220 protein-coding genes and 2 pseudogenes (1 of these 222 cut by a window edge) are annotated in these 230,089 nt (G+C 74.7%); 71 read left to right on the forward strand and 151 right to left on the reverse strand.

The window, feature by feature from the left end; translation table 11 throughout:
• A partial coding sequence (locus tag AB1207_RS07790; protein ID WP_367637426.1) for a substrate-binding domain-containing protein occupies positions 1-1,051 on the reverse strand: 1,051 nt, incomplete at its 3' end.
• A gap of 190 nt (positions 1,052-1,241) precedes the next feature.
• Here AB1207_RS07790 and AB1207_RS07795 point away from each other — a divergent pair.
• On the forward strand, positions 1,242-2,453 hold the full coding sequence (locus AB1207_RS07795) for an ROK family transcriptional regulator (protein WP_367637427.1): 1,212 nt from the start codon (positions 1,242-1,244) through the stop codon (positions 2,451-2,453).
• A 24-nt stretch (positions 2,454-2,477) separates the two neighbouring features.
• On the opposite strand, the gene AB1207_RS07800 is transcribed toward AB1207_RS07795, so the two are convergent.
• A complete protein-coding gene (locus tag AB1207_RS07800; protein ID WP_367637830.1) occupies positions 2,478-3,038 on the reverse strand; it encodes a dihydrofolate reductase family protein in 561 nt (186 codons plus the stop codon).
• A 64-nt stretch (positions 3,039-3,102) separates the two neighbouring features.
• The gene (locus tag AB1207_RS07805; RefSeq protein ID WP_367637429.1) at positions 3,103-3,630 is read right to left on the reverse strand and encodes a P-loop nucleotide/nucleoside kinase family protein; all 528 of its coding nucleotides are present in this window, start codon (positions 3,628-3,630) and stop codon (positions 3,103-3,105) included.
• Positions 3,631-3,779: 149 nt separating this feature from the next.
• Here AB1207_RS07805 and AB1207_RS07810 point away from each other — a divergent pair, with 149 nt between their 5' ends.
• Entirely contained in the window at positions 3,780-4,193 is a 414-nt protein-coding gene (locus AB1207_RS07810; RefSeq protein ID WP_367637431.1) for a hypothetical protein, read from the forward strand.
• Positions 4,194-4,222: 29 nt separating this feature from the next.
• Positions 4,223-4,696, forward strand: coding sequence for a hypothetical protein (locus AB1207_RS07815; protein WP_367637432.1), 474 nt, complete (start codon positions 4,223-4,225; stop codon positions 4,694-4,696).
• A gap of 2 nt (positions 4,697-4,698) precedes the next feature.
• Here AB1207_RS07815 and AB1207_RS07820 read toward each other — a convergent pair whose 3' ends face one another.
• On the reverse strand, positions 4,699-6,285 hold the full coding sequence (locus tag AB1207_RS07820; RefSeq protein ID WP_367637433.1) for a methyl-accepting chemotaxis protein: 1,587 nt from the start codon (positions 6,283-6,285) through the stop codon (positions 4,699-4,701).
• A 118-nt stretch (positions 6,286-6,403) separates the two neighbouring features.
• Complete coding sequence (locus AB1207_RS07825) at positions 6,404-6,955, reverse strand: NAD(P)H-dependent oxidoreductase (RefSeq protein WP_367637434.1); 552 nt, start codon at positions 6,953-6,955, stop codon at positions 6,404-6,406.
• A 143-nt stretch (positions 6,956-7,098) separates the two neighbouring features.
• Between AB1207_RS07825 and AB1207_RS07830 the strand changes: the two genes are divergently transcribed.
• Together AB1207_RS07830 and AB1207_RS07835 are read left to right on the forward strand one after the other, a co-directional pair.
• The gene (locus tag AB1207_RS07830) at positions 7,099-7,725 is read left to right on the forward strand and encodes a TetR/AcrR family transcriptional regulator (RefSeq protein ID WP_367637832.1); all 627 of its coding nucleotides are present in this window, start codon (positions 7,099-7,101) and stop codon (positions 7,723-7,725) included.
• Between the two features lie 66 nt (positions 7,726-7,791).
• Complete coding sequence (locus AB1207_RS07835; RefSeq protein ID WP_367637436.1) at positions 7,792-8,412, forward strand: dihydrofolate reductase family protein; 621 nt, start codon at positions 7,792-7,794, stop codon at positions 8,410-8,412.
• A gap of 12 nt (positions 8,413-8,424) precedes the next feature.
• On the opposite strand, the gene AB1207_RS07840 is transcribed toward AB1207_RS07835, so the two are convergent.
• From AB1207_RS07840 to AB1207_RS07855, 4 genes are all read right to left on the reverse strand, one after another.
• Positions 8,425-8,961, reverse strand: coding sequence for a GNAT family N-acetyltransferase (locus tag AB1207_RS07840; RefSeq protein WP_367637437.1), 537 nt, complete (start codon positions 8,959-8,961; stop codon positions 8,425-8,427).
• Positions 8,958-9,350 (reverse strand): ATP-binding protein, encoded by a 393-nt coding sequence (locus AB1207_RS07845; protein WP_367637438.1) that lies wholly within the window; start codon positions 9,348-9,350, stop codon positions 8,958-8,960. The genes AB1207_RS07840 and AB1207_RS07845 overlap by 4 nt, the downstream gene beginning before the upstream one ends.
• Before the next feature lie 61 nt (positions 9,351-9,411).
• Entirely contained in the window at positions 9,412-10,266 is an 855-nt protein-coding gene (locus tag AB1207_RS07850) for an HDOD domain-containing protein (RefSeq protein ID WP_367637440.1), read from the reverse strand.
• Positions 10,263-12,467, reverse strand: a complete 2,205-nt coding sequence (locus AB1207_RS07855) for a putative bifunctional diguanylate cyclase/phosphodiesterase (protein ID WP_367637441.1) — start codon at positions 12,465-12,467, stop codon at positions 10,263-10,265. The genes AB1207_RS07850 and AB1207_RS07855 overlap by 4 nt, the downstream gene beginning before the upstream one ends.
• A 233-nt stretch (positions 12,468-12,700) precedes the next feature.
• On the opposite strand from AB1207_RS07855, the gene AB1207_RS07860 reads away from it, so the two are divergent.
• Entirely contained in the window at positions 12,701-13,840 is a 1,140-nt protein-coding gene (locus tag AB1207_RS07860; RefSeq protein ID WP_367637442.1) for an MFS transporter, read from the forward strand.
• Positions 13,810-15,171 (forward strand): hypothetical protein, encoded by a 1,362-nt coding sequence (locus tag AB1207_RS07865; RefSeq protein ID WP_367637443.1) that lies wholly within the window; start codon positions 13,810-13,812, stop codon positions 15,169-15,171. Before AB1207_RS07860 ends, AB1207_RS07865 begins: the two co-directional genes overlap by 31 nt.
• 7 nt (positions 15,172-15,178) lie before the next feature.
• Here AB1207_RS07865 and AB1207_RS07870 read toward each other — a convergent pair whose 3' ends face one another.
• From AB1207_RS07870 to AB1207_RS07885, 4 genes are all read right to left on the reverse strand, one after another.
• Entirely contained in the window at positions 15,179-16,675 is a 1,497-nt protein-coding gene (locus tag AB1207_RS07870; RefSeq protein WP_367637444.1) for a hypothetical protein, read from the reverse strand.
• A gap of 80 nt (positions 16,676-16,755) precedes the next feature.
• The gene (gene acnA / locus AB1207_RS07875) at positions 16,756-19,545 is read right to left on the reverse strand and encodes an aconitate hydratase AcnA (RefSeq protein WP_367637445.1); all 2,790 of its coding nucleotides are present in this window, start codon (positions 19,543-19,545) and stop codon (positions 16,756-16,758) included.
• Positions 19,546-19,665: 120 nt separating this feature from the next.
• Positions 19,666-20,022: a DUF202 domain-containing protein gene (locus AB1207_RS07880; protein WP_367637446.1), complete on the reverse strand. Its 357-nt coding sequence runs from the start codon at positions 20,020-20,022 to the stop codon at positions 19,666-19,668.
• Entirely contained in the window at positions 20,019-20,384 is a 366-nt protein-coding gene (locus AB1207_RS07885; protein WP_367637447.1) for a YidH family protein, read from the reverse strand. The genes AB1207_RS07880 and AB1207_RS07885 overlap by 4 nt, the downstream gene beginning before the upstream one ends.
• Before the next feature lie 131 nt (positions 20,385-20,515).
• On the opposite strand from AB1207_RS07885, the gene AB1207_RS07890 reads away from it, so the two are divergent.
• Positions 20,516-20,698 (forward strand): hypothetical protein, encoded by a 183-nt coding sequence (locus AB1207_RS07890; protein WP_367637448.1) that lies wholly within the window; start codon positions 20,516-20,518, stop codon positions 20,696-20,698.
• A 19-nt stretch (positions 20,699-20,717) separates the two neighbouring features.
• Here the strand turns inward: AB1207_RS07890 and AB1207_RS07895 are convergent, their stop codons facing one another.
• Positions 20,718-22,085, reverse strand: a complete 1,368-nt coding sequence (locus AB1207_RS07895) for a class I SAM-dependent RNA methyltransferase (protein WP_367637449.1) — start codon at positions 22,083-22,085, stop codon at positions 20,718-20,720.
• On the reverse strand, positions 22,082-24,160 hold the full coding sequence (locus AB1207_RS07900) for an APC family permease (protein ID WP_367637451.1): 2,079 nt from the start codon (positions 24,158-24,160) through the stop codon (positions 22,082-22,084). The genes AB1207_RS07895 and AB1207_RS07900 overlap by 4 nt, the downstream gene beginning before the upstream one ends.
• 39 nt (positions 24,161-24,199) lie before the next feature.
• Here AB1207_RS07900 and AB1207_RS07905 point away from each other — a divergent pair, with 39 nt between their 5' ends.
• The 3 genes from AB1207_RS07905 to AB1207_RS07915 are packed head-to-tail and all read left to right on the forward strand — an operon-like array spanning position 24,200 to position 27,985.
• The gene (locus tag AB1207_RS07905) at positions 24,200-24,865 is read left to right on the forward strand and encodes a potassium channel family protein (RefSeq protein WP_367637453.1); all 666 of its coding nucleotides are present in this window, start codon (positions 24,200-24,202) and stop codon (positions 24,863-24,865) included.
• Complete coding sequence (locus AB1207_RS07910) at positions 24,865-25,524, forward strand: potassium channel family protein (protein WP_366173055.1); 660 nt, start codon at positions 24,865-24,867, stop codon at positions 25,522-25,524. The genes AB1207_RS07905 and AB1207_RS07910 overlap by 1 nt, the downstream gene beginning before the upstream one ends.
• A 40-nt stretch (positions 25,525-25,564) precedes the next feature.
• Positions 25,565-27,985, forward strand: a complete 2,421-nt coding sequence (locus AB1207_RS07915) for an ATP-binding cassette domain-containing protein (RefSeq protein ID WP_367637454.1) — start codon at positions 25,565-25,567, stop codon at positions 27,983-27,985.
• On the opposite strand, the gene AB1207_RS07920 is transcribed toward AB1207_RS07915, so the two are convergent.
• Both AB1207_RS07920 and AB1207_RS07925 read right to left on the reverse strand, forming a co-directional pair.
• Positions 27,936-28,760: an alpha/beta fold hydrolase gene (locus tag AB1207_RS07920; RefSeq protein WP_367637455.1), complete on the reverse strand. Its 825-nt coding sequence runs from the start codon at positions 28,758-28,760 to the stop codon at positions 27,936-27,938. The genes AB1207_RS07915 and AB1207_RS07920 overlap by 50 nt on opposite strands.
• Before the next feature lie 87 nt (positions 28,761-28,847).
• Positions 28,848-29,390, reverse strand: a complete 543-nt coding sequence (locus AB1207_RS07925; RefSeq protein ID WP_367637456.1) for a phenolic acid decarboxylase — start codon at positions 29,388-29,390, stop codon at positions 28,848-28,850.
• A 57-nt stretch (positions 29,391-29,447) separates the two neighbouring features.
• Here AB1207_RS07925 and AB1207_RS07930 point away from each other — a divergent pair, with 57 nt between their 5' ends.
• Both AB1207_RS07930 and trmB read left to right on the forward strand, forming a co-directional pair.
• The gene (locus tag AB1207_RS07930; RefSeq protein WP_367637458.1) at positions 29,448-29,909 is read left to right on the forward strand and encodes a MarR family winged helix-turn-helix transcriptional regulator; all 462 of its coding nucleotides are present in this window, start codon (positions 29,448-29,450) and stop codon (positions 29,907-29,909) included.
• A 31-nt stretch (positions 29,910-29,940) separates the two neighbouring features.
• Positions 29,941-30,630 (forward strand): tRNA (guanosine(46)-N7)-methyltransferase TrmB, encoded by a 690-nt coding sequence (trmB, locus tag AB1207_RS07935; protein ID WP_367637459.1) that lies wholly within the window; start codon positions 29,941-29,943, stop codon positions 30,628-30,630.
• Here trmB and AB1207_RS07940 read toward each other — a convergent pair.
• From AB1207_RS07940 to dut, 5 genes are all read right to left on the reverse strand, one after another.
• Positions 30,617-30,766, reverse strand: a complete 150-nt coding sequence (locus AB1207_RS07940) for a hypothetical protein (protein ID WP_367637460.1) — start codon at positions 30,764-30,766, stop codon at positions 30,617-30,619. The two genes, trmB and AB1207_RS07940, sit on opposite strands and share 14 nt — an antisense overlap.
• Positions 30,767-30,799: 33 nt before the next feature.
• Positions 30,800-31,468: a DUF3159 domain-containing protein gene (locus AB1207_RS07945; protein WP_367637462.1), complete on the reverse strand. Its 669-nt coding sequence runs from the start codon at positions 31,466-31,468 to the stop codon at positions 30,800-30,802.
• The gene (locus AB1207_RS07950; RefSeq protein ID WP_367637464.1) at positions 31,468-31,875 is read right to left on the reverse strand and encodes an OB-fold nucleic acid binding domain-containing protein; all 408 of its coding nucleotides are present in this window, start codon (positions 31,873-31,875) and stop codon (positions 31,468-31,470) included. The genes AB1207_RS07945 and AB1207_RS07950 overlap by 1 nt, the downstream gene beginning before the upstream one ends.
• Before the next feature lie 91 nt (positions 31,876-31,966).
• Positions 31,967-32,806: a DUF3710 domain-containing protein gene (locus tag AB1207_RS07955; protein ID WP_367637465.1), complete on the reverse strand. Its 840-nt coding sequence runs from the start codon at positions 32,804-32,806 to the stop codon at positions 31,967-31,969.
• Complete coding sequence (gene dut, locus AB1207_RS07960; protein ID WP_367637834.1) at positions 32,803-33,291, reverse strand: dUTP diphosphatase; 489 nt, start codon at positions 33,289-33,291, stop codon at positions 32,803-32,805. Before dut ends, AB1207_RS07955 begins: the two co-directional genes overlap by 4 nt.
• A gap of 181 nt (positions 33,292-33,472) precedes the next feature.
• Between dut and AB1207_RS07965 the strand changes: the two genes are divergently transcribed.
• The gene (locus AB1207_RS07965; RefSeq protein WP_367637467.1) at positions 33,473-33,988 is read left to right on the forward strand and encodes a DUF3093 domain-containing protein; all 516 of its coding nucleotides are present in this window, start codon (positions 33,473-33,475) and stop codon (positions 33,986-33,988) included.
• On the opposite strand, the gene AB1207_RS07970 is transcribed toward AB1207_RS07965, so the two are convergent.
• Complete coding sequence (locus AB1207_RS07970) at positions 33,963-34,262, reverse strand: DUF4193 domain-containing protein (RefSeq protein WP_367637468.1); 300 nt, start codon at positions 34,260-34,262, stop codon at positions 33,963-33,965. The genes AB1207_RS07965 and AB1207_RS07970 overlap by 26 nt on opposite strands.
• A 552-nt stretch (positions 34,263-34,814) precedes the next feature.
• Between AB1207_RS07970 and AB1207_RS07975 the strand changes: the two genes are divergently transcribed.
• The gene (locus AB1207_RS07975; protein ID WP_367637469.1) at positions 34,815-35,111 is read left to right on the forward strand and encodes a hypothetical protein; all 297 of its coding nucleotides are present in this window, start codon (positions 34,815-34,817) and stop codon (positions 35,109-35,111) included.
• Between the two features lie 78 nt (positions 35,112-35,189).
• On the opposite strand, the gene AB1207_RS07980 is transcribed toward AB1207_RS07975, so the two are convergent.
• The gene (locus AB1207_RS07980) at positions 35,190-36,017 is read right to left on the reverse strand and encodes an inositol monophosphatase family protein (RefSeq protein ID WP_367637470.1); all 828 of its coding nucleotides are present in this window, start codon (positions 36,015-36,017) and stop codon (positions 35,190-35,192) included.
• Positions 36,018-36,020: 3 nt separating this feature from the next.
• Positions 36,021-37,151, reverse strand: a complete 1,131-nt coding sequence (locus AB1207_RS07985) for a ferrochelatase (RefSeq protein WP_367637471.1) — start codon at positions 37,149-37,151, stop codon at positions 36,021-36,023.
• A 151-nt stretch (positions 37,152-37,302) separates the two neighbouring features.
• Between AB1207_RS07985 and sepH the strand changes: the two genes are divergently transcribed.
• On the forward strand, positions 37,303-38,523 hold the full coding sequence (sepH, locus tag AB1207_RS07990; RefSeq protein WP_367637472.1) for a septation protein SepH: 1,221 nt from the start codon (positions 37,303-37,305) through the stop codon (positions 38,521-38,523).
• Here the strand turns inward: sepH and AB1207_RS07995 are convergent.
• Genes AB1207_RS07995 through AB1207_RS08015 form a run of 5 tightly spaced genes read right to left on the reverse strand, consistent with a single transcriptional unit; the run spans position 38,498 to position 45,100 of the window.
• Entirely contained in the window at positions 38,498-39,688 is a 1,191-nt protein-coding gene (locus AB1207_RS07995; protein ID WP_367637473.1) for an MFS transporter, read from the reverse strand. The two genes, sepH and AB1207_RS07995, sit on opposite strands and share 26 nt — an antisense overlap.
• Positions 39,685-40,599, reverse strand: a complete 915-nt coding sequence (locus AB1207_RS08000; protein ID WP_367637474.1) for an alpha/beta hydrolase fold domain-containing protein — start codon at positions 40,597-40,599, stop codon at positions 39,685-39,687. Before AB1207_RS08000 ends, AB1207_RS07995 begins: the two co-directional genes overlap by 4 nt.
• Before the next feature lie 8 nt (positions 40,600-40,607).
• Positions 40,608-41,756 carry an alkaline phosphatase family protein gene (locus tag AB1207_RS08005; RefSeq protein WP_367637476.1) on the reverse strand — a complete coding sequence of 383 codons (1,149 nt, stop codon included), beginning with the start codon at positions 41,754-41,756 and terminating at the stop codon, positions 40,608-40,610.
• Between the two features lie 7 nt (positions 41,757-41,763).
• Positions 41,764-42,360, reverse strand: coding sequence for a DUF5998 family protein (locus AB1207_RS08010; RefSeq protein WP_367637477.1), 597 nt, complete (start codon positions 42,358-42,360; stop codon positions 41,764-41,766).
• Positions 42,361-42,406: 46 nt separating this feature from the next.
• Entirely contained in the window at positions 42,407-45,100 is a 2,694-nt protein-coding gene (locus tag AB1207_RS08015) for a bifunctional acetate--CoA ligase family protein/GNAT family N-acetyltransferase (RefSeq protein ID WP_367637478.1), read from the reverse strand.
• Between the two features lie 26 nt (positions 45,101-45,126).
• On the opposite strand from AB1207_RS08015, the gene AB1207_RS08020 reads away from it, so the two are divergent.
• Positions 45,127-45,750, forward strand: coding sequence for a nitroreductase family protein (locus tag AB1207_RS08020; protein ID WP_367637479.1), 624 nt, complete (start codon positions 45,127-45,129; stop codon positions 45,748-45,750).
• Between the two features lie 99 nt (positions 45,751-45,849).
• On the forward strand, positions 45,850-48,261 hold the full coding sequence (locus AB1207_RS08025) for a DNA gyrase/topoisomerase IV subunit A (protein WP_437178898.1): 2,412 nt from the start codon (positions 45,850-45,852) through the stop codon (positions 48,259-48,261).
• A gap of 2 nt (positions 48,262-48,263) precedes the next feature.
• Here AB1207_RS08025 and AB1207_RS08030 read toward each other — a convergent pair whose 3' ends face one another.
• The 3 genes from AB1207_RS08030 to AB1207_RS08040 form a co-directional block, all read right to left on the reverse strand.
• Complete coding sequence (locus tag AB1207_RS08030; protein ID WP_367637481.1) at positions 48,264-49,055, reverse strand: alpha/beta hydrolase family protein; 792 nt, start codon at positions 49,053-49,055, stop codon at positions 48,264-48,266.
• A complete protein-coding gene (locus AB1207_RS08035; RefSeq protein ID WP_367637482.1) occupies positions 49,052-50,365 on the reverse strand; it encodes an MFS transporter in 1,314 nt (437 codons plus the stop codon). The genes AB1207_RS08030 and AB1207_RS08035 overlap by 4 nt, the downstream gene beginning before the upstream one ends.
• 110 nt (positions 50,366-50,475) lie before the next feature.
• Complete coding sequence (locus AB1207_RS08040) at positions 50,476-51,558, reverse strand: LacI family DNA-binding transcriptional regulator (protein ID WP_367637484.1); 1,083 nt, start codon at positions 51,556-51,558, stop codon at positions 50,476-50,478.
• A gap of 203 nt (positions 51,559-51,761) precedes the next feature.
• Between AB1207_RS08040 and AB1207_RS08045 the strand changes: the two genes are divergently transcribed.
• The 3 genes from AB1207_RS08045 to AB1207_RS08055 are packed head-to-tail and all read left to right on the forward strand — an operon-like array spanning position 51,762 to position 55,190.
• Positions 51,762-53,117 (forward strand): M20 family metallopeptidase, encoded by a 1,356-nt coding sequence (locus AB1207_RS08045; protein ID WP_367637486.1) that lies wholly within the window; start codon positions 51,762-51,764, stop codon positions 53,115-53,117.
• The gene (locus tag AB1207_RS08050) at positions 53,114-54,679 is read left to right on the forward strand and encodes an AbgT family transporter (protein WP_367637487.1); all 1,566 of its coding nucleotides are present in this window, start codon (positions 53,114-53,116) and stop codon (positions 54,677-54,679) included. The genes AB1207_RS08045 and AB1207_RS08050 overlap by 4 nt, the downstream gene beginning before the upstream one ends.
• A 1-nt stretch (position 54,680) precedes the next feature.
• Positions 54,681-55,190, forward strand: coding sequence for a DinB family protein (locus tag AB1207_RS08055; RefSeq protein ID WP_367637488.1), 510 nt, complete (start codon positions 54,681-54,683; stop codon positions 55,188-55,190).
• 4 nt (positions 55,191-55,194) lie between these two features.
• On the opposite strand, the gene AB1207_RS08060 is transcribed toward AB1207_RS08055, so the two are convergent.
• Together AB1207_RS08060 and lepB (AB1207_RS08065) are read right to left on the reverse strand one after the other, a co-directional pair.
• Complete coding sequence (locus AB1207_RS08060) at positions 55,195-56,529, reverse strand: ATP-binding protein (RefSeq protein ID WP_367637490.1); 1,335 nt, start codon at positions 56,527-56,529, stop codon at positions 55,195-55,197.
• 9 nt (positions 56,530-56,538) lie between these two features.
• The gene (gene lepB, locus AB1207_RS08065) at positions 56,539-57,243 is read right to left on the reverse strand and encodes a signal peptidase I (RefSeq protein WP_367637491.1); all 705 of its coding nucleotides are present in this window, start codon (positions 57,241-57,243) and stop codon (positions 56,539-56,541) included.
• A gap of 84 nt (positions 57,244-57,327) precedes the next feature.
• On the opposite strand from lepB (AB1207_RS08065), the gene AB1207_RS08070 reads away from it, so the two are divergent.
• Complete coding sequence (locus tag AB1207_RS08070; RefSeq protein ID WP_367637835.1) at positions 57,328-57,906, forward strand: DUF6226 family protein; 579 nt, start codon at positions 57,328-57,330, stop codon at positions 57,904-57,906.
• Between the two features lie 94 nt (positions 57,907-58,000).
• On the opposite strand, the gene AB1207_RS08075 is transcribed toward AB1207_RS08070, so the two are convergent.
• From AB1207_RS08075 to AB1207_RS08110, 8 genes are all read right to left on the reverse strand, one after another.
• Positions 58,001-59,557, reverse strand: coding sequence for a carboxylesterase/lipase family protein (locus AB1207_RS08075; protein WP_367637492.1), 1,557 nt, complete (start codon positions 59,555-59,557; stop codon positions 58,001-58,003).
• A 109-nt stretch (positions 59,558-59,666) separates the two neighbouring features.
• The gene (gene ptsP, locus AB1207_RS08080) at positions 59,667-61,346 is read right to left on the reverse strand and encodes a phosphoenolpyruvate--protein phosphotransferase (RefSeq protein ID WP_367637493.1); all 1,680 of its coding nucleotides are present in this window, start codon (positions 61,344-61,346) and stop codon (positions 59,667-59,669) included.
• A complete protein-coding gene (locus AB1207_RS08085; protein WP_366173090.1) occupies positions 61,339-61,605 on the reverse strand; it encodes an HPr family phosphocarrier protein in 267 nt (88 codons plus the stop codon). Before AB1207_RS08085 ends, ptsP begins: the two co-directional genes overlap by 8 nt.
• Positions 61,606-61,634: 29 nt before the next feature.
• Entirely contained in the window at positions 61,635-63,122 is a 1,488-nt protein-coding gene (locus AB1207_RS08090; protein WP_367637494.1) for a PTS fructose transporter subunit IIC, read from the reverse strand.
• Complete coding sequence (locus AB1207_RS08095) at positions 63,119-63,577, reverse strand: PTS sugar transporter subunit IIA (RefSeq protein WP_366173092.1); 459 nt, start codon at positions 63,575-63,577, stop codon at positions 63,119-63,121. The genes AB1207_RS08090 and AB1207_RS08095 overlap by 4 nt, the downstream gene beginning before the upstream one ends.
• On the reverse strand, positions 63,574-64,533 hold the full coding sequence (locus tag AB1207_RS08100; protein ID WP_367637495.1) for a 1-phosphofructokinase family hexose kinase: 960 nt from the start codon (positions 64,531-64,533) through the stop codon (positions 63,574-63,576). The genes AB1207_RS08095 and AB1207_RS08100 overlap by 4 nt, the downstream gene beginning before the upstream one ends.
• Positions 64,530-65,303 (reverse strand): DeoR/GlpR family DNA-binding transcription regulator, encoded by a 774-nt coding sequence (locus tag AB1207_RS08105; protein WP_367637496.1) that lies wholly within the window; start codon positions 65,301-65,303, stop codon positions 64,530-64,532. The genes AB1207_RS08100 and AB1207_RS08105 overlap by 4 nt, the downstream gene beginning before the upstream one ends.
• A gap of 205 nt (positions 65,304-65,508) precedes the next feature.
• Positions 65,509-67,608 carry a DNA gyrase/topoisomerase IV subunit B gene (locus AB1207_RS08110; protein WP_367637498.1) on the reverse strand — a complete coding sequence of 700 codons (2,100 nt, stop codon included), beginning with the start codon at positions 67,606-67,608 and terminating at the stop codon, positions 65,509-65,511.
• A gap of 199 nt (positions 67,609-67,807) precedes the next feature.
• On the opposite strand from AB1207_RS08110, the gene AB1207_RS08115 reads away from it, so the two are divergent.
• Together AB1207_RS08115 and AB1207_RS08120 are read left to right on the forward strand one after the other, a co-directional pair.
• Positions 67,808-68,044: a DUF7455 domain-containing protein gene (locus AB1207_RS08115; protein ID WP_367637499.1), complete on the forward strand. Its 237-nt coding sequence runs from the start codon at positions 67,808-67,810 to the stop codon at positions 68,042-68,044.
• A gap of 36 nt (positions 68,045-68,080) precedes the next feature.
• Positions 68,081-68,575, forward strand: a complete 495-nt coding sequence (locus AB1207_RS08120; protein WP_367637501.1) for a DUF456 domain-containing protein — start codon at positions 68,081-68,083, stop codon at positions 68,573-68,575.
• Here the strand turns inward: AB1207_RS08120 and AB1207_RS08125 are convergent.
• Complete coding sequence (locus AB1207_RS08125) at positions 68,562-68,984, reverse strand: VOC family protein (RefSeq protein ID WP_367637502.1); 423 nt, start codon at positions 68,982-68,984, stop codon at positions 68,562-68,564. The two genes, AB1207_RS08120 and AB1207_RS08125, sit on opposite strands and share 14 nt — an antisense overlap.
• Positions 68,985-69,083: 99 nt before the next feature.
• On the opposite strand from AB1207_RS08125, the gene AB1207_RS08130 reads away from it, so the two are divergent.
• Positions 69,084-70,106, forward strand: coding sequence for a helix-turn-helix transcriptional regulator (locus AB1207_RS08130; protein ID WP_367637503.1), 1,023 nt, complete (start codon positions 69,084-69,086; stop codon positions 70,104-70,106).
• On the opposite strand, the gene AB1207_RS08135 is transcribed toward AB1207_RS08130, so the two are convergent.
• The 6 genes from AB1207_RS08135 to AB1207_RS08160 all read right to left on the reverse strand — a co-directional run bounded on the left by AB1207_RS08135 (position 70,094) and on the right by AB1207_RS08160 (position 75,012).
• Positions 70,094-71,650: an RNA polymerase sigma factor gene (locus AB1207_RS08135; protein WP_437178885.1), complete on the reverse strand. Its 1,557-nt coding sequence runs from the start codon at positions 71,648-71,650 to the stop codon at positions 70,094-70,096. The genes AB1207_RS08130 and AB1207_RS08135 overlap by 13 nt on opposite strands.
• Positions 71,651-71,845: 195 nt before the next feature.
• Entirely contained in the window at positions 71,846-72,247 is a 402-nt protein-coding gene (locus AB1207_RS08140) for a universal stress protein (RefSeq protein WP_367637504.1), read from the reverse strand.
• A gap of 38 nt (positions 72,248-72,285) precedes the next feature.
• Positions 72,286-73,557, reverse strand: coding sequence for a DUF4192 family protein (locus tag AB1207_RS08145; RefSeq protein WP_367637505.1), 1,272 nt, complete (start codon positions 73,555-73,557; stop codon positions 72,286-72,288).
• 61 nt (positions 73,558-73,618) lie between these two features.
• Positions 73,619-74,026 (reverse strand): YkvA family protein, encoded by a 408-nt coding sequence (locus AB1207_RS08150; RefSeq protein WP_367637507.1) that lies wholly within the window; start codon positions 74,024-74,026, stop codon positions 73,619-73,621.
• On the reverse strand, positions 74,023-74,724 hold the full coding sequence (locus AB1207_RS08155; protein ID WP_367637509.1) for an EcsC family protein: 702 nt from the start codon (positions 74,722-74,724) through the stop codon (positions 74,023-74,025). Before AB1207_RS08155 ends, AB1207_RS08150 begins: the two co-directional genes overlap by 4 nt.
• A gap of 60 nt (positions 74,725-74,784) precedes the next feature.
• Complete coding sequence (locus AB1207_RS08160) at positions 74,785-75,012, reverse strand: hypothetical protein (RefSeq protein ID WP_367637510.1); 228 nt, start codon at positions 75,010-75,012, stop codon at positions 74,785-74,787.
• Positions 75,013-75,104: 92 nt separating this feature from the next.
• Between AB1207_RS08160 and AB1207_RS08165 the strand changes: the two genes are divergently transcribed.
• Positions 75,105-76,010, forward strand: a complete 906-nt coding sequence (locus tag AB1207_RS08165) for a spermidine synthase (RefSeq protein WP_367637511.1) — start codon at positions 75,105-75,107, stop codon at positions 76,008-76,010.
• A complete protein-coding gene (locus AB1207_RS08170) occupies positions 76,007-76,663 on the forward strand; it encodes a DedA family protein (protein WP_367637512.1) in 657 nt (218 codons plus the stop codon). The genes AB1207_RS08165 and AB1207_RS08170 overlap by 4 nt, the downstream gene beginning before the upstream one ends.
• Before the next feature lie 68 nt (positions 76,664-76,731).
• Here AB1207_RS08170 and gnd read toward each other — a convergent pair whose 3' ends face one another.
• The 6 genes from gnd to AB1207_RS08200 form a co-directional block, all read right to left on the reverse strand.
• Complete coding sequence (gnd, locus tag AB1207_RS08175) at positions 76,732-78,222, reverse strand: NADP-dependent phosphogluconate dehydrogenase (RefSeq protein ID WP_437178899.1); 1,491 nt, start codon at positions 78,220-78,222, stop codon at positions 76,732-76,734.
• On the reverse strand, positions 78,222-79,553 hold the full coding sequence (locus AB1207_RS08180; RefSeq protein ID WP_367637515.1) for an MFS transporter: 1,332 nt from the start codon (positions 79,551-79,553) through the stop codon (positions 78,222-78,224). Before AB1207_RS08180 ends, gnd begins: the two co-directional genes overlap by 1 nt.
• A complete protein-coding gene (locus AB1207_RS08185) occupies positions 79,550-80,224 on the reverse strand; it encodes a GntR family transcriptional regulator (RefSeq protein WP_367637516.1) in 675 nt (224 codons plus the stop codon). Before AB1207_RS08185 ends, AB1207_RS08180 begins: the two co-directional genes overlap by 4 nt.
• Before the next feature lie 89 nt (positions 80,225-80,313).
• Entirely contained in the window at positions 80,314-80,967 is a 654-nt protein-coding gene (locus tag AB1207_RS08190; RefSeq protein ID WP_367637517.1) for a UdgX family uracil-DNA binding protein, read from the reverse strand.
• A gap of 19 nt (positions 80,968-80,986) precedes the next feature.
• Positions 80,987-83,197: a cell wall-binding repeat-containing protein gene (locus AB1207_RS08195; protein ID WP_367637518.1), complete on the reverse strand. Its 2,211-nt coding sequence runs from the start codon at positions 83,195-83,197 to the stop codon at positions 80,987-80,989.
• A 36-nt stretch (positions 83,198-83,233) separates the two neighbouring features.
• On the reverse strand, positions 83,234-84,244 hold the full coding sequence (locus tag AB1207_RS08200) for a PfkB family carbohydrate kinase (protein ID WP_367637837.1): 1,011 nt from the start codon (positions 84,242-84,244) through the stop codon (positions 83,234-83,236).
• Positions 84,245-84,370: 126 nt separating this feature from the next.
• On the opposite strand from AB1207_RS08200, the gene AB1207_RS08205 reads away from it, so the two are divergent.
• Positions 84,371-85,405, forward strand: coding sequence for an aldo/keto reductase (locus tag AB1207_RS08205; RefSeq protein WP_367637519.1), 1,035 nt, complete (start codon positions 84,371-84,373; stop codon positions 85,403-85,405).
• 17 nt (positions 85,406-85,422) lie between these two features.
• Here the strand turns inward: AB1207_RS08205 and AB1207_RS08210 are convergent, their stop codons facing one another.
• The 3 genes from AB1207_RS08210 to AB1207_RS08220 form a co-directional block, all read right to left on the reverse strand.
• Positions 85,423-85,614: a hypothetical protein gene (locus AB1207_RS08210; protein ID WP_367637520.1), complete on the reverse strand. Its 192-nt coding sequence runs from the start codon at positions 85,612-85,614 to the stop codon at positions 85,423-85,425.
• A gap of 13 nt (positions 85,615-85,627) precedes the next feature.
• Complete coding sequence (locus tag AB1207_RS08215; RefSeq protein WP_367637521.1) at positions 85,628-86,638, reverse strand: YihY/virulence factor BrkB family protein; 1,011 nt, start codon at positions 86,636-86,638, stop codon at positions 85,628-85,630.
• An 88-nt stretch (positions 86,639-86,726) separates the two neighbouring features.
• Complete coding sequence (locus tag AB1207_RS08220; protein ID WP_437178886.1) at positions 86,727-90,470, reverse strand: ABC transporter ATP-binding protein; 3,744 nt, start codon at positions 90,468-90,470, stop codon at positions 86,727-86,729.
• 6 nt (positions 90,471-90,476) lie between these two features.
• Between AB1207_RS08220 and AB1207_RS08225 the strand changes: the two genes are divergently transcribed.
• Positions 90,477-91,544: an LLM class flavin-dependent oxidoreductase gene (locus AB1207_RS08225; protein ID WP_367637524.1), complete on the forward strand. Its 1,068-nt coding sequence runs from the start codon at positions 90,477-90,479 to the stop codon at positions 91,542-91,544.
• Between the two features lie 81 nt (positions 91,545-91,625).
• Positions 91,626-91,835, forward strand: a complete 210-nt coding sequence (locus AB1207_RS08230; RefSeq protein WP_367637525.1) for a hypothetical protein — start codon at positions 91,626-91,628, stop codon at positions 91,833-91,835.
• On the opposite strand, the gene AB1207_RS08235 is transcribed toward AB1207_RS08230, so the two are convergent.
• Positions 91,826-92,359 (reverse strand): metallophosphoesterase family protein, encoded by a 534-nt coding sequence (locus AB1207_RS08235; protein ID WP_367637527.1) that lies wholly within the window; start codon positions 92,357-92,359, stop codon positions 91,826-91,828. The two genes, AB1207_RS08230 and AB1207_RS08235, sit on opposite strands and share 10 nt — an antisense overlap.
• Positions 92,360-92,361: 2 nt before the next feature.
• Positions 92,362-93,591 carry a phosphoglycerate dehydrogenase gene (gene serA, locus AB1207_RS08240; RefSeq protein ID WP_367637529.1) on the reverse strand — a complete coding sequence of 410 codons (1,230 nt, stop codon included), beginning with the start codon at positions 93,589-93,591 and terminating at the stop codon, positions 92,362-92,364.
• Between the two features lie 386 nt (positions 93,592-93,977).
• Between serA and AB1207_RS08245 the strand changes: the two genes are divergently transcribed.
• The gene (locus AB1207_RS08245) at positions 93,978-95,756 is read left to right on the forward strand and encodes a hypothetical protein (RefSeq protein WP_367637531.1); all 1,779 of its coding nucleotides are present in this window, start codon (positions 93,978-93,980) and stop codon (positions 95,754-95,756) included.
• An 86-nt stretch (positions 95,757-95,842) separates the two neighbouring features.
• Here the strand turns inward: AB1207_RS08245 and AB1207_RS08250 are convergent, their stop codons facing one another.
• Positions 95,843-96,544 (reverse strand): NAD(P)H-binding protein, encoded by a 702-nt coding sequence (locus AB1207_RS08250; protein WP_367637533.1) that lies wholly within the window; start codon positions 96,542-96,544, stop codon positions 95,843-95,845.
• Between the two features lie 78 nt (positions 96,545-96,622).
• Between AB1207_RS08250 and AB1207_RS08255 the strand changes: the two genes are divergently transcribed.
• Positions 96,623-97,429 carry a transglutaminase-like domain-containing protein gene (locus AB1207_RS08255; RefSeq protein ID WP_367637534.1) on the forward strand — a complete coding sequence of 269 codons (807 nt, stop codon included), beginning with the start codon at positions 96,623-96,625 and terminating at the stop codon, positions 97,427-97,429.
• 1 nt (position 97,430) lies between these two features.
• Here AB1207_RS08255 and AB1207_RS08260 read toward each other — a convergent pair whose 3' ends face one another.
• A complete protein-coding gene (locus tag AB1207_RS08260) occupies positions 97,431-97,781 on the reverse strand; it encodes a TraR/DksA family transcriptional regulator (RefSeq protein WP_367637535.1) in 351 nt (116 codons plus the stop codon).
• 71 nt (positions 97,782-97,852) lie between these two features.
• Between AB1207_RS08260 and AB1207_RS08265 the strand changes: the two genes are divergently transcribed.
• A complete protein-coding gene (locus AB1207_RS08265; protein WP_367637536.1) occupies positions 97,853-98,308 on the forward strand; it encodes a pilus assembly protein CpaE in 456 nt (151 codons plus the stop codon).
• Between the two features lie 17 nt (positions 98,309-98,325).
• Here the strand turns inward: AB1207_RS08265 and AB1207_RS08270 are convergent, their stop codons facing one another.
• The 4 genes from AB1207_RS08270 to AB1207_RS08285 all read right to left on the reverse strand — a co-directional run bounded on the left by AB1207_RS08270 (position 98,326) and on the right by AB1207_RS08285 (position 100,830).
• Entirely contained in the window at positions 98,326-99,231 is a 906-nt protein-coding gene (locus AB1207_RS08270) for a proteasome assembly chaperone family protein (RefSeq protein ID WP_367637537.1), read from the reverse strand.
• 61 nt (positions 99,232-99,292) lie between these two features.
• A complete protein-coding gene (gene nrdR / locus AB1207_RS08275; RefSeq protein WP_367637538.1) occupies positions 99,293-99,796 on the reverse strand; it encodes a transcriptional regulator NrdR in 504 nt (167 codons plus the stop codon).
• Positions 99,797-99,914: 118 nt separating this feature from the next.
• Complete coding sequence (locus AB1207_RS08280) at positions 99,915-100,370, reverse strand: LysM peptidoglycan-binding domain-containing protein (protein ID WP_367637539.1); 456 nt, start codon at positions 100,368-100,370, stop codon at positions 99,915-99,917.
• A 190-nt stretch (positions 100,371-100,560) separates the two neighbouring features.
• Complete coding sequence (locus AB1207_RS08285; protein ID WP_367637541.1) at positions 100,561-100,830, reverse strand: DUF2277 domain-containing protein; 270 nt, start codon at positions 100,828-100,830, stop codon at positions 100,561-100,563.
• A 192-nt stretch (positions 100,831-101,022) separates the two neighbouring features.
• Between AB1207_RS08285 and lexA the strand changes: the two genes are divergently transcribed.
• Entirely contained in the window at positions 101,023-101,766 is a 744-nt protein-coding gene (gene lexA / locus AB1207_RS08290; RefSeq protein ID WP_437178887.1) for a transcriptional repressor LexA, read from the forward strand.
• A 36-nt stretch (positions 101,767-101,802) separates the two neighbouring features.
• Here the strand turns inward: lexA and AB1207_RS08295 are convergent, their stop codons facing one another.
• The 3 genes from AB1207_RS08295 to hflX all read right to left on the reverse strand — a co-directional run bounded on the left by AB1207_RS08295 (position 101,803) and on the right by hflX (position 106,283).
• Positions 101,803-102,468: an aspartate/glutamate racemase family protein gene (locus tag AB1207_RS08295; protein ID WP_367637542.1), complete on the reverse strand. Its 666-nt coding sequence runs from the start codon at positions 102,466-102,468 to the stop codon at positions 101,803-101,805.
• Between the two features lie 53 nt (positions 102,469-102,521).
• Positions 102,522-104,588, reverse strand: a complete 2,067-nt coding sequence (locus AB1207_RS08300) for an ATP-dependent DNA helicase (protein ID WP_437178888.1) — start codon at positions 104,586-104,588, stop codon at positions 102,522-102,524.
• A gap of 102 nt (positions 104,589-104,690) precedes the next feature.
• On the reverse strand, positions 104,691-106,283 hold the full coding sequence (hflX, locus tag AB1207_RS08305; protein WP_367637543.1) for a GTPase HflX: 1,593 nt from the start codon (positions 106,281-106,283) through the stop codon (positions 104,691-104,693).
• Positions 106,284-106,424: 141 nt separating this feature from the next.
• Here hflX and AB1207_RS08310 point away from each other — a divergent pair, with 141 nt between their 5' ends.
• On the forward strand, positions 106,425-107,072 hold the full coding sequence (locus tag AB1207_RS08310) for a class I SAM-dependent methyltransferase (protein WP_367637545.1): 648 nt from the start codon (positions 106,425-106,427) through the stop codon (positions 107,070-107,072).
• On the opposite strand, the gene dapF is transcribed toward AB1207_RS08310, so the two are convergent.
• On the reverse strand, positions 107,056-107,988 hold the full coding sequence (gene dapF, locus AB1207_RS08315; RefSeq protein ID WP_367637547.1) for a diaminopimelate epimerase: 933 nt from the start codon (positions 107,986-107,988) through the stop codon (positions 107,056-107,058). The genes AB1207_RS08310 and dapF overlap by 17 nt on opposite strands.
• Positions 107,985-108,959 (reverse strand): tRNA (adenosine(37)-N6)-dimethylallyltransferase MiaA, encoded by a 975-nt coding sequence (gene miaA, locus AB1207_RS08320; RefSeq protein WP_367637549.1) that lies wholly within the window; start codon positions 108,957-108,959, stop codon positions 107,985-107,987. The genes dapF and miaA overlap by 4 nt, the downstream gene beginning before the upstream one ends.
• 44 nt (positions 108,960-109,003) lie before the next feature.
• Here miaA and AB1207_RS08325 point away from each other — a divergent pair, with 44 nt between their 5' ends.
• Complete coding sequence (locus AB1207_RS08325) at positions 109,004-109,333, forward strand: Rv0909 family putative TA system antitoxin (protein WP_367637550.1); 330 nt, start codon at positions 109,004-109,006, stop codon at positions 109,331-109,333.
• A gap of 161 nt (positions 109,334-109,494) precedes the next feature.
• Here the strand turns inward: AB1207_RS08325 and miaB are convergent, their stop codons facing one another.
• Positions 109,495-111,000, reverse strand: coding sequence for a tRNA (N6-isopentenyl adenosine(37)-C2)-methylthiotransferase MiaB (gene miaB / locus AB1207_RS08330; protein ID WP_367637551.1), 1,506 nt, complete (start codon positions 110,998-111,000; stop codon positions 109,495-109,497).
• Between the two features lie 118 nt (positions 111,001-111,118).
• On the opposite strand from miaB, the gene AB1207_RS08335 reads away from it, so the two are divergent.
• From AB1207_RS08335 to AB1207_RS08350, 4 genes are all read left to right on the forward strand, one after another.
• Positions 111,119-111,916, forward strand: a complete 798-nt coding sequence (locus tag AB1207_RS08335; RefSeq protein ID WP_367637552.1) for an amino acid ABC transporter ATP-binding protein — start codon at positions 111,119-111,121, stop codon at positions 111,914-111,916.
• A 59-nt stretch (positions 111,917-111,975) separates the two neighbouring features.
• Positions 111,976-112,884, forward strand: a complete 909-nt coding sequence (locus tag AB1207_RS08340) for a glutamate ABC transporter substrate-binding protein (RefSeq protein WP_367637553.1) — start codon at positions 111,976-111,978, stop codon at positions 112,882-112,884.
• Between the two features lie 81 nt (positions 112,885-112,965).
• The gene (locus AB1207_RS08345; protein WP_367637555.1) at positions 112,966-113,610 is read left to right on the forward strand and encodes an amino acid ABC transporter permease; all 645 of its coding nucleotides are present in this window, start codon (positions 112,966-112,968) and stop codon (positions 113,608-113,610) included.
• Positions 113,607-114,497 (forward strand): amino acid ABC transporter permease, encoded by an 891-nt coding sequence (locus AB1207_RS08350; protein ID WP_367637557.1) that lies wholly within the window; start codon positions 113,607-113,609, stop codon positions 114,495-114,497. The genes AB1207_RS08345 and AB1207_RS08350 overlap by 4 nt, the downstream gene beginning before the upstream one ends.
• A gap of 18 nt (positions 114,498-114,515) precedes the next feature.
• Here the strand turns inward: AB1207_RS08350 and AB1207_RS08355 are convergent, their stop codons facing one another.
• The 3 genes from AB1207_RS08355 to recA all read right to left on the reverse strand — a co-directional run bounded on the left by AB1207_RS08355 (position 114,516) and on the right by recA (position 116,372).
• On the reverse strand, positions 114,516-114,809 hold the full coding sequence (locus tag AB1207_RS08355) for a putative quinol monooxygenase (RefSeq protein ID WP_367637559.1): 294 nt from the start codon (positions 114,807-114,809) through the stop codon (positions 114,516-114,518).
• Between the two features lie 10 nt (positions 114,810-114,819).
• Positions 114,820-115,233, reverse strand: a complete 414-nt coding sequence (locus tag AB1207_RS08360) for a regulatory protein RecX (protein WP_367637561.1) — start codon at positions 115,231-115,233, stop codon at positions 114,820-114,822.
• Positions 115,234-115,331: 98 nt separating this feature from the next.
• Positions 115,332-116,372: a recombinase RecA gene (gene recA, locus AB1207_RS08365; RefSeq protein WP_367637563.1), complete on the reverse strand. Its 1,041-nt coding sequence runs from the start codon at positions 116,370-116,372 to the stop codon at positions 115,332-115,334.
• 196 nt (positions 116,373-116,568) lie between these two features.
• Here recA and AB1207_RS08370 point away from each other — a divergent pair, with 196 nt between their 5' ends.
• Positions 116,569-117,561: an SMP-30/gluconolactonase/LRE family protein gene (locus tag AB1207_RS08370; RefSeq protein ID WP_367637564.1), complete on the forward strand. Its 993-nt coding sequence runs from the start codon at positions 116,569-116,571 to the stop codon at positions 117,559-117,561.
• Positions 117,552-118,067, forward strand: a complete 516-nt coding sequence (locus AB1207_RS08375) for a DinB family protein (RefSeq protein ID WP_367637565.1) — start codon at positions 117,552-117,554, stop codon at positions 118,065-118,067. Before AB1207_RS08370 ends, AB1207_RS08375 begins: the two co-directional genes overlap by 10 nt.
• 10 nt (positions 118,068-118,077) lie before the next feature.
• Here AB1207_RS08375 and AB1207_RS08380 read toward each other — a convergent pair whose 3' ends face one another.
• Positions 118,078-118,302 carry a DUF3046 domain-containing protein gene (locus AB1207_RS08380; protein WP_367637567.1) on the reverse strand — a complete coding sequence of 75 codons (225 nt, stop codon included), beginning with the start codon at positions 118,300-118,302 and terminating at the stop codon, positions 118,078-118,080.
• Positions 118,303-118,379: 77 nt separating this feature from the next.
• On the opposite strand from AB1207_RS08380, the gene AB1207_RS08385 reads away from it, so the two are divergent.
• Together AB1207_RS08385 and AB1207_RS08390 are read left to right on the forward strand one after the other, a co-directional pair.
• Positions 118,380-123,101 carry an ATP-dependent helicase gene (locus AB1207_RS08385; protein WP_367637569.1) on the forward strand — a complete coding sequence of 1,574 codons (4,722 nt, stop codon included), beginning with the start codon at positions 118,380-118,382 and terminating at the stop codon, positions 123,099-123,101.
• Between the two features lie 3 nt (positions 123,102-123,104).
• A complete protein-coding gene (locus AB1207_RS08390; RefSeq protein WP_367637571.1) occupies positions 123,105-124,007 on the forward strand; it encodes a DNA-formamidopyrimidine glycosylase family protein in 903 nt (300 codons plus the stop codon).
• 295 nt (positions 124,008-124,302) lie between these two features.
• Here the strand turns inward: AB1207_RS08390 and AB1207_RS08395 are convergent.
• The 6 genes and pseudogenes from AB1207_RS08395 to AB1207_RS08420 all read right to left on the reverse strand — a co-directional run.
• Positions 124,303-124,542 (reverse strand): annotated as a pseudogene (locus AB1207_RS08395) (helix-turn-helix domain-containing protein); the annotation flags it as partial.
• 151 nt (positions 124,543-124,693) lie between these two features.
• Complete coding sequence (locus AB1207_RS08400; protein ID WP_367637573.1) at positions 124,694-125,236, reverse strand: CinA family protein; 543 nt, start codon at positions 125,234-125,236, stop codon at positions 124,694-124,696.
• Entirely contained in the window at positions 125,233-125,805 is a 573-nt protein-coding gene (gene pgsA / locus AB1207_RS08405; protein WP_367637575.1) for a CDP-diacylglycerol--glycerol-3-phosphate 3-phosphatidyltransferase, read from the reverse strand. Before pgsA ends, AB1207_RS08400 begins: the two co-directional genes overlap by 4 nt.
• Positions 125,802-127,274, reverse strand: coding sequence for a 30S ribosomal protein S12 methylthiotransferase RimO (rimO, locus tag AB1207_RS08410; protein WP_367637577.1), 1,473 nt, complete (start codon positions 127,272-127,274; stop codon positions 125,802-125,804). The genes pgsA and rimO overlap by 4 nt, the downstream gene beginning before the upstream one ends.
• Before the next feature lie 80 nt (positions 127,275-127,354).
• Positions 127,355-128,209: an NYN domain-containing protein gene (locus AB1207_RS08415; protein WP_367637578.1), complete on the reverse strand. Its 855-nt coding sequence runs from the start codon at positions 128,207-128,209 to the stop codon at positions 127,355-127,357.
• Between the two features lie 217 nt (positions 128,210-128,426).
• Positions 128,427-131,003 carry an FtsK/SpoIIIE family DNA translocase gene (locus AB1207_RS08420; RefSeq protein ID WP_367637841.1) on the reverse strand — a complete coding sequence of 859 codons (2,577 nt, stop codon included), beginning with the start codon at positions 131,001-131,003 and terminating at the stop codon, positions 128,427-128,429.
• A 40-nt stretch (positions 131,004-131,043) separates the two neighbouring features.
• Here AB1207_RS08420 and AB1207_RS08425 point away from each other — a divergent pair, with 40 nt between their 5' ends.
• From AB1207_RS08425 to AB1207_RS08435, 3 genes are all read left to right on the forward strand, one after another.
• A complete protein-coding gene (locus AB1207_RS08425) occupies positions 131,044-131,277 on the forward strand; it encodes a hypothetical protein (RefSeq protein ID WP_367637579.1) in 234 nt (77 codons plus the stop codon).
• A gap of 140 nt (positions 131,278-131,417) precedes the next feature.
• Positions 131,418-132,584, forward strand: a complete 1,167-nt coding sequence (locus AB1207_RS08430; RefSeq protein ID WP_367637580.1) for a heparan-alpha-glucosaminide N-acetyltransferase domain-containing protein — start codon at positions 131,418-131,420, stop codon at positions 132,582-132,584.
• Positions 132,581-133,855 carry an ATP-binding protein gene (locus tag AB1207_RS08435; protein WP_367637581.1) on the forward strand — a complete coding sequence of 425 codons (1,275 nt, stop codon included), beginning with the start codon at positions 132,581-132,583 and terminating at the stop codon, positions 133,853-133,855. Before AB1207_RS08430 ends, AB1207_RS08435 begins: the two co-directional genes overlap by 4 nt.
• A gap of 33 nt (positions 133,856-133,888) precedes the next feature.
• Here AB1207_RS08435 and AB1207_RS08440 read toward each other — a convergent pair whose 3' ends face one another.
• A complete protein-coding gene (locus AB1207_RS08440) occupies positions 133,889-134,740 on the reverse strand; it encodes a hypothetical protein (protein WP_367637582.1) in 852 nt (283 codons plus the stop codon).
• 76 nt (positions 134,741-134,816) lie between these two features.
• Between AB1207_RS08440 and AB1207_RS08445 the strand changes: the two genes are divergently transcribed.
• Positions 134,817-135,929, forward strand: a complete 1,113-nt coding sequence (locus AB1207_RS08445; RefSeq protein ID WP_367637583.1) for a tetratricopeptide repeat protein — start codon at positions 134,817-134,819, stop codon at positions 135,927-135,929.
• A gap of 27 nt (positions 135,930-135,956) precedes the next feature.
• Here AB1207_RS08445 and AB1207_RS08450 read toward each other — a convergent pair whose 3' ends face one another.
• The 3 genes from AB1207_RS08450 to AB1207_RS08460 form a co-directional block, all read right to left on the reverse strand.
• Positions 135,957-137,642: a ribonuclease J gene (locus tag AB1207_RS08450; RefSeq protein ID WP_367637584.1), complete on the reverse strand. Its 1,686-nt coding sequence runs from the start codon at positions 137,640-137,642 to the stop codon at positions 135,957-135,959.
• A 63-nt stretch (positions 137,643-137,705) separates the two neighbouring features.
• Positions 137,706-138,626 carry a 4-hydroxy-tetrahydrodipicolinate synthase gene (gene dapA / locus AB1207_RS08455; protein WP_367637585.1) on the reverse strand — a complete coding sequence of 307 codons (921 nt, stop codon included), beginning with the start codon at positions 138,624-138,626 and terminating at the stop codon, positions 137,706-137,708.
• A 234-nt stretch (positions 138,627-138,860) separates the two neighbouring features.
• Positions 138,861-139,589, reverse strand: coding sequence for an HAD-IA family hydrolase (locus tag AB1207_RS08460; RefSeq protein ID WP_367637586.1), 729 nt, complete (start codon positions 139,587-139,589; stop codon positions 138,861-138,863).
• Between the two features lie 68 nt (positions 139,590-139,657).
• Here AB1207_RS08460 and AB1207_RS08465 point away from each other — a divergent pair, with 68 nt between their 5' ends.
• Positions 139,658-141,454, forward strand: a complete 1,797-nt coding sequence (locus AB1207_RS08465; protein WP_367637587.1) for a sugar phosphate isomerase/epimerase and 4-hydroxyphenylpyruvate domain-containing protein — start codon at positions 139,658-139,660, stop codon at positions 141,452-141,454.
• Positions 141,455-141,489: 35 nt separating this feature from the next.
• Here AB1207_RS08465 and AB1207_RS08470 read toward each other — a convergent pair whose 3' ends face one another.
• Positions 141,490-142,398 (reverse strand): NADP-dependent oxidoreductase, encoded by a 909-nt coding sequence (locus tag AB1207_RS08470; RefSeq protein WP_367637588.1) that lies wholly within the window; start codon positions 142,396-142,398, stop codon positions 141,490-141,492.
• Between the two features lie 55 nt (positions 142,399-142,453).
• On the opposite strand from AB1207_RS08470, the gene AB1207_RS08475 reads away from it, so the two are divergent.
• Entirely contained in the window at positions 142,454-142,768 is a 315-nt protein-coding gene (locus AB1207_RS08475) for a Dabb family protein (RefSeq protein WP_367637589.1), read from the forward strand.
• A gap of 861 nt (positions 142,769-143,629) precedes the next feature.
• A pseudogene (locus AB1207_RS08480) lies at positions 143,630-145,036 on the forward strand (putative bifunctional diguanylate cyclase/phosphodiesterase); the annotation flags it as partial.
• A gap of 95 nt (positions 145,037-145,131) precedes the next feature.
• Here AB1207_RS08480 and AB1207_RS08485 read toward each other — a convergent pair.
• Positions 145,132-145,737: an ATP-binding protein gene (locus AB1207_RS08485; RefSeq protein WP_367637842.1), complete on the reverse strand. Its 606-nt coding sequence runs from the start codon at positions 145,735-145,737 to the stop codon at positions 145,132-145,134.
• Between AB1207_RS08485 and AB1207_RS08490 the strand changes: the two genes are divergently transcribed.
• The gene (locus tag AB1207_RS08490) at positions 145,725-145,940 is read left to right on the forward strand and encodes a hypothetical protein (RefSeq protein WP_367637590.1); all 216 of its coding nucleotides are present in this window, start codon (positions 145,725-145,727) and stop codon (positions 145,938-145,940) included. The genes AB1207_RS08485 and AB1207_RS08490 overlap by 13 nt on opposite strands.
• On the opposite strand, the gene AB1207_RS08495 is transcribed toward AB1207_RS08490, so the two are convergent.
• Entirely contained in the window at positions 145,931-147,490 is a 1,560-nt protein-coding gene (locus AB1207_RS08495; RefSeq protein ID WP_367637592.1) for a cation:proton antiporter, read from the reverse strand. The genes AB1207_RS08490 and AB1207_RS08495 overlap by 10 nt on opposite strands.
• A 91-nt stretch (positions 147,491-147,581) precedes the next feature.
• On the opposite strand from AB1207_RS08495, the gene AB1207_RS08500 reads away from it, so the two are divergent.
• Both AB1207_RS08500 and AB1207_RS08505 read left to right on the forward strand, forming a co-directional pair.
• Positions 147,582-148,340, forward strand: a complete 759-nt coding sequence (locus tag AB1207_RS08500) for a beta-phosphoglucomutase family hydrolase (RefSeq protein ID WP_367637594.1) — start codon at positions 147,582-147,584, stop codon at positions 148,338-148,340.
• Positions 148,337-150,691: a glycoside hydrolase family 65 protein gene (locus tag AB1207_RS08505; RefSeq protein WP_367637596.1), complete on the forward strand. Its 2,355-nt coding sequence runs from the start codon at positions 148,337-148,339 to the stop codon at positions 150,689-150,691. The genes AB1207_RS08500 and AB1207_RS08505 overlap by 4 nt, the downstream gene beginning before the upstream one ends.
• Positions 150,692-150,790: 99 nt before the next feature.
• Here the strand turns inward: AB1207_RS08505 and AB1207_RS08510 are convergent, their stop codons facing one another.
• From AB1207_RS08510 to AB1207_RS08540, 7 genes are all read right to left on the reverse strand, one after another.
• Complete coding sequence (locus AB1207_RS08510; protein WP_367637597.1) at positions 150,791-151,240, reverse strand: hypothetical protein; 450 nt, start codon at positions 151,238-151,240, stop codon at positions 150,791-150,793.
• Between the two features lie 31 nt (positions 151,241-151,271).
• Positions 151,272-151,715, reverse strand: coding sequence for a hypothetical protein (locus AB1207_RS08515; protein WP_367637599.1), 444 nt, complete (start codon positions 151,713-151,715; stop codon positions 151,272-151,274).
• 19 nt (positions 151,716-151,734) lie between these two features.
• Entirely contained in the window at positions 151,735-152,472 is a 738-nt protein-coding gene (gene dapB, locus AB1207_RS08520; RefSeq protein ID WP_367637600.1) for a 4-hydroxy-tetrahydrodipicolinate reductase, read from the reverse strand.
• On the reverse strand, positions 152,469-153,842 hold the full coding sequence (locus tag AB1207_RS08525) for a M16 family metallopeptidase (RefSeq protein WP_437178889.1): 1,374 nt from the start codon (positions 153,840-153,842) through the stop codon (positions 152,469-152,471). Before AB1207_RS08525 ends, dapB begins: the two co-directional genes overlap by 4 nt.
• Position 153,843: 1 nt before the next feature.
• The gene (locus tag AB1207_RS08530; protein ID WP_367637602.1) at positions 153,844-156,090 is read right to left on the reverse strand and encodes a polyribonucleotide nucleotidyltransferase; all 2,247 of its coding nucleotides are present in this window, start codon (positions 156,088-156,090) and stop codon (positions 153,844-153,846) included.
• 251 nt (positions 156,091-156,341) lie between these two features.
• On the reverse strand, positions 156,342-156,611 hold the full coding sequence (gene rpsO, locus AB1207_RS08535; RefSeq protein WP_367637604.1) for a 30S ribosomal protein S15: 270 nt from the start codon (positions 156,609-156,611) through the stop codon (positions 156,342-156,344).
• 133 nt (positions 156,612-156,744) lie between these two features.
• The gene (locus AB1207_RS08540) at positions 156,745-157,710 is read right to left on the reverse strand and encodes a bifunctional riboflavin kinase/FAD synthetase (protein ID WP_367637606.1); all 966 of its coding nucleotides are present in this window, start codon (positions 157,708-157,710) and stop codon (positions 156,745-156,747) included.
• 134 nt (positions 157,711-157,844) lie between these two features.
• Here AB1207_RS08540 and pgi point away from each other — a divergent pair, with 134 nt between their 5' ends.
• On the forward strand, positions 157,845-159,551 hold the full coding sequence (pgi, locus tag AB1207_RS08545) for a glucose-6-phosphate isomerase (protein ID WP_367637607.1): 1,707 nt from the start codon (positions 157,845-157,847) through the stop codon (positions 159,549-159,551).
• 59 nt (positions 159,552-159,610) lie between these two features.
• Here pgi and AB1207_RS08550 read toward each other — a convergent pair whose 3' ends face one another.
• From AB1207_RS08550 to AB1207_RS08560, 3 genes are all read right to left on the reverse strand, one after another.
• On the reverse strand, positions 159,611-160,693 hold the full coding sequence (locus tag AB1207_RS08550) for an arabinan endo-1,5-alpha-L-arabinosidase (protein ID WP_367637609.1): 1,083 nt from the start codon (positions 160,691-160,693) through the stop codon (positions 159,611-159,613).
• A 78-nt stretch (positions 160,694-160,771) separates the two neighbouring features.
• Positions 160,772-162,646, reverse strand: a complete 1,875-nt coding sequence (locus AB1207_RS08555) for a thioredoxin-like domain-containing protein (RefSeq protein WP_367637610.1) — start codon at positions 162,644-162,646, stop codon at positions 160,772-160,774.
• Between the two features lie 4 nt (positions 162,647-162,650).
• A complete protein-coding gene (locus AB1207_RS08560; RefSeq protein ID WP_367637611.1) occupies positions 162,651-162,836 on the reverse strand; it encodes a hypothetical protein in 186 nt (61 codons plus the stop codon).
• A gap of 150 nt (positions 162,837-162,986) precedes the next feature.
• On the opposite strand from AB1207_RS08560, the gene AB1207_RS08565 reads away from it, so the two are divergent.
• A complete protein-coding gene (locus AB1207_RS08565; RefSeq protein ID WP_367637612.1) occupies positions 162,987-163,805 on the forward strand; it encodes a nuclear transport factor 2 family protein in 819 nt (272 codons plus the stop codon).
• A gap of 9 nt (positions 163,806-163,814) precedes the next feature.
• Here the strand turns inward: AB1207_RS08565 and AB1207_RS08570 are convergent, their stop codons facing one another.
• Together AB1207_RS08570 and AB1207_RS08575 are read right to left on the reverse strand one after the other, a co-directional pair.
• On the reverse strand, positions 163,815-164,627 hold the full coding sequence (locus AB1207_RS08570) for a phosphotransferase (RefSeq protein ID WP_367637613.1): 813 nt from the start codon (positions 164,625-164,627) through the stop codon (positions 163,815-163,817).
• 3 nt (positions 164,628-164,630) lie between these two features.
• Positions 164,631-165,563, reverse strand: a complete 933-nt coding sequence (locus AB1207_RS08575; RefSeq protein ID WP_367637615.1) for a sugar-binding transcriptional regulator — start codon at positions 165,561-165,563, stop codon at positions 164,631-164,633.
• Between the two features lie 90 nt (positions 165,564-165,653).
• Here AB1207_RS08575 and AB1207_RS08580 point away from each other — a divergent pair, with 90 nt between their 5' ends.
• The 4 genes from AB1207_RS08580 (at position 165,654) to AB1207_RS08595 (ending at position 169,863) form a co-directional block, all read left to right on the forward strand.
• A complete protein-coding gene (locus tag AB1207_RS08580) occupies positions 165,654-166,397 on the forward strand; it encodes a GolD/DthD family dehydrogenase (protein ID WP_367637616.1) in 744 nt (247 codons plus the stop codon).
• A gap of 78 nt (positions 166,398-166,475) precedes the next feature.
• A complete protein-coding gene (locus tag AB1207_RS08585; protein WP_367637617.1) occupies positions 166,476-167,525 on the forward strand; it encodes an NAD(P)-dependent alcohol dehydrogenase in 1,050 nt (349 codons plus the stop codon).
• A 3-nt stretch (positions 167,526-167,528) separates the two neighbouring features.
• A complete protein-coding gene (locus AB1207_RS08590) occupies positions 167,529-168,299 on the forward strand; it encodes an SDR family NAD(P)-dependent oxidoreductase (RefSeq protein WP_367637618.1) in 771 nt (256 codons plus the stop codon).
• A 259-nt stretch (positions 168,300-168,558) separates the two neighbouring features.
• Positions 168,559-169,863, forward strand: a complete 1,305-nt coding sequence (locus AB1207_RS08595; protein ID WP_367637619.1) for a dicarboxylate/amino acid:cation symporter — start codon at positions 168,559-168,561, stop codon at positions 169,861-169,863.
• Positions 169,864-169,899: 36 nt separating this feature from the next.
• Here the strand turns inward: AB1207_RS08595 and AB1207_RS08600 are convergent, their stop codons facing one another.
• From AB1207_RS08600 to AB1207_RS08640, 9 genes are all read right to left on the reverse strand, one after another.
• Positions 169,900-170,853: a CE1 family esterase gene (locus AB1207_RS08600; protein ID WP_367637621.1), complete on the reverse strand. Its 954-nt coding sequence runs from the start codon at positions 170,851-170,853 to the stop codon at positions 169,900-169,902.
• A gap of 11 nt (positions 170,854-170,864) precedes the next feature.
• Positions 170,865-171,749, reverse strand: coding sequence for a tRNA pseudouridine(55) synthase TruB (gene truB / locus AB1207_RS08605; RefSeq protein ID WP_437178890.1), 885 nt, complete (start codon positions 171,747-171,749; stop codon positions 170,865-170,867).
• A gap of 169 nt (positions 171,750-171,918) precedes the next feature.
• Positions 171,919-172,428: a DUF3592 domain-containing protein gene (locus AB1207_RS08610; protein WP_367637622.1), complete on the reverse strand. Its 510-nt coding sequence runs from the start codon at positions 172,426-172,428 to the stop codon at positions 171,919-171,921.
• A 24-nt stretch (positions 172,429-172,452) separates the two neighbouring features.
• Entirely contained in the window at positions 172,453-172,977 is a 525-nt protein-coding gene (rbfA, locus tag AB1207_RS08615) for a 30S ribosome-binding factor RbfA (RefSeq protein ID WP_367637623.1), read from the reverse strand.
• 45 nt (positions 172,978-173,022) lie between these two features.
• A complete protein-coding gene (locus AB1207_RS08620; protein ID WP_367637624.1) occupies positions 173,023-173,316 on the reverse strand; it encodes a DUF503 domain-containing protein in 294 nt (97 codons plus the stop codon).
• A 70-nt stretch (positions 173,317-173,386) separates the two neighbouring features.
• Complete coding sequence (infB, locus tag AB1207_RS08625) at positions 173,387-176,455, reverse strand: translation initiation factor IF-2 (RefSeq protein ID WP_367637625.1); 3,069 nt, start codon at positions 176,453-176,455, stop codon at positions 173,387-173,389.
• Between the two features lie 91 nt (positions 176,456-176,546).
• The gene (locus AB1207_RS08630; RefSeq protein WP_367637626.1) at positions 176,547-176,846 is read right to left on the reverse strand and encodes a YlxR family protein; all 300 of its coding nucleotides are present in this window, start codon (positions 176,844-176,846) and stop codon (positions 176,547-176,549) included.
• A gap of 95 nt (positions 176,847-176,941) precedes the next feature.
• Entirely contained in the window at positions 176,942-177,991 is a 1,050-nt protein-coding gene (gene nusA / locus AB1207_RS08635) for a transcription termination factor NusA (protein ID WP_367637627.1), read from the reverse strand.
• Complete coding sequence (locus AB1207_RS08640) at positions 177,988-178,596, reverse strand: LSm family protein (protein WP_367637628.1); 609 nt, start codon at positions 178,594-178,596, stop codon at positions 177,988-177,990. Before AB1207_RS08640 ends, nusA begins: the two co-directional genes overlap by 4 nt.
• A gap of 187 nt (positions 178,597-178,783) precedes the next feature.
• On the opposite strand from AB1207_RS08640, the gene AB1207_RS08645 reads away from it, so the two are divergent.
• Entirely contained in the window at positions 178,784-179,947 is a 1,164-nt protein-coding gene (locus tag AB1207_RS08645; protein WP_367637629.1) for a DUF4439 domain-containing protein, read from the forward strand.
• A gap of 38 nt (positions 179,948-179,985) precedes the next feature.
• Positions 179,986-180,882: an endonuclease/exonuclease/phosphatase family protein gene (locus AB1207_RS08650; RefSeq protein ID WP_367637630.1), complete on the forward strand. Its 897-nt coding sequence runs from the start codon at positions 179,986-179,988 to the stop codon at positions 180,880-180,882.
• 3 nt (positions 180,883-180,885) lie between these two features.
• On the opposite strand, the gene AB1207_RS08655 is transcribed toward AB1207_RS08650, so the two are convergent.
• The 8 genes from AB1207_RS08655 to AB1207_RS08690 form a co-directional block, all read right to left on the reverse strand.
• A complete protein-coding gene (locus AB1207_RS08655; RefSeq protein ID WP_367637631.1) occupies positions 180,886-182,430 on the reverse strand; it encodes a PucR family transcriptional regulator in 1,545 nt (514 codons plus the stop codon).
• Positions 182,427-183,503: an S-methyl thiohydantoin desulfurase domain-containing protein gene (locus AB1207_RS08660; RefSeq protein WP_367637633.1), complete on the reverse strand. Its 1,077-nt coding sequence runs from the start codon at positions 183,501-183,503 to the stop codon at positions 182,427-182,429. Before AB1207_RS08660 ends, AB1207_RS08655 begins: the two co-directional genes overlap by 4 nt.
• Positions 183,504-183,528: 25 nt before the next feature.
• Positions 183,529-184,653 carry an S-methyl thiohydantoin desulfurase family protein gene (locus AB1207_RS08665; RefSeq protein WP_367637635.1) on the reverse strand — a complete coding sequence of 375 codons (1,125 nt, stop codon included), beginning with the start codon at positions 184,651-184,653 and terminating at the stop codon, positions 183,529-183,531.
• Positions 184,650-185,774, reverse strand: coding sequence for an S-methyl thiohydantoin desulfurase family protein (locus tag AB1207_RS08670; protein ID WP_367637636.1), 1,125 nt, complete (start codon positions 185,772-185,774; stop codon positions 184,650-184,652). Before AB1207_RS08670 ends, AB1207_RS08665 begins: the two co-directional genes overlap by 4 nt.
• Positions 185,767-187,344, reverse strand: a complete 1,578-nt coding sequence (locus AB1207_RS08675) for a hydantoinase/oxoprolinase N-terminal domain-containing protein (RefSeq protein WP_367637637.1) — start codon at positions 187,342-187,344, stop codon at positions 185,767-185,769. The genes AB1207_RS08670 and AB1207_RS08675 overlap by 8 nt, the downstream gene beginning before the upstream one ends.
• Positions 187,345-187,386: 42 nt before the next feature.
• Entirely contained in the window at positions 187,387-188,742 is a 1,356-nt protein-coding gene (locus AB1207_RS08680; RefSeq protein ID WP_367637639.1) for a purine-cytosine permease family protein, read from the reverse strand.
• A gap of 139 nt (positions 188,743-188,881) precedes the next feature.
• Complete coding sequence (locus tag AB1207_RS08685) at positions 188,882-190,276, reverse strand: APC family permease (RefSeq protein WP_367637641.1); 1,395 nt, start codon at positions 190,274-190,276, stop codon at positions 188,882-188,884.
• Positions 190,273-191,208 (reverse strand): proline iminopeptidase-family hydrolase, encoded by a 936-nt coding sequence (locus AB1207_RS08690; protein WP_367637643.1) that lies wholly within the window; start codon positions 191,206-191,208, stop codon positions 190,273-190,275. The genes AB1207_RS08685 and AB1207_RS08690 overlap by 4 nt, the downstream gene beginning before the upstream one ends.
• Before the next feature lie 84 nt (positions 191,209-191,292).
• Between AB1207_RS08690 and AB1207_RS08695 the strand changes: the two genes are divergently transcribed.
• Positions 191,293-192,090, forward strand: coding sequence for a FadR/GntR family transcriptional regulator (locus AB1207_RS08695; protein WP_367637645.1), 798 nt, complete (start codon positions 191,293-191,295; stop codon positions 192,088-192,090).
• Positions 192,087-192,926: a TspO-related membrane protein gene (locus AB1207_RS08700; protein WP_367637647.1), complete on the forward strand. Its 840-nt coding sequence runs from the start codon at positions 192,087-192,089 to the stop codon at positions 192,924-192,926. Before AB1207_RS08695 ends, AB1207_RS08700 begins: the two co-directional genes overlap by 4 nt.
• Here the strand turns inward: AB1207_RS08700 and AB1207_RS08705 are convergent.
• The 5 genes from AB1207_RS08705 to dxr form a co-directional block, all read right to left on the reverse strand.
• Entirely contained in the window at positions 192,895-194,655 is a 1,761-nt protein-coding gene (locus tag AB1207_RS08705; RefSeq protein ID WP_367637649.1) for a proline--tRNA ligase, read from the reverse strand. The two genes, AB1207_RS08700 and AB1207_RS08705, sit on opposite strands and share 32 nt — an antisense overlap.
• Positions 194,656-194,806: 151 nt before the next feature.
• The gene (locus AB1207_RS08710; protein WP_367637845.1) at positions 194,807-195,685 is read right to left on the reverse strand and encodes a GNAT family N-acetyltransferase; all 879 of its coding nucleotides are present in this window, start codon (positions 195,683-195,685) and stop codon (positions 194,807-194,809) included.
• Between the two features lie 67 nt (positions 195,686-195,752).
• The gene (gene ispG, locus AB1207_RS08715; protein WP_367637651.1) at positions 195,753-196,913 is read right to left on the reverse strand and encodes a flavodoxin-dependent (E)-4-hydroxy-3-methylbut-2-enyl-diphosphate synthase; all 1,161 of its coding nucleotides are present in this window, start codon (positions 196,911-196,913) and stop codon (positions 195,753-195,755) included.
• A gap of 75 nt (positions 196,914-196,988) precedes the next feature.
• Positions 196,989-198,311, reverse strand: coding sequence for a M50 family metallopeptidase (locus tag AB1207_RS08720; RefSeq protein ID WP_367637652.1), 1,323 nt, complete (start codon positions 198,309-198,311; stop codon positions 196,989-196,991).
• Complete coding sequence (dxr, locus tag AB1207_RS08725; RefSeq protein ID WP_367637653.1) at positions 198,308-199,552, reverse strand: 1-deoxy-D-xylulose-5-phosphate reductoisomerase; 1,245 nt, start codon at positions 199,550-199,552, stop codon at positions 198,308-198,310. Before dxr ends, AB1207_RS08720 begins: the two co-directional genes overlap by 4 nt.
• A gap of 121 nt (positions 199,553-199,673) precedes the next feature.
• Here dxr and AB1207_RS08730 point away from each other — a divergent pair, with 121 nt between their 5' ends.
• Positions 199,674-200,744 (forward strand): trypsin-like serine peptidase, encoded by a 1,071-nt coding sequence (locus AB1207_RS08730; protein ID WP_367637654.1) that lies wholly within the window; start codon positions 199,674-199,676, stop codon positions 200,742-200,744.
• Between the two features lie 61 nt (positions 200,745-200,805).
• Here the strand turns inward: AB1207_RS08730 and AB1207_RS08735 are convergent, their stop codons facing one another.
• Positions 200,806-202,290, reverse strand: a complete 1,485-nt coding sequence (locus AB1207_RS08735; RefSeq protein ID WP_367637655.1) for an NAD-dependent succinate-semialdehyde dehydrogenase — start codon at positions 202,288-202,290, stop codon at positions 200,806-200,808.
• A gap of 48 nt (positions 202,291-202,338) precedes the next feature.
• On the reverse strand, positions 202,339-203,715 hold the full coding sequence (gabT, locus tag AB1207_RS08740) for a 4-aminobutyrate--2-oxoglutarate transaminase (RefSeq protein ID WP_437178900.1): 1,377 nt from the start codon (positions 203,713-203,715) through the stop codon (positions 202,339-202,341).
• 111 nt (positions 203,716-203,826) lie between these two features.
• Here gabT and AB1207_RS08745 point away from each other — a divergent pair, with 111 nt between their 5' ends.
• Both AB1207_RS08745 and AB1207_RS08750 read left to right on the forward strand, forming a co-directional pair.
• Positions 203,827-205,200, forward strand: coding sequence for a PucR family transcriptional regulator ligand-binding domain-containing protein (locus tag AB1207_RS08745; protein ID WP_367637658.1), 1,374 nt, complete (start codon positions 203,827-203,829; stop codon positions 205,198-205,200).
• A 24-nt stretch (positions 205,201-205,224) separates the two neighbouring features.
• Positions 205,225-205,626 (forward strand): TIGR03618 family F420-dependent PPOX class oxidoreductase, encoded by a 402-nt coding sequence (locus AB1207_RS08750; RefSeq protein WP_367637659.1) that lies wholly within the window; start codon positions 205,225-205,227, stop codon positions 205,624-205,626.
• Positions 205,627-205,644: 18 nt separating this feature from the next.
• Here AB1207_RS08750 and AB1207_RS08755 read toward each other — a convergent pair whose 3' ends face one another.
• The 7 genes from AB1207_RS08755 to rpsB all read right to left on the reverse strand — a co-directional run bounded on the left by AB1207_RS08755 (position 205,645) and on the right by rpsB (position 211,749).
• Positions 205,645-206,235, reverse strand: a complete 591-nt coding sequence (locus AB1207_RS08755) for a DivIVA domain-containing protein (protein WP_367637660.1) — start codon at positions 206,233-206,235, stop codon at positions 205,645-205,647.
• Positions 206,232-207,440, reverse strand: coding sequence for a dual-specificity RNA methyltransferase RlmN (gene rlmN / locus AB1207_RS08760; protein ID WP_437178891.1), 1,209 nt, complete (start codon positions 207,438-207,440; stop codon positions 206,232-206,234). Before rlmN ends, AB1207_RS08755 begins: the two co-directional genes overlap by 4 nt.
• Before the next feature lie 35 nt (positions 207,441-207,475).
• Complete coding sequence (locus AB1207_RS08765; protein WP_367637662.1) at positions 207,476-208,342, reverse strand: phosphatidate cytidylyltransferase; 867 nt, start codon at positions 208,340-208,342, stop codon at positions 207,476-207,478.
• A gap of 8 nt (positions 208,343-208,350) precedes the next feature.
• Entirely contained in the window at positions 208,351-208,908 is a 558-nt protein-coding gene (gene frr / locus AB1207_RS08770; protein WP_367637663.1) for a ribosome recycling factor, read from the reverse strand.
• Between the two features lie 76 nt (positions 208,909-208,984).
• Complete coding sequence (gene pyrH, locus AB1207_RS08775) at positions 208,985-209,746, reverse strand: UMP kinase (protein ID WP_380169937.1); 762 nt, start codon at positions 209,744-209,746, stop codon at positions 208,985-208,987.
• 156 nt (positions 209,747-209,902) lie between these two features.
• Positions 209,903-210,730, reverse strand: a complete 828-nt coding sequence (tsf, locus tag AB1207_RS08780) for a translation elongation factor Ts (RefSeq protein WP_367637664.1) — start codon at positions 210,728-210,730, stop codon at positions 209,903-209,905.
• Between the two features lie 113 nt (positions 210,731-210,843).
• Complete coding sequence (gene rpsB / locus AB1207_RS08785) at positions 210,844-211,749, reverse strand: 30S ribosomal protein S2 (RefSeq protein ID WP_367637665.1); 906 nt, start codon at positions 211,747-211,749, stop codon at positions 210,844-210,846.
• A 235-nt stretch (positions 211,750-211,984) separates the two neighbouring features.
• Between rpsB and AB1207_RS08790 the strand changes: the two genes are divergently transcribed.
• The 3 genes from AB1207_RS08790 (at position 211,985) to AB1207_RS08800 (ending at position 214,466) form a co-directional block, all read left to right on the forward strand.
• Positions 211,985-213,223 (forward strand): pyridoxal phosphate-dependent aminotransferase, encoded by a 1,239-nt coding sequence (locus AB1207_RS08790; RefSeq protein ID WP_437178892.1) that lies wholly within the window; start codon positions 211,985-211,987, stop codon positions 213,221-213,223.
• Complete coding sequence (locus tag AB1207_RS08795) at positions 213,220-213,591, forward strand: TraR/DksA family transcriptional regulator (protein WP_367637666.1); 372 nt, start codon at positions 213,220-213,222, stop codon at positions 213,589-213,591. The genes AB1207_RS08790 and AB1207_RS08795 overlap by 4 nt, the downstream gene beginning before the upstream one ends.
• 332 nt (positions 213,592-213,923) lie before the next feature.
• Positions 213,924-214,466 (forward strand): murein hydrolase activator EnvC family protein, encoded by a 543-nt coding sequence (locus AB1207_RS08800; RefSeq protein WP_367637667.1) that lies wholly within the window; start codon positions 213,924-213,926, stop codon positions 214,464-214,466.
• Positions 214,467-214,468: 2 nt separating this feature from the next.
• Here the strand turns inward: AB1207_RS08800 and whiG are convergent, their stop codons facing one another.
• Both whiG and AB1207_RS08810 read right to left on the reverse strand, forming a co-directional pair.
• Positions 214,469-215,485, reverse strand: a complete 1,017-nt coding sequence (gene whiG / locus AB1207_RS08805) for an RNA polymerase sigma factor WhiG (RefSeq protein WP_367637669.1) — start codon at positions 215,483-215,485, stop codon at positions 214,469-214,471.
• A gap of 22 nt (positions 215,486-215,507) precedes the next feature.
• The gene (locus AB1207_RS08810; RefSeq protein ID WP_437178893.1) at positions 215,508-216,467 is read right to left on the reverse strand and encodes a tyrosine recombinase XerC; all 960 of its coding nucleotides are present in this window, start codon (positions 216,465-216,467) and stop codon (positions 215,508-215,510) included.
• 87 nt (positions 216,468-216,554) lie between these two features.
• Between AB1207_RS08810 and AB1207_RS08815 the strand changes: the two genes are divergently transcribed.
• The gene (locus AB1207_RS08815) at positions 216,555-216,884 is read left to right on the forward strand and encodes a histone-like nucleoid-structuring protein Lsr2 (RefSeq protein WP_367637673.1); all 330 of its coding nucleotides are present in this window, start codon (positions 216,555-216,557) and stop codon (positions 216,882-216,884) included.
• A 38-nt stretch (positions 216,885-216,922) separates the two neighbouring features.
• Here the strand turns inward: AB1207_RS08815 and AB1207_RS08820 are convergent, their stop codons facing one another.
• The 16 genes from AB1207_RS08820 to AB1207_RS08895 all read right to left on the reverse strand — a co-directional run.
• Positions 216,923-218,092, reverse strand: coding sequence for an RtcB family protein (locus AB1207_RS08820; RefSeq protein ID WP_367637849.1), 1,170 nt, complete (start codon positions 218,090-218,092; stop codon positions 216,923-216,925).
• A gap of 138 nt (positions 218,093-218,230) precedes the next feature.
• Positions 218,231-219,388, reverse strand: a complete 1,158-nt coding sequence (gene dprA / locus AB1207_RS08825) for a DNA-processing protein DprA (protein WP_367637674.1) — start codon at positions 219,386-219,388, stop codon at positions 218,231-218,233.
• Positions 219,385-220,938: a YifB family Mg chelatase-like AAA ATPase gene (locus tag AB1207_RS08830; RefSeq protein ID WP_367637676.1), complete on the reverse strand. Its 1,554-nt coding sequence runs from the start codon at positions 220,936-220,938 to the stop codon at positions 219,385-219,387. Before AB1207_RS08830 ends, dprA begins: the two co-directional genes overlap by 4 nt.
• Complete coding sequence (locus AB1207_RS08835; RefSeq protein WP_367637677.1) at positions 220,938-221,306, reverse strand: YraN family protein; 369 nt, start codon at positions 221,304-221,306, stop codon at positions 220,938-220,940. The genes AB1207_RS08830 and AB1207_RS08835 overlap by 1 nt, the downstream gene beginning before the upstream one ends.
• A gap of 262 nt (positions 221,307-221,568) precedes the next feature.
• The gene (locus AB1207_RS08840; protein ID WP_366169179.1) at positions 221,569-221,895 is read right to left on the reverse strand and encodes a DUF2469 domain-containing protein; all 327 of its coding nucleotides are present in this window, start codon (positions 221,893-221,895) and stop codon (positions 221,569-221,571) included.
• A gap of 7 nt (positions 221,896-221,902) precedes the next feature.
• Positions 221,903-222,748, reverse strand: coding sequence for a ribonuclease HII (gene rnhB / locus AB1207_RS08845; protein WP_437178894.1), 846 nt, complete (start codon positions 222,746-222,748; stop codon positions 221,903-221,905).
• Complete coding sequence (lepB, locus tag AB1207_RS08850) at positions 222,745-223,491, reverse strand: signal peptidase I (protein ID WP_367637679.1); 747 nt, start codon at positions 223,489-223,491, stop codon at positions 222,745-222,747. Before lepB (AB1207_RS08850) ends, rnhB begins: the two co-directional genes overlap by 4 nt.
• Positions 223,488-224,162, reverse strand: a complete 675-nt coding sequence (gene lepB / locus AB1207_RS08855) for a signal peptidase I (RefSeq protein WP_367637681.1) — start codon at positions 224,160-224,162, stop codon at positions 223,488-223,490. Before lepB (AB1207_RS08855) ends, lepB (AB1207_RS08850) begins: the two co-directional genes overlap by 4 nt.
• Before the next feature lie 135 nt (positions 224,163-224,297).
• Complete coding sequence (gene rplS / locus AB1207_RS08860; RefSeq protein ID WP_367637682.1) at positions 224,298-224,660, reverse strand: 50S ribosomal protein L19; 363 nt, start codon at positions 224,658-224,660, stop codon at positions 224,298-224,300.
• Between the two features lie 157 nt (positions 224,661-224,817).
• On the reverse strand, positions 224,818-225,636 hold the full coding sequence (gene trmD, locus AB1207_RS08865) for a tRNA (guanosine(37)-N1)-methyltransferase TrmD (RefSeq protein ID WP_367637683.1): 819 nt from the start codon (positions 225,634-225,636) through the stop codon (positions 224,818-224,820).
• Positions 225,636-226,157 carry a ribosome maturation factor RimM gene (rimM, locus tag AB1207_RS08870; protein ID WP_367637684.1) on the reverse strand — a complete coding sequence of 174 codons (522 nt, stop codon included), beginning with the start codon at positions 226,155-226,157 and terminating at the stop codon, positions 225,636-225,638. The genes trmD and rimM overlap by 1 nt, the downstream gene beginning before the upstream one ends.
• Before the next feature lie 97 nt (positions 226,158-226,254).
• On the reverse strand, positions 226,255-226,494 hold the full coding sequence (locus AB1207_RS08875; RefSeq protein ID WP_367637686.1) for an RNA-binding protein: 240 nt from the start codon (positions 226,492-226,494) through the stop codon (positions 226,255-226,257).
• Positions 226,495-226,498: 4 nt separating this feature from the next.
• The gene (gene rpsP, locus AB1207_RS08880) at positions 226,499-226,897 is read right to left on the reverse strand and encodes a 30S ribosomal protein S16 (protein WP_367637687.1); all 399 of its coding nucleotides are present in this window, start codon (positions 226,895-226,897) and stop codon (positions 226,499-226,501) included.
• A 127-nt stretch (positions 226,898-227,024) separates the two neighbouring features.
• The gene (locus AB1207_RS08885) at positions 227,025-228,122 is read right to left on the reverse strand and encodes an amidohydrolase family protein (protein ID WP_367637689.1); all 1,098 of its coding nucleotides are present in this window, start codon (positions 228,120-228,122) and stop codon (positions 227,025-227,027) included.
• A 7-nt stretch (positions 228,123-228,129) separates the two neighbouring features.
• Positions 228,130-229,701: a signal recognition particle protein gene (gene ffh / locus AB1207_RS08890; RefSeq protein WP_367637690.1), complete on the reverse strand. Its 1,572-nt coding sequence runs from the start codon at positions 229,699-229,701 to the stop codon at positions 228,130-228,132.
• A gap of 24 nt (positions 229,702-229,725) precedes the next feature.
• A protein-coding gene (locus tag AB1207_RS08895; RefSeq protein WP_367637691.1) for a [protein-PII] uridylyltransferase crosses the window boundary here: on the reverse strand, positions 229,726-230,089 show its final stretch. 1,922 nt of this gene lie beyond the right edge of the window; only the last 364 of its 2,286 coding nucleotides appear in the window; its start codon lies off the right edge, out of view — the gene reads right to left on this strand; the stop codon is at positions 229,726-229,728.

Here is a 230,089-nt window from a genome sequence, read left to right on the forward strand (position 1 = left end):
AGGTGATCGACTCCACGCCGTCGACGGGCTTGTCGGTCACCAGCGCCACGCCGGTGTCGTAGAAGTCCAGGCCCGGGCTCGTCGAGGGCTTGGTGCCGTCCTTGGCGTAGTCCGCGATCGCCTTGACACCGAGTTCGGCCATCTTCAGCGGGTACTGCTGCGCGGTCGCGCCGATGACGCCGTCGGTGACCTCCTTCACCCCGTCGCACCCACCGTCGACCGAGACGATGATCACACCGGACTTCCCGGCCGCCTTCAGCGCGTTGTCCGCACCGGACGCGGCGGGCTCGTTGATCGTGTAGACGACGTTGATGTCGGGGTTCTTCGTCAGGCAGTTCTCCATCGCGGTGCGGCCGCCGTCCTCGGCGCCACCGGTGGGTTCGTTGCAGACGATGGTGTAGTCCCCGCCGTCGTACGTTCCGGTCTTGTCCTCGTCGCCGTTCTTCTTGGGATCCTTGGTGTCGATCCCCATGCCGGTGAGGAAACCCTGGTCGCGGTTGTAGTCCACCGTGACGACCTTGTCGTTGAAGGCGTCCAGGAGCGCGATCGTCGCGGGCTTGCCGCCGAGCTGGCCCTTGGCCCACTTCCCGATCATCTCGCCGGCCTTGAAGTTGTCGGTGGCGAAGGTGATGTCGACGGTGTCGGCCGGGTCCGGCGGGGTGTCCAGGGCGATGACGTACAGGCCCGCGTCGCGCGCCTTCTCGATCGCGCTGTTCACGCCCGGGCCGTTGGGCGTGATGAGGATGCCCTTCTGGCCGGCCGCGATGGCGTTCTCGATGAGCTGGACCTGGCCCTGCTCGTCGCCGTCCTCCTTGCCGGCACCGACCGTCAGGTCGATGCCGTCCTTCTCGGCCTCGGCCTTGGCGCCCTTCTGCATGGCGACGAAGAACGGGTTCTGGGAGTCCTTCGTGATGAGCGAGACGGCGACCTTGTCGTCACCCCCGCCGCCGGAACCGGTGCTGCCGCTGCCGGAACCGCAGGCGACGAGGCTGGCCGCGGCGAGTGCGGCGACACCGACGGCAACGGTCGGGCGGGTGCGGACGATCTTCATCGATTCCTCCTGTGGGGCGCAGATCCCGCGGTCGTCGGTGACCGGGTGCCGCCACCGCGCTCTGTGGCCGACGGCAGGAGAGTGCCCGGCACTTACGTCGGCTGTCAACGACTAGATCTCGACTTCTGCTTGACAATCGACATAAGGCAGGCGGAGGCTCAGGCCGTCACCCACCGACCCAGGAGGTCTCATGGCACCGGCCGCACCGCGGAGGACCTCCGACGGCGGTTCCGGGCAGGCGCTCGACCTCATCACCTCCGGCCGCGCCCGGACGCGGACCGCCCTGGCGGACGCGCTCGGACTGTCGCGGTCGACGACGGGGCAGCGGCTTGAACCCCTGCTGGCCAGCGGGCTCGTCCAGGAGTCCGACGACCTCGTCGCCTCCGGAGGGCGGCCGTCGCGCAGCCTGCGACTCAACGCCCGCGCCGGGCTGGTGGTCAGCGTCGACATCGGCGAGGAGCGGACGCGGGTGGCGGTCACCGACCTCGAGACCGCGGTGCTGGGCGAACGCGTCCTGGCCCTGCGCCTGGACGACGGCCCGGAACCGTTGCTGGAGAGGATCTCCGAGGCAGCGCGTCAGGTCCTGCGGGAGGACGACCTCACCGGGGCACCCGTCGTCGGGATCGGCCTGGGTGTTCCGGCTCCGGTGGACTCCGCCGCGGGCCGGGTCACGGGATGGTCGATCATGTCCGGGTGGGACGGTTTCGACGTCCGCGACCACCTGCGCCGGGCCTGGGGCGTTCCCGTCGTCGTCGACAACGACGTGAACGTCCAGACCGTCGCCGAGCACCACCGGTTCTGGCCGGACGTCTCCCACCTGTTCTACGTGAAGATCGGCACCGGCGTGGGCAGCGGGATGGTCGTCGACGGGGCGGTGAACCGAGGTGCCCAGGGCGGGGCCGGGGACATCGGCCACGCCCACGTCGGCGGGTACGGCGACCCGCAGTGCCGGTGCGGGAACCTCGGGTGCCTGGAGTCCCTCGTCGGCGGGTGGGCACTGGCCCGCGACCTGCGCGACGCGCCACGCCCGGACATGCACGACGCCCGGGACGTGGCCCGGCAGGTGAAGCTCGGCGAGGTGCAGGCCGTGACCCGTCTGCGCGCCGCCGGCCGGATCCTCGGGGAGGCCGTCGCCTTCGCCACCAGCCTGCTGAACCCGGAGGTCATCGTCCTGGGCGGGTTGCTGAGCGTCAGCGGCGACCACCTCATGGCCGGGGTGCGCGAGACCGTGTACCAGCGTTCGCACCCCCTGGCGACGCGGCAGTTGCGCATCGTCCCCACCGGGTTCCGGTCGCGGTCGGGGATCGTCGGCGCGAGCTACCTCGTGCGGGACCACGTCCTGGCCCCCGCCCGGGTGGACGGGCTGCTCGCGGCCGGCGACTCCCCCTTCGAGCTCCCCTGACGCCGAACTCCTGACGACGCCGCGTCAGGACCGCACCGCGTACCGGAGGCCGACGACCCCCTGGGCGAACCGCCGCACGTCCTGCAGGTCGAGGTCGACCCGCAGGCCGAGGGGCAGCGCCGGGCGGCCCCCACCGACGGCGACGGGACACACCAGCAGGACGCACTCGTCGACGAGACCGTGCCGGAACGCCTCGGCCCCGAGCGCGGCTCCGCCCACGCTGAGGTCGGTGTCCGAGGCCTGCTTGAGGGCACGGACGACGTCGGGGTCGAACTCGCGGTGCAGCGTCGTCCGCGAGGTCGTCACCGCGTCGAGCGTCCGGGAGAACACGACCTTGTCGGCGTCGCGCCAGACGGCGGCATACTCCTGCACGACGTCCGGTTCACCCTCGAGCCAGTCGTCGTCCTCCCAGACCCGCATCGTCTCGTACATGCGCCGGCCGTAGAGGGACGTCCCGATGCGCCGTTCGTGCTCGTTCCAGAACGCGTGCACCTCCTCGTCGGGGACGGACCAGTCGAACGCCCCGGAGGCGTCCTCGAGGTACCCGTCGAGCGAGGTGTTCGCCGCGTAGACCAGTCGACCCATGAGTTCCTCCGCCTCCCCGAACTCCACCCTGCACCGGAGGGGACCGCCGGACAAGGGGTCGCCCTCACGCGGCGGACGTGGCGACCCGCAGGTCCGACACGACGACGTCGAGGTCGACGGCCCCGTCCGTCGGGACCCGCACCACCGGCCCCAGTGCGAGAGGTTCGGCGTTCGCCGCCCAGCGGTCGTAGTCCTCCCCCAGCCGCCGCTCGTCCTCGTGGACGGCCGACCTCCGGCGCGCCGCGTACCGCCGTCGCGCCAGCGCCGGAGCCACGTCGCACCACACCTCGACCACGGTGGACGCACCGCTCGTCGCCACGCCCGCGCGGGCGAAGGTCAGGTCTCGTGGACGGAACCACCAGGACTCCACCAGGACCGTGCCCGGCAGCCCCGCCGCCACCGCCCAGACCGTGTCCATCGCGACGGCGCCCAGCCGCGGGCGGGGGAACTCCGCCGGCAGCACGGGGGCGAGGGCCTCCTTCACCGCGTCCTTCGTCAGGCACGGCCACCCCGTCCGCTCGGCCAGGCCGCGCGCCAGCGTCGTCTTCCCCGCTCCCGGCAGCCCGTTGACGAGGATCACGACGGCGGCCACCGGCCCACCCTGGCACGGTGCTCCCGTGATCGGCACGCCGCCGAGTTCAGCGCGATCCGGCTGCGGAACGCCGGAGCGGGGCAGGCCGGAGGAGGACGTCGCCCGGGCGGCGGATCCAGCGAGGCCTGAAACGTCCCGAACCATCCTGCATGTTCACCTCCGCCGTCACCGGGGCCCGTGTCGTGGGTTTCACGCGCGAGGCCGGCTGGTGCCAGGCTCCCGGGTGCGCCCACCCCGTCCCCGAGGGCGTGGCCCTCGTCGTCCTGCCCGACGGCCGGTTCGCCCACTTCGCCCGCACGTGCGTCCGGCACGTCCTGGGGGTGACGCTCACGCTCGAGGACCTGCTGGCCATCGAGGCCCGGCGGCACGCCGCCTTCGTCATGGGCCTGGCCCAGGTCCACGCGGCGTTCGTCCGTGAAGACCCGGACCTGTGCGCCGGTCTCCTGCTGACCCTGGAGGAACTGCGGCCCGCGACGGTCGCCGAGCGCATCGTCCTGGAGTCGGCCCGGGCTCGGCTCGAACTCGTCGTCGCCACGGGGACCAGCGAGGCGGTCGACGCGTAGGCCGGGAGGCCGACGCGTACGATCGGCGCGTGGTCCTGCCGATCAGCCATCCCCTGCAGCGGTACAGCGTCAGCGGGTACCAGGAGGAGGAACTGCCCTCGGGCGCGGTCGCGTGGTCGGCGAACCTGTTGCGGTACGGGCAGGGGTTCGGCCTGGTGACCGACCACGGCGACGGCCGGCCGGCCGAGTGGACGTTCACCGACGCCGGGTACGGCGAGGAGTTCCTCACCGCGGCGGCCGCGCTGCACCCGGACTCCGAGGACCCGGGGGCGGTGCTCGTCGACCAGCTCGTGACCGTCCGGGCGATGAACTCCCTGGACCAGGTCGCCTACTGCCTGGACGACGACGCGTTCGAGACCCGCGGGGAGCACCGGCTCGCCGACCCCGGCCTGACGTTCCTGCAGGTCCGCCGCGACCTGGCCGAACGGTTCCCCGACCGCAACCCCCGCATCTGGGACAAGAACGCGTCGGCGATGGTGCCGGTCACGTCCCCCTCCACCTGAGGTCAGCGGCGGAACGTCGCCACGACGGAGTTCAGTTCCGCCGCCGAGCGCGCCACCTCGCCCGCCGTCGTCGCGGTGTGCCCCGCGCCGGTGGTGGTCTGGGCCGCCGCAGCGGCGATGCCGGTCGTGTTGAGCGCGATCTCCTGGGCACCGGCCGAGACCTCGGTGACGTTGCGGACCATCTCGGCGGTCGTGGCCGACTGTTCCTCGACGGCAGCGGCGATCGTCGACTGCAGGGCGTCGACGCGGACGATGACCTCGGCGATGTCCTCCACGGCCCGCGCCGCGGCGTCGGCGTCGGTCTGGGTGGCCCCGACCTTCGCGACGATCTCCTCCGTCGCCCGCGCGGTCTGCTGCGCCAGTTCCTTGACCTCCCCGGCCACGACGGCGAAACCCTTGCCCATCTCCCCGGCCCGGGCGGCCTCGATGGTGGCGTTCAGGGCCAACAGGTTCGTCTGCTCGGCGATGGAGGTGATGAGCTTGACCACGTCACCGATCTCACGGCTGGAGGCCGACAGGCGCGTCAGTGTCGCCGAGGCGTCGTGCGCGGAGGCCACCGCGCCGGCCGCCGTCTCCGACGCCTGCGCGGTGGCGGAGGCGATCTCGCGGATGGCCGAGGTCATCTGCTCCCCGGCCGCGGCGACCGTCGCGATGGACGTCGAGATCTCCTCGGTGGCGGCGGCGACGACCTGCGCCTGGACGGCGGACTCCTCGGCCCCGCCGGACAACTGCGTCGCGACGGCGGTCAGCTCCTCGCTCGAGGCGGCGAGCGTGACGGCGTTGTCGGCGATGCGGCCCACGGTGGCCGACAGCGCGTCCAGGGAGGTGTCGGTGGCGACGGCGAGGCGGCCCACCTCGTCGCGGGCCACGTACTCGACGCGCTGGTCGAGGCGGCCCTGGGCGAGGCCCTCCATGACCTCCACGGCGCGACCGAGGGGCCGGGCGATGGAACGTGCCGTGAGGACGGCGGTGACGGCCGCCAGCACGAGCGCGAGGAGCACGGTGCCCACGACGACCGCGACGGCGGTGCGGTAGGCGGTCTCCCCCTCCGCCGCGATGGCCTGCGCCGCAGCGGTCTCGGACTCGTCGAGCTCGGCGATGGCGGCGCGGACCCGCTCGGCGGCGGGCGCGGCGGACGTCGTGCGCTGCTGGACGAAGGCCGCCAGCTCGTCGTCCTGCGCCAGCGGCAGGAGGGCCGTCACGGCGGTGCGGTAGTCGGACAGGGCGGCGGTCACGGCCTCGCGCTGGTCAGCGGGGGCGGACGGTCCGCTCGCGAGGTAGCGGGCCCAGGCGGCGTCCACGGCGGCGTCGTCGGCCTGCAGGCGCTGGGCCGCGGCCGCCGTCGAGGCCGCGTCGGGGGCGAGCGCGGTGTCGGCGAGGTCGGAGCGGGCCAGGACGAAGGCGGTGTCCACCTTGTCGACGGCGTCCACCGAGGCCAGCCCGGACGTGGCCAGGTACTGCATGTGGTCCTGCGCCTGGGCCAGGCGGTGCAGCCCCACCCCCGCGACGAGGACGAGGAGCGCCCCGACGAGCCCGAACCCGACGGCGAGCTTCGCCGCCACCCTCAGGTCACGCCACCGACTCGCCACGACCGCCGTCCCCTCGCAAGGCGGGGGCGCGGTGCCCCCTCCCCCTGGTGATCGGCAGGCGGGCCGGACGGCTGGAGCCGCCCGACCCGCCCGGTTCCAGGGGACGTGCAGCCGGGTGTCAGGCCGCGCGGGTGGCGGCGACGAGCCCGTCGAGGACCGAGGTGAGCTTCTCCACGACCTCGGCGTCGTCCTTGGGGTGGGTCTGCGCGAACCGGACGACCGAACCCGGGATGGCGAAGGTGACGTCGGACAGGACGTTCGCGCCGGCGATGCCGAGCGCCTTGCGGGCGTCGTCCTGGGCCCAGACGCCGCCGAACTGGCCGAACGCGGAACCGACGACGACGAGCGGCTTGCCGTTCAGGGGGCTGGCGCCGTACGGGCGGGAGGCCCAGTCGATGGCGTTCTTCAGCACGGCCGGGACGGTGCCGTTGTGCTCGGGGGTGACGACGAGGACCGCGTCGGCGGCGGTGAGCGCGGCGCGGAAGTCCAGGGCGGTCTGCGGGACCGATCCCTCGACGTCGACGTCCTCGTTGTAGAAGGGGAGGTCGCCCAGCCCTTCCTGGATCGTCAGCTCGACGCCCTCGGGGGCCAGGGCGACGGCGGTCTCGGCGATCTGCCGGTTGGTGGACGCGGCGCGCAGGCTGCCGACCAGCACCAGGACGTGGGTCACGGGGAACTCCTCGGGAGACGGTGGGCACCCGGTCGGGCGCCCGAAACGGACTGTAGTCCGTATCTTGTCCCAGCTTCAAGCAGACACCGTCCGCCCGAGCGGCCGAGCTCCCAGCGCTCCCCTAGGCTGCGCGGGTGGCGAGGATGCTGGCCCTGCTGGGCGACGGCGCAGGGGTCCCCGGCCGCGCCGACGCCTCCCGCAACCGCGAACTCCTGCTGTGCGCGGCCCGGCGCCTGCTCGCCGAGGTCGGCCCCGACGGGCTGAGCATGGACGCGCTGGCCGACGCGGCGGGTCTGGGAAAGGGCACCGTCTTCCGCCGGTTCGGTTCCCGCGCAGGGCTCTTCGTCGCGCTGCTGGACGAGGACGAGCGCGCGTTCCAGTCCGCCTGCCTGACCGGTCCCCCGCCGTTGGGCCCCGGCGCCGACCCCGTCGAACGGCTCGTCGCCTTCGGCCGCGAGCGTCTGACCTTCGCCGACAGCCGGGCGGCACTGCTGCGCGAGGCCCGCGCGCGGCGGACGACCCCCGGGGCGCCCGGGGACTTCACCCGGCTGCACCTGCGCGTCCTCCTCGAGGCCGCCGGCACGCGGGGCGACACCCAGGTCCTGGCCTACCAGCTGCAGGCGGTGCTGGAAGCGCCGCTGCGGCACCACGTCGAGGCGGGCCTGGACACGGGCCTGGACGCCGGGCGGGGCCAGGCCCCGCCCCTTGACCGCCTCACGGCCGGGTGGGCCGACCTCGTCCGGCGCACCACCGCCGACCGGCTGCGCTGAGCACCGATGAGTCCGGCGGCAGCCGGGAGTCGACCGCACGACGGACCGGACGCACCAGGAGGACGCATGGGCCAGATCCACCTCGAACTCTTCGCCACCCTCGACCTGGTGGGGCAGGGCCCCGGGGGTCCGGACGAGGACCCCGTCGGGTTCGCGTTCAGCGGCTGGCAGGCCCCGCTCGTGGACGAGCACACGGGACGGCAGGTCGCGGCCTCCTACGAGGGCACCGACGCGCTGCTGCTGGGACGGCGCACCCACGAGATCTTCAGCGCCTACTGGCCGCACCAGGAGGGCGGGCGCGACGACGACATCGCGACGCTGTTCAACCGCGTCCCCAAGTACGTCGCCTCACGCGGCCGGCCGGACCTGTCGTGGTCGGGATCGGTGCAGCTCGGACCGGACCTGCCGGCGGCCGTCCGGGAGGTCCGGGAGCGGCACGAGCGCGTCAAGGTCGTCGGCAGCCTGAACCTCGTGCAGACCCTGCTGCGGGAGCGGTTGTTCGACGAACTGCACCTGTGGCTGCACCCGCTCGTCCTGGGCACCGGCAAGAAGGTGTTCGACGGCGGCGTCGTCCCCGCCAACCTCACGCTGCTCGCCCCGCCGGACGCGGGACCCCGCGGCACCGTGTTCCTGCGCTACGGCCTGGCCGGGGGAGTTCCCGCGACGGGTGACATGACGGCGGGGTGACCCGTCCCGGGATCAGCCCGCAGCGGTGCGCTGGTAGAGCACGTGGTCCTGCCAGCGCCCCGCGATCCGCAGGTACCGGCGGGCGACACCGATCCGCTCGAACCCGTTGCGCTGCAGCACTGCCTGCGAGGCGGAGTTCGAGAGCAGGGTTCCGGCCTGCAGCCGGTGCAGACCGAGCCCGGCCGGTTCCGGGGCGAACGCGAGGTCCACCAGCGCGGCCACCGCGTGGGTGGCGACGCCCCGGCCGTTGACGGCCTCGGCCACGAGGTACCCGACGTCGGCGGACTGGAAGGGACCCCGGACGATGCCCGACAGCGTCAGCCGGCCGACGAGTTCCCCGTCGTGCTCGATGACGTACGGGGCGACCCGGCCGGCGGCGTGCTCGGCCAGCGCGGCGGTCAGAAGTTCCTCCTGGCCCTCGGCGGTGAAGTAGGCCTCGTCCCGCTCGGGTTCGTAGGGCGCCAGGAACGGCCAGTTCTCCCGCAGCAGCGCCGCCACGGCGGCGGCGTCGTCGGGTCGCGCCAGCCGCAGCGTCGTCGCGTCCGTCACGAGATCACGAACCAGACGGTCTTGCCGTTCTCGTCGTGCTCGACGCCCCACCGGTCGGAGATGATGTCGACGAGGGCGACACCGCGGCCGCCTTCGGCCTCCGGTTCCGCGTCGCGGCGCACGGGCGGGTGCGGGTTGCCGTCGGAGACGGCCACGTGCAGCGCCGGGCCGTCACCATCGCAGGAGACCCGCACGCGCACGGGCGGGCCGCCGTGGCGGACGGCGTTGGTCACGAGCTCGGAGACCAGCAGTTGCGCCTCGTCGAGGACGCGGGCGTGGTGCGCGGCGCAGAAGGCCTCGGACAGGAACGCGCGCGCCCGGCGGGCCGAGTGCTCCTCGTCGGGCAGGGTGATCTCCGCCGCCGGGGTCGCCTCGCACACGCAGGCCATCCAACACCATCCCCTCGCACCGCGCCCCCGCCCGCGCACGCCGCTGCGCACCGGCGCGCGCTCAGGCCGTCAGGAGCTGCACGAGTTCGGCGGCGGTGCGGGTGACGCCGGCGCGGACGGCGTCCAGCTCGGCGTCGCGCACGTGCCCCGCGGAGAGCTGCTCGGCGACCTGCGGCGTGCGCGCCGGGTCGGTGATCCGCTCGGACAGCTCCAGCCCCAGGCGCACGCACGTGGCCAGCGGCGTCGCCCACCCGGGGCGGTCGACCTGCGACAGGGCGTGGGCGAGGTCCTCGGGGAAGGCCCAGGCCGCGAGCGCCTCGGCCGACACCCGCGTGTGGGTGGCGCCGTAGCGGCGGTTCTCGGCGGCCAGGAGTTCCTCGCGGTCGGCGCACTCGACCGTCATCCGCGGGTACTCCACGGGGTCGCAGCGCACGAGCAGCGCCTGCCCCAGCCGGGCCAGCAGGCCGACCGAGAACGCCTCCGGCGCACCGCACCCGAGCCGCGGGGCGAACTCGGCGGCGGCCACGGCGGTCAGGACGCTGCGGTCCCAGAACCCGGCGAGGGACTCGGGGACGTCGTCGAGACCGGCCATGGCCGAGACGGCCAGGCTGCGCACGGTGGAGAAGCCGACGACGGTCACCGCGAACGCGGGCTGGGAGACCCGGCCGGACAACCCGAAGTAGGCGGAGTTGGCCAGCCGCAGCACCTTGGCCAGCAGGGCCGGGTCGTAGCCGAGGGTGCGCCCGAGGGAGCGGGCGTCGGAGGCGGTGTCGTCGGCCTCGGCCACCACGCGCGCCGCGACCGGCCGGTGGGCGGGCAGGTCGTCGAGAGCGGCGGAGATGCGGCCGAGGACCTCGACGGCTCCCGGCGGGCTGCTGGACGTCTGCACGGCCGAGGTCGTGGGGGTCGTGCTCACGCGGGCACCCCCTTCAGCGACGGGGTGGCGGGCCCGGGGACCAGCTCCCCACCGCCGCGCAGCACCTCGACGAGGCCCTGGCGGGTCAGCGGACGGGAGTACAGGTACCCCTGCACGGCCTCGCAGCCGAGGTCGGTGATGACGGCGTCCTGCTCGAACGTCTCGACGCCCTCGGCGACGACCCCCAGGCCCAGGGTGCGGGCGAGGGACACGACGGCGGCCGCCACGGCCCGGGCGGGTCCGGTGGTGGAGCGCAGGTCCCGCACGAAGGACCGGTCGACCTTGAGGTGGTCGACGGGCAGGTCCTTGAGGTAGGCCAGCGAGGAGTACCCCGTGCCGAAGTCGTCGATGGCGACGCGCACCCCGTCGGCCCGCAGTTCCTCCAGGACCTGGCGGCAGGCGCGCAGGTCGCTGGCCAGGGCGGTCTCGGTGACCTCCAGGCACAGGTCGCTCAGCTGCAGGCCCGCGGTGGCGACGGCCCGGCGGACCCCGGCGGCGAACCCGTCGGCGGCCAGGCTCACGGCCGAGACGTTGACGGCCACGTGGTCCGGGCTGACGGGCAGGTCCCCGGCGGCCTGCGCCGCGCGCCACGCCGCGAGGTCGTGGCAGGCGACCTGCAGGACGTGGGCGTCCAGGGCCGGGACGAGGTTGGCGCGTTCGGCCAGCTCGATGAAGACGTCGGGGCGGACGGGGCCGAGTTCGGGGTGCGTCCAGCGGCACAGGGCCTCGACGCTGCGCAGCCGCGCGGGCCGGCCGGGCTGGACGACGGGCTGGTAGTGCACCTCGACGCCACCGCGGGCCAGGGCCTCGCGCAGGTCGGCGACGAGGCGCAGGGCGCGGCGGGCCCGCGTTCGGACCTCCTCGTCGAGCAGGGTCCAGCGGCCACCTCCGGCGGCCTTGGCCTCGTGCACGGCGATGCCGGCGTCGCGCACGACCTCCTCGGCGCTGCAGCCCAGGCCCTCCAGGAGGACCACGCCGATGCTGGCGACGAGCCGCAGCCGCAGCCCGTTGACCTCCACGGGGACGAGCACGGCCTCCAGGACGCGTTCGGCGGTGGCCCGCACGGCGTCGAGGTCGGACAGGTCGGCGCACACGAGGACGAACTCGTCGCCACCGGGCCGGGCCACCATGTCCCCGGCGCGCACGGTGCGGGCCAGCCGGCGGGCCACCTCGACGAGGACGGCGTCCCCGGCCTCCGGGCCCAGGCCGTCGTTGACGGTCTTGAAGTCGTCGAGGTCCACCATGAGGACCCCGACGTCCGGGCCCTGGCCGGGCGCACGGCCCGGCAGGGCGAGCAGGTCGGACAGCCGTTCCAGCAGCGCGAGCCGGTTGGGCAGGCCCGTCAGCAGGTCGTGCTGGGCCTGGTAGGCCAGCCGGTGCTCGCGGGCGAGGCGGTCGGTGACGTCCTCGACGGTGCCGATGAAACCGGCCCCGTACCCGGGGGTCCGGCTGGGGGCCAGCCGGACCGTCACCCACCGGATCTGGCCGGCGGCCGTCCGCAGGCGGGTGTCGAGCGTGACGCGTTCCCCGGCCAGGACGGTGGCGACGGCCTCCACGACACCGGTCCGCTCGTCGTCGACGACGTGGGTCAGCCAGCCCGTGCCGCACAGCTCCTCGGCGGGCAGGCCCAGCAGTTCGGCGAACGCGTCGTTCACGCGGGACAGGCGCGCGCCCACGTCGGAGACGATCGTGGGCACGGGGGAACTCTGGGCGAGGGTGGCGAACCGTTCCTCGGCGGCGCGCAGCGCGGCGTGGGCCCGCTCGTCCTCCGGCAGCGCCAGCGACAGCACCCAGAACTGCTCCCCCGCCCCGGCCCGCGCGACGGCGGCCAGGCCGGGTCCGGGACGGTCGGGGACCGGCCAGGCCACGACCTCGGAGCGCCGCAGTTCACCACCGGCCGTGACGACCTCGACGGCGTAGCGGGTGCGGCGCTCGCGGGAGAGGCGTTCGGCGTCCGGACCGGTGCGCAGGAGCCGGGTCACGGCGACGTCGACGAGGTGGTCGGCGTCGATCCCGAACAGGTCGGAGGCGGCGGTGTTCGCCCAGCGCACCCGGGCGATCTCGCGGGCGGCGTGCGGACGGGACACGACGAGGACGGGTTCGTCGGCGGCGGCCGCGTGGTGCAGCAACGCGGCGTCGACCCCGGCGGTGGAGTCGGGGCCTCCCCCGGGGTGGTGGCTGCGCCACGCCTCGTTCAGCACTGGTTCCGTCCACGGTGGTTCCCGGCGATCCCTTCCGTGGGACCGCATCGGAGTGTTCATCGGCACGTTGCGCCACGAACTGATCCCCCCGGGTGCACGGACGCCGGGACCGCGCCGGAACCCACGCGGGGCCGGCTGCGCTGCGTGACGTCGCCACCCGCCGGAGCGCGCAGTAGGGTTCGGCGCAAACGTCCGGCCCCCAGGCCGGTCCGCCCCTGCCGGAAGGTTCCGCCGTGCTCACGGCGTTCTTCGCCGCGGCCGCGTGGGGGCGGGTCGGACTCGCCGCGACCCCCCTGGCGCTGCTGTGGTTCGTCCACGACCGGACGGGTTCCTGGTCCGGTGCCGGGCTCGCCGCGGCCGGTCTGGCCGTGGCCGAGGCCGTCGCCGGTCCGCAGACGGCCCGGCTCGTCGACCGGTTCGGCCAGCCCCCCGTCCTGCCGGTCCTGGCCCTGGCGCACGCGGCCGGCCTCGTGGCCGTCGTCGTCCTCCTGCCCGCGTCGGCGCCGCCCCTCGTCCTGCTGACCGCGGGCCTGCTCGTCGGGTCGACCCTGCCCCAGCTGGGGGCGTTCTCGGGGGCTCGCTGGTCGCACCGGCTCACCTCCGCGACCGGGTTGTCACGCGCCTTCGCGTGGGAGGCGGTGGCGAACTCCACGGCGTTCCTGCTCGGTCCGGTCCTCGCGGCCTGGCTCGCCGGCAGGGGCCTGCCGGAGGTGGCCCTGGCCGGGGCCGCCGGTCTCGTCGCCTCGGGGACCCTGGTGCTGGCCCTGCTGCGGTCCTCCGCCCCTCCTCCCGCGCGGCGGGGCACCCCCGGGCTGGGGCTGCCGCGCGGGCTGGGGCTCCCGCTCGTCGTGACGGCCTGCCTCGGGGTCCACTTCGGGGCGCTGCCCCTGGCGGTCGCGGCGGCCCGGCCCGAGGCGGCCGCCGCGGTCCTGGGCGCCTCGAGCGCCGGTGGGCTGCTCGCCGGGCTGGCGCTCACCCGGGCCCGGGACCCGCGGCTGCGCCGGGCCGCGGTCGTCCTCGCGCTGGTCGCGACGCCGCTGGCCCTGCCGGGACTGCTCACCGCCCCCGTCGTCGTGCTCGCCGCGGTGCTCGCCCTGGTGGGGGCCGCGGTCCCGCCCGTCGTCGTCGCCACGACCGTCCTGGTGCGCGAACGTGCCGCGCCGCAGCAGCTCACGAGCGCCTTCGCCTGGTCCGCCAGCGTCTCGGCGGCCGGCGTCGCGGTCGGGTCGGCGGCCGCGGGGCAGGTCGTCGACCGCGTCGGGCCACCGGGAGCGAGCGGGCTGGCCGCGCTGTCCCTCGCGGCCGCCCTCCTGGCGGTCCTGGGCTGGGGCAGGATCGTGCGGTGCGCCCGTTGCGACCCACCCGCCTCCTGAGCCTGGACTCGGGGCTGTGGGCGCTGGACGAGACCCAGCCGGTCGCCGCCGTGCTGGACCGGCGCACCGGCCGGGTCGAGCGCGTGGTCGGGTGGTCGCAGGTCCCGCCCGAACCCGCGCCGACCCCGTGGCCGCCGCCGCGGCTGCTGCCGGACGGGCCGGCGTTCTGGACGCACCCGGACGGGGAGGCGCCCCTCGTGCGCATCGGCCCCGGTGGCGTGGAACTCGCGGTCTGGACGCACGGGCTGCGGTTGGCGGCCGTCGGGCCCGACGGCGCGTGGTGCGCTCCCCCACCACCCCCGCAGGACGTGGTGCGCTCGGCGCAGGGCCGTCCCGGCTGGGGCCTGCAGCCGAGCCAGCTGCTCCACGTCGCCCGTCGCGGCACCCCGCGGCGCACGAACGTGCCGGCGCCCGTGCGGGCCGCGCAGGCCGAGGACTCGGGGTTCTTCGTGGCCCTGGACGCCGAACCCTGGCACCTGGAACCCCTCGGCGCCGACCTGCACGAGGTGGTGTGGGACACCGCCTGGTACCGCGTGCCGTGGGGTGCCGACGTCGGCGAGGAACTGCTCGACGTCGCCGAACCCGTCGCCGAGGGACCGCCCGTGCGGACCGAGGACGGCCGCGGGACGCACTCGTGGCTGGACCCGTGGAGCGCGGGCGGGGACCGGCACGGCGTCCGGCTGGAGGGGGCGCGCTGGGGTTTCGGCTGGCGCGCCGACGGTGCCGCCGCCGCGACGGGCGACCTCGTGGCCGTCGTCCACAACGCCGACGGGAACCCGGTGCGCCGCATCGCGATGGGCCGCGGGACGACGACGTCGGCCGCCCTCGTCGGCACGGGGTCCGGCGAGCGTCTCGTGGTGGCCGTCCGCCGCGACGCGCCGGGGGTCCTGGCCCCGCCCGTCGACCTGCTCACGGTGCACCGCAGCGGGGACGTGACACCGCTCCTGGGCGGCGCCGAGGTCGACGTGAGCGGGCACGTCCGCCCGCTCGTGGACCGGCCGCTGGAGGCCGGCTCCTACCTGCGGCAGGTGCTGGCGACGTACGGCCGCCTCGAGGAGCACTGGCGCACCGACGCCGGGTTGCTGCCGCTGGTGGACGGGCTGAGCGCCGCCCGCGCCCGCCTCGTCGGCGACTGGCCGGACACGGTGCTGGAGTGGACCTTCGAGCACCCCGAGCGACCCGGCGTGCGGCTGCGCCGGCGGGTCCCGCTCTTCGACGAACTGGGCCGGATCACCCCGCCGGACAGCGCCGCCGAGGCGTTGCGCGAGGACCTGCTGACGGGCCACGTCCCGCCGCTGGACGCGGCCCGCCGGGGTTTCCTGGACCTGTGAGGGCGCCTCAGCCGTCGGCGCGGAACAGGACCAGCACGTCCTTCGTGCGCCAGGTCCCGGCCGTCGTGGTCCACTGCTCGACACCCTGCGGGGGTTTCACGGCGGCGCTGCGCCAGCGCAGCACCCACGGGTCGGGCTGGACGGGGCCGGGGGCGCGCCGGGCGTAGTTCCAGCGCAGCAGCTGGCGCAGGACCGGGTCGGCCTCCTCCGTGCGGGCCTCGACGAGGGGTTCCAGCACGGCGGGGTCGGAGAACTGGTCGACGATCTCGCAGTCGCACGAGTACGCCAGCAGCCCGATCTCCCCCGGCGCGGTGACGCGCTGGTCGCCGACGATCCGGCCGACGTCGGCGCCGATCGCCCGGTACTCCGCCGGGGTCGCGAAGTTCCCGAACACCGGCGGGTAGGCCCAGGGCAGCGGCAGCGCGGACGCCGGCACCGAGGCGGCGAGCCCGCCCACCGCGGCCAGCGCCGTGACGACGGGCACGACCCGCCGGGCCCGGTCCCGCAGCAGCAGCCCCAGCCCGACGACGGCGACGAACGACAGCGTCGCCGCGGGCGGCACGTAGTACCACTGGTAGGGCGGGACCCCCAGGACGCTGTAGACGCCGAAGTACGCGGCACCGCCCAGGCCCAGGCCCACGAGGCCGCGGCGCGCGGCGTCCCTGCGCCGCACCAGACCCACGAGCAGGAGCAGCAGGACGACGACGCCGAGCACCGCCCCGGCGACGCCGACCCCGACCGCGACGGGGGTGTTGGGCCAGTAGTGCGTCCACAGCCCCTGCAGGTACGTGCGGTCGGGCCCGAAGTTCTTCTGGTTCGTCTTGATGACGAACGTGTCCGGGATCGCGGACCCCAGGAACCACCAGCTCACCGCGAACCACGGCAGCGCGACGGCGCAGCACGTGGCGATCGCGACGTGCAGCCGGCGCAGCACCGGGCCGGAGACGAGGGCGAGCAGCACGACGAACACGACGGTGTCGAGGCGGGACAGCAGGGCCAGGCCGGCCACGACGCCGTACAGCGCCGGCCGGCCCGCCACCGAGGCGGCCAGCAGAGCCAGGACGGCCGTGAACACGAGGACGACCTCGAGGCCGACCGCGGAGACCAGCAGCGGGTTCGCCAGCACGACGACGACGGCCGCGGCGGCCCACCAGGACGACACCCCCGCCCGCCGGGTGACGTGCCCGGCGCACGCGGCGGCGACGGCGGCCAGGACGGTCGTCACGACGCCCAGGGCGAGTTCACCGTCCGGGCCGGCGAAGGGCCCCACGACGAGGAACCCCAGCGCCAGCAGCCCGACGTTGAGCGGCGAGGTCGCGGCGTTCGACGTGATGCCCGGGGTCATGCCCCAGTGGAAGTGCTCGGCCAGGTTCCGGGCGTAGGCCAGCGTGATGTACGTGTCGTCGATGAGGCCGCGGGACGTGGTCCAGGACAGCAGGGCGCCCACGAGGGCGCCGAACAGCGGTAGGACCACCCGGGAGGAGGGGCGTGGCGGTGCGGGCACGGGCTGCATCCCACCACAGTCCGGGGACGACGACGGCCGCCCCCCTTCCGGGGGACGGCCGTCGGGCGTGCAGGTGGGGATCAGGCGGTGGTCAGCGACCGCAGGACGTACTGCAGGATCCCGCCGTTGCGGTAGTAGTCCGCCTCACCGGGGGTGTCGATGCGGACGACCGCGTCGAACTCCACGGTGCCGCCGTCGGTCTTGGTGGCGGTGACCTTCACGGTGCGGGGCGTGCGGCCCTCGTTGAGCTCGGTGATGCCGGCGATGTCGAACGTCTCGGTGCCGTCGAGGCCGAGCGAGGCCGCCGACTCCCCCTGCGGGAACTGCAGCGGGACGACGCCCATGCCGATGAGGTTCGAGCGGTGGATGCGCTCGAAGCTCTCGGTGATGACGGCCTTGACGCCGAGGAGCGCGGTCCCCTTGGCCGCCCAGTCACGGGAGGAACCCGAGCCGTACTCCTTGCCACCCAGCACGACGAGCGGCGTCCCCTGCGCGGCGTAGTTCTGGGCCGCGTCGTAGATCGACGTCTGCTCCCCACCGGCGGTGAAGTCGCGGGTGAAACCGCCCGAGACCCCGTCCAGCAGCTGGTTCTTCAGACGGATGTTCGCGAAGGTCCCGCGGATCATCACCTCGTGGTTCCCGCGGCGGGACCCGTAGGAGTTGAAGTCCTGGCGCTCCACGCCGTGCTCGGACAGGTACACACCGGCCGGGCTGTCGGGCTTGATGGAACCGGCCGGGGAGATGTGGTCGGTCGTCACCGAGTCGCCGAGCAGCGCGAGGACGCGGGCGCCGGAGATGTCGCTGACGGGCGACGGCTCGGCCTGCATGCCCTCGAAGTACGGGGGCTTGCGGACGTAGGTCGAGTCGGCGTCCCAGTCGAAGGTGTCGCCCTCGGGCGTCGGCAGACCCTGCCAGCGCTCGTCACCGGCGAAGACGTCGGCGTAGTCCTTGACGAACATGTCCTTGCTGATGGCCTCGCCGATGACCCGCTCGACCTCGGCCGCGTCGGGCCAGATGTCGCGCAGGAACACGTCCTGGCCGGACTCGTCCTGCCCGATCGGGTCGTTCTCGACGTCCCAGTCCATGGTGCCGGCGAGCGCGTACGCGATGACGAGCGGCGGGGAGGCCAGGTAGTTCATCTTGATGTCCGGGTTGATCCGGCCCTCGAAGTTCCGGTTCCCCGACAGCACGGCGGTGACGGCGAGGTCGTTCTGCTGGACGGCCGCCGAGACCTCCTCGGGCAGCGGGCCGGAGTTCCCGATGCAGGTGACGCAGCCGTAGCCGACGAGGTGGAACCCGAGCTTCTCCAGGTACGGGGTGAGCCCGGCCTTGTCGTAGTAGTCGGTGACGACCTTGGACCCGGGGGCCAGCGACGTCTTGACCCACGGCTTGCGGGTCAGGCCCTTCTCGACGGCGTTCTTGGCCAGCAGCGCGGCCGCGACCATGACCGAGGGGTTCGAGGTGTTTGTGCAGCTGGTGATCGACGCGATCGCGACGGCGCCGTGGTCGATCTCGGTCTGCGTGCCGTCGGCCATCGTCAGGGCCACCGGGTTCGACGGGCGGCCGCTGGCCTTGCCCGGCGCGTGCGGTTCGCCGCCGGCGTTGCTGCCGCTGGCGGTCGGCGCGTCGGAGGCGGGGAACGTCTCGGCCAGCGCCTCGTCCTGCGCGGACTCCGGCGTCACGTAGTCGCCGAGGGCGGCGCGGAACGCCGCCTTGGCGTCGTCGAGGACGATGCGGTCCTGCGGGCGCTTGGGGCCGGCGATGCTCGGGACGACGGTGGACAGGTCCAGCTCGAGGTACTCGGAGTACTTCGCCTCGACCGAGGGGTCGTGCCAGAGGCCCTGCTCCTTGGTGTACGCCTCGACGAGCGCGACCTGCTCGTCGCTGCGGCCGGTCAGGCGCAGGTAGTCGAGGGTGACGTCGTCGATCGGGAAGATCGCTGCGGTGGAGCCGAACTCGGGGCTCATGTTCCCGATGGTGGCGCGGTTGGCCAGCGGCACCGAGGCGACGCCCTCGCCGTAGAACTCCACGAACTTGCCGACGACGCCGTGCTTGCGCAGCATCTCGGTGATCGTCAGGACGACGTCGGTCGCGGTCGCACCGGCCGGGATGGCACCCGACAGCTTGAAGCCGACGACGCGCGGGATGAGCATCGAGACGGGCTGGCCGAGCATGGCCGCCTCGGCCTCGATGCCGCCGACGCCCCAGCCGAGGACGCCGAGGCCGTTGACCATCGTGGTGTGCGAGTCGGTGCCCACCAGGGTGTCGGGGTAGGCCTGCAGCTCCGAGCCCACCTGGCGCGGGAACACCACGCGCGCGAGGTGCTCGATGTTCACCTGGTGCACGATCCCGGTGCCCGGCGGGACGACCTTGAAGTCGTCGAACGCCGTCTGGCCCCAGCGCAGGAACTGGTAGCGCTCGCGGTTGCGGCCGTACTCGATCTCGACGTTCTGCTCGAACGCGTCGGGGCGGCCGAAGACGTCGGCGATGACCGAGTGGTCGATGACGAGCTCGGCCGGCGCCAGCGGGTTGACCTTCGTCGGGTCCCCGCCGAGGGCACCGACGGCCTCGCGCATGGTGGCGAGGTCGACGATGCAGGGCACGCCGGTGAAGTCCTGCATGATGACGCGCGCCGGCGTGAACTGGATCTCGGTGTCCGGTTCGGCGTCGGGGTTCCAGCCGCCGAGGGCGCGGATGTGGTCGGCCGTGATGTTGGCGCCGTCCTCGGTGCGCAGCAGGTTCTCCAGGAGGACCTTCAGGCTGAACGGCAGCGTCGCCGCACCCTCGACCTTGTCGAGGCGGAAGATCGTGTAGTCCGTCCCGGACACTGTTAGGGTAGCCTTGGCTTCGAAGCTGTTGTGGCTGCTCACCGGGAGCTCCTCACTCGTCGTCCGACGTCGTCGCGTCGCACCGCGCCGCCGTCCTTGCCGTGCTCGATGGTCCCACCGTCAGTGGTGGGACCGACCCGCGGGGTGGACCCTCGCGACCATTTATCTCGACGTCAAGATACCACTGTGGGTGGCCGAGAGCACCAGCACCGTCGCGGACACGCCCAGGAGCACCGCGACACCGGCCGTCGCGGCCAGCAGACCCGCGCCGGGCCCGGCCCGCAGGTGCCCGTCCCGCAGCAGCGCGCGCACCGTCCGCCGCCCCCGGGCGCCCGCGGCGACGTGCAGCGCCGCCCCCGCCCCGCAGCCCGCGACCGCCAGGACGAGCGCCGCCGTTCCGAACCGGGGCGCCAGCAACCGGCCGAGCAGGGCCGAGCCGACGAGGACGGCCAGCGCCGTCCGCCGCCACGCCAGCGCCGTCCGCTCCGGCTGCAGCCCCGCGTCGAACCGGCCGGTCACCGCAGGACCAGACCCAGCAGGACGAGCACTCCCGCCAGGCCGACCCCGACCGTCAGCGGCGCCGCCAGCGACGGCGACGCGAGCGGTTCCCCGCGGCGCATGGCCCGCTCGTCGCGGGCCCAGCCGCGCCAGGCCTGCCCGGCGGTGACCGTCCCGAGGACGACGAGGAGGACCGAGGCGGCGAGCCGCAGCTGCGGCTGCAGGGCGAGGTCCAGCCCCTCCAGCGCGACGCCACCCGCCAGGAGCGCCAGCGCCGTGCGGACCCAGGCGAGGAACGTGCGCTCGTTGGCGAGGCTGAAGCGGGGGTCCGGTTCCTCCCCCTCGCCGTAGACGCTGCGCGGGAAGCGGGAGGGGGCGCTCACGCCCCGATCGTCTCGCACCGCGACGGACCACTCGGTCGGGTGCACACGGATGCAGCACAGTCGGCTTGAGCCGGGTCACTCTCGGTCAGCACAGTGGAGGCACGCCCCAGCCGCCCGCCCCGGAGGTCCCGATGCCCCTGCTCTCCCGCCGCCCCGAGCGCTACGTCCCCCGCCACTCGACCCGCGAGGTGTTCCGCGCGTGGGAGCCCGCCGCGGTCGTCGACGTCATCCGCGGCGAGTCCCCCGCCGACGTCCTCGAGAGCGTCCTGGAGGCCCTCGACGGTCTCGACGCCCGCGAGCGCCAGCACGCCTGACCCCCTCCCCACCCCGACGTCAGCGCACGAAGCGCGCCACGCACTCCACGTGGTGCGTCATCGGGAACAGGTCGAAGGCCCGCAGCCCGTCGAGGCGGTACCCGTGGCCGGAGAGGAACTTCGTGTCCCGGGCCAGGGCCGCGGGGTCGCAGGCCACGTAGGCCACGGCCCGCGGCGCGAGGGCCGCGATCCCGTCCACCACGGCCCGGCCGGCGCCCGAGCGCGGGGGGTCCAGGACGACGAGGTCGGTCCGGCGGCCGGCGAGCTCGTCGTCGGTCAGCGCCTCCTCGACGGCACCCGCCCACAGCTCCACCTGCGGGTGCTCGTGCAGCGACCGGCGCGCGTCGCGCACGGCCCGTTCCTCGCCCTCCACGGCCAGGACGGTCCCGTCGGCGCCCACCGCGTCGGCGAGCAGGGCCGTGAACAGCCCGACGCCGGAGTACAGGTCGAGCGCGTGCTCGCCCGGCTGCGGTGCCAGAGCCGCCAGGACGGCCTCCCCGAGCAGCCGCGGGGCGGCGGGGTGGACCTGCCAGAAGCCGGCTCCCCCCACGCGGAACGCGTGCTGGCGCTCCTGCTCCCCCACCCTCACGGTGACGCGCTCGCCGACCCAGGTGCGTCCCGAGACGCGGTGCAGCCCCTCGGGGGTGCGGACGGCGACGGAGGCGTCCGGCAGCTTCGGGACGTGCGCGTGGGTGCCGGGCAGCGGCTCGACGACGACCAGCGGTGCCGCGCCGTCCGAGCCCGCGGCGACCTCGACGGTGCCGACGTTGCCGAACCTCGCCCCGAGGACGCCGGACCCCACGACGGCCTCGGTGCTGATCGGGCAGTCCTGCAGCGGGACGACCTGGTGCGAACGGTGCGCCCGCAGACCCGTGCGGCCCTCGGCGTCGACGGCGAACTGGGTGCGGGTGCGCCAGCGCAGCCCGTCCCCGTCCGCTCCCGGCAGGGGCGCCTCCTCGACCGTCACGTCGACGTCCAGGCCGGCGAGGCGGCGGAACTGCTCGGAGACGACGGTGGCCTTGAGCGTGCGCTGGCGGGCCGGGGTGGCGTGCTGGAAGTCGCACCCGCCGCACAGGCCGGGGCCGGCGACGGGGCACGGCGGTTCGACGCGGTCGGCGTCGGCGGCCAGGACGCGCACGGCGTCGGCGCGCCAGAACGAGGCGCCCTCGGCCCCCTCGGTGACGCGCGCGACGACCCGCTCGCCGGGCAGGGCGTGCCGGACGAAGACGACGCGGCCCTCGTGCCGGGCCACGCAGTGACCGCCGTGGGCGACCGGCCCGACCTCCAGCTCGAGCTCGGTGCCACGGGAGTCGACGGCGTCCGGTCCTGCCGGAGCGGGCCGACGGGTCCCGCGGGCGCGGGTGGGGCGGCGGGCGGGGGTGCTCACGGGGTCTCCTCGGTGCTGCTGGTGGTGTCGCTGGTCGTGCCCGCGGGGCCGCGGTCGACGGGACCCGGGCCGAAGGTGCCGCGCCGGACGGTGCCGGGGGCCTGCCGTTCCAGCCGGTCCTCCTGGCCCGCCGAGCTCGACAGCTGCCACGGGACGCTGGCGACCATGACGCCGGGCTGGTAGCGCAGCCGGGCCCGCAGCCGCAGTGCGGACTGGTTGTGCAGGAACGTCTCCCACCAGTGCCCGACGACGTACTCGGGCACGTAGACGATGACGAGGTCGCGCGGGTAGCGCGCCCGCAGCGCCTTGACGTGCTCCACGACCGGCCGGGTGATCTCCCGGTACGGGGAGTCCAGGACGGTCAAGGGCACGGGGACGCCGAGGGCCTCCCAGCGCTGCTGCAGCGCCGCCGTCTCCTCGGGGTCGACCGCCACCGTGACGGCCTGCAGGTCGGTCGGCTTGGCGGCGCGGGCGAACGCGAGGGCCCGCAGCGTCGGCTTGTGGATCTTGGAGACCAGGACGACGCCCCGCACCCCCGTGGGCAGCGCCTTGGCCTTGGCGTCGGGCGCGACCTCGATCTCGCGGCTGACGTTGCCGTAGTGGCGCCGGATGAGCTTCATGTTCACGAAGACGACGACCATGGCGAGGATCGCGATCCACGCCCCCTGGGTGAACTTCGTCAGCAGGACGATGACCAGGACCGTCGCGGTCAGACCGAGGCCGATGCAGTTGATGACGCGGGAGCGGCGCATGCGGGCGCGCGCCGCGGGGTCGGTCTCGGTCCGCAGGTGCCGGTTCCAGTGCCGGATCATGCCCGTCTGGCTCATGGTGAACGAGACGAAGACGCCGACGATGTAGAGCTGGATGAGCCGGGTCACCTCGGCGTCGAAGGCGAGGATGAGGACGATCGCCGCCACGGCGAGGGCGATGATCCCGTTGGAGAACGCGAGCCGGTCCCCGCGGGTGTGCAGCTGCTTGGGCAGGAAGCCGTCGCGGGCCAGGATCGAGCCGAGCACGGGGAACCCGTTGAACGCGGTGTTGGCGGCCAGCACGAGGATGACCCCGGTGGCGGCCGTCACGACGTAGAACGCGACCGGGAAGTGGTCGAAGATCGTCGCGGCGAGCTGGCCGATGACCGGGTCCTGCACGTAGCTGCTGCCCACCGGCGTCCCGTTGCGCAGCAGCTGGTGCTCGGGGTCCTCGGCGAAGCGGACACCGGTGAGGTTGGCCAGCGCCACGATGCTGACGAGCATGGTGACGCTCGTCAGGCCGAGCAGCAGCAGGGTCGTCGCGGCGTTCTTGCTCTTGGGCTTGCGGAAGGCCGGGACGCCGTTGCTGATGGCCTCCACGCCCGTCAGGGCCGCGGCGCCGGAGGAGAACGCCCGCAGGACCAGGTAGGCCCCCGCCAGGCTCGTGAGCCCGCCGGAGATGTCGTGCTCGGCCGTCAGGCTGAAGGCGGCGCTCGGGGCCTTGGGCAGCTCCCCGAACAGCAGGCGCCCGAAGCCCCACACCGCCATCCCCAGGATGGAGGCCATGAAGATGTAGGTGGGGATGGCGAAGGCCGCCCCGCTCTCGCGGATGCCGCGCAGGTTGACCGTCATGAGCAGCAGGACCAGCGCGACGGCGAAGAGCGCCTCGTGCCCGCGCAGGGCCGGGATCGCCGCGGCCGCGTACTGCGCCCCCGAGGAGATCGAGACGGCCACCGTCAGGACGTAGTCGACGAGCAGCGCGCTGCCGACCGTCAGCCCGGCGTTGGGGCCGAGGTTGACCGTGGCGACCTCGTAGTCACCGCCCCCGGAGGGGTAGGCGTGCACGTTCTGCCGGTAGGAGGCGACGACGACGAACATGACGACCACGACGCCGACGGTGATCCACGGGGAGAAGGAGTACGCGGCGATGCCGGCGATCGAGAGCGTCAGGAAGATCTCGTCGGGGGCGTACGCGACGGAGCTCAGCGCGTCGGAGGCGAAGACGGGCAGGGCGATGCGCTTGGGGAGGAGCGTCTCGGACAGGCGTTCGCTGCGGAACGGTCGTCCGACGAGGACGCGCTTGACCGCATCGGTCACAGAGGGCACGTCTGCCGATGGTAGGCGCAAGACGGTAGCGTTCGGGACGTGCACTTCGTGATCATGGGCTGCGGCCGGGTCGGCTCGAGCCTGGCGCTCACCGTCGAGCAGCGGGGGCACAGCGTGGCCGTCGTCGACCAGAACGCCGACGCGTTCCGCCGGCTGGGCCCGACGTTCGCGGGTCGCCGGGTCACCGGCGTCGGCTTCGACCACGACACGCTCGTCGAGGCCGGCATCCACGAGGCCGACGCCTTCGCCGCCGTCTCCTCCGGCGACAACTCCAACATCCTCGCCGCGCGGGTGGCACGTGAGAAGTTCGACGTCGAGAACGTCGTGGCCCGCATCTACGACCCGGGCCGGGCCGAGGTCTACGAGCGCCTGGGCATCCCCACGATCGCCACCGTCCGCTGGACGTCGGACCAGGTGCTGCGCCGCCTCGTCCCCGAGGGGGCCCTCAGCGAGTTCCGCGACGCCTCCGGGCGTGTCGTGCTCGTCGAGCTGCCCGTGCACGAGGGGTGGGTCGGGCGGCCGCTGTCGGCGCTGGAGGCCGCCGCCGGTGTGCGCGTGGCCTACCTGACCCGGCTCGGGCAGGGCGTCGTGCCCGTCAAGGGCATGGCCTACCAGGAGGACGACGTCGTGCACGTCGTCGTCGCCGACGAGCGCACGACGTCCGCCGCGGCCGTCCTGGCCGCCGCACCGGAGGAGGGGGCCTGATGCGCGTCGTCATCGCCGGGGCCGGGATCGTGGGACGGTCCATCGCCCGCGAGCTGCTGGGCAACGGCCACCGCGTCCTGCTCATCGACCGCAGCCCCGCGGCCATGAAGATCACCAGCGTCCCGGACGCGCAGTGGCTGCTCGCCGACGCGTGCGAGATCTCCAGCCTCGACGAGGCCGAGCTGGCCGACTGCGACGTCGTCGTGGCCGCCACGGGCGACGACAAGGCCAACCTCGTCGTCTCGCTGCTGGCCAAGACCGAGTACGGCGTGCCGCGCACCGTGGCGCGCGTGAACAACCCCAAGAACGAGTGGCTGTTCGACGAGGCCTGGGGCGTGGACGTCGCCGTGTCGACGCCACGGCTCATGACGGCCCTCGTCGAGGAGGCCGTGAGCGTCGGCGAGCTGGTGCGGTTGTTCACGTTCCAGCAGGGCCAGGCCTCCATGGCCGAGTACACCCTCGAGGAGGGCAGCCCCGTCCTGGGCCGCACCGTCGGGGAGGTGCGGCTGCCCGAGGACACCGTCCTCGTCGCGATCGTCCGCGCCGAGCGGCCGCTGCCGCCCAGCCCCGACGACGTCCTCGAACCGGGCGACCACCTGCTGTTCCTGTCCGTCCCGGACGCCGAGGCGGAGCTGCGCACGATCCTCGCGGCCGGCTGAGGGGCTCCCCTGCAGCGGACGCCGCTGGCAGGATCGGTCCATGAGCGCGCACCCCGCCGACCGGCACGACACGATCCGGGTCCACGGGGCGCGGGAGAACAACCTGCGTGACGTGAGCGTCGACCTGCCCAAGCGGCGGCTCACGGTGTTCACCGGGGTCTCGGGCTCGGGCAAGAGCTCCCTGGTGTTCGGCACCATCGCCGCGGAGTCGCAGCGCATGATCAACGAGACGTTTTCCACCTTCGTCCAGGGGTTCATGCCCGCGCTCGGCCGTCCCGACGTCGACGTCCTCGACGGCCTGACGACGGCGATCATCGTCGACCAGCAGCGGATGGGTGGGGACGTCCGCTCGACCGTGGGGACGGCGACCGACGCGAACGCCCTGCTGCGCATCCTCTTCAGCCGCCTGGCCGAACCGCACGTGGGGGGCCCGCAGGCGTTCTCCTTCAACGTCGCCTCCGTGAGCGCCAAGGGCGCGATGACGGTCGCCAAGGGCGCGGGCCAGAAGAAGGTCGTGGCCGACTGGTCGCGCACGGGGGGGATGTGCCCGCGCTGCGAGGGCCGCGGCACCGTCGACGACCTCGACCTCAGCGAGCTGTACGACGCGTCGACGTCCATCAACGACGGCGCCATCAAGGTGCCGGGCTACTCGATGGACGGCTGGTACGGGCGGATCTACAACGGGTGCGGGTTCTTCTCCTGCGACAAGCCCGTCGGGGAGTTCACGCAGGAGGAGCTCGACGCGTTCCTGTACGCCGAGCCGGTCCGCATCAAGGTCGACGGCATCAACGTCACCTACGAGGGACTCGTGCCGAAGGTCCGCAAGTCGATGCTGTCCAAGGACGTCGACGCCCTGCAGCCGCACGTGCGCGCCTTCGTCGAACGGCTCGCGACGTTCACCACGTGCCCCGACTGCGACGGCACGCGCCTGGCCGAGGGCGCCCGGAACGCCCGCATCGGCGGGGTGAGCATCGCCGACGCCTGCCGGATGCAGGTCACCGACCTCCTGGACTGGGTGCGCGGGCTGGACGAACCCTCCGTCGCCCCGCTGCTGGAGAACCTGAGGGGCGTGCTCGAGGCGTTCGTCGAGATCGGCCTGGGGTACCTGTCGCTGGAACGGCCCGCGGGCACGTTGTCGGGCGGGGAGGCCCAGCGCGTGAAGATGGTGCGCCACCTGGGCTCCGCGCTCACCGACACCACGTACGTGTTCGACGAGCCGACCACGGGCCTGCACCCGCACGACGTCACCCGCATGAACGACCTGCTGCTGCGGTTGCGCGACAAGGGGAACACCGTCCTCGTGGTCGAGCACAAACCCGAGGTGTTCGCCGTCGCCGACCACGTCGTCGACCTCGGCCCCGGGGCGGGGTCGGCCGGCGGGACGGTCTGCTACGAGGGGAGCTTCGAGGGGTTGCGGGCCAGCGGGACGGTCACCGGCCGGCACGTCGACGACCGCGCGCAGCTCAAGGCCGCGGTGCGCACGCCGACGGGGTTCCTGCCGGTGCGCGGCGCGTCGACGAACAACCTGCGGGACGTCTCGGTCGACCTGCCGCTGGGGGTGCTGCTGGTCCTGACCGGCGTCGCCGGGTCGGGCAAGAGCTCCCTCGTCCGCGGATCGGTGTCCGGGCTCGACGGTGTCGTCACCGTGGACCAGAGCCCGATCCGCGGCTCGCGCCGCAGCAACCCGGCCACGTACACCGGGCTGCTCGAGCCGGTGCGCAAGGCGTTCGCGAAGGCGAACGGCGTGAAACCCGCACTGTTCAGCGCGAACTCGGAGGGGGCCTGCCCCACGTGCAACGGCGCGGGCGTCGTCTACACCGACCTCGCCGTCATGGCCGGCGTCGCCACGACCTGCGAGGACTGCGAGGGCCGCCGCTTCCAGGCGTCGGTGCTCGAACTCCGCCTGGCCGGCAGGAACATCGCCGAGGTGCTGGCGATGCCCGTCGAGGAGGCCGTGGAGTTCTTCGCGGCCGGCCCCTCGCGCGTCCCGGCCGCGCACACCGTCTTGGCACGGCTGGCCGACGTCGGGCTCGGCTACCTGACGCTGGGGCAGCCGCTCACCACGTTGTCCGGCGGGGAACGCCAACGGCTCAAGCTCGCCCTGCACACGGGCACGACGGGCGGGGTGCTCGTCCTGGACGAACCCACGACCGGCCTGCACCTGGCGGACGTGGCGCACCTGCTGGCGCTGCTGGACCGGCTCGTCGACGCCGGCACGTCGGTGCTCGTCGTGGAGCACCACCAGGCCGTCATGGCCCACGCCGACTGGATCGTCGACCTCGGGCCGGGAGCCGGCCACGACGGCGGCACGGTCGTCTTCGAGGGCACACCGGCCGACCTGGTGGCCGCGCGGGCGACGCTGACGGGCGAGCACCTGGCCCGCTACGTCGGCGCCGCCGACGCGGCACCGGTCAGGGCTGGAGGAAGGCGACGATCCCCTGCGCGAACCGGGGGTCGCTGAACACCGTCGCGTGGTCCCCGGAGGCCAGCTGGACGCGGGCGCCGGGAACGGCGTCGGCCAGCACCTGCGGCCGCACGGCCAGGGGGTCCTCGTCGCCGGCCACGACGAGGGTGGGCACCGCGATCGAGGCCAGGTCGATCGGGGAGGCGTGCGCGACGTCGGCCTGTGCGGCCAGGGCCAGGAGGTCGTTGCCCGTCGAGGCCGCGAACGCGCGGAACCCCTGGAGCAGGTCGTCACCGAGGTCACCCGGGTCCGCCGCGCGCAGCGCCCGGGCGAGTTCGGACGCGGGCAGGGCCCGGGTGTCCACGCCGCCGAGTTCGACCACGCCGGCCCCGACCCCACCCACGACGAGGCGGCGCAAGCGGTCGGAGTGCCCGGCCGCGACGAGGAGGGACACGACGGACCCCATCGAGTACCCCACGAGGTCGACCTGCGGCAGGCCGAGCGCGTCGAGGACCTCGAGGACGTCCTGCGCCATGCGGGCCTCGCCGTAGAAGGCGTTGTCGTGCGGGGCGTCGGAGGCTCCGTGCCCGCGCGCGTCGACCGCCAGGACGCGCCGGCCCTGCCCCAGCAGCGTCTGCGGCAGACCCGAGCGCGGCCACTCGACGAACGCGCTGGCGCTGAAGCCGTGGTGCAGCAGGACGGGCGTGGCGTCGGCCGCGCCCTCCCACTCGTACACGCTGAGCGTCAGTCCGTCGGACGTCGGAAGGCGGTGGGTGCGGTCGGGCGCCCGGAGTTCCGGGGCGGCGGGCTGTTCGGGTGCGGGGGTGCTCACGGTTCCTCCGGGGGTTCTGCGGTGGCGGGCCCACGGTAGGGCACTGACAGGAAACCTGCCATCGTCGGATGGTGTCGGTTCGTCGGGTCAGTTCGTCCGCTGCAGGAACTCCGGGTCGAGGTCGCCCGGCGCGACGGAGATGACCGACTCGTCGTCGACACCGACGTGCTCGAAGAGGGTGATGCGGGCGAACTCGGGCACGACGTGGATCGGGTAGGTGGGCCCGGCGTCGCGGAAGGCGCGCATGCGGTCGAGGTGGTCGTTCTGGAAGAGGACGGTCCTGGAGCCGTCCTCCTCGACCCAGCGCGGGAAGAAGATCGTGCCGTGCAGGCGGCGGCGCTGCGGCATGACGTCGACCACGACGGACGTGCCGGTCGGCTCGTTCCAGGACACCTTGAAGCCGTCCTCGTCGAGCTGCACCAGGTCGACGGCCTGGTCCTTGACCCAGCGTCCGCCGACCATGCCCGAGTGGATGCGGTAGTCGATGGTCGTGGCGTTCTTGACGTACATCTCGTACTGCCAGCCGTTGGCGTAGGTGTAGACGAAGCGGTGCCCCACGATGCCCGAGAGGTCCTGCGGGGGCGCGGGGTGTTCGACAGTGGTCGTGACGGGGACGTCGGTGGTCGTCATGCGGTCTATTTTGCTGACAAAACTCAGGGGGGCAACCCGAGCGGGCAGGATGGGCGCGTGACCTCCCCCACGTCCGGTGTCCCGTCCGCAGCGGGGACGGCCCGCCGGCTCGGCCCGCTGCTGGGACCGCTGCGGCGCACCGTGCTGCGCCGCAGCCGCGACCTCGCCGCGCTGCCGGACCTGCCCGAGGCGCAGGTGGAACTGCTGCGGGTGCTGGCCGGGCAGGGCGCGCAGAGCCCGAGCGGTCTCGCGGACCGGTTGCGGCTGGCCCGGCCCACCGTCAGCAACCTGCTGCGGACCCTGTCGAGCACCGGCCTCGTCGACCGCTCCCCCGGCGCCGGGCGCGCCGTCGAGGTCAGCGCCACCGACCACGCCCGCGACCTGCTGCGCCGCTACGACGCGGCGAGCGCGCGGACGCTGGAACTCGCTCTGGAACGCCTGGACACCGCCGACCGCACCACCCTCGCCGCCGCCCTGCCCGCCCTCGAACGCCTCCTGGCCGCTCTCGGCGACGACTGAGCCACCCCCGCCCGTGCCCGAGAATGGAGTGGTGAGCGCCTCCCCCGTCCCCGCCGGCACGCCCCTGCAGTCGTACAAGCTGCGCCGGGGACGGATGGGGGTCGAGCGCACGGAGGCGCTCGCCACGCACCTGCCGCGCTACGCGGTGCCGGCGGGTCCGGGTCGGCTGGACCTGCAGCACCTGTTCGGTGACGACCACCCCGTCGTGCTCGAGATCGGGTCGGGGATGGGCGACGCGACGCTCGCGATGGCCCAGGCCGATCCGGGCACGAACGTCGTCGCGGCCGAGGTGCACACCCCGGGCATCGGTGCGCTGCTGCAGGGCCTCGTGGAGCACGGCGTGGAGAACGTCCGGTTGCTCGAGGGCGACGGCCGCGAACTGCTGGACGCGCGCATCACCCCCGGGGCGCTGGCCGGGGTGCGCGTGTACTTCCCCGACCCGTGGCCCAAGGCGCGCCACCACAAGCGCCGGCTCGTGCAGCCGGACTTCGTGGCGCTCGTGGCCGACCGGCTCGCCCCGGGCGGCACCCTGCACTGCGCGACCGACTGGGAGCCCTACGCCGAGCAGATGGTCGAGGTGATCGGCGCCGACCCGCGGTTCGAGGTGTCCGCCGACCGGTCACGGCCCGCGTGGCGACCGCAGACGCGCTTCGAACGGCGTGGACTCGCGCTGGGGCACGTCGTCACCGACGTGCTCGCCACGCAGGTCAGTCGACCTTGACCAGCCGGCGGCGCTTCACGGTCCACCCCTCGGGCATGGTGCCCTCCTTGAGCATCCGCAGCGGGCACCGCCGGCACTTGTCCTTGGATTCGCAGCACTTGGACTTCGGCCAGAGGTCCTTCTTCTTCCCACCCACGCGCAGAAGGTAACAGGCCCAGGTAGGTGAGCCTCACCGCACCTGGAGCGGGGTGCGTCCCTTCAGGAGCATCGCGCCGGCGACGACGAGCCCCAGCAGGAGCAGCGGCCAGCCCAGCGCGAGCTTCGCGACGGCCAGACCGGTGGTGTTGTCGGTCAGGTACAGCGGCAGCTGGACCGCCACCCGCAGGACGTACCCGGCCAGCAGGAGCGCGGTCAGCTTCTGGCACAGCGCGACGATGCCGCGGTCCCGGCGCCACGCGGTCGGCTCCTCGGTGACGGCCCCGACGAGGAACCCCACGACGGGCCAGCGGGTGAGCATCGACACCGCGAAGGCCACCGCGAGGGCGAGGTTGAGCAGGATCCCCGGCAGGAACACGTCCTGCGCCCGGCCGGTGCGGGAGGCGACGAAGGCGGCGACCGCCGTCACGAGGATGCTGCCGAGCGCGAACTGCACCGTCTCGCGGCGGGCGACGCGCACGACGAGCGCGACGAGCATGACCGCCAGCGACGCGCCGACCGAGACCCGGAGGTCGCTCGTGGCGAGCCAGGCGATGAGGAAGGCGAGCGGCGCGACGGCGGAGTCCAGCAGCCCGCGCCACCCCCCCAGCGCCGTCGACAGGCGCAACCGGACGAGTTCCTCGACGGTCTGCGGGCCCTCGGGCGCGGTGGACGGCGTGGACCCGGCGGCGGCGTCCGCCACTACGCCTCGGCCTTCTCGGCGCACACGAGCTCGTAGACCGGGTTGAAGATCACCCGCTGGCCGTCGTCGCAGGCGACGAGCCCCTTGGCCTTGACCCGGCGCCCGGGCTCGACCCCCGCGATGCGCCGGCGCCCCAGCCAGACGAGCTGGACCGAGCCGGAGCCGTCGAACAGCTCGGCCTCGAGCGCGGGGACGCCCCCACGGGGACGCAGGGTCACCGAGCGCAGCGTCCCGCAGACGCACGCACGGGTGCGGTCGGGCACCTGGCCGCACGGGGTCCCGCCGTTGCGGACCGCGTCCTCCTGGGCCTCCTCGGCGGCGAGGTCGGAGTTCGACGCGGTGAACCGCGCCAGAGCACGGCGCCACAGGGGCGCGCCCAGCACTGAGGACTTCGACACGGCACTCACAGTAGGCCCTCCCGGTCGCCTGCGAGGTTCAACGTCAATCCCCGGGACGGTGTTCCGCGGGGTTGCGGGCAGCGGCGGCGGACGCCCGCGGTCAGCGGACCTCGGTGATCTCGGGGCCGCGCTCGAACGGGTTGAGGTCGTCGCGGCCCGAGGCCTCCTGCGCCGGGTCCTCCGAGGGGGCCGGCTGCTCGGGCAGGGCCAGCGCGATGAGCTCGCGGGGGGCCATGGCCTCGTCGCCGCGGACGACGACCGTCTTGCGCACGACGCCCTCCAGCTCCGCGGCCGCGGACGCGTCGTGCGCGGCGGGCCCGCTGAACACGGCGCGCAGGAACCAGCGCGGACCGTCGACGCCGGCGAAACGCGCCGGCTGGTGGGCCGTGCGACCGTCCTCGGTCCGCACCGGCAGGCGGCACAGCAGCTCCCGGCCGAGCGGGCCGTCCTGCTCGTCGGCCGCCCCGCCCTGCTGGACGACCGCCTCGGCGATCTCGGCGCGGATCTCGTCCCAGACCCCGCTCGAGCGCGGGGCGGCGAACGCCTGCAGCTGCACGGTGGACCCGTTCAGCCCGACGGTGACGGCGATGACGCGGCCGGAACCCTCCTCGACCTCGAAGCGCAGCTCCATGCCCTCGCGCCCCACCAGCCGCAGACCCCCGAGGGCGAGGCGGTCCTCCGCCTCGTCGACCTCGGAGACGTCGAACGGCCCCGCGGAGCGGTCGAACGCCTCCGGCGCGGGCTGCGCCTTCGCCGGCGCGTCGGCCTCGGCGGCCGCGCGGGCCTCGGGGTCGTCCACGACACCCGAGGACGCCGTGGCGGGCTCGGCACCGGCCTCGGCGGTGGTCACCGAGGTCGTGGCGTCGGCGTCGGTCGACGGTCCGGTCGCGGGGTCGCTCGGGGTGGTCTCGGCGACCTTGCGGCGGCGGAACAGGCTCACGGTCGCTCCTCGGGAGTGGTGGTGGTGGGGAAGGGGGCGGTGCTCACCAGGGCGTCGCTGCCACCCGTGGAGCCGTGGCCGCCCTCGCCGCGGGCGGAGACCGGCAGCTCCTGGACGGGCAGGAACTGGACGCGCTCGACGCGCTGGACGACGACCTGGGCCACGCGGTCGCCCGCCCGCAGCTCGACGGCCTCGCGCAGGTCGGTGTTGAGCAGCGTGACGCGCACCTCGCCGCGGTACCCGGCGTCCACCGTCCCGGGCGAGTTCAGGACGGTCAGACCGCGCTTGGCGGCCAGGCCCGAGCGCGGGACGACGAAGGCGACGTGCCCGTCGGGCAGCGCGAGCGAGACCCCGGTCGGCACCGTCACGCGCTCCCCCGGCCCGACGACCACGTCGACGCGCGTCGTGAGGTCGGCGCCGGCGTCGCCGGCGTGGGCGTACGTCGGCAGGGCCTGCGGGACGGCCAGGAGCACGGGCACCGGCAGGGGTGCCGGAACCGCCTCGGCCTGCGGGAACGCGTCGGTCACGGGGCTCGACCCTACCCGTCACGGGCCGTGCGGTCCCGCCCCGGTCCACGGGCCGGCCGACGTCCCGGTCGACGTCCCGGTCAACGTCCCGGTCAACGTCCCGGTCCACCGCGCCGCACGCGCGTGCGACCCTGGGCTCGTGTCGAGCGCGACCAGCCCCTCCCCGTCCCCGCAGCCGTCCGAGGGACCCGTGCGGGGCGACACGGCCTGGGACGGCCGTGAGACGTGGTGGCCGGCGGTCACGTCGTGGTTGTCCTGGCTGCCCGCCGTCGTCGGGGGCGCGCTCGTGGCGCTGCCGATCTGGGGGACGCAGGGAGCCCTCGTGGGCGCGGTCGTGGGGGCCGTGCTGGCCGTCGGGGTCCTGCTGAGCCTGTCGTGGACCACGCGGCTGACCGAGACGGAGTTCCGGGTGGGACGGGCGACGTTGCCGCTGTCCGTGGTCTCCGGGGTGGACGTCATCGCCCGCCGGGAGCGCCGGACCGCGCTGGGGCCCGGGCTCGACGCCCGGGCCCACCTCGCGATCCGGTCCTGGATCGGACCCGCCGTGCGGATCCACCTGGACGACCCGGCCGACCCCACCCCCTACTGGGTGGTGTCGACCCGCCGCCCGCAGCGCCTGGCCGCCGAGATCAGGCGGCGCAGTCGTTGCAGATGATCTTCCCGTCGCCGGAGTCGTGCAGCTGGCTGCGGTGCACCACGAGGAAGCAGCTGGTGCACGTGAACTCGTCCTGCTGACGCGGGAGGACCCGCACCGACAGCTCCTCGTTGGACAGGTCCGCGCCCGGCAGCTCGAAGCCCTCGGCCGCCTCCGTCTCGTCCTCGTCGACGGCGCCCGAGCTCTTGTCGGTGCGACGGGCCTTGAGCTCCTCGATGGAGTCCTCGTTCAGCTCGTCGTCGTTCTTGCGCGGTGCGTCGTAGTCGGTCGCCATGACCTCGCCTCACACTCCATGCCTTCTCGGCGTCCGTCGTCCTCGTCCTGCAGGACGTGCTGGTCTTCCTGCTTCTTCCGCCGGTTCCCGCGCGTCGTGCCGGCACCGGGTCCCCGGTGCGGCGGGGACAACGCCCCGACCGCCCGATCCATGCCCGGGACCAGTCCCTCCCCGCCCCCTGCGTCCCCCCGCGCTGAGCGCGAGCGAGCACGCATCATGACCTACCCGCGGCCCGGACTCGAACGGGGGCGGGTCGCGTGTCGCGCCGCAACCCCCCAGGGCCGGGACCACCCGAACGGGTCAACGTCCGGGAACCAGGTGTCACGTACGTCACTTCCGCGCTCCGGCAACGGCTTTCGCAGCACCGGCCCTCGGTACCGCCGTTCGGGGGGCTGTCCACAGCCGGGACACCCTGGGAGTTGGACGAGCGGCCGCCGAGCCGTAGTGTGCTCGCGTCCCCGCCGATCCGGTCGTCCGTCCCGCGCCCCGCGCCCGGGACGGAGCGCACGGCCGAGAGGAGCTCCCGACGCCCCGCAGGGAGGTGCCGTGCCCGTGCACGAACCCAGCACGTCCGTAGAGACCTCGCCCACGTTCGTGGCCGAGCTGTCCGACCGCGTCCAGCGCACGCGCGCGACCATCGACTCCGCCGCCGCCGCCGGTGACGACGACCTCGCCCAGGCTCTGCTGGACGACCTCGAGGCCCTCGTGGACCTCGCCACCGCGCACGACGTGGCGCTGCCCGACACCGTCGCCTACCTGGCCAGCCAGCCCGGGCGGACCGTCGTCGACGTCCGCTCCACCGACCAGCGCGCCGACGTGCACGCCGCTGCGGAGTGCGCGCCTGCCTGACCCCTTCCGCTTCCCGCGGGACCGACGAAGAGCCTGACCCTCCGGTGGAGGGTCAGGCTCTTGCGCGTCGTGCGGGCCTCAGCCCAGGCCGAGCGTCTCGCGCAGGACGGGGTGCAACCCGGCGCCGGCCGCGATGAGGCCGTGCGTCCCGGCCGCCCCGCCGGCGAAGTCCGTGACGAGGGCTCCGGCCTCCCGGGCCACGAGCCAGCCGCCGGCGAAGTCCCAGGGGTTGAGCCCGAGCTCGTAGTAGGCGTCGACGCGGCCCGCGGCCACGGCGCACAGGTCCAGCGAGGCCGTGCCGATCCGGCGCAGGTCGCGCACCTGCGGCAGCAGCCGCGCCACGACGGCGGCCTGCTCGGCCCGGCGGGCCGCGTGGTAGCCGAAGCCCGTCGCCACGAGCGCCTGCCCGAGGTCCGGGCCGGCGCCGGCGTGCAGCGGGTGCACCCCGCGGGCGTCGGTCAGCGTCGCACCGGCACCTGCGCCGGCCGACCACGTCTCCCCCGCCGAGGGGTCGACGACGGCCGCGGCCAGCACCGTCCAGGAGTCCGGGTCCGGGGGCCCGGCCGGGTCGTGGGAGACCACGGCGACGCTCACGGCGTAGGAGCGCAACCCGTAGAGGTAGTTGACCGTCCCGTCGATGGGGTCGACCACCCAGGTGAGCCCGCTGCTGCCCGCCTCGTAGCCCTCCTCCTCGCCCAGCAGCCCGTCGTGCGGGCGGGCGGCGCGCAGACGCTGGCGCAGCAACTGCTCGGAGGCGGTGTCCATGGCGGTGACGACGTCGGTCGGGCTCGACTTCGTCGCGGCCACCTCGACGCGGTCGGGGCGGCCGGCCGAGATCAGCTCACCGGCCGCGGTGGCGACCTCGACGGCCAGCCGCCGCAGCTCGGCGGTCGGGGGCTGCTCCACGGCTCAGGACCCGGCCGGGACGGGCGCGCGCCAGTCCTCGCCCGTCGCGGCCGGCACGGACGCGCGCAGGTTCCGGCAGCAGTCCACGGGGCACACGGTGTGCGAGGGCGGCAGCCCACCGGCCACCGGGCGCTCGGGCTCCTCACCGCGGGCCTGGGCGGCCCGCTCCTCGACGAGGTCGACGAGGCCGGCGACGAACTGGGACGTGGCGCCGACGGTCGCGGCCCGGGCGAACGGCAACCCGATCTCCCCGGCCGTCTCCGCGGCCTCGGTGTCGAGGTCGAACTTGACCTCCATGTGGTCGCTGACGAAGCCGATGGGGGCCACGACGACGCCCGGGACGCCGTCCGCGTGCAGCGCGCGCAGGTGGTCGTTGACGTCCGGCTCGAGCCAGGGCTGACTGGGCGGGCCGCTGCGCGAGCAGTAGGCGAGGTCCCACGCCAGCTCGCGGCCGAGGCGCTCGGAGGCGCGGCGGGCGACCTCGCCGGCCACGTCGAGGTGCTGGCGGACGTAGGCCCCACCGCCGGCCGCCGGCGGGCCCGAGACGTCGTTCATGGCGTCGGGGATGCTGTGGGTGACGAAGACCACACGGGCACTCGCCCGCGCGTCCTCGGGCAGCCGCTCCACCGCGTCGGCGACGGCGGCGGCGTTCACGTCGACGAAGGCCGGGTGGTTGAAGTAGTGCCGGATCTTGTCGACCTCGAGGCTGCGGCCCTCCTCGGCCAGCACCCCCAGGGCCTTGCCGAGGTCCTCGCGGTACTGCCGGCAGCTGGAGTACGAGGAGTAGGCGCTGGTGAAGACCGTCAGGACCTTCCGGGCGCCGTCCTCGTGCGCGGCGCGCAGCACGTCGGTGACGTACGGCTCCCAGTTCCGGTTGCCCCACAGCAGGGGGAGGTCGCCCAGACCGCGCGCGTCGAACTCGGCCCGCAGCGCGGCCAGCAGTTCCTTGTTCTGGTCGTTGATGGGGCTCTTGCCGCCGAAGTGGAGGTAGTGCTGGGCCACGTCCTCGAGGCGTTCGCGGGGGATGCCCCGGCCACGCGTCACGTTCTCGAGGAACGGCATCACGTCGTCGGGACCCTCCGGCCCGCCGAAGGACTGCAGCAGGACGGCGTCGTACGGCTTCACGTCGCTCACCGCGCCATCATCCACTCCCGCAGCCCTCCTCCGCCCCCGGGGCCACCCTGCGCGGCTCGTCCCGTCCCGCCGTCCGCACGGGGTGGGGCCGGAGGTGGCAGAGTGCATCCGCGATGATGGCCCGCACCACGCTTCCTGGAGGGCGCCCCACATGCAGGACCTGAGGCTCGTCGGGGTCCACGACGACGGAGAGCACGTCGTGCTCGTCGGCACCGACGGCAGCCGTTACCGGCTGCGGGTGGACGAGGCGCTGCGCGCCGCCGTGCGCCGCGACCGGGCCCGGCTGGGCCAGCTGCAGATCCAGATGGAGGCGCAGCTGCGCCCCCGTGACATCCAGGCGCGCATCCGCGCGGGCGAGACGGCCGAGGAGGTCGCCGCCGCCGGCGGGCTCAGCGTCGAGCACGTCCGCCGGTACGAGGGCCCAGTCCTCGCCGAGCGCGCCCACGTCACCGGCCTGGCCCGGCGGACGCCGTACGGCCGCTCCGGCGTCGCCGGGACGCTCGACGACGTCGTGGTCGCCCGGCTCTCCGCCCGCGCCGTCGACCCCGAGGGCGCGCGCTGGGACGCCTGGCGCACCGAGGACGGCGGCTGGGTCGTCCAGTGCGAGTTCGTCGCCGGTGGACGCGGCCGCGTGGCCCGATGGGGCTTCGACCCCGTCGCACGCGTGCTGTCCGCCCACGACGACGAGGCGCGCTGGCTCTCGGAGGAGGAACCGGCCGAACCCGGTCCCCTGCCGGCCCGGCGCCTGGTCTCGGTGGCCGGTGACGGTCCGCGGTCGGGGTCCGGGACGGGTTCCGAACGCGTCTACGACGTCGAGGCCGACGGCGGCGTGCGCGCGAACCTGGCCGGTCAGGACACGACGGACGACCTCCTCGAGGCGCTCGACTCCGCCCGCGGCGTCCGTCCCGAGCAGGGTCCGGCCACGCCGTCGCGCGACCAGCCGTCTCCCTCGTCCTCGCCATCGCCCTCGTCGGCGGCGCCGCGGGTGGACGCGCTGGTGGCCGACCCGCCGCCCGCGCACCCGGCCGACTCCGCCCCCGGGGACGTCGTCGACCGGACGGTGCTGCCGGCCCCCGAACCGTCGGACGAAGACGGGCAGGAGGCCGCGCAGCAGGTCGAGGCGGACGTTCCCGCCGACGAGCCGGCGGTGGAGCCCTCCGCGCACTCCACTGCTCGGCCCGCCGAGGAGCCCGCGGTCGAGCCGGAGACCGCAGCCGCCGCCGACGAACCGGCGCCGGACCCGCAGGCTCCTCAGGAGACGCCGGCCGAACCGCGGCGCCGCAACCGGTCCGCGCGCCGGGGGTCGGCCGCGGCCAAGCGCCCCAGCGTCCCGAGCTGGGACGACATCATGTTCGGGACGAAGAAGGACTGACCGGCGCCGGTCCGTCCACGGCCGGCACGCGGATCCAGCGCGCCAGCACCGCGACGAGGAGCGACGTCACGACGAGCAGGCCGAGGGCCGCGCGCAGGGACGTCAGCTCGGCCAGCGCGCCCACGAGGGGTGGCCCGACGAAGAACGCGGGCCACTCCCCGAGGTTCACGAACGTCACCGCGCGCCCAGCGGAGACGTCGGGCTGGTTGCCCGCCAGCCCCATGACGGTGGGGAACACGCACGCGCAGCCGACCCCGACGAGGGCGAAGCCGACGAGCGCGGCGGGCACGCTGCCGGACAGGACCGCCAGCAGGACGCCCGCGGCCGTCGTCGCGGCCGACACCTGGACGAAGCGGACGCGGCCGAGCCGGTCGACGACGCGGTCCCCGACCGTGCGCATGGCGGCGATGGCCAGGGAGTAGCAGACCAGGGTCAGCGACCCGACCGCGACGCTCGCCCCGAGAGAGACGGAGAACTGCGCGCTCCACTGCACGGCCGACCCCTCGGTGACGGCCCCGAGGAGGGCCAGCACCGCGAGCAGGACGACCTGTCGCGTCGGCCGCTCCCGCCGCCCCGTGCGCTCCCGAGCGGGACGGGCGGGGTCGGTGTCCCCGCGTGGGACGGCCCGCCGGGTGGCCAGCAGCGCGACGGCCAGGACGGCGTTGCAGGCCAGCACCTGCGCCCACGGGTCGACGCCCCACGCCCCCGCCGCGACCCCCGCGAGCCCGCCGCCGAGCTGGCCGGCGCTGAACCCGGCGTGGAAGGACGACATCGTGCTGCGCCCGTAGCGCCGCTCGACGACGACGGCGAGGGCGTTCATCGGCCCGAAGAGGAGCCCGACGGCGGCCCCCTGCAGCGCCAGTGCGACGACGAGGACGGCCGGGGTGGGCGAGGCCGCCGCGCACGGCGCCACGACCAGCAGGAGCACGGCACCGGCCAGCGCCAGCACCCGCGGTCCCGTGCGGCCGATGACCCGGGTCAGCACGAGCAGCGCCAGCAGCGTGCCCACCGGCTGCGCGAGGACGACCAGACCCCACTGCGCGTCCCCCAGCCCCAGGTCGGCCTTGACCGTCGGGATGCGCCCCGCCCAGCCGCCCGTCACGGCCCCCGCCACGACGAACAGGACGAGGACGGCGACGCGGGCCTGCCGGCGGGTCGCGCTCACGCCAGGTGCTCGCGCAGGAAGCCGTCGACGAGGTCGAGCAGGGCCGGCGACCAGAACGGCGGCCCACCGTGGTCGGCGCCCTCGAGGCGCACGAGGTCGACGCGCTGCCCCGCCGCCTGCAACGCCTCGGTGAGCAGGACGCTCTGCCCGAACGGCACGAGCCGGTCGCCCCTGCCGTGGACGACGAGGAACGGCGGCAGGTCCCGCCCGGGGCGCACGTGCGCGGCGGCGACGGTCGGCGCGACGAGGTCGGGGCGCTCGCTGACCCGGTGCCCGCCGATGAGCAGGCCCTCCGGGGAGTCCGGCGCGTCGTGGTCCATCGCCGACGGCTCGGCGCTCATGGCGGCGATGTCGGTCGGGCCGTAGAAGTCCACGACGGCCCGCACGCCCAGGGGCCCCTCCCCGCCCTCGTCGGGGTGGACGAACGCCGGGTCGCCGTCGGTGAGGGCCGCGAGCACGACCGTGTGGCCGCCGGAGGAGTCGCCCCACAGCGCCGTCCGCGCGGGGTCGACCCCGAACTCCCCGGCGCGCCGGTGCAGGAACCGGACGGCGGCGCGCAGGTCGAGCACCTGCGCGGGGAACGGCGCGACCGTCGACGGGCGGTAGGCGATCGTCGCGACGGCGTACCCCCGGGCGGCGAAGGCGGTGAGCGCCGGGAGGTTCAGGCCCAGCTCCTGCTCGAACCACGCCGACCCCTGGACGTGCACGACGAGCGGCAGCGACGTGCGCTCCCCCGGCGGGACGAGCAGGTGCAGGACGAGGGAGCGGCCGTCGCGGTGGGCGTACTCGACGCCGAGGCGCGCGGTGCCGTGGACGGGGTCGTGGTCGGCGGTCAGCGTCCGCATCCCCGGGGCGCTGCGCGCGGAGTCGGGGAACGGCGGCAGCGGGGGGCGGCGGAGGGGGGTGCGCACGAGGTTCCTCAGCAGGGGACGGTGAAGAGCGGGACCAGGCGTTCGGCGTCCGAGAGGGCCCCGTGCTGCCCGACGAGGCGCAGCGTCTCGGGGCGCATCGTCCGCGAGTTCACGACGGCGAGGTCGTCGCGCATGACGGCGAGGACGTCGCCGATGCGGCCGGAGACGCGGTCCTCGACCGGGCCGAACCAGCCGGCGGCGACGGCCTCGGCGCGCAGCAGGACCTCCGCCGACGCACCGAAGCGCTGCCGCCAGGTCTCCGCCACCGCCCGCGCCGCACCGGGTCCGGTGTAGAGCTGGACGGTCCGGGGTTCGCCCCCGACGTGCCGGACCCCGGCGAGGAGGTCGGGTTCGCGGGCCAGGTCGAGGCGCTGCGCGGCGGGCACGTCGACCATCCCGTGGTCGGCGGTGACGACGAGGAGGGTCCCGCGCGGGAGGCGGCGGGCGAGCGTCGCGAGGGCCTCGTCGACGCGTTCGAGCTCGGCGGTCCACTCCCCCGAGTCGACACCGGCGCCGTGGCCGGTGTGGTCCAGGCGGCCCCAGTACAGGTAGGTGAGCTGGTGCGGGGCCGAGCGGACCGCGTCGACCGCGGCGTCGACGCGCGCCTCGAGCCGTTCGGGCGTCCCCACGAACCGGCCGCCGCGCAGGGCCGCCTCGGTGAGGCCGGACCCGTCGAAGTGCGGCGGGGCCACCCGCACGACGTCCACGCCCGCAGCGGCGACGCGCTGGAACAGCGTCGTGTGCGGCTGCCAGCGGCGGGGGTCGACGGCGGTGTCCCACTGCAGTTCGTTGAGCAGGCGGTCACGGTCGGGGTCGAGCACCTCGTACCCGACGAGGCCGTGGCCTCCGGGCGGCAGCCCGGTGCCGAGCAGACCCATGCTCGTGGCGGTCGTCGTGGGGAACCCAGCGGTCAGGACGCGGTGCAGCCCGTCGGAGCGCCAGCGCCGCATCGTGCCCGTGTGACCGGACCGCGCCGCGAGGAGCAGCTCCCCCATCCCGTCGACGAGGACGAAGCAGACCCGTTGCGCCGCAGGCAGGACGACGTGCGGCGAGGCGTCGGCGAAGTCCGCGACACCGAGGGCGCGCCCGACGGCGGGCAGCAGGTCGGCGAGGGTGTCGCGGCCGTAGGCGGGTGCGGGGAGGGGCGCGGGGACCACGGGGAGGTCAGCGACCGGCCACGGCGGACAGGGCGCGGGCGAAGTCGAGGGCCGCGGTGACCGCGTCGGCCCCCTCGGCGGCGCTGGCGATCCGGACGGTGAGGTCGTCGCCGGTCACCGAGCCGGTGTAGCCGTGGTCGGCCTCGCAGCCGGGGTCGGGGCAGGACGCGGGTTCGAGGTCGACGCGGTGCAGCACACCCCACCCGAGGGTCAGGCTCACCTCCGCGGGTGTGGAGCCCGGGCGGTGGTCGGCGGGCCGGGAGACCACCTGGGAGACGACGACGGAGTGCACGCGGGACAGGGCGACCGACTCCGTCGAGCAGACCGCGTAGGGCTCACCGGAGGTGTCGTCGGGTCCGTGGTCGTCGGCGTGGGCCACGACGAGGCGGCCGGGGGTGGTGACGAGGACGGTGACGTGCCGGCGGACCTCGTTGGCGTCGAACGTCGTCTCGGGGTGCACGAGGTGCGCGTGGACGGGCTCGCCGGCCACGGCCGTGCGCAGGCAGTCGGCCACGAGCTCGGGGTAGTACCCGGCGCGGGCGAGGTCCTGGAGCAGGGCGACCGGGAGGTCGGAGCCGGCACGGGTGTCGGTGCGGTCGCGCATCCGGCCATCATCCCGCACCTGCTGCACCCCCCGTGCTCAGGTGGGCTCAGGTGGGCAGGGTCCGGCGGTCGGGGTCGGCGCGGCCCTGCGGGGGCGCGACGCGGACGACGGCGTCCAGGCACGTCAGCCCCTGCTCGGCGACGAGGACGGGGCTCAGCCGCAGCTCGGCGAGCTCGGGCAGCGCGTCGGCGAGCACGGCGACGCGGGCGACGACGTCCTCCAGGGCCAGCACGTCCAGGCGCGGGGACCCGCGGTGCCCGAACAGCTTGGGTGCGGCCTTGACGGAGCGGACGAGGTCGGCGACGTCGACGTCGGTCAGCGGCGGGATGCGGTAGGCGACGTCCCCCATGAGGTCGATCGGGTCGCCCTCGACGCCGAAGGCGAGCACGGGCCCGAACAGGGGGTCCTCGGTGCTGCGGACGAGGCAGGGGACGCCGAGCGGGGCCATGGGCTGCACGGCCAGGGCCTTCACCTCCGAGCCGAAGACGGCCCGCATCTCGCCCACCGCGGCGCGCAGCGCGTCGGCGCTGGACAGCCCGAGGCGGACGCCCCGCAGGTCCTGCCGGCCCGCCAGCGCCTCCCCGACGGTCTTGAGCGCGACGGGCCACCCGAAGCGCTCCGCGGCGCGCACGGCCTCCTCGGCGGCGTCCTCCCCGGCCGCGACCTCGGCGCGCGGCAGCAGGGGGACGCCGACGGCGGTGAGCAGCTCGGTCCGGGCCTCGCGGTCCAGCAGGGCGCCGTCGGGGTGGGCGGCCAGGACCCGGTCGACCACGGCGCGCGCCCGCGGCAGGTCGACGCCCTCGGGCGCGACGGGGTGGCCGCGCTCCTTGCGCCGCCACTGCGCGTACCGCACGACCGAGGCCAGGGCCCGGACCGCGTCCTCGGGGGTGGGGAAGCTCGGGACCGACGGGCAGTCGTCCCCCGGGTCCCCCGAACCGACACGGGCCGCCGACACCGACCGGGTCCCCAGGAAGCACGTCACGCACGTCTTGCCGCCCTCGGCCGCGGTGCGGGCGACGGCCGTGGCCACGGCGGCGTCCACCGTGGCGGTGGGGGGCACCCAGCTCGCCACCACGGCGTCGACCTCGGGGTCGGCGAAGGCGTCGCGCAGGGCGGCGGTGAACTCCTCGACGGGGGCCTCGGGGTGCACGGACGCGGGTCCGTGGACGACCTGCAGCCCCCAGCTGACGCAGGCGTCGGCGGCGAGGGTCCCCAGGGCGTCGGAGTTCCCGACGATGGCGATGCGGGCGCCCTCGGGCAGCGGCTGCTCGACGGTCACCTGGGCCACGTCGAAGAGCTGGTGGACGTTCTCGACGCGGATGACGCCGGCCTGCCGCAGCATGCTGTCGACGACCTCGAACGGCACCTGCGAGCGCCGGACGGTGTGCCCGGGCGGGACACCGAAACCCGAGGCGCCGGACTTGACGACGATGACGGGTTTGCGGCGGGCCAGCCGGCGGGCGACGCGGCTGAACTTGCGGGGGTTCCCGACGCTCTCGAGGTAGAGGCCGACGGCGGCGGTGGCCTCGTCGTCGTGCCAGAACTGCATGAGGTCGTTGCCCGAGACGTCCGCGCGGTTGCCGGCCGAGACGAACGTCGAGATCCCCAGGCCGCGGCGGTGCGCGGAACTGAGGACGGTGACGGCCAGGGCCCCGGACTGGCTGAACAACCCGAACCGGCCCGGCGGCGGCACCTCCTGGGCGAGCGAGGCGTTCAGGCGGACGTCGGCGGCGGTGTTCACGACGCCGAAGGAGTTCGGGCCGATGACGCGCATGCCGTTGGCGCGGGCGATGCGGACCAGTTCGCGCTGCAGCCCCACTCCCTCGGGACCGGTCTCGGCGAAACCACTGGAGACGACCACGAGACCGCGCACACCGGCTGCGGCGCAGTCGGTCACGGCCTCCAGGACGGTCGCGGGGGCGACGGCGACCACGGCGAGGTCGACGGGTTCGCCGATGTCGGCGACGGTGGCGTGCAGGCGGACCCCGAGGAGTTCCTCCCCGGCCCCGGCGGCGTTCACGGCGTGGACGGTGCCGGCGAAGTCCCCCGCCAGCAGGTCGGCCAGCAACCGGTGCCCGACGGTGCCGACGGTGCGCCGGGCGCCCACGACGACGACCGAGCGCGGGGTCAGCAGGGCCGTCAGGCTGCGGGCCTCGGCGCGCTGCTCGCGGGCCTGCATGACGTCGACGGAGCGCTCGGTCGGGTCGATGTCGAAGGACACGTCGAGGACGCCGTCGGAGAACCCCTGGCGGACCTCGAAACCGGCCTCGCGGAAGACGCCGATCATCTTGGCGTTCGTCGGCAGGACGTCGGCGGTGAAGCGGCGGATGCCGCGTTCGCGAGCAGCGGCGGCGAGGTGCTCGAGCAGCACGGACCCCAGGCCGCGTCCCTGGTGGGCGTCGGAGATGTTGAAGGCGACCTCCGCCGAGCGGGGCCGGCCGGGGCGGACGGGGGCGGCGTCGAAGCGCGCGATGCCGACGATGTCCTCCCCCACGGTCGCCACGAGCGCGACGCGGTCGACGTGGTCGACCTGGGTGAAGCGGGCCAGGTCGCGTCGCGAGAGCCGGGGCATGGGGGCGAAGAAGCGGAAGTAGCGGGACTCGTCGGACTGCCGGTCGTGGAAGGCCGCGACCGCGTCGGCGTCCTCGGGCCGGATGGGCCGCACGTGCGCCGTCCCGCCGTCGCGCAGGGCGACGTCGGCCTCCCACCGGGTCGGGTAGCCCACGGGCGGCAGCGGCATGGTCCCGATCCTACGAGGATGGGGCCGTGGAGTACTCCGAGGTCCTGCGGGCGCGGCGCATGGTCCGCCGCTACGACGGGCGGCCCGTGGCCGACGACGTCCTCGGCCGGGTCGTGGCCGCGGGGCTGCGCGCGCCCAGCGCCGGCAACAGCCAGGGCCGGGACCTGCTGGTGCTGCGCTCGCCGGCCGACCGGGAGCTCTTCTGGAGCACGACCGCGGGGACCCGGGACGCCGGCGCGGCGCCGGACCGTTGGCTGACGGGCATGCGCACGGCCCCCGTCGTCGTGCTGCTGCTGGCCGACCCCGCCGCCTACGCCCGGCGGTACGCCGCCCCCGACAAGCCGGGACCGGACCGCGACGCCGCCACCTGGGAGGTCGCCTGGCCCGACGTCGACACCGGCATGTCCGGTCTGCTGGTCCTGCTCGCGGCCGTCGACGAGGGCCTGGGGGCGTGCCTGTTCGGCGTCCCCTCGGCGGCGCACGCGGCGGTCCGCGCGGTCTTCGCGGTCCCGGCGGACCGGCGCGTCGTCGCGGCGCTCACGCTGGGGCACCCGGCGCCCGGGGAGGCCTCGCGACCGTCCCGGCTGCACCGGCGGACGGTGGCGGACGCGGTGCACGACGGGCGGTTCGGCGTGCCCTGGAGCCGGTGAGGGCCCCGGGCGCGGCAGAATGCCCCCGTGCCCAGCAGATCCGGACCTCCGCCGACCGACGTCCCCGAGCGGATCGTCGACATCGACGTCGAGCAGGAGATGCAGGGCGCGTTCCTCGAGTACGCCTACTCGGTCATCTACTCCCGGGCCCTGCCCGACGCCCGCGACGGCCTCAAGCCGGTCCAGCGCCGCATCCTCTACATGATGCAGGACATGGGGTTGATCCCCGCCCGGGCGCACGTGAAGTCCGCCCGCGTCGTCGGTGAGGTGATGGGCAAGCTCCACCCGCACGGCGACGTCGCGATCTACGACGCCCTCGTCCGCCAGGCGCAGGCCTTCACCATGCGGCTGCCCCTCATCGACGGGCACGGCAACTTCGGCTCCCTCGACGCCGGTCCGGCCGCACAGCGGTACACCGAGGCCCGGATGGCGCCCGCCGCGCTGCTCATGACGACGGGGCTGGACGAGGACGTCGTCGACTTCGTCCCGAACTACGACGACCGCCTCAAGGAGCCCGGCGTCCTGCCCGCGGCGTTCCCGAACCTGCTCGTCAACGGGGCCAGCGGCATCGCCGTCGGCATGGCGACGAACATGCCGCCGCACAACCTCGTCGAGGTCGTCAACGCGGCCCGGCACCTCATCAAGCACCCCGACGCGGACCTGCCGGCGCTCATGCGGTTCGTCCCCGGTCCGGACTTCCCCACCGGCGGGCGCATCGTCGGCCTGGAGGGCATCCGCGACGCCTACGCCGCGGGCCGCGGCACGTTCCGCACCCGGGCCAGCGTCAAGGTGGAGAAGATCGGGCGCCGGCAGGGCCTGGTCGTCACCGAACTGCCCTACGGCGTCGGCCCCGAACGCCTCGTCGAGAAGATCGCCGACAACGTCAAGAACAAGCGCCTGCAGGGCATCGCGGACGTCACGGACCTGTCCGACCGCCGCAACGGCATGCGCCTGGTCATCGAGGTCAAGAACGGGTTCAACCCCGAGGCGGTGCTGGAACAGCTCTACCGGCTGACGCCGATGGAGGAGACGTTCGGCATCAACAACGTGGCCCTCGTCGAGGGCCAGCCGCGGACGCTGGGGCTGAAGGAACTCCTCGAGGTGTTCGTCGGGCACCGCGTCGACGTCGTCCGCCGGCGCACGCAGTTCCGCCTCGGCAAGGCGCAGGACCGCCTGCACCTCGTCGACGGCCTGCTGCTGGCCATCATCGACATCGACGAGGTCATCGCGATCGTGCGGTCCTCCGACGACGCGAACGCCGCGCTGGCCCGCCTGGTCGAGCGGTTCTCCCTGTCCGAGACCCAGGGCCGCTACATCCTCGACATGCAGCTGCGCCGCCTGACGCGGTTCTCCCGCATCGAGCTCGAGCGCGAGCAGGCAGAACTGCAGGCGACGATCGCGGAGCTGCAGGCGATCCTCGACGACGAGCAGCGGTTGCGGACCCTCGTCAGCGACGAGCTCGGCCAGGTGGCGGCCGACCACGGCACCCCGCGCCGGACGGTGCTGCTGACGTCGTCGGGGCCGGCGACGGGTGCGGCGGCCGCGGCGCAGCTGGAGATCGAGGACGACCCGTGCTGGGTGCTGCTGAGCTCGACGGGGTTGCTGGCCCGGACGAGTTCGGCCGAGCCCCTGGGCACCGAGGGCCGGCGCGCCCGGCACGACCTCGTCACCGCCGCCGCCCCGGCCACCGCGCGCGGCGACGTCGGCGTCCTGACCTCGGCCGGCCGGCTGGTCAAGGTCTCGGTGCTGGAACTGCCGACGCTGCCGCCGGTCGCGGGACGGCCGAACCTGTCCGGCGGGACGAGCGTCAAGGAGTTCGTGACGCTCGGCAAGGGCGAACGGGCGCTGACGATCGTGCCGCTGCCCGTGGCGGGCGTGGAGGACCCCGACGACCCGGGGTTCGCGCTGGCCACGGCCTCGGGCGTCGTCAAGCGCGTCGTGCCCGAACCCCTCGGCAACCGTCCGGAGGTCGAGGTCATCGCGCTGAAGGACCTCACGGCCCGGCAGAAGGACGAGGTCGTGGCGGCCACCGCCCTGACCACCGGTCAGGAGGACCTCGTCTTCGTCACGACGGACGCGCAGCTGCTGCGCTTCTCCGCCGCGCTGGTGCGGCCGCAGGGCCGCGGGGCCGCGGGGATGGCGGGGATCAAGCTGTCCCCCGGTGCGCGGGTCGTCGCCATGACGGCTGTCGCGGCGGACGCCACCGACGCGGTGGTCGTCACGGTCGCCGGGGACGCGGCCGGCGGGGCCTCGCAGGTCGGCTCGGCCAAGGTCACCCCGCTGTCGGAGTACCCGTCGAAGGGCCGCGCCACGGGCGGGGTCCGCTGCCACCGGTTCGCGCGCGGCGAGGACTCGCTGCTGCTCGCATGGGCAGGGCGGGGACCGGCCGAGGCCGCGACGTCGACGGGCAGCGCCGTGGCGCTGCCCGGCCCGCAGGGCCGCCGCGACGGGTCGGGCACCGCGCTCGACAAGCCCGTGGCGGCCGTCGGCGGTCCGCCCGCCACGAGCTGAGGTCACGCCCGCCGTGCGTGCCGGGTGGTGAACGCCACCGTGGCCGCCACGACGGTGTCCCGTTGCGGCAGCTGGGCCCAGCCGTGGTCGGCCCCCTCGACGACGACGAGCTCGGCCCGGTCGCCGAGGACGTCGTCGTCGAGGTAGCGGCGGGCGCACCCGAGCGGGACGAAGTCGTCGGTCCCGTGCAGCAGCAGGGTCGGGCCGCGCCAGCCCGCGGCCCGGGCCCACGGGTCCCAGCCCCGGGCGTCCTCGCGCAGCGCCGGTCCGAGCCGCTGCCCGAGGAAGTCGAAGAACCCCTGTCCGTCGAGGACGTCGAGCGGCCTGCCCTGCAGGGTGCCGCCGCGCACCTCGTCGGCGAACACGGCCGCGGTCGACCACATGGTCAGCGAGCGGATCCCGGCGGGACGGTCCGCGGCGACGACGGAGGCGACGACCGACCCCAGGCTCATGCCCACGAGGTGCAGGTCCTGCGCGTCCACGCCGGGGAGCGCGGCCACCACGTCGAGGACCCGCCGGGAGTCCTCGACGTCCTGCGTGACCGTGGTGTCGAAGAACTCGCCGTCGCTCTCGCCGTGCCCGGCGCGGTCGAACGCGACGACACCGGTCCCCGCGGCCACGAGGCGGCGGGCGAGCGTGACGAAGACGCCCGTCGTCTCGACGCGGGAACCCCCGAACCCGTGGAACAGCACCGCCGTGGGGGCCGGACCGTCCCCGGCTGGCCGGTACCGCGTCCCCCGCAGCTCCAGCCCGCGCACGGTGGTGCGGAAGGGTTCGACGGTGCAGGACGTCACCGGGCGACCTGGGGCTGCCCCACGAGCGCCTCCGGGACCTCGGCCTGCGCCTCGAGCGCGAACTGGGTGCGGGGGGCGTTCCGGAAACCCAGCCAGCCGACGAGGAAACCCGCTGCGGCCAGGGCGGTCACGCCGAGGTAGACACCGCGGGGGTCCAGCGCCAGCAGGGTCGGGGTGACGACGTTGAGGCCGGCCGTCGCGAACCGCGCGACCCCGTACACGGTGCCCTGGGCGGTCGAGCGCAGCAGCGTCGGGAACGACTCCTGCGTCCAGACCTTCATGATGGTCTCGAAGCAGAACGCCCCGGCGAACGTGGACGCGACGACCGAGACGACGAGGGTCGCGAGCGAGAACCCGAACACCACCGGGACCAGGTTGGACACCACGACGGCGACGGCCCCGACGACGTAGTGCGGCATCCGGAACCTCGTGTCCGCGACGGCCATGAACCACAGGGCGCCCAGCACGGCGGCGGGCATCGCGAGGATCGTCCACGACTGGTAGCGGTCCACGGGGACGCCCGCGACGTTCACCGCCACGAACGTGCCGAAGCTGCCGGCGACGCTGATCGCCAGCGAGGCGAGCGTGTAGTAGACGAGGAGCGTCGCGAAGGGACGGCGGTACTGCGGGGCGCCGAGGTCGCGCACGCGGGCCCGCTGCGCCCGGACCGTCCCCGCACCCCGCTCCCGCTCGGCCCGCGCCGCCGTCCAGGCCGCGGACTCCGGGATCGTCAGGCGCAGCAGGAGGACGACGAGGCCGACCCCGCCGAAGAGGGCGAACAGCAGGTGCCCACCGGTCGGGCCGGTGGAGCCGTAGGAGATCCCGACGAGCACCGCGGCGAGGATGCCGAACCCGCCGAGCAGGTTGGAGAACACCAGGACCTTCCCGCGGTTGCGGTCGGTGGCGGCCTCGGAGATCGTCGCGAGCGCCGCGGGCAGGTCGGCCCCCACCCCGAGCCCGATGAGCGCGATCCCCGGCAGCAGGACGCCGACGCTGACGCCGAGGAACGGCGTGGCCGCCCCGAGGACGATGAGCGCCATCGTCACGAGGAACACGCGGCGGCGGCCGAACCGGTCGGCCAGGCGGCCGCCGGCCAGGGACCCCACGGCGACCCCGGCGGTGAGGACCCCGGTGAGGAGCCCGATCTGCGCGGGGGTCAGCCCGACGGCGCCCGGGCCGCGGGCCTGGAACAGCACCAGCGCGATGCCGATGCCCGTCGTCGCAGCCGCGTCGACGAACGTGGCCATGCCGCAGACGAACCCCACCCACCAGGCACCGGGTCCGGTGCGCGACGGCGTCCTCGCAGTCATCTGTCCTCCTCAGGCGGAGGCCGGGGGCCGCCACGACGCGACCACCGCACCCGGGGACAGAAGCTATATCGATTTAGCGGACGGGGGTAGAGCCCTTCCGCAGAGCGGAATCAGGGCGGTGGCGCGGTGGACTCGCCGAGCACCAGGGGCATCGGGACCCGGCGCACGTCGGCTGTCGTCGGCGGGCCGGGAGGGCCCGTCGGGTCGCCGAGCAGCAGCTGCGCCGCGAGCCGCCCGAGCTCGGCCTGGGGCAGGGCGACCGAGGTCAGCGGCGGGTCGAGCGCGCGGCTGATCGCGCTGCCGTCGAACCCCACGACGGACACGTCGGCGGGCACGTCCAGCCCCGCCCGGCGCAGGGCCTGGTAGGCCCCGGCGGCCACGGCGTCGTTGGCGCACACGAGCGCCCGCGGCCGGACCCCGGAGGCGAGCAGTCCCGCGACGGCCGCGCGGCCGTCGTGCGGGTCCCAGTCCGCATCGATGGGCACCCGGCCCGCGAGGGTCGCCCCCACGGAGTCCAGCGCGGCCTCCAGGCCCCGCAGGCGCTCGGTGAGCGCGAGGGGGCTCCACCCGTGCCACGCCGCTCCCCCGGTGAAACCCGGCCGGAAGGCGCCGACGAACCAGACCCCGTCGCGGTGGCCGAGGTCGAGCAGGTGCTCCCCGGCGGCGCGGCCGGCGGCCTCCTCGTCGGGGACGACCGCCCTGGCCGCCACCCCGGGACCGGGGACGCAGTTCAGCAAGACGTACGGAACTCGCTGCAGCGCAGCGGGGACGGTGATCGACCGGGTGAACATCGAGGCGTAGAGCACCCCGTCGACGGACCGGCTCAGCAGGTTCTCCACGACCTGCGCCTCCAGCCCCGGATCGCCCTGCGTGTCGACCGTGAACAACAGGGATCCCTCGTCGCGCAGGGCCTCCAAGGCCCCGCGGACCATCGAGTTCGCGTGCGAGGTGCTGGCGACGAAGTCCGAGACCAGGGCCACCGTCCCCGAACGCCCGGTGCGCAGCGTCCGGGCCGCCGCGTTCGGCCGGTACCCGAGTTCCTCGGCGGCCCGCCGCACCCGCGCCGACGTCTCCTCCGACAACCGCTGGTCGGTCCGGCCGCTGAGCACGAACGAGACCGCCGAGCGCGACACACCGGCGCGCTCGGCGACGTGGGCCAGGGTCACCCGGCGCCCGGGTCCGCCGCCGCTCACCGGCGACCACCCGCGGATGTGCTGCGCCGCAGCACGACGGGATCGGTCGCGGTCGCCACGGCCGCGCCCGCGCCGGTTCCGGGAACGGTCACCGGGTCAGTGTGCCCCACCGCGCCGGGACCCCTCCCGGCGGCGGACACCCCGTCCCCGCGGGCGCGGCCACCCTTGGCACGGGGGCGCCCGGCAGGGTAGGCCTGCTGCCCATGGCTGACGCGACCCCCCGGGACCGGCACGACCCCACGCGCCCGACGACTCCGGACGGCACCTACCTCGCCGGGGTCCGGGCCGCGATCGACCGGGCCGCCGGGACCGCCGACCCCCTGCGCAGCACGCACACCGGGGCGTCCGAGGAGGTCCTCGCCGCCACCGAGGCCGCCGTGGAGGGGTTCGGGGAGGACCTGCTGGCGCTGAGCCACTCCCTGCACGCCCATCCCGAGGAGGGTTTCGCCGAGCACGACTCCGTCCGGGCCGCGGCGGACCTGCTGGCCCGCCACGACGTCGACGCGCAGGTGGGGGTGCACGGGCTCCAGACGGCGCTGCGCGCGAGCGTGAGCGCGGGCGAGGGCCCCACCGTCGCCGTGCTGGCCGAGTACGACGCGCTGCCCGGCATCGGTCACGGCTGCGGGCACAACGTCATCTGCGCCACCGCGGTCGGCGCGTTCCTCGGGCTCGTCCAGGCCCTGCGCTCGGGTGCCGTCGGCGGGACCGTCGTCCTGCTCGGCACCCCGGCCGAGGAGGGCGGCGGGGGCAAGGAACTCATGGCCCGCGACGGCGCGTTCGACGGCGTCGACGCCGTCGTCATGCTGCACCCGTTCTCCTACGACGTCGCGATCCAGCCGTTCCTGGGCCGCCGGCAGGTGCGGGCCACCTACCGCGGGGTCGCCGCCCACGCCTCGGCCCAGCCGTTCATGGGGCGCAACGCCCTCGACGCCGTCGTCGCGGGGTACACCGGGATCGCGATGCTGCGCCAGCACATCACCCCCAGCGACCGCGTCCACGGGATCGTCGTCGACGGCGGGCAACGCCCCAACGTCGTGCCCGCGACGGCGAGTGCGGAGTACTACGTCCGCTCGGCCGAACCGGCCACGCTCGCCGACCTGTGCTCACGGGTGGAACTCGTCCTGCGGGCCGCGGCCGCGATGACCGGCACCGGCGTCGAGCTCGAGTGGGACCGCCAGCCCGCCTACCTGCCGATCCGGGCGAACCGGGAGCTCGCGGCCCGCTGGACGACGCACCAGCAGCGCCGGGGCCGGACGGCGCTGCCCCCGGGCGTCGTCCCCGAGACGCTGTCCGGCTCCACCGACCTCGGGAACGTCAGCGTCCGCGTCCCCTCGATCCACCCGATGCTCGCGATCTCCTCCCCCGACCTGTCGTTGCACACCGCCGAGTTCGCCGCCGCCGCGGGGTCGGCGACGGGCGACCGCGGAGTGCTCGACGGGGCCGTCGGGCTGGCGCTCACGGCGCTGGACGTCCTCGCCGACCCCGAACTCCTCGCCGCGGTGCAGGCCGAGTTCGAGGAGGCGGGCGGGGTGCTGGACGTCGAGGAGTTCCTGCGGTGAGCGCCCCGCGGTCGGCGGGGACCACACGGACGGACCGGTTGCTCGGCGGGGTCGAGCGCGTGGGGAACAGGATCCCCGAACCCTTCGTCCTGTTCGTCGGGTTGTTCGTGGTCCTGGCCGTGGCCTCGACCGTCATGGCGCTGACGTCGACGACCGTGCGGCTGCCCGGAGCCGAGGAGTCGCAGGCGGTCCGCGGGTTCTTCACGGGCGAGGGCGTCCGCTGGTTCACCACGACGCTCGTGGAGAACTTCACCTCGTTCCCACCGCTGGGGACGGTCGTCGTGATCCTGCTCGCCGTCGGTCTCGCCCAGCGCAGCGGCCTGATGTCCGCGCTCATCAAGACCGCGTTCTCCGGGGCGCCGCGCTGGGTCCTGCCCTACCTCGTGGCGGCCGTCTGCATGGTCGGGCACGTCATGGCGGACTCGGTGATGATCGTCGTCCCGCCGCTCGCGGCGATGGTGTTCAAGGCGGCGGGACGCCACCCCGTGGCCGGCCTGCTCGGGGCCTTCGCCGCCGCCGGCGCGGCGTACTCGACGTCGTTCGTCGTCACCAGCCTCGACGCGCTGTTCGCCGGGATCACCCAGTCGGTCACGGCGTCGCTGCCCGACCCGGGGACTCCGGTGACCCCGGTCTCGAACTGGTTCTACAACATCGCCTGCTCCGTGGTGCTCACCGTCGTCTGCGGGATGCTCACCACCCGGGTGCTCGAGCCGCGGCTGGAGCGGACGGGGGTTCCCACCACGCAGGCCGAGGGGTCCGAGGGGATCGGCACCGTCGAGGACGTGCAGGACCTGCACGTCGCCGCCGAGGACCGTGCGGGGTTGCGCCGGGCCGGTCTGTCCTTCGGCCTGACGCTCGCCGGCCTCGGCACCCTCGCGCTCGTCCCCTCCTCCCCGCTGCGGAACTCCGGCGGCGGTTTCCTGCCGGAGTCCCCGCTGCTGGACTCCGTGCCCTTCGTCGTGTTCTGCCTGCTGGCCGTGCCCGCCCTGGTCTTCGGCCGTGCCACGGGTTCCCTCGCCCGCGCCGCCGACGTGCCCCGGGTCATGGGCGAGGCGGTGCGGGACATGGCGCCGTTCATCGTGCTCGCCTTCGTGCTCGGTCAGTTCGTCGCGCTCTTCACGTGGTCGCGCGTCGGGTCGTGGATGGCGGTGTCGGGGGCGGGACTGCTGAACCGGCTCGACCTCGACGGGTTCGAGGCCGTCGTCGCCTTCATCGTCCTCGCCTCGCTGCTGAACCTCTTCATCACCTCCGGCTCCTCGATGTGGACGATCATGGGCGCGGTGTTCGTCCCGCTCTTCGCCCTGCTCGGCTACGAACCCGCCTTCACCCAGGCGGCGTTCCGGGTCGGGGACTCCGCGACGCAGATCATCACCCCGCTGAACCCGTACGTGGTGCTGGTGCTCGCGATGCTGCGCCGCTACGAACCGGAGGCCGGGCTCGGGACGCTCATCGCCCGGTTCCTGCCGTTCACGCTGTGCTTCTGGATCGCGTGGGTGCTGGTGCTGTCGCTCTGGTTCGTGCTCGACCTGCCGTTCGGTCCCGGGCAGTACGCGAGGATGTGACGTGCCGTTCGCCGGGGAACCCTCACCGCTGTCGTCCGACCCCACCGCGCTGTGCGCCGGGTACCTCGACTGGTACGCCACCGTGCTGCTGCGGCGGCTGGAGGGCCTGAGCGACGTCCAGGTCCGCACACCGGCCGTCCCCTCGGGCTGGTCGCTGCTCGGCCTCGTGCAGCACTCGGCGTGCGTGCGCCGGTTCTGGGTCCGGCACGTGTTCTCGGGTGAGGACGTCGACTTCTCCTGGCCGGGGACGGCCGAGCAGGAGTGGGTTCCGCGGCCCGAGGACACGGTCGCCGGCGTGTCCGCGTTCTACCGCGGCGAGCACGAGAACTCCCTGCGGGTGCTGCGGTCCCACGACGCGGCCACCACCGCGACGCGCGCCTACGGCGGCACCGGAACACGCCCCACCCTGGCGTGGATCGCGTTCCACCTTCTGCAGGAGTCGGCGCGGCACGCCGGCCACGCCGACGTCGCCCGGGAACTGCTCGACGGGGCGACCGAGCTCGACCCCTGACTCCTCAGAGGTAGTTCCCCGTGAGCGGCGCCGGCTGCCACCGCCCCTCCCGCACCACCTGGAGCACGGCGTCGGTGCCGAGGTCCTCGCCGTGGCCGAGGACGGTGCGGCGCACGATCTCGCGCAGGTCGGCCCCCGTCACGCCCGGCGGCAGGTGCGCGGCGACCGCGGCGCAGTCGACGGTCCCCTCCTCGCCGAACGCTCCGAACAACCGTCGCAGGATCGCCCCGCACGCCTCGCGGTCCGGCGCCGCGAGGTGGACGACGGCGTCGAACCGGGCCGAGCGGGTGGCGGCGGCGTCGAGGGCCGACGGGTCGTTCGTGCTGGCCAGCGTCAGCACGTCGCGGTACGCCTCGGTGCCGTCGAGGACGGCGAGGAAGTCGGCCAGCGCCGTCCCCCGGGCGCCCGCCTTGCGGTCGCCGAGGTAGAGGTCGACGTCCTCGAGGACGACGACGCACGGGCCGAGGTCGGTCGTCTCCCGGTACACCTGGCGCAGGACGCTGGAGGCCGCGGCGGCGTCGACGATGATGACGGTGAACTCCCCCGCGAGTTCGCGGGCCACGACGCGGCTCAGCGCGCTCTTGCCGACCCCGGGCGGACCGGCCAGCAGCACCCCGCGGTTGGTGCCCAGCCCCATGCTGCGCAGCAGGTCCGCGCGGGAGGTCAACGCGGCGACGTTGGCGTCGATCTCGGTCCACACGTGCGCGGGCAGCACGAGGTCCTCGCGGCCACCGGGACCCAGCGCCGTGGGTTTCAGCTTCAGCGGCAGGTGCGCGTCGGCGTGCAGGACCCGGCCGCGGTAGAACCCCTTGTCCCGCCGGGCCGTGGCCAGCAGGGCGTCGGCGACGGTCCGCGCGGCCGCGTGGTCGCCCGGGCGGGACAGCACCCGCAGCGACGCCGGTTGCGGTTCGTACTCGTGCTCGGCCAGCTGCACGACGACGTCGGCGTCGGTGGCCGTGCCCGCGGGGAAGAACGCCGCGGCCGACGTCGGCACCGAGACGTGCTCGTCGAGCAGGTCGATGCGCTGCCACGTCGGGGGTTCGTCGTCCTCGACCGGACCGAGGACCGCCGCGTGCAGGTCGACGAGGTCGGCCAGCGCCGCGCCCACCGAGACGGCGCGGGTGTTCGTCAGGTCGACGCGTTCGGACACGAGCGCGGTGTGCGGCATCCGCAGGTGGGTCTCGACGAACCCGTTCGCGGTCGTCGGGGACCGGTCGCCGCCGGAGAGGACCTCGCCGAGCACGGTCAGGGCCCGGCGGACGTCGGCGGGTTCGGTGGCCAGCCGACGGGCCAGGGCGGGGGCGAGACCGTCGGGCGTGTCCGGGGAGGGGGTCGTCACCGGTCGACGCTACGTCCGGTGGGACGTCCGGGGCCAGGAGGCGCCCGACGCGGCGGGCACGTCGTCGAAGGCGGACGGCGTGGCGAGCCGCGACCAGTGCGACAGCGGCCAGACGACGAGTTCGGCCCGGCCCACGACGTCGTCCTCCGGGAGGAACCCGTGCTTGCGCGAGTCCCAGGAGTCCTGGCGGTTGTCGCCCATGACCCACAGGTCCCCCGCGGGGACGGTGACGTCGAACGCCGTCTGGCTCGGACGGGCCCCCGCCGCGAGGTACCCCGACTCCTCGACCGCGACCCCGTTCACCGACAACCGCCCCTGGGCGTCGCAGCAGACGACGTGGTCCCCCGGGAGACCGACGAGCCGCTTCACGAGGTGGTCGTTCCCGTCCTGCGGCAGGACACCGACCGTCGACAGGGCCCGGGCGAGCCGCCCCCGCTCCGGCGCGGCCGGCTGGCCGGCGAGCCAGTCCCCGGGATCGGTGAAGACGACGACGTCGCCGCGGTGCAGCGCGAACGGCCCGGGGGTGAGCTTGGAGACGACGACCCGGTCCCCCACGTCGAGCGTCTGCTCCATCGACTCCGAGGGGATCCAGAACACCTGCAGCAGGAACGTCTTGACGACCAGCGAGACGACGACGGCGATCGCGACGACGAGGACGACCTCCCGGACGGCGGCGAGGATCCCCGTGCGCGGGCGGGTCCGGGACGTGGTCACCGTTCGACGGTAGCGGTCTACGCTCCGCGCGTGGACCTCTCAGGACTGCGTGCTCAGGTGGACGCCTTGCAACCCCGGGACCGGATGTGGCCTGCGCCGTACGCCGACCGCATGCCGTCGGAAGTGGAGTACAGCCGCTGCCTGGACCCCGGGAAGTACCAGGTGCTCCACGAGCGGCTGCAGCTCTGGGCCGCCGTGGTGGTGAAGGCAGGACTGGGGCGCGTCGAGGCGGCACAGGGAGCGGTGTGGCGTGACCTCCTCCCCGAGCGGGACCTCCGCGCTGCAACCCCCACTGCCACCTGGTGGCTTCGCCCGTCGTCGACGTCCGCTCTTCCCCTCCTCGTCGTCGCGCACCGGCAGGAGGGCGGTGTGTGGATGGGAGCCGGTGATCCGGCGGTGCCGGTGGTGCGGCTCCCGGTGTGCGGGTGCGACGCCTGCGACGACGGCGGGGCTCTGCTCGCCGGGGAACTCGACGACCGCGTGCTCGACGTCCTCGGAGGCTCGTTCACGCACGTGCGGCTCGGCGACGCGCGCGTCGTCGGTGTCGCGGACGGCTGGTCCACGAACTCGGACCTCGCCGGGCAGGACGTGGAACGTCTCCTGGCCGAGGCGCGGTCGGGCCGGTCGCCGCACCATGTCGTCCACGGAACGCCCTGGGGCTGAGCGACGAGCCACGGCGTACGGGATGTCTGCGACCTGACGCCGGGGACGCGTCGGAAGGGCGGTTTCGGGGTCACCGTGCAGACATCCCGTCCGCTCAGACGCTCGCCGGGACCTCGCCGTCGTAGGGGCGGAACGCGACGTCGGCGAAGAGGTCCGCCCGCGGGTCCCGCGCGTGGGCGAGGGCGTCCTTGGAACCCCACACGTGCACGGGCACGCCGTCGGCTCCCGCCGCCGGCCAGCCGGGGTCTCCGTCGGCGGCGAACCGCGTCCACGCCTCGACCACGCGCCGCGACAGGGCCGCGGCCGCGGGCGTGGGGAACAGCCCGCGCAGGCGCGGGCCGAGGCCGGGCACCTTGCGGGCCAGCGGCAGGACGGGCACGGCGTGCAGGAACAGTTCCATCGCCTGCGGGTTCCCGAACGCGAAGGGCACGTCGAGGCCGTGGGTCGCGCCGTACCGACCACCCAGGGCCGGGGACCGCCACGTGAAGCGGGCCAGGTGGGTCCGGCCGCCCGCGGCGGTGTGCGCCTGCGCGAACCGCCGCGACGGTTCGACGAAGAGGGCGTCCGAGAGCAGGGCGTCCCCCAGCGCACCGGGGTCGGCGTGCGGCAGCAGCGCTCGGTAGCTGCCGACCGCGGAGGCCGGCAACCCCACGGCGGCCGCGAACTCCGCGACCTGCTCGAAGGTGGAGGCGACCGGTGCGAAACCGCTGCGGGAGAAGAGCGTCCACTCGTCGGCGACGGTCTGCACGAGCAGGTCGACGGCCGGGTCGCCCCCCGCGCGCGGACCCTCCATGAACGGGCCGGTCACGACGTCCCCGTCGACGACGGGGTGGTAGAGCAGCGGGACCGCACCCCGGACACCGGCCCGGGGGTCGGCGGCGAGGTCCTGGGCGACGGCGTCGGAGGCCGCGAGCAGTCGGACGGGCGGGAGGCCCGCGAAACCCTCCCGCGTCGCGGGGACGCGGGCGGCGCGAGCCACGAGCTCCGCCGTCCGCTCGGCGTGCGCAACGGTGACGGTCTCGCCCGTGATGCTCGCCGCGATGGCCCGCCGGAACAGACCGCGCGCGTCCCGGGCGCACAGGAGGGCGGCGACGGAGGCGGCACCCGCCGACTGCCCGGCGATGGTGACGCGGTCCGGGTCGCCGCCGAAGGCGCGGACGTTCTCGGCCACCCACCGCAGCGCTGCGACCTGGTCGAGCAGGCCCCGGTTGTGGGGAGCGCCGGGGACGGCGCCGAAACCCTCGAAACCCAGCCGGTAGTTCATCGACACCACGACGAAACCCCGCCGCACCCAGGCGGCGGGGTGGTACCCGGGGGCCGAACCGGACCCCGAGACCCATCCGCCGCCGTGGATCCACACGAGCACCGGCAGGTCGCGGGGGAAGTCGGCGGGGACGTGGACGTCGACGGTGAGGTGGTCCTCGCCCGCGGTCGGCGACCAGCCGTACCCGGACCGCGGGTCCTGCGGGGCGACGGGCGAGGGGTCGCGCGCCTCGCGGACGCCCTCCCAGCGGTCGACCGGGGCGGGGGCGGCGAAGCGCCGCAACCCGACCGGGGGCGCCGCGTAGGGAACTCCCCGGAAGCTGACGACACCACGGTCGGCGGCCCGACCGCGCACCCCGCCCGCCGTCGTGACGACGACCCTGGGCACCTCCGACACCTCCACCACCGCACCGCTGACACGCACCGCTGCACTCGAGATCTGCGGATCCCTCGGCGAGGCCGGGGGGACGTCCCGCCGAGGGATCCTGTTCCCGAGGCTACAACGCGAGCACGTCCGCGTCGGCGAAACGCGCCGCCGCCCCGCGCGCGTCGTCCGGCGAGTCCGCCTCCAGCGCCGCGTCGGCCATCTTGGTGCAGGTGCCCAGGTCGGTGCGGGACAGCGCGAACCGCACCGCGGGCACCGCGGCCGGGGCCATCGACAGGCTCCGGACGCCCAGACCGACCAGGACGAGGGCCAGCAGCGGGTCGCGGGCGGCCTCGCCGCAGACGCCCACGGGAACCTCGACCGTTCCCGTCGCCTGGACCAGCTGCAGGACGGCCGGCTGCCACGGGTCGAGCAGGTCGGCGAGGTCGCCCTCGAGCCGGTCGGCGGCCATGGCGTACTGCGTGAGGTCGTTGGTCCCCAGGCTCACGAAGTCGAGCCCCGCGGCCACCAGCCGGCGGGCCCGCAACGCCGCCGCGGGCACCTCGACCATGGCCCCGACCGTGCTCAGCCCGGCAGCTCGCGCCTGAGCCGCGAACTGCCGCGCCTCGTCCGGGGTCGACACCATGGGAGCCATCACCCAGGGCTGGGCGCCGGTCCGCTCGGCCGCCGCGGCGAGGGCCGCGAGCTGCGTCGCCAGCAGTTCGGGGTGGCGGCGCGACGTGCGCAGCCCCCGGACCCCCAGCGCCGGGTTCTCCTCGGCCGCGACGTCGACGAAGGCGAGCGGCTTGTCGGCCCCGGCGTCCAGCGTCCGCACGACGACCTTCCGGTCGCCGAAGGCCGTGAACACCCGCGCGTAGGCGTCGGTCTGCTCCTGCAGGGTCGGCGCGCTCGCCCGGTCCAGGAACAGCACCTCGGTGCGGAACAGCCCGACGCCCTCGACGTCCAGCGCAGCGGCCCGGTCGGCGTCCTCGAGGGTTCCGACGTTGGCCAGGAGCTGGACGGCCGTCCCGTCGGCGGTGCGTCCGGGCCCTCCGGCCGAGGCGGCCAGCGCCGCGCGGGCCGCCCGGCGGGCCTCGACCTCCTCGCGCAGGGAGGCCGGCGGTTCCGGCGTCACGGCACCCGTGCGGGCGTCGACGGCCACGGCGGAACCGGCGGTCAGTCCCATCGCCCCGGCGACGCGCACGACGCAGGGGATGTCGAACTGCGCGGCGATGATCGCCGTGTGGCTCGTCGGGCCGCCGAGTTCGGTGACGATGCCGACGACGAGGGACAGGTCGAGCGCGGCGGTGTCGGCGGGGGCGAGGTCGCGGGCGACGACCACCGAGGGACCGTCCAGCTGCGGGACACCGGGTTCGGGCAGACCGAGGACGCGCGCCACGACGCGGTCGCGGACGTCGCGCAGGTCGGTGACGCGTTCGGCCAGGTACGGCCCGCTCGCCGCGAGGACCGCGCAGAACTGCTCGACGGCCTCGTCGACGGCGGTGGCCGGGCCGGACCCGGCGGCCAGTCGCTGGTCGACGACGGCCAGCAGCCCGGGGTCGGCGGCCATGAGCGCCGTGGCCTGCAGGACGTCGGCCGTCGTGCCGGCCCCCGTTCCAGCCGCCGACTCCGCGCGGCGGCGCAGTTCCGCGGCGACGGCGTCGAAGGCCTCGCGGATGCGGGGACCCGCGGTGGGGTCGGCGGGTTCACCGGCCGGGGGCCGGGCGGCCGGGGCGAGGACGACGGCCGTCCCCACCGCGGCGCCCGTCCCCACGCCGACGCCCGAGAGCGCGCCGGACGTCGTGTCAGGCATCGTGGTCGGTCTCGACGAGCGCGACGAGGGAGTCCAGCGCCGCGTCGGCGCCGTCGCCCTCGGCGGTGAGCGTGACCTGGTCGCCGTGCTTGGCGCCCAGACCCATGACCATGAGGATGCTGCGGGCGTCGACCGGGTCGCCGTCCCCCACGGCGACGGTCACCGGCAGACCGGTGGCCGCGGCGGCCTGGACGAACAGCGAGGCGGGGCGGGCGTGCAGGCCCACGCGGGAGGCGACGGTGGCGGTGCGGGTGCTCATCTCGGGAACTCTCCTTCGCTCGACCGGGGTCAGACGGTCGCGGGCTGGGCGGCGGCGGGGGTGGCCTCGGCCTCGGGAGCCTTGCGGTGCAGGCCCTTGAGGACGATGACGGCCACGGCGGTGACGGCGGTCCCGAGGAGGATCGCCACCAGGTACAGCAGCGGCTGACCGACGAGCCCGAAGACGACGATCCCGCCGTGCGGGGCGCGCAGCGTGTTGCCGAAGGCCATCGTCAGACCGCCGGTCAGACCGGAGCCGATCATCGCGGCGGGGATGATGCGCAGCGGGGCGGCCGCCGCGAACGGGATCGCGCCCTCGGTGATGAAGAACGCGCCGAGCAGGACCGCGGCCTTGCCGTTCTGCCGTTCGGCCTCGGTGAACAGGTTCTTGCGGACGAACGTCGCCAGGGCGATGCCCAGCGGCGGGGTCATGCCGGCGGCCATGACGGCGGCCATGATCTTCAGCTCCACCGGGCTGCCGGAGGACGTCGCGACGGTGGCCAGGCCGGTCGTCGCGAACGTGTACGCCACCTTGTTGATGGGCCCGCCGAGGTCGGCGGCCATCATGACGCCGAGGATGACGCCGAGCAGGACGATGCCGCTGCCGGACAGGGAGTTCAGGCCCGCGGTGAGTTCGTCCATGAGCCAGGCGATGGGCCGGCCGAGGACGACGAGCATGGCGCCGGCGGTGATGAACGTGGCCACGAGCGGGATGACGACGACGGGCATGATGCCGCGCACCGCGTTGGGGACCTTGAGCCGCGCCAGGGCGAGGGCGACGAAGCCCCCGAGGAACCCGGCGACGAGGCCGCCGAGGAACCCGCTGCCGACCGTCACGGCGATGGTGCCGCCGACGAAGCCGGGGGCCAGGCCCGGGCGGTCGGCGATGCCGAACGCGATGAACCCGGCGAGGACCGGGACGAGGAACCCGAAGGCCGCCCCGCCGAGGACGAACAGCAGGCCGGCCCAGTCGTGACCGGACAGCGGGTCGAACCCGGAGATCAGGTCGGCGGCCGTGACGTCGGAGATCTGGTACCCGCCGATGAGGAACGCCAGGGCGATCATGATGCCGCCGGCGGCGACGAACGGGATCATGTAGCTGACCCCGGTCATGAGCCACTGCCGGACGCGGGTGCCGACACCGGCGTTCGACGTCACCTTGGTGGCCAGCGCCGGGCCCGCGGCCGGCGCCGGGGTCGAGCCCTTGGGCGCGGCCTCGACGGCGGCGACCGCGGCGGCCACGACACCGGGGGCGTCGGCGACGGCCTTCTTCACACCGACGTCGACGGACGGCAGGCCGGCGAAGCGGTCCTTGTCGCGGACCTCGAGGTCGGCGGCGAAGATGACGCCGTCGGCCGCGGCGATGACGGCCGGGTCGAACGGGGCCGAGCCCGCCGACCCCTGCGTCTCGACCTGGACGTCGTGCCCCGCGGCCTTGCCGGCCTGCTCCAGGGCCTCGGCGGCCATGTACGTGTGGGCGATGCCCGTGGGGCAGCTGGTGATCGCGACGAACTTCACCGTCCGTACACCTCCGTCAGCACGATCGAGGACACGGCCGCCGCGTCGGGCGCCGCGAGGAGGGACTCGCGGAAGGAGACGTGCACGAGCTTGCGCGCCAGGGCCGCGAGGATCTGCAGGTGGTCGGCCTCGCCCTCCGTGGGCGCGGCGATGAGGAACACGAGGTTCGCGGGACCGTCGGGAGCGCCCCAGTCGATGCGCTCGCCGGAGACGACGCGACCGACGGCCAGGCTCGGCACGGTGACGGCGGTCGACCGGGCGTGCGGCAGGCCGATGCCGCCGGGGATGCCGGTGGCCATCTGCTCCTCGCGGGCCGCGACGTCGGTGAGGAACTGCTGGAGGTCGGTGACCCGCCCGGCGTCGGCCAGCGTCTGCGCCAGCTGACGCGTCGCGTCGATGCGGTCGGTCGCCACCAGGTCGGTGAGGACGAGTTCGGGGGCGGTCAGGTCGGTCATCGCTGCAGGTCCTTCACGAGGGTGTCGGGATCGGGATCGGTCAGAGTCCGGACGGCGGTGGCCGCGCGGGTGGTCTCGGGGTCGCCCGGCACGGAACTGCCCGGGAGGAGGACGGCGGCGCGGCCCCAGGCCACGGCCGTCGCGAGGCGGTCCGCCGGGGAACCGCAGGCGTGCAGGAAACCCGCCAGCGTGCAGTCGCCGGCGCCGACGGTGCTCAAGGGGACGAGGGGTTCCCCGCCCGCCCACACCACGCCGTCACCGCCGACGAGCAGGGCGCCGGCGCCACCGAGGCTGACGAGCACCTCGCCGACCCCGCGACCGCGCAGTTCCGCGGCCGCCGTCACGACGTCGCCCACGGTGTGCAGTTCACGGCCGAGCAGTTCGGCGAGTTCGTCCTCGTTGGGTTTCAGGACGTCGGGGGCGGCGTCGACGGCCGCGGCGAGCGCGGCCCCGCTGGTGTCGACCGCCGAGCGGACGCCGGCCCGCCGGGCGGCGGCGACGAACCGCGCGTGCAGGTCGACCGGGGCGCCCGGCGGCAGCGAACCGCTGCTGACGAACCAGTCCGGACCGTCCTGCAGACCGTCGACCACGCTGCGCTGCAACGCCTCGACGTCCTCGGCCGTGAGTTCCGGCCCGGGTTCGTTGAGCTTGGTCGTGGTGCCGTCGGCCTCGACGACCGTGGTGTTCGTGCGGATCGTCCCGGCGATGGGGACGGTCAGCGCCTGCACCCGCTGGGGGGCCAGCAGCGCCTCGAGCCGGTCGCCGTCGACCCCGCCGGACGGCAGGACGGCGGTGGCCGTGTGGCCGTGCCGGGCCAGGGCGCGGGCGACGTTGACGCCCTTGCCGCCGGCCTCGACGGACCCGGCCAGGGCGCGGTGGACCTCACCGCGCGTCAGGACGGCGAGTTCGACGGTGTGGTCGACGCTGGGGTTCGGCGTGACGGTCAGGACCTTCATGCGCGCACGACCCGGGGGCCGGCGGCCTCGACGTCCCCGAGGATCTCGGGGTCGGTCGCGGAATCGGTGATCACGGTGTCGACAGCCTCCAGGTCTGCGACGTGGGCGAAGTCGTCCCGGCCGAACTTGGTGTGGTCGGCCAGCACGACGGTGCGCCGGGCGGAGGAGATGAGGCAGCGCTTGACGGCGGCCTCGGCGAGGTCGGGGGTGGTGAGCCCGTGCTCGACGGTGAGGGCGTTCGTCCCGAGGAAGCAGACGTCGGCGAAGACCTCGGCCAGGGCCCGTTCGGCCCAGACCCCGACGGCGGCCAGGGTGCGGCCGCGGACGGTGCCGCCCACGACGTGCAGGGTGAGGTTCGGGCGGGTGGCCACCGCCTGCGCGACGACCTGGGCGATGGGCAGGGCGTGCGTGACGACCACGAGTTCGCGGTCGGTGGGCAGGAGTTCGGCCAGGCGGGCCGTCGTCGTGCCGGCGTCGAGCAGCAGCGTTCCGCCGTCGGGCAGTTCGGCCAGGGCGGCGCGGGCGATGCGGTCCTTCTCCGGACCGGCGACGTCCTGGCGTTCGGGGACGGCCAGCTCGGCGCCGAGCCGTTCGACGGGGATCGCCCCGCCGTGGACGCGGCGCAGGACGCCGCGGCGTTCGAGGACCGTGAGGTCGCGCCGGATGGTCTCCGGGGTCACGTCGAGCAGGTCGGCCAGGGCGGCGACCTCGACCCGGCCGGCGCCGCGCGCCGCGTCCAGGATCGTCTGGTGCCGCTCCGGTGCGTACATCTGTGGGTGCTCCTGCTTGACGTCCTCGTCGTTGCTGACGTCCTCGTCGGGGTGAGTAGCGGCCCGGCCTCCCGGGCTGCGACAGTTCTACGCCCGAAGCGGGCAGGAAGTCAACACTTCGGACCCAAACGGACATCCGGACGGTCCGGAACGCAGAACGCCCCTCGTCCGGGCAGGACGAGGGACGGTGCGGTGGTGCTCGCCGTCAGGCGTCGATGCGGTCCCGGTCGAGGTTCTCGGCCCCGGCGATGATGAAGTCCTTGCGCGGTGCGACGTCGTTGCCCATGAGCAGCTCGAACACGCGCTCGGCCACCGCCCCGTCCGAGACGGTGACGCGGCGCAGCGTCCGGTGCGCGCGTTCCATCGTCGTCTCGGCGAGCTGGTCCTCGTCCATCTCCCCCAGGCCCTTGTACCGCTGCGGGTCCTTGTACGTCCGGCCCCGCTTGGTGAGGTCGGCCGTCACGCGGCGCAGCTCGGCGTCGGAGTACGTGTAGATGACCTCGCGCTCGCGCCGGCCCGCCCCGTTGACCTCCACGCGGTGCAGCGGGGGCACGGCGGCGAAGACGCGGCCGGCGTCGATGAGGGGCCGCATGTACCGGAAGAACAGCGTCAGCAGCAGCGTCCGGATGTGGGCGCCGTCGACGTCGGCGTCCGTCATGAGCACGATCTTGCCGTAGCGGACCGAGGACAGGTCGAAGCTGCGCCCGGACCCCCCGCCGACCACCTGGATGATCGAGGCGCACTCGGCGTTCTTCAGCATGTCCGTGACGGACGCCTTCTGGACGTTGAGGATCTTGCCGCGCAGGGGCAGCAGCGCCTGGTACTCCGAGTCGCGGGCCCCCATGGCCGTCCCGAGCGCCGAGTCCCCCTCGACGAGGAACAGCTCGGTGTTGCCCACGTCGTCGGACCGGCAGTCCTTGAGCTTGGGCGGCAGCGAGGAGCTCTCCAGCGCGTTCTTGCGCCGCTGCGTCTCCTTGTGCAGCCGCGCGGAGATGCGCGACTTCATCTCGGTGACGACCTTGTCCAGCACGGCCGTGGCCTGCGCCTTGTCCTCGCGCTTGCCGCTCGTCAGCACGGTCGTCAGCTCGGTCTCGACGACCTTGCGCACGATGGCGCGCACGGCCGCGGTGCCCAGGACCTCCTTGGTCTGGCCCTCGAACTGCGGTTCGGCCAGCCGCACCGTGATGACCGCGGTCATGCCGGCGAGGACGTCGTCCTTCTCCAGCTTCTCGTCCTTGCCGACCTTCAGGCGGCGGGCCTGGGCGTCGACCTGGGCCTTCACCGCCGCGTACAGGCCCTGCTCGAACCCGGACAGGTGCGAGCCGCCCTTGGGGGTGGCGATGATGTTGACGAAGGTGCGCACCGTGGGGTCGTAGCCGGTGCCCCAGCGCAGCGCGACGTCGACGACGCAGTGGCGTTCGACGTCCTGCATGTCCATGTGCCCGGAGTCGTCGAGGACCGGGACCGTCTCGGTGAACGTGCCCTCGCCCTGCAGGCGCCACACGTCCGTGACGGGGGCGTCGGGGGTGAGGAACTCGACGTACTCGCCGATCCCGCCGTCGTGCTGGAAGACCTCCTCGGTGGGTTCGCCCGAGCGCTCGTCGCGCACGACGATGCGCAGGCCCGGGACGAGGAAGGACGTCTGCCGCGCCCGGGCGGCGAGGTCGGCGTGGGAGAACTCGGCGTCCTTGAGGAAGACCTGCGTGTCGGCCCAGTAGCGCACCCGCGTCCCGGTGGCGCCCCGCTTGGCGCGGCCGACGACCTCCAGACCCGTCGCCGGGGTGAAGGGGGCGTCGGGGCCCTCCCCGGCGTACCGGCCGGGCGCACCGCGCCGGAAGCTCGTCGCGTACGTCTTGCCGCCGCGGTCGACCTGGACGTCGAGGCGGGAGCTGAGGGCGTTGACGACGCTCGCCCCGACCCCGTGCAGACCACCGGAGGCCGAGTAGGACCCGCCGCCGAACTTGCCGCCGGCGTGCAGGTGGGTGAAGACGACCTCGACGCCGGACAGGCCCGTGCGCTTCTCGACGTCGACCGGGATGCCGCGGCCGTCGTCGTGGACCTCCACGGAGCCGTCGGCGTGCAGGACGACGTGGATGTTCTGGCAGTGCCCGCCGAGGGCCTCGTCGACGGCGTTGTCGATGATCTCCCACAGGCAGTGCATGAGGCCGCGCGAGTCGGTGGAGCCGATGTACATCCCCGGCCGCTTGCGGACGGCCTCCAGGCCCTCGAGGACCAGCAGGTTCGCCGCGGTGTACTTGTCCTCGCCGCCGGAGGGGCCGGAGGGGGTCGGGCTGGGGGGAGTCACCCCGGCAGCGTACGGGGCCCGGTGCACGCGCCCGGGGAGGCGTCCGGCGGGCCCTGTGTGACCGATGACACCTCCGCTAGGAGCGAACGGGTTGCTCCAACGGCGTGGGAACGCGCGCGAGCTGCCGAAGGTTGGGGAAGAGTGTCCGGCGGGAGCAGCAGCTGCCCGCCAGCGTGCACGACCCGGAAGGAGTCGCGGGATGACCACCGCCATGACCACCCTCAGCCAGAGCCCCATGACCGCCTCGGACCGGTGCGACCGGTGCGGCGCACAGGCCTACGTGCGGGTCCAGCTCAACGCCGGTGGTGAGCTCCTCTTCTGCGCTCACCACGGTCGTGAGCACCGTGAGGCCCTGCGCGCCGCCGGCGCCGACATCCACGACGAGTCCCAGAAGCTCGTGGCCACGTCGTCGACCGCCGCACCCGACGAGCGCTGACCACGACACCGCACGACCGGCGAGCCCGGCGTCACCATGGGTGACGCCGGGCTCGTCGTCGTCGCGCTGGTGATGGCCGTCGGCCTCGTCGGCATCGTCGTCCCGGTCCTGCCGGGCACCGTCCTCGTCGGGCTGTCGGCCCTCGTGTGGGCCGTCGCCGAGGGCGGCGCCGCGTGGGCCTGGTTCGCCGGGGTGGCCGTCCTCCTGGCCGCCGGCCAGGTCTCGATGTACCTCCTGCCCGGCCGGCGCATGACCCGCGCCGGCATCGGCAAGCGCACCCTCCTGCTCGGCGCCGTGCTCGGCGTCGTCGGCTTCTTCGTCGTCCCCGTCCTCGGTCTGCCCCTGGGCTTCGTCCTCGGGGTGTTCCTCGGGGAGCTGGCGGCCGCCTCCGAGGTCCCCGACCGCGCCCGCCGGGCGTGGCGCTCGACGGTCGTGGCGCTGAAGAACGTGGGACTGAGCGTGGCCCTGGAGGGGTCCGCCGCCCTCCTCGCGACCGGCGTGTGGGTCGCCGGGGCGCTCAGCCTGCGCTGAACTCCACCCGCTGGTCGACGACCCACGTCACGCCGAAGCGGTCGGTCAGCATCCCGTACAGCGGCGAGAACGCCGACGGCCCCAGCGGTGTGCGCACGTGCCGGGCGCCCACGGCCAGCCCCTCGTAGGCCCGCGTGACCTCCTCCGCCGTGTCGCAGCGCAGCGAGACGTAGACGGCGTTGACACCGGGGTCGAACTCCCGGTCGGTCTGGACGTCGTAGGCCATGACGTGCGCCCCGCCGGGCGCCTGCACCTCACCCCAGACGACGTGGTCGGGCTGCCCCTGCGGGTCGTGCGCCTGGCCGTAGGTGACGACGGTCGGCGTGCCGCCGAGGACGCCGGCGTAGAAGTCCAACGCCTCCCGGGCCTCGCCGCGGAAGTTCAGGTGGGTGGTGGTCGTGACGGTCACGTCGTCCTCCTCGTGCCGCCGGGGCGGTCCCGGCGTCGAGGTCGACTCTCCTCCCCCCAGCGGTCAGGTCCTGACCTCTTCTCGGGCCATCCTGGACCCGTGAGTGGAACCTCGAGCCGGATGCTGACCCTGCTGTCGCTGTTGCAGGCGCGGCGCGACTGGCCCGGTCCGCTCCTCGCCGAGCGGCTCGACGTCAGCCCGCGCACGGTGCGCCGCGACGTCGACCGGTTGCGCGCACTCGGCTACCCCGTCACGGCGCTCAAGGGGCCCGACGGCGGGTACCGTCTCGCGCCCGGGCAGGACCTGCCGCCGCTGCTCTTCGACGACCGGCAGGCCGTGGCGCTGGTCGTCGCGCTCCGCACGACCGCGGCAGCCGGCGGCGACCTCGGGGAGGCGGCCGAACGGGCCCTCGCCGTCGTCGCACAGGTGCTGCCGTCCCGGCTGCGGCACCGCGTCGACGCGCTCGCCGACACGGTCGTCGTGAGCGGCGAGCAGCCGGCCGTGGGCACCGAGGTGCTGCTGGCCGTCGGCGCCGCCGTGCGCTCCCGCGAAGTGCTGCGCCTGCGCCACCGGGACGAGACCCGGCGCGTCGAGCCGCACCACCTGCTGCACCGACGCGGCCGGTGGTACGTGCTGGCGTGGGACCTCGACCGGGACGACTGGCGGACCTTCCGCCTGGACCGCGTGGAACCGCTCGTCCCCACGGGACCGCGCTTCGCCCGGCGGCCGGTCCCGGGCGGGGACCCGGCGGCTCTCGTCGAGGCGCGGTTCAAGGGGTCGGCGGTGCGGGACGCGTGGCCCGTCGTGGGGCGTGTCGTGCTCGACCGCCCCGCCGGCGAACTCGCCCCCTTCGTCGGTGACGGGACCCTCGTCGACCTCGGCGACGGCCGCAGCGGCCTGACCCTCGGGTCGTGGTCCTGGCCGGCGCTCGCGGCGGCGGTCGCCCGCTTCGACGCGGACGTCGAGGACGTCTCCCCCGCCGCACTGCGCCGGGCGTTCGGCGTCCTGGCCGAACGCAGCCGGCGGGCCGCTGCACCACCACCCCGGCCACGCCCTGGACGCACGAACGGCCCGACCGGGAGCCGGTCGGGCCGTTCGGGAGTGGGACGTCAGTCCAGGTAGTCCCGCAGGACCTGCGAGCGGGACGGGTGCCGCAACTTCGACATCGTCTTGGACTCGATCTGACGGATGCGCTCGCGCGTCACGCCGTAGACCTTGCCGATCTCGTCCAGCGTCTTCGGCTGGCCGTCGGTGAGGCCGAAGCGCATGGAGACGACACCCGCCTCGCGCTCGGAGAGGGTGTCGAGCACCGAGTGCAGCTGCTCCTGCAGGAGCGTGAAGCTCACGGCGTCGGCCGGCACGACCGCCTCGGAGTCCTCGATGAGGTCGCCGAACTCGGAGTCGCCGTCCTCGCCCAGGGGCGTGTGCAGCGAGATCGGCTCGCGGCCGTACTTCTGGACCTCGACGACCTTCTCCGGGGTCATGTCGAGCTCCTTGGCGAGCTCCTCCGGAGTGGGTTCGCGGCCCAGGTCCTGCAGCATCTGCCGCTGGACGCGGGCGAGCTTGTTGATGACCTCGACCATGTGCACCGGGATGCGGATGGTGCGGGCCTGGTCGGCCATGGCGCGGGTGATGGCCTGGCGGATCCACCACGTCGCGTACGTCGAGAACTTGTAGCCCTTGGTGTAGTCGAACTTCTCGACCGCACGGATCAGCCCCAGGTTGCCCTCCTGGATGAGGTCCAGGAAGAGCATGCCGCGGCCGGTGTAGCGCTTGGCCAGCGAGACGACCAGACGGAGGTTGGCCTCGAGGAGGTGGTTCTTGGCGCGGCGGCCGTCCTCGCTGATCCACCACAGCTCGCGCTTGAAGATCGGGTCGATCTCGTCGCCGGAGTGCAGCTTCTCCTCGGCGAACAGACCGGCCTCGATGCGCTTGGCGAGCTCGACCTCCTGCTCGGCGTTGAGGAGGGCGACCTTGCCGATCTGCTTGAGGTAGTCCTTGACCGGGTCGGCCGTCGCACCGGCCGTGGAGACCTGCTGGGCGGGGGCGTCGTCCTCGTCGTCGTCGCGCAGGACGAAGGCGCCGCCCGTCTTCTTGGCGGTCTCACCCTCCGGCGCCTCGGTGGCCGACTCCTCGTCCGCCACCACCTCGTCGGCGGCGAGGTCCTCGATCGGCTCGTCGCCGGTGGGCTCGTCGCCCTCGTCGGAGGGGGAGGCCTTGGCGGCCGTCTTGGCCGGAGCCTTGGTGGCCGTCTTGGCGGCGGTCTTCTTCGCGGCCGCCTTGGCCGGGGCCTTCGTCGCCGTCTTGGCCGCGGGCTTGGCCGGGGCGGCGACCGCGCCGTCCTCGTCCTCGGCCGGGGCGACCGCGCGCTTGGCGGCGGGGCGGGCGGTCTTCGTCGCGGTCGCCGTGGACGTCGTCCGACGGGCCGAGGCCGCCGCGACGGCGCGCTTGGGCGCCTCGGCGGGCACCTTCACGGTGATCCCGTTGTCGTCGAGGGCGCGCAGGACGGCCTTCATGCGCTGCACGGGCAGCTGGGCGTCCTCGCACGCCACCCGGACCGACTGCGCGTCGACGTAGCCGTGGGTGGTTCCGTGCTGCAGAAGCTCCTGGAACGGAGCGGAAGCGAACTCTGGCGGGAGCGGCCGGGAGGTCGGTACCGACGACACGGACTGCCTTTCGTCGTGGGCGGAACGGGACTGCGCGGGCAGCAGTCGACAACGTCAACACCGGCGGGCGGGTGCTTATGCCCACGTGGGAGACAAACGCCGATTCTTGCACGGATCCGCGGATGAGGTGGCGCGACACCACCCGGGAGGCACCGCACGGGTGCCCAACCGACGCTCGGCCGACGCTCGGCCGGCTCAGTCCTCCGGCTTGACCGCCAGGACGGGGCAGGGTGCGTCGAGCAGGATGCGCTGCGCGCTGGCGCCGAGGATCAGCTTCCCGACGGGCGTGCGCCGTCGCAGCCCGATGACGATGAGGGAGGCGCCGGAGTCCTCGGCCGCGGTGATGAGGTCGTCGGCCGGGTCGTCGGAGTCGGGGACCTCGCGCACCTCGACGGACTGGCCCGCCTCGGCCAGCTCGGCCCGGACCTTGTCGTGGACCGCAGCGAGCAGCTCGGCCTCCTCGGCGTCGACCTCACGGCCCGGACGGCGGCTGTGCACCACCACGAGGGGTGCGGAGAGCCGGACCGCGGCGGCACCGGCCCGCTCCAGCGCGGCCCTCCCCTCGGGGTTGGCCACGTACCCGACGACGATCCCCATGCCGCACCCTCCAACGTCGTAGACGATCCGTGACCGTACTACGCGCGACGGACCCCGCCCGCACCGGTGCTGCCGGGTGGGGCGTCGGCACCGACCTCGGGGCCGGACTCGCCCGCCGGTCCCAGCCCGCGCCGCACGGTGTGGTCGACGAGCGCCGCGAGCCGGTGGTCCGGGTCCTCGCGCAGCGCCTGCTCGGCGCAGGCTCCCGCCGGCGCGGACCGGCCGGCGGTCCACTCCAGCCACGCCGCCACGGCCCAGGCCTGCGCGGCGCCGTCGGTGCCGCCGCAGCGAGCCACCCGCGCCGCCAGCCCGGCTGCGGCGGCCGCGCGCGCCGGGTCCGTCTCCCCGGACAGCGCCCGCCCCACGTGGACGACACCGACCGCGGAGTCGGCGGCGCCCGGGGAGCGCAGCAGGTGGCGGCGGGCCGGTGCCGTGCTCGGTCCCCGGCAGCCCGAGAGCAGGACGGCGTCGCGCACCTCGAGCCGGTCCAGGGCGCGCAGCAGCCGCCCGCACCACGCGGGGTCGTCGACCGGGGAGTCCTCGGGACCACCCCGCCGGCCGCGACCGGTGGCCCCCTGGACCACCTGCTCGACGGCCCGGTCGAACTCCCCCACCAGGGCACGCGCCCGCGCCGGGGTGACCGGTTCCCGGCGGGCGGCCGCGGCCGCGGCGCAGCGGTCGGGGTCGACGGGGGCCGCGGTCGGCAGGCTGGAGGCCCGGTCGGGCGCCGCCGCGAACCCGCGCCACACGGCCTCGGCCTGGAGCCGCACCGCGCTGCCGGTGACCTCCGGGCCGACCGCCCCGCCGGCGAACGGTTCCCCGGCCGGGGGGCAGCAGGGCCCGGCGCAGGACAGCGTGCGCCACCGCCCCGCCCCGACGAGGAGCTGGTCACCCAGGCGCGCCCTCCCGGCACGCCGACCGGACCTCACCGCGCTCAGCACGGCCTCCGCCGCCGGACCGGGCTCGAGGGCGGCCCCGCTCAGGCGGGCCGAGGAGTCGTAGAGCACGACCAGGACCTCCGACCCGGCCCGCGCAGACCGCCGCACCAGCCGCAGGCACGCCTCGGCCGCGGCGTGGGCGGCGGCGGGGTCGACCTCGCCCGCCACGACCGGGGGCAGGTCCCCCCGGACGAGGAGCCCGACGGTGCGCCGGCCGGTCACCGGATCGGCCCGCCGCAGCTCGACGAGCAGCACCGAGTCGGCCGGGTGGAAGCCGAGGCGGTAGGGCACGACGGCCAGCAGGTCACCGGGGCCGCCGGCCACGAGAGGAGCGGGGCGGGGAGCTGCGGGGGCTGCGGGGTGGGAGGTCACGGCGCCACCCTGCGCGGCCCGGGACGCTTGCGGCGCGAGCCGTCCACAGGACGGGCCCGGATCAGCCCCCGGCAGGCCTGTGGAGCCCGGGACGCCCGCGCCGGACCCCGTCCCCAGGCGTCCCGGGGGACGACGCCGGACGAGGGCCGCGCCGCCCGCCCCACCGCACGTAGTCGGCCGTCGCGGACCGCACCGACGCCGCGACGAACGCGGCGACGAGGCCGTCGTCGAGCAGGCCCAGGACCGGCGTCCACAGCTCGGGGACGGCATCGACGGGCGAGAGGAGGTAGACGGTGCCGAGCGCGGCGGCGGCGAGGCGGCGTCGTCCCTGCCCCCTCCAGCGACCGGCCGCCGCGTCGCGCACCATCCACGGCAGGAGCCGCAGGCGCAGCGTCGTGCGGGCGTCCAGAGCGGGGGCCGCGCGCAGGACCGCGGGCCCCCCGCGGCCCTGCGCGCGGCCCCGGCTCACGCGGAGCCCTCGACCGCCTGGGCGGCCCCGCCGGTCAGCGGCGGGAGGGCCTTCTCGGCGTTCTTGGTGATGCGGCGGAACATCACGGTGTCCAGACCGGCCCCGACGGCCCCGCCGACCACCGGCAGCGCGCGCTGCGGCAGCCGCAGCAGGCCCTGGGTGCCGAACTTGGCGATGAGGCGGAACCCGACGCCCTTGTTGACGAGCATGAGGACGGGCCGCGGCACGCGGGAGGTGACGAGGCCGACGAGCCGGCCCCCGGTCGGGAGCCCGGCGGACTTCAGGACGTCGGTGGCGTCGGCCCCCACGAGCGTGAGGAGGACGGCCGAGCGCACCTCGGGCTTCGTCGTGTCGTACCCGCGCAGCTCGGCGATGGCCGCGACGGCGCGGACGGCGAGGACGTGGAACCCGAAGACGTTGGCGGGCAGCGACACCGGCAGGGTGAACAGGCCGCCCAGTCCCGTCACGAAGCCGTTGCCCGCGACGAGCTTGGTGTGCTGGCGCACCACGGCGTGCACGGCCGACTCGGTGCTCGGGTGGTCCGCGCGAGCGGCCTTCGCGACCTTCGCGGCGCTGTCGAACGGGCCGAGGCCGTCGATGCCCACCTTGAGCAACCGCGTCACCAGGTCGGCGGAACGGCGCTCGAGCGCGGAGGGCTCCTCGGCGTCGGAGGCGGTGGACTTCTCGTGGCTGCTCACGGCGACGACGCTAGCCGGTGACGAGCCGTCCGCCAGCCGGAAACCGTTCCGGCACAGCGTTCAGCGAGCGGGGTCCTGTTCGCTGAGGTAAGCGGCGACGTCGGCGACGCCGTCCTCGACGTAGCGGCGGCGGGCCCACGGACGCGGCAGGCGCTGGGCGGAGGCCACGGGCGGCCGGTCGGCCTGGGGGAAGCGGGCCGGGTCGAGGTGGCGACGCAGGGCCCGCCGGTCGCGCACGAACGGCACCACGAACAGCGCCAGCAGGCACATCTCCAGGAAGGTGGACATGCTTCCTCCTCGGCAGGAGGACGCCGGAACTTCAGTGCCGTTCCCCGCGACCCGCGGTCGCCGCCCGCCTGCGGCGCTGGTTGGATCTCCCGGTGCCCGACCGCCCCCGCCCCGTCCGTCGTCCCCGGGGCACGCGCCCACCCGCCGGCGCCGCGGCGACCCCCGTCGAGGGCGAGGAGGCCATCGCGACGGGGACGGTCCGGCTGGAGCAGGACCCGGACGACCCGGACGGCTGGACGGTGCTCGTCAACGGCGTCCCGAGCTCGTACGTCGACACCGCCGACCCCACCCGCCTGGTCTTCGAGTACCACCAGTGGACCGCGGCGGTGCTCGACGCCGTGCACTCCCCCGGCCCGCTGCGCGCCGTCCACCTCGGGGGCGCCGGGTGCGCCTTCCCCCGCTACGTCGCGGCGACGCGGCCGGGCTCGCGCCAGCTCGTGCTGGAGGTGGACGCCGACCTCGTCGAGGTCTACCGCCGCAGCTTCGGGGCCAGCGGCCCCGCGGGCTTCAAGCTGCGGGCCGCGGACGCCCGCGCGGGGCTCGCTCCGCTGCCCGACGGCAGCCAGGACGTCGTCGTCCGCGACGCCTTCGCCGGGGACACCGTGCCGGCGCACCTGCAGACCGCCGAGTTCCTGGCCGAGGTCGACCGCGTCCTCGCCCCCGGCGGCCTGTGGGTGGCCAACCTGGCGGACAGACCCCCCATGCCGAACTCCCGCGCCGAGCTCGCGACGGCGTTCGAGGTGTTCGCGCACGCGGCGGTCCTCGCCGAACCGGGCATGTTCCGCGGCCGCCGGTACGGCAACGCCCTGCTCGTCGCCTCGCAGGAGGAGCTGCCCGAGCAGGCGCTCGTGCGGGCCTTGTCGGGGGGTGTCGCCCCGGCCCGTCTCGTCCTCGACCGCGATGCCCGGCACTTCTGCGCGGGCTCGCGCGTTCTGCGGGACGAGCTGCGTGATGAGCCAGGACCCCCACCCCGATCCCCGGAGGACACCGACGCATGAGCACCACGGCCGAGACCGCCGCGCAGGCAGGCGGCCTGACCGGGTTCGTCCTGGACACCGTCGACGCGCTGGGCGCCCCCGGCGTGGGGCTGCTGAGCTTCCTCGAGGTCGTCTTCCCGCCCATCCCGAGCGAGATCGTCCTGCCGCTGGCCGGGTTCCTCGTGCAGACGGGCGCCATCAACGCGGTGGCGGTGTTCGCGCTGTCGACGCTGGGGGCCTACCTCGGCTCCCTCGTCCTGTACTGGGTCGGGCACGCCGTCGGGCTGGACCGTGCGGCGCGCATCGCCGCGAGGGTCCCCCTCATGGACGCCTCGGACGTGACGAAGTCGGCCGACTGGTTCCACCGCCACGAGGGCATGGCCGTCTTCACCGGTCGCTTCGTCCCCGGTGTCCGCAGTCTCATCTCGCTGCCCGCGGGGGCGGCGGGCATGAACCTCGTCAAGTTCTCGCTGTTCACCATCGCCGGCAGCGGGCTGTGGAACGCCCTGCTCATCGGCCTCGGCATGGCGCTGGGCACCCAGTACGAGCTGGTCGAGCAGTACGGCCACTATCTCGACTACGCGTTCTACGCGGCGATCGCCGGGGTCCTCGTGTGGGCGGTCGCGCGCCGCGTCCGCAGCCGCCGGGCCGAGCGGGTCGACGCCTCGCGCTGACCCGTCCGGACGCCACGACGGCGGTGACCCCCCGAGGGGTCACCGCCGTCGTCGTGCAGGCGAGGTGCTCAGCCCTGCGACTGCGACCCGTCGCCGGACCACTCCACGTGGAAGGACCCGTCGCGGTCGACGCGCTTGTAGGTGTGCGCCCCGAACAGGTCGCGCAGGCCCTGCACGAGCGCCGCCGAGGAGCGCTCCCGGCGCAGGCCGTCGTAGTACGCCAGCGCCGAGGCGAACCCGGGCGCCGGGATGCCGGCGGTCACCGAGTGCACGACGACGCGACGCCAGGCCTCCTGGCCCTTGGCGACGGCGTCGGCGAAGTACGGGTCCAGCAGCAGCGACGGCAGCTCGGGGTTCTTGGCGTAGGCGTCCTTGATGCGGTCCAGGAACTTGGCGCGGATGATGCAGCCGCCCCGCCAGATGGTCGCCATGGCGCCCGGGTCCACGCCCCAGCCGTACTCCTGGGAACCGGCGCGGATCATGTCGAAGCCCTGCGCGTAGGCGACGACCTTCGAGGCGTACAGCGCCGCACGGACGTCGTCGACGAACTGGTCGGCGTCGGCTTCGGCGACGAATCCGCCGGAGCCCTCGGCGCCACCGGCCGGGCCGGGGAGCACGGGCTGGGCGGCCTTGCGCTGCTCGGCGTGGCCGGACAGCGCGCGGGCGAAGACGGCCTCGGCGATGCCGGAGACGGGCGTGCCCAGGTCGAGCGCGGTCTGCACCGTCCAGCGGCCGGTGCCCTTCTGCTCGGCCTCGTCGAGGATGACGTCGACGAGCGGGACGCCCTCCTGGGTGGGGTCGTCCTTGTCGAGCACGCGCGCGGTGATCTCGATGAGGAAGCTCTCCAGGTCACCGGAGTTCCACGTCGTGAAGACCTCGGCGAGCTGCTTCGGCGTGCGGCCCAGACCGTGGCGGAGCAGGTCGTAGGCCTCGGCGATGAGCTGCATGTCGGCGTACTCGATGCCGTTGTGCACCATCTTGACGAAGTGGCCGGCGCCGTCGGGGCCGACGTGCGTCGAGCAGGGCGTGCCGTCGACCGAGACGGCGATGTCGGCGAGGATCGGGCCGAGCTTCTCGTACGCGTGCTCCGAGCCGCCGGGCATGATCGAGGGCCCCAGCAGGGCGCCCTCCTCGCCGCCGGAGACGCCGACGCCGGCGAAGTGGATGCCCTTCTCGCGCAGCGCGGCCTCGCGGCGGCGGGTGTCGAGGAAGTGGGCGTTGCCGCCGTCGACGAGGATGTCGCCCTCGGACAGCAGCGGGGCGAGCTCGTCGATGACGGCGTCGGTGGGGGCACCGGCCTTGACCATGATGATGATCGTCCGGGGCGAGGACAGGGAGTCGACGAACTCCTGCGTCGTGTACCCGGGGACGAAGGTGCCCTCGTCGCCGAACTCCTCGACCAGGGCCTTCGTCTTGGCGTCCGTGCGGTTGTGCACGGCGGTCACGTAGCCGTGCCGGGCGATGTTGCGGGCCAGGTTGCGGCCCATCACCGCCAGCCCGGTCACACCGATCTGCGCCTGTCCGGCCTGTGCCTGCGTCTGCTCGCTCACCCGCCGCATCATGCCGTGCCCGCCCCGGTGCGGGAACCACGGGCCCGCAGCACGTCGCGGACGCGCGGCACGACGACGCCGTCGCGGGCCATGAGGGCCCGCGTCTGGCGGCGGCTGACGAGGATCCCGGCGACCCCGACCGCCCACAGCGGGAACTGCAGCGCGAAGGCCACCTTGAAGGCGCCGAGGGAGTACGTCCCGGGCGTCCCGGCGCCCTGGGCGTCGAGCAGGACCCCGACGAGCAGGATCAGCACGACCGAGGCCGTGAACCCCATGACGTTGGTCATGCCCGTCGCCCCGCCGAGGCGGTGGGCCGGGTTGGAGGTGCGGGCGTAGTCGAACCCGACCATCGAACCCGGCACGCCGGTCGCGGCGACCACGACGAGGAGCGCGAGCAGGGCCAGCGGCGCCCGCCCGGGCCACAGCAGCACCGCGGCCCAGACGACGGCCTGCGACCCGACGACCGTCAGGACGAGCCAGGACCGTCGCAGGGGGTGCCGCGCGACGAACGCGCCGAACAGCGGACCCGTGCCCGCGGCCGTCACCGTGTAGAGCGTCAGCAGGGCGCTGGCCCCGGCGGGGCTGACCCCCTGGCCGGAGACGAGGAACGGGAAACCCCACAGCGTCGCGAAGGCGTTGCCGGAGAACGGCGTCGCCCAGTGCGACCACAGCCCCAGCCGGGTTCCCGGGTGCCGCAGCGCCGCCCGCAGGTCACCGCCGACCTGCCGCAGGGACCGGGTGACGCGCGGGTCCACCCGGCCCGGCGGCACGTCGCGCAGGACGAGCACGGACAGGACGGTGGCCAGCAGGGTGAAGGAGGCCATCCCGGTGTAGGCGGACGTCCAACCGGGCCCGTGCAGCAGCGCCACGAGCGGGACGAAGCTGAACACCTGGCCCAGCTGCCCGAAGAGGCCGACGAGCTGGGTCATGACGGGCACGCGCTGGGGCGGGAACCAGTTCGTCACCACGCGCAGGACGCTGACGAACGTCGCCGCGTCCCCCGCCCCGACGAGCACGCGCGCCAGCACGGCCTGCCAGGTCTGCGTGCTGAGGGCGAGGACGAGCTGCCCGGCGCCCATCGTGGCGGCGCCCAGGACCACGAGCCGTCGCGGACCCCACCGGTCGATGAGCACGCCGATGGGCACCTGCAGGGCGGCGTAGACGAGGAACTGCAGGACGGCGAAGCTCGACAGCGTCCCGGCCGTGATGTCGTACCGGTGCTGCGCGTCCAGGCCCGCGGCGGCGAGCGAGGTGCGGTTGGCGACCGTGACGACGTAGGCCAGGGCGCCGACGGCGAAGACGAGCCACGCCCCGCGCACGGCAGGCGCGCGGCGGCTCACGCGCGCACCGCCCGCAGCCGGTCCCCGGCGTGGCGCACGTGCTCGCGCACCAGGGCGGTCCACGCGGCCTCGTCGTCGCCGAGCAGCGCCTCGCGCTGGGCCTCGTGGTCGGCGAGCGCCACGGCGGTCCGCTCCGGGGACCCGACGAGGTTCAGGACGCCCATCCGCATCTGCCGGTCGCGGAGCGAGTCGTAGACCCCGGCGAGGACCTCGTTGCCCGCCGCGCGGACGACCTCGGCGTGGAAGGCGCGGTCCGCGGCCATGAAGTCCCACGTCGCGGCGCCGGGCGCGGCCCGGCGCATGGCCAGCAGGTGCGGCGTCAGCCGGTGCACGAGTTCGGAGCGCACGGTCCACGCGCGGCGGGCGGCGTGCACTTCGACGAGCTCGCGGGCCTCCAGGACGTCCTCGACCTCCTGGGGGGAGACCGGCACGACGAGGGCGCCGCGCTTGGGGATGAGGCGGACCAGCCCCTCGGCCTGCAGCCGCAGCAGCCCTTCGCGGACCGGGGTGCGCGAGACGCCGAGCTCGTCGGCGACCTCCCCCTCGGTGAGCAGGTGCCCGCCGGGCAGCGTGCGGTCGAGCACGGCCTGCTTGACGTGCGCGTAGACGCGGTCGGCCGCGGGCGGGGTGCCGGGGACGCGGGCGGGGGCTGAGCTGCGTGCGGTGTCCATCGTGCATCCATGCTAGCTGCATGTCAGGACATGCAAGACGCGCTGAGCGCCGCCCGAGCGGCACGGGGTGAGCCCGTGCCCGGACCCGGTCAGCCCAGGACGGCGGCCGCGGTGCGCAGGTCGGCGACGAGCCCGGCGTAGGCCGCGTCGCGTTCGGTCTCGGGCGTCCGCAGGACGGCGGAGGGGTGGATCGTGCCCATGAACGTCTTCTCGCCCCGCGTGGTCGTCAGCGTGAAGACCTGCCCGCGGTGCTTGGTCACGCGGAAGTCCTTCGGCAGCAACGCCTTGGCCGCCGTCGCTCCGAGGCAGACGATGACGTCGGGGTCGACGACGGCGAGTTCGGCGGCCAGCCACGGCCGGCACGCGGTGACGTGGCCCTGGTCGGGGGTGGCGTGGATGCGCCGGTTCCCCGGCGCGGTCTGCGTGAAGCGGAAGTGCTTGACGGCGTTGGTGACGTAGGTCGTCGACAGGTCGATCCCCGCCTCGGCGACGGCCTTCTGCAGCAACCGCCCGGCGGGCCCGACGAACGGCACCCCGCGCCGGTCCTCCTGGTCGCCCGGCTGCTCCCCGACGAGCGCGAGGCGGCCGTCGGGGGCGCCGGCGGAGAAGACGACCTGGGTCGCGGGCTCCCAGAGCTCGCACCCGCGGCACGTCGGTGCCGCCTGCCGCAGCGCGTCCAGGTCCGCCCCCTCCGGGACGAAGGGGGCGGCCCCTGGACGCTCCTCGTTCACCCGTCCTGTCACACGGCGATCATGCCGCCGCTCACGGCGTCGTGCCCGTCACCGGGGCGGGCACCAGGGCGGCGAAGCTCGCCATCGTGCTCGCGGACAGGGACGGCTCACCACCGAAGACGAGCCCCACCGAGACCGGGCTCACGGCGTTCAGGCCGGCCATCGCCGTCTGCGCGGCCGGGTCGAGCTGCGCCCTGGGGGTCAGCAGCAGCGGGGAGTTCAGCGCTCCGAGGGCGGCTGCCCCGACGAGGGCGTCGGGCCAGTTCTCCCCCGTGGCCAGGCCGGCGGCGACGACCGGGACGCCCGTCCCGCCCTGGAACTGGGCCGCGACGAGCCGGGCCGTGTCGTAGCGGTCGGCCCCCGACAGCGCCTGGGCGACGGCCGCACGGGCGGCGACGGTCGGCAGGTCCGCGGCGGCCACCTCGGCCTGACCGCCCACCGGGACGGTCCGCGCACCCGTCGGGTCGACGGCCTGCAGGTAGGCCCGGGTGACGGCGGGCAGCGCGGTGCCGTCGGTCAGCATGACCACGCCACCGGTGCGGGCCGCGAGCGCGGAGACCGCGAGCCCGTCGGGGAAGTTCTGCCCGTTGACGAGGTACACCGGCCCCGGGGCACCCGCGGACAACTCGGCCACCTCGGTCGCGATGGCGGCGGCCGTCGCGAACCGGTCGGGACCGGCGAGCCGCTCGACCTGGTAACCGCCGGGCAGGGCGGAGACCGACGCGGAGACCTGGGGGGTCAGCGTGGTCTCCCCGCCCAGGACGAAGACGGTGCCGCCCGGGGCGAGCACGCGGCTCACCTCGGCGGCGACGTCGGCCGACAGCGCTCCCGACGGCGTGAGCAGGAGCGGGCCGCCGTTGGCGCTGGCCAGCCGGCCGCCGGCGAGCGCGTCCGCGTACTTCTCCGACGTCGTCAGCACGACCGCGCGCGCGGAGCCGGCCTGCGGGAACAGCTTGCGGGACACGTCGACGGCGGTCCCGACGCGGTCGGCGCCCGCGTAGCGCGCCGTGCCGGCGGGCGGGGTCGCCGCGAGCTGCACCGGGAAGAGGACGAAGGTGACCTCGACCGGGGTGACTCCCGCCGCGCTCGTCGCGGACAGGGTGACGACGCTCGTCCCGGCCACGGTCGGGGTGCCGCCGACCGTCCCGGTGGCCGCGTCGAGGGCGAGGCCGGGCGGCAGCATCCCCGCCGTGACGGCCCACCGCGGGGTGCCGCTGGCGGTGAGCGTCGTGGTGAGCGGCGCCCCGACCGTCCCGACGACCGTGCGGGTCGCGTCGGTGACGGGGGTGGACCCGGCCGCGGCGACGACGACCGTGAGCGGCTTCCGGTCGCTGCCGGCGGAGTTCGTGGCGACGAGCGTCACCGTGCTCGTCCCCGGGACCGTGGGGGTTCCGGTGACGACCCCGGTCGCGGCGTCGATGCGCACGCCGGCGGGCAGGGCGCCCTCGACCGACCACGTGGGCACCGGGACGCCGGTGGCCGTCGCCTCGTAGGCGAAGGGCGTGCCGACGGTCGCGACGAGGGTGGGGGGAGGCGTGATGGACGGGGCCGTGCGGCTCCCCACCACGACGAGGGTGGCGGTCTGGGCGGCGCTGCCGGCGGAGTTGCGCGCGGTCACCGTGAACACGGACGTCCCGATGGCCGACGGAGTGCCGGACAGGACGCCGGTGACGGGGTCCAGCGTCAGGCCCGACGGCAGGGTGCCGCCGACCGACCAGGTCGGCGCCGGGGTCCCGGTGGCGGTGAACTGGTGGCGGTAGGCCGTGCCGAGGACGACGGCGACGGGCGGGGCGGAGGTGATGACGGGGGCCGCACCGGGCGGCGGCGTCGCCGTCCCGGGCAGGACGGTGGCGATGGTGGCGGTCTGGCTGGCCGACCCGGCGCTGTTGGTGGCGGTGACGGTGAACAGGCTCAACGCCACGGTCGAGGTCGGGACGCCCGAGAGCACACCGGTGACGGGATCGAGCGTCAGGCCCGGGGGCAGCGATCCGCGCACGCTCCAGCGCACGGCGGGGTCGCCCGTCGCCGTGAACGTGTGGCTGAACGGGGCTCCGAGGAGAACGACGGACACGGGGGCCGGCGACGTGATCGTGGGCCGGGTCGCGAGAAGCACTGCCCGCGGAGGCGTCTCGGCGGCGGACGCCGGTGCGGCGGCGGCCAGCCCGAGGGGGACGGCGAGGGCGAACGGCAGGGCCGTGGCGAGGACACGGCTCGCCGCGCGGCGGCGGTGAGGTGTGGTCACGTCACCGACGGTATCTAGATATACACGCACTGTCAGCTAGATGCTTCGGGGTCCCCCGTTCGGCAGGTCGTTGCCGACCGCGAGGGTCGCGGTGGCCCGGCGGACTGCCCGGTCCGTCCCGCTCGGGTGGGCCGCGAGGACGCCGTCGAGGAACCCGTACTGCACGACCAGCTGCGCCGTCGCGGACGGCCGCGGCCCCCGTCGCAGGTGCGACCACCAGTCGGCGATGTCCCCCCACCCCGGCGCCGAGAGCGACCCGCCGAACTGCTGCACCGACAACCCCGCGCAGAGATTCGCGAAGGACAGCCGGTCCGCCAGGCCCCAGCCGGCGAGCGTCCCGGTGAGGAACCCGGCCCCGAACACGTCCCCGGCGCCCGTGGCGTCGAGGGCGTCCAGCCGCAGGCCCGGCACGTGGGCCTGCTCCCCCGTCCCCGCGTCGACGGCCAGCGCCCCGTCGGGTCCGCACGTCACGACCGCGACGGGGACCCGTTCGGCGAGGGCCGCGACCGCCGCCGCCGCGTCGTCCGTGCGCGTGTAGCGCATGGCCTCGACGTGGTTGGGCAGGAACGCGTGGCAGTGCTCCAGACCGGCGAGGACGTCGGGGTTCCACTGCGTCGAGGCGTCCCAGCCGACGTCGGCGAAGACGAGGGAACCCTGCTCGCGCGCCCGCAGGACCCACGGCTGCGGGACGGCCGCCAGGTGCACGAGGGCGGCACGCGCCGCGGGCACCTCGGTGGGTTCGTCGACGGGCGCGGGGTGCTCGTGGGTGACCATCGCGCGGTCCCCGCCGTAGGCCAGCGACACCGTGACGGGCGAGTGCCAGTCCTGCACCCGGTAGGACGTCGAGAGGTCGACGCCCTCCTGCTCCCCCAGCGTCCGCCAGCAGAACTCCCCGTACGCGTCGGTGCTGAACGCCGCCGACAACGACGTCGACAACCCCAGCCGCGAGGCCGCCACGGCCATGTTCGCGATGCCGCCCGGGCACGACCCCATGCCCGACGTCCAGACCTCGGTGCCCAGCCGCGGTTCGGAGTCCAGCCCCGTCATGACGATGTCGAGGAACACCGTCCCGCGGACGTGCACGTCGAACGCGGGGACGCCGGCGACGGGATTCGCTTCCACCCCCGCATGGTGTCAGGGGCGCTCGGGCCGGACCAGGGGCAGGATGCGCCCATGGAGTACAGAACCCTGGGCAACAGCGGAACCTCGGTGTCGAACCTCGCGCTCGGCACCATGACCTTCGGCAGCGAGAGCGACCGCGACGTCTCCTTCGAGCAGCTCGACACGTTCCTGGCCGCCGGCGGAACCCTCGTCGACACCGCCGACGTCTACAGCGGCGGTGTCTCCGAGGAGATCATCGGCGCCTGGCTCGCCGACCGTCCGGCCGACGTCACCGAGCGCGTGGTGCTGGCGACCAAGGGCCGGTTCCCCACCTCGCAGGAACCCAACGGCGTCGGCCTGTCCCGCCGGCACCTGACCCGCGCGCTCGACGCGTCGCTGCGCCGTCTCGGCGTCGAGGCCGTCGACCTCTACCAGGTCCACGCGTGGGACCCGTGGACCCCGCTGGAGGAGACCCTGGCGACGCTCGACTCCTTCGTCCGGGCGGGCAAGGTCCACCACGTCGGGTTGTCGAACTTCACCGGGTGGCAACTGCAGAAGGCCGTCGACGTCGCCGACGCCGGCGGGTACTCCCCGCCCGTCACGTTGCAGCCGCAGTACAACCTGCTGGTGCGCGAGATCGAGTGGGAGATCGTCCCCGCGGCGGAGGAGAACGGCCTCGGGCTGCTGCCGTGGTCGCCCTTGGGCGGCGGGTGGTTGTCGGGCAAGTACACCCGGGACACGACGCCGACGGGAGCGACCCGGCTCGGGGAGAACCCCGACCGCGGGGTCGAGGCGTACGCCAAGCGGAACGCGCAGGAACGCACGTGGGCCGTCGTCGACGCCGTCCAGAGCGTCGCGGAACAGCGGGGCGTGCCGATGGCGCAGATCGCCCTGGCGTGGTTGTCGGCGCAACCCGCCGTGAGTTCGGTCATCCTCGGGGCGCGCACGACGCAGCAGCTGACCGAGAACCTCGGAGCGGCGGACCTGGAACTCGAAGCGGCCGAACTCGCGGCCCTGGACGAGGCGAGCGACCCCGAACCCGCCGACTACCCGTACGGCGGGCCGGGGTCGACCCAGCGTTCTCGCAAGCTCACCGGCGGGCGCTGACCCGACGGCCCGGATACCTAGTCGGCCGGCGCCTGCTGCCCCTGCTCCCCGGGGTGGCGGGCGTCGTCCGCTTCGTGCGCCGCGGGGAGGTCCTGCCAGCCCTGGTGGGCCTCCTCGGCGAGTCGCTTCGAGTTCTCGAGGTGTTCCACGGCCGACGCGGGTCCGTCCTGCCCGCCCGCCTCGTCCGTCGATCCCGTCTGCTCGCTCACGTCGTCTCCTCCCTCACCGCTCGCGCGGTTTGTCGTCCGCGGCGACGGCGTCGCGCCGTCCCATCGGTTCGGTCGGGCCGACGGTCGTGTCCTCGTCCGTCTGCTTCTCGGACTCGGCGTTGACCTCGGCACCCAGCAGGATCGCGTAGCTCGTCAGCCACAGCCACATGAGCAGGATGACGACACCGGCCATCGCGCCGTAGTTCTTGGCGTAGGAGGAGTCCCCGGCCACGGTGACGTAGATCGAGAACCCGGCGGAGACGACGAGCCACAGGACGGTCGCGACCCCGGCGCCGACCGACACCCACTTCACCTTCGGGGCGTCGCGGTCCGGCGCCAGGCGGTACACGACGGCGAGGGCCACGACGATGAGGCCGAGCAGCAGGACCCACCGCAGGACGTTGACCACCACGCTGACCGCACCACCGGCGCCGAGCGCGCTGACGAGGACGGGCACCACCCCGATGAACGCGATGGCCAGCAGCATGAAGAGGATCGCGCCGACCGTCAGCAGCAGGGCCGTCCCCTTGCGCTTGACCAAACCCCGGGTCTCCTTCTCGTCGTAGGCGAGGTTCGTGGCCGCCATGAGGTTCTCGACGCCGCTGGAGGCGCTCCACAGGGCCAGCAGGATCGCGACCACCGCGGTGATGCCGGCGGCCGACTTGCCGCCGGCGACCTGACCGACCTGGTCGGTCACCAACGTCCGGGCCGCTTCCGGAATGGCCTCGATCCCGTTGATCTGGTCGACGATCGTCTGGGTGTTCCCGAAGATCCCCCAGACGAGGAACGCCGCGGTCAGCGCCGGGAAGATCGCCAGGAACGCCTTGAACGCCACCCCGGCCGCCAGCAGCGGCACCTGGTCTTCCTTGGCCTCGGCCCACGCCCGCTTGGTCACGGCGAGCCAACCCCTCCGCGGGATCTGCTGCGGCGACTCGGCCCGCTCCCCCCGGTCGCCGTGGTCCCCGTGGTGGACGGAGAGCCGTCCGGAGGTCTCGTCACGCTGCGTCGTCTTGCTCCTGCTCATGGATCACAGCGTGCTCCGGTCCGGCCCCTCCTGCACGCGGACCCGAAAGTGCGGGGCACGCCGTTTCGACGGCCCGCCACGGGGTAGGTCACGCCGTTGCGGCACGACCGGCGACGAACGACGCCCAGAGCGCGGCGTAGACGCCGCCGGCCGCCAGGAGTTCGTCGTGGGCACCCTGTTCCACGACCCGGCCCCGGTCGAGGACGACGATGCGGTCCGCTCGCGCCGCCGTCGACAGCCGGTGGGCGACGACGATCGTGGTGCGCCGGCTCGCCGCGGCGTCGCTGGCCGCGGCGATGGCCGCCTCCGCGGCGGGGTCCAGCGCGGCCGTGGCCTCGTCGAGCAGCAGCACGTCCGGGTCGACGAGTTCGGCGCGGGCCAGGGCGACGAGCTGGCGCTGCCCCGTCGACAGGTTCCGGCCCCGCTCCCCCACGACGAAGCCGTAGCCGCCCGGCAGCGCGGCGATCGCGGCGTCGGCCCCCACCGCGGCCGCGGCGGCCCGCACCTGCTCGGGCGTGGCGTCGGGCCGGGCGTAGGCGATGGCCTCCTCGACGGTCCCGTCGAACAGGTACGCCTCCTGCGGCACGACGCCGAGCCGCTGCCGGTACCCCGCGAGGTCGAGGTCGCGCACGTCGGTGCCGTCGACGAGCACCCGGCCGGCGGTGGGGTCGTAGAACCGCGCCACGAGCTTGACGACCGTCGACTTGCCGGCGCCCGTCTCCCCCACGAGGGCGACGGTCTCCCCGGCGCGCACGTGGAGGTCGACGCCGGCGATCGCGGGCCGCTCGGTGCCCTGGTAGCGGAACTCGACGCCCTCGAGGCGGACGTCGCCGCGCAGCCGCCCGACCGGGGCCGCGCCGGCCACCGCGGGCACGGTCGTCGGCGTGCGCAGGAGGTCGCGGATGCGGCGCAGGCCGACCGCTGCCTGCTGGTACCCGTCGAAGACCTGTGACAACTGCTGCACCGGGGCGAAGAACAGGTCGACGTACAGCAGGAACGCCACGAGCACCCCCACCGCGATCCGGCCGTCGCGGACCATCGCCCCGCCCGCCACGAGGACGAGCGCCGCGGTGGCCTCGTTGAGGAACTGCACGAACGGGAAGTACGTGGCGATGTACCGCTGGGCCCGCAGCCGCGACTGCCGGTAGGCCCACCCCCGCTCGCGGAAGCCCTCGGCGTCCTGGTCGGTGCGGACGAACGCCTGGCTGACGCGCACACCCGCGACGGACTCCTGGAACCGGCTGTTGACGGCGCTGACGCGTTCGCGGGCCTCGACGTAGGCCGGCCGCGACCGCGAGCGGAACAGGAGCGTGGCGACGACGAGCACCGGCAGCACCGCCAGGACGACCACGGCCAGCTCCGGTTCCAGCAGCAACATCGCCACGAAGACGCCGACCAGGGACAGCAGGCTGACGAGGGTCTGCGCGACGCCGCTCTGCAGGAGCTGCGAGAGCGCGTCGACGTCCGTCGTCATCCGCGTCATGATGCGGCCGGCCTGCTCGCGCTCGTAGTAGTCCAGGCCCAGCCGCTGCAGCTGGGCGAACGTCTTGAGCCGCAACGTGAAGAGCAGGCGCTCCCCGGTGCGCCCCGTGACCCGGCCCTGGCCGACGGTGACGAGCCAGTCCAGGGCGACCACGACCGCGGCGATCCCCGAGGCGACGAGCAGCGCCCGCAGGTCCTGCCGGGCCACCCCGTCGTCGAGCCCGGACCGGACGAGCTGGGGCAGCACGAGCTGGGCCAGGGCGTCACCGGCGACCAGGAGCATGCCCGCCACCAGCGCCCACCGGAACGGGCGCAGGAGACGGCCGAGGGAGAACCGCGGGTCCTGCCGCTCGACGTCGGCCACGTCCACGTCGGGTGAGACGTCGAGGGCCGGGAGGGCCGCGATCCGGCGGGCCAGCTCGGGCGCGACGGGCAGACCGCCGGCCGCGGGGGCGGACGTCCTGCCGGCGCCGGCGGACCCGCCCGTGCCCCCGAGGTCCCGACCCGCGGGCCGGTCGGGACGCCGGGGCGCGGGCACCGGTCCCCGCGCCTCGTCGGGACCGGTGTCGAACAGCCGCTGGAACACCGGGCAGCGCGCGGCGAGCTCGGCCTCGGTCCCGCTGTCGACGACCCGGCCGCCGTCGAGGACGACGATCCGGTCGGCCAGCCGCAGCGTGGAGCGGCGGTGGGCCACGAGCAGGACGGTCTGCCCCGCCGGTCGTTGCGTGGCCAGGGCCGACAGGATCCGCTGCTCGACCGTCGGGTCGACGGCCGACGTCGCGTCGTCGAGCACCAGCACGCGGGGGGCGGCGACGAGGGCGCGGGCCAGGCCGATGCGCTGGCGCTGCCCGCCGGACAGCGTCAGCCCCTGCTCGCCGACGAGGGAGTCCCAGCCGTGGTCGAGGTCGTCGACGAAGCCGTCGGCCGCGGCGGTGCGCAGCGCCGCCCGCAGGACCTCCTCGTCCGCGTCGGGCACGGGGTAGGCGACGTTGGCGCGGACGGTGTCGGAGAACAGGAACGTCTCCTCGAAGACCATGCCGACCGCCCGGCGCAGGTCCTGCGGGTCCAGGTCCCGCACGTCGACACCGCCGACCTCGACGCTGCCGGCGTCGACGTCGTGGAAGCGGTCGAGCAGGGCCGTGAGCGTCGACTTGCCCGATCCGGCCGTCCCCACGACCGCCAGCGTCCCGCCGGCGGGGACCTCGAGGTCGACGTCGCGCAGCACGGGGCGGTCGGGCGCGTGCGCGAACCCGACCCCGCGGAAGCGGACGCCCAGCGGGCCGTCGGGCAGCGGGGTGGCGGGCGTGCGCCGCGGCGCGAGCACGGTGGGCCGGGTGTCGACGACCTGCAGCACCCGCTCGACCCCCGCGCGGGCCTGCTGCCCGATCGTCAGCAGACCGGCCAGCTGGCGCACCGGCGAGACCATGCTGCCGAGGTAGGTGGAGAAGGCGAGGAACGTGCCGACCGTCAGGTGCCCGGTGAGGGCGAGCCAGCCACCGAACAGCAGCACCCCGACCTGGCCGAGGGCCGGGACCGCCTGCAGCGCAGGGCCGTAGCGGGAGTTGTAGCGCACGACGCGCATCCGGTCGGTGAACAGCTCACCGACCGTGCGCTCGAGGCGGGCCAGTTCGGCGGCCTCCTGGCCGAACCCCTTGACCACGCGCACCCCCGTGACGGCGGCCTCGACGCGGGCGGCCACCTCGGCCGTGCGGGCCTGCGCGGCGGCGTTGGCGGGGAACAGGTCCCGGCGGCTGCGCCAGGCGATCCAGAACAGGGCCGGACCGGTGGCCAGCGCCACGAGCGTCAGCGGTGGGGACAGCGTCGCCATGACGACGAGCGAGACGACGAACAGGACGGCGTTGCCGGTGACGTTGGGCAACCAGGCCAGCAGGCCCTGGACGAGCTGGACGTCGCTGATCGACCGGCTGACGACCTGACCGGTCGAGAGCGCGTCGAGCTGGCGGCCGTCCATCCGCTGGACGGCGGCGTGGACGTCGTTGCGCAGGTCGTACTGGACGTCGAGGGACAGCCGTCCCGCGGTGTACCGGCGGACGAACCCGAGGGCGTAGACGAGCAGGCCCGCGGCCACGAGGAGCGCCGCCCACGGCCACAGGGAGCCACCCGCTCCCACGGGACGGCCGATGACGTCGTCGACGACGTGGCGCACCACGAGCGGGACGAGGGCGGTGACGACGTAGGACACGACAGCCGCCCCGAAGGAGAGGGCCAGGTCGCGGGGGTGCCGGGCGCAGTACCCGGCCAGCCGCCGCAACCACCCCGTCGGCACTCGATTGCCCTGGGCACGTTCTGACGGCACGGTTGACGACAGTAGCCCCGGGCTGCGACACATGCCCCTGTGAGTTCCGCGCCCACGTCCCACCCCGAGTCGCACCCCGAGTCCCAGCCCGTGCCGCTGTCCGTCCTGGACCTGTCACCGGTGACGTCCGGGCGACCGCCGGCGACCGCGCTGCGCGACAGCGTCGACCTCGCGCGGGCCGTAGAGGGACTGGGGTACCACCGCTACTGGGTCGCCGAGCACCACGGCTCCCCCGCGGTGGTCTCGGCGCCCGCCGTGCTCATCGGCGCGGTCGCCGCCGCGACGAGCACCCTGCGCGTGGGAGCCGGCGGGATCATGCTGCCCAACCACTCCCCGCTGCAGGTCGCCGAGACGTTCCGCGCGCTCGAGGCGTTGCACCCCGGCCGGATCGACCTGGGGCTGGGCCGCGCTCCCGGCACGGACGGGCGCACCGCGCTGGCGCTGCGCCGGTCCCGGCAGGCCCTGGCGGCCGACGACTTCGACGAGCAGTACGCCGAGCTGCGCGGCCACGTCGAGGGCTTCGCTCCCGGGCACCCGTTCGCCGGCATCACCGCCATGCCGACCGGTGTGCCGTTGCCGCCGGTGTGGGTCCTGGGCTCCAGCGACCACGGGGCCCGCGTCGCCGCCGCACTCGGGACGGGCTACGCCTACGCCGGGCACTTCGGAGTCCTCGACCCGGCCGAGCCGCTGCGCGCCTACCGGGAGTCCTTCGTCCCGTCCGCCGCGCGTCCCGCACCGCACGCCCTCCTGTCCGTGGCCGCCGTCGTCGCGGCCGACGCCGGCCGCGCCGAGGAGCTGGCCCGCGCCGCGACGCTGGCGACGGTGCGGCTGCGCCTCGGGGCGCCCGCGCCGCTGCCCACCCCGGAGGAGGCCGCCGCGCACCGGTGGACCCTGGCCGAGCGGAACACCGCGGGCCGGCTCGGGGAGCACCTGCTCGCCGGGACGGCGCAGGACGTGGCGGGACGACTCGCCCGGCTGGCGCGGCGGACCGGCGCCGACGAGCTCCTCGTCGTGACGAACGTCCACGACCAGGCCGAGCGGGTGGCGTCCTACGAGCTGCTGGCGCAGGCGTGGCCGGGAGCGTGGGCGGCGGCGCGCGCAGCGTGAGGGGAACGGCCCCGGCTCGGCCGATCGGGTGAACGCCGACGACCGTCTCAGCTACGGATCGTGACGGTCGATGGGGCAGACATGATCAGCCTCGAGAGCGCCACCTGGGGCTCGCAGGCCGTCACCACGCCTGCGCCGACCCCCTCCGGCAGCACGACCGGCGACGCGTCCGGCCGGGAGCGCCGCCGTCGCCCCGCGATGGTCATCCGCCGACCCACGGCCGGGGACGCCGTGGAGGTCGGGCCCGCCGACCCGCAGCACCCCGCCGGCCGGGTGGACATCTACCTCTGAGGTGCCCGCGGGACCCGGTGCAGGACGACCTCGCCGAGCCGGCCGTCGGCGACGTCGAACTCCATCCAGGTCCCCGTGGGCTGCCGCCGGCGGTCCGTGGGCGAGCCGGGGTTGAGCAGCCGCACCCCGCGCGGGGTCGTGGTGTCCCACGGGATGTGGCTGTGCCCGAACAGGAGCACGTCGACCGTGCCCGCCCACGCGGCGTCGCACCGGCGTTCGCGGCCGGCCTTGTCCCCCGTCTCGTGCACGACCCCGAAGCGCACGCCCTCGAGGGTGAGGACCGCCGTCTCGGCCAGGTGCGCCCGCACGTCCGGACCGTCGTTGTTGCCCGCGACGCCGACGAGACGCCGGCTCCGCGCCTGCAGCGCCAGCACGGTCGCCTCGTCGCACCAGTCGCCGGCGTGCACGACGACGTCGGCCGCCTCGACCGCCGCCCACACCGGCGCGGGCAGGTCCTTCGCCCGCGTCGGCAGGTGGGTGTCGGAGACGACGACGACGTGGACGACGGGGACCCCGAGGACCACGCTCAGCCCAGCTGCCGCACCCGGACGGTCTCGGGCAGTTCGCGCAGCAGGCGCCCGACCTCGTCGGAGGCGTGGGCGGCGATGTCGGTGACGACGTAGCCCAGGTCGCCGCGGGTGGCCAACTGCTGGCTCTCGATGTTCACCCCGGCCTGGGCCAGGACGGAGTTGATGGCGGCCAGCACGCCCGGCACGTTGCGGTGCAGGTGCGCCAGCCGGACCGTCCCGGGTGTGGCCTCGGCCCCCAGGGTGGGCAGGTTCACCGACAGGGTGGTCGCGCCGTGCAGCGCGTAGTCGCGCAGCTTGGCGGCCACGAAGCGCCCGATGTCCTCCTGGGCCTCCTCGGTCGATCCGCCGACGTGCGGGGTGAGGATGACGTTGGGCAGCCCGCGCAGCTCGGACTCGAAGGCGTGCCCGGACCCCTTGGGCTCGGTGGGGAAGACGTCGATGGCCGCGCCCGCGATGTGCCCCGACTCGACGTGGTGGCGCAGCGCGACGTGGTCGACGACGAACCCGCGGGAGAGGTTGAGGAAGATCGAACCCGGTCGCATCCGGGCGAACTCCTCCTCCCCGAAGAAGCCGCTGTTGCTGCTGCGGCCGTCGACGTGCAGCGTCACGACGTCGGCGACCTCGAGGACCTCGTGCAGGCTCCCGCAGCGGCGCGCGTTGCCGAGGGCCAGCTTGTCGGTGCGGTCGTAGAAGAAGACGCTCATGCCGAGCGCCTCGGCCACGACGGACAGCTGCGAGCCGATGTTGCCGTAGCCGATGATCCCCAGCCGGCGGCCGCGCACCTCGTGCGAGCCGGCGGCGGACTTGTCCCAGACACCCTCGTGCATGGCGCGGTCCTTGACCGTGAGCCGGCGGGTGAGGGCGATGATCTCGGCGAGGGCCAGCTCGACGACGCTGCGCGTGTTGCTGTACGGCGCGTTGAAGACGGCGACCCCGTGGGTGGCCGCGGCGAACAGGTCGATCTGGTTGGTGCCGATGCAGAAGGCGCCGACGGCGCGCAGGTCCGGGGCGTTCTCCAGGACCTCGGCGCTCACCTGCGTCTGGGAGCGGATGCCGAGCAGCTGGACCCCGTCGAGGCGTTCGAGCAGCTCGTCCTCGTCCAACGCCCCGGACGCGGTCTCCACGTCCCAGCCGGCCTCGGTCAGCAGGGCCCGGGCGTCGGCGTGGATGTTCTCGAGCAGCAGCGCACGTCCGGTGCGGGCCGGTGCGTCGTCGGGGGCGGGCACGTGGTTCCTCCAGCGGCGGGAGCGGTCGGGACCCCAAGTCTCCCGCACGGGGCCCCCGCCGCGGGCCGGGGTCCGGTGCCTGGGCACCGGACGGCCGGGGCCTGCTCACGGTGCGTCATGCCCGGACGGCGGCTGGCATTCGGGTGGACTTCGCCGCCCGACCTCGCCTCGTCCCCCGATCCGGGGTCGACCCTCTGCGCCGCAACGCTTCCAGCCCGAGCGGGGACGAGTCCCGCAACGTCCCGCACTGCGCAGGGCGGGCGACCTTCATCACACTGCGTGACGATCGTTGACCGGTTCCGCGTTGCCGCAGGCACGGGACCGTTCCTACCGTCACGCGACGGACGAGGGACCCGCCCCGTCCCGGGTGGAGAGGAGCCCGCCGCGTGGACCGCTACCCCGTCCTGCGCAGCGACCCCACCCTGCCGGCCGCCGCGCGCGGGCGCGCCGCCCTCACCCTGTCCGCCGCGACCCCACCCGCGGGGACCGGCACCGGCACGGGGTGGGGGCCGGGTCTGGCGCCCCACCCCGACCGCCTCGAGGTCGTGCGCACCCGGTCGTCCCCGCGCGCCGCGGACCGGCGCCCGAGGGGTCGTCGACCCCGCCACCGCCGCCCGCTCGGCCCCCGTCCTCCCGTCCGGCCCGGCGCCGGCCCCCTGCTGCTGGGGGTCGCCGCCGTCGGCACGCTGCTGCTCGTCCTCGGCGTCCCGCTGCCGGCGCCGCTGGCCGCCCTCGCCCTGCTCACCGCCGTGACGGTGCTGGGCCTGCCCGTGCTGCACCTGCTGCGCGTCCCGGTCCCCGACCCGGTCGGACGGGTCGTCCTGGCCGCGGCCAGCGGCCTGGTCCTGGTCACCGGCCTGTTCCGGCTGGCCGACGGTGCCGGGTGGCGACCGGGCGGTCCCGCCGTCGCGGTCGCGGGGCTGGCGCTGCTGGTGCTCGCCGTCGTGGGCCGGGGCGCCCTGGCGCCTCCCGGCGCACCGCCGCCCCGCCCCACCCGCGCCCTGCGCGCGGCCCTGCCCCGGCTGCCGCTGCTCGCCCTGCCCGCGCTGGCCTGGGTGGACGCGCTGGGGGACGTGCCGTCCCCCGGTTGGTTGCGGGCGGCGGTGCTCGCGGCCGCGGTCGCGCTCCTGGCCCGGCTGACGCTGCGACGCCGGCCCCGGACCGACCGCGTGGGGGTCGCCGCCACGGTGCACGCCGTCGCCGTCGCGGTCCTCACCCCGCTCGGCGGGGCCGCGTCCGGTGCGGCGGCCACGCCCTGGGGCTCGGGCCTGGCCCGGGCGTGGTCGCTGACGCCCGGGACCGTCGAGGCGGTCGTCCTGCCGGCCGTCACGGCCCTCGTCGTCGTCGGGACGTGGCTGGTCGCCGAACGCGTCGTGGGCACCCGGCGGGCCGTCGTCGTGGCCGTCCTCGCGCTGGCCGCGCTCGCCGCCGCCCCGCCCGGTCCGGGTGACCTGGCGGTCACCGCCGCCGTCCTGCTCGTCGTGACCCGCTCCCCCGCAGGACGTCCGGGGCCGGCCGCGACGGGGCGCCGACTGCTCGTCCTCCTCCTCGGTGCCGGAGCCCTGCTCACGGCGCCGAGCGCCGCGGTCTTCGGTGCCCAGGTCTGCCTGGCGGCGCTCGCCGGCACCGTCCTGGGCCCGGCCGGCCGACGGCCGGGGCGGGTCCTGACCCTGCCCCTCGCCCTGGGGTTCGCCGTCGCCGTGTGGGGGGCGGCCGCCCTCGGGCAGCGGCTCCCCGTCACCGGTGGTGCCGTGCCGGCGGCCGGCGTGGTCCTCGTGGCCCTCGCGGCCGCCGGCCTGCTCGCCGTGCTCCTGCGCCGGGTCCCCCGGCCGCCCACGGACACCGAGTTCCTCGCGCTGGCCGCGGCGGGGCTGCTCGTGCAGGCCGTGGCCGCCGCCGGGGCCGGCAGCACGGGCGGAGCGGGCTCCCCCGTCCCGCACGTCCTGCTGCTCCTGACGGTCCCGGCCGTGCTCGGCGTCGGCGTCGTCTGGGGTGTGCTCTCAGCCGGCCTGGGTCTGGTGCTGGACCGGGTCCCCGCGCGGTGGCTGCGCTCGGACTCCCGGGCCACCCGGGCCCACCGGGGCACCCCCGGTCGCGCCCTGCGGACCGCGCTCGTGGCGCTGGCCCTGTTCGCGCTCGCGTACGCCCGGCGGGCGTTCGGCTGACGGGGTGTCCGGCTGACGGGGTGTCCGGCTGACGGGGTGACCGGCTGGCGGGGTGCCCTCTGGCGGGGCGTCCGGCTGGTGGGGCGTCAGGCGCCCGCCGTGGCTCCGGCGACGGCGTCCGCCACGGGGGTCTGCCCCGACTCCAGTCCCAGCACGCGCGCCGGGGACCGCCCCGCCACGAGCCCGTCGAGCAGCTCCAGGGCGACGGCCGCCACGTCGGCCCGCGGGACGGTGCCGCCGTCCACGGCCGGGTCCAACCGGACGCGGCCCGTGGCGGGGTCGTCCAGCAGCCCCGCCGGTCGCAGCACGACCACCCGCAGCCCCGGGCGGGCCAGGAGGTCCTCCTCGGCGGCCAGCTTGGCGCGCAGGTAGGCGACGAAGACCTCGTCGAGGTCCTCGGGGGTCGCCCCGTCGCGGACGCGGTCGACGCCGATCGAGGAGACCAGCAGGTACGAGGGGACCCCGGCCCGTTCGGCGGCGTCGGCCAGGAGCACCGCGGCGCCCCGGTCGACGGTGTCCTTGCGCGCCGCTCCGCTGCCCGGGCCGGCACCGGCCGCGAACACGACGGCGTCGGCGCCCCGCAGGTCCTCGGCGAGCACGTCCGGTCCGTCGGACCCGGCCGTCAGCCCCTCGAGGTCGCGCACCACCCCCGTCACCCCCAGCGCGCCGAGGTCCGCGACGTGGTCGGGGTTGCGGACGAGCCCGACGACCTCGTCCCCGCGGTCGGCGGCGAGGCGGCCGAGCAGCTGGGCGATCTTCCCGTGTCCTCCGGCGATGACGATGCGCACGGGTCGCACGGTAGGAGCCGGCTCCGCACCCCGCACCTCGCGGCGGGCGCGCCCGGCGGACTCGGGCAGGATCGTGTCGTGTCCCGCACCTCCGTCCGCGTCCACCTGCAGCTCCACGCCGACCGCCCGACCGAGGCGAGCCTGCTCGTCGCCGTCGCCCGCCGCCCCGGCGTCCCGGTGCGCTCGGAGGAGCTGGTCGTCACCGGACCCGACGGGCCCGTCGCCGTCGACGCGGACGTCCTGCCCGACGGGACGGTGCTGCACCACACCACGCTGCCCGCGGGCGACGTCGGCGTCCTCTACGAGGCCTCGGTGGCGCCGGAGGGCGGCGACCCCGCAGCCCTCACACCGGCCGAGCGCTGGGAGTACACCCGGCCCAGCCGGTACTGCCCCTCGGACCGGCTCGCGCGGGCGGCGGCGGCGGAGTTCGCCTCGGTGCCCCGCGAGGACCTGCCGCGCGCGGTCGCGGAGTGGGTGGGGGCCCGGACGGCGTACGTCAGCGGGTCGAGCACGCCCACCGACGGCGCCCTGGAGACCTTCGTGGACCGGCAGGGCGTCTGCCGCGACTTCGCCCACCTCACCACCGCGCTGCTGCGCGCGCTGGACGTGCCCGCCCGGGTGGTGGCCGTCTACGCGCCGGGCCTGTCCCCCATGGACTTCCACGCCGTCGTGGAAGCCGCCCCGCGGGGGTCGTGGGAGGTGGTCGACGCCACCCGGCTGGCCCCGCGCCCGTCCCTGGTCCGCATCAGCGCGGGACGGGACGCGGCGGACACGGCCTTCCTCACGACCGCCGGGGACGTGCGGCTGGACTCGATGTCGGTGCTGGCGGTCGTCGACGGGGACCGGCCCGCCGACGACCACCGGAGCCTGCAGCGGCTGCGCTGACCTAGAGCTTCTCCCCGGCCAGGGTCGCCGCGTCCGGGAGCGCCTCGAGGCGCTCGGGCGGGATCGGCTGCCCGGAGACCACGGAGACGCCGTAGGTGCCGTCCTCGATCCGCTTGAGGGCGTCGTGCACGCTGTCCAGGCGTCGGCGCGCTCCCTCCAGCAGGCCTTCGTTCTCGGCGGCCTGCTGCTCGTGGGCGCCCATGTCGCCGGCGTCCTGCCCGCCCTCGGCCGCGTCCGGCGTGCTGCCGGACTCCAGCCGGGCGACGAGGTCGTCGATCGTGGTCTGCAGGTCGCGCTGCATGGTGAGGAGCCGCTCGCGGGCGGCGTCGAGGTCGAGAGAGCTGGCGTCCATGGTGGACGTTCCTACCGTGCCCGGACCGTTCCGGCACGACGGGGCGTGCGGCGGGGGTCCATGCTGGGCGGGTGATCTCCCTCGACCTCGCCCTGCGCCTCAAGGACGCCGGCCTGGCGTGGCACCCCGCCTCCGGGGACCGCTTCGTCATCCCCCACCGGGACATGGACGCCGACGTCTTCACGCTGTCCGACATGACGGTCGAGGTGCACGACCACCCGACGGGCCGCGTCATCGGCTTCAACGGGACGACGGAGTGGGCCCTGGACTCCGTCGACCAGCCCGAGGCGTGCTGGTTGCCGGCCGAGCACCAGCTGCGCGACCTGCTCGGCGACCGCTTCACGCGCCTGGAACGCCGCGCCGACGCCGAGGGTCCGCTGTACCGGGTGCTGCTGCTCGACGAGGACGGCGCCGACGCGTTCGAGGCGCGCGACGCCTCAGACGCCTACGGACAGGCTCTGCTGCACCACGTCTCGGGCGCGGCCGGGGGCAGCGTCGGGACGGACGGCGCGAGCGCCCGGACCTGAACGCGAGCCCGGGCGGCTCACTCCGGCCCGGAGTCCTCGTCGCGCTTGGCCAGGAACCGCTCGAACTCCTCGGCGATCTCGTCGGCCGTGGGCAGGAACGCACTCGCGGCGCTCGTCCCGCGCCCCTCGTCCCCGGAGGCGTCGTACTGCTCCTCCAGCGCGGTCACGACCGACGCCGCCTCGGGCGACTCGGACACCTGCCGGTCGACCTCGACGCGGGTGACCGCCGCGGCCTCCTGCAGCGCCGTGACGTCGACGGCGACGCCCGTGGCCCCGGACAGCGTGCGGACCAGGACGGCCGCGGCGTCGGGGTAGTCGCTGCCGGCGAGGTAGTGGGGGACGTGGGCGAGGACGGAGATGACGTCGCGCCCGGCCTGCGCTCCGCGCAGGTGCAGCAGCGCGGACGCGTGGCCGGGCACCTGGGCCTCGACGTCCCAAGTCCGGTACCCCTCGAGGAGCTCGGGACGGCTCGCGCTGGCCGTGACCCCGGACGGGCGCGTGTGCGGGACCGCGGTGGGGGCGGCGGACAGGACCGTGACCAGGCCGACGCCCAGCTCGTCGACGATGCGCCAGACCGCGGCGCAGAACCGTTCCCACTGCACGTCCGGCTCGGGGCCGGACAGCATGAGCAGCGAGGACCCCTCCTCGTCGAAGACCCTCAGCAGGCGCAGCCGGGGCGGTTCGACGTCGAGCCAGTTCTGGCCGCCGAAGGTCATCGTGGGGCGGCGCGCCCGGTAGTCGTGGAGCTGGTCGACGTCGAAGGTCGCGACCACCTCGTGCCGGCACGTGGCCAGCAGGTGCTCGACGGTCTGCCGGACGGCGGCGCCGGCGTCGATGAAGCCCGACAGCGCCACGACCAGAGGGGGTTCGACGAGGGCGGGGCGCTCACCCTCGTAGGAGTAGAGGGACGCCGGATCGAGCATCCGCCCATCATCGCCGCAGGCAGGACGGCACTGCGCACAGGGGTGCGCCGCGGTGGCCCGATCAGCCGGCGGTGGGCACGGGGCTCGCGTCGTCCTGCGCGACGGCCCGCAGCCCCGCCTCGCGCTCGGACCGCAGCCGGTCGATGGCCTTCTCGAAGTCGGCCAGGGAGTCGAAGGCCTGGTAGACGGACGCGAAGCGCAGGTAGGCGACCTCGTCGAGCTCCTGCAGGAAGGGCAGCGTCGCCAGCCCCACCTGGTGGGCGTCGATCTCGGCGGCCCCCTGGGCCCGGACGGCCTCCTCGACGCGGTGGGCCAGGAGCGCGATGTCGTCCTCGCTCACCGGCCGGCCCTGACAGGCCTTGCGGACGCCGGAGGCGATCTTCGCCCGGCTGAAGGGTTCGGGGGCGCCGGAGCGCTTGACCACGGTCAGGCTCGCCGTCTCGACCGTCGTGAACCGCTTGGAGCAGTTCGGGCACTGGCGACGACGACGGATGGAGGTGCCGTCGTCGGTCGTGCGGGAGTCCACGACACGAGAGTCCTCGTGCCGGCAGAACGGACAGTGCACCCCGACTTCCTCCCCCGCGACCGTTCGAGTCCTGTGGCCCAGCCTCGACCGTACGTCGCGGCGGGCGCTCACAGCAACACAGCCGTCCTGGCGCGGGGTGGGCACCGGGGGCTCCACGTCAGTGCCGGTCGGGCCGGCTCGGCATCGTGAGGCGCTGCCCCGCCTCCAGCGTCATGGAGGGCAGGCCGTTGAGGTCGACGATGTCGCCGGCCACCTCGCGCCAGTCCTCCGTCGGCGCCCACTGCGTCGCGATCGAGGAGAGCGTCTGGCCGGGGGCGACCGTGACGACGACCGGAGCCGGGGCCCGGTCGACCCCGGCCGACGCCCCCGTGAACGCGCCGGTGACGGCGACGACGGCACTGGTCAGCGCCGTGGCGGCGGTGCACGTGACGAGCAGGCGACCGCGACGGGTCAGCCGGAGCGGGCGGCGGGCGGTCGCGCGCTCGGCGGGACGCTCGACGACGGGGCGGGCGCAGCGCGGACGGCGGACGGGCCGGGGACGGCGGGCCGGACGGGCGCCGCCGGCGAACGGCGCGGGGGCCGCGAAGGACGGGGCGAGGGCGGTGGTGCTCACGAGCGTGGACCTCCATCTCGGGGGCGCCTGCTCGAACGGGTGTTCGACCGGGCACGTCTGTTCTACCACCGTTCGAACGGTGGAGCGCAACCCCCGGAGCCCGGGACGGGCGAGGGGGTGACGCCGACAGACGTTGCCACCGACCTCCGACAGACGGCCTGACCTGCGAGGACGCTCGAAGGACCGCCTCTCAGGACGCGTAGCGCTTGGCCGCCCGTTCGCGCGCCCGGGCCGCCTCGACCTCGCGGTCCTTGGGCGGGGCGCTCGTCACGAGGTCGTCGAGCAGGTGGGCGGTCGCGTGCGCGACGGCCGCCACGGCCCGGTCGAAGGCCTCCTGGTTGCGCGCCGACGGGCGGGTGGTCCCGGCGACCTTGCGGACGTACTGCAGGGCGGCGGCCTGCACCTCCTCCGACGTGGCGGGCGGAGCGAAGTTGTGCAACTGGCGGATGTTCCGGCACATGCTCCGACCCTAGGCACCGGCAGGGGCCTGCGACAGGCCCGCAACAGGCCCGCGACAGGGACGCGACGGGGTTCGCGCGAGGACGGGCGACACGCCGGTTCGAACACCTGTTTGATCATCGCGGGCGCGCTGGCTACCGTGGCGGCCACCGGAGCACCTCCGGTCCGGGCGAACCGCAGACAGGAGCAGGACGTGGCCGACGCGCTGGACGGAACGACGGACGCAGCGGGCGAGGACGCCGACACCCTCGGGACGGTCCACGAGTTCCCGGACGCCCCCGTGGTCCGCGACGGCCTGACGAACCGCCAGCGGCGCGTGCTGCACGCCATCAAGGAGTGCGTGGAGTCGCGCGGGTACCCGCCGAGCATGCGCGAGATCGGTCAGGCCGTCGGGCTCACGAGCCCGAGCAGCGTGGCCCACCAGGTGAAGACGCTCGAGAAGATGGGGTACCTGCGCAAGGACCCGCGACGTCCGCGCACCCTCGAGGTCGTGACGCCCGCCCCGCAGTTCGGCTGGGGGCTCATCTCCGGGGTGGAGGGCACCGCCGACGACGGCCGTCCCACGCCGACGTACGTGCCGCTCGTGGGACGCATCGCCGCCGGTGGCCCCATCCTCGCCGAGGAGCTCGTCGAGGAGGTGTTCCCCCTGCCCGCGCAGCTCATCGGTGCGGGTGAGCACTTCATGCTCCGGGTCGTCGGGGAGTCGATGATCGACGCCGCCATCTGCGACGGCGACTGGGTCGTCGTGCGCCAGCAGCCCACGGCCGACAACGGTGACGTCGTCGCCGCCATGATCGACGGCGAGGCCACCGTGAAGGTGTTCCAGCGCAAGGACGGTCACGTCAAGCTGCTGCCCCGCAACCCGCTCTTCGAGCCCATCGACGGCGACGAGGCGACGGTCCTCGGCAAGGTCACCGCGGTCCTGCGCAGCCTCTGACGTCCCCGGTCCCGCCGGGCACCGTGCCCGGCGGGGTCAGCGGACGGGCTGGACCAGCTCGACCGCCGCCTCGATCGCCAGCCGCGGCGAGGTGAGCACGGGAACGTGCAGGTCGCGCAGCAGGGGCGCCGCGTCGAGCATGCTCGCCTGCGCCAGCACGACGACGTCCACGGGCGGGTCGAGCGGCAGGACCGCTCGGCGCACGGCGTCGGCGACCCCCGTGGTGTAGGTCAGGAGGTCGCCGGCCTCGAAGGCCGACCAGGTGTCCGTGCAGCGCACCTCGACGAACTCCACCGCGCGCCCCGTGGTCGCCGCGCACTCGTGCAGCAGCGGCATGAGGGTGGCGGCGGCCTCGTCCAGGGAGGCCACGACCGCGACGCGCCGCCCGGCGAGCACGGCGGCCTCGGCCATCGGACGGTCGACGCGCACGACGCGCAGCCCCATCTCGGCGCCGACCTGCTTGGCGGTCGGGCCGAGCGTGGAGCACGTGCACACGACGACGTCGGCGCCCTCGGCCACGAGCCGGCGCAGCCGGTCCGCGAGCGCCGGACGCACGCTGTCGACGCCGTGCGAGCGGGCTGCGGTCAGCAGCCCGGTGTCGACGAGGTGCTGGCCGGTGACGGTGTCGTCACGCTCGGCCAGGAGATCGCTGAAGGTGCGCACGTGCGCGTGCGCGGAGTGGAGGAAGCCGACGGTGGCCACCCCCCGAGGATGCCACGGAGCGCCCGTCCCGGCGCCAGGGGTCGGGGTTCTCGTCACCCGCTCAGCCTCCGCAACGAGGCCAGGACCGTGTCCGTGGACGTCGTGGGCCAGAAGTCCGGCAGGGACTCGCGCAGGAACCCCCCGTACCGGGCGGTGGCCAGGCGGGAGTCGAGCACCGCGACGACCCCCTTGTCCCCCGTGGCCCGGATGAGCCGGCCCGCCCCCTGGGCGAGGCGGACGGCGGCGTGGGAGACCGAAACGGTGAGGAACCCGTTGCCGCCCGCGGCGTCCACGGCCCGCGACCGGGCCGACATCAGCGGGTCGTCCGGGCGCGGGAAGGGGATGCGGTCGATGACGACGAGGGAGCAGCTGTCCCCCGGCACGTCGACGCCCTGCCACAGGGACAGCGTCCCGAACAGGGACGTCGCGGGGTCGTCGGTGAAGTCCCGGACGAGCTTGGGCAGCCGGTCGTCGCCCTGGCAGAGCACGGGGGTGGAGAGCCGGCCGCGCAGCGCCTCGGCGGCCTCCTCCGCCGCCCGGCGGGAGGAGAACAGCCCCAGCGTCCGGCCGCCGGCGGCCTCGACGAGCGCGGCGAGCTCGTCGAGGGCCGCCTCGCGCGCCCCCGCGCGTCCCGGCGGGGGCAGGTGGCGGGCGACGTAGAGGATCCCCTGGCGGGGGTAGTCGAAGGGGCTGCCCACGTCGACGCCCGTCCACGGCGTCCCCGACCCCTTCGGGCCCTTGAGGCCGAAGGCGCCGGCGACGGGGTCGAAGGAACCTCCGAGCGTCAGCGTGGCCGAGGTGGCCACGACGGTGCGCTCGGTGAAGAGCCGCTCGCGCAGCAGCCCGGCGACGGACAGCGGGGCGATGTGCAGGGAGGGGGCTCGGGAGGCGGGGCCGAAGCCGGCGGTCACCCAGGCGACGTCGAAGCTGTCCTGCGCGCCCCGGCCCACGTCGGCGGCCAGGCGCTCGGCCACGGAGAAGACCTCCTGCACCGCGGCGCGCGCCAGGTGCCGGGCGCCGCGGGACTCCGGGTCCTCCTCCTTGCCCGCGCCCTCGGAGGCGTCCTTGAGGTCGGTCAGCGCCTGGCGGGCCGCGTCGCGGACGGCGACGACGGCGTCGGCCAGCGCGTCCGGCCACCGGTCGAGACGTCCGGGCGGGGCGTCGTCCAGGGCGGCCTCCAACGCGACGGAGGCGTCGTCGAGGGCCTCGGAGACGATGCCCGCGCTGCGCCGCAGGCGGCGGGAGGCGGCGTGCAGCACCGAGGCGGACAGCTCGGCCGTGGCGACGGCCGTCACGCGGTCGGCGAGCTCGTGCGCCTCGTCGACGACGAGGACGTCGTGCTCGGGCAGCAGCAGCCCGCTGTTCTCCATGGCGTCGATGGCCGTCATGGCGTGGTTGGTGACGACGACGTCGACCTGGCGGGCGCGGGCGCGCACCTGCTCCGACCAACACTCCGCGGCCACGGGGCAGCGCTGGGCCCCGAGGCACTCGCGGGCCGACACCGACACCTGGCGCCAGGCGCGGTCGCTGACGCCCGGGTCGAGGTCGTCCCGGTCACCGGTCGACGTCGTGGCCGCCCACTCGCGCAGCCGGACGACCTCGCGCCCCAGCCGCCCCGTGTCCCCAGGGCCCTCGCCGGTCGGGGCGGCGACGTCGAACAACGCCCCCTCGTCGCTGGGGAAGCCGCCGTCGAGCTTGTTGCGGCAGAGGTAGTTCGCGCGGCCCTTGAGCAGCTCCCACGTCGGCTCGCGGTGCAGCGCCGGGGCGATGGCCTGCGCCAGGCGGGGCAGGTCGCGCTCGACGACCTGCGCCTGCAGGGCCAGCGTCGCCGTGGTGACGACGACCCGGCGGTCGGTGTGCACGGCGTGCGCGACCGAGGGCACGAGGTAGGCCATCGACTTGCCCGTGCCGGTGCCCGCCTGGACGAGGAGGTGGCGGCGGGTGCGGATCGCGTCCGTGACGGCCTCGGCCATCCGCACCTGGCCCTCGCGCCGCTGGCCGCCGAGGGCCGTGACCACCTGGTCGAGCAGGGCGGCGGCCTCCGGACCGTCGACGTCCTGCCGTTCCCCGGCCTCGGGGTCCTCGTCGACGGGGGTGGGGGGTCCGGCTGTCGTGCTCACCGGCCCATCCTCCCCCGCGGCTGCGACACGGCCGACCACCGTCCACAGCACGACGCCGCCCCCACGGCTGTGGAGACGGCGTCGTGCCGCGGGCGGGCCCGCTCAGGCGGTCCGGGACAACCGGTACCGGTCGAGCTCGGCCGCCAGGCGGGGCTTGACCCGCGCCAGCAGCCGGGTGCCGTCGGCGGTGTGCTCCTCGTCGAGGACCTGCCCGGTCGTGTGCACCCGGTGGACCAGGTCGCCCCGGTCGTAGGGCACGCACACCTCGAGCTCGACGTCGGGCACGGGGAGCTGCTCGGCGATGCGCGCCAGCAGCTCCTCGATCCCGGCCCCGGTCCGCGCCGACACGGCGACGGCGTTCTGCTCCTTGCGCAGGAGACGGTCCAGGACCTCCGGGTCCGCGGCGTCGGCCTTGTTGACCGCCACGAGCTCGGGGACCGCGGGCGTGCCGCGCTCGACGTAGAGGTCCGCCAGCACGCCGCGGACGGCGGCGAGCTGCCCCTCGGGGTCGGCGTGCGACCCGTCGACCACGTGCAGGACGAGGTCGGACTCGGCGACCTCCTCCAGGGTCGAGCGGAACGCCTCGACGAGCTGGTGCGGCAACGAGCGGACGAACCCGACGGTGTCGGCCAGCGTGTACGGCCGTCCCTCGGGCGTCTGCGCGCGCCGGACCGTCGGGTCCAGCGTCGCGAACAGCGCGTTCTCGACGAGGACCCCGGCACCGGTGAGCCGGTTGAGCAGCGAGCTCTTGCCGGCGTTGGTGTACCCGGCGATGGACACGGACGGAACGGCCCGGGCGTGCCGGAGCGAGCGCTTCTCGACCCGGGCGGTGCCCATGCCCTTGATCTCGCGGCGCAGCTTGGCCATCCGGCCGCGGATGCGCCGGCGGTCCAGCTCGATCTTCGTCTCACCGGGACCGCGGGACCCGATCCCCGCACCGCCGGCGACGCGACCACCGGCCTGGCGGGACATCGACTCACCCCACCCGCGCAGGCGCGGGAGCAGGTACTCGAGCTGGGCGAGCTCGACCTGCGCCTTGCCCTCCCGGCTCTTGGCGTGCTGGGCGAAGATGTCGAGGATGACGGCCGTCCGGTCGACGACCTTCACCTTGACGATGTCCTCCAAGCCGCGGCGCTGGGAGGCGGACAGCTCCCCGTCGCAGACGACGGTGTCGGCCCCCTCCGCGGCGACGAGCTCGGCGAGCGCCTCGGCCTTGCCGGAGCCGAGGTACGTCGCGACGTCGGGGGTGGACCGGCGCTGCAGGACGCCGGCGAGGACGTCGGAGCCGGCCGTGGCGGCGAGGGCCGACAGCTCCTGCAGCGAGACCTCGGCCTCGGCGCGGTTGGAGTCGGCGCTGGACCAGACCCCGGCCAGCACGACCCGTTCCAGTCGCAGCTGCCGGTACTCGACCTCGGTGACGTCGGCGAGCTCGGTGGACAGGCCGGCCGCGCGGCGCAGGGCGCGGCGGTCGGCGAGGTCGAGCTGGTCGCCGTCAAAGGCAGTGTGACCGTCCCAGGCGGTGTGACCGTCGGCGCTGTCCTCGGGCACCTCCTGCGCCACCCCGGTCTGCGAGTCCCCGTGTCCGCGCAGGATCCGGGCGATGGCCCGGTCGAACTCCTGGGCGCGCCCGTCGTGGGTGGGGATCGTCGTGGGTTCCGTCGACTGCTCCGTCGCGGAGTCGTGGCGCTGGTTCATGGACCTCCTCGGTCGTCCTGCTGGTGCTCCTTCGTGCTGCACCCAGCGTCTCAGTCAACGGTCGGGACGGCGACGCTATTTCGTCGACGTGTCCCGGCCACGGGTCGGCCGCACCGCCCGGCGGCCCTACGCTTGCCCGTCGTGCCCGAGCCCCAGCCCGACGCCCAGCCGGATCCCCAGCACTACTTCACCGCCCGGCCCGCGACGGCCGACGAGCGCCGCGAGCTGACCGTCCGCCTCGCCGGCCGCGACGTCACGGTGACGACGGCGCGCGGGGTGTTCAGCGGGGACCGGCTCGACAAGGGCACCGCCGTCCTGCTGCCGCTGCTCGAGGACGACCCGGGGGCGGCCGACCGGACCGGCGACGTCCTCGACCTCGGGTGCGGCTGGGGCCCCGTCGCGCTGAGCCTGGCACTGCTGCGTCCCCGGCAGGTCGTGCACGCCGTCGACGTCAACGAGCGGGCCCTGGACCTGGTGCGTCGCAACGCCGAACGGCTCGGCGTCCACGTGCGTGCGAGCCCGCCCGAGGCCGTGGACCCGCAGCTGCGCTTCGCGGAGGTGTGGTCGAACCCGCCCATCCGCATCGGCAAGGAGGCCCTGCACGCCCTGCTGCTGCAGTGGTTGCCGCGCCTGGCGCCTGGTGGCCGGGCCCACCTGGTGGTGCAGAAGAACCTGGGGGCGGACTCGCTGCAGACGTGGCTGGCCTCCGGCGTCCTGCCGGGGACCCGGACCGAGCGGGCGACGACGTCGAAGGGGTTCCGCGTGCTGACGGTCAGCCGGGAAGGCTGACGGTCCCGGTCGCGACGAGGCGCGCGGGTCCGGACAACCAGACGGTCCCCTCGGTGAGCGTCGACCCGGCGCCGACCGTCACGACGAGCCGGCCGCCGGGCACCCGGACCCGCCACACGGCGGGGGCGCCCTCACCGGCCCACGCGCGCGTCGCGAGCGCCGCGGCGCAGGCCCCGGTGCCGCACGAACGCGTCTCCCCCGACCCCCGCTCGTGGACGCGCATGGACACGTCGCCCATGTCCGCGTCCCCGTCACCGTCGAGGTCGATGGTGTCGACGGGCACGACGAGCTCGACGTTGGTGCCCTGCGGCGGCACCGGTTCGACGCGGGGGGCGCGGGTCAGGTCGGCGGCGGCCAGCTCCGTGCGGTCGGGCAGGGCCACGACGGTGTGCGGGTTGCCGAGGTCGAACGACAGCGCGGGCCGGGCCACGCCGTCCAGCCCCTCGACGTGGACGAGCGCGTCGGAGCCCGCCGCCAGCGCGCGCTGGCCCCCGGTCATCCGCCACGTCCCCATGTCGGCGGTCCAGGCGCCCTCGCCCTCGCGGCGCAGGCGCTTGACCCCGGCCCGGGTGGCGACGGGGAACCACTCCCCCGCCGCGGCGGCCTCCGGGAGCAGCCCCTGCTGCAGGAGGAACTCCGCGAAGACGCGGACGCCGTTGCCGCACATCTCGGCGACCGACCCGTCGGCGTTGCGGTAGTCCATGAACCACTCGGCCTCGCCGGCCCACTGCGCCGCAGCGGGTTCGGCGGCCGTGCGCACGGCGCGGACGAGCCCGTCGGCGCCGAGGCCCGCGCGGCGGTCGCACAGCCACGCCACGACGTCGGCGGCGGGGTTCCACGCGCCGTCCGCGTCCGCGACCAGCACGAAGTCGTTCTCGGTGCCGTGGCCCTTGGTGAAGGTGATCTCGCTGGTCACGCGGCCGATGCTACGGGCAGCAGCTCCAGCACCCGCCGCGCCAGGTCCTCGGGGTCGGTGCCGTCGGGCGCCGGCAGCCAGTGCACCCGGGGGTCGCGGCGGAACCAGGCGTCCTGCTTGCGGGCGAAGCGGCGGGTGAGGCGGGCGGTCAGCTCGCGGGCCTCCTCCAGCGTCGTGCGGCCGTCGAGGGCGTCGAGGACCTGCGCGTACCCGAGCGCCCGGCCGGCCGTGCGGCCCTCCCGCAGCCCCCGCGCCTCCAGGGCGCGCACCTCCTCGACGAGGCCGGCCGTCCACATGCGGTCGACGCGGGCGTCGATCCTGGCGACGAGCTGCTCGCGCGGCACCGCCAGGCCGACCTGCAGGGTGGGGCGGCGGTACGTCTGCTCGGGCAGGGACGCGGCGAACGGGGCGCCGGTGATCTCCCCGACTTCCAGGGCCCGCACGATGCGACGCCCGTTGGACGGCAGGATCGCGGCTGCGGCGGCGGGGTCCCGTCCCGCCAGGACGCCGTGCAGCGCCTGCGGCCCCACCCTGTCCAGCTCGGCCTCCCAGCGCGCCCGGACGTCGGGGTCCTTGCCGGGGAAGCGCAGGTCGTCGAGGGCCGCGCGCACGTACAGGCCCGAGCCGCCGACGAGCACCGGCACGCCGCCGCGGGCCCCGACGTCGTCGAACGCCGCGTGGGCCCAGGACTGGAAGGTCGCGACCTCGGCCGTCTGCGTGACGTCGAGGACGTCGAGGAGGTGGTGCGGCACGCCCCGGCGCTCGTCGGGGGTGATCTTCGCCGTGCCGACGTCCATGCCGCGGTAGAACTGCAGGGCGTCGGCGTTGACGACCTCCCCGGGCGTGCCCGCGCGCTCGGCCAGCAGCCCGCTGAGGGCCACCCCGACGTCGGACTTGCCCGACGCGGTGGGGCCGACGACGGCCACGACAGGAACGTTCGACTGGCCCACGGCGTCATGGTGGCAGAGCATCGGAGACGATCCGTGCACCCCAGCCGCACGCAGGAGGAGACCCCGTGGGCACCATCGACTTCCTCAAGGTCAAGATCGGCGAGGCCGCCGACCAGGCCCTGCACCTGGCCGACCAGGCCCGCGGCAAGGCAGGTTCCTTCGCCGCCGAGCACTCCGGCCGCGCCGACGGCGCCATCGGCAAGGCGGGCCAGTTCGTCAACACCCGCACCGACGGCCGGTTCGCGGACACGGTGGGCAAGGTCAGCGACCTGGCGCGCAAGGGGGTCGACCTCGCGGCCGACCAGGCGCCGGTGTCCCCGATGGAGGGCGGCGGCACCCGGATGCGCGGTGGCGTCAGCTCCGACGGCACCCCGATGAGAGGACCGCTCCGATGACCATCCCGACTCCGCCCCCGGTCCCGGCCCCGCCGAGCCCGGTGCCCACCCCGGGTCAACCCGGCTCGCCGCCGATGCCGGACCCGGGCCCGACGCCCGGCCCGGACCCCGTGCCGGACCCGTCGGTCCCGCCGTCGAAGTAGCTCAGGCGGGACGCCGGGTCAGGCGGGCCGCAGGGACGGCATGCCCAGGCCCACCGGGCGCGGTCCGGACTCGACCTCGGGTTCCGGACGCGCCTGGCGGGCCTCCCAGGCGTCGCCGGCGCGGGTGCGCCGCACGGCGAACGACGACAGGTCGTCGGCCTCGAGGTAGTGCGGGGCACCACGCGTGATCGTCACCGTCGCGACGTCACCGGGACGCAGGGACGTGCCCTCGGGGACGGCGAAGTGCACGAGCCGGTTGTCGGGCGCACGACCGGACAGGCGCTGCGTCGCGGCGTCCTTGCGTCCCTCGCCCTCGGCGACGAGGACCTCGAGGGTCCGGCCGGTCTGGGCGACGTTCTCCTCGTACGTGATCCGGTCCTGCAGGTCGGTGAGGCGCACGTAGCGCTCCTGCACGACGTGCTTGGGCACCTGGTCGCCCATCGTCGCGGCGGGAGTGCCGGGCCGCGGGGAGTACTGGAACGTGAAGGCGCTGGAGAACCGCGCCTGCTCGACGACGTGCAGCGTCTGCTCGAAGTCCTCGTCCGTCTCCCCCGGGAAGCCGACGATGATGTCCGTCGTGATCGCCGCGTCGGGGATGCGCGCGCGGACGCCGTCGATGATGCCGAGGAAGCGCGACTGCCGGTACGAGCGGCGCATGGCCTTCAGGACGCGGTCGGAGCCGGACTGCAGCGGCATGTGCAGGCTGGGCATGACGTTGGGCGTCTCGGCCATGGCGTCGACGACGTCGTCGGTGAAGCTGGAGGGGTGCGGGCTCGTGAAGCGCACGCGCTCCAGTCCCGCGATGCCGCCCGTCGCGCGCAGCAATTTGCCGAACGCGAGCTTGTCGCCGAACTCGACGCCGTAGGTGTTGACGTTCTGCCCGAGGAGCGTGACCTCGAGGACACCCTCGCCGACGAGGGCCTCCACCTCGGCCAGCACGTCGCCGGGGCGGCGGTCCTTCTCCTTGCCGCGCAGGGCGGGGACGATGCAGAACGTGCACGTGTTGTTGCAGCCCACCGAGATGCTGACCCAGGCCGCGTAGGGCGACTCGCGGCGCGTCGGCAGCGTGGACGGGAAGGTCTCGAGGGACTCCAGGATCTCGACCTGCGCCTCGGCGTTGTGCCGCGCGCGTTCCAGCAGCACCGGCAGCGACCCGACGTTGTGGGTGCCGAAGACGACGTCGACCCAGGGCGCCTTGCGGACGATCTCGCCGCGGTCCTTCTGCGCCAGGCAGCCACCGACGGCGATCTGCATCCCGGGCCGGCGCTCCTTGACGGGCGCCAGGTGGCCGAGGTTGCCGTACAGCTTGTTGTCCGCGTTCTCGCGCACCGCGCACGTGTTGAAGACGACGACGTCCGGCTCGACCGGACCCTCGCCACCCGCCTCGTCGAAGCGCACGTACCCGGCGTCCTCGAGCAGGCCCGACAGGCGCTCGGAGTCGTGCACGTTCATCTGGCAGCCGAACGTGCGCACCTGGTAGGTGCGCCGGGGGTCCGGCTGGGCGGGGGCGGTCGTCGTGCTCATCACCGGCCAGTCTAGGTGACCGCGCGAAACCCTCAGGGAGTCACCATCTCGTCACGATCGCACCACCCGCGTGGCGTTTCGATGGACAGGCTGAGCAGCTCCTGTACGGTCCAGCCGCATGAGTGACCAGGCACGGGCCCCTCAGCCGTCACCCGCCCCGGGGTCCCCGCGACCCGACCGCCGCCCCCTCGTGCGCCTGGAGGGCGTGCAGAAGCACTTCGGCGCCCTGCACGTGCTGCGCGACATCGACCTGACGATCGCCGAGGGCGAGGTCGTCGTGGTCATCGGGCCGTCGGGGTCGGGCAAGTCGACCCTGTGCCGCACGGTGAACCGCCTGGAGACGATCGACGCCGGGCGCATCACGATCGAGGGCCAGGACCTGCCCGCCGAGGGCAAGGCGCTGGCCAGGCTGCGCGCCGACGTCGGCATGGTCTTCCAGTCGTTCAACCTCTTCGCGCACAAGACGGTGAAGGAGAACGTGACCCTCGGGCCGACGAAGGTCCGCGGCGTCTCCGCCGCCGACGCCGGCCGACGCGCCGACGAGCTGCTCGCCCGGGTCGGCCTGGCCGACCAGGGCGCGAAGTACCCGGCGCAGCTCTCCGGCGGTCAGCAGCAGCGCGTCGCCATCGCCCGGGCGCTGGCCATGGACCCCAAGGTGATGCTCTTCGACGAGCCGACCTCGGCCCTGGACCCGGAGATGATCAACGAGGTCCTCGACGTCATGACCTCCCTCGCGAAGGAGGGCATGACGATGGTCGTCGTCACCCACGAGATGGGGTTCGCCCGCCGCGCCGCCGACCGCGTGGTGTTCATGGCCGACGGCCGGATCCTCGAGGACACCGACCCCGAGACGTTCTTCACCGCGCCGCGGCACGACCGGGCCAAGGACTTCCTCTCGAAGATCCTCACGCACTGACCCGCCCAGCGGACCACCCACCGAGCACGACCGCACCACACCCCGGAGGAACCCACCCCATGAGGACCCTGCGATCGCTGACCCTGGCCGGCACGGCCGCCGCCCTGCTCGCCCTCACCGCGTGCGGTGGCGGCGGCGGGCAGCTGTCCGGTGAGGACGCCGCCGACCAGCCCACCGCGGAGGCGAGCGCCTCGTTCGAGGCGGGCACGAAGATGGCCGACATCTCGTCGGCGAAGAAGATCACCATCGGCACGAAGTTCGACCAGCCCGGGTTCGGCGAGGCGAACCTCGAGAACAAGCCCGAGGGCTTCGACGTCGACGTCGCCGAGTACATCGCCGCCAAGCTCGGCGTCGGCCCGGACGCCATCTCCTGGGTCCCCGCACCCAGCGCCCAGCGCGAGGACCTCATCGCCAACGGGGACGTCGACCTCGTCGTGGCGACCTACACGATCAACGACAAGCGCAAGGAACGGATCACCTTCGCGGGTCCCTACTACGTCGCGGGTCAGCAGATCATGGTCGCCAAGGACAACACGACGATCACCGGCCCGGACAGCCTGAAGACGAACCCGGACCAGAAGATCTGCTCGGTCACCGGCTCCACGCCCGCGGAGAACATCCGCCAGTACCTGGCCGACCCGGGTCAGCTCGTGGAGTTCGCCGGGTACAGCGACTGCGCGGCGCAGCTGCAGAGCGGCCAGGTCGCCGCGGTGACGACGGACAACGTCATCCTCACCGGCCTCGTGGCCAAGTCGAACGACGCGTTCAAGCTCGTCGGCGAACAGTTCACCGAGGAGCCCTACGGCATCGGCATCGCCAAGGGCGACACCGCGTTCTGCGAGTTCATCAACTCCACCCTGAAGGAGATGTCGGACGACGGCTCGTACAAGGAGGCGTGGGAGGCGACGGCCGGCAATTACGAGGGCACCGAACTGCCCACGCTGCCGACGGCCGACGCCTGCGCCTGACCCGTTGACAGGGGTGGGCGGTCGCCGCGGTGACCGCCCACCCCTCCGCACGCACTCCTGGAGGCGATCCCCCTGGATCCCGTGATCGACAACCTCGACCTGTTCGCCGCCGGGTTCCTGCGGTCGCTGGGTCTGGCGGCGTGGGCCGCCGTCGGCTGCCTGGTCCTGGGCACGGTGCTCGCGGTCTTCCGCGTCAGCCCCGTCCCCGTGCTGCGTGGCGTCGGCGCCGTCTACGTGACGCTCGTGCGCAACACCCCGCTGGTCATCGTGCTGTTCTTCTTCGTGTTCGCGGTTCCGGCCGCGTTCGCGGTCAAGGCGTCGAACTACACCCTCGCGGTCTGCGGGCTCATCGTGTACACGGCGGCCTTCGTCTGCGAGGCCGTGCGGTCCGGCATCGCCACCGTGCCCTCGGGCCAGGCCGAGGCCGCCCGTGCGATCGGCCTCCCCTTCCGCCTCACGCTCACCGAGGTGGTCCTGCCGCAGGCGCTGCGGGCGGTCGTCCCGCCCGTGGGGAACGTCCTCATCGCGATGATCAAGAACTCGGCCGTGGCCGGCGCCGTGGGCGTCGGCGGCGACCTCTTCGCGGTCTACCAGCGACTGGTGAGCGCCCAGGGGCTGCCGCGGTTGCCCATCATCACCGGCATGGCGGTCGGCTACCTCGTCATCACCCTGACGGCGGCCCTGGCCCTGCACCTGACCGAGCGGAAGTTGGCGGTGGCCCGGTGAGCGCTCCCACGGCGGTCCTCTTCGACGCCCCCGGCCCCGTCGCCCGCCGGCGGACCCGCATCGGCAGCATCGTCGCCGCGGTCCTGCTCGTCGGGGTGGTGGCCCTCGTCCTGGCCCGCCTCGGCCAGCAGGGTCAGCTGAGCGCGCAGAAGTGGGGCCCGCTGGTCGACCCGTCGAACTCCGACTTCTCGCCGCTGTGGACCCTGCTGGGGCGGGGTCTGTCGGTCACCCTGCGCGCGGCGTTCTTCGCCATCATCGCGTCGATCGTGCTCGGGCTCCTCATCGGAGCCCTCCGCATCCTGCTCCCCGGCCCCGCCCGGGTGCCGCTCGTCGCGCTGGTCGAACTGCTGCGCGGTCTGCCCGTCGTCGTCACGATCCTGTTCGTCGACGTCGTGCTGCGCACCGTGGGTGCCCACCCCGGGTCACTGTGGGTGCTCGTCGTCGGCCTCACGCTCTACAACTGCGTGATCATCTCCGAGATCGTCCGGGCCGGCGTCCAGTCGCTGCCGAAGGGGCAGGTCGAGGCGGGGTTGGCGATCGGCCTGCGGCCCGGGCAGGTCATGAGCCAGATCCAGTTGCCGCAGGCCGTGCGCGCCATGCTGCCGGCGCTCATCAGCCAGCTCATCGTCGTCCTGAAGGACACCGCCCTCGGCAGCGTGGTCCTCGTGTCCCTCGGCGACGTCGTCGAGATCACGAACCGCGTCCGCAACCTGCTCGACAACTCGCTGCAGATGTACTTCGTGGTCGGTCTGGTCTTCGTCGTCATCAACCTGCTGCTCGAACTGCTGGCCCGCTGGGTCCAGCGCAGGCTGTCGGTCGGCCGCCGCACGTCGGCCACCGTGCCGGTCGACAAGGGGATGCAGGTGACCGGCGGTCAGAACGTCTGACCGCCGGCCCTGCCGGGCTCAGAGGTCGTCGCGGACCGTGTAGCGCGTGAGCTTGCGGTCCGCGGTGATCGAACCGAGGCGGTTCGCTCCCTCCGGGGTGGCGCGGAAGGCGCGGTAGGCGTCGTCGGCCTCGACCGAGGTCCAGCGCTCGACGATGGCCACGTGGGTCTCGTCGGTCACGTCGACGGTCACCTCGCAGCCCAGGCACCCGGCGAACCCGCGGGTGGCCTGCAGCGTCTCGGTGATGATGGCCGGGGCGTCGGCGACGCTCTCGGGCTTGAGGGTCAGTTCCAGGATGGCGATGACGGTCACCGACCGGACGTTACGCCTGCGCCTGGAGCGCCTCGCGCACGACCCGCACCACGACGTCGGTGGGGAACCCCCGCCGCGCCAGCATGCCGAAGAGGCGTCGTTCGGCGACCGCCCGTTCCAGCCCCCGCACGGAACGGAGCTTGCGGTCGACGAGCTGCCGGGCCGCCTCGAACTGGGTGTCCTGGTCGACGACCTCGAGCGCCTCGGCGGCGGTCTCGTCGTCGACTCCCTTGCGGCGCAGTTCCTGCGCCAGGGCGCGCCGACCGCGACCGGTGCTGCGCGAGCGCACCCAGCCGTCGGCGAAGGCGCGGTCGTCGACGAGACCGACCTCCTCGAACCGGTCGAGCACCTCGACCGCGACGTCGGCCGGCACGTCCTTGGCCGCCATCTTCTCGGCCAGTTGCGCCCGCGTGCGCGGCGCCATCGTCAACTGGCGCAGCGCGATCGCCCGCGCGACCTCCCGCGGGTCGGCCTCCCGGTCCGGGTTCTCCTCCGGACCGGGGGGCGTCTGGTCGCGACGACTCAGAACTCGACCTTCGTCTCGGCGTCCGCGGGAGCGTCCATGCGCGGGCCGATGCCGAGCTTCTCCTTGATGCGCTTCTCGATCTCGTCGCCGAGGTCGGGGTTGTCGCGCAGGAAGGCGCGGGCGTTCTCCTTGCCCTGGCCGAGCTGGTCGCCCTCGTACGTGTACCAGGCGCCCGACTTGCGGACGAAGCCGTGCTCGACGCCGAGGTCGATGAGACCGCCCTCTCGGGAGATCCCCTGGCCGTAGATGATGTCGAACTCCGCCTGCTTGAACGGCGGGGAGACCTTGTTCTTGACGACCTTGACGCGGGTGCGGTTGCCGACGGGGTTCGTCCCGTCCTTCAGCGTCTCGATCCGGCGGACGTCCAGGCGCACGGAGGCGTAGAACTTCAGCGCCTTGCCGCCCGTCGTCGTCTCGGGCGAGCCGAACATGACGCCGATCTTCTCGCGCAGCTGGTTGATGAAGATGGCCGTCGTGCCGGAGTGGTTCAGCGCACCCGTGATCTTGCGCAGGGCCTGCGACATGAGCCGCGCCTGCAGACCGACGTGGCTGTCGCCCATCTCGCCCTCGATCTCGGCCTTCGGCACGAGGGCCGCGACGGAGTCGATGACGATGATGTCGAGGGCGCCGGAGCGGATCAGCATGTCCGCGATCTCCAGCGCCTGCTCCCCCGTGTCCGGCTGGGAGACCAGGAGGGCGTCGGTGTCGACGCCGAGCTTGGCGGCGTAGTCCGGGTCGAGCGCGTGCTCGGCGTCGATGAAGGCCGCGATGCCGCCCTTGCGCTGGGCGTTGGCCACCGCGTGCAGGGCGACCGTCGTCTTCCCGGAGGACTCCGGGCCGTAGACCTCGACCACGCGACCGCGCGGGAGACCGCCGATGCCGAGCGCCACGTCGAGCGCGATCGCGCCGGTGGGGATGACCTCGATCGGGGGGCGGACGTCGTCGCCCAGCCGCATGACCGAGCCCTTGCCGAAGTTCTTGTCGATCGCGGCGAGCGCGGCGTCGAGGGCCTTCTCGCGGTCCGCAGGAGCGGGCATGTCCTCACCTCTGGTCGTGGTTCCAACTGATGCGGGTCACGCTAGGACGGACCTCCGACACGACCCCCGCGCGAGCGGGGAGCTGTGGACGAACGGCCCGGCGAGCCCCCTGTGGACACCGCGATGCTATCCGTACACGTGTTCGAGCCCAAGCCACTGCGGCCCGGCGTGTCGGCCCGTGACTAGGCTCACGCCCGTGACACAGGAGTCCTCCCCGAACGACCGGCCCACCTCCCAGCCCCAGGTCCTCGACCCGCGCGGCGCCGCCCTCGTCCCCGACGGCGCCGTCCTCGAACGCCTCGGCACCGGCAGCACGTGGGCCGAGGGCCCCGTCTGGCTGCCGGCGGAGCGCGCCTGCATCTTCAGCGACATCCCGGGGAACCGGATCCTGCGCTGGGACGAGGGCACGCAGGGCCTGACGGTGCACGCCGACGGGGTCGAGTTCACCAACGGGCGCACGCTCGACGGCGAGGGCCGCGTCGTGGCCTGCTCGCACGGGCGCCGCGCGGTCGAGCGGACGGAGGCCGACGGCACGACGCACGTCCTCGTCGACCGCTTCGGCGAGGCGCGGTTCAACTCCCCCAACGACGTCGTGGTCGCCCGCGACGGGGCGATCTGGTTCACCGACCCGCCGTACGGCATCACGGTGGAGGTGGAGGGGCACGAGGGGTTCCGCGAGTACGGGGACAACTTCGTCTTCCGCCTGGACCCGTCGACCGGTGCGCTGCGCGTCGTGGTCACCGACGTCGAGGAACCCAACGGTCTCGCCTTCTCCCCCGACGAGTCCCTGCTCTACGTCGCCGACACCTCGGCCGCCCCCACCCCCGGCAACGGCTCCCACCGCCTCATCCGCGTCTACGACGTCCTCACCGGAGTGCGCGGGGGACGCGGCGCCGACGCCGTCCCGTCGGGGCCGGTCGTGAAGAACGGGCGGGTCTTCGTCGAGGTCGACCGCGGCCTCGCCGACGGGTTCCGCGTCGACACCGCGGGCAACGTCTGGACGAGCAACGGCGACGCCGTCACGGTGTTCGCCCCGGACGGCACCCGGCTGCTCGAGGTCGTCGTCGGGGAGGTCGTCGCCAACGTCTGCTTCGGCGGCGCGGACGGCGCCGACCTGTTCGTGGCCGCCTCGACGAGCCTGTACCGGCTGCGGACGACGGCCGTGGGCGCGGACCTGACGTGGCTGTGACCACCGGACCGGAGCGACCCGATCCGCCGCAGCGGGCCGGCGAACGCGAGACCCTCGCGGGGTTCCTCGACTTCCACCGTGCGACCTTCGCGTGGAAGGTGGCCGGGCTGAGCGCCGACCAGCTGCGCGTGCGGTCCGCCGAGCCCTCGTCGATGACGCTGCTCGGCCTCGTGCGGCACCTCGCCGACGTCGAACGCAGCTGGTGGCGGGTCCGCGTCGACGGCCAGGACGCCCCGCCGGTCACGTACTCCTCCGACAACCCCGACGGCGACTTCGACGACGTCGACGACGCCGACCCCGAGGAAGCGCTGGCCTGGCTGGCCCGGGAGCAGGACGAGGCGCGCCGGGTGCTGGCCGCGCACGACCTCGACGAGGTCTTCGAGCACCCGCGTCAAGGCACCACGAGCGTGCGCTGGGTGCTGGTGCACCTCGTGGAGGAGTACGCCCGCCACAACGGGCACGCCGACCTGCTGCGCGAGCGGATCGACGGCGCGACCGGCGAGTGAGCTGCGCGCGTCAGCGGCGCCGCGGCCGGGGGTCCTTGCCCAGGCGCCGTCCCTCGGGCACGTCCATGGCGTCGCACAGCGCCAGCCAGATCGCCTTCGGGTCCACGCCGGCGTCGAGCGCCTCGCGCGCCGTCCGGTCGTCGAGGGCCAGCAGGTGCTGGTCGGCCGCCAGCGAGCGCCCGTAGGCGTCCCCGAACTCGTCGGTGACCAGGGTCCAGAACTCGCTGACGCGCATGGGCGCCAGGGTGCCACGGGGCCAACGCACCGGCGTCACGAGGCGCACGTGTCGGAGGCGGGTGGTCTCATGACGGGATGAGCACGCGCAGCGCCGACGAGCGTCCCCCCGCCCCGGCGGCCGAGGACGTCCTCGGGCGGTTCTCCGAGGCCACGCGCGCCTGGTTCACCGGGGCGTTCGCGGCCCCGACGCCGGCCCAGCTCGGTGCGTGGGACGCCGTGAGCCGCGGTCAGCACGCCCTCGTCGTCGCCCCCACGGGGTCGGGCAAGACCTTGTCGGCGTTCCTCTGGGCGCTCGACGGTCTGGCGGCCGAGCCGGTCCCGGAGGACAAGGACCACCGCTGCCGCGTCCTGTACGTCTCCCCGCTCAAGGCGCTCGCCGTGGACGTCGAGCGCAACCTGCGCTCCCCGCTGACCGGCATCCGGCAGGCGGCCCAGCGCCTCGGCCTGCCGGTCCCGGACGTGCGGGTGGGCGTGCGGTCGGGCGACACCCCGGCCGAGGAACGGCGCGGTTTCACCCGCACCCCGCCGGACGTGCTCATCACGACGCCGGAGTCCCTGTTCCTGCTCCTGACGTCGAAGGCGCGCGAGCAGTTGCGGGGCGTGCGGACGGTCGTGCTCGACGAGGTGCACGCGATGGCGGGGTCCAAGCGCGGCGCCCACCTCGCCGTCTCCCTGGAGCGTCTGGACGCCCTGGTCGCCGCGGCGGGCGGTGAGCCGACCCAGCGGGTCGGGTTGTCGGCGACGGTCCGGCCGGTGCAGACGGTCGCGGAGTGGGTCTCCGGCGGCCGGCCGGTCACGGTCGTCCAACCGCCGTCCACCAAGGAGTTCGACCTGAAGGTCGTCGTGCCCGTGGAGGACATGAGCCAGCTCGACGCCTCCGGCCGCGGCGCGGAGGACCCGGACGACCTCACGGGCCAGGCGGCGGGGAACCCGCGCCGGGCGAGCATCTGGCCGCACGTGGAGGAACGCATCGTCGACCTCGTGGCCGACCACCGCTCGACCCTGGTGTTCTCGAACTCCCGCCGGTTGTCCGAACGCCTCACGGCCCGCCTCAACGAGATCTGGGACGAGCGGCTGAACCCGGACGAGGAGGAGGACGGCGAGACTCCCGCAGCGCCGCCCGCGGAGGTCATGGGCGCCGCGGGGCACGCCCAGAATCGGCCGCCGGTCCTGGCCCGAGCCCACCACGGGTCGGTGTCGAAGGAGCAGCGCTCCCTCATCGAGGAGGACCTCAAGGCCGGCCGGCTGCCCGCCGTGGTCGCGACCTCGAGCCTGGAACTCGGCATCGACATGGGTGCGGTCGACCTCGTCGTCCAGGTCGAGTCCCCGCCCAGCGTGGCCAGCGGGCTGCAGCGCGTCGGTCGCGCGGGCCACCAGGTGGGCGCGGTCTCACGCGGGGTGCTGTTCCCCAAGTTCCGCGGTGACCTGTTGCAGACCGCCGTGGTCGTCGAGCGCATGCGCGACGGGCGGATCGAGGAGCTGAGGGTCCCGGCGAACCCCCTCGACGTCCTGGCCCAGCAGATCGTCGCGATGGTCGCGATGGACGAGTGGACGGTGCCGGACCTGCTGGCGCTGGCCAAGCGCGCCGCACCGTTCGCGACGCTGTCCCGGGCAGTGCTCGACGCGGTCCTCGACATGCTCTCGGGCCGCTACCCCAGCGACGAGTTCGCCGAGCTGCGTCCCCGGCTCGTGTGGGACCGGGTCACCGACACCCTCACCGGACGCCCCGGCGCGCAACGGCTCGCGGTGACCAGCGGCGGGACGATCCCCGACCGCGGGTTGTTCGGCGTCTTCCTCGCCTCCGGCGAGGGGCCGGGCCGGCGCGTCGGGGAGCTCGACGAGGAGATGGTCTACGAGTCCCGCGTCGGCGACGTCATCACCCTGGGGTCCTCGGCGTGGCGTGTGGAGGACATCACCCACGACCGGGTGCTCGTGACGCCCGCCCCGGGTCAGCCGGGGCGGTTGCCGTTCTGGCACGGGGAAGCGCTGGGCCGGCCCGCCGAACTCGGCCGCGCCCTCGGGGAGTTCGTGCGGGAACTCGGCTCGCTGGACGGGGGTTTCGGCGGGGTTCCCGCGCGCGAGCGCGTGCTCGCGGCCGGGCTCGACGACTGGGCGACGGGGAACCTGCTCACCTACCTGGGCGAGCAGCAGGAGGCCACGCGGCACGTCCCGGACGACCGCACGATCGTCGTGGAGCGCTTCCGCGACGAGCTCGGGGACTGGCGCATCTGCATCCACTCCCCCTTCGGCGGCCAGGTGCACTCGCCGTGGGCACTGGCTCTCGGGGCCCGCATGCGGGAGCGGTTCGGCGTCGACGTGCAGGCCATGCCCGCCGACGACGGGATCGTCCTGCGGCTGCCCGACCTCGACCTGCCGGAGGGGCAGGCCCCCGACGTCGCCGACCTCGTCGCGCTGGAGGCGAACGAGGTGGCCGAACTCGTCACCGCCGAGATCGGCGGGTCCGCGCTGTTCGCGTCGCGCTTCCGGGAGTGCGCGGCCCGCGCCCTGCTGCTCCCCCGCCGCCAGCCGGGGCGCCGGCAGCCGCTGTGGCAGCAGCGCCAGCGCGCGGCGTCGCTGCTGAAGGTCGCGAGCCGGTTCGCGAGCTTCCCGATCGTCCTGGAGACGGTGCGCGAGTGCCTGTCCGACGTCTTCGACGTGACCGGTCTGGAACAGCTCATGGGCGACCTGGCCGCGCGCAAGGTCCGCATCGTCGAGGTCGAGTCGCCCCAGCCGTCCCCCTTCGCCCGCGGCCTGATGTTCGGCTACGTCGCGCAGTTCCTGTACGAGGGCGACTCCCCGCTGGCCGAGCGGCGGGCCGCCGCGCTCGCCCTGGACCCGAGCCTGCTGGCCGAGCTCCTCGGTCGGGGCGAGGGGGCGGCGCTGCGGGACCTGCTGGACCCGGAGGCGGTGCAGCGCACCGAGGACGAGCTGCAGCGGCTGGTGCCGGAGCGCAAGTCCACCGACGCCGAGGACGTGGCGGACCTGCTGCGCGTGCTCGGCCCGCTGACGACGGCCGAGGTCGCCGCCCGCAGCGAGGGCGACGCGGCGCGCTGGCTGGTGGGCTTGGAGGAGGCGCGCCGGCTCATCCGGGTGCGCATCGCGGGCGAGGAGCACTGGGCGGTCATCGAGGACGCCGGGCGGTTGCGCGACGGGCTCGGGACCCCGTTGCCCGTCGGCATCCCGGAGGCGTTCACCGAACCCGTGGCGGACCCGCTGGCGGAACTGTTCGGCCGGTACGCCCGCACCCACGGGCCGTTCACGGTGACCGACGCGGCGGCCCGCTTCGGCGTGGGCCGGGCGGTGGCGCACGACGCCCTGCGCAGGTTGCAGGCCTCCGGCCGGCTCGTGGAGGGCGAGCTGCGCCCGGGCGGGACGGGGCTGGAGTTCTGCGACGCCGACGTCCTGCGCATCCTGCGCCGGCGGTCGCTCGCGGCGCTGCGCGCGGACGTCGAACCCGTGCCGCCGCGCGACCTGGCCCGGTTCCTGCCGGCGTGGCAGGGCGTGAGCACCGGTCTGCGGCAGCGCATGCGCGGGGTGGACGGGGTGCTGCGGGTCGTCGAGCAGCTCGCGGGCGCGGTCGTCCCGGCCAGCGCCTTGGAACCGCTCGTGCTGGCCTCGCGGGTGGAGGGGTACGTGCCGTCGATGCTCGACGAGCTCACCGCGGCCGGGGAGGTCGTGTGGTCCGGCCACGGCAGCCTGCCCGGTGACGACGGCTGGGTCTCGCTGCACCCGGCCGACCTGGCCCCGCTGACCCTGCCGGACCCGGCGGAGGCGGACGTCGAGGTGGACACCGAGCTGCACCGGGCCGTCCTCGACGCACTCGGCGGCGGCGGCGCCTACTTCTTCCGCGCGCTGTCCGACGCCGTGGGGTCCACCGACGACCCGGGGCTGACCACCGTCCTGTGGGACCTGGTGTGGGCGGGGCGGCTGACCAACGACACCCTCGCGCCGCTGCGGAACCGCCTCGGGGGTCGCGGGGCGCACAAGCCTCGCGCCGCCGCCCCGAGGACGCGGTACGCCCGCCCGGGCCGGGCGCCGCGGGGGACCCGCCGCCTGGAACTGCCCTCGCGGGGCGGTCCGCCGTCGGCTGCGGGCCGGTGGTCGCTGCTGCCGGAGGTCGAGACGGACGCCACGGTGCGCGCCCACGCCAGCGCGGAGGTGCTGCTCGACCGGCACGGGGTGCTGACCCGCGGTGCCGTCGGCAGCGAACGGGTGCCGGGCGGGTTCGCCGCGGTCTACAAGGTGCTCTCGGCGTTCGAGGACGCGGGCCGCGCCCGGCGCGGGTACTTCGTCGAGGGGCTGGGCGCGTCCCAGTTCGCCACCACGGGGGCGGTGGACCGGCTGCGCGACACGGCGAAGCCGGTGGGCGGGGCGAGCCCGTCGCAGCGGCGCGGCGCCAAGGACGCCGGGCCGGGCGCGCTCGTGCTGGCGGCCACCGACCCGGCCAACCCCTACGGTGCCGCGCTCCCGTGGCCCGAGCGGTCCGAGGTCAGCGCCGGGGCGACGGGACACCGGCCGGGGCGCAAGGCCGGTGCTCTCGTCGTGCTCGTCGACGGCGAGCTCGCGCTGTACGTCGAACGCGGGGGCCGGTCCGTCCTGTCCTGGACCGCCGAGGACGACGTCCTGCAGCCCGCGGCCGACGCCCTGGCCCTGTCCGTGCGCGAGGGGGTCCTGGGGAAGCTGACGGTCGAGAAGGCCGACGGCAGCGGGGTGCTGGCCGCGGACTCGCCGCTGGGCCGGGCTCTGGAGGGGGCCGGCTTCCACGCGACCCCGCGTGGGCTGCGGATCCGGAGCTGAGGCGTGCCCGAAGGAGACGTCGTCTGGCGCACCGCGCGGCGCCTGGACCGGGCGCTGGCCGGTCGTGAGCTGACCGAGAGCGACCTGCGGTGGCCCAGCCTGGCCACGGTGGACCTCACCGGTCGGGAGGTCGTCGGGGTCGTCAGCGCGGGCAAGCACGTCCTGACGCGCATCGCGGCCGGCCCGGCGGTCGACGGGACGCCGGAGCCGGCCGTCACGCTGCACAGCCACCTGCGGATGGAGGGGTCCTGGTACGTCGAGCACACCGGCGACCCCCGCGGCCGGCGGTCGGCCTCGGGTGTCCGGGCGGTGCTCGGCACGCGGGAGTGGACGGCCGTCGGTCACAAGCTGGGGATGCTCGACCTCGTCACCACCGACCGCGAGTCCGAGCTCGTGGGCCACCTCGGGCCGGACCTGCTGGGGCCCGGGTGGGACCCGGCCGAGGCCGGACGGCGGCTCGTGGAGGACCCGGACCGCGAGCTGGGCTCCGCCCTGCTCGACCAGCGCGTCTTGGCCGGCGTCGGCACGTTCTACATGGCCGAGGCGTGCTTCCTGGCCCGGCTCACGCCCTGGTCACCCGTGCGGGACGTGCAGGACGTGACGGCCTTCGTGGCGCTCGTGCACCGGCTGCTGGACGTCAACAAGGAACGCGCCGACCAGGTGACCACCGGCGACCTGCGCCGGGGACGGCAGAACTACGCGCACGCCCGGTCGGGGCTCCCCTGCCTGCGCTGCGGAGGGACCGTCCGCGTGGCGATGATCGGCCGGCCGCCCCAGGAACGCACGGCGTTCTACTGCCCCGGTTGCCAGCGCGGACCGGCCCCGACGGACGACGGCCGGCCGCAGCGCCCCTTGGGCAGCTCCGGCCGGCCGCAGACCGCGCGCACCTACCGCACGCGGAAGTGATCGGGGGGGTCCGTCAGGCCGCCGGGATCAGACGGCGGCGCACGATGAGCTCGAGCTCGGCCGGGAGGCCCTCGAGCTCGACGGAGAACTCGCGGCTCGGCACCTCGCCGAGGGCGGAGCCGATGGCGTGGTCGACGACCGAGTCCACGGCCTGCTCGACGATGGCGTCGAGGTCGGTGTCCAGGTCCTCGGGCAGGTCCCCCACCGCCTCGGCGGGGTCGACGACCTCGGGGGCGGCGGGCCGGGGCGCCGGCGCGGGGACGATGCCCTCGGCGGCGTAGCGGCGACGGGTCCCGACACCCTCCTCGTCGGCGATGCGGCGGGTCACCTCGCCGAGGACCTCCGAGAGCGGGACGTCGAGGGCGGTGCAGATGGAGGCCAGCAGTTCGCTGGACGCCTCCTTCTGCCCGCGTTCGACCTCGCTGAGGTACCCGAGGGACACACGGGCCGTCGAGGAGACCTCGCGCAACGTCCGCTGCTGTCCGCGCCGTTCATCGCGCAGCACGTCACCGATCGTCCGGCGGAGCACGACCATGCGGCGGCCTCCCTCAGGGAGTCGAGGTGGCAGTCCGCGCAACGCCGGTCGTCCGTCCGGACCTGCTCGGTGGCTGCCTGTAGTGGAACCACCACCGTACCCCGGACGGGGCGCGGAGGTAGCGGTGGGAGCAGAGTTGCGCACGTCTGGCTCAACTCCCCGCAACGGCATCCTGTTCCGCGGCCCCGTCGCGGTCCTCCCCCTGCGCCTCCAGCAGTGCCGCGAGGTGGGTGAGGGCCGCCTGGACCGTCGCGCGCCGGACCTCGGGCCGGTCCCCCGGCACGTCGAGCCGCACGTGCCGGGCACCCCCGGGCAGCACGTCGGCCGCGATCCCGATGAAGACGGTCCCCGCGGGGAAGCCGTCCGCGGGACCGGGACCGGCGACGCCGGTGGTGGCCAGACCCACGTCGGCGCCCAGGACCCGGCGGGCTCCCCGGGCCATCTGCTCGGCCACCGCCCCGTCGACGGGTCCGGTGCGGGCGAGGGCGTCGGCGTCCACCCCGAGGACGTCGGCCTTGAGCTCGGTGGCGTACGCGACGACTCCGCCGCGCACAACGGCCGAGGCGCCCGGGACGTCGACGAGGGTCGCGCACAGGAGTCCGCCGGTCAGCGACTCCGCGGTGGCGACGGTCAGGCCGGCCGCCACCAGGGCGGCGACGACGGGACGCGCGTCGAGGGCCCCCGGGTCGCTCACGGGCGCAGGAGCTTCGCCCCGGCGACGAAGTACGCCCACGCGCTCCAGATCGTCAGGACGACCGCGACCGCCATCACCGCCAGGCACAGCGGGTCCAGCACGACGGGCAGCGGCAGGACGAACAGCCCGACGGCGACGGTCTGGACGACCGTCTTGATCTTGCCGCCCTTGGCCGCGGGGATGACACCGCGACGGATGACGATGAAGCGCAGCAGGGTGACGAGCAGCTCGCGCGCGAGGATGACGACGGTCATCCACCACCACACGCGGCCCTGCAGGGACAGGACGACGAGACCGGCGCCGATGAGCGCCTTGTCGGCGATGGGGTCGGCGATCTTGCCGAAGTCGGAGACGACCTCCCAGCGGCGGGCGAGGTGGCCGTCGTAGCGGTCGGTGATGCTGGCCGCGATGAAGACGACCGCCGCGGCGAGCCGCCACCTCCAGTTCGTCCCGCCGTCGGCGGCGAGGAACCAGACGAACAGCGGGACGAAGACGATGCGCAGCACCGTCAGCGCGTTCGGCAGGTGCACCCGGTGCGTGTTCCAGTGCAGACCCGCCTTGGTGCTCATGCCTCGACCGTAGTCCCCACCAGCGGTTCCGCGAGCAGGTCGGCACCGGCCACCCCCGTGACGCGGGCGCGGACGAGGTCACCCACCGCGACGGTCACGCCCGGGGGCAGGTCGAGCTCGGTCTCGCCGTCGACGTCGGGGCCCTGGTGCGCGGCGCGGCCGACGACGTGCGGGTCGCCGTCCTCGTCGACGACGGACTCGACGAGGACCTCCACCACCTCACCGAGACGTTCCTCGGCGCGCTGGGCGACGAGCTCCTCCACCAGCCGGCTGACGCGGTCGGCCCGGGCGGCGACGACGTCCTCGGGCAGCTTGCCGTCCAGGGTCGCGGCCTCGGTGCCGTCCTCGTCGGAGTAGCCGAAGATCCCGACGACGTCGAGCCGGGCGCGCTCGAGGAAGGAGCACAGCTCGTCCACGTCGGCCTCGGTCTCCCCGGGGAACCCGACGATGACGTTGGAGCGGACGCCGGCGGTCGGGAACCGTTCGCGCACCTGGTCCAGCAGGGCGAGGAAGGCGTCGGTGCTGCCGAAGCGGCGCATGCGGCGCAGCACGTTGGGCGCGGAGTGCTGGAACGACAGGTCGAAGTAGGGCACGACACCGGGCGTGGAGGTGAGGGCGTCCAGCAGGCCGGGACGGACCTCGGCCGGCTGCAGGTACGAGACGCGGACGCGCTCGATGCCCTCGACGGCGGCGACCTGCGGCAGCAGCGCCTCCAGGGCCCGCAGGTCCCCGAGGTCCTTGCCGTAGGAGGTGGTGTTCTCGCTGACGAGGAACACCTCCTTGACGCCCTGCTCGGCCAGCCACCGCGTCTCGGCGAGGACCTCGTCGGCGGGCCGGGAGACGAAGGACCCGCGGAAGGCGGGGATGGCGCAGAACGAGCAGCGGCGGTCGCAGCCGGCTGCGATCTTCACCGGAGCCCACGGCCCGGAGCCCAGGCGGCGGCGCACGACCCGGGGGCCGCTCGCGGGGGCGAGGCCCTCCGGCAGGTCGGGTTCGGCGAGGGTGACGGCGCGAGCCGCCTGGCGCTGGGCCTGGCGGTCGGCCGGAGCCAGCGGCAGCAGCGTCCGGCGGTCCCGCGGGACGTGGGACTCCCGCTTCTCCCCGTGCAGGATCGCCTCGAGGTGGCTGGAAAGGTCCCCGTAGGAGTCGAACCCGAGCACGGCGTCGGCCTCGGGCAGCGACTCGGCGAGGTCCTTGCCGTAGCGCTCGGCCATGCAGCCGACCGCGACGACCGCCTTGGTCCGCCCCGCCTCCTTGAGGTCGGCGGCGGCCAGGACCGTGTCGATGGAGTCCTTCTTGGCCTGCTCCACGAACCCGCAGGTGTTGACGACCGCCACGTCGGCGCCGTCCGCGTCGTCGACCAGCGTCCAGCCGGCGTCGGCCAGACGGCCGGCGAGCTCCTCGGAGTCGACGTCGTTGCGGGCGCAGCCGAGGGTCACGAGGGCGACGGAACGAGTGGTGGCGGGCACGGTTCCAGGGTACGTGGCCCGAGGACCCCGTCCGGTCGTCGCCGAGCCCCGCAGGATCGGGGAGCGGGAGACGGGGAGGGTCAGGCCGTGCGGGCGCGCGGGGTCTGGGGGGCGGGGACGCGACCGACCTCGCCGACGTCCGGGGCGGCCGGGGCGGGCGCGTCCTCGGTGTGCGGCGCGGCCGCGGGAGCACTGCCGTGCAACGGGTCCACCTCCCGCGGCGCGGCGGGGGCGTGCTGGTGCGGGTGGTCCAGCGGGGCACCCTCGTCGAGGAGGGCGCGCATGGGCCGCGTGGGGCGGAACCACCCGCCGTCCGGCGGCAGGGCCGTGAGCCGGGTGCGGCCGAGGGAGACCTGGAACGCGCCCGGCACGTCCTCGAGGTCGACGAACTCGATGAGCGGGGACTCCTGCGCGTACCCCGCGACCTCGGCGAAGGACAGGACGACGACCCGGACCCCGGCGCGGTGCAGTTCCTCCAGGGGCGCGAGGAAGTTCCGGCCGTCCCCGCTGGCGACGACGACGCGGCGCAACCGGTGGCTGGCCTGGCGGGAGGCGATGTGCTGCAGCATCGCGTCGTCGACGTCGTCCTCGGGGTGGACCTTCGGCCGCGCGAACACGGCGTACCCGAAGTTGCGCAACGCCTCGATCCAACCCCGCAACGAGACCGCGCTCGTCGGGTGGACGTTGGTGAACACGCACCCCTCGACCTCGTGGTCGGCGGCCTCTGCGAGGAACCACCGGGCGATCGCGTCGAACCGCGGGCGGTCCGAGGACGCCGGTCGCGACCCCAGGATCGAGGACAGCGTCATGTCGATGTTCGGTGCGTCCCAGACCAGGAGGTCGAGGTCGCGGCGCTCGGTGTCGCGGCGTTCACTCCGGTCGCCGGGCCGGTCGGCGGACTGCCGGACGGGCTCGGGGGGTCGGGGCGCGTCCATGGCTCAAAGTTACACGGAGAGTCACCGTTCGGCGATGCATTGCTCGCTCTCCGTGACGTGTCGTGCGCGCGGGTTCGGATCGTCGGAGCGGAGGGCCGAACCTACCGGCCCTCCGCTCCGACGGTCCCGCCCCCGGGGGCGGGATCGTCGACGCAGCCGGCTCACCCTGTGAGCACGACGCGTCGACGAGCCCACCCCCGGAGGGCGCGAGCGGGGTTCAGCGACGGTCGAGCAGTTCCCAGGCGTCCTCGGACCCGTCGCTGCCGTCGAGGTCGATGACCTCCGGCTCGCCGGTGGGTTCCATGGCCGTCGGGGGTTCCTCACCGCGCATGAGCGCCAGGGTGCCGGGCAGGTCGTCCGGGCGGACCAGCACGTCGCGAGCCTTGGACCCCTCGCTGGGGCCGACGACGCCGCGGGACTCCAGGAGGTCCATGAGGCGACCGGCCTTGGCGAACCCGACGCGCAGCTTGCGCTGCAGCATCGACGTCGACCCGAACTGCGTCGTCACGACGAGCTCGGTCGCCTGCAGCAGGACGTCGAGGTCGTCGCCGATCTCCTCGTCGACCTGCTTCTTCTGCGTCGTCACCACGACGTCGTCGCGGTACACGGGCCGCAGCTGCGCCTTGACGTGCGAGACGACGGCCTCGACCTCGCTCTCGGTGACCCAGGCCCCCTGCACGCGCATGGGCTTGGAGGCCCCCATGGGCAGGAAGAGCGCGTCGCCCTGCCCGACGAGCTTCTCGGCGCCGGGCTGGTCGAGGACGACGCGGGAGTCGGCGAGCGAACTCGTCGCGAAGGCCAGCCGCGAGGGCACGTTGGCCTTGATGATCCCGGTGACGACGTCGACGGAGGGGCGCTGCGTCGCCAGCACGAGGTGGATCCCGGCGGCGCGGGCGAGCTGGGTGATGCGCTGGATCGAGGCCTCGACGTCGCGCGGCGCGACCATCATGAGGTCGGCCAGCTCGTCGACGATCACCAGCAGGTACGGGTAGGGGTGCAGCACCCGCTGCGAGCCCTCCGGCACCTGGACCTTGCCGGCCTTGACGGCCTTGTTGAAGTCGTCGACGTGCTTGAACCCGAACGCGGCGAGGTCGTCGTAGCGGACGTCCATCTCGCGCACGACCCACTCCAGGGCCTCGGCGGCCTTCTTGGGGTTCGTGATGATCGGGGTGATGAGGTGCGGGATGCCCTCGTAGATCGTCAGCTCGACGCGCTTGGGGTCGACGAGCACCATGCGCACCTCGTCCGGCGTGGACCGCATGAGGATCGAGGTGATCATCGAGTTCACGAAGCTCGACTTCCCGGCGCCGGTGGCACCGGCGACGAGCAGGTGCGGCATCTTCGCCAGGTTCGCCACGACGAACCCGCCCTCGACGTCCTTGCCGACGCCCATGACCATCGGGTGCTCGGTCGAGGTCGCGGCGTGCGAGCGCAGGACGTCCCCGAGGGAGACCGTCTCGCGGTCGCTGTTGGGGATCTCGATGCCGATCGCGGACTTGCCGGGGATCGGCGACAGGATGCGGACGTCGGCGCTGGCGACGGCGTAGGCGATGTTCTTCGACAGCTGCGTGACCCGCTCGACCTTCGTCCCCGGCCCGAGCTCCACCTCGTACCGCGTGACCGTCGGGCCGCGGGAGAACCCGGTGACGCGGGCGTCGATGTCGAACTGGTCGAGCACGCCCGACAGCGCCTCCACGACGCGGTCGTTGGCGGCGCTGCGCTCCTTCGGCGGGGTCCCGGGCGTCAGTGCGGCGGCCTCGGGCAGCGTGTAGGTGACGTCGGGGGCGAGGGTGAGCTGCTCGATCCGCGGCGGCAGCGGGGTGGCCTCCGGCGGAGCGAGGTCCTTGGGCTTGCTGGCCGGGACGGACGCCCCGTCCACGACGGGCGGGACGTCGCCCGCGGCCAGCGCCTCGCGCACCGACGGGACGTCGGAGGGCACCGCGCGCCTCTCGCCGGGACGGGGGCGACGCCCTGCGTCCCGGGCCGCTTCCTCGACGGCGGCGTCGGTGATGGCGGCCTGCTCGAACGCCTCGTCGCCGACGCGGGCCGCCTCCTCCGCCCGTGCCTCCGCGGCGGCCTTGCGACCCCGGCGGCGGGTCGGCGCGGCGTCCTCGTCGGCGTCCAGGGGACCGGCCTCGATCGCGCGTGCCGCCCGCTGGCGCGCCAGCGCGTTCGCCGGCAGGTCCCCGCGGGTGGAGCGCTCCTGCGGAGCGGGGCGGTGGGGGTGGTGCGTCAGGCGCTCGTAGGCCTCCCGGACGCGGGACGGGATGGCGTGCACCGGGGTGGCCGTGAGCACGAGGACGCCGAAGAACCCGAGCAGCAGGAGGATCGGGACGACGACCCACGCCGTCAGCGCCGTGGTGAGCGGTCCGGCGACGAGGAACCCGAGCATCCCGCCGGAGTCCGTCACCACCCCGGCGCCCTCGGGCCCCGTCGGGGAGGGCGCACCGGTGGCCAGGTGCACGAGCCCGGCCGTGGCCAGGGTCAGCGCGATCGAGCCGACGACGGCGCGCGTGGTGGTCTGGGTGTGGTCGGGGTGGCGCAGCAGGTGCACCGACAACCCCACGATGACGACGGGCAGGGCGAGGCCGACCTCGCCGAAGGTGCCGGCGACGACCGTGTGGATGACGGCCCCGGCGCGGCCCGGCAGCCCCCACCACTCGCGGGCGGCGACGACGATCGCCAGCGCGAGCAGCGCGAAACCGGCGCCGTCGCGGCGCAGTTCGGGGTCGAGGTCGCGGGCCCCGGTGCCGACGCGGCGGGCGGCACCCCCGACGAGGTGCGCGACGCCCATCCAGACGGCCGTGACGGCGCGCACGGGCCAGGACGGTCCGGTGCGGACCGGAGCCTTCTTGACGGGCGCCTTGCCGGACGTCTTGGCCGGGGCCCTGGACACGGACCGGTTGGCCGCGGGCCGGGCACCCCGGGTGCCGGACGACCGCGCGGGGGTCCTGCCCCCGGCCGACCCGGACTTCGTGCCACCTCGCGAACCGGTCGCCACTGTCGAGGCCCCTCCCCTGCTGCTGCGCTCCGTCGTGCGCTGGGTCGTCCCCCGGGTGGCCATGTGATCACGGTACCGGCGCACGACTGCTCCGACCGGGCGAGCGCCCAGCCGGGTCCCAGGGTCTCCCGCGGGGCTGCGGGAGGGTCGCCGACACGCCGCGGGGCGCCCGACGGACCCGCCGGACCGGCCCGGCAGACTGGGCAGGTGCCGCTGCTCACCGCCGCCGACCGCGGTCGCCTCGTCGGGATCGACCTGGCCCGCGCCGTCGCCGTCGTGGGGATGATGGCCGTCCACGTGCTGCCCGGGGACGGGCCGGGGAGCGGGGCCGCAGGCGTCCTGTACTCCGTCGCGCACGGCCGGGCCTCCGGCCTGTTCGCCGTGCTCGCCGGCGTCTCGCTCGGCCTGGCGACCCGTCGCGGGGGTGCGGAGCGCGCGGCGGCCCGCACCTCCGTCGTGGTCCGGGGACTGCTCGTGGCGCTCGTCGGGCTGCTGCTCATCGACGTCGACAGCCGGGTCGCGGTGATCCTTCCCTACTACGGCGTCGCCTTCGTCGTCGTGCTGCCGTTCCTGTGGTGGCCCGCCCGCCGGTTGGCGGTGCTCGGGGTGACCTGGCTGGCGCTGGCGCCGGTGTTGTCCTCCGCCGTCCGGCGGGCGGCCGGGCTGCCCGCCCAGTTCGAGGAGCCGACGCTCGCCTGGCTGGCCCGGCCCGGGGACCTGCTGCAGACCCTGGCCCTCACCGGCTACTACCCCGTCGTCGGCTGGGCGGGGTACCTCGTGCTGGGCCTGGCCGTGTCGCGGGTCGACCTGCGGGCGAGCGCCGGCGCGCTGCGGCTGCTGGGGGCCGGGGCGGTGCTGGCGTCGGCCGCGTGGCTGGCCAGCGGTCTGCTGCTCGGACCCGGCGGCGGCCTGGCGGCCCTGCGGCCGCTGACCGGCGGCGCCGGGCTGGACGGCGTGGACTTCTACGGGACGGTGCCCACCGACTCGCCCTGGTTCCTGGCCGTCGTGACGGCGCACTCCGGGACGCCGTTCGACCTGCTGCACACCGCCGGGACGGCGCTGGCCGTCATCGGGGGCGCCTGCCTGCTGCCGGGCGCGGTGACGCGGTTCCTCGTGCCGGTGGCGGCCCTGGGCAGCATGCCGCTGACCGTCTACACCGGTCACGTGCTGGCCCTGGCCGGGACGGACGAGGAGTCGACGGGTCTGCTCGGCCTGCACGTCGTGGTCGCGCTCGTCGCCGCGACGCTCTGGCGGCTCGTCGTCGGCCGCGGGCCGCTGGAGACCGCGGTGGGGGCCGTGGCGTCGGCCGCGTCCGCCCCGCTGCGACGTCGGGCCGACCCCGCGCCGGCCGACCCGCCTACGCTGGCGCCGTGAGCGCGTCGCCGTCGTCCCCGGGCTCGTCCGGTCCCCAGGACCCGCTGCTGCGCAGCCTGCTGGCCGCCCTCGACGCGAACCCGGCCGACGTGCCGCTGCGGCTGCACGTGGCCGGGCTCCTGCTCGCGGCCGGCGACGGGCAGGCGGCGCTCGCGCACGCCGCGCACGTCCTGGCCCTGGACCCGGCCTCGGACCAGGCGCGCGACCTCGTGCAGCGTGCGCTCGCCCCCGCTCCGCCCACCGCGGACCCGGGTGCGCCCGCGTCACCGGGCCCGGGCGGACCGCCCGCGTTCGACTGGGACCGCGCCGAGGCCGACCTCGGTCCCCTCGACACGAGCCGGCTCGGGGCGCACGACGCCGAGGACGGCCCGCCGGACGCGACGACCGCCGACCTGACGCGCCCGGCCACGACGCTGGCCGACGTCGCCGGGATGACCGACGTCAAGGAGCGCCTCGACCTGGCCTTCCTCGGCCCGCTGCGCAACCCCGAGCTGCGCCGGATGTACGGCAAGAGCCTGCGCGGTGGGCTGCTGCTGTACGGCCCGCCCGGCTGCGGCAAGACGTTCCTCGCGCGCGCCCTCGCCGGTGAGGTGGGTGCGCAGTTCCTCTCCGTCGGTCTGGCCGACGTCCTGGACATGTGGATCGGGGGCAGCGAGAAGAACCTGCACGCCCTCTTCGAGCAGGCGCGGCGCAACGCCCCGTGCGTGCTGTTCTTCGACGAGGTGGACGGTCTGGGCATGTCCCGCAGCCAGACCCGGTCCTCGGGGATGCGCACGACCGTGCAGCAGCTGCTCGCCGAGCTCGACGGCGTGGCGACGGGGGGCGCGGGCGGGAACGAGGGGGTGTTCGTGCTGGCCGCGACGAACGCGCCCTGGGACGTCGACCCGGCGCTGCGCCGTCCCGGCCGGCTGGACCGGACCGTCCTCGTGCTGCCGCCGGACGCCCCCGCGCGCCGCGCCGTGCTCGAGCACCACCTGGGCGACCGACCGACCGACCGGCTCGACCTCGCACCGCTCGTCGCCCGCACGGAGGACTACTCCGGCGCGGACCTCGCGCACATCGTCGAGACGGCGGCCGAACTGGCGATGCGGGACGCGCTGCGCACCGGCCGCGTCCGTCCCCTCACCGACCACGACCTGCACGCGGCGTGGCGCGAGGTGCGGCCCTCGACGGGAGCGTGGTTCGACACCGCCCGCAACGTGGCGACGTACGCGAACTCCGACGGGTCGTGGGACGACCTCGTGCAGCACCTGCGCCGCCGCAAGCGCTGACCGCTCCCGCGGGTCGGGCCCGGCGGCGGGGTGTCAGGACCCGGAGGGACCCGCGAGGTGCCGCGCGGCCCGGTCCACGACCGAGCCGAGGGACTGCTCCTGGGACGCGGGCGCGGCGGGCGTCTCCACCCGCACCTCGACCCGCACCTCCCCCGGGGCCGGTGCGCTCACCTCGCCCGTCACGGTGACCGGGTCGGGCAACGGCAGCTGCACCGAGACCGACCCCGTGAGCGGGAGGTGGCCGGGCAGCGACCCGGGCAGGTTCGAGGGGAGGTCCACCGGCAGCTCGACCGATGCCGACAGCAGTTCCCGGGTGCCCTGCGCGGCCGGGGCCGGATCGACGGGCGTGACCGGCTGCGCGGCAGCGGTCGGCGCGGCAGAGGGGGCCGGGGCCACCGGATCGGCGGGCGGCGCGGCCGGGGTCGACGCGGCGGGCGCGGACCCGCGCGCCGTGGACCCTGCCGCCGTGGACCCTTCAGACGCGGACCCTGCCGGCGCGGACCCTGCCGGCGTGGACCCCGTGGACCCACCGGCCGACCCGTTCCCGTCCTGCGAGGTCCCGGCGACCGGCGGCGCGGAGGCCGCAGGAGCAGCCTCGGCCGACGACGACGACGCGAGCGGCGCCGCCACCGGGGTGCGCGGCGTCGCCGGGACCGCCAGGGACGGCGAGGACGGCGAGGACACGGCGGCGGTCGCGGGGGCCTCGGCGACGGGTCGCCCCGCGGGGGCGTCGGCCCGGTCGACGAGCACGGCCCCGCCGATGACGCCGAGGGAGAGCGTCAGCCCGGCGGCGACGACCCGGGCGGGCCGGCTGCCGAGGAACCCACCCGTGGAGTGCCGCGGGAGGTAGGTAGCCTCCGACCGGGTGCGGCGAGGCGTCTGCACGGCGTGAACCTAGCATCCTTGGTCGCAGTCCGTAGTCCTTCGGACACGATCCCGCAGAGACGAGGCAGGAGGCCCGGTGCCGACCCCACCCGACGGCCCGGGCCACCCGGCGAGCGTGCCGCCCTCCCCCACCGAGCTGGCGTTGCGCCGTGCGGAGGCCCTCGGGGACGCGGGACGGTGGGAGCAGTCGCTGCGCACCCTGCACGAGGTCCTGGCCGCGGAACCGCGCCACCCCGTCGCACTGCGGCTGGCGGCGGTCGCGGAGATCCAGCTGCAGCGCTGGCCGCAGGCGCTGCAGGCCGCCCAGGCCGCGGTCGCCGTCGACCCGGCCGCCGAGCACGGCCACCGGCTGGCGAGCGTGGCCCTCGAGCACCTCGGCCGCCACGGCGAGGCCGTGCGGGCCGCGCGGGAGGCCGTGCGCTGCGAACCCTCCGAGCCGTACGCGCTGGCCCGCCTGGCCTCCGTCCTCTCCACCCGGCGCGGCGGCCGCCGGGAGGCCCTGCACGCGGCGCACGCCGCCGTGGAGGCTGGGCCCGGCCTGACCAGTCCCCTGTTCGTGCTGGCCCTGGTCCAGCACCGGCGCGGACGCCGGCGCGCTGCGGTCGCGGCCTACGAGGCCGTCCTGCGCCTGGAACCCGGGCACGCCGACGCCCTCAACAACCTGGGGGCGCTGGCGCTGAACTCCCACCGGCTCGGCCGGGGCGCGCGGTTGCTCGGCGACTCCCTCGCCGCGGACCCGCAGAGCGCGGTGGCCCGGCACAACGTGGACGTCCTCGCGGTCGGCCTGGCCCGCCGGGTGTGGGTGGCCGGGCTGCTCACCGCGCTCGGCGTGGGCATCGCCGAGGCCGTCGAGAGCGGGGCCGGCGAGGGCGGCGCGGACGGGTCGGTCGTGCCGTGGCGCTGGATCGTGCTCGTGCTCGGGTGGGGTGTCCTCGCCGCGTGGTTCGTCCCGACGTGGCGGGCGGTGCCCCGGTCGCTGCAGCACGCGGTGGCCGAACGCTCGCGGCGCCGGCCCCTGCTCGTCGTGGCCTGGGTGACGGCGGTGCTGCTGCTGCTCGGCTCGCTCGTCGTGGCGGCGTTGCCCCGCTCGGCGGTCTCGCTGGAGGCGACGCTGGGCGCCGCGCGGGTCGTGCTGCTCGTGAACCTCGTCGTGTGGATCGCGCTGCGGCGCGGCCGCCCCCGCGAGTGAGGGCGACCGCGAGCAGGTCCGCGCGGGTCAGGCGGTGACGACGACCGGCACGATCATCGGCCGGCGGCGGTGCGTCTGGGACACCCAGGTCCCCACGGTGCGCCGGACGATCTGCTGCAGCTGGTAGGTGTCCACCGGACCGGTGGACGCCTCGTTGAGCGCGTTCTCCACGCGCTTTCGGACGGCGTTGAAGCGGTCGTCGCCGTCGCCGATGAACCCGCGGGCGTTGAACTCCGGGCCGGAGACGACCTTGCCGGTGACGGAGTCGACCGCGACGAAGATGGAGATGAAACCCTCCTCGCCGAGGATCCGCCGGTCCTTCAGGTCGGCCTCGGTGATCTCCCCGACGCTCGACCCGTCGACGTAGACGTAGCCGACGGGGACGGCCCCGACGATGCTGGCCTTCCCGTCGACGAGGTCGACGACCACGCCGTCCTCGGCGATGACGACGCGCTCGCGCGGGACGCCCGTCTTGACGGCCAGTTCCGCGTTGGCCAGCAGGTGCCGGATCTCCCCGTGCACGGGCATGACGTTGCGCGGTTTGAGGACGTTGTAGCAGTAGAGGAGCTCCCCGGCGCTGGCGTGTCCGGAGACGTGGATCTTCGCGCTCTGCTGGTGCACGACCGTGGCCCCGAGGCGGGCCAGGCCGTTGACGACGCGGTACACCGAGTTCTCGTTCCCCGGGATGAGGGAACTGGCGAGGATCACGGTGTCGCCCGCGTCGATCGCGATGCGGTGGTCGCGGTTGGCCATGCGCGACAGCGCCGCCATGGGTTCGCCCTGCGACCCGGTGCACATGAGGACGACGCGGTCCTCGGGCAGGTCGTCGACCTGCTTGAGGTCGATGAGCAGGTTCTTCGGGACCGTCAGGTACCCCAGGTCCGCCGCGATGCCCATGTTGCGGACCATCGAGCGACCCACGAGGGCCACCTTGCGCCCGTGCGCGTCCGCGGCGTTCAGCACCTGCTGGACGCGGTGCACGTGGGAGGCGAAGGAGGCGACGATGATGCGCTTCTCCGCGCGGCCGAACAACTGCTCGAGCACCGGGCCGATGTCCCGCTCGGGCGCGGTGAACCCGGGCACCTCGGCGTTGGTGGAGTCGACGCAGAACAGGTCGACGCCCTCGTCGCCCAGGCGGGCGAACGCGTTGAGGTCGGTGATCCGGTTGTCCAGCGGCAGCTGGTCCATCTTGAAGTCGCCCGTGTGCAGGACGAGCCCGGCCGCGGTGCGGATGGCGACGGCCAGGGCGTCGGGGATCGAGTGGTTCACGGCGATGAACTCGCACTCGAACGGGCCGAGCTGTTCCTTCTGGCCCTCGCGCACGGCGTGCGTGTAGGGCTTGATGCGGTGTTCCTTGAGCTTGGCCTCGATGAGGGCCAGCGTCAGCTGGGACCCCAGCAGCGGGATGTCCGAGCGCAGCTTCAGCAGGTACGGCACGGCCCCGATGTGGTCCTCGTGCCCGTGCGTCAGGACCAGGGCGACGATGTCGTCGAGGCGGTCGGCGATGGGCCCGAAGTCGGGGAGGATGAGGTCGACACCGGGTTGGTGGTCCTCGGGGAACAGCACGCCGCAGTCGACGACGAGCAGCTTGCCCTCGTGCTCCAGCACGGTCATGTTGCGCCCGACCTCGCCCAGACCGCCGAGGCCGTAGACGCGCAGGGCGCCCTTCGGCAGCGGCGGCGGGGACGTCAGTTCGGGGTGGGGGTGGCTCATGCGGCTCCTCCTGCGGCCCGGGGGCCGCCACGGTCGGTACGGGTGTGACTGAGGTTCGGGGGGTCAGGCGGCGGGGGCCGCGAGGCCCGCGAGGGCCAGGTCGGCGCGGATCGCCTCGACCTCGGCGGGGGTCGCGGGCAGCAGGGGCTGGCGCACGGTGCGGCCGGGCAGGACGCCGGTCAGCTCGAGCGCGGCCTTCACGGCGACGGCACCCTGGGTGCGCGTCATGATGCCGCGGACGGCGGGCAGCAGCCGGGAGGCCACGGTGCGGGCGGTCACGAGGTCCCCCGCGTCGACCGCGGCGACCATGGCGGCGTGCTCGCGACCGGCGACGTGGCTGACGACGGAGACGACGCCGGACCCGCCGAGGGTCAGGAGCGGCAGGTTCAGCGCGTCCTCGCCGGAGTAGTACGCGAGGTCGGTGCGGGCCAGCACCTGGGCGGTGCCGTACAGGTCGCTCTTGGCGTCCTTGACCGCGACGATCCGGTCGTGCTCGGCCGCGCGGACGAGCGTCTCGGTCTCGATCGGCACACCCGCGCGGGCGGGGATGTCGTAGAGCATGACGGGCAGCCCGGTCGCGTCGGCGACCGTCTCGAAGTGCGCGAGGACGGCGACCTGCGGGGGCTTGTTGTAGTACGGGGTCACGACGAGCAGACCGTGCGCGCCGGCCTTCTCGGCGGCGCGGGCCAGCTCGACCGTGTGCCGGGTGTCGTTCGTGCCGACGCCGGCGACGACCGTGGCCCGGTCCCCGACCGCGTCCAGGACCGCGCGCAGCAGCGCGTCCTTCTCCTCGTCCGTCGTCGTGGGCGACTCCCCCGTCGTCCCGCTGACGACGAGGCCGTCGTGCCCGGTGGCGACGAGGTGCTCGGCGAGGGAGCCGGCGGCGGCCAGGTCGAGGGACCCGTCCGGGCGGAAGGGGGTGACCATCGCGCTCAGCACCGTCCCGAACGGACGGGGAGGCTGTGCGGCGGTGGCGGTCGGCATGGGCCGAGGTTACCGCGAGGGGCCGTCCCCACCGCCCACCGCACGCGTCGCCCAGCGGGTCGTGCCCACGAGCCCCGAGCAGGGGCGCAGCGCGAGTCGTGCGAGGGGAGACCCGGTCGCTGCCCGCTCGGGGGTCCGGGCAGCGACCGGGTTCCGGGTGGGTCATCGACCCGGCGCGCCCCGGCGTTACAGCTCGGGGCACCTCGGGGGGCCCCCCGGACGGGTCGGGACGGGTCAGCCGGCGGGGACGAGCCGCGGGCGCACCCCCTCCGGACCGGCGTCCAGGCGCACCGCGGTCAGCAGGGCGACGACGAGGTCGGCGTCCAGCGGCCCGTCCGGGTGGGTCGTGCGCACGGCGAGCGTCGCGCACCCGGCGGCCCGCGCCGCGGCCAGACCGGCCGGGGCGTCCTCCACGACGAGGCAGTCGGCCGGGTCGACGCCGAGCCGCTGCGCGCCGAGGAGGAAGCAGTCCGGGGCGGGCTTGCCCCTGGCCACGTCGTCGAAGACCACGAGCACGTCGGGGTCGGGCAGCCCCGCGGCGTGCCGGCGGGCGTCGGCCAGCGGCGCCGAGCAGGAGGTGACGACCGCCCAGCGGTGGGCGGGCAGGCCGGACAGGAGCTCGGGCACCCCCGGCAGCTGGACGACGTCGTCGACGTCGGTGGTCTCGAGCTCGAGGATGCGGGCGGTGCCGGCGACGGCGGCCTCGGGCCCGACGAGGTCGGCGACGATCTCGGGGGCCGGACGCCCGTGGCCGGCGGCGTTGCGCAGTGCCTCGCCCGTGACGCCGTGCTCGACCGCCCACGTCGTCCAGGACCGTTCGATGGCGGCCGTGGAGTCCACGAGGGTGCCGTCCATGTCGAACAGGACGGCGGCGAACGTGCGGCCCAGGACGCGGTCGGGGTCGACCCCCTCGGGCCCGCGGGACGGTTCGCTGGACGGGGTGCTGACGGGTCGGGGTTCCACCGCCGCACCCTACGAGGCCCTCCCGCAGCACCACCCCCGGGGACGTCCGGGGTGGCAGGGTGGTCACCGTGCGCACCTCCATCGCGACCGTGAGCCTGGCCGGGACCCTGCCGGAGAAGCTGCGCGCAGCGGCCGCCGCCGGCTTCGACGCGGTGGAGGTGTTCGAACCCGACCTCGTGACCTCCCCGCTGCGACCGGCGCAGGTCCGCTCCCTCGCCGCCGACCTCGGGGTGCGGATCGCGCTGTACCAGCCCTTCCGCGACCCCGACGACGTCGACCCGGCCCGCGCGGCGCGCGTCCGCGACCGCCTGCGGCGCAAGCTGGACGTCGTCCGCGAGCTCGGGTGCGACCTGGTCCTGGTGTGCTCCTCGGTGCACGCGGCCGCGGTGCGCGACGACGACGAGCTGGCGGCACAGCTGAGCGCGCTGGCCGACGACGCCTCCGCCGCGGGGGTGCGGCTGGCGTACGAGGCGCTCGCGTGGGGGGCCCACGTCTCCGACTACCGGCACGGGGCGCGCGTCGTGGCGCTCGCCGACCACCCCGCCCTGGGGACGTGCGTGGACTCCTTCCACGTCCTGTCCCGCGGCGACGACCCCGACGGGATCGCGGACCTGGAGAAGGTGTTCTTCTGCCAGGTCGCCGACGCGCCGCTGCTCGGCATGGACGTCCTGCCCTGGAGCCGGCACCACCGACTGTTCCCCGGCCAGGGGGGTTTCGACCTCGCCCGGTTCCAGCGGGCCGTCCTGGCCGCGGGGTACGACGGGCCGGTGTCCCTGGAGGTGTTCAACGACCTCTACCGCCAGGCCGACCCGGGCCGCACGGCCGTGGACGCGCTGCGCTCGCTGCGATACCTCGCCGACCGGACCGTCCCCGGGACGCTGCCGGCCGCCCCCGTCCCGCGCGACTGGGCCTTCGTCGAGGTCGCCGCCTCGGGCGCGGGGCTGCCGGCCGTGGAGTCGCTGCTGACGGCGTTCGGCCTGCGGCGCACCGGGGTGCACCGCCGCGGCGAGGTCGACCTGTGGACCCGCGGGCCGGTGCGGGTCGTGGTGAACCAGCGGTCGGCCCAGGACCGGGCGCGGCTGTCCTCCCTGGGGTTGGAGGTGGACCAGCCGCACGCCCTGGCCGAGCGCGCGCGGGACCTGCTCGCCCCGCTCGTGCACCGACCCGTGGGCCCGGGCGAGGCGGAGATCCCCTCCCTCGTCGCGCCGGACGGCACGTGGGTGCAGTTCTGCAGCACGGCACCGGAGTGGCGCGACGACTTCGTCCCCGTGCCCGCCCCGGCGGACGTCGCCCCGCAGGGCGGGTTCACGGGCATCGACCACGTGACGCTGCCCCAGCCGTTCGCGGGGTTCGACGCCGCGGGCCTGTTCCTCACCGCGGTGCTGGGCCTGCAGGCCGGGGAACTGTCGGAGATCCCGGCCCCGGACGGGTTGGTGCGCTCCCGGCCGCACACCTCACCGCGCTCCCCGGTCCGCATCGCGCTCAACGTGGGCCCCACGTCGGCGACGTTGCGGGGGCGGCCGCTGACGGGTGGGCACGTGGCGTTCGCGACAAACGACCTGGTGGCCGTCGTCGACGGGTTCCTCGCCGCGGGCGGGCGCGCACTGCCGGTGCCCGGGAACTACCACGACGACCTCGCGGCCCGGTTCGACCTCGACGAGGAGTTCTGCGAGTCGTTGCGGCGCCGCGGGATCCTCTACGACCGCGACGAACGGGGTGGGGAGTTCCTGCAGTTCTTCGCGCGCTCGGTGAGCCGGGAGTTCTTCGTCGAGGTCGTCGAACGCCGCGGCGGGTACGCCGGGTTCGGGGCCGGGAACACCGCCGTCCGGCTGGCCGCGCAGCGGGTCGCCCCCGAGGAGGACTGAACCCGCCGGCGGCCCCACCGGTTCCTGCCGGGCGGTCAGGGCAGGAGGACGATCCGGCCCCGTCGGTGCGGGCGCTCGGCCGTGGCGAACGCCTCGACGACGTCGTCCAGCGCGAACGCCCCCGCGATGGGCACGTGCAACCGGTCCTGGGCGACGAGGTCCACGAGTTCGGCCAGGACCTCCGCGCGTCGGGGCGCGGCGGGACCGAACTCCAGGTCGGCCTCGAGCGGCAGCGTCGCGACGCACCGGGAGGCCGGGACCCCCAGGGCCTCGGCCAGGTGGTCGACGTCCGCGCCCGTGGTGTCCACCACGACGTCGACGCGACCGGCGCGCCCGTGCACGACCCGGGCCAGCGCCCCGGCGTCGGCCGGTTCGACGGCGTCCGCGCCGTGCGCGTGCAACCAGTCGTGGTGGGTGGCCTCGGCCACGCCGACGACCCCGGCCCCGCAGAGGCGGGCCAGCTGGACCACGAGGGTGCCGACGTCCGAGGCCGCGCCGACGACGAGCACGACGTCCCCGTCCCCCACCCCGGTGGACTCCACGCACGTCCACGCCGTCACGCCCGCCACGTAGAGGGCGCCCGCGACCTCCCAGGACACGGCGGCGGGTTTGCGGACGAGGGCACCTTCCGGGACGACGACGACGTCGGCGTGACCGCCCTGCTCCGGGCTCCAGCCGAGCACCTCGTCGCCGACGGCGAACCGGCGCGCGCGGGACCCGACGTCGGTGACGACCCCGGCGAACTCCGAACCCGTGGCGGCCGGGAAGGCCCGCGGGTACAGCTCGGCCAGGGCCCCCTCGCGGGCGGCGGACTCCCCCGCCGTCACCCCCGAGGCGCGGACGGTGACCTGGACCTCGGCGGGTCCGGGGCGGCGGGCGGGGACCTCGACGACGCGCAGGACGTCCGGGCCGCCCCACCGCTCGAAGCGGACGACTCTGCTCACGGGCGCAGCCTGTCCCGAACGACCGGGCGGGGCAAGCCTGTGCTGTGCTGGCCGGGTGATCAGGAACGTCGTCGTCGGCCGTCTGCACCCCGGAGCCGACCGCAGCGTGCTGGACCGGGCACTGCGCGCGATCGTCGCGCTCGACCCGCCGGGCCTGCTGGCCGTGCACGTCGGGACCGACGCCGGGCTGCGCCCGGGGAACTGGGACTGGGCCCTGACCCTGGACTTCGCCGACGCCGACGCCTACCGGGCGTACGACGCCGACGTCGAGCACAACAGGGTCCGCGCCGAGCTGTTCGGTCCGCTGTGCCGCGACATCGCGCGCGTGCAGTTCGAGGTGCCGGACCCGCGGGCACCCGCCGACGACTGACCCGGACGGGGGATCCTCCCCGCCGGTGCCTGCGCGATCGGGGTCGCCGTGCCGATGGTCCCCCGTCACCTGCAGCCGGCCGGGTGCCTCTTCTCCGACCGGAAGTGGTGCCCCCATGGCCGACCGCGCCCGCCCCCACGAGCGCGAGCGACGACCGTCCGTCCCGGCCCGCGCCCCACGGCTCGTGGTCGTGGCCGGGCCCGTGGCGCTCCTCGCCCTCGCCCTCGCCGTCGCCTCGCCGTCGCCCTCGCCGCCGCCGCCGTCGCCGTGCTGTGGCCGGCGCAGGCCGAACCCGTGCTGCGGACCGGGGCCGGAGCCCTGTCGCTGGCGCTGCTGCACGACCGCGTCCGGCGGGTGGAGGCGGAGCGGGAGGTCTGGCGGTGGTTCCGCTCCGCCGCGCTCGTCGCGACGGCCGGGTCCGCGGTCGACCTCCTGGGCGGGGCCCCCGCCGTCCTGACGGCCGCCGGACTCGTCGGCTGCGCCCTGCTGTACCGCGGGCTCATCGTGTGGAACCGCACGAGCACGCGCACGACCGACCCCGGCGACTGGCTCAACGGCATCAGCGCGATCTTCGCCGTCGTGGCCGTCGCCGACCTGGCGCTGGCCGCTGCGGGGTGGACGCTGCCCGACGTGGTCGGTCTGCAGCAGCGGCTGGTCGGCGGGGCCGCGCTCTTCGTCGTCCTCGGCACGACGCTGACGGTCGCGAGCATGGCGGCCCTGCTGACCGACCTGCGGCCGTGGCTCATGAGCGCGGGTGCCGCCTCGGCGCTCGCGGGGCAGGTGCTCGCCGCGACCGGGCGGCCCGGGTTCGCCGTGCCCGGGGCGGCCGCGCTCGCCCTGGGCGTGGGGCTCGCCGCACGGATGCCCGCCCGGCCGGCCCGGCCCCAGCCCGCGACGACGCAGTCGCTGACGATCGGCGCGTTCGTCGTGCTGCTGGCCGGGGTGTCGGTGCTCGCCGGGGCCACCCGTCTGCCCCCCGACGTGACGACCCTCGCCGTCGTGTGGGCCTCGGCCGCCGTCGTCGGCGTGAGCTTCCGCGTCGTCCGCCTCATCCGCGACCTGGCCTCCCTCGCGGCCCGCCGGCAGGAGGCCCTGACGGACGAGCTCACCGGGCTCGCCAACCGCCGGGCCTTCGACCAGGCGCTCGCCGTGCCCGCCGAGGGGCGCGCGCTGCTCGTGCTCGACGTCGACCGGTTCAAGGAGGTCAACGACCGCTTCGGCCACCACGCGGGCGACCGGCTCCTCGCCGCGGTCGCCGGCCGGCTCGCCGACGTCGTCCCGCCCGAGGCCCTCCTGTGCCGGCTCGGCGGGGACGAGTTCGCCGTCCTCGCGCCCGGCGCCGACGAACCGGCGGCCGCCGCGCTCGGTCACCTCCTGCTGGGGGCCGCCGCCGAGGACGAGCGGCGGACCAGCGTGAGCATCGGCGTGGCCACCGGCGGGCAGCGGGGCGAGGAGCTGTTCCGGCAGGCCGACACGGCCATGTACCAGGCCAAGGCGAGCCGTTGCGGCGTGCGGCTGTACGACGCCGACCTCGACGCGGCCGCGCGCCGTCGGGCCGGGCTCGCGGACGACCTGCGAGCGCTGTGGCGGGACGGTGAGGTCGCGCAGCTCGAGGTCTTCTACCAACCGCAGGTGGGGCTCGCGGACGGCCGGGTCCGGGGCGTGGAGGCCCTGGTGCGCTGGCGGCACCCGCTGCTCGGGCTGCTGTCCCCGGGGGCCTTCCTCGACGTCGTCGAGGACGAGGGCCTGACGGGAGCGCTCACCGTCCACGTCCTGCGGACGGCGGCGCACGACGCGACCCGGTGGCGCGCGGACGGGTGGCCGGACCTGTCGGTCGCGGTCAACCTGTCGGCGACCGACCTGTCCGATCCCGCGCTGCTGCCGGTGCTGGAGGACCTGCTGGCCGCCGGCCTGGACGCGTCCGCGCTCGTCCTGGAGGTCACCGAGACGGCGCTCGTGCAGGACGGCGACGCCGGGCTCGACCTGTGCCACGCGGTGCGGCGCAGGGGGTTCGGGCTGAGCATCGACGACTACGGGACGGGCTTCTCCTCGCTGGCGCACCTGAGCGACCTGCCGGCCACCGAGCTGAAGGTGGACCGCTCCTTCACGCAGCGGGTCCTGGGGGACGCCGGCGTGCACGCCATCGTGGCCGCGACCGTGGGCCTGGCCCACCAGCTCGGCCTGCGGGTCGTCGCGGAGGGGGCCGAGGACGTCCCGACCGTCGACGCGCTGCGCGCGCTGGGCTGCGACGAGGTGCAGGGGTTCGTGCACGCGCGCCCGATGCCGGTGGGCGACCTGGGGTCGTGGCTGGGGTCGTGGGCCGCACAGCGGACGGCGAGGCGACTGCGGTGCGAGCGGAACCGTCAGGTGACCTGCGCGGCGGCGAACCCGCAGCGGAACCACGTGACCTTGCCGGTCCCCTCGGGCGCCGGCCGGGATCCCCACTCGTCGGCCATGACGTCGACGAGCGCCACCCCACGGCCGCCGGTGCTCTCCAGGTCCCGCGCCCGCAGGTGGGGCGGCTCGGCGCTGCCGTCGTGGACGGCCACGGTGACGTGGTCGGGGCCGCACTCGACCTCCAGCCGCACCGGCGGCGCGCCGTGGACGACGGCGTTGGCGACCACCTCCGACGTCAGCAGTTCGACCACGTCGAGGACCTCGTCGAGGACGTCGAGGGGGACCGCGTCCCAGCCGGGCCCGTCGTCCCCCAGCTCCTGACGGCAGCGGTCGACGGCCCAGCGCCGCGCCACGGCGACCGCTCCGGGGTCTGAGGGCAGGGTGAGGCGGGCCGACGGCAACGGGGGATCTCCTCGGTCGTCTGCGGCGCGCCGACTGGTTGCAGCGCGTGCCGACGACAGCCACGGAGCCCGGCGACGACCCCGCTCACTCTGCCTCACCCGGGGTGACCGGGCAATCACGATGGGCGGAACGCCCGGCGCCCGCCCAGAGTGGGTGCATGAGCGAACCACATGAGCAGGACCCGGCGCAGGACCCGACGCCCGACCCCGACGCCGATCCCGGGCAGCTGAACCCCCGCGACACGCGCGGCACGAGCACCGGCGACGGCGCCCGGAGCGGTGGTGACGCGGACCCCGACGCAGACCCCGACGCGGACCCTGACGCGCTCAACCCCCGGTCCGAGGACGGCGAGGACGGGCAGCCTCACTCGTAGCGGGCGGCGCGCGCCTCGACGTCGAGCAGGAGCCGGTCGGCGACGGCCGGGCTCACCTCGCCGTCGCGGCGCGCCTGCTGCACGCGGTCGCGTTCGGCGTCGGTGGCCACCACCATGAGCCGGCCGAGCTCCTCGACGGCCTCCGGTTCCTCCTCGCCCTCGTCGAACAGGCCCACGATGCGGTCCTGGTGCTCCCACCGGGCCCGGTACCGGGTCGTGACGGTGGACCGCGCGCGTTCGCCGACGTCCGAGGCTCCCGCGACGGCCCGCAGCGCCGCTCGCGTGGCGTCCCGCCGCAGCCGTCGGGCGTCCTCGTCGGCGGACTCCGCCGTCCCCACCCCGAGCCGCCGGACGAGCGGCGCGAGGGTCAGGCCCTGCGCGACGAGCGTCACCAGCACGGTGAGGAGGGCGACGAGCACGACCTCGGACCGGTGGGGGAACGGGCCGTCCTCCCCCGTCAGCGGCAGGGCCAGCGCGGTCGCGACCGTCACCACCCCGCGCATGCCCGCCCACGAGGCCACGGTCGCCTCCCGCCACCCCGCCGGCGTCGCCGATCCCCGCCGCCGCGCGCGCCGGCCCGCGAGCGCCGACGCGCCGTGGACGACGGCGAAGCGCACGACGACGAGGACCCCGATGACCGCGGCCGCCAGGCCCAGCGCGTGACCGTCCCCGAGGCGGGAGGTGTCCTCCAGCGCCGAGGTGAGCTCCAGGCCGAGGAACCCGAAGAGCAGTCCGGTGACGAGGAAGTCGACGTAGCGCCAGACCGACCGACCCAGCACCCACCCCGCCGACGTCGAGGCCCGGTGGCCGCGCGAGCGCAGGAAGTACCCGGCGGCCAGGACGGCCAGCACGCCCGAGGACTCCACGGCGTCCGCGAGCAGGTACACCGCGAAGGGCAGCGCCAGCGTGATCGTCGTCTCCACGGAGGCGTCGGCCAGGCGGGACAGCGCCGCCCGGGCGGCCACTCCGCCCGCGAGCCCGACGAGGACGCCGCTGACCACCTGCAGCGCGAGCCGCCACCCGACCTCCCCCAGTCCGATCCCACCGGCCACGACGGCGATGAGCCCGACCTGGTAGGTGGTCAGGGCGGTGGCGTCGTTGAACTGGCCCTCCCCCTCCAGGACCGTGACGAGCCGCGGCGGCAGCCGGAGCGTGCGGGCCACGGCCGTCGCGGCCACCGGGTCCGGCGGGGCGACGACCGCGCCGAGCACGACGGCGACCGCCCACGGCAGCCCGAGCAGGTGACCCACGACCGCCACGGCGGCCGCGCTGGCCGCCGTGAGACCGACGGCGAGGACCGTCACGGCGCGGGCGTCGGCGCGCAGTTCACGCACGGAGCCGCGCAGCGTCTGGGCGAACAGCAGCGGCGGCAGGACGAGCGGGAGGATGACGTCCGGCGGCACCCGCGGGGTCGGCACGACCGGGACGAGCGCGAGCAGGAGGCCGTACAGGGTCAGCGCGATCGGCTGCGGGACCCCCACCCGCCCGGCGAGCGGGGTGAGGACGACGATCCCCAGGAGGAGCAGGCCGAGCAGCGCGACGACGTCCACCCCGCGATCCTCACCCCGGTACCGGAGCGGCGCCGGGTGGAGGGTCCGCGCCGACCTGCGGGCCGGGGGCGGCCCTCCTAGGGTGCGGAGCGTGCTGGGACTGCCTGACCACGTGACCGCGCTCCTGTTCGACCTCGACGGGGTGCTCACCGACACGGCCGCCGTCCACGACCGCGCGTGGACGGCGACGTTCGACGCGTTCCTGCGCGCGCACGCCGAGCACACCGGGGAGGAGTTCCGCGCCTTCGACCCCGAGGGCGACTACGCGGCCTTCGTCGACGGCAAACCCCGCGCCGACGGGGTGCGCGACTTCCTCACCTCCCGGGGGATCACACTGCCGGAGGGTTCGGCGGACGACCCCGCCGACCAGGCCTACGAGGACACGACGGTCGCGGGGCTGGGGAACCGGAAGAACGCCGACCTGCTGCGGCGCATCGACTCCGACGGCGTGGCGGTGTACGAGGGGTCCCGGCGCTACCTGCAGGCCGCCCGGGAGGCGGGCCTGCGGCGGGCGGTGGTGTCCTCCAGCGCGAACACCCGGCAGGTGCTCGAGGTGACGGGGCTGGCCGAGTTCGTGGAGGAGCGCGTCGACGGGGTCACGTTGGCCGAGCGGCACATCGCCGGCAAACCCGCCCCCGACAGCTACCTCGCCGGCGCCCGTGCGCTGGGCGTCGAGCCCGAGCACGCCGCCGTGTTCGAGGACGCGCTGTCAGGGGTCGCCGCGGGACGGGCCGGGGGTTTCGGAGCCGTCGTCGGGGTGGACCGCAAGGGTCGTGCCGACGCGTTGCACGAGCACGGGGCGACGCTCGTCGTGGGCGACCTCGCCGACCTGCTGGGACCGGCGTCGTGATCGCGCAGGACACCTTCCCGGTCGACCCGTGGCTGGTGCGGGAGACGCAGCTCGTGCTGGACCTGCTCGGCTCGTCCGAGTCCGTCTTCGCGCTGTCCAACGGGCACATCGGGTTCCGCGGGAACCTCGACGAGGGCGAACCGCACGGCCTGCCCGGGACGTACCTGAACTCCTTCCACGAGGAGCGTCCGCTGCCGTACGCCGAGGCCGGCTACGGCTACCCCGAGGTCGGGCAGACGGTCGTCAACGTCACCGACGGCAAGCTCGTCCGGCTGTTCGTCGACGACGAACCCTTCGACGTGCGGTACGGGACGCTGACGTCGCACGAACGCGTGCTGGACCTGCGGGCCGGGACGCTGGTGCGGACGGCGGAGTGGACCTCCCCGGCGGGCAAGCGCATCCGGGTGCGGTCCACGCGCCTGGTCTCGTTCGTGCAGCGCGCCTGCGCCGCGGTCGAGTACGTCGTGGAGGCGGTCGACCAGCCGATCCGCGTCACGCTGCAGTCCGAGCTCGTCGCCAACGCCGCCATGCCCGAGCAGTCCGACGACCCGCGGGTGGCGGCCGTCCTGAGCTCACCGCTGCAGGCCGTCGAGGGCGACTCCGGGAGGGCCGGGGCCACGCTCGTGCACCGCACGCGGGTCAGCGGGCTGCAGATGGCCGCGGGCATGGAGAACCACGTGGCCGCGCCGGGCCGGGTGGACGTCGAGACCCACGACGCGCCGGACTGGGCCCGCACCACGGTCGTGTCGTCCCTGGACCCCGGTCAGGAGCTGCGGCTGACGAAGTTCGTCGCCTACGGCTGGTCGGCGCTGCGGTCGACGCCGGCGCTGCGCGACCAGGTGGCGGGGGCGTTGTCGGGGGCGCGGTTCACGGGTTTCGAGGGGATGCTCGCCGAGCAGCGGGAGTACCTCGAGGAGTTCTGGGACGCCGCGGACGTCGAGGTCGAGGGCGACGCCGAGGTGCAGCAGGCCGTGCGGTTCGCGCTGTTCCACGTCCTGCAGGCCGGGGCGCGCGCCGAGCAGCGCGGCATCGCCGCCAAGGGCCTGACGGGGCCCGGGTACGACGGGCACACGTTCTGGGACACCGAGGCGTACGTCCTGCCCGTCCTGACGTACACCGCCCCGCAGGCGGCGGCCGACGCGCTGCGCTGGCGGGCCCGCACGGTCGACCCCGCGCGGCAGCGCGCCACCGAGCTCGGTCTGCGCGGCGCGGCCTTCCCGTGGCGCACGATCCGCGGCCAGGAGTCCAGCGGGTACTGGCCGGCGGGGACCGCGGCGTTCCACGTCAACGCCGACATCGCCGCCGCGGTCGAGCGGTACCGGGTCGCGACGGGCAGCGAGGACCTGGAGACCGACGGGGGCCTCGTCGTCCTCGTCGAGACGGCGCGGCTGTGGATGTCGCTGGGCCACCACGACGCCCGCGGCGGCTGGCACGTCGCCGGGGTCACGGGTCCGGACGAGTACACGGCCGTCGTGGTCGACAACGTCTTCACGAACCTCGCGGCGGCGCAGAACCTCCGGGTGGCCGCGGACGCCTGCGCCCGCCAGCCCGACCTGGCCCGGTCCCTCGGTGTCGACCTGGAGGAGCAGGCGACGTGGCGGGACGCGGCCGCCGCCGTCGTCGTCCCCTACGACGAGGACCTGCGCGTCCACCAGCAGTGCGAGGGGTTCACGCGGCGGCCCGAGTGGGACTTCGAGGCGCACCGGGAGTACCCGCTGCTGCTGCACTCGCCGTACTTCGACCTGTACCGCCGGCAGGTGGTCAAGCAGGCCGACCTGCAGATGGCGCTGTTCTGGTTCCCCGACGCCTTCAGCGCGCAGGACAAGGCGCGCGCCGTCGACTACTACGAACGCCGCACGGTGCGGGACTCGTCGTTGTCGGCTGCGGTGCAGGCGATCACGGCCGCCGAGGTGGGGCACCTCGAACTGGCCCACGACTACGTCTACGAGGCGGCGACCGTCGACCTGCGCGACCTGCACCACAACACCGGCGACGGCCTGCACATGGCCTCCCTCGCCGGGACGTGGCTGGCCCTGGTCCACGGGTTCGGCGGGATGCGCGACACCGGCGGCGCGCTGAGGTTCGACCCGCACCTGCCCTCGGGGATGTCCCGGCTGCGGTTCACGATCCGGTGGCGGCAGGCGAAGCTGTGCGTCGACGTCCGCCCCGACGCCGTGACCTACACCGTCCGCGACCACGGCTCGAGCATCGACCTGCGCCACGGGGACGAGGAGCTCACCGTGCACTCCGGCGAGCCGGTGACGCGGCCCCTCACGACCCTCGTGCCGCTGCTCCCCCGCCCCGTCCAGCCGCCCGGCCGCGCGCCGCACCACCGGGACCTCCCCAGCTGACCGCCCGTTCCCGCGTGGAAAACACTCTTTCCGCCCTTCGAGAGCGCTCTCGAGGGGCGGAAAGAGTGTTTTCCGCGCAGGAACGGGCGGTGCGAGCGGTCAGGCGCGCGTGAAGGTGGCCGTCATGGCGGTGTGGCGCTCGCCGTCGGCGAGGGGGACGTTGTCCATGCGCAGGGCGAGGGCATCGGCGTCGGAGGCCAGGGCCACCTCCCAGCGCCACCGACCCTCGGCGTAGTCGTAGGCCACGACGACGGTGCCGTCCTCGTGGACCCGGCCGGTGAGGACGCGGGCCTCGGGAGCCTGGTGCCAGGAGTCGCCCCAGAGCGCGACGACCGGGCCGGCGTCCGGGGTGCCGTCGGCGGGCCCGAGGGCGAGCAGTCCCGCCTGGGGGCCGTCGTCCGGGTGCTCCCAAGTGTAGGCGACCGTCGTCATGGCCCCGCTCACCTGCACGACGGCCGTGGCCGGCGCGGGGTGCGGGGCGTCGTCGGCCAGCAGTCGGAAGGCGTTCTCGCCGGTCCAGGTCCCGGCGCGGTCCGCGGAGGAGGACATGCACCGAGCGTAGCCATCGACGCTCAGGACGTCAGGACGGCGAGCGGTGCAACTTGACGGCGTGGCGGGCGGCGGCCCGGCCGCGACGGCGGTCACCGGCGGCGTCGTAGGCGATGGCCAGGCGGTACCAGGCGCCGGCGTCCTGCGGGGTCGCCTCCACCTCGGCCTTGGCCTGCTCCCACTCGCGGGCCCCGGCGGCCCGGTCGATGCGCCCGGCCGCGGTGCGTTCGAGGTCGTCCGCGGGCAGCTCACCGCGCTCGGCGAGCTCGCGGCCCAGCCGCTCGGTGGCCAGGCCGAAGAGGAGCTCGCGGACCACGGCCCACAGCCCCACGACGGGCAGCAGGAACAAGGCGATGCCCAGGAGGACCCCCGCCCACTCGCCGGTGCGGACGAGCTGCACCCCGAGGTTCCCGAGGAAGACGAAGTAGAACAGCAGCGCGGCCACGCTGACCGCGATGACGACCTTGGTGCGCACGCCCGCCACTGCTCCGTCCTCAGTCCAGGTCGAGGTAGTGCTCGAGGCCGACCGTCACGCCCGGGCGGGACGCGACCTGTCGCACGCCGACGAGCAGACCGGGCATGTACGCGGACCGGTCGTAGGTGTCGTCGCGCAGGGTCATGGTCTCCCCCGGCCCACCTAGCACGACCTCCTGGTGGGCGGTCATCCCGCGCATCCGGACGGCGTGGACGTGGATGCCGTCGACGACCGCCCCGCGCGCGCCGGGCAGCTCGGTGGTCGTGGCGTCCGGCACGTCGCCGAGCCCGGCGTCCGCGCGGGCGGTCGCGATGAGCTTGGCGGTGCGGATGGCCGACCCGCTGGGGGCGTCGACCTTGTCCGGGTGGTGCAGTTCGACGACCTCCACGGACTCGAAGAACGGGGCGGCCTTCGCCGCGAGCTGCATGACCAGCACCGCCCCGATGCCGAAGTTCGTCGCGATGAGCACGTGGCGGTCGGCGGCCTGCGCCCACGCCGTCACCTGCTCGACGCGGTCGGCGGTGAAGCCCGTGGTGCCGGTGACGACGTGCATCCCCTGACCCAGGGCCCACTCGACGTTGGCCATGACCTGGTCGGGCACGGTGAGGTCGACGAAGACGTCGCTGCCCACCGCCGCGGCGAGGTCGTCACCGCGGCCGAGGGCGGCCACCAGTTCGAGGTCCGGCGCGGCCTGCACGGCGGCGACGGCGAGCGACCCCATCCGCCCGCGCGCCCCCGCCACGGAGACCCTCGTCACTGCACGACCCCGGTGAAGCCCGTGTCGTCGCCGAACGGGCCGACGACGGTCACGGACCGCGGACGTGCGAGCAGGTCGGCCGCCATGGCCTGGACCTCCTCGGCCGTCACGGACCGGATCCGCGACAGCACCGCGTCGACGTCGAGGAACTGCCCGTGGGTCAGCTCGGACTTGCCGAGGCGGTTCATGCGCGAGCCGGAGTCCTCCAGGCCCAGCACGAGACCACCGGTGAGCTGGCCGATGCCACGGGCCAGCTCCTCGCTCTCCAGCGGCGCGTCGCCGAGCTTCGCGAGCTCGGCGAGCATGAGGTCGCTGACCTGCGCGGCCTTCGCCGGGGAGCACCCGGCGTACAGGCCGACGTAGCCGGAGTCGGCGTAGTTCGCGTTGAACGAGTACACCGAGTACGCCAGGCCCCGCTTCTCGCGGACCTCCTGGAACAGCCGCGAGCTCATCCCGCCGCCGAGGACGGCGTTGAGCACCGAGAGCGTGAACCGGCGCGGGTCGGTCGCGGTGATGCCCGTCATGCCCAGCAGGACGTGCGCCTGCTCGGTCTGCCGGTCCACCACGAGGGCGCGGCCGCGGTCCAGACCGCCGGCCACCTCGCCGCTGACCCGGCGGGCCCGCGGGGCGGCCTGGCCGAGGTCACCGGCGGCGCGGTCCAGCTCGCGCTGCACCGTGGCGACGACCTCGTCGTGGTCGAGCCCGCCCGCGGCCGTGAAGACCAGCGTGGAGGGCTGGTAGTGCTCGCGGTAGTGCGCCCAGACGTCGTCGCGGCCGACGGCCCGGATGGTGTCGGGGGTGCCCCCGATGGGCCGGGCCAGCGGGTGCTCGCCCAGGACCAGCTCGGCGAAGCGCTCGTGCGCCACGTCGCCCGGGTCGTCGTCGTTCATCGCCAGCTCCTCGAGGATGACCTCGCGCTCGCTGGTGAAGTCGTCGTCGTCGAGGACGGCGGAGGTGACCATGTCGGTCACGACGTCGATCGCCATCGGCAGGTCGGAGTCCAGGACCCGTGCGTAGTAGGTCGTGTGCTCCTTGCCGGTGGCCGCGTTGGCCTCCCCGCCCACGGCGTCGAACGCCGAGGCGATGTCCATCGCGTCACGCCGCTCGGTGCCCTTGAACAGCAGGTGCTCGAGGAAGTGCGTGGAGCCGAAGTGGCCCTTCGTCTCGTCGCGCGAACCGACGCCGACCCAGCAGCCGATGCTCGCCGAGCGCTGCCCCGGCATGGCCTCGGTCAGCACGCGGGCCCCGCACGGCAGCACCGTGCGGGTGACGACGGCCCCGTCGACGTCCGACAGGACGGTGGTAGCGGGAACCCCGCCGGCCGCCACGGTGGGCAGCTCGACGGGGTTCCCGGTCGGGTTCGACGTCACGTCAGGCGTCGGCCGTCTCGGCGGCGTCGGCGGAACCCTCGGCCGCGGCCTCCTCGGCGACGACCGGCACGAGCGACAGCTTGCCGCGCGGGTCGATCTCGGCGATCTCGACCTGGACCTTCTGGCCCACCGAGACGACGTCCTCGACGTTGTCCACGCGCTTGCCACCGGACAGCTTGCGCAGCTGCGAGATGTGCAGCAGGCCGTCCTTGCCGGGCATGAGCGAGACGAACGCGCCGAAGGTCGTCGTCTTGACGACGGTGCCGAGGTAGCGCTCGCCGACCTCGGGCATCGTCGGGTTGGCGATGGCGTTGACCGCTGCGCGGGCCGCCTCCGCCGAGGGACCGTCGACGGCCCCGATGAACACCGTGCCGTCGTCCTCGATGGAGATGTCGGCGCCGGTGTCCTCCTGGATCTGGTTGATCATCTTGCCCTTGGGCCCGATGACCTCGCCGATCTTGTCCACGGGGACCTTGACGGTGATGATGCGTGGCGCGGTCGGCGACATCTCGTCCGGGGTGTCGATGGCCTCGGCCATGACGTCCAGGATGTACAGGCGCGCGTCGCGGGCCTGGGTCAGCGCACCGGCCAGGACCGAGGCCGGGATCCCGTCGAGCTTGGTGTCGAGCTGGATCGCGGTGACGAACTCCTTGGTCCCGGCGACCTTGAAGTCCATGTCCCCGAACGCGTCCTCGGCACCGAGGATGTCGGTCAGCGCCGCATAGCGGGTCTCGCCGTCGACGGTGTCGGAGATGAGGCCCATGGCGATGCCGGCGACGGCCGCGCGCAGCGGGACACCCGCGTTGAGCAGCGACAGCGTCGAGGCGCAGACGGAGCCCATCGAGGTGGACCCGTTGGAGCCCAGCGCCTCGGAGACCTGGCGGATCGCGTAGGGGAACTCCTCGCGGGCCGGCAGGACGGGGACGAGGGCGCGCTCGGCGAGGGCGCCGTGCCCGATCTCGCGCCGCTTGGGCGAGCCCACGCGACCGGTCTCACCGGTCGAGTACGGCGGGAAGTTGTAGTTGTGCATGTAGCGCTTGCGCGTCACCGGGGACAGCGTGTCGAGCTGCTGCTCCATGCGGAGCATGTTGAGCGTCGTGACCCCGAGGATCTGGGTCTCGCCGCGCTCGAACAGCGCCGAACCGTGCACGCGGGGCAGGACCTCGACCTCGGCGGACAGCGTCCGGATGTCGGCCAGGCCACGACCGTCGATGCGCACGCCGTCCTTCAGGACGCGCTGGCGGATCAGGGTCTTCTGCACCGAGCGGTACGCGGCGGAGATCTCCTTCTCGCGGCCCGCGTAGGCCTCGGCGAGCTCGCCCTTGACGCGGTCCTTGATCTCGTCGATCCGGGTCTCGCGCTCCTGCTTGCCGGCGATGGCCAGCGCGGCGGCCAGCTCGGTCGCGGACGCGTCGAAGACGGCCTGGTAGGTGTCGTCGGCGTAGTCCGGGAACGTCGGGAAGGCGGCGGTCGGCTTGGCGGCCGTGGCGGCCACCTCGGCCTGCGCGCGGACCAGCTCGGCGATGAACGGCTTGGCCGCCTCGAGACCGGCGGCCACGACCTCCTCGGTCGGGGCGGTGGCGCCCTGGTCCTTGATGAGGTTCCAGGAACCCTCGGTCGCCTCGGCCTCGACCATCATGATCGCGACGTCCTGCGACCCGTCCGCGGCGGTCACGACGCGGCCGGCGACGACCATGTCGAAGACGGCGCGCTCGAGCTCGGAGTGGCGCGGGAACGCGACCCACTGGCCGTCGATGAGCGCGACGCGCACGCCACCGATCGGGCCGGAGAACGGCAGGCCCGAGAGCTGGGTGGACAGGGAGGCGGCGTTGATGGCCACGACGTCGTAGGCGTCGTCGGGGTGGATCGCCATGACGGACACGACGACCTGGACCTCGTTGCGCAGACCCTTGACGAAGCTCGGGCGCAGCGGGCGGTCGATGAGGCGGCAGGCCAGGATCGCCTCGGTGGAGGGGCGGCCCTCGCGTCGGAAGAACGAGCCGGGGATCTTGCCCGCGGCGTAGCTGCGCTCCTCGACGTCGATCGTCAGGGGGAAGAAGTCGAACTGCTCCTTCGGCGACTTGCCGGCGGTCGTGGCGCTCAGCAGGAACGTCTCGCCGTCGAGGTAGACGCTCGCGGAACCGGCGGCCTGCTTGGCGAGGCGGCCGGTCTCGAAGCGGACGGTGCGGGTGCCGAACGAGCCGTTGTCGATGACGGCTTCGGCGGCGGTGATCTCAGGACCCTCCAAGGGGTTCCTCCTCCGGGTTGGCGCGGCACCCGCGCGCCCCGGCCTTCGATCGAGACCCACGGAGGGCCCAGCTGGGCTGGGACGTCCGGAGGCCACTACCGAGGACCGGTGCGACGCTGCGCGGTACCGCTGGGTGTGCTGCTCGCAGGTGGTGCACCTGCGAGTCTGCCGCGAGTGCGGCACGGACGCGCAACAGGGGTGGCCCCGAGAAGCGGGACCACCCCTGTCGCGTCAGGTCCCTGACCGGTGGGTCAGCGACGGATGCCCAGTCGCTCGATGATCGAGCGGTAGCGGTTGATGTCCTTCTTGGCCATGTACTTGAGCAGGTTGCGACGCTGGCCGACCAGCAGCAGCAGCCCGCGGCGGCTGTGGTGGTCGTGCTGGTGCGTCTTGAGGTGCTCCGTCAGGTCGCGGATGCGCTGGGTCAGCATCGCGACCTGGACCTCCGGCGAGCCGGTGTCGCCCTCGGTGGTGGCGTACTCGGCCATGATCTTCTGCTTCGTGGCGGCGTCGAGGGGCACTCGTCTCTCCTTGCACTCGTTGCGCGGTGCCTCGGGGCTGATCCACCCGGGCGCTCTGGGTCCGCGGCCGATCGAACGGCAGTGACCAGGCTACCAGCGGGCCACCCGGGCCAGGACCAGGGGTGCGCCGGCCTCAGCCGAGCAGCAGAGCGCGGCAGCGCGCGACGTCGCGCTCCATCTGCTCCACGAGCGGGCCGATCCCCTCGAAGCGCAGCGTCGGGCGCAGGTGGGCCACGAAGTCCAGGTCCACGCGCTCGCCGTAGAGGTCCAGGACGTCGTCCGGTCCGGCCCCGGGCTGGCCGGGCAGGCAGTACGCCTCGACCTGGCGGCGCAGGCCGTCGAACGTCGGGTTGGTGCCGATGGACACGGCCGCGGCCAGGCGCACGCCCGAGGGCCGGGTGAGCCAGCCCGCGTAGACGCCGTCGGCCGGCACGAGCCCCACGGCGCCGTCGGTGTCGAGGTTGGCCGTGGGGTAGCCGAGCTCGCGGCCGCGGTGGTCGCCGTGCACGACGGTCGAGCTCACGCGGTGCGGGTGCCCCAGCATGTGGTCGGCGCGCTCGACGTCCCCGGCGGCCAGCGCCTCGCGGACGGCGGTCGAGCTGACCCGGTGCTCACCCGTCCCCGGGTCGCCCAGGTCGTCGAGCACGACCACCTCGAAGCCGTGCCGGCGGCCGAGCTCCTGCATGGTCGCCAGGTCCCCGGAGTTGGCGCGGCCGAACCGCACGTCGTGGCCGACGACGACGACCTGCGCCCGCAGCGCGGTGACGAAGACGTCCTCGACGAAGCGCTCGGGGCTCCAGGCGGCGAGCTCGCGCGTGAACCGCATGACGAGCACGGCGTCCAGCCCGGTGCGCTCGAGCAGGTCGAGGCGGTGGTCGAGCCCGGTCAGCAGCCCGGGGGCCCGGTCGGGGTCGAGGACCTGCAGCGGGTGCGGGTCGAAGGTGACGGCGACCGACCCGAGACCGCGCGAGCGGGCGAGGTCGGCGACCCGTCCCAGGACGGCGGCGTGACCGCGGTGGACCCCGTCGAAGTTGCCGATGGTGACGACCGACCGGCCGAACCCGGGTTCGACGTCTGACAGGTCTTCCCACCGCTGCACGCTGACACTGTGCCAGCAGCCGGTCGCGCACCCCGAACGCGGGCTGGCTAGCGTCGTGGGCGGGACCCACCGTCGTGGACCGACGCAGCAGACTCGCCGAGCCCGTCCGCGGGCCGCAGCACAGGAGGACACAGATGACCGAGGACCACGTGAAGGGGCCCGTCGACCCGACCACCACGGCGGCCTGGTCGACGCTGACCGACCACCGCGAGGCCACCACCCCGGACCTCGCCGGCTGGTTCGCCGCCGACCCCGAGCGCGCCCGGCGGCTGAGCTTCGGCGTGGCCGACCTCTTCGTCGACCTCTCGAAGAACCTCGTCACCGACGACACGGTCGCGGCCCTGCTGCAGCTCGCCGAGCAGACCGGCGTCCTCGCCCGTCGCGACGCGATGTTCGCCGGCGAGCACATCAACGTCACCGAGGACCGCGCCGTCCTGCACACCGCGCTGCGCCGTCCGCCGGGTTCGGCCCCCGCCCTCGTCGTCGACGGCCAGGACGTCGACGCCGACGTGCAGGCCGAGCTGACCAAGGTGTTCGCCTTCGCCGACGCCGTCCGCAGCGGGCAGTGGAAGGGCGTCACCGGCAAGGCCATCACGCACGTCGTCAACATCGGCATCGGCGGGTCCGACCTCGGCCCGGTCATGGCCTACGAGGCCCTGAAGCCGTACGTGCAGGCCGGGCTGGAGTGCCGGTTCGTCTCCAACATCGACCCGACCGACGTCGCCGAGACGACGAAGGACCTCGACCCCGAGACGACGCTGTTCATCGTGGCCTCCAAGACGTTCGGCACGCTGGAGACCCTGACGAACGCCCGGCTGGCGCGCGCCTGGCTGTGGCGCGAGCTGGCGGCGGCCGGTGTCCTCGCCGACGACGACGCCGCCCGCAAGGACGCCGTGGCCAAGCACTTCGTCGCCGTGTCGACCGCCCTGCAGAAGGTCGCCGACTTCGGCATCGACCCCGCGAACGCGTTCGGGTTCTGGGACTGGGTGGGCGGCCGGTACTCCGTCGACTCCGCGATCGGCACGTCGCTGGCCGTCGCCGTCGGCCCGGAGAACTTCCGCGAGTTCCTCGCCGGGTTCCACGCCGTCGACGAGCACTTCCGCACCACCGAGCCGGCGCAGAACGTCCCGCTGCTCATGGGCCTGCTCAACGTCTGGTACGTGAACTTCCTGGGCGCGCACACCCACGCGGTGCTGCCCTACTCGCAGTACCTGCACCGGTTCGCGGCCTACCTGCAGCAGCTCACGATGGAGTCGAACGGGAAGTCCGTCCGCTACGACGGCGAACCCGTCACGACCGACACCGGCGAGGTCTTCTGGGGCGAACCCGGCACCAACGGCCAGCACGCGTTCTACCAGCTCATCCACCAGGGGACCCGGGTCATCCCGGCCGACTTCATCGCGTTCGCGACGCCCGCCCACCCCCTCGTGGACGAGGCCGCCGACGGGGCCGACGTCCACGCGCTGTTCATGGCGAACTTCTTCGCCCAGACCAAGGCGCTGGCGTTCGGCAAGTCCGCCGAGGAGGTCCGCGCCGAGGGCACGGCCGAGGACGTCGTCCCCGCGCGGGTGTTCTCGGGGAACCGGCCGACCACGTCCATCATGGCGCCGTCCCTGACGCCGTCGGTGCTCGGTCAGCTCATCGCGCTGTACGAGCACATCACGTTCGTCGAGGGCGCTGTGTGGGGCATCGACAGCTTCGACCAGTGGGGCGTGGAACTCGGCAAGAAGCTGGCGCTGGAGATCGCGCCCGCCCTGACCGGGGACTCCTCGGCGCTCGACGCGCAGGACCCCTCGACGGGGTCGCTCATCCGGTACTACCTGGAGCACCGCGCGAACTGACCCCCGGGTGACGTTGCGCCGCCGCGGGATCCGGCTGGATCCCGCGGCGGCGCAACGGGTCAGGCCGGCGGGGTCCCGTCGCCGGGACCGTAGGAGAACTCCGGCCAGCCGTCCGCCCACTCGACCTCGCGCACCTGCATGCGGATCGTCCCGCCGGTGCGCGCGTCGTAGTAGTGGTGCACGGCGTACGTGCGGCCGCGGTCCTCGAGCACGTCGAGCGCACCGGGTCCGACCTGGTTCCCTCGCGCGCGCAGCAGCGACGTCCCGCCCCCGTCGGCCATCGGCCGGCCGGTCCGGTCGACGAAGGGACCGGTGGGGCTGGTGGAGCGCCCCACCACCGTCTCGTAGGTGCTGTCGACACCGCGGCAGCAGGCCCCCCAACTCGCGGTGAGGTACCAGAACCCGCCGTGCCGGAACACCTGCGGGTTCTCGATCGCGTTCGGCGGGACCTCGGGGTTGCTGGCCAGGTGCCGCACGGGCCCGACGGGGGTGTCCATGTGCCGCAGTTCCTGCACCTGGATCCCGCCCCAGAAGGAACCGAAGGCGATCCACCACCTCCCGCCGGCCTGGTAGACGTCGGGGTCGATCGCGTTCCAGTCGTCCTCCGCGTCCGAGGTCAGCACGGGCCCGTGGTCGACCCAGCTGTCCAGGTCGCCGGGCGTCCGCGTCGTGGCCAGCCCGATGGCGGACCGGTTCGTCCCGAAGCTGCTGGCGGCGTAGTAGAGGTGGAAGGTTCCGCCGCGTTCGACGACGTGCGGGGCCCAGAGGTGGGCCACGCCGTAGTCCCGCGTCCAGGCCGGCAGGTCGATCGCGCCCAGGGAGACCCACGGGCCGGCCGGGGACCGGTCGGAGCGGCGCAGGAAGATCCCGCCCGGGTCGTCGGGGTTCGCGATCCCCGTCGAGGCGACGTAGTAGATGCCGCGGTCGGAGAACAGGGTCGGGTCGTGCACCGGGTCGTCGATGACGCCCTCGACGTAGTCGCCGACGTCGCCCGTCATCACGAGCTTGCCGGTGGGGGGCGGGCCCTGGTGCCCGTTGGCCGATGCGGTGGCCGTGGCGGGGACGGACAGCGCCAGCACCGCGACGGTCGCGGCGAGGGTCCGGCGGCGGTGGGTGCGGTGGCTTCGGGTGGAGGCGTCCACGGCGTCGTCTCGCTCTCGTCGTCGAGGTCGGGTCGCCCCTACCCTGCCCGTCCCTTGCAGCGATGTGAAGGGGTCGGGTCAGTCCGCCGGCAGGGTGAGCGGCACGCGGTCGGAGCCGTCCGCGGCAATCCGGACGGGCACGTCCCACTCCGCGCGGTGCAGGCGGCAGGCCGCGCCGGGCCTGCCGTCGTCGTCGCACGTCGCCGCCCGCGCCGCGACGTGGAGCACCCCCTCGGTCGCCCCGTCGGCCAGGACCAAGCGGCGCGAGAGCGCCTGTCCCGCAGCCGGTCCCGCGAGCAGGAGGGTCAGGGGCGTCGCGGTGACGACGAGGTGGGTCCCGCCGTCCCCCCGCTCGTCCACGCGCGTCCCCGGCGGCGGGGTGAAGGCCACCTCGAGGAGGACCTCCCCCGGGCGCAGCTCGACGGGCGGCGTCGCGGCGCGCCGGTCCCGGCCGGGGGCGACATCGCGCACGAGCCGGTGCCCGGCGCTCTCGACCGTGGTGAGCACCGGGCCGTCAGGCAGCACGTCGACGGGTTCGGCGAGGTCGCGCAGGACCGTCGTCACCTCCTCCGCCACCGGGTCGTAGCGACGGACCGCGCCGTTGAAGGTGTCGGCCACCAGCACCGTCCCGTCGGTGTCGACCGCGACGCCGAGGGGGTGCTGGAACTGCGCCCGTCCGGCCGGCCCGTCGCGGAACCCGAACTCGAACAACCCCGTGCCCACGTGCGTCCGGACGACGTACCCGGGACGGGCCACGGGGTCGACGTTGGCGAAGCGGTGGTCGGTGACGACGGGAACGGTCCGGTCGGGTTCGTCCCCGGACTCGTTGCGGCGCAAGCTCCGCAGCGCGGACGTCTCCGCGTCGACGAACCAGAGCCTGTCCCCTCCGGACCCGACGGCGAGCGCCGAGGGTTGCGCGCACCACGCCGCCTCCGCCGGGCCGTCGAGGATCCCCTCGGCCGTCGTCCCGGCGAGGACGCGGACCACTCCCGGTTCGGGGTCGAACGCCCAGAGCTGGTGCACGCCGGCCATCGCGACGACGAGCTGGCCGTCGAACCACGCGACACCCCAGGGACTGGACAGGTCCTGCGCGAGTGCGGGTCCGCCGCCGTCCCGGCGCCGCGCGGGACGACCGGTCCCGGCGACGGTGCGGACGGACCCGTCGGCCAGCCGGACCCCGCGCAGCGCGTGGTTGCCGGTGTCGGCGACGACGACGTCGTACCCGACGCGCTCGGCCACGTCGGCCGGCAGCAGGGTCAGACCCTGCGGACCGGCGAACCGGGGGGTCGTCCCGTCGCGCAGGCCGCGCTCCCCCGTGCCGATCCGCCGGAGCTCGGTGGTGAGGTCCCCGTCGAACTCCACGAGCCGGTGGTGCCCGGCGTCGGCGACGAGGACCGACCCGCCCGGCAACCGGAGGGCGCGGGCCGGGAACCGCAGCACCGACGGCTCGGGCTGCCGGGTGACCTCCAGGGAACCGTTGCGGCGCAGCGTGCCCTTCCGGCCGTGCTCCTCGACGAGGTCCGCCACGATGGTCCCCAGCTCGGTCGCGTGCCCCTCCCCGGACAGGGTCGCGACGACGTACCCCTCGGGGTCGAGGACCACGAGCGTCGGCCACGCGCGCGCCGCGTAGGCCCGCCAGGTGACGAGGTCGGCGTCGTCGAGCACGGGGTGGTTCACCCCGAGGCGGTCCACCGCCGCGTCGAGCGCGACGGGGTCGGCCTCGTGGGGGAACTTCGGCGAGTGCACGCCGACGGTGACCAGCACGTCCGCGAACGCCTCCTGCAGCGGCCGCAGCTCGTCGAGGACGTGCAGGCAGTTCACGCAGGAGCTCGTCCAGAAGTCGAGCAGGACCACCCGCCCCCGCAGGTCCTCGGGCGCGAGGGCAGGGCTGTTCAGCCACCGGCGGCCGACGAGCCGGGGCGCCCGGACCCGGGGACCCCGCGACGACAGCACCCCGTCAGACGCCGGGGAAGGGGAACCGCAGGACGGCCGCGCGGTTGGGGTCCTCGGACGGTCCGGGTTCGGGCACCGGGCCGACGTCGAGCTCGGCGACCGTGTCCTCCGGCCGGGTCCGCGGCGGGAGCGTGCGCCAGCGCGCCCTCGGGTCGGCCGACGTCCGTGCGTCCTGCGCCACCTCGTCCACGACTGCCTCCTCGGTCCGTCGAGCGCCACGTCCGCCGGCCCCACTGTCGCACCGGGCGACCGTCCCGGCCAGCCCCGCCGACGGCAGGGCCGTGACCACCGTCACATCAGGAAACCTGAACGTCAGCGTGGCCCGCGGCGTGTCGGGGGCGTGAGATCCCGACTCCTCGTCCTGGCCGCCGCCGGCCTCGCCACCGCCGTCCTCGCCGGGTGCAGCGGATCCTCCGCCGCCGACCCCGCGCCGTCCCCGAGCTCGACCTCTCCCTCGACCTCCACCGCGTCCCCGGCAGGCGACGACCGCCTCGACCGGACGGCGGAACAGGCCAACCTCGCCGTGGTCGACCAGCTCTTCCGGACGGCCCCGCCCGGGCTGACGGCCGGGAACCGGGCCGTCGTGGCCCGCACCGCCGCCGACGGTCCGTACGTCGCGGTGCACTGGCACGACGCGCAGGACCCGTCCCAGGCGTGGTCCGGCACGGCGCGCGTGGACCTGTTCCGCCTCGACGCGGGCAAGGTCGTCCAGCACTGGGCCCTGTCCCAGGACGTCCCCGCCGCGGGCGCGAGCGGCCACACGATGTTCGACGACGCGTGGACCGGGACCCCCGCGACGCTGACCGAGGAGCAGGAGGAGCGCCAGCGTCAGTTCGCGGTCGGCGCCTACGACACGTTGTTCCGCGACCAGGACGTGACCGTCCTCGACCGGTCCTTCGATCCCGACTACCGGCAGCACAACCCGCTGGTCCCCGACGGGACCGCCCCGCTGAAGCAGTTCTTCGCCGGCTCGTCGTTCCCACCCCAGGAGTCCGCGCTGTCGCTGTCCGACGGGGACGTCGTCTGGACGTTCTCCCGTCCCGTCGGCGGTGCGGCGCAGGACTTCACGGCCGCCGACCTGTTCCGCGTGGTCGACGGGAAGATCGTCGAGCACTGGGACGTCGTCCCGGTCGCCGCGGTGGGGCCGACCGCAGCCTGAGCCCTCGGATCACCAGGGCCGCAGCACCTCCCGCAGCAGCAGCGCGCGGTGGCGCAGGATCCACCGCGCGCTGTCCGTGCGCCACGCCAGCGCCCACAGCGGCTCGGGGTCGGTGCTCTCGGGCCGGACGTGCGCCTCGTCGGCCTGGGCGGCCGCGTCGGCCACGGCCACCTCGACGAGCAGCTCGACCAGCTCCTCCCGGCGGGCGAGCGGCAGCCCGTACCCGTCGAGCAACTGCCGCAGCTGCCGCGCCCGCTGGAGGGGACTCCCCAGCCCTTGCCGTTCGGCCACGACGTCGCCGACCAGCTGGCAGTTGAGCCAGCCCGCCTGGGCGAGCTCGACGAGCGGGTCGACGGGACCGGCCGCCTCCCAGTCGACGAGGGCCACCGGGAACCCGGCGCGGGACACCCAGTTCCACGGGCCCGTGTCGCCGTGCCCGACGACGCGCGGGCCGCGGCCGAGCTCGCGGACGAACCAGGGCTGCCACCGCGCGCCCGCCGGGGGCTCGAAGTCCGCGACCGCCCGGTGCAGCCCCCGCAGGGCGACACCGACACCGCCGACGGCCTCGTCCGCCCACGGCGCGGGGGCGAGGACCTCTCCCGGGACGAACTCCACGGCCTCCCGGCCGTCGGCCGCGAACCCCGTCCCCACCGGCCGCGGCGCCCCGGCGAACCCGCGCTCGGCGAGGTGGTGCAGCAGGGCGATCACGGCCTGCGACCACGGCGTGGCCGGGCGCAGGACGACGTCACCGCGCCGCGTCACGGCAGTCCGGCCACCACCGGTCAGCGCCACCTCGTCGTCGGGGTGGAGGTCGGGGTCCACGCCTCACCCCTCCCGGCGCAGGAGCCGGCGCGCGAGGTGCACGTCGGTGACGACGGAGGACAGCAGACCCGACCGCAGCAGCGCGTGGACGGCGTCCGTCTTGCCCCGTCCGCCTCCGACGCCGATGACGTCCGGGACCGCGCGCAGCTGCTCCTCCGAGATGCCGAGGCGGCGGTCGTCGAGCCCGGGGACGCGTCGGCCGTCGGCGTCGACCAGCAGCGCGCCGGTCTCGGCAACGACCCCCGCCGCGGCCAGCCGTGCGGTCTCCACCTCCCCCAGCAGCGCCGGGATCTGGGAGTGCTCGGGGGACCAGGCGCCGACCGCGACGACGGCGCGCGTCACCCGGGCGTGGGCCGCCAGGGTGGGGCGCAGGGCGCGGTGCGCGCGCAGCGTCGCTGCCGTCCGGGCGTCGCCGACGACGAGCGGGGCGAAGATCGAGAAGACCCGTCCGCCACTGGCCTCGCTGACCACGCGCGTGATGTCGGTCGCGGTGGCGCCCAGCTGACCGCCGAGGCCGGTGATCTGCACGACGTCGCACGCGGCGATGCCCTCGAGGTGGCCCGTCATGGCCCGCAGCGTGCGGCCGCAGTCGATGCCGAGCACGTCGTCGGCGGTGACGACCTCGCGCAGCAGGTCGGCGGCGACCTGGCCGAGGGGTTCGCGGACCCGGTCCTCGTCGGGCGTCTGCACCGCGAGCGCCCGCCGCAGTCCGTAGCGGGCCCGCAGCTCGTCGGAGACGGCGTAGTCGATGCCCGCGGGCGCCCGGACGTCGATGCGCACGATGCCGGCGGCCCGCGCGGCCTGCAGGACCCGCCCGACCTTGAACCGGGAGAGCCCCCGCTCGGTGGCGATGTCCACGCGGGAGACCCCGTCGACGTAGTGCCGGCGCGCGATGGCGACCACCTCGGTCAGCTCCTCCGGACCCACGCGCCCCATGCTCGCCGACGGCGGCTCGGAAGCGCAGCAGACTGCTCACGTGAGCAGACCGGTTGACCGGGCCCGTCCGGCTGCCCAGCATTCGGTGCCGTGACCCCGGAGCACTCCCGCAGCGGCGCGGGCGACCGCGTGGCCCTCGTGACGGGCGGCGCCAGCGGCATCGGCGCGGCCGTCGTCGCCGCCTACGCGGCCGAAGGCACCCGGGTCGCCGTCCTGGACCGCGACGAGCGGGCCCTGACGGGCGCCGGTGGCGACCTGCACGTCGCCGCGGACGTCACCGACCCCGTGGCCGTCGAGGAGGCCGTGGCGACTGTCGTGCGGGAGGCCGGCCGGCTCGACGCCCTCGTCGGCTGCGCCGGGACGGCGACGATCGCGCCCGCCCTCGACATCGACCTCGCCGGATGGGCCCGCACGCTCGAGGTGAACCTGACCGGGACCTTCGTCGTCGCGCGCGCCGTCGCGCGGCACCTGGCGGCGCACGGCGGCGGGCGCATCGTGACGATCGCCTCCCAGGCCGCGAGGGTCGGGCTGGAGGGGCACGTCGCCTACGCCGCCTCCAAGGCCGGACTGCTGGGCATGACCCGCACCCTCGCCCTGGAGTGGGGACCGCTGGGCATCACCGTGAACACCGTCTCCCCCACCGTCGTCCTCACGCCGCTGGCGCGGCCGAACTGGGAGAACGCGGCGGGTGAGGCGTTGCGCGCGCAGATCCCCGTGGGCCGGTTCGCCGAACCCGAGGAGGTCGCGGCCGCCGTGCTGTACCTGACGGGGCCGGGTGCGGCCATGGTCAGCGGGCACGACCTCGTCGTCGACGGCGGGTACACCGTCCGGTGACGGGACGGGCCTGAGAGGCTCCCCCAGAGTTCCACCCGCAGTTCGACCTCTGCGTTCCACCTCGACGAGGAGAAGACCATGACCGGGACCACCGTCCCCACCACGATGCGCGCGAGCGTCCTGCTGAAGCAGGGCGTGGTCGAGATGCAGGAGCGTCCGGTGCCGACGCCCGGCGACGGCGAGGTCCTCGTCCGCGTCGGCTCCGTCGGCGTCTGCGGTTCCGACGTCCACTACTACAAGCACGGCCGCATCGGCGACATGGTCGTGACCGCCCCGATCGTGCTGGGGCACGAGGTGTCCGGCACCGTCGTGTCCGTCGGCCGCGGGGTCGCCGAGTCCCGTGTCGGGGACCGCGTCGCGATCGACCCGCAGGTCCCCTGCCGCCAGTGCCGGCAGTGCAAGACGGGCCGCTCGAACCTCTGCCCGTTCATGGAGTTCTACGCGACGCCGCCCTTCGACGGGACGTTCTGCGACTACGTCACCGCCCCCTCCGACCAGGCGTACACCGTGCCGGACAGCCTGTCCGACGAGTCCGCCGCCCTGCTCGAACCGCTGAGCGTGGGGTTGTGGGCCGCGCACAAGGCCGACGTCGGCCCGGGCGACCAGGTGCTCATCGCCGGCGCCGGCCCGATCGGCGCGATGTGCGCCCAGGCCGTGCGCGCCCGCGGGGCGACCGACGTCGTCGTCACCGACTTCGTCGACTCCCGCCGCGAGCGGATCACGTCGTTCGGTGCGACCCGCGCACTGCACCCGGTCGCCGACGCCGAGGAGATCGCCGCCCTGCGCGCCGACGCGTTCATCGACTGCTCCGGCGCGACGCCGGCCGTGCTCTCGGGGATCGGCAGCACCCGTGGCGGCGGCACCGTCGTCCTCGTCGGGCTCGGCGCGGAGGAGATGCCCCTGCCCGTGCAGCTCATCGCCACGCGGGAGATCTCCGTCACCGGGGTGTTCCGCTACATCGACACCTGGCCGCGCGGCATCGCGCTGACCACCTCCGGCGCGGTGCACCTGGACGACATGGTCACCGCGCGGTACCCGCTGGAGCAGGTCGAGGACGCGCTCAACGCCGACTCCGACCCGCTGAGCATGAAGGCCGTCGTCGTCGTCAACGCACCCGAGGGGAACTGAGAGATGACCGTCCTGGACACGTTCTCGCTGCAGGGCAAGGTGGCCCTCGTCTCCGGCGGCTACCGCGGGCTGGGCCGCGCCTTCGCCCAGGCCGTCGCCGAGGCCGGCGCCGACGTCGTCGTGGCCGCCCGGAACGAGGAGGCGTCGGTGGCCGCGGCCGCCGAGATCGCGGCGAGCACCGGCCGCCGCGCGCTCGGGCTCCGCCTGGACGTCACCTCCCGCGCCGAGGTCGAGGCCGCGATCGCGCGCACGACCGAGGAGTTCGGGACGCTCGACGTCCTGGTGAACAACGCCGGCACCTGCGTCCACCGCCCCGCGCTGGACGTGACCGACGAGGAGTACGACGACGTCATCACGACGAACCTCAAGGGCGTGTGGCTGCCGAGCACCGTCGCCGCGCGCTGGATGGCCGAGCACGGCGGCGGGAGCATCGTGAACATCGGCTCCATCAGCGCCTCCATCGTCAACCGCCCGCAGCTGCAGCCGGTCTACAACGCCTCCAAGGCCGCGGTGCACCAGCTGACGAAGTCGCTCGCCGCGGAGTGGGCGCCGCTGGGCATCCGCGTCAACGCCGTCGCGCCCGGCTACGTCAAGACGGAGATGGCGCCCGTCGACCGGCCCGAGTTCCGCCGGATGTGGATCGAGGACGCGCCGATGCAGCGGTACGCGAGCCCGGAGGAGATCGCCGCGACGGTCGTCTACCTCGCCTCGGACGCCTCGAGCTTCTCGACGGGGTCGGTCGTCGTGACCGACGGGGGCTACACGCTCTTCTGACCCTCCGCGCGCGCCGCCGGGGTCCGCATCGTTGGCACCTCGCTTCCGATCATCGGGAGCGAGGTGCCGACGATGCTCCCCCGAGCGGAGCGAGAGGCGGCGGGAACAAGTGCGCCGGGGCCACGGTTCCCACCCTCGGCATGGACATGGCACAGGACTTCACCGAGCGGCTCCACATCGACCTCGGGCGGGCGCAGAGCGCCAGGTAGCGGGACGGCACACCACCGTTCCCGCCACCCCGTCGTCCCAGGAGTCCACCATGCTCACCCGCCTGCGCCGCACGCCGTTCGGCGTGCAGGTCCTCATCGGTCTCGTCCTCGGCATCGCCCTGGGCGCGCTCGCCCGCTCGATGGGCGGCACCGACGAGGACCCCAACTGGCTCACCACGACCCTGACCACCATCGGGTCCACCTTCGTGACGATGCTGCGGGTCCTGGTCCCGCCGCTCGTGGTCCTCGCCGTCCTCACTTCGATCGCCAACCTGCGGCAGGTGACCAACGCCGCCCGCCTGGCCTGGCAGACGCTGCTGTGGTTCGCGATCACCGCGCTCATCGCCGTCGGCATCGGCATCGCGATCGGCGTCCTCACCGACCCCGGCGAGCGGTCGTCCGTCGCGGCCAGCGCCGCGAAGGACCCGTCCTCGACGGGCTCCTGGCTGGACTTCCTGCAGGGCATCGTCCCGGGGAACACGTTCGGGCTGGAGGCGTCCGCTGCGAAGGACGGCAGCATCTCGCTGAACTTCAACGTGCTGCAGCTGCTCGTCATCGCCGTCGTCCTCGGCGTGGCGGTCCTCAAGGTCGGCGAGAAGGCCGAGCCGGTCCTGGCCTTCGCCCGCTCCGCGCTGGCCGTCGTCCAGACCGTCCTGTGGTGGGTCATCCGGCTCGCCCCCATCGGCACCGTCGGCCTGCTCGGCAAGGCCGTCGCGACGTACGGCTGGGACGCCCTGAGCCCACTGGGCGTGTTCGTCGTCGACGTCTACGCCGGGCTCGCGCTCGTCGTGCTCGTCGTCTACCCGCTGCTGCTGAAGGCCCACGGCCTGAGCGTGCGCAGCTTCGCGGCCGGGGTGTGGCCGGCGACCCAGCTGGGGTTCGTGTCGCGCTCGTCCATCGGCACGCTGCCGGTGACGCAGCGCGTGACCGAGGACCTGGGCGTCCCGCAGTCCTACGCCTCCTTCGCCGTGCCGCTGGGCGCCACCACGAAGATGGACGGCTGCGCCGCGATCTACCCGGCCCTGGCCGCGATCTTCGTGGCCGGCTTCTTCGGGGTCGACCTGTCGATCACCGACTACCTGCTCATCGCGTTCGTGTCCGTCGTCGGCTCGGCCGCCACGGCCGGCCTCACCGGCGCCACCGTCATGCTCACGCTGACGCTGTCGACGCTGGGGCTGCCGCTGGCCGGCGTCGGGCTGCTGCTGGCCATCGACCCGATCCTCGACATGGGCCGCACGGCCGTGAACGTCACCGGGCAGGCGCTCGTCCCGACCATCGTCGCCAAGCGCGAGGGCCTGCTCGACCTGGCCCGCTTCCGCGACCGGCGCGGGGTGCGGGAGACCGTCTCCGCCTGACGGTCGCCCGGCCGTCGCCTGGCGGTCCAGGACCGTTCAGGACGTCGCGGCCACCGACACGACGAGGTCCGTGGCCGACCACCCGGTCTCGGCGCGCGTCGGCCACCCGTGCCCGGCCCCCGGCAGGCGGTACACCGTCACCGGGGCCGGGCCCGGCCACGTCGTGACCTGCACCGGACCCGTCAGCGAGGCCCCGCCCGGGAGCGTCCACCGCTCCGGGGCGGGGCCCGTCGCGTTCGCCCGGCGGAAGGCCGCCACCGTCTCGTCCACCGACGCCAGCGCCGGCAGCCACGCCGAGCGGGCGGCCCGGCCCGCCCACGGCTGCACCGGGTCCGCGTCCCCGTGGCTCACCCAGACCGGGGGGCCGGCCCCGCCGCGCACGGCGGCGGGCAGGGGGCGGGTCGCCCCGGGGCCGGCGAGCAGCTCACCGGAGACCGCGACGGCGCCCGCCCAGTCCAGCGGGTGCCGGGCCGCCAGGACCATCGCCATGCCGGCGCCGTTGGAGAACCCGCTCACGACGACGCGGCCGGGGTGCACGGCGCCCTCGGCGACGAGCTGCGCCACGACGGCGCGGACGAAGGCGGCGTCGTCCGGTCCGTCCGGCCCGAGACGTCCGTCGTTCCAGGCCCGGCCCGCGGCCCGCGGCACGACGAGGGCGACCCCCGCCTCCGAGGCCGCGGCCGCCAGCCCGGTCCCGCGCGCGAAGGCTCCCGCCTCGCCGTCGAGGCCGTGCAGGGCCACCACGAGCGGCGCGCGTCCCGGGACCGGTGCCGGTTGCCAGAGGTAGCCGCGGGTCCCGCCCGCCGTCGCCAGCGAGCGTTCGACGAGCCGGGCGTCGGGCCTCGGGAGGTCGGGTGCCGCGACGTCGGGGGCCGCCACCACGGGCGTGGGGGGCGCCGGGGCCGCCTCCCGGACCCCGGCGCCACCGAGCAGCAGGACGAGCGCGAGGGCCGGGACGAGGACGGCACCGTCCCTCCCCCGACCCCTCACGGTGACCGACCCTAACCGCCCGTCACGAGGACGAGCAGGGGTTTGGCTCCACGCGGGGTGTCGCCGACGAGGGCCACGAGCGTCCCGTCGGGCGCGAACGCCCCGACGGGTCCCTCCAGCCCCGTCGCGGGGAGGAACCCGCCGTGCGCCAGGTTCCCCGCCTGGCGCTCGTCGACGTCCAGCACGGGGAACAGCCGCCGCGCCACCGCGGCGAGCGGCTCGACCCGCGGCTCGGTCTCCACCTGCTCCAACGTGCGCGCCTCGTCGAGCGTGAAGGGACCGGACCGGGTGCGGCGCAACGCCGTCAGGTGCCCGCCGACCCCGAGGGCCCGCCCGAGGTCGCGGGCCAGGGCCCGGACGTAGGTGCCGCTGGAGACCTCCACGACGACGTCGAGGTCCAGGAACGGGCCGTCGACGCGCCGGTCGAGGACGTCGAAGCGGGACACCGTCACCGGCCGCGGGGGCAGCTCGACGTCCTGCCCGCCGCGCACGCGGGCGTAGCTGCGCTGCCCGTCGACCTTGATGGCGGACACCGAGCTGGGGACCTGCTGGATCGGCCCCGTCAGCGCCCCGACGGCCGCGGCCAGCGCGTCGTCCGCCACCGCCGTCGCGTCCACCGGCTCGCCCAGCGGCTCCCCCTCGGCGTCGTCCGTGACCGTGGCGACCCCCAGCCGCACGGTGGCGGCGTAGGCCTTGTCGTGCGCGACGAGGTGGGTGAGGAACTTCGTGCCGCGGTTGGCGCCGAGGACGAGCACCCCCGTCGCCGCCGGGTCCAGCGTGCCCGCGTGCCCGACGCGTCGCGTCGAGAGCAGGCGCCGGCAGCGGCCCACGACGTCGTGGCTCGTCCAGCCCGCCGGCTTGTCGACGACGAGGATGCCGTCCCCCACCCCGCTCACGCCGCACCCCCGGCGGCGAGACCCGCGCGGAAGACACTCTTCCCGCCCCTGGAACGGCCCCCGGCAGGGCGGAGGGAGTGTTCTCCACGCGGGAACGGGGCGGGAGCGGAGGGGACGGGAGGAGGGGGCAGCACGGGGAGCAGTGTGCCGTGCCGGGGACGGCGGCCCGTCAGGGGAACTGCTCGAACGCCGAGCGCGCGACGCCGAACATGACGGCGACCACGACGAGGAAGCCCACGCCGACGACCGCGACGACGACGCCCGTGGGGAAGGTGCCCAGGAGAGACCCGCCCTCGGCGCGCACGTGGGCGCGGTCGGGGTCGGCGGGGTCGTAGACGACCTGGGCGGGGCGGCCGGTGACGAAGGACTTGTTCCACACCTGCTCGCCCACGACCGTGACCTCCCGACCGGCGGCCTCGAAGCGCACGACGGGCGAGAACGTCATGCGGTGCTCGTGGTGGCTGGTGATGCGGTTGTCGACGACGGTGCCCGTCGTGGTGACCCCCTCGCTGCCCAGGCGGACGGCGTCCTGGGAGCGCCGGCGGGCCCGCACCGAGGTGCGGACACCGCCGAGCACGACCGCGACGCCGAACAGAGCCATCACCACGAAGACGACGACGAAGAACGGGGGCACGCCGCCGCCGCCACCGAGGTCGACGCCGGGGAACTGCGGATCCATGCTCCCCAGCGTGCCACCGGGACCTCAGCCGCGGGCGGCGTTCCCGTCCGCCGGGTCCGCGTCGGCGTCCCCGTCCGCGTCCGCGTCCGCGTCGGAGGCGTCGAGGTCGTCGTCCCACGCGTCGTCGTGCTCGGTGGGCTTCTTGTAGGGGTCGGCGTCGCCGGCGGGCTTGGCCCCCGCCGCCAGGGCCGCGACGCGCGCGTCCTGCTCGGCGGCCTTGGAGAGCAGGTCGGTGATCTGCTGCGCCGTCTCGGGCACCTCGTCGGCGGTGAAGGTCAGCGTCGGGGTGAGCCGGATGCCGGTGCGCTTGCCGACCTCCGAGCGGAGCACGCCCTTGGCCGACTCCAGCGCGGCCTTGGTGCCGAGCTTCTCCTCGTCGCTGCCGAAGACGGTGTAGTAGAGCGTCGCGTGCTGCAGGTCGTTCGTCACCCGGGCGTCGGTGATCGTGACGAACCCCAGACGGGGGTCCTTGACGCGCTTCTCGAGGGCGTCGGCGACGACGACCTTGATGCGGTCGGCGAGCTTGCGGGCACGGGTGGGATCCGCCACGGGGAACTCCTGCAGGGTCGGGATCGGACGTCCGGCGAGGCGTCCTCAGTCCTGCGAGGACAGGGACTGGCGCCGGGCGGAGAGGATCTGGAACTCGGGGTGCGCCGCGACGAGGCGTTCGCACCGGTCGAGCACGTCGGTGCAACGGGCGGCGTCGGCGGCCACCACGGCGACCGCGACCTCGGCCCGCCGGTGCAGGTCGAGGTGCCCGGTCTCGGCCGCGGCGACCTCGAAGGACCGGCGCAGTTCGGCGACGAGCGGTCGCACGAGGCTGCGCTTGCCCTTGAGGGAGTGGACGTCGCCGAGCAGCAGGTCGACGGTGAGCGTTGCTGTGAACATGGGGTACCTGGGGGTGACAGCCGGGGCGGGGCCTCCGCGGGGCCCCCCCCGCGCCCGGGGTGAGCCCAGATCAGCTCCGCGCCTTCTCCTGCATCTCGTACGTCTCGATGACGTCGTCGATCTGGAGGTCGTTGTACGACCCGAGGCCGATACCGCACTCGTAGCCCTCGCGGACCTCGGTGGCGTCGTCCTTGAACCGTCGCAGCGACTCGATGGTGAGGTTGTCCCCGTGCACGACACCGCGGCGCAGCACGCGCGCCTTGGTGTTGCGGCGGATGAGACCCGACCGGACGAGGCAACCGGCGATGTTGCCGAACTTCGACGAGCGGAAGATCTCGCGGACCTCCGCCGTGCCGAGCTGGACCTCTTCGTACTCGGGCTTCAGCATGCCCTTCAGGGACGCCTCGACGTCCTCGATGGCCGCGTAGATGACCGAGTAGAAGCGGATGTCGACGCCCTCGCGGTCGGCGTACTCCTTGGTCTGCTGCTCCGGGCGCACGTTGAACCCGATGATGATCGCGTTCGAGGCGACGGCGAGGTTGACGTTGTTCTTCGTCACCGCACCGACACCGCGGTCGATCACCCGCAGCTCGACCTCGTCGCCGACGTCGATCTTGTACAGCGCGTCCTCGAGGGCCTCGACCGAACCGGCGCCGTCACCCTTGAGGATGAGGTTGAGGCTCTCGACCTTGCCCTTCTGCAGCGCGGCGGTGAAGTCCTCCAGCGAGATGCGCTTGCGCGCCTTCGCCAGGGCCGCGTTGCGCTCCTGCGCCTCGCGCTTCTCCGCGATCTGCCGGGCCGTGCGGTCGTCGGGCGCCGCGAGGAACGTGTCCCCCGCACCCGGGACCGACGTCAGGCCCAGGACCTGCACCGGACGCGACGGGGTGGCCTCCTCGACCGTGTCCCCGTTCTCGTCGATCATCGCGCGGACGCGGCCGTAGCCGGTGCCCGCGACGATCGCGTCGCCGACGCGCAGCGTCCCGGACTGCACCAGGACGGTGGCGACCGGACCGCGGCCCTTGTCGAGGTTGCCCTCGATGGCCACACCGCGAGCGTCCTTGTCCGGGTTCGCCCGCAGGTCCAGCGAGGCGTCGGCGGTGAGCAGGACGGCCTCGAGGAGGTCGTCCAGGCCCATGCCCTGCTTCGCGGACACGTTGACGAACATCGTGTCGCCGCCGTACTCCTCGGCCACCAGGTTGTACTCGGTGAGCTGCTGCCGGACCTTGTCCGGGTTCGCGCCCTCCTTGTCGACCTTGTTGACCGCGACGACGATCGGGACGTCGGCCGCCTGGGCGTGGTTGAGCGCCTCGATGGTCTGGGGCATCACACCGTCGTCGGCCGCCACCACGAGGATCGCGATGTCGGTGACCTTGGCACCACGGGCACGCATGGCCGTGAAGGCCTCGTGACCCGGGGTGTCGATGAAGGTGATCGGCCGGTCGAAGCCCTCGTGCTCCTTGACGACCTGGTAGGCGCCGATGTGCTGGGTGATGCCACCGGCCTCCTTCGCCACGACGTCGGTGGACCGGATGGCGTCCAGGAGCTTGGTCTTCCCGTGGTCGACGTGACCCATGACGGTGACGACCGGAGGACGCGCCTCGAGCTCCTCGTCGCCCTCGGCCTCGAGTTCGGCGTCGAGGTCGATGGAGAAGCCCGCGAGCAGCTCGCGCTCCTCGTCCTCGGGCGAGACGACCTCGATGACGTAGCCGAGCTCCTGGCCGAGCACCTGGAAGGTGTCCTCGTCCAGCGACGCGGTCGCGGTGACCATCTCCCCCAGGTGGAAGAGGATCGTCACCAGCGCCGCGGGGTCGGCGTCGATGCGCTCGGCGAAGTCGCTGACCGAGGCGCCGCGGCGGATGCGGATGACGGTCGTGCCGTCACCGCGCCGGACCGAGACACCGCCGACCGACGGCGCCGCCATCGCCTCGAACTCCTGGCGCTTGGCGCGCTTGGACTTGCGGCCCTTGGCCGGCTTGCCGCCGGCGCGACCGAACGCACCCTGGGTGCCGCCGCGGTTGCCCGGACGACCACCACCACCGGGACGACCGGCGAAACCGCCGCCGCCACCGGGACCACCGGGACGGCCGGCGTACCCGCCGCCGCCACCACGGCCACCACCGGGGCCACCGCGGCCCGGAGCACCGGGACGACCGGCACCCGCACCCGGACGGCCGACCGTCGGGCGCGCCGGCATCATGCCGGGGTTCGGGCGCGGACCACCGGGACGCGGACCACCGGGGCCGGGCGCACCGCCGGGACGGGGACCGCCCTGCGGACGCGGCATGCCCTGGTTGGCCGCAAAGGGGTTGTTGCCCGGACGGGGGCCACCCTGCGGGCGCGGCATGCCCTGGCTCGTCGCGAACGGGTTGTTGCCCGGACGCGGCGCACCGCCACCGGGACGGGGCGCGCCACCGGGAGCACCGGCGCCGCCGGGACGGCCCTGGCGGTCGCCCTGCGGACGGTCGCCGCGGGGACGGTCGCCGCCGGGACGCTCGGGACGGTCACCGCGGTCCGGACGCGGACCGCGCGCACCCGGGCCACCGGGACCACCCTGACCGGGACCACCCGGACGGGCACCGGGACCACCGGGGCCGGGACGGGCACCCGGACGCGGACCCTGGCCGGGACCACCGGAGGCCGGGGGCGTGGACGGACGGGCACCCGGGGTCGGGCGCTGTCCGGGCGTCGCCGGCCGCTGGGCGGCGGGACGCTCGGCGGGAGCGCTCGGGGGGGCCTGGAACGCCGGGCCGGACGCCGCCGCGGGTGCGGGGGCGGCCGGGGCCGACGGGGCGGGAGCCGCAGCCGGCGCGGGGGCCGACGGGGCGGGAGCACCGGCCGACGGCTCCGGGCGCGTGGGCGCCGGAGCAGGGGCCGGGGTCGCCGACGGACGCGGCGACGGAGCGGGGCCCGGACGGGCACCGCTCGGAACGCGCGGACCCGGCTTCGCCGCCGGACCCGGTCGGGCGGCGCTGGCGCCACCCTCGGTGGGGAACTTGTCCTTCAGCCGCCGGATGACCGGCGGTTCGACGGTCGAGCTCGCGGAACGCACGAACTCGCCCATCTCCTTGAGCGTGGCCAGCACGACCTTGCTCTCGACTCCGAACTCCTTGGCGAGCTCGTAGACCCGGACCTTCGCCACATCTCTCCTGTCTCGGTCCGGGCTCGTCTCTACCGGGCGCGGACCGTCATCAGTCGGGGGGATTCATCGCTGGAGACTCATCGGGTGCTCATCAGCTGTTCGACCCGCTCTCATCGGTGGTGGTGGACACGACGGCCTCGTGCGGGCACGAGTCCAGGAAGGACCGTACTCCCGAGGTGTCGAGGGGAGCCGTGCGGCGCAGCGCCCGGGACCAGGCCCGGCGCTTGTCCGCCAGCTCTAGGCACGCGGTGCTCTGGTGCAACCACGCGCCCCTGCCCGGGAGACACCGACGCACGTCGACGAGGAGGACTCCCGCCTCGTCCGGTGCGACGACGACTCTCAGCAGCGACGACCGTTCGCCCCGGCGGCGGCACCCGACGCACGTGCGCACCGGGCGAGCCGGGAGGCGCAGGGCGTGGTCGGACCGCCGGTCGGTGGGACCGGTCGCAGGCAGTGTAACGATGGGGAGAGTCTAGCCCTTCCCGCTCAGGCGCCGCCCGCCCGCTCACCGGCCCGGGTCTCGTCCCGGTCGGCGTCCCGGTCGGCGTCCCGGTCCTCGTCCTGGGTGTCGGGCCGGATGTCGATGCGCCAGCCCGTGAGCTTGGCCGCCAGGCGGGCGTTCTGGCCCTCCTTGCCGATGGCCAGGGACAGCTGGTAGTCCGGCACGACGACGCGGGCCGAGCGCGCGGCGAGGTCGACGACCTCCACCGACGTCACCCGCGCCGGCGACAGCGCGTTGGCCACGAAGCGGGCCGGGTCCTCGCTGAAGTCGACGATGTCGATCTTCTCCCCGCGCAGCTCCGACATCACCGCGCGCACCCGCGAGCCCATCGGGCCGATGCAGGCGCCCTTGGCGTTGATCCCCGGCCGCGTGGCGTGCACGGCCATCTTCGAGCGGTGGCCGGCCTCGCGGGACAGCGCCGTGATCTTCACGGTCCCGTCGGCGATCTCGGGCACCTCGAGCGCGAAGAGCTTGCGCACGAGCTGGGGGTGGGACCGGCTGAGGACGACCTGCGGGCCCTTCGGCCCCTTCTTGACGCTCACGACGAAGCAGCGCAGGCGGGAGCCGTGCTCGTACTTCTCCCCCGGCACCTGCTCGGCCGGCGGCAGGACGCCCTCGAGGGTGCCGAGGTCGACCTGGACGATGCGCGGGTCGCGGCCCTGCTGCACGACACCGGAGACGATCTCCCCCTCGGTGCCGGCGAACTCGCCGAGCACGGCGTCGTCCTCGGCGTCGCGCAGGCGCTGGAGGATGACCTGGCGGGCTGTCGTCGCCGCGATCCGGCCGAAGCCGCTCGGCGTGTCGTCGAACTCGCCGACCACGGTGCCCTCGTCGTCGCGCTCCTTGGCCAGCACGCGCACCTCACCGCTGCTGCGGTCGAGCTCGATCCGCGCGTCGGGGTGGGCCTTGTGGTCGGCGTGCTCGGTGCGGTGGTAGGCCACGAGCAGCGCCTGCTCGATCGCCCGCACGAGCGTCTCGAAGGGGATCTCGCGGTCCCGCTCCAGCATCCGCAGCGCGGCCATGTCGATGTTCACTGCTCGTCCTCGGTCTCGTCGTCAGCGTCCAGGTCGTCCGCGTCGTCCGCGTCGTCCAGGTCGTCCAGGTCGTCCAGGTCGTCCGCGCGGCGGAACTCCACCTGCACCTCACCGCGGACCAGGTCGGCCCAGGGCAGGTCGTGCGGGGCGCCCACGTCCTTGGCCCGCGGCGGACGGCCCTTGACCATCTGCGGCTCGCCCGTCCCGTGCACGCCCTCGTCGTCGACGGACACGACGCGCAGCAGCAGGGAGGAGGAGTCGGCCAGGACGGCCCGCACGAGGCGGCCGCGGGCGCGGGCCCAGTGCCGCCGCGTGGTCAGGGGCCGGTCGACGCCGGGCGAGGTCACCTCGAGCGTGTAGGGCGCCTGCCCCAGCACGTCGGCGTCGTCGAGCGCCTGCGAGACGGCCGTCGAGGCCACCGCGACGGCGTCGAGGTCGATGTCGCCGGGTTCGTCACCGGCGCCGTCGACGACCACCCGCACGACGTGGCGGCGGCCGGCGCTGCTGACGTCGACGTCGTCCAGCACGAGGGAGTCACCCACCTCGGAGCCGGGGGCGAAGACGGGAGCCAGCGCCCTCCGGACGGTCTCCTCCAGCGTCGACACGACCGCCCCTCCCTGCTCTCGAGTTGTCCTGACGGCCGCACCGGATCCCGGCGCGGGCACGACGGGACAGCTTAGACGCTGCGGCGCCCCGCTCCCGCCGCTCTCCGCCGTCCGGGGTGGACCGTCCGGGCGGCCCTCCGGGGTGCCGCCGTCCGGGACGTCCCCCCACCTGGCACGATCGTCGACCGTGCCACCCGTCCCGCCGTCCGTCCGGTCCACCGGTCGGGAGACCTCGGTCCGCCGACCCTCGCGCCGCGCGCTGCTGGGGACCCTGGCGCTGGCCGCGGCAGCACCGGCGCTGGCCGGCTGCGGGGTCCGCTGGGTCGTCGGCGACGAGCCGACCCCGACGGCCGAACGCGGCCCGGACGACGTGGCCCGCGAGGCCGCGGTCGACGACACCCTGACCCTCCTGACCGTCCTGGACACCGCCGCCGGCGGACCGGCGCCCCTGCAGGCCGTCGCGGCGCAGGCCGCGCAGGTGTGCCGCGCCCACCTCACCGCCCTCGGCGCGCCCGCGCTCGCCACCTCGGCGGGCGCCGCGACCCCGAGCGGCACGACCCCGGACGCCCAGGTCGTCGCCGACCGGCTGACGCAGGCGTCGACCGCGGCGGTGACCGAGCTCGCGCCCGCCCAGGGCCGGGGGCCGGGGCCCGACACGGCCCGCTTGCTCGTCGCGGTCGCCGCCTCGCGCGCCGTGCTGGCCGACGCGGTCGCCGTGGTGACGGGGGCCGTCGTGCGGCCCGCTCAGGACACCACCGCGGCGGAGGACGCCGCGCCCGGGACCGCCACCGCGGAGCCGACCTCCGCCGCCCCGACGGGCACCGCGGCGACCCCCTCCCCGACGGGCCCCTCCCCCACGGGCACCGCCGCCACGACCCGCGTCCGCGCCCTGCAGGCCGCCCTCGCCGGTGAGCACGCGGCCGTCTACGCCTACGCCCTCGTCGCCGGACGCCTCGCGGCACCGCGCCGGGACGAGGCGCTCGCGGACCTGGACGCCCACCGCGTCGCCCGCGACGACCTCGTCGACGAGCTGACCGCCGTGGGCGCCACCCCCGTCGAGGCGGCCGCCGGGTACGACGTCGCGGCCCCCACCGCCGCGGCCGCGACCGCGCTGGCGGCCGCCGTCGAGGAGCGCGTCACCGCCCTGCGCGCCGACGTCGTCGCCGGCGCGGGCACCGGACGCGCCGAGGCCGCCGCGACGGTGCTCACCGCGGCGCGGGCCGCGCGCCGGTGGGGTTCGACGGTCCTGGCGTTCCCCGGCCTGCCGTGGCTGGGGGAGGACGGTCGGGCCGTCCCGGGAGCCGCCACCGCCCCGTCCACCGACGGCCCGTCCACCGCGTCGACCCCCTGAGCCCGGCCCCGGGGAGCGGCTGGGAGACTGCGCCCGAGATGAGCAGCGCACCCCCGCCCCCGCCGGCCGACCGGCGCCCGCGCGCAGCCGACGCGCCGTTGCGGATCATGACGTGGAACGTCTGGTGGCGCTTCGGCGACTGGCGCGCCCGCCGGGAGGCGATCCTCGCGGTCCTGCAGGACGAGCAGCCCGACGTCGTGGGGCTGCAGGAGGTCTGGGCCGACGACGACGAGAACCTCGCCGAGTGGCTCGCCGAGCGGCTCGGGATGCACGCGGCCTGGTCCCCCTCCCCCGCCCCCGAGCGCTGGCGGCGTCGGCTGGCCCGGCACGGGGACCCCTCGGCGGACTCCCTGCAGTTCGGCAACGCCGTGATCAGCCGCTGGCCGTTCCTCTCGACCGATGTCCTCGAGCTGCCCGCGGGCGGGCACGAGGACGAGGGCCGCACGGCGCTGCAGGTGCTCGTCGACGCGCCGCGACGGCCGCTGCCGTTCACGACGACGCACCTGAACTCCTCCCCGGCCGAGTCCGCGGTCCGGGTCGCCCAGGTGCGCGAGCTCGTGCCGTTCGTGGCGCGCACGCGCGTCAAGGGTGAGCACTACCCGCCCGTCCTGACGGGCGACTTCAACGCCGTCGCGGAGTCCGACGAGCTGCGGCTGTGCCAGGGCTACCTGACGGCGGGCCCGGTGCCCGGGTTCGTCCTCGTCGACTCCTGGCGCTTCGCCGACCCGGCCCACCCCGGGGTCACCTGGGACCGGCGCAACCCGTTCGTCGCGCGCATCCACCAGCCCGACGCGCGGATCGACCACGTGCTGGTCGGCCTGGCGCCCTTCACCGGCGAGGGCTCGGTGCGCGACGTGCGGCGCGTGGCCGTCGACCCCGTCGACGGGGTGTGGGCCAGCGACCACACCGCGGTCCTGGTCGACCTGGAGCCCTGAGCCTCACCCGCCCTGGACGGCGCGGCACGCCAGGTGCAGCGCGAGCCGCTGGTCGCGGTCGGTGAGGTCGACCTCGAGGAGCTGCTGCACGCGCGCGACCCGGGCGGCGACCGTGTTCCGGTGCACGCCGAGGACCGCGGCCGTCTGGACGAGCGAGCTCTCCTGGTCCAGGTAGGCGGCCAGGGTCGTCACGAGGTCCGAGCCGGGCGGCCCGAGCGGTTCCAGGAGGCTGCGCGCGGCGGGCGGGAACGTGCCCGTTCGGGTCCACGCCAGGAGCGTCTGCGCGACGCCGAGCTGGTCGACGTGCAGGAAGCAACCCTGCTCGGTGCGGCCGGCGGCCAGGCCGGCCGCGTCGGTGGCCTCGGCCAGCGAGCGGGCGATGCCGCCGGGGCCGCCGTGGGGGCGGCCGACCCCCGTCCAGCTGCGCAGGTGCCGCCGCAGCGCCCGGTGCACCTGCCGCAGGTCCTCGGCCAGCTCGCGGACCGTCTCGGCGGCCGGGGGTCTCGGCAGGGTGATCCAGGCGCTCCACCCGTCGCCGTGCTCGACGACGACGGGGGCCAGCCCGCCGTCGGCGAAGGCGGCGGCCACCTCGTCGCGCGAACCGGCGGTGTCCGTCGTGGCGGGGGCCCCGATCCGGACGCCGACGTGCCAGCCGTCCAGCGCCCACCCGGCGGCGGCCGCGCGGCGGCGCAGCTCGGCGTCGGGGCCGTCGCCGCCCGCGAGCACGTCCGTCAGCAGCGACGCCCGGGCCCGGGCGTCGCGTTCGAGGCCGAGGCGGTCCACGCCCAGCCGGGCGGCCACCGTCGCCGCGGCGACGGCCAGGCAGTCGGCGACGGCCTCGACGTCGGCCCACCCGGGCGCGGCGGCGACGAACCAGCGCTGCGCCGCGCGGACCCCGGGGAGCAGGACGGGGTGCGCGAGCAGCGTCCCGCCCCCGTCGCCCGCCGGCAGGACCGTGCGCTGCGGGACGGGCTCCCCGCTGCGCAGTGCGGCCGTGGGCACGGGGTCGCTGCCCCGGTGCAGGACGGCGCCGCGGCCGTCGAGGAAGGCCACCGGCAGGTCGAGCGTGCGCTGCAGCAGGCGCACGAACCCGGCGCCGTCCTGGGCCGACGCGCCTGCGGCGCCCGACACCGCGCGCACGGCCCGCGCTCGCGCGACCTCCGGGGCGGCGAGCGCGACGGCCGCCTCCAGCGCCCGCTGCAGCACGGGCTCGTCGGCGACGAGCAGCGCCAGGCCCAGGCGCGAGCACAGGAGCCGGGTCGCCCCCGTGGGTTCGGCGGCCGCCGGCAGCAGGACGGCGACGACCCCGGCGTCGGCCGCCCGGCGCAGCTGCGCCTCGAGCCGCCACGCGTCGGCCGCGCCGGCGCCGACCGCCCCGGTCAGGCAGAGCAGCGTGCCCGGTCCCGCGCCGGGCACCACGGTCGCGCCGCCCCCGTCGCCGAGGACCACGTCGCCGGGCGGCGGGCCGTCCAGCGGCCCGGCCACGTGCCGCACGGCCCCGCGCCAGCCCGGCAGGTGCAGCAGCGCGGCCAGGTCGGGGGTGCTCACGCGGGGACCCCCGGGAGGACGGGGTCGACGTCGTAGCCGAAGGCGCGCGGGCCGACGGCGTCGAGCCGGGCGGGCTCGTGCCAGAACCGCGGGGCGTCGAGCCGCAGCACGACGACGTCGTCCCCCCGGCGGACGCGGTCGCAGGACACCGGCCGCGCGGCGCGCCGGTCCAGGACGGCGAGGACGTCGGGCGTCGTGGCGACGACGTCGCCGTCGGCGAGGGCGAGCAGGTACTCGTTCTCCATCTCCAGGCGCAGCAACGCGCTCGTGGCGCGGTCGCGCACGACGAGGCTGCCGCGCCCGAACCCGCCCTCCCCCGCGCCGCGGTGGCGCACCACCTCCAGGACGCGTCCGGCGGCGAGCACCTGCCCGCCCGCGGCCGCGGCCACGGCGGCCGGGCCGGGCGCGTCGGGCAGGGCCAGGAGGCGGCGGCCCACCTCGAGCAGGCGTCGCGTCGTCCCGGCGAGCGCGTGGCGGCGCAGCTCGGCCAGGGGCCGGGGGCCGACCGCGATCGCGGCCCAGCCACCCCCGCCGGCCAGCACGCTGCGCACGCTCCGCTCGGTCGTCACGGCGTCCCCGCCGTCGACGACGACGACCTGACCACCGGGCAGGGCCAGGGCCAGCGGGGTGATGTCGGACCCCGCGACGGCGAGGGAGAACTGGTCCAGCCGGGGCAGGGCGCGGCCGCACAGGTCGAGGTCGACGACGGGCAGCGGGGACCCGGCGGCGGACAGCGCCGTGACGAGGGCCGTCGCGGCGTTGAGCCCGGCGGCCTCGACGCTCGCCACCGCCCCGGCCCGCACCCCCGTCCAGCGCTGGACGGCGTCCAGGGCGCGGGTGAACTCCCCGCCGCCCGGCAGCTGCTCGGTGAACACGACGGTCGCGCCGACCATGCCGACGGCGGAGACGAGCAGGCCCGGGTCGGACGCCTCGGGGTCGAGCAGGTCCACCGACCCGCCCCGCAGCAGCCGGGAGACGAGGATCCCGCCGGCCCGGGCGTCACCGCCGCCGCCGGAACCCAGCACCTCGGCCCCGCGCACGAGGGCCGGGACGTCGGCGGCGGTGAGCTCCACGGCGGCGATCCTGCCGCACCCGCGGTCAGGCAGGTGCGAGCGAGGGTCCCGGCACGAGCTGCTCGACGGGCGTGAAGTCGCGGTCCACCCCGAACGCGCGGGGCCCGAACACCGCGAGGGCCTCGGGGGTGCGCATGATCGGCGGCGTCGAGATGGCGACGACGACGACCCGCTGGCCCCAGCGCATCCCCTCGGTCGTGATGGGTTCGCCCGTCTGCTCGTCCAGGACGCAGATGAGGTCGGGCACGACGCAGACGACTTCGCCGTCCAGGACGGCGACCAGGTGCTCGTTCTGGAACGACAGGCGCAGGTGCGAGCCGTCGTGGCCGCGCAGGTCGGCGTGCCCCCGCGCGAAACCCCCCGTCGTGCGGCGTTCGACGTCGCCCACCTTGCCCGTGAACAACGTCCGGACGTTCTCGTAGACGGTCGTGGCGAAGAACTCGGTGAGGGCGTCGACGGGGTCGCTGTGGCTCTCGCGGGCCTCCCGGATCGCGCGGCCCGCGCCGAGGGACATCGACATGGTGTGCGGGATCGCCGTGCGGCGGACGTCCGCACCCGTCATCGAGTACTCGGCGATGAGGGCCGCGCCCCCGAACTGGATCGCGATGGCGCGCGAGCAGCGTTCCATGCGGACGTCGTCGGCTCCGGTGTCGATGAGCACGGTCTCCTCGCGGTCGCTCGCGACGACCATGGGGGAACCGGAGACGCCGTAGACGCTGAACGTCTCCATCTGCAGTTCGGGGAACGCCCGGCCCATCCCGTCGGCGTCGACGACGGGCAGCCCGGTCCGCGCACCGACGAGCAGCGGCATCATCGAGTTGATGCCTCCGCACTCGATGGGCATGGTCGCCTCGGCGCGGCGGCCGAGGTGGGCCTCGAGCCGGCGCAGCGCGACGACGGCCTCGGTGCCGCGCGGGATCTTCTCGACCATCACCGTGGGCGCGCCCATCATGGCCGTCGGGACGACGAACGCCTCGTCGGGCAGTTCGGACTCCGCCTGCGGGTCCAGGACGGTGATGGGCCCGTTCTCGCGGATCGCCTGCTGGACGAGCAACCGGCCGATGTAGGGGTCACCGCCACCGCCGGTGCCGAGGAGCGCGGCACCGCGGGCCAGGTCGGGCAGGAGGGTCTCGTCGAGGATCCAGCTCACGGGTGGGCCTCCGTCGGGGTGGGGACGTCGTGGGGGGTGGCGCGGACGGGGTCGCTCTCGTAGCCGAACACGCGCGGTCCGGCGAGGGCGAGCCCGGCGGGGCTGTGCCAGCGTTCGTCGCACGGCGCGGCGAGGACGGTGATGCGGTGGCCGAACCGCAACCCCTCGGTGCGCACGGCCTCCCCGGTCTGGGTGTCGAGCGCGCAGATGAGGTCGGGCACGGTCGAGACGGTCCGGCCGTCGCGGACGGCGACGAGGAACTCGTTCTGGAACTCCAGCAGCAGTTCGGACCCCGCGTCGGTCCCGGTGCCGTCCAGCCGCGCCTCGCCGCGGGCGAAACCCGTCGTGGTCCGGCGGGCGACGTCGGTGACCTTGCCGGTGAACAGGACGGTGCCGCCGAGCAGGTCGGCGACGGCACCCGCGGGGTCACCGCTGGTCCGGGCCGCGGTGAGGGTCCGGCCGATCCGGGCGGCCAGCGACAGGGTCCCCGGGACGAGCGCCCGGCGGGCCTGGGCGCCGGTCATCCAGTAGTTGCTGATCATCGCCGAACAGCCCATGTCGATCGTCACCGACCGCGCGAACCGCTCGGCCCACCGGTTGTCGACGGTGTCCAGGACGCCGGAGTTCCCCTTCTCGTCGACGATGGACATGGGGGTCCCGCGGATGCCGTAGACGGTGGGCAGCACCATCTGCAGTTCCGGGAACGCCCGGCCCATGCCGTCGGCGTCGAGCAGGGGCAGACCGAGTTCGGCGGCCCCGACGAACGGGATGAGGGAGTTCACGCCGCCGGCCTCGATGCAGGCCAGGTGGGTGACCTCCAACCCGAGGTGGTCGGTGAGGACGCGGATCGCGCGGCCGACCTGGTCGGCCGAGGGCAGCTTCTCCACCATGACGGTCGGCGCGCCCATCATCGCCACCGGCAGGACGACGGCGTCGTCCGGCAGGTCCTCCAGGGGTGCGAGGTCGACGGGCCCGTGCGCCCGCATCGCGGCCCCGGCCAGCAGCCCGCCGATGTGCGGGTCGCCGCCGCCGCCGGTGCCCAGGACCGCTGCGCCCCGGCCGATGTCGGCGAGGTCCGCCACCCCGACCCGGGTCCGCAGGGACGTGGCTGCCTCAGGCATGCACGGCCTCCCGGCGGGCGGGGGCGAGCTGCAGGTCCCCGACGGCCTTGACGCGGATGCGCGTCGCGCCACCGGGCAGGTAGGGCAACGGCACCTCGTCGACCTCGAGCACCTCGACCGTGCCGGGGTCCGCGCCCGCGGCGACGGCGCGTTCGGCGGCCTCGGCGCGGGCGGTGTCGAGCACCTCGGTGCGCTTGCCGGGTTCGATGGAGAACACGCGGTCGACCTCGCCGCCGACCTGGGCGATGGCGGCGCCGATGGCGTTGGCCACGGCGAAGTTCTCCGGGCGCAGGACCTCGCCGGCTCCGGCGAGGCGGTCCGGCAGCAGCACCGACCCGCCGCCCACGGCCACGACGGGCAACGGCTGCGCCGAGGTGCGCATGCGGTCCACGGCGTCGGCCACGTCGACCGCGATCCGCTCCAGCGCCGCGCGGACGAACGCGGGGTCGAGGTGGGCGACGCGGGAGGCGTCGCCGATGTCCGCACGGCCCGCCGCGACGGCGATGTCCGTCGCCGTCAGCGTCGACCCGCCGAAGACGAGCGCCTCCTCGACGAGCCGGAAACCCACCGACTCCGGCCCGACGCGCACGGCGGAACCCTCACCGCGCACGAGGGAACCACCGCCGATGCCGATGGAGAGCACGTCCGGCATCCGGAAGTTCGTGCGGATCCCCGCGACGCTGACCTCGGTCGTGGCCTCGCGCGGGAAACCTCGCTGCAGGACACCGACGTCGGAGGTGGTGCCGCCGACGTCGACGACCGCGCAGGTGTGGACGCCGGACAGGACCGCCGCCCCGCGCATGGAGTTCGTCGGCCCCGAGGCGAACGTCGAGACCGGGTAGCGGCGGGCGTGCTCGACGTCCAGCAGGGTGCCGTCGTTGCTGCTGAGGTAGATCGGGGCGTCGATGCCGGCCCCGGCCACCGAGGCCCGCAACCCGTCGACGATGCCGCCGGCCAGTTCCCGCAGCGCCGCGTTGACGACCGTCGCGTTCTCCCGCTCCAGCAACCCGATGCGGCCGATCTCGTGCGACAGCGAGATGGCGACGTGGGGCAGTTCGGCGGCCAGCACCTCGGCGGCGCGCAGCTCGAACTCGGTGTTGACGGGCGAGAACACCGACGTGATGGCCACGCTGCGGACCCCGTGGGCCGCCATGTCCGCGGCGTGGCGGCGCAGTTCGTCCTCGTCGAGCGCGGAGATCGTCCGGCCGTCGAACTCGTGCCCGCCGTGGGCGAGGTAGGCGCGCCCGGAGACGGCCTGCACGAGGCGTTCGGGCCAGTCGACCATCGGCGGCAGCGAGGCCGTCGCCGGCAGCCCCAGGCGCAGGGCCGCGGTGGGGGCGAGCCGTCGGGCCTCGACGAGGGCGTTGATGAAGTGCGTCGTGCCGATCATCACGGCCCGCACCCCGGCCGGGTCGAACGCCCGGCGGTCCTGCAGACCCGACAGGGCCGCGACGATCCCGCCGGAGACGTCGGCGCTCGTGGAGCACTTGACGGCGGCCAGGACGGACCCGTCGTCGTCGAGCAGGACCGCGTCCGTGTTGGTGCCGCCGACGTCGATGCCGATGCGCATGGGGTTTCCTCTCGGGTGGTGCGGGCGGTCGGACGGTGGCGGTCAGACGGTGGCGGTCGCGGTGCTGGCGGGTTCGACGACCTCGCCGTCGGTGGTCCGGCTCGTGCCGACCTCGCGCAGCAGACCAGCGCGCCCGGCGACGACGTACAGGACGAAGGAGATGACGAGCGAGTTCACCGACCCCAGCCCGACGTGGACGAAGTACCCGAACAGCGACGCCACGGCCCACACGACGAGCGTCGCGGGGACCCACGTCGGGGAGGTCTCGGGGACGGCGTCCCCGTCGGCGCGCGAGCTCTCCAGGACCCCGCGCCACTTCTTCACGACGAAGTACTCCGCGACCATGATCCCGGCGATGGGCGGGAACACGACGCCGAGGACGATGAGGAACCCGGTGAGCTGACCGAGGATCCCGGCCGCGGCGAGCAGGCTCCCGACGACCCCGATGACGGCCGTCGTGGCGGCGCGGTTGACGCGGCGACCGGTGACGGTGCCGATGAAGTTCACGACCCCGAGACCGGAGGAGTAGAGGTTCCAGTCGTTGATCTTGACCGTGCCGAGCAGGACGACGAGGACCGCGACCCAGCCGACGGAGGACGTGAGGATCGTCGTGATCTCGCTGGAGCCGATGGCGTGGGCGAGCAGGACGCCCGACATCCCGATGACGTACTCCCCCAGCGTGAACCCCACGACGGTCTGCTTGACGACGTCGGCGCTGGACTTGTTGAACCGCGTCATGTCGGGGGTGATGACCGCCCCGACGATGAACCCGCCGGCCACGAGCGTGGTCCCGGTCGCCAGGCTGATGGGCTCACCCGGCGGCGGGGTCGACATGAGGGCGCCGACGTCGCTCTTGGACAGCTCGGCGATGATCGCCCAGCCGACGAGGACGAGGAACGCGGGCACCGTGACGTACGCGGTCCAGGCCATCGACCCGAACCCGAAGATGCAGATGGCCGTGACGACGAGCCCGAAGAGGATCGACCACCCCCAGGCGGGCAGCCCGCCGAGGGTGCTGGCGAGCCCCTGGGCCGAGACCGCGGACTGGATGCCGAACCAGCCGATGAGGCTGATGCCGATGGCCAGGCCGATGAGCGCCGATCCGCCGCGCCCGAACCCGAGCCAGCGCGCGACCATCGAGGTCGACATGCCCTCGCGGGAGCCGATGATGCCGACGAAGATCGAGACGACCTCGAGGATGACGGCGCCGAACGTGAACGCCCAGAACGCCGTCCAGAAGCTCATCCCGAACCCCAGCGTGGCGCCGAGGAGGAACTGGCTCAGGGCCGACACCTGGCCGAAGCGCTGGATCGCGACGGACCACCACGTGTAGCGGGCGGTCATGGGGACGCGGCCGAGCGCGTGGTCGTCGGCGGTGTGTCCTGCTGCACCTGACATGAGGGGCTCCCGGGGTCCGGAGGGGCGGGGAGAGCGGGTTGAGAGGACGCTAGGGGCGGCACCCCGGGCCGTCACGGGGCGGACGGCCCAGGGCGCGCGGTAGGGCTGTGCGGATCGCACAACCCACGCCTCGTCGTGGTCAGACGCGTTCGGCGACCGCGGCGTCCGACGCCTCGAAGGAGACCGAGCGGCCCAGGCGGTGCAGGACGAGGAGGACGACCCCGCCGACGGCGAGCCAGACGAGACCGCCGACCTTGGCGTGGACGTCGGCGTTCCACAGGACGTAGCCGATGATCGCGAACCCGATGAGCGGGACGACCAGGTGCGTCCCGTACGTCCTCTGCCGGCGCTTGAGCAGGTGGTGCGAGACCACGGAGACGTGCAGCAGCAGGAACGACGTCAGCGCACCGAAGTTGCACAGCGAGGCGAGCAGGTTGATCTGGCCCACGAAGAACAACCCCAGGACGAGGCTGAGCCCGGCCACGAGCAGGATCGCGCGCTGCGGCACCTGCCGGACGGGGTCCACGCGGCGCAGGAACTGCGGCAGCTGGCGGTCGCGGGCCATCGAGAACAGCAACCGCGACGTCGCGGCCTGGGCCACGAGGGAGTTCGCGATGGCCGCCCCGACCGCGACGGCGATCGCGATGACGACCTGCAGCCAGGGCCCCGCGATCGTGCGGGCGATGTCGTAGAAGGCGTTGTTCGAGGCGTCGGCGTCCGGGAACGCCGTGATCCCGGGGACGAGCAGGGAAGCGAGCCACGTCTGGAGCACGAAGAGGAACGCCACGACACAGAGGGCGAGCAGGGTGGCGCGGCCCACGACCCGGTTCCCGCCGGTCGTCTCCTCCGACATGGTGGAGATCGCGTCGAACCCGAGGAACGACAGGACGGCGACGCTGAGCGCCGTGAACACCAGCGGGGTGGAGAACTCCGCCGGGTTGTAGAAGGGCAGCGTCGACCAGTGCGCCCCGCCCACCCCGCGGGAGATCGCGGACACGGCCAGGACGACGAACACCACCAGGACCGCGAGCTGGGCGACGAGGAACACCATGTTCGCGCGGTTCGTCGTCTCGACCCCCCGCAGGTTCACGACGGTGTTGAGCAGGACGAACCCGATGATCCAGACCTGCTGCGGGACACCGGGGACGACCGAGGCCATGGCGTTGGCGCCGATGACGTACAGCAGGGTGGGGACGAGCAGGTAGTCGAGCAGGATCGCCCAGCCGGCGAGGAACCCGACGGGCGGGGCGATGCCGCGGCCGGCGTAGGCGTACACGGACCCGGCGACGGGGAACGCGCGCGACATCTGCTGATAGCTGACGGCAGTGAACACCATGGCCACGAACCCGATGAGGTACGTCAGCGGGACCATGCCGTGCGAGGCGTCGAAGACCCCGCCGAAGATCGAGAACGGCGCGATCGGGACCATGAAGACCATGCCGTAGACGACGAGGTGCCGCAGCTTCAGCCCGCGCTTGAGCTCCTGGGCGTAGCCGAACTCGGACAGCTCACCGGTGCCGGTGGGGGTGCTCATCGGGTGACTCCTGCGGGGAGGGGGGCGCCGGCCAGGAAGGCGTCGACGACGTCGAGGTACAGCTGCGGTTCCTCGACGTGGGGCATGTGGCTGGACTCCTCGAACCGCACCCAGGTGGCACCGGGGACTCGGTCGACGAAGGGGGCGACGCACTCGTCGGTGGCCTCGTCGTAACGGCCGTTGAGGACGAGCGTGCGGGCCTGGACCCGGGGCAGCCGGTCCTCGATGGTCCAGCCGGTGTTCGTCCCCGTGACGTGGAACTCCGTCGGGCCGTTCATGGTGTGGTAGACGGTCGGGTCCTCGTCGATCCAGGCGAACGTGCGGGCGACGTCGGCGGGCATGGGCTGCACGCGGCAGACGTGCCGGGCGTAGAACTCGGCGGTCGCGGCCTGGTAGTCGGGGTGGTCGATCGTGCCGTCGGCCTCGTGGGTGTCGAGGGCGGCGCGGACGTCGGCGGGCAGTTCGGCCCGCAGGGCCAGCGCGGCGCGCGACCAGGTGTCCATGCAGGCGGGCGAGTTCGCGATGACCAGGGACCGCAGCCCGGCCGGGCGCAGGACGGCGTGCTCGGCCGCGAGCATCCCGCCCCACGACTGCCCGAGGACGTCGTACTCCCCGGCGATGCCGAGACCGGCCAGGACGGAGTCGAGCTGGTCGAGGAACAGCTGCGGGGTCCAGAACTCCGGGCCCGCGTCGGGCAGGTGGGTGGAGCGGCCGTTCCCGAGCTGGTCGTAGTGCACGACGGGGATGCCGCGCTCGGCGAGGTCGGCGAGCGCCAGCAGGTAGTCCATCGTGCAGCCGGGGCCGCCGTGCAGGACGACGAGCGGGCGGCGGGCGGCGCCGTCGAGGTCGCCGGTGACGCGGACGGCGGTGGTGTGGTCGCCGAACGGGAGCGTGAGCTCGCGCACGGGTGCTGGGCTGGTCGTGGAGGGCATGAGCGCGAGCGTGCCGACTCAATGGTCAATGGACAAGACCATTAACCAGAACGTAACGCGAGGTGGGCCTGAGATGATCGGCGCATGCCGACCGCCCGAGGAGGACCGTCCCTCGCCCCGGCCCGGCCGCGCACCAGCGTCGAGGCCGTCGTCGACCGCCTCATCACCGCGATCGCCGTCCGCGACTTCGCCCCGGGGGAACGCCTGCCCGCCCAACGCGAGCTGGCCGAGCTCCTCGGCGTCAGCCGCCCCACGCTGCGGGCGGCCCTCGACGAGCTGACCCGCGCCGGGTTCGTCGCCACCAGCCGGGGGCGCGCGGGCGGCACCTGGGTGCTGGAGGGCAGCGACGAGCGGACCGCGGGCGCAGTGTCCCGGACGTTGCGGCCCAGCTGGTCCGAGCTGGAGGAGTCCTTCGACCTGCGGCGGCTCGTCGAGGCGACGGTCGCGCGGACGGCCGCCCTGCGGCACACGACCCAGGACGCCGACCGCCTGCGCACCGCGCTCGCCGCCTACGTCGATGCGGCCGGCGACCCCGACACGTCCCGGCGCACCGACGCCGCCCTGCACGACGCCGTCTGCGCCGCGGCCCACAACTCCCAGCTCACGCAGCTGAGCCGCGAGCTCCTGGCCCGCGTCAACCTCGGGCTCGTCTGGGAACCCTTCACACGGGCCGACTACGACCGGGCCCTCCCCCAGCACGCCGAGCTCGTCGAGGCCGTCCTGGCCCGCGACGCCGAACGCGCCGGAGCCGTGGCGCACGAGCACTTCGGCATCACCGAGGACCGCATCCGGGCTGCCGTCGGCCCCGCCCCCACCGGCGTCTCCCCCGACGGACCCGACGAGGTGCAGGACGGGACGGGGAGCGCGACCATGCTCGCGTGAGCAGCGACGCGTCCCTCAGCCCCCGGCGCACCGGCGCCCTGACCGGCCACGGCTCGTCCGACACCGTGCGGCAGGGGGTGGTCGCGGCGAGCGCCGTCCTCGGGATCGTCGGCGCCACCATCGGCTCGGGGGCGTTCGGCGGGACGCCCATCGCCTCGGCCGCCGGCGGCGCGCTGAGCGCCGACTCGACGCTGGTCGCCCCGGCCGGGCCGGCGTTCGCCGTCTGGTCGGTGATCTACACCGGGCTCGCGGGCCTGGCCGTGTGGCAGGCGCTGCCGAAGCACCGGGAGGACCCGCGCCAGCGCAGCACCGGCTGGTGGACGGCTGCCTCCCTCGTCCTGAACGCCGTCTGGATCGGCACGGTGCAGCTGGGGTCGGTCTGGCTGTCGGTCGTCGTCATCAGCGTGCTGCTGCTCGTGCTCGTCAAGACCTTCGGCGCGCTGCTGGCCGACCGGCCGCGCACCCGCGTCGAGGCCGTCCTGGTCGACGGCAGCACCGGTCTGTACCTGGGGTGGGTGTCGATCGCGACCGTGGCCAACGTGGCCGCCGCCCTGCGCAGCAGCGGCCTGACGAGCGGTGAGACGGGCTGGGCCGTCGCGGTCCTGGGCGTGGCCACCGGTGTCGGGGTGTTCACCGCCGTGCGCAGCCGCGGTCGCCTCGCCTACGGCGCGGGGCTCGCGTGGGGCCTGGGCTGGGTCGCCGCCGCCCGCGGCGGGGCCGAGCAGAACACGTCCACGACCGTGGCCGTGAGCGCGGGCATCGCCGCCGCGGTGGTCGCGGGGACCACCGTGGCGGCGCGCCTGCTCAGCCGCGGACGACGGCTGCGACGCGGCTGACGGCCTCGCCGACGGGCACCTGCTCGGAGTCGCCGCTGCGGCGGTCCTTGAGCTCGACGGTCCCGTCGGCCAGGCCCTTGCCGACGACGAGGATCGTCGGCACGCCCACGAGCTCGGCGTCCTTGAACTTCACCCCGGGCGAGACCTTCGGGCGGTCGTCGTAGAGGACCTCGATCCCCTGCGCGACGAGCTCGCCCGCGATGCGCTCCGCGGTCTCGAAGACGGCCGCGTCCTTGCCCGTGGCGACGACGTGCACGTCGGCCGGGGCGAGCTCGCGGGGCCACACGAGGCCCTTGTCGTCGTGGTTGCCCTCGGCGACGCACGCCATGGCGCGCGTGACGCCGATGCCGTAGGAGCCCATCGTCACGACGACCTGCTTGCCGTTCTCGTCGAGGACCTTGAGGTCGAGCGCCTGGGCGAAGCGGCGGCCGAGGGCGAAGATGTGCCCGATCTCGATGCCGCGCGCCAGCTCCAGCGGGCCGGACCCGTCGGGGGCCTCGTCGCCGGCCTTCACCTCGGCGGCCTCCACGACGCCGTCCGGCGTGAAGTCGCGGCCGGCGACGAGGTCGAAGACGTGCTTGCCGGGGGCGTCCGCACCCGTGACCCACGCCGTGCCGTCGACGACGCGCGGGTCGACGAGGTACCGGATGCCGGAGGCGTTCTCGGACCCCAGGACACCCGGCCCGATGTACCCCTTGACGAGCGCAGAGTGCTTCGCGAAGTCGGCGGCCTCGAAGGGTTCGACCTCGGCCGGCGAGACGGCGGCCTCGAGGCGCTTGAGGTCGACCTCGCGGTCCCCGGGGACGCCGACGGCCAGCGGTTCGCGGGTCCCGTCGGGGTGCTTGAGGACGACGATGACGTTCTTGAGCGTGTCCGCCGCGGTCCAGGGACGGTCGGCGCGGGGGTGCTTCTCGTTGCTCACGGCGACGAGCGTCTCGATGGTCGGGGTGTCGGGGGTGTCCTCGACGTGCGCGGCGGGCAGCCCGTCGAACGGGATCGCCGCGGGCGCCAGCGTGGTGACGGCCTCGACGTTCGCCGCGTACCCGCCGGGCGAGCGCACGAACGTGTCCTCACCGATCGCGGTGGGGTGCAGGAACTCCTCGCTGCGCGAACCGCCCATGGCGCCCGACATCGCCGAGACGATGACGAAGTCCAGCCCGAGGCGGCCGAAGATCTTGACGTACGCCTCGCGGTGCAGGTCGTAGGACTTCTCCAGCCCGGCGTCGTCGACGTCGAAGCTGTAGGAGTCCTTCATCGTGAACTCGCGGCCGCGCAGGATGCCCGCGCGCGGACGCGCCTCGTCGCGGTACTTCGTCTGGATCTGGTAGATCGACAGCGGCAGGTCCTTGTACGAGGAGTACAGGTCCTTGACCAGCAGCGTGAACATCTCCTCGTGCGTGGGCGCGAGGAGGTAGTCGGCGCCCTTGCGGTCGCGCAGCTTGAAGATGCCGTCGCCGTAGTCGCTCCAGCGGTTCGTCGCCTCGTAGGGCTCGCGGGGCAGCAGCGCCGGGAAGTGGACCTCCTGGGCGCCCGCGGCGTCCATCTCCTCGCGGACGATCCCCTCGACCTTGCGCAGCACCTTCAGGCCCAGCGGCAGCCAGGTGTAGATCCCCGGCGCGGCGCGGCGGACGTACCCGGCGCGCACGAGGAGCTTGTGGCTGGCGACCTCGGCCTCGGCCGGGTCCTCCCGCAGGGTCCGCAGGAACAGCGTCGACATCCGCATCAGCACGCCCGACAGGCTACCGGCGCACTGCGGCCGCCCTCACCGCACTTCCACTCCCCCACCCACCGACCCACCGGCCGGGGGGTTGGGATCGTTGACGCATCCAGCTCACAGGTCGAGCCCGACGTCACAGCGAGCCCGACCCCGGGCGGACGCGTCAGAACAGGACGGTGGCGAAGGAGCCGACCTCTCGGAACCCGACGCGGCGGTACGCGGCGAGGGCGCGGGCGTTGTAGTCGTTGACGTACAGCGACACCTGCTGGACGCCGTCGGCGCGGGCGGCCTCGACGACGGCGGCCATCCCGGGTTCGGACAGGCCCTCGCCGCGGCGGTGCGGCGGCACCCAGACGCCCTGCACCTGCACGACCTTCGGGGACACGGCGCCGAGCTCGGCCTTGAAGACGACCTCGGGACCGGAGCGGCCGGCGTCGACGCGGACGAAGGACCGGCCGGTGGAGACGAGCTCGGCGATGCGGGCGCGGTAGGCGCCGCCGCCGTCGGGCGGGGCGGGCGCGTAGCCGATCTCCTCGGTGAACATCGCGACGCAGGCCGGGACGACGAGGTCGAGCTCACGCAGCGTCGCGCGCCGCACGGCGGGGTCCGGGCGCACGGACGGCTCGGTGTCGCAGACCATGAGCGGCTGGTGGGCGCGCACCTCGCGCGCCCCGCGCCAGGACGGCTCGAGGCGTCGCCACAGGGCGAGCACCTGCTCGGCGGGTCCGACGAGCGAGGAGCAGCGCCGGCCCTCGGCGCGGGCGGTGGCGGCGAACGCGTCCAGGGCGGCGGGCGTCGCCTCGACGGGGACGAGGTTGGCCCCGGCCCAGCAGGCCGAGACGAGGGCGCCGTCCTCGAACCAGCCCCACACCTGACCACCGAGGTCGGTGCCGGGCCGGGCCAGCAGCCCGAGGAGCCGGGCCGAGACGAAGAGGTTCGCGACGGGGTCGCGGTCGCACAGGCGCAGCAGGGCGGGGGCGTCGGCCCCGCCCAGAACGCGCAGGGTCCCCGAGGCGGCGGAGCCTCGTGCGGCCGGGTTCATCAGGGACACTCCCGCATCCTGCCCGCTCGGACCGGCCCGGTCGAGACGGACACCCCGGCGCGTCCCGTCAGCCGACCGTGACGGTCGGCGACCCCGCGGTGCTCTCGTCCTCGGGTTCACCCATCTCGGCGGCCAGGCGGTTGGCCTCCTCGATGAGGGTCTCGACGATCGCGTGCTCGGGAACGGTCTTGATGACCTCGCCCTTGACGAAGATCTGGCCCTTGCCGTTGCCGCTGGCCACGCCGAGGTCGGCCTCGCGGGCCTCCCCCGGGCCGTTGACGACGCAGCCCATGACGGCCACGCGCAGCGGGACCGTCAGGCCCTCCAGCCCCTCGGTGACGGCGTCGGCGAGGGAGTAGACGTCGACCTGCGCGCGCCCGCACGAGGGGCAGGAGACGATCTCGAGCTTGCGCGGGCGCAGGTTCAGCGACTGCAGGATCTGGATGCCGACCTTGACCTCCTCGGCCGGCGGCGCGGACAGGGACACGCGGATGGTGTCGCCGATCCCCTTGCTCAGCAGCGCACCGAACGCCGTGGCCGACTTGATCGTCCCCTGGAACGCCGGGCCGGCCTCGGTGACGCCGAGGTGCAGCGGCCAGTCGCCGCGCTCGGCGAGCAGCTCGTACGCGCGGACCATCACGACCGGGTCGTTGTGCTTGACCGAGATCTTGAAGTCGTGGAAGTCGTGCTCCTCGAAGAGCGAGGCCTCCCAGACGGCCGACTCCACGAGGGCCTCCGGCGTCGCCTTGCCGTACTTCTCGAGCAGGCGCGGGTCGAGCGAGCCCGCGTTGACGCCGATCCGGATCGAGACGCCCGCGTCCTTGGCCGCCTGGGCGATGTCCTTGACCTGGTCGTCGAACTTGCGGATGTTGCCCGGGTTCACGCGCACCGCACCGCAGCCGGCGTCGATCGCGGCGAAGACGTACTTCGGCTGGAAGTGGATGTCGGCGATGACCGGGATCTGCGACTTCTTCGCGATGATCGGCAGCGCGTCGGCGTCGTCGTTCGTCGGGCAGGCCACGCGGACGATGTCGCAGCCGGAGGCGGTCAGCTCGGCGATCTGCTGCAGCGTGGCGTTGATGTTGGTGGTCGGCGTGGTGGTCATCGACTGCACCGACACCGGCGAGTCGCTGCCGACCCCCACCTTGCCCACCTGGATCTGCCGGGTCTTGCGACGCGGGGCCAGGACGGGCGGGGGGAGGGCGGGGAGACCGAGGCTGACGCTCACGCACAGCAGTATCAACCCCGGGTCCGGCACGGACGAATCCAGGTCACGTCCGGGCCGCAACCGTCCACCGGACTCTCACTGGTTCAGCGTGACCGGCCTGACGATGTCGGCGTACAGCAGCAGCACGCTCATCCCCACGAGCAGGATCGAGACCCCGTAGGCGACGGGCATGGCCTTGGCCACGTCCACCGGTCCGGGGTCGGGCCGGCGGCGCAGTCGGTAGACCCCCTTCTTCACGACCTCCCACAGCGCCCCGGCGATGTGGCCGCCGTCGAAGGGCAGCAGCGGGATGAGGTTGAAGACGAAGAGCGCGACGTTCAGGCCGGCGAGCAGCGAGACGAGCCGCGACGTCCGCTCGGCCAGCTCGTCGCCGGGGATGACGGCCGGCAGCGCGTTCATCTCCCCCGCCAGCCGGCCGATGCCGACGACGCCGATGGGCCCCTCCGGGTCGCGCGGCGCCGACCCGAACGCGGCCTGGGCCACGTCGTAGAGCCGCTGCGGCAGCCGGACGACGATCCCGGCCACGCTCTCGACCTGCTGCCCGACGACGCCCGGCACCTCGTCGAGGCCGATGCGCACCACCGCGATGGACGGGGACACGCCGAGGAACCCGACCTCCTCCGTCCCGCCCGTGGGCCGGCCGTTCGCGTCGAGGGCCTCGCGCCGGGTCGAGACGGGCGTGACCGTCAGCGGGACCCGCTGTCCGTCGCGTACGACGACGAGGTCGACGGCACGACCGCCGTGGTCGCGGATGGCGGCCGACAGCTGGTTCCAGCTCTGCACGGGGGCACCGTCGAACTCGACGACCTCGTCGCCGGGGCGCAGTCCCGCGGCCGCACCGGGAGCGGCCGGGTCCCCCGCCGCGCAGGTCGTGGCGGTGCTGCCCGCGGGCAGGACGCACTGCGAGACCGCCGACAGGCGCGGGACGTACCCCGGCTGACCGATGGCGCTGGCGGCGATCGCCGTCAGGACCAGCGCGAGCAGCAGGTTGACGAACGGCCCGCCGAACATCACGACGATGCGCTGCCACACCGGCTTGGACGTGAAGGTGCGGTGCTCCTCCCCCGGCCCGACCTCGACGAAGCTCGCCTGCCGCGCCTCCTCGGCCATGAGCGCCCAGCGGCCCGTGGTGGACGCGCGCACCTGGCCGTCCGGGCCGGGGGGGAACATCCCGATCATCCGGATGTAGCCGCCGAGCGGGATCGCCTTGACGCCGTACTCGGTCTCGCCGCGCCGGCGGGAGAACACCGTCGGGCCGAAGCCGACCATGTACTGCGTGACCTTGATGCCGAACCGCTTGGCGGGCAGCAGGTGACCGACCTCGTGCAGGGCGATCGACAGCGCGACGCCGACGGCGGCGGCGAGGATGCCGACCACCCAGAGCAGGACCTCGCTCACCGCGACGACCCGTCCGTGAGCTCGCGGGCCCGGGCACGCGCCCAGTCCTCGGCGGCCAGCACGTCCTCGACGTCGCGCGGCTCACCGGCGGGCTCGTGCTCGGCGACGACGCGCGCGAGCGTGTCGACGATGCCGAGGAACGGCAGCCGGCCGGCGTGGAAGGCGGCGACGCACTCCTCGTTCGCGGCGTTGAACACGGCCGGGACGGTCGACCCGCGCCGACCCGCCTCACGGGCCAGGTCCAGGGCCGGGAACGCCTGCGCGTCGACCGGCTCGAACGTCCAGCTCGCGGCGCGGGTCCAGTCGACCCCGGCCGCGGCACCGGGCACGCGGTCCGGCCAGGACAGCCCCAGCGCGATGGGCAGCCGCATGTCCGGCGGCGAGCACTGGGCCAGGGTCGAGCCGTCGGTGAACTCGACCATCGAGTGCACGACCGACTGCGGGTGGACGACGACGTCGATCCGGTCGTAGCCGATGCCGAACAGCAGGGACGCCTCGATGACCTCCAGCCCCTTGTTGACGAGGGTCGCCGAGTTCGTCGTCACGACCGGCCCCATCGACCACGTCGGGTGGGTCAGGGCCTGCTGGGGGGTGACGTCGGCGAGCTGCGCGCGCGTGCGGCCGCGGAACGGCCCGCCGCTGGCCGTGAGGACGAGCCGGGCGACCTCGTCGGCGGCGCCGCCGCGCAGGCACTGGGCGAGCGCTGAGTGCTCGGAGTCGACCGGGACGACCTGGCCCGGGGCCGCCGCGCGCGTCACGAGCGGACCACCGGCGACGAGGGACTCCTTGTTGGCCAGGGCCAGCGTGCGGCCGGCGGAGAGGGCGGCCAGGGTCGGCCGCAGCCCCACCGAGCCCGTCATGCCGTTGAGGACGACGTCGCAGGGGTGCGCGGCGACCTCGGTCGCGGCGTCCGGTCCGGCCACCACGCGGGGCAGCGGACGGCCTGCGGCCTGCGCGCGCAGGGCCTCCTCGAGCGGGCCGCGGGCCTCCTCGCGCGCGACGCCGACGAGGGCGACGCAGTGGTCGAGGGCCTGGCGCGCGAGCGCCGCGACGTCGGCGCCCCCGGCCGCCAGCGCGACCACGCGGAACGGCGCCTCGGCGCCCTGCGCGCCCGCGGCCTGCACGACATCGAGCGCCTGGGTGCCGATGGAGCCCGTGCTGCCGAGCAGGACCACGTCCCGGACGCCCCCGGGACGCTCGGTCGGGACGGCGGCGTGACGGGGCGTGCGGGAGGAGCTCACGCGTCCATCATGGCCTGCGACCGGGGCCCGCCACGCCCCGTGACGGGCGGCCTGCAGCAGATCTGCACGGGATCGGCGAGGATGACCCCGGCAGCACGACCACTCGGGAGGGACACCCGCCATGCGCACGCACCTCACGCGGAGGCTCATCGCCGCGTCCTCGGCCGTCGTCGTCACGCTCGGTGGCGCCGCGACCTTCGCCGCGACGACGGCCACCGCGGCCCCGGGCGGCGGGGTGTCCCTGCTCTCGACCGTCGACGCGTCCGGCCAGCAGGCCGCGCTCGACTTCTGGACCGCCGAGCGACTGGCCCAGGCCACCCCGCTCGACCGCACCGTGACGAACCGGGGTGCGGGTGCCCCGGGCGCGGCCGCCGCCGTCGGCACCGCCCAGCCCTCGACCGCCGCGCCCCGGCCGCGGTCGACGTCGGTCGCCCAGGGGGACGCTCCCGTCCTGCCGCGCGCCCCGCGCGAGGCCTCGGGCGTCGTCACCGGGGACGCCGTCAGCACGGCCCGGAACTGGGTGGGCGGCGCGCTGCCGACCGTCGGGCGCCTCTACTTCACCCAGGGCACCGGCAAGTTCGAGTGCACGGCCAGCAGCGTCGATTCCCCCAAGGGCAACGTCATCGTCACCGCCGGCCACTGCGTGACCGAGAACCGCCTGGACTCCCGCAACCTCATCTTCGTGCCGGGGTTGGCCGGGGCCAGCGAACCGCAGGGCCGCTTCGCGGTCGGCCAGACGTTCACCACGACCCAGTGGCGCACGCTGGACCAGCAGTCGTCCGCGGCGCTGAGCTACGACGTCGGGTTCGCCCTCGTCACCCCGCGCAGCGGCAAGTCCCTCAAGGACACCGTGGGCGCCAACCGGATCGCCTTCGACACCCCCCTGGCACGCACGACCGTCCTGGGGTACCCCGGCCGCAGCACCACGGCCGACGGGTTCACGCTGCAGTACTGCACGGGCACCCAGTTCACCGACAACGGCCCCGGCGCGACGACCGACGTCGCCACCCTGTGCGACCTCGGCGGCGGCTCCAGCGGCGGCCCCTGGGTGCACGACTTCGACCCCGCCACGGGCACCGGAACGGTCACGTCCGTGACGAGCTTCAGCTACGACGACAACACCTCGGTGCTGTACGGACCGCGGTTCGGCAGCGTCGTCCGCGACGTCTACACGCGGGCCGCGAACGCCTGACCCCCATCCGCAGGAAGGGCCCCGCCGGAGTTCCGGCGGGGCCCTTCCTCGTGCGACGTCCTCAGAGCGGGAAGTTCACGTACTTCGTCTCGAGGTACTCCTCGATGCCCTCCAGGCCGCCCTCGCGACCGAACCCGCTGGCCTTGACCCCGCCGAACGGGGCGGCGGCGTTGGAGACGACCCCGGCGTTGAGGCCGACCATGCCGGTCTCCAGGGCCTCGGCGACGCGCATCCCGCGTTCCAGGCCCTGCGTGAACGCGTAGGCGATGAGGCCGTACTCGGTGTCGTTGGCCAGGGCGATGCCCTCCTCCTCGGTGTCGAAGACGACGACGGGCGCCACGGGCCCGAACGTCTCCTCGCGCAGGAGGCGGGCGTCGGCGGGGACGTCGACGACGACGGTGGGGGCGTAGAAGTACCCCGTGTCGCCCACGGCGCTGCCCCCCGTGAGCACCCGGGCCCCGGCGTCCACGGCCTCGGTCACGCGCTGGGCGACGTCGTCGCGGGCCCGGGCGTCGATGAGCGGCCCGACCTGCGCGCCGTCCTCGGTCCCGCGGCCGACGACCAGCGACCCCATGCGCTCGGCCAGGCGGCGGGAGAACTCGTCCGCGATCCCGCGCTGGACGTAGAACCGGTTCGCCGCGGTGCACGCCTCGCCCTGGTTGCGCATCTTCGCCGCCATCGCGCCGTCGACCGCCTTGTCGAGGTCGGCGTCGTCGAAGACGAGGAACGGCGCGTTGCCGCCGAGTTCCATGGAGATGCGCAGCAACTGCTCGGCGGACTGCTCGACGAGCTTCTTGCCGACGGGCGTGGACCCGGTGAACGTGAGCTTGCGCAGCCGCGGGTCGGCGATGAGGGGCGCCGTGACCTTGCCGGTGGTGGAGGACGTCAGGACGTTGACGACGCCCGCGGGGACACCGGCCTCCTCGAGGACCTGCGCCAGCAGCAACGTCGTCAGCGGGGTCTGGGTGGCGGGTTTGACGACGATGGTGCAGCCGGCCGCGAGGGCCGGGGCGATCTTCCGGGTCCCCATGGCGAGCGGGAAGTTCCACGGCAGGATCGCCAGCACGGGGCCGACGGGCTGCTTCATCGTCAGCAGGCGCGAACCCCCGACGGGGTTCTCCGAGTAGCGGCCCGCGATGCGCGGGGCCTCCTCGGAGAACCAGCGGAAGAACTCGTTCCCGTACGCCACCTCGCCGCGGGCCTCGGCCAGGGGTTTGCCCATCTCCAGGGTCATGAGGAGGGCGAAGTCGTCGGCGCGGGCGGCGACGAGGTCGAACGCGCGGCGCAGGATCTCCGCGCGTTCCCGGGTGGGCGTGCGGGCCCACCCGGCCTGCGCGGCGACCGCGGCGTCGAGCGCGGCGGCGCCGTCCTCGACCGTGCCGTCGGCGATCTCGACGAGGGTCCGGCCGGTGGCCGGGTCTTCGACGGCGATGCGCCCGCCCCCGCTGGCCTCGCGCCAGGTCCCGCCGATGAACAGGCCGGTCGGGACGCGGGCGAGGAGTTCGGACTCCCGGGCGCTGGTGGGGTTCGTGGTGGTGCTCGTCATGGCGGCGATCCTCTCGTGGGGTCCGTCCGGGAAGGGGTTCAGCGCAGGTCAGCCGGCGGCGAAGACGCCGTCGAGGACGTCGAAGGCCTGCTCGAGCAGGGCGTCGCCGATGCTCAGCGGCGGCAGGAACCGCAGGACGTTGCCGTCGGTGCCGCAGGTCAGGACGATGACGCCCCGCTGGGCGGCCTCCGTCGCGACCTTCTTGGCCAGGGCGGCGTCCGGCTCGGTGGTGCCGGGCTTGACGAGTTCCACGGCGACCATGGCTCCGCGGCCGCGGACGTCACCCACGCGGGGGTCGCGCTCGGCGAGGGCGCGCAGCCGGCGGAACAGCAGTTCCTCGATCCGGCGGGCGCGCTCGAGGAGGCCCTCGTCCTCGACGGTCCGCAGGACGGCGAGCGCCGCCGCGGTGGCCAGCGGGTTCCCGCCGTAGGTGCCGCCCAGACCGCCCGTCACCGGGGCGTCGACGATCTCCGCCCGGCCCGTGACCGCCGACAGGGGCAGACCGCCGGCGACGCCCTTGGCGATGGTGACGAGGTCGGGTTCGACGCCCTCGAGGGCGCTCGCGAACCAGGCGCCGGTGCGGGCGACGCCGGTCTGGACCTCGTCGGCGACGAACACGACGCCGTTCTCGCGGGCCCAGGCCGCGATGGCCGGCAGGAACCCCGGCGCGGGGACGATGAACCCGCCCTCGCCCTGGACCGGTTCGACCACGATTGCGGCGAGGTTGGCGGCGCCGACCTGCTTCTCCATGACGGCGATGGCGCGCGCGGCGGCGGTCGGCCCGTCGAGGCCGTCGCGGAAGGGGTAGCTCAGGGGGGCGCGGTACACCTCGGGGGCGAAGGGCCCGAAGCCGTTCTTGTACGGCATGTTCTTGGCCGTCATGGCCATCGTGAGGTTCGTGCGGCCGTGGTAGGCGTGGTCGAAGACGACGACGGCCTGGCGCCCGGTGTGGGCGCGCGCGATCTTCACGGCGTTCTCGACGGCCTCGGCGCCGGAGGTGAAGAACGCGCTCTTCTTGGCGAAGTCGCCGGGCGTCAGCTCGGCGAGGCGCTCGGCGAGCTCCACGTAGGAGTCGTAGGGGGTGATCATGAAGCAGGTGTGGGTGAACCGCGCGGCCTGCTCCGTGACGGCCTCGACGACGGCCGGGGCGGAGTTGCCGACGGTGGTCACGGCGATGCCCGAGCCGAGGTCGGCGAAGGAGTTGCCGTCGACGTCGACGACGACGCCCCCGCCGGCGGCGTGGGCGAAGAACGGCATGGAGGAGCCGACGGCGGCCGAGACGGCCGAGGACCGGCGCGCGGCCAGCTCCTTCGAGCGCGGCCCGGGGACCTCGGTGACGAGGCGGATCTCCTGCGGCAGCGAGGGTCCACCCTGCGTGGTGGTCGGGCCGGCGGTCTCCTGCGGGCTGATCCCCGGGGTGAGCATCGTCATGGCTCGACGGTAGGCGTCCGCGTCACCCGCGTCAGTGTCGGGCACGCACATCCTCACGGGCCGCCGACGGTGCAGACCGGACACCTGGTGCGGCACCATGGCGGGGTGGTGCTGCTCGCGGACCTGCTCTCGACCGCCTCCCTCGACCTCCGCCTGGTCGGGGGCGATCCGGACGTCCCGGTGCGCTGGGTGGCCACGAGCGAGCTGGACGACCCGACGCCGTTCCTCGAGGGCGGGGAGCTGCTGCTGACGACGGGTCTGCGGGTGCCGCGCGACGGCTGGGCGCGCTGGGTGGGCCGGCTCACGGGCGCGGGCGCAGCCGGCGTCGGTTTCGGGGTGGGGTTGTCGCACCGCACCGTCCCGCGCACGCTCGTCACCGCGGCCTCCGCGGCCGGTCTCGCCGTCGTCGAGGTGCCCGTGCCGACGCCGTTCATCGCGGTCTCCCGGCGCCTGGCGGACCTGCTGCGGCGCAGCGAGAACGAGGCCGAGGCCGCCGCCGCCCGCGCCGGCCGGGACCTCGCGGCGGCGGCTGCGGGCCCGGACGGGGCGCGTGCGGTGCTGCAGCGGACGGCGCGGGCCGTGCACGGATCGGCCTGGTTGCTCGACGCGGCGGGCACCGTCCTGGCGGCGACGTCCTCGCAGGCTCCCCCCGCGGCGGCGCTGGAGGGGCTGCACCGGGTGCGCGGCCAGGGAGCCCGCGCGGCGTGGACGGAGGTCACCGCGACCGGGACGGTGACGTTGCGGGCCAGCGGGGCCACCCGGTGGCTGCTCGTGGCGGGGGGCCCGGACGTCCCGCGCGCCGTGCAGGGCACCGTGGGCACGGCGGCCGCGCTGCTGGACCTCCTGACGGCCCACCCCGTGCTCGACACCGAGGCCGTGACGCGCGTCGTCACGAGCGGTGCCGTCGACCTCGTCCTGACCGGCCGGGTCGACCTCGCCCGGCGGCTGGCCGGCGCCGTGGGGGTGCAGCTACCCGACCCCGTCGTCGTCGTGCGCTGGAGCGGTGCGTTCGCCCCGGACCTGCCGAGCAGCGGGCAGCACGCCCTCGGCTCCCCCGCCGCGGTCGCCGCGGCGCTGCAGGGGTGGACCGGGCGCGCCGGGACCGGCCGCCCCGTCCCGCTCTCCGACGCCTCCGCCCGCGCCGCCGACGCCGCCTGGGCCCGGACGTCGGCGCGACGACCCGTCGTCCAGGCCGACGGGTCCTCGTTGCCGGACCAGCTGGACCCGGCCGGCCTGGAGGCGTGGGCGACCGGCCGACTGACCGGGCTGAGCGACGCCGAGCTGCGCCGGACCGTGGAGGTCTTCCTGGCCCACCACGGCGCCCGCCAACCGGCCGCGGACGCCCTCGGCGTGCACCGCAACACGCTGCGGCAGCGGCTGTCCCGGGCCGAGCGCCTGCTCGGGGTCTCGCTGGAGGACCCGACGGACCGGGCGGAGGTGTGGCTGGCGCTCGTCACGACCCGCGCGCACGCGGAGTGAGTGGCCGCCTGCCAGACTCCCGTCGTGGCCCTGGACCCCGCCGACCTCCCCGCCTCCGCCCTGGAGTTCCTCGCCGAACGGCACCTGGCGACGCTCACGACGCTGCGGGCCGACGGCTCGCCGCACGTCGTGCCCGTCGGGTTCACCTTCGACCCGGGAACGCGGGAGGTCCGGGTCATCACCTCGGGCACCTCGCGCAAGGCCGTCCACGCGGCCCGCGGGTCGCGGTGCGTGGTCTCCCAGGTCGACGGCCGGCGCTGGCTGTCGCTGGAGGGGCCCGGCCGCGTCCTCGACGACCCGGCCTCGGTCCGCGACGCCGAGGAGCGCTACGCCGGTCGCTACCGGACGCCGCGGGAGAACCCGGCCCGCGTCGTCGTGGTCTTCACCGTCGACCGCGTCCTGGGGTCCGTCCCGCCGTGGGAGTGAGCGCCGTCGGGGTGAGGGTCAGCGGTAGCTGACCATCAGCTCCACGACGCGGTCGAGGAAGGCGTCCACAGGCGCCTCCCTGTACCCGCGCGCCCCGCGCCGCGGTCGGAAGAGCGCGTCCCGGACGTCGTCGGCGGTGAGGGTGCGCGACCCGCGGAAGTGCTGCACGAGCAGCTCGCACAGGTCGTCGACGTCGCGCGGGTGGTAGCCGCGGCGCAGACCCCGGGCGCGGGGGAAGCGCTCCCCGCGACGCTCCTTGAGCCGGCCCGCGACGGCCTGGCCGAGCGCGGAGCGGCGGTCGGTCCAGGACCGCTGGTCGTCCTGGGCCAGCGCGTGCGACCGTTCCCGCTGGGCCAGCGCGTCCTCGACCTCGGCGAGCCGCGCGTCGGTGTCGCCCACGTCGTAGCCGCCGAGCTGGGACCCGAACCCGACGGCCCGCACCTGGGCCGAGGCGACCCGGCCCGCCGGCAGCGCCGTCGCGAGGTGGTCGAGGAAGAGGTCGACGTCGGCGACCTTGTACCCCCGTCGCAGCGCCGCGGCGCGGGCCGGGCGCTCCCGGACGAGCTGCTCGACCGGGACCGTGCCGTTGCTCACCGCGTCGCTGGTCACGCGGTCGGCTGCTCGGGGCCGATCGCGGCCAGCTGACCGCAGGCGCCGTCGATCTCGCTGCCGCGGGTGTCGCGGACGGTCGTCGGGATGCCCCGCGCCTCCAGCGCCGCGACGAACGCCTTCTCCACGGCCGGGTCGCTCGCGGTCCACTTCGAGCCCGGGGTCGGGTTCAGCGGGATGGGGTTGACGTGCACCCAGCCGCGCCCGCGGGCGTTCAGCAGCTTGCCGAGGCGGTCCGCGCGCCAGGCCTGGTCGTTGATGTCGCGGATGAGCGCGTACTCGATGCTCACGCGCCGGCCCGTCGCCTCGAAGTAGCGGCGGGCCGCGTCCAGGGCCTGCGCGACGTTCCACCGCTGGTTGATCGGGACGAGGTCGTTGCGCAGCTCGTCGTCGGGGGCGTGCAGGCTCAGGGCCAGCGTCGCGGCGATGCCCTCGCCGGCGAACTTGTCGATGGCCGGCACGAGCCCGACGGTCGACATCGTGATGCCGCGTGCGGAGATGCCGAGGCCGTCGGGGGCGGGCTGGGTGAGCCGGCGGACGGCGGCGACGGCGGACTTGTAGTTGGCCAGCGCCTCCCCCATCCCCATGAAGACGACGTTGCCGACGCGGCCCTCGCCGCCGGGGACCTCTCCGCGGGCCAGGGCGCGCGAGGCGGCCGTGACCTGCTCGACGATCTCGGCGGTGGACAGGTTGCGCGTCAGGCCGGCCTGGCCGGTGGCGCAGAACGGGCAGTTCATGCCGCAGCCGGCCTGGCTGGAGATGCAGAGGGTGTCGCGGTTCTTGTAGCGCATGAGGACCGACTCGACGAGCGCGCCGTCGTGCATCCGGTACAGCGTCTTGACCGTGGTGCCCGCATCGGCCGTGAGCGTGCGGATCGGCGTCAGCAGCGTCGGCAGCAGCGCGTGCGCGATGCGGGACCGGCTGGCGGCCGGCAGGTCCGTCATCTTCTCCGGGTCGTCCTCGAGGCGCTCGAACCAGTGCGTGGCGAGCTGCTTGCCGCGGAACGCCTTCTCCCCCAGCTCGACCATCGCGGGGCCGCGCTCGGCGGGCTCGAGGTCGGCGAAGTGGCGCGGCGGCTTGCCGCGGCGCGGGGCGGACATGACGAGCTGGCCCGGGCCGGCGGGAGCCAGCGGGAGCGGCTCGCGCGGAGGCCGGCCAGGGCCCGCGGTCGCTGGGTCCGGGGAGACGGGGGTGGGAGTGGACATCACTCCCCATGGTACGGCGCCTGAGGTCGAGGGGGTCAGGGCCCGAGGAACCACAGGAGGAGCAGGTGCACGACGGGGGCCGCGGGCAGCAGCGAGTCGAGCCGGTCCATGACGCCGCCGTGCCCCGGCAGCAGGGTTCCCATGTCCTTGATGCCGAGGTCGCGCTTGAGCATCGACTCCGACAGGTCCCCGCCGATGGCCACGACGACCGTGACGGCGCCCAGCAGGACGCCCTGCCACCAGGCCGCGCCGAGCGCCAGCGGCAGGGCGACCGCCCCCGCGACCATGCCGATGACGAGCGAGCCGGCCGAGCCCTCCCACGACTTCTTGGGGCTGACCGAGGGGGCCATGGGGTGCCGGCCGAAGAGGACACCGGCCGCGTAGCCGCCGACGTCGCTGGCGACGACGAGCAGGACGAAGACGAGGACGCGCCAGGCGCCGTCGCTCGCGGCGAGCATGAGCATCGCGAAGCCGGCGAGGAGCGGACCGTAGGTGACGACGAAGATGCCGCCCGCGACGTCGCGCACGGGCGGGACGCGCACGGGTGAGCCGTGGTCACCCCCGTCGTCGACGAGGCGGTACACGACGACCGCCGCCACCGTCAGGGCGTACGCCGCGAAGAGCGTCTCCCCGCCGCCGAGGTAGGCGCCCGGCACCATCGCCAGGGTGCCCACCGCGGGTGGCAGCACGGGGATGCGCAGGTGCCGCGCCCGGAAGGCGCGGACCATCTCGACCGTCCCGTACAGGACGGCGGCGCAGACCAGGACGCCGAAGGCCTCCCGGCGGACGAACAGGCTGGCGACCAGCACCCCACCCATCGCCACCCCCATGCCGATGGCGGCGGGGAGGTTGCGCCCCGCCCGCCGCGGAGGGCGGGCGGTGGACGTCGTCTCGCTGGTCACCGGCACGCTCAGACGGCCAGCAGCTCGGTTTCCTTGTTCTTCAGGAGCTCGTCGACGGCGTCGACGTGCTTCTTCGTCACCGACTCCAGCTCCTTCTCCGCGCGCCCGACCTCGTCCTCGCCGGCCTCGCCGTCCTTGACGATGCGGTCGAGCTCCTCCTTGGCGCGGCGGCGCACGTTGCGCAGCGAGACGCGGGCGTCCTCGGCCTTGGAGCGGGCGAGCTTGATGTAGTCCTTGCGCCGCTCCTCGGTCAGCTGCGGCAGCACGATGCGGATGACGTTGCCGTCGTTGCCCGGGTTGACGCCCAGGTCGGAGTTGCGCAGCGCCTTCTCGATCTCGCTCATGGCCCCGCGGTCGAAGGGCGTGATGAGCACCGAGCGGGCCTCGGGGATCTGGAAGCTCGCCAGTTGCTGCAGCGGGGTCGGCGCGCCGTAGTAGTCGACCATGATCTTGTGGAACATCGCGGCGTTGGCACGCCCCGTGCGGATGGCGCCGAAGTCCTCCTTGGCGACCTCGACCGCCTTTTCCATCTTCTCCTCGGCCTCGAGGAGGGTGTCGTCGATCACGGTGGTCCCTTCGTCCTTCGTCCCGGCGCGTCCTGCGCCTCCGCGGTGCCGCAGTGCGCGGACGCGCCCGGGGGCCTCAGTCCGCGATCACCTGCGTGCCGATCCTCTCACCCCGCAGCGCGCGGGCCACGCCCTGGCCCTCCATGCCGAACACGATCATCGGCAGGCGGTTGTCCATGCAGAGGCTGAAGGCCGTGGTGTCGACGACACGCAGGTTCTTCTGCAGCGCCTCGGCGTAGCTGATCGTCTCGATCTTGGTGGCGCTCGGGTCCTTGCGCGGGTCCCCCGTGTAGACGCCGTCGACGCCGTTCTTGGCCATGAGGACGGCGTCGGCGCGGACCTCCAGGGCCCGCTGCGCGGCGACCGTGTCGGTCGAGAAGTACGGCATGCCGGCGCCCGCGCCGAAGATCACGACGCGGCCCTTCTCCATGTGCCGGATGGCGCGGCGCGGGATGTACGGCTCGGCGACCTGCCCCATCGTGATGGCCGTCTGCACGCGCGTGGCGACGTCCTGCTGCTCGAGGAAGTCCTGCAGCGCGAGGGCGTTCATGACGGTGCCGAGCATGCCCATGTAGTCGGCCCGGCTGCGCTCCATGCCCCGCTGGGACAGCTCCGCGCCGCGGAAGAAGTTGCCGCCGCCGACGACGATGGCGACCTGCACGCCCTGCTTGACGGGGCCGGCGATCTCGCGGGCCACCTGGGCGATGACGTCGGGATCGACGCCGACCTGGCCGTTGCCGAAGAACTCGCCGGAGAGCTTGAGCAGCACCCGCTGGTAGGCGGGGCGGGGGTGCACGGTCCCGGCCTCGAGGTCGACGGTCAGGCTCGGCTCGCTCACGCGGTGGCTCCTCGGGTGGTTGCGCTGGCTGGGCTGGGGTCTGGGGCAGTCTGCCCCAGTCGGGTGCTGGAGGTCACGCTCGGTGAGTCGTGACTGGTCCGGACGTGCGAACGGGGCGGGAGGACCGTGGTCCCCCCACCCCGTGGAGCGTGTCGCTCAGACGCCCGCGCGGAAGCGCGCGAAGGCGGTCACCTGGGCGCCGGCGTCGGCCAGCAGCTTGGTGATCGTGACCTTCTGGTCCTTGGCGAACGGCTGCTCGAGCAGGACGTTGTCCTTGAAGAAGCTGTTGACGCGACCCTCGATGATCTTGGGGAGGGCGGCCTCGGGCTTCTTCTCCTCGCGCGCGGTCTCCTCGGCGATGCGGCGCTCGGACTCGACCTTCTCGGCCGGGACCTCGTCGCGGGTGAGGAAGGTCGGGCTCATCGCGGCGGTGTGCATCGCGATGTCCTTGCCGAGGGCGTCGTCGGCCTTGTCGAGGGCGACGAGGACACCGATGGTCGGCGGCAGGTCGGTCGCGGTGCGGTGCAGGTACGCCGAGACGTGCGTGCCCTCGATGCGGGCGACGTTGGGGACGAGGATCTTCTCGCCCATCGTCGCGTTGGCCTCGTCGAGGACGACCTGGACGGTCTTGCCGTCCATCTCGGAGGCGAGCAGCGAGGCGGAGTCGGTCGCGCCGACGGCGACGGCCTGCGCGAGGACCTGGTTGGCCAGGGTCACGAAGCCCTCGGACTTGGCCACGAAGTCGGTCTCGCAGTTGACCTGGACCATGACGCCGAGGCCACCGTCGACGTGGACGGCCACGAGGCCGTTCGACGCGTCGCGGTCGGCGCGCTTGGCGACGCCCTTCTGCCCCTTGATGCGCAGCAGCTCGATGGCCTTCTCGACGTCGCCGTCGGTCTCCACGAGCGCGTTCTTGCAGTCGAGCATGCCGGCGCCGGTCTTCTCGCGCAGGGCCTTGACGTCAGCGGCGGTGTACGCGGCCACGGTCTGTCCTCTCGTCGTTCCGTGAACTTCTGGTCTGGGGGCGGACGCACGGACGCCCCCGGCCGGGGGCCCGGGGCGTCACCACAGGCGTCCTGTGTCGTACCTGACGGAGGTCAGGCCTGCGCGGTGGCCTCGGCCGGCTCGCCCTCGGCGGCAGCGGTCTCGGCCGGCTGCCCCTCGGCGGCGGTCGCCTCGGCGGCCTCGGGGGCGGTGGAGCCCTCCGCGGTCGCGGTCGACTCCGAGCCACCGGCCTGCTCGCCCTCGTTGCCGGCCAGCAGGTCCTGCTCCCACGCGGCCAGGGGCTCGGCGTCGGTGTCGGACTTGCCGCCGTGACGGACCTGCAGGCCGTCGGCGACCGCGTCGGCGATGACCCGCGTCAGCAGCGTGACGGAGCGGATGGCGTCGTCGTTGCCGGGGATCCGGTAGTCGACGTCGTCCGGGTCGCAGTTGGAGTCGAGGATCGCGACGACGGGGATGTTGAGCTTCTTGGCCTCGTCGACCGCGAGGTGCTCCTTGTTGGTGTCGACGATCCACACCGCGGAGGGGACCTTGGTCATGTCGCGGATGCCGCCGAGCGTCTTCGTCAGCTTGTCGTACTCGCGACGCAGGACCAGGAGCTCCTTCTTCGTGAGGCCGGAGGCGGCGACGTCGTCGAAGTCGACCTCCTCGAGCTCACGCATGCGGGAGATCCGCTTGGAGACGGTCGAGAAGTTGGTGAGCATGCCGCCGAGCCAGCGCTGGTTCACGTAGGGCATGCCCACGCGACGGGCCTGCTCGGCGATGGACTCCTGAGCCTGCTTCTTCGTCCCGATGAACAGGATGCTGCCGCCGTGGGCGACGGTCTCCTTGACGAAGTCGTACGCGCGGTCGATGAAGGACAGCGACTGCTGCAGGTCGATGATGTAGATCCCGTTGCGCTCCGTGAAGAGGAAGCGCTTCATCTTCGGGTTCCAGCGACGGGTCTGGTGCCCGAAGTGCACACCGGACTCGAGCAGCTGGCGCATCGTCACGACGGCCATGGGTGGTCCTCCTCGTGCCGGCCCCCTCGTGGGGCCGATCGGTTGTCCCGCAGCGGGCCGGTCGGCCTGCCGCGCCTGGCTCCCGTGCGCACCCAGCCACCGGGACGACCCGGTGGACCGAGAGGGTGCTCCCCTCCGCCTGGTGCGGAGAGCGGGAACGCGATGTCACCCTGGACGTCACCGGCCCGCGGGAGAGCAGGCAGGACGCACCGGGTGCCCTCGTAGTCTACGACGCGTGAGCACTGGTCTCGACCGCGGCGCGTCCACCCCTTCCGGCACCGTCCCCCCGACCGTCGCCAAGGGCCCCGGCGTGGCCCGCATGCGGCGCTTCGGGCCCACCGTCTTCGCCGAGATGTCGGCCCTGGCCCAGCGCACCGGCGCCGTGAACCTCGGCCAGGGGTTCCCCGACTCCGACGGACCGGCCTCGCTGCTCGACGACGCCGTCGCCGCCGTGCGCTCGGGCGCGAACCAGTACCCGCCGGGGCTCGGCGTCCCGGAGCTGCGCGAGGCCGTGAGCCGGCACCAGGACCGCTGGTACGGGATGCGTCCCGACCCCGGCACCGAGGTGCTCGTCACCGCCGGGGCCAGCGAGGCGACGGCCGCCGCCCTGCTCGGGCTGTGCGAGGTGGGCGACGAGGTCGTCGTGCTGGAGCCGGCCTACGACGCCTACCCCGCGCTCATCGCCCTCGCGGGCGCCGTCCAGCGCTCGGTCCCGTTGCTGCCGACCGCCGACGGCTTCGCCCTGGACCGCGCAGCCCTGGCGGCCGCCTTCTCCGACCGGACCCGCCTCGTCCTGCTCAACACCCCGCACAACCCGACGGGCACCGTCCTGTCCGAGGACGAGCTCGCCCTCGTCGCCCGCCTCGCGGTCGAGCACGACGCCGTCGTCGTCACCGACGAGGTGTACGAGCACCTCGTCTTCGACGGCCACCGGCACCGTCCGGTCGCGACGCTGCCGGGGATGGCCGAGCGGACGCTGACCGTGTCCTCGGCGGGCAAGACGTTCTCGGTGACCGGCTGGAAGGTCGGCTGGGTCACCGGCCCGGCCCCCCTCGTCGCGGCCGTGCGAGCGGTCAAGCAGTTCCTCACGTACGTCAACGGCGCGCCCTTCCAGCCGGCCGTCGCCCGGGCCCTGGACCTGCCCGACGCGTTCTTCGCCGACCAGGCCGCCGACCTGCAGCGCCGCCGGGACCTGCTGTCCGAGGGCCTGCGCTCGGCCGGCTTCGGGGTGCGCACCCCCGCCGGGACGTACTTCGTGATCGCCGACCCGACCCCGCTGGGCTTCGAGGACGGGACGGATCTGTGCCGTCGCCTGCCCGAGCTCGCCGGCGTCGTCGGTGTGCCGGTGAGCGCCTTCTGCGAGCCCGGCGGGCCGGCCGCCGAGGCCACCGCCGCTCTCGTGCGGTTCACGTTCTGCAAGTCCGACACCGTGCTCCTGCAGGCGTGCGACCGCCTGCAGGGCCTGCGCCGGTGAGCACCGGGGACCCTCGGGACCACCCCGACCTGCGCCGGGTCCTGGAGGAGGAGCGGGCCGAGGCAGCCGAGCGGGTCAGCGCGCTCGAGCGCGAGCTCGCGAGCGCCCTCGAGGCGGCCGCCGAGGGCACGGCCGACGACGAGCACGACCCCGAGGGCTCCACGACGGCCTTCGAGCGGCAGCAGGTCGCCGCCGTGCTGGAGCAGGTGCGGGAGCGGTCGGCGGCGCTCGACGTGGCCCTGCGTCGGCTCGGGGAGCCGGGGTTCGGGCTGTGCGAGCGGTGCGGGCGTCCCATCGCCCCCGGCCGCCTCGCCGCGCGGCCGTGGGCCACGACGTGCGTCGAGTGCGCCGGGCGGGTGCGGCGCTAGGGCACCCCGCCCGTGCCCGCGCCTGTTCCCGCACCCCCGGACCATCCACGGGGACACCCATCGGGACACCCACCGGGAGACCCACGTGGAGTGAGCCGTGGGTGTCCCCCGCGCGTCGCCCCCACGACGCCGGGCGGACACCCACGGGTGTCCCCACGGCCGCTCCTCCACCGCTGCGGGCGGTGGCCCGCGGCGCCCACCGTCCCGGTGCAGCCTGTGCACGACCCGGCTCCGCGTCGTCCCGGGCTCCCCACCCGGCGCTCGCACCCGTTCGTCCACAGCCGGGCCCCGACGTCCGGGCCCCACGGGTCCGGCCGGGGCAGGCTGCCGCCGTGCTGGGTTCAGGAGTCGCCACCGGTCTGGCGTCCGTCGCGGTCGCGGGTCTCGCGACGGCTCTCGTCGTCGCCGTGCCCCCGTCGTCACCGGCGTCACCGGACGCACCGGCACCTCGTGACGGAGTGACCGCGCGGTCGTGGACGTGGCCGGTCGACCCGCACCGGGTCGTCCGCACGTTCGACGACGTGGGGCGCTACGAGGCCGGGCACCGCGGCGTGGACCTCGCCGCCGCGCCGGGCGCGACCGTGGTGGCCGTCGCGGCGGGCGAGGTCAGCTTCGCGGGCGCCGTCGCCGGGCGCGGGGTGGTCGTCGTCGCGCACCCGGACGGGCTGCGCACGACGTACGAACCCGTCGACGCCGTCGTCCGTCCGGGGCAGGCCGTCACGGCGGGGACGCCGCTGGGCACCCTGGCCGCCCTGCCCCTGCACTGTCCCGCCGCGTGCCTCCACCTCGGGCTGCGCCGCGGCGAGACGTACCTCGATCCCCTGTCCCGGCTGCGGGAGACCCCACCGGTCCTGCTGCCCCTTGGACGACCGTGACCTCAGCCCGCGTCGGACAGCTTGCCGCGCAGCTGGAGGACGGCCTTGGTGTGCATCTGGCAGATGCGCGACTCGGTGACCCCGAGGACGCGGCCGATCTCGGCCAGGGTCAGGCCCTCGTAGTAGTAGAGCGTGACGACGATCTTCTCCCGCTCGGGCAGCTGGTTGATGGCCCGGGACAGGAGGAACTTCGTCTCCTCGCTCTCGAACGCCGCGACGGGGTCCTCGGCCTTGGTGTCCTCGAGGGTGTCGACGAGGGAGAGCTTGTCGCCCTTCTCCCCCGAGACGCTGAGCAGCTCGTCGAGCGCCACGACGTTGACGTAGGAGACCTGGCTGAAGATGTGGTGCAGGTCCGACAGGGCGATGCCCATGCGGTCGGCGACCTCGGCCTCGGTGGGCGTGCGGTGCAGCTCGCCCTCGAGGCTGGCGTAGGTCCGCTCCACCTCACGGGCCTTGCTGCGGACCGACCGGGGGATCCAGTCGATGGCGCGCAGCTCGTCGATGATGGCGCCGCGGATGCGCGAGATGGCGTAGGTCTCGAACTTGATGGCGCGCTCGATGTCGAACTTCTCGATCGCGTCGATGAGCCCGAAGATGCCGTAGGACACCAGGTCGGCCTGCTCGATGTTCGGCGGCAGCCCGACGCCGACCCGCCCGGCCACGTACTTGACCAGCGGCGAGTAGTGCATGATCAACTTCTCGCGGACGTAGGGGTCCGCGGTGGACTTGAAGTCCTCCCACATGGCGCGCAGGGCGGCCTCGGCCGCCTCCTGCTCGGGCGTCAGGGGTCCCTTGCCCTTGCGGCTGGTGAAGCGGGCGTTCGCCTGCGGGCGACCCGCGGGCTGCACCTCCTCGACCGTCTCGGCCCCGTCCGCCGACGGCGCCGCCTCCGAGGTGCTCGTCTGGTCCGTGCCGGTGGCGTCGATGCCGCGCTCCATCCCGTCGTCGACCACGCGCAGCCCGGAGCCGCGCTCGGTCTGCGCGGTGGTGGCTCGTTCCCTCGCCGCTCCTGGTTCCACCGTGGTCCTCCCCCCGGTCCCGTCAGGCCCGGGGATGGGCCTGACGGTGAGAACTCCGCAACCGCTCCACGGAGACGTGTGTGTAGATCTGAGTCGTTGACAGCGTAGCGTGACCAAGCAACTCCTGTACGCTACGAAGGTCAGCTCGTCCGTCGAGCATGTGGGTCGCGGCCGCGTGCCGGAGTCCGTGCGGGGACGTGTGCGGCGCACCGGGAACCGCGGCGACCGCCCGGTTGACGACCGTCCGCACCTGCCGCTGGTCGATCCGGCCCCCCTTCCGCCCCAGGAACAGCGCGTCACCGGACTCCGTGACGGCCAGGGCGGGGCGCCCACGGTCCAACCAGGCCTCCAGCGCCCGCAGGGCCGGCTCACCGAAGGGCACGACGCGCTCGCGGTTCCCCTTCCCCAGCACGCGCGCCTGGCGGTGCCCGGCGTCGACGTCGCCGACGTCCAGACCCACGACCTCCGCGACCCGGCAGCCGGTGGCGTAGAGGAGTTCCAGCAGGGCGCCGTCGCGCAGCTCCACCGGGTCCGGGGACGCGTCGGTGCGCGCCGCGACCGCCGGCTCGAGCGCGGCCCGCACCTGGCTCTGCGCCAGGACGCGGGGCAGGTCGCGGGAGCGCTTGGGGGCCTGCAGCCGCAGACCCGGGTCCTCGCCCAGCCGTCCCGTGCGGTGGGCCCAGGCCGTGAAGGTCCGCACGGCCGCCGCGCGCCGGGCCAGGGTGGACCGGCGGTGGTCGCCGGCCGCGGCCGTCTGCCACGCCCGCAGGTCCGCCAGCCCGAGCAGCCCCAGGTCGAGCGACCCGTCGTCGCCGGCCGGCAGGACGGTGGTCAGCAGGTCCCGGACGTCCGAGCGGTACGCCCGGACGGTGTGCTCGGAGCGGTTGCGCTCGGCGCGCAGGTGGGTCCCGAAGGCGTCCAGCACCTGCTCGAGGTCCTCGTCCCGGGGACCGTCGGCCCCGCTCACGTCTCGTCCCACCACGGCACCGTCACGCCTCGCCCGCGGCCGCGCAAGCCGCCACGCGGCGACCGTTCCGGCCCCCGGTACCGGCCGTGCGAAGATCACGCCGTGGTTCAGCGCACGCACCCGGTGCTCACCGACGACGTCGACGGGTCCGACGCCGTCGAGACCGTCGCCTTCGCCCTCGACGGCGTCCCCTACGAGATCGACCTCTCGGCGCAGAACGCGGCCGCCCTGCGGCGCGCGGTCAGCCTCTACGTGGAGCACGGCCGCGCCCTCGCGCCCCGGCGCGGACCGGGCCGGCCCGCCGACGGCCCCGGCACGGGGGTCGACAGCGGCGCGGTCCGCGCGTGGGCGCGCGAGAACGGCGTGCCCGTCAACTCCCGCGGCCGGGTGCCGGCCGAGGTCGTCGAGCAGTACGTCGCCGCCGGCCACTGACGACGGTGCCCCGGGGACGGTGCCCCCGGGGCCTCGTGTCAGTCGCCCTTGACGTTCACCACCTGACGCAGCGTGTGCCGGACCTCGACGAGGTCGGCCGCGTCGGCCATCACCCGGTCGATGTCCTTGTAGGCGGCCGGGATCTCGTCCAGGAACGCGTCGGTGTCCCGGTACTCGATGCCCTTCATGGCCTCCCGCAGCTGCTCGTGGGTGAACGTCCGGCGCGCCGCCGACCGGCTGTACTCACGCCCCGCCCCGTGCGGGGAGGAGTGCAGCGACATCACGTCGCCCTTGCCGACGACGACGTAGCTGGCCGTGCCCATCGAACCCGGGACGAGCCCGGGGCGTCCGGCGTCGGCCGCGATGGCGCCCTTGCGGGACAGCCACACCTCCCGGCCGAAGTGCCGTTCCCGGGTCGTGTAGTTGTGGTGGCAGTTGATGCGCTCCGCCTCCTCGACGTCGGTCCCGAGGAACGCGGCCAGCTGGGCAGCCACCCGGTCCATCATCTCCTCGCGGTTGAGGAGCGCGAAGTGCTGCGCCCACTGCAGGTCGGCGAGGTACTCGTCGAACTCGGCCGTGCCCTCGACGAGGTAGGCGAGGTCACGGTCGGGCAGCGGCACGAACCACTGCGCGCACAGCCGCTGCGCGACGGCGATGTGGTGGGTGGCCAGCTTGTTGCCCGGGCCGCGCGAGCCCGAGTGCAGGAACAGCCACACCCGGTCCAGCTCGTCGAGGGACACCTCGATGAAGTGGTTCCCCGACCCCAGCGTCCCCAGCGCCAGCCGCCAGCGCGGGACGAGCTGCTCGCGGAACGCGGCCCGGCCGGGTTCGAGCGCCTCCAGCTCGGCCACCCGCGGCGCGGCCGTGGCCGACACCTCGCGGTTGGCCGCACCCGCCGACAGCGGCACCGCGGCCTCGATCGCGGTCCGCAGGACGGACAGGTCACGGCCCGAGAGGTCCGCGCCCGTGAACTGCGTGCGGACGGCGATCATGCCGCAGCCGATGTCGACCCCGACGGCGGCCGGGATGATCGCCCCGTCGGTCGGGATGACGGACCCGACGGTCGCACCCTTGCCGAGGTGGGCGTCGGGCATCAACGCGATGTGCGGGTGGATGAAGGGCATCGTGGCGGCGACCTGGGCCTGCCGGCGCGTCCCCTCCTCCAGCACGGACGCCCAGTTCACCAGCTTCTTCCCCAGCCGCTCCACGTTCTCCACCTCTCCGCTCGTGTTCTGCTCGTCATGTGCTCAGGGCCTGCGCGGCAACGGTTTCCGCGGCAGGCACGAGGAACGACGATACGCAGCGCACGCCGGCGGTCCCACTGGTTTTCCGGTCCGGCCACCGCCTCAGGCACCCGGCCCGCGACACCACCCCGCCCCGGTCCGGACCGCGTGCCCGGACAGCTCCAGGCGTCCGAGGAGGGCCTGGACGGCACCGGCGTCGAGGCCGCTGTCACGGGCCAGCGCGTCCAGGTCCGCGCCCGCCCGGCGCGGCAGGCACTCGGCCACCCGCAGCTCCTCCCGGTCGAGGCCGTCGAAGGGTCGCCGCTCCACCGCCGGGACCGACACCTCCTCGGCGCCCAGCTCGCCGAGCAGTTCGGCCGCCTCCGCCGCGCTCGTGACGCAGACCGCCCCGCGGTCGCGCAGCAGGCGGTGGCACCCGGCCGAGGCCGGTGACGTCACCGGCCCGGGGACGGCACCGACGGGGCGGTGCAGCCGCTCGGCCCGGTCCGCCGTGGACAGCGCCCCGGAGCGCCACGCGGCCTCGACGACCACCGTGCCCCGGGTGAGGGCGGCGATGAGGCGGTTGCGCTCCAGGAAGCGCCACCGCGTCGGGGTGCTGCCCGGCGGCACCTCCGAGACCAGCGCACCGGTCTGGGCGAGGCGGGCCAGGAGCGCCGCGTTGCCGGGCGGGTAGCTGCGGTCGACCCCGCAGGCCAGGACGGCCACGCTCGTCGCCCCGACGGCCACGGCGGCCCGGTGGGCGGCCGCGTCGATGCCGAAGGCGCCCCCGCTGACGACGGCGAACCCGCGGTCGGCGAGCCCGACCGCGAGGTCGGCCGCGACGTGCTGGCCGTACGCGGTGGCGGCCCGCGAACCGACGAGGGCGGCGCTGCGGGCGCTGACGTCGGCCAGGCGCGCAGGGCCGCGCACCCACAGGCAGAACGGTGCCCCCAGGGGTCGCTCCCCCGTCGCGTCGACGTCGAGGTCGGCCAGGCCGACCGGCCACTCCTCGTCGGCGGGCACGACGAGCCGGCCGCCCGCGGCGCGGACCGCGGCGACGTCGCCCGCGGGGTCGACGTCGGCCAGCCGCGTGCGCCACCGCTCCGGACCCCGGCCGGTGACGACCGCCTCGAGCGCCAGGGGCGCCCCGACCTCGCCGACCAGCCGGGCCGCGGCGACGTCCCCCGGTTCGGCGAGGCGGCTCCAGGCCGCCCGGGCGAGCCGGTCGTCCTCCAGGGCGGGGCGCAGGGCGGGTGGGACCTGCGTCAGGGCGCGGCTCACGCGGCCACCGCCGTGCTGAGAGCTCCCCGCAGGGCGAGGGCGCGGCCGACGTCGTCCCGGTCCGGTGTCCCGGACCCGCGCAGGTCGGCCACCGTCCAGGCCAGCCGGAGCACCCGGTCCACCCCGCGCAGCGTCAGCACCCCCCGTTCCAGGGCCCGGTCGAGGTCGCGCGTGACGGCCGGGCCGAGGCGCAGCGGACCGCGCAGGAGCGGCCCCTTGAGCTCTCCGTTCGTCCGCACGCCGTGGCGCCCCAGGCGTTCGCCCTGGACCCCCCGCGCCGCGGCGACCCGCGCCGCCACCACGGCCGTGCTCTCCCCCGCGGCCGCCTCGGCGACCTCGGCACGCGTCACGGCCTGCACCTGCAGCTGCACGTCGACGCGGTCGAGCAGCGGACCCGACAGCTTGGCGGCGTACCGCCGCCGCGCCTGCGGTGAGCACGTGCAGTCCAGGCCCTTGCCGACGGCGCGTCCGCAGGGGCAGGGGTTGGCCGCCAGGACCAGCTGGAACCGCGCCGGGTACCGCGCCGTCCCCCGGGCGCGGTGCAGGACGAGCTCGCCGTGCTCGAGCGGCTGGCGCAGGGCGTCCAGGACGCGGGCCTCGAACTCCGGCGCCTCGTCGAGGAAGAGCACCCCGCGGTGGGCCCGGGACACCGCTCCGGGCCGCGGCACCCCGCTGCCGCCGCCGACGACGGAGGCGACCGAGGCGGTGTGGTGCGGGTCCTCGTAGGGCGGGCGCGTGATGAGGGCGGTGCCCGGCCGCCCGCGCAGGGTCCCGGCCACCGAGTGCACGGCGGTCACCTCCAGCGCGGCCTCCTCCTCCAGGTCGGGCAGGAGCCCGGGCAGACGAGCGGCGAGCATCGTCTTGCCCGCCCCGGGCGGCCCGTTCATCAGCAGGTGGTGCCCGCCGGCCGCGGCCACCTCGAGGGCGAAGCGGGCCTCCGTCTGGCCGACGACGTCGGCGAGGTCCAGCGGACGTCCGGCGCTCACCCGCTCGGGCGGGACGAAGGCGCGCGGCGGGTCGGGCAGGTCCAGCGGTGGGTCACCGCGGTAGTCCGCGACCAGCTCGGCCAGCCAGCGCACTCCGCGGACGGCGACGCCGGGGACGAGCGCGGCCTCCTCGACCGTCGCCTCGGGCACGACGACCCGGCGCACCCCCGCACGGGCAGCGGCCAGCACCGCGGGCAGCACCCCGTCGACGGCCCGCACGCTGCCGTCGAGGCCGAGCTCGCCGAGGTGGACCGTCTCGGCCGACGCCTCCGGCGGCAGGACCCCGGCGGCCGTCAGCGTCGCGACGGCCACGGCGAGGTCGAAGGCCGATCCCGTCTTCGGCAGGGTCGCGGGCGAGAGGTTCACGGTGATCCGCTGCGCCGGCAGCGGGAAGCCGGAGTTGGCCGTCGCGGCCCGGACGCGGTCCTTCGCCTCGTGCAGGGACGCGTCGGGCAGGCCGACGAGCACGAAGGCGGGGATGCCGGGTGAGATGTCGGCCTCCACCTCGACGAGGTGCCCGTCGAGCCCGACGAGCCCGACGGCGAGGGAGCGGGCGAGCGCCATCAGAGCACGCCCCGCAGGTGCTCGACCCGGGCCGGGCCCCGCTCGGCGGGGCTCACCGCCACGACGTCGAAGCGGATGCCGGCGGGTGTCACGGCGGGGTGGGCCTTGAGCCACTCCTGGGCGAGCTCCTGCAGCCGGGTCAGCTTGTCGGGGGTGACGGCTTCGGCCGCCGTCCCCGCGCTCGTGCTGCGTCGTGTCTTGACCTCGCACACGACGAGGTCGTCGCCGTCCCGGGCCAGCACGTCGATCTCCCCGTACCGGCACCGCCAGTTGCGGTCCAGGACGGTCATGCCCGCCTCGACCAGCCACCGGGCCGCCACCCGTTCCCCGTACTGCCCCACGGCGTCCTTCGCGCGCACGTGCACCACCTCCGCGGCTCAGCCTGCGGCGGTGGGAGGCGGGGTCAGGCCCTGCCGGGCCCCGCTGTGGACGGCGGGTCGCCTGTGGAGCCCGGGACGGCACGGGACGTCGTCGTCCACAGCTCGCCGGGCCTGGAGGAAGGGTGAGACAAGTGGGAACGCGCCCCAGCGACCCCCCGGCAGTGGGGCGCGTCCCACGGGTGCATCGACGCAGCGTGCACAGGCGTTACGGATGACGTCATGCGTCACCTGGATGGCCGAACGGCGGGCCTCAGCGCTCGCGCAGGTCCGGCCCGTCGGGGACCTCGATGTCGCGCTTCTGCAGCTCCTCGACGTTGACGTCCTTGAACGTCACGACGCGCACGTCGCGCACGAAGCGGGCGGGCCGGTAGACGTCCCACACCCACGCGTCGTGCAGGGTCACCTCGAAGTACGTCTCGCCGTCGGCCGTGCGGACCTGCAGGTCCACCGAGTTGGCGAGGTAGAAGCGCCGTTCGGTCTCCACCACGTACGAGAACAACGAGACGACGTCCCGGTACTCGCGGTAGAGCTGCAGCTCCATCTCGGTCTCGTAGTTCTCCAGGTCCTCGGCGCTCACGGGACCATCATGCCTTCCGGCCCCCCGAGGTGTGGGAGGTGAGGTCCGCGAGCGCCTCGTCCTCCAGGAGCCCCAGGTCCAGGGCCTCGGCGGACGCCTCGACGACGCGGGGGGCGGGCACGGCCAGACCGGGCAGCCGCCAGCTGCGCCGGTGCTGCTCGCAGCTGCCGTGCTCGGCGAGGGCCTGGAGGTGGTCCGGGGCGCTGTAGCCCTTGTTGCCGGCCCATCCGTACTGCGGGAACGCACTGTGGCGCTCGGCCATCATCGCGTCCCGGGTCGTCTTGGCCAGCACGCTCGCCCCGGCAACGGCCGCGCAGGACATGTCCGCCTTGATCCGGGTCGTGACGGCCGGCGCGTCGCAGGGCAGGACCGGACCCTGCTCGCCCAGCTCCCCCAGCTCGTCGAGCAGCGAGGGTTCGCGGGGGTCGCTGAGGTAGTCGTGGTTTCCGTCGAGGATGACGACGTCGGGCCGTACCGGCAGCTGCGCGAGGGCCCGGCGGCCGGCCAGGCGCAGTGCGGCGATGATGCCGATGGCGTCGATCTCGGCCGGCTCGGTGTGTCCGACGGCCCAGGCGAGGGCCCACCGGCGCACCTTGGGCGCCAGGGCGTCCCGGCTGGCCGGCGTCAGCAGCTTGGAGTCGCGCAGCCCCGTGGGTGCGGTGCGGGTGGCCTCGTCGACGACGAGGACGCCGACGCTGACGGGCCCGGCGAGCGCCCCGCGGCCGACCTCGTCCATGCCGGCGACGAGGGTGTGGCCCGAGCGCAGGAGCTGGCGCTCCAGGCGCAGGGACGGCGGGGTCGCGGGCGACGGCGCGGGCCGGCGCTTGACCGTGCCCCGGGTGACCGGGCTCACTTCACACCCGTCCGCCCCGGCACCGAGGCGAAGTCGTCGGGAGTGCCCAGCCAGGACCAGTGCGACAGCGGCCAGACGACGGCGTAGGCGCGGCCGACGACGAGGTCGACCGGCACGAACCCGTTGTGCGCCTTGTCCCGGTTGAAGCGTGAGTCGGCCGACTCCGCGCGGTTGTCGCCCATGACCCACAGCTCGCCCGCCGGGACCGTGACGTCGAAGGCCGAGTCGCTGGGCGCGACGCCCGCGGCCAGGTAGGCGGACTCGTCGACCGGGACGTCGTTCACGGTGAGCCGGCCGCCGGCGTCGCAGCAGACGACGTGGTCGCCGGGCAGGCCGATGACGCGCTTGATGAGGTGGTCGTCGGAGTCCTCCGGCAGCAGCCCCACGAAGGTCAGGGCGTCGGCGACGACGGACCCCACGGCGCTGCGCTGCGGGGGCGTGGAGCCCTGCAGCCAGCCGCCGGGGTCGGCGAAGACCACGACGTCCCCGCGGTGCAGCTCGAACGGCCCCGGGGTCAGCTTGCTGACGACGACGCGGTCGCCGATGTCGAGCGTCTGCTCCATCGACTGCGAGGGGATGAAGAACGCCTGCAGCAGGAAGGTCTTGACCACCAGGGACACGACGAGCGCGACCGCGACGACGAGGACGGTCTCGCGGACGGCGCCGACGATGCCACCGCCGGCCTTGCGCCGCGGCGCGGGCTCCTGCGCCTGCGTGTCCTGCTCGGTGTCCCCGGCGCTCACGACGCGCTCCCCCGTCCGACGGTGCCGACCGCGTCGAGCGGCCAGGTGATGGCGACGACGCGGCCGATGACGTCGTCGAGGGCGATCGTCCCCCCACCCGGTGAGCCGAGGTGGGAGCGCGAGTCGACCGAGTCGCTGCGGTGGTCGCCCATCACCCACAGTCGCCCCTCGGGCACGGCGATGTCGAACCGCAGCTCGCTGGGGGCGTCCCCGGGCTGCACGTACGGCTCCTCGAGGGGCTCGCCGTCGACGAGGAGGCGCCCCTGGTCGTCGCAGCAGGTGATGCGGTCCCCCGGCAGCCCCACGACGCGCTTGACGTAGTCGGACTCGCCGGGGCGGAAGCCCAGCACCCCCGCGACCCCGGCGCCGACGGCGGCCAGGCCCTGCGGGTCCGGCGGCGCGTCGGCGAAGGTGCCGGTGCCGTCGAAGACGACGACGTCACCGCGCTGGACGTCGGAGGCGTCGACGCGCCAGACGAGCACGCGCTCACCCGGCTGCAGGGTCGGCTGCATCGAGTCCGAGGGGATGGAGAAGGTCTGCACGACGAAGGAGCGGACGAGCAGGACCAGCAGGAGGGCGATGGCGAGCACGAGGACGGCCCGTGCCCCGCGCGAGGAGCGGCGCCCAGCCGGCTCACCGGACGTCGACGGCCGCGGCTGGGTGGTCGTCACGGAACTCCTGCCTCACGGGGACTGCACGCCGCGAGAGCGCGGCTCGGGGAGTCTAGACGGGCCTGCTGGGAACCCGTCCGCAACGACACGAGCCGGGCCCCGTCGGGGACCCGGCTCGCGGTGGAGGTGCTGGACTCAGCCGCGGGGGCTGGTCGTGTCGCGACGCTCCTTGATCTTGGCGGCCTTGCCGCGCAGGTCGCGCAGGTAGTACAGCTTGGCGCGCTTCACGTCACCGCGGGTCACGACCTCGATCTTCTCGATGACCGGGGTGTGCAGCGGGAAGGTGCGCTCCACGCCGACGCCGAAGCTGACCTTGCGGACGGTGAAGGCCTCGCGGATGCCGCCACCGGTGCGGCGGATGACGACGCCCTGGAAGACCTGGACACGGGAGCGGCTGCCCTCGATGACCTTGACGTGCACCTTGAGGGTGTCGCCGGCCCGGAACTCCGGGATGTCGCTGCGCAGCTGGGCTGCGTCGATGCTGTCGAGCACGTTCATGGCTGTTGCTCACTTCCCCTGTCGTTGCCACAGGTCATCGGCACAGGCGTTGGTCCCGCGACGGGCATCCGGTGGGGTTGGCCCCCTGTGGCAGGCGCACCCTCCGCCGCCCGGGGGCAGCGGTCACCGGCCGTCGCGGCTCGTTGGTGTCAGCTGATCAGTCTGCCACAGCGGAGGTCGTGGGACGGAATCCGTGATCACCGGGGGTCCAGCCCAGCTCGGCGAGGACGGTGAGGTCCTGCGCGTCGCAGCGTGCCGGGTCCAGCCGCTCCACCACGTCCGGACGCCGGGACGCGGTGCGCCGCAACGCCTCGTCCCGCCGCCAGCGCTCGACGGCCCCGTGGTTGCCACCGGCCAGCACGGCCGGGACGTCGAGGCCGCGCCAGGAGGCGGGCTTGGTGTAGGCGGGGTGCTCCAGCAGCCCGTCGTGCTCGGGGGCGTGGCTCTCCTCGGTGAGGGAGGCCGCGTTGCCGACCACGCCGGGCACCAGGCGCACGACGGCCTCGGTGATCGCCAGGACGGCGACCTCCCCGCCGTTGAGGACGTAGTCCCCCAGCGAGACCTCCCGCACCCGGATCCGCGTCCGGTAGTGCTCCACGACGCGGGCGTCGATGCCCTCGTAGCGGCCGCAGGCGAAGACGAGCCACGGTTCGGCCGCGAGCTCGACCGCGGCCCGCTGGCTGAAGACCTCCCCCACCGGGGACGGGACGACGAGCACCGGCCCCTCCTCCCGGGCACCCGCGGGCGGGTCGGCCAGGACGGCGTCGAGCGCCTCGCCCCAGGGCTCGGGCTTCATGAGCAGCCCGGCGCCCCCGCCGTAGGGGGTGTCGTCGACCGTGCGGTGCCGGTCGTGGGTGTGCTCGCGCAGGTCGTGCACCCGCACGTCGAGCAGCCCCTGCGCCTGCGCCTTGCCGATGAGCGAGAGCCGCAGCGGCGCGAGGTAGTCGGCGAAGATCGTGACGACGTCGAGGCGCACTAGCCCTCGTCCCCCGGCAGCTCGACGAAGAGCCCACCGGGCGGGGCGAGGACCACCTTGCGCCGGCGCACGTCGACGGTCGGGACGATGGCGCGGACGAAGGGGACGAGCACCTCGCGCCCGTCGGTCCCCGTCACGACGAGCACGTCCTGCGCGGAGCCGGTCAGCAGGTCGGCGACGGTGCCCAGCGGCGTCCCCGTCACCGTCACCGCGGCCATGCCCCGCAGCTGGTGCGGGTACCAGGCGTCGTCGGACTCCTGCGCCTCGTCGTCGATGTCGACGAGCAGCAGGGTGTCGCGCAGGGCCTCGACGGCGGTGCGGTCGGCGACCTCCTCGAAGGTGAGCAGGAGGGTGCCGTTGTGCCACCGGGCGCCCGAGACGGTGAGCGCACCCCGGGCCGGCTCGGTGCGCAGCACCACGCCCGGGACGAAGCGGTCGTCGGGGTCGTCGGTGCGCACCTCGACGGTGACCTCGCCCCGCACCCCGTGCGGGCGCCCGATGCGGGCGACGACGTACTCCACGAGAAGTCCTCCGTGATGGCTGGGGGTGGAACGGCAGGACGCCGGGGCCGCGTGCGCGGCCCCGGCGTCCGGAGGTGGTGCTGGAGGGCCCAGCAGGTCAGCGTCGGTCCACGTCGACGAGGTCGACGCGCACCTGCTTGCCGCCGGCGAGCGCACCGAGGACGGTGCGCAGCGCCTTGGCCGTGCGACCGGCGCGGCCGATGACCCGCCCCAGGTCGTCCGGGTGCACGCGAACTTCGAGCACGGCACCGCGCCGCAACGTCTTGGACGTCACCTGCACGTCGTCGGGGTTGCCGACGATGCCGCGCACCAGGTGCTCGAGAGCGTCCGCGAGCACCGCGTCAGGACTCTTCGGCCGGGGCCTGCGCCTCGGCGGCGGGGGCCTCGGCCGGCGCGGACGCCGTCTTGGCCGCTCCACCGGCGGGGATGCGCGGGGGCTTGGTGTTGGTGCTCGGGGTCCGGTAGGTGCCCTCGGCACCCGGCAGGCCCTTGAACTTCTGCCAGTCACCCGTGACCTTGAGGAGCGCGGCGACCTGCTCGGTCGGCTGCGCGCCGACGCCGAGCCAGTACTGGACGCGCTCGGACTTGACCTCGATCGTCGAGGGGTCCGTCATCGGGTTGTACAGGCCGACCTCTTCGATCGCGCGACCGTCGCGCTTGCTGCGCGAGTCGGCGATGACGATGCGGTAGAACGGCGCGCGGATCTGGCCCATGCGCTTGAGGCGAATCTTGACAGCCACGGTGTGGGGTGTCTCCCGGTTCTGAAGTGTCGAACGGACCGCTCCGGTGTGGGGACGCCGGGCCGGGCAGTTCAGGGACGCGTTCGTCCCGGGTGAGAGGGTCCCTGGACGGACGAGTGCCGGACCATCATGCCAGAGGTCGCGCACCGTCCACGACACGGCCGCGCAGCACGACCGTCGGGTCCCGCAGCACGCCCAGGTCGGTGCGCGGGTCGCCGGCCACGACGAGGAGGTCGGCGCTGGCCCCCTCCTCCAGCCCGGGGTGGCCGAGCCAGCGGCGGGCCGCCCACACCCCGGCGTCCAGGGCCGCCGTGCGGGACAGGCCGGCGGCGGCCAGCTCGTGCAGCTCGTCGACGACGAGGCCGTGCGGAAGGACGCTGCCGGCGTCGGTGCCGGCGAAGACCGGGACACCCGCGGCGTGCAGGGCGGCGACGGTGTCGTACCGCCGGGCGTGCAGGGCGCGCATGTGCGCCGCGTAGGTGGGGAACTTCGGCTCGCCCCGGTCGGCGATGCCGGGGAACGTCGCGATGTTCACCAGCGTCGGCACCACGGCGACGCCCGCAGCCGCCAGCCGCGACAGGTGCTCCGGCCCCAGTCCGGTGCCGTGCTCGATCCCGTCGACGCCGGCGGCGCGCAGCTCCTCGACGCCGGCCTGCCCGAACTGGTGGACCGTGACGCGGGCGCCGAGCTCGTGCGCGGCGGCGACCCCGGCGGCGAGGACCTCGGCGGGCCAGCACGGCGCGAGGTCCCCGGTCCTCCGGTCGATCCAGTCGCCCACCAGCTTGACCCAGCCGTCGCCGCGTCGGGCCTCCACCCGGACGTGCTCGACGAGGTCCTCGGGTTCGATCTCGTGCGCCAGGCCCCGCAGGTACCGGCGGGTGCGGGCCAGGTGGCGGCCTGCGCGGACGATGCGGGGCAGGTCCTCGACGTCGTCCATCCAGCGGGTCTGCGACGCCGAGCCCGCGTCCCGCAGGAGCAGCGCGCCCGCGTCGCGGTCGGCGACCGCCTGGGCGCGGGCGACGTCGTCGGGGACCCAGCCGTGCGGGCCGATGCCGACGTGGCAGTGGGCGTCGACGAGACCGGGCAGCACCCACCCGTCGAGCCGTGTGCTCGTGACCGCAGCCGGCCGCGAGAACGTCAACCGGCCCCCGACGACCCACGCCTGGTCGACCACCTCCTCGGGCCCGACGAGCAGCGGCCCGGTGAGGTGCAGTGCCTCGCTCACGCGAGCGTCACTGCCCGAGGTACTTGTCGAACCCCTTCGGCAGGTTCAGGTCGGCCGGGTCGAACCCCTTCGACGGGTCGGGCAGCCCGAAGGCCGAACCCGGCTGCGCCGCAGCGCGTTCGGCGGCGGCCTTCTCCTCCGCAGCGCGCTTGGCGGGGTTGCCGCTCTTGCCCTTCTTGCCCTTCTGGGCCGCGATGCGCGCCTTCTGCTTCTTCGACGCACCCCCGCCTGCGCCGCCGGGCATCCCCGGGATGCCGGGCAGACCGCCGCCGCCGAGGCCGTTCTTCAGCGAGCGCATCATCTTCTGCGCCTGGCCGAAGCGTTCGAGCATGTCGTTGACGGCCGAGACGCTCTGGCCGCACCCGGCGGCCACGCGGGCCCGGCGGGAGCCGTTCATGATGCGCGGCTGGCGCCGTTCCAGCGGCGTCATGGAGCGGACCATCGCCTCGATGCGGTCGAACTCGCGCTCGTCGAAGGCGTCGAGCTGCTGCCGCATCTGGGCCATGCCGGGCAGCATCCCGAGCATCTTCTTCAGCGAGCCCATGTTCCGGACCGCCTGGAGCTGCTGCAGGAAGTCGTCGAGGGTGAAGTCCTCGTCGGCCGCGAACTTCGCGGCCATGGCCTGCGCCTGGTCAGCGTCGAAGGCCTTCTCCGCCTGCTCGATGAGCGACATGACGTCACCCATGTCGAGGATGCGCGAGGCCATCCGGTCGGGGTGGAAGGGCTCGAAGTCGTCGAGCTTCTCGCCCGTGGAGGCGAACATGACGGGCTGGCCCGTGACGTGGCGCACCGACAGGGCCGCACCACCGCGGGCGTCGCCGTCGAGCTTGGTGAGGACGACACCGTCGAAACCGACGCCGTCGCGGAACGCCTCGGCGGTCGCGACCGCGTCCTGGCCGATCATCGCGTCCAGGACGAAGAGGACCTCGTCGGGCTTGACGGCGGCGCGGATGTCGATCGCCTGCTGCATCATCTCGGCGTCGACACCGGTACGGCCCGCGGTGTCGACGACGACGACGTCGTAGTGGTGGCGGGTGGCGTGCTCGATGCCGCGCTGGGCGACGGAGACCGGGTCGCCCACGCCGTTGCCCGGCTCGGGCGCGAAGACGTCGACCCCGGCGCGCTCACCGGTGATCTGCAGCTGGTTGACGGCGTTGGGGCGCTGCAGGTCGCAGGCCACGAGCAGCGGACGGTTGCCGTTGCCCTTGAGCCAGCGGCCGAGCTTGCCGGCCAGCGTCGTCTTCCCGGCGCCCTGGAGGCCGGCGAGCATGATCACCGTGGGCGGGTTCTTGGCGAACCGCAGGCGGCGCGTCTCCCCGCCGAGGATGCCGACGAGCTCCTCGTTGACGATCTTGACGACCTGCTGGGCGGGGTTGAGGTGGCCCACGACCTCCGCACCGGTCGCCCGCTCGCGGATGCGCGTGGTGAAGTCGCGCACGACGGGCAGGGCGACGTCGGCGTCGAGGAGCGCGCGGCGGATCTCCCGCACGGTCGCGTCGACGTCGGCTTCGGTCAGCCGCCCCTTGCCGCGCAGCGACTTGAACGTGGCGGTGAGGCGGTCGGAGAGCGTGGCGAACACGCCACCACCTTAACCGGCGGGACGTCAGGCCCCCGGCACCTCCGCCGCGTCCGACAGGGCCTGGATGGCCATCGCCACCCGGGGCGGGGAGAGCCGGTCCCCCGTCGGCTCGGCGAGGTACAGCACGTCGACGGCCTGCGCGGCGTACGTCGCGACGTGCGCGGAGCGGATGTCGATGCGTTCGGTCGCCAGCGCGCGTCCGAGGGCGTGCAGCAGACCGGGCCGGTCGGCGCAGCGCACCTCCAGGACGGTGGCGCGGTCGCTGGCCCCGGGGAGGATGACGACGCGGGGGTGCGCGACGAGGGACCGGGCGCCCCCGGCGGGCCGTCGGGTCTGCGCGTCGCGGGCCGCGAGCCGCTCCAGCAGGGCGACGTCGCCGCCGACGATG

This window comes from Kineococcus endophyticus (assembly GCF_040796495.1).
GTDB classification, from domain to species: Bacteria; Actinomycetota; Actinomycetes; order Actinomycetales; family Kineococcaceae; genus Kineococcus; species Kineococcus endophyticus.

Bases quoted from the DNA above. Each gene is read 5' to 3' on its own strand.
- AB1207_RS07795 (WP_367637427.1), top strand. From the start codon at position 1,242: ATGGCACCGGCCGCACCGCGGAGGACCTCCGACGGCGGTTCCGGGCAG.
- AB1207_RS07800 (WP_367637830.1), bottom strand. From the start codon at position 3,038: ATGGGTCGACTGGTCTACGCGGCGAACACCTCGCTCGACGGGTACCTC.
- AB1207_RS07810 (WP_367637431.1), top strand. From the start codon at position 3,780: ATGTTCACCTCCGCCGTCACCGGGGCCCGTGTCGTGGGTTTCACGCGC.
- AB1207_RS07830 (WP_367637832.1), top strand. From the start codon at position 7,099: ATGCTGGCCCTGCTGGGCGACGGCGCAGGGGTCCCCGGCCGCGCCGAC.
- AB1207_RS07835 (WP_367637436.1), top strand. From the start codon at position 7,792: ATGGGCCAGATCCACCTCGAACTCTTCGCCACCCTCGACCTGGTGGGG.
- AB1207_RS07845 (WP_367637438.1), bottom strand. From the start codon at position 9,350: ATGGCCTGCGTGTGCGAGGCGACCCCGGCGGCGGAGATCACCCTGCCC.
- AB1207_RS07890 (WP_367637448.1), top strand. From the start codon at position 20,516: ATGCCCCTGCTCTCCCGCCGCCCCGAGCGCTACGTCCCCCGCCACTCG.
- AB1207_RS07910 (WP_366173055.1), top strand. From the start codon at position 24,865: ATGCGCGTCGTCATCGCCGGGGCCGGGATCGTGGGACGGTCCATCGCC.
- AB1207_RS07915 (WP_367637454.1), top strand. From the start codon at position 25,565: ATGAGCGCGCACCCCGCCGACCGGCACGACACGATCCGGGTCCACGGG.
- AB1207_RS07925 (WP_367637456.1), bottom strand. From the start codon at position 29,390: ATGACGACCACCGACGTCCCCGTCACGACCACTGTCGAACACCCCGCG.
- AB1207_RS07970 (WP_367637468.1), bottom strand. From the start codon at position 34,262: ATGGCGACCGACTACGACGCACCGCGCAAGAACGACGACGAGCTGAAC.
- sepH (WP_367637472.1), top strand. From the start codon at position 37,303: ATGCAGGACCTGAGGCTCGTCGGGGTCCACGACGACGGAGAGCACGTC.
- AB1207_RS08010 (WP_367637477.1), bottom strand. From the start codon at position 42,360: ATGCGCGACCGCACCGACACCCGTGCCGGCTCCGACCTCCCGGTCGCC.
- AB1207_RS08015 (WP_367637478.1), bottom strand. From the start codon at position 45,100: ATGCCGCTGCCGCCCGTGGGCTACCCGACCCGGTGGGAGGCCGACGTC.
- AB1207_RS08025 (WP_437178898.1), top strand. From the start codon at position 45,850: ATGCAGGGCGCGTTCCTCGAGTACGCCTACTCGGTCATCTACTCCCGG.
- AB1207_RS08035 (WP_367637482.1), bottom strand. From the start codon at position 50,365: ATGACTGCGAGGACGCCGTCGCGCACCGGACCCGGTGCCTGGTGGGTG.
- AB1207_RS08045 (WP_367637486.1), top strand. From the start codon at position 51,762: ATGGCTGACGCGACCCCCCGGGACCGGCACGACCCCACGCGCCCGACG.
- AB1207_RS08070 (WP_367637835.1), top strand. From the start codon at position 57,328: ATGTGGCCTGCGCCGTACGCCGACCGCATGCCGTCGGAAGTGGAGTAC.
- ptsP (WP_367637493.1), bottom strand. From the start codon at position 61,346: ATGCCTGACACGACGTCCGGCGCGCTCTCGGGCGTCGGCGTGGGGACG.
- AB1207_RS08085 (WP_366173090.1), bottom strand. From the start codon at position 61,605: ATGAGCACCCGCACCGCCACCGTCGCCTCCCGCGTGGGCCTGCACGCC.
- AB1207_RS08095 (WP_366173092.1), bottom strand. From the start codon at position 63,577: ATGACCGACCTGACCGCCCCCGAACTCGTCCTCACCGACCTGGTGGCG.
- AB1207_RS08100 (WP_367637495.1), bottom strand. From the start codon at position 64,533: ATGAAGGTCCTGACCGTCACGCCGAACCCCAGCGTCGACCACACCGTC.
- AB1207_RS08105 (WP_367637496.1), bottom strand. From the start codon at position 65,303: ATGTACGCACCGGAGCGGCACCAGACGATCCTGGACGCGGCGCGCGGC.
- AB1207_RS08115 (WP_367637499.1), top strand. From the start codon at position 67,808: ATGACCACCGCCATGACCACCCTCAGCCAGAGCCCCATGACCGCCTCG.
- AB1207_RS08120 (WP_367637501.1), top strand. From the start codon at position 68,081: ATGGGTGACGCCGGGCTCGTCGTCGTCGCGCTGGTGATGGCCGTCGGC.
- AB1207_RS08140 (WP_367637504.1), bottom strand. From the start codon at position 72,247: ATGGGGATCGTCGTCGGGTACGTGGCCAACCCCGAGGGGAGGGCCGCG.
- AB1207_RS08160 (WP_367637510.1), bottom strand. From the start codon at position 75,012: ATGTCCACCTTCCTGGAGATGTGCCTGCTGGCGCTGTTCGTGGTGCCG.
- AB1207_RS08170 (WP_367637512.1), top strand. From the start codon at position 76,007: ATGAGCACCACGGCCGAGACCGCCGCGCAGGCAGGCGGCCTGACCGGG.
- gnd (WP_437178899.1), bottom strand. From the start codon at position 78,222: ATGCGGCGGGTGAGCGAGCAGACGCAGGCACAGGCCGGACAGGCGCAG.
- AB1207_RS08185 (WP_367637516.1), bottom strand. From the start codon at position 80,224: ATGGACACCGCACGCAGCTCAGCCCCCGCCCGCGTCCCCGGCACCCCG.
- AB1207_RS08200 (WP_367637837.1), bottom strand. From the start codon at position 84,244: ATGACGGGGCTGGACTCCGAACCGCGGCTGGGCACCGAGGTCTGGACG.
- AB1207_RS08205 (WP_367637519.1), top strand. From the start codon at position 84,371: ATGGAGTACAGAACCCTGGGCAACAGCGGAACCTCGGTGTCGAACCTC.
- AB1207_RS08215 (WP_367637521.1), bottom strand. From the start codon at position 86,638: ATGAGCAGGAGCAAGACGACGCAGCGTGACGAGACCTCCGGACGGCTC.
- AB1207_RS08220 (WP_437178886.1), bottom strand. From the start codon at position 90,470: ATGTGTCGCAGCCCGGGGCTACTGTCGTCAACCGTGCCGTCAGAACGT.
- AB1207_RS08230 (WP_367637525.1), top strand. From the start codon at position 91,626: ATGATCAGCCTCGAGAGCGCCACCTGGGGCTCGCAGGCCGTCACCACG.
- AB1207_RS08260 (WP_367637535.1), bottom strand. From the start codon at position 97,781: ATGGACGCCAGCTCTCTCGACCTCGACGCCGCCCGCGAGCGGCTCCTC.
- AB1207_RS08270 (WP_367637537.1), bottom strand. From the start codon at position 99,231: ATGCTCGATCCGGCGTCCCTCTACTCCTACGAGGGTGAGCGCCCCGCC.
- AB1207_RS08285 (WP_367637541.1), bottom strand. From the start codon at position 100,830: ATGTGCCGGAACATCCGCCAGTTGCACAACTTCGCTCCGCCCGCCACG.
- hflX (WP_367637543.1), bottom strand. From the start codon at position 106,283: ATGAACCAGCGCCACGACTCCGCGACGGAGCAGTCGACGGAACCCACG.
- miaA (WP_367637549.1), bottom strand. From the start codon at position 108,959: ATGCTCTGCCACCATGACGCCGTGGGCCAGTCGAACGTTCCTGTCGTG.
- miaB (WP_367637551.1), bottom strand. From the start codon at position 111,000: ATGAGCACGACGACCGCCCCCGCCCAGCCGGACCCCCGGCGCACCTAC.
- AB1207_RS08335 (WP_367637552.1), top strand. From the start codon at position 111,119: ATGAGTGACCAGGCACGGGCCCCTCAGCCGTCACCCGCCCCGGGGTCC.
- AB1207_RS08340 (WP_367637553.1), top strand. From the start codon at position 111,976: ATGAGGACCCTGCGATCGCTGACCCTGGCCGGCACGGCCGCCGCCCTG.
- AB1207_RS08360 (WP_367637561.1), bottom strand. From the start codon at position 115,233: ATGGCGCCGCGCACGCGGGCGCAACTGGCCGAGAAGATGGCGGCCAAG.
- recA (WP_367637563.1), bottom strand. From the start codon at position 116,372: ATGCCCGCTCCTGCGGACCGCGAGAAGGCCCTCGACGCCGCGCTCGCC.
- AB1207_RS08380 (WP_367637567.1), bottom strand. From the start codon at position 118,302: ATGCGCGTCAGCGAGTTCTGGACCCTGGTCACCGACGAGTTCGGGGAC.
- AB1207_RS08385 (WP_367637569.1), top strand. From the start codon at position 118,380: ATGAGCACGCGCAGCGCCGACGAGCGTCCCCCCGCCCCGGCGGCCGAG.
- pgsA (WP_367637575.1), bottom strand. From the start codon at position 125,805: ATGAGCACCAAGGCGGGTCTGCACTGGAACACGCACCGGGTGCACCTG.
- AB1207_RS08415 (WP_367637578.1), bottom strand. From the start codon at position 128,209: ATGGACGCGCCCCGACCCCCCGAGCCCGTCCGGCAGTCCGCCGACCGG.
- AB1207_RS08420 (WP_367637841.1), bottom strand. From the start codon at position 131,003: ATGGGCGTCGCGCACCTCGTCGGGGGTGCCGCCCGCCGCGTCGGCACC.
- AB1207_RS08450 (WP_367637584.1), bottom strand. From the start codon at position 137,642: ATGAGCCACCCCCACCCCGAACTGACGTCCCCGCCGCCGCTGCCGAAG.
- dapA (WP_367637585.1), bottom strand. From the start codon at position 138,626: ATGCCGACCGCCACCGCCGCACAGCCTCCCCGTCCGTTCGGGACGGTG.
- AB1207_RS08490 (WP_367637590.1), top strand. From the start codon at position 145,725: ATGAGCGAACCACATGAGCAGGACCCGGCGCAGGACCCGACGCCCGAC.
- AB1207_RS08510 (WP_367637597.1), bottom strand. From the start codon at position 151,240: ATGTCCTCCTCCGCGGACCGCGCCGGGACCTGGACCGGCGAGAACGCC.
- pgi (WP_367637607.1), top strand. From the start codon at position 157,845: ATGACCGAGGACCACGTGAAGGGGCCCGTCGACCCGACCACCACGGCG.
- AB1207_RS08575 (WP_367637615.1), bottom strand. From the start codon at position 165,563: ATGGGGCGCGTGGGTCCGGAGGAGCTGACCGAGGTGGTCGCCATCGCG.
- AB1207_RS08585 (WP_367637617.1), top strand. From the start codon at position 166,476: ATGACCGGGACCACCGTCCCCACCACGATGCGCGCGAGCGTCCTGCTG.
- AB1207_RS08590 (WP_367637618.1), top strand. From the start codon at position 167,529: ATGACCGTCCTGGACACGTTCTCGCTGCAGGGCAAGGTGGCCCTCGTC.
- AB1207_RS08595 (WP_367637619.1), top strand. From the start codon at position 168,559: ATGCTCACCCGCCTGCGCCGCACGCCGTTCGGCGTGCAGGTCCTCATC.
- AB1207_RS08610 (WP_367637622.1), bottom strand. From the start codon at position 172,428: ATGGATCCGCAGTTCCCCGGCGTCGACCTCGGTGGCGGCGGCGGCGTG.
- AB1207_RS08620 (WP_367637624.1), bottom strand. From the start codon at position 173,316: ATGTTCACAGCAACGCTCACCGTCGACCTGCTGCTCGGCGACGTCCAC.
- AB1207_RS08650 (WP_367637630.1), top strand. From the start codon at position 179,986: ATGAGCAGCGCACCCCCGCCCCCGCCGGCCGACCGGCGCCCGCGCGCA.
- AB1207_RS08670 (WP_367637636.1), bottom strand. From the start codon at position 185,774: ATGCCTGAGGCAGCCACGTCCCTGCGGACCCGGGTCGGGGTGGCGGAC.
- AB1207_RS08675 (WP_367637637.1), bottom strand. From the start codon at position 187,344: ATGCGCATCGGCATCGACGTCGGCGGCACCAACACGGACGCGGTCCTG.
- AB1207_RS08680 (WP_367637639.1), bottom strand. From the start codon at position 188,742: ATGTCAGGTGCAGCAGGACACACCGCCGACGACCACGCGCTCGGCCGC.
- AB1207_RS08685 (WP_367637641.1), bottom strand. From the start codon at position 190,276: ATGAGCACCCCCACCGGCACCGGTGAGCTGTCCGAGTTCGGCTACGCC.
- AB1207_RS08690 (WP_367637643.1), bottom strand. From the start codon at position 191,208: ATGCCCTCCACGACCAGCCCAGCACCCGTGCGCGAGCTCACGCTCCCG.
- AB1207_RS08695 (WP_367637645.1), top strand. From the start codon at position 191,293: ATGCCGACCGCCCGAGGAGGACCGTCCCTCGCCCCGGCCCGGCCGCGC.
- AB1207_RS08710 (WP_367637845.1), bottom strand. From the start codon at position 195,685: ATGAACCCGGCCGCACGAGGCTCCGCCGCCTCGGGGACCCTGCGCGTT.
- AB1207_RS08730 (WP_367637654.1), top strand. From the start codon at position 199,674: ATGCGCACGCACCTCACGCGGAGGCTCATCGCCGCGTCCTCGGCCGTC.
- AB1207_RS08735 (WP_367637655.1), bottom strand. From the start codon at position 202,290: ATGACGAGCACCACCACGAACCCCACCAGCGCCCGGGAGTCCGAACTC.
- gabT (WP_437178900.1), bottom strand. From the start codon at position 203,715: ATGCTCACCCCGGGGATCAGCCCGCAGGAGACCGCCGGCCCGACCACC.
- rlmN (WP_437178891.1), bottom strand. From the start codon at position 207,440: ATGTCCACTCCCACCCCCGTCTCCCCGGACCCAGCGACCGCGGGCCCT.
- rpsB (WP_367637665.1), bottom strand. From the start codon at position 211,749: ATGGCCGTCGTGACGATGCGCCAGCTGCTCGAGTCCGGTGTGCACTTC.
- AB1207_RS08830 (WP_367637676.1), bottom strand. From the start codon at position 220,938: ATGGCGCTCGCCCGCTCCCTCGCCGTCGGGCTCGTCGGGCTCGACGGG.
- rplS (WP_367637682.1), bottom strand. From the start codon at position 224,660: ATGAACGTGCTCGACAGCATCGACGCAGCCCAGCTGCGCAGCGACATC.